Raw genomic sequence first — 180,227 nt, 5'->3', positions numbered from 1 at the left:
CTCCCGGCGTCACCCTCTCGACCGGTGCCACCACCCGCCCCGGCGAAACCGTCGACCGCGATCGGTAACGCCGACGTATCCGACCCGGCGTGCCGACTCGAGCGGAGGTCGTCCTCGTCTTCGGAGGCCCGAACGTATGCCGTCCGGAGACACTCATCACGGACTGAAAGTCACACGAGAGTATTAGTGTCGGTCCGTCGAGGGAACGGTATGGACACGGATTCGACTGCGTCGAACCCGGACCCGCACGTCGCTGACGACGGCGATGCCGACCGAGCGGCCGACGAAAGCGGTATCGAGGAACTGCAACGCGAGCGCGTCCGTGACGGGAAGCGATGTGAAACCTGCGGGACGACTATCGGGCCGCGGGAGTTCCGGCTCAGCTGGATCATCGAAGACCGCGAAACGACGCTCGAGGAACACTATTGTAGCGATTCCTGTCTCCCCGATGCGGCAAGCGACCGGTCGGCGGACGGACCCCGGGACTGGTCGTACTGTCGGTAAGCCCGATTCTCGGCTCGAACCCCGAGTCACACCCGTACTCACAGCACGGCGTACTGCCGAGCGGTCGTGACGTAGAGCAGATCGAAAAGGTGCGGACGAGGCGTGAGGCGAGGAGACGGGAGTGGAGCGCTCGTTTCCCGGGAACGAGCGTCGGTGGGCCGGACGACGCGCGCTGTGGATGCCGGCGACGACGTGAAAAGCGTCGGTACCGGCAGTTCCAATAACGGGTTTGCGGACCAAAAAGTCAGCGGTCGGCTGAGATCGGACCGCGGAGAACGGAGCCCCTTACAGGCGTCTGTCCCGAAGCGCCGGAAACTCCGCTCGAACGGTCGCGACTGTCTCGGGATCGATCTCGGCCGTCACCAGTGTTGGATCGTCGCCGCTCGAGGCGACGGTCACGCCCCACGGGTCGGAGACGGTCGAGCGCCCGAGCAGGGTCGCGTCGTCGAACCGGCCCGAGCCGTTGATCGTCGCGACGTAGCACTGGTTTTCGATCGCTCGCGCCCGCGATAGCGTCTTCCAGTGTTCCAGGCGGGGGTACGGCCACGCGCTCGGGACGAGGACGAGTTCGGCCCCGGCGTCGACCAGTCGGCGATAGAGCTTCGGAAACCGGAGGTCGTAACAGGTCGTCACGCCGACGGTCACGCCGCCGATCGTCGCGGTCTCGAGTCGATCGCCGGGAACGAGCAGATCCGACTCCGCGGAGTCGTAGCCGAACAGGTGGTGTTTGCGGTAGACGAGCCGTCGTTCGCCGTCGGAATCGAACAGGACGGCGGTGTTGGCCAACCCCTCGTCTGCGGGCGTCGCGACGGACTCCGTCGCCGCGAGGTCTTCGACGATACTCCCCGCGAGAACGGCGACGTCGTGTTCGGTTGCCGCCTCACGGATCCGGGTCAGCGTCTCGCCGGTCAACGGCTCCGCGTTCCGCTCGTAACTGTCGAACGCGAAGTAGCCGACGTTGAACAGTTCCGGCAACGCGACGAGGGCCGCGCCCCGTGTGGCGGCTCGTTCGATCGCCGCGAGGGCGCGGTCGACGTTTCGATCGACTGCGCTGGCTTCGACGTGAAGCTGTGCGAGCGCGACCGACAACGGCTCTGTGGCGGCGTTCCCTCCTGCCGTGGGATCGGGTTCTTTGCGTGTCATCGTGGGGTAACGCGGACTACTGTCTGGTTCGAAGGTCGTGCTCGAGCGCCCGACGCAGGTTCTCGAGTTCGTCGTCGAGGTTGCGTTTGAAGAACTTCTCGACGCCGGGCAGTTTCCCGTCGACGACGAAGTGGTTCTCGAGGCGAACGCCGTCGTCGGTGTCGACGATTTCGTGTTCGCCGGTGACCTGCATCACTTTCGAGGACCCGACGAACTTGACGTATTTTGGGGGTGTGCGGGTAACGTCCTCCGTGTCGACTTTGACCGTTCGTCGGACGAGCGGGATGGGTAACTCGACGTGCCAGGTGACCCGTCGACCGTCGGGGTCGGTGGCGGTGTACTCGTCGACGACGCTGATCGACCGGGCGCGGTTCTCGGGATCGGCGATGAACTCCCAGACGCGCTCGGGCGACGCCGACAACTCGAACGAACGGTCGACCCGTACAGTCATGGGCCTAACTGGGGGGTTCTCGGGTAAAAAGCCCGTGGACCGAGTGCGAGAACTGCGACCCCGGACGGGCGTCTGGGTGACGAATGGAACCCGAGTTTCTGAGGACGAGAACCGAACGCGCTCAGCTAACGGTGACTTTCCACGTCGTCGAGCGGGCACGGCCCCACTTCTCGATGTCGACCTCGTCGGATTTCTCCGCGAGATGGGGCAACCGTGCGCCGACCTGCTTTGCCGAAAGTCCGATCGCGTCCGCGATGTTTTTCGCCCGGAAGTACCGTTCGCCTCGGGCGGCACTCTCGCGGAGGTGCGAGAGAATTCGCTGTTCTTCGTCGGAGTAGTCGGTCATCGTCCGTACGGGGATATAGAAGCCGATCGCTCTTAACTTTTAACGGCCGAGTCGGCCGTCCGGAACCCGAACGGGTTCGTGAGCGGGGAGCCGCCGTTCGGTGACCGTCGTTCGACCGGTCCGATCAGTCCCAGTAGAGGTGAATCGCGACGACCGCAAGCGAACTGAAGAGGACGGCGGCGGCGAACCCGAAGGCTGCCGTGATATCCGGTGCGCCCGCGAACATCAACAGCGCGCCGATCGTCGCGAGCGCGCCGAGTGCGAGCGCCAGTCCCACACCCTTGTCCGTCGTCGACTCCGATTGCGTAGCCATGCTCGAGGGTTTGTCGTCGGGGTCTCTTAATTGCACGTGATTTCGGCGGGGAGTCCGACCCGCTGGCGACTCGCTGCAGTCTCCGACGACCGTCGTCACCGTCGGCCGTCAGTTGATCGTGGTGTGCTCGGACTCCTCGTTCAGCGCGAGGTTGGCGGCGATCTCCGCGTTTCGCATGGCGTACTGGGCGGTTTGCTGGAGACTGACGAGGACTTCCCGCACACGGAGTAGCTCCTCGTTCGACATCTCCGGCAGTTCCGCGAGGATCTCCGATTCGCGGTCGGCGATGTCGTGAAACAGCGCTCGAACCTCGTTCGACTTGTCGTAATCGCGTTCGACGGCCGCCTCGACCGCACGCGAGGTGATCTCGTCGACCAGTTCGTTCAACTCCCGGATATCCCGCATCACCGAACTGTCGACCTCGAGGGTGTGGCCTTCGGTCTCGATGACGATCTCGGCGATATCCTCGCCGTTGTCGGCCGTCAGTTCCAGGTTCTTCGCGATCGATCGATACCCGATAAGCGGGAAGCCGCTGTTGAGTCCGACCGCCCGGGCGAGGTTCGGGTTCTGGTAGGCCGTAAAGATCAGTCGAAGCAAGAGCACGAAGATCTTGTTGGCCTGCCGTTCCCGGTTCAGCGCCCGCTGGGCAAGATCAGGGTTGCCGTGAGCGAGCGCTTTGATGCCTTCGCCACGCATCGTCTGGCCGGTTCGCTCGAGTCGCTCGAGCAGGTTATCGAGGGTGAAATCCTCGGGATCGACCGAACACCGGATCGAAATGCTCTCGGGGGTTTCTTCGATGACGCCCAGGCCCATGAGCTGGGTTTCGGCCTGGTAGACCGCGTTGATGTGTTCGGATTCGAGCGCGCCGTCTTCGGTGTCGATGCGGATGACGCGCCGGCCGAGAACGTACTGGGCGACGATCGCACGCTCGACGGCATCGGCGTCGAGATCGTCGGCGTGGATGATCGCCTCCGTCTCTTCGGAACTCGCCGACTCGGGCATCACCGTCAGCGTTCCCTTGCCGCTGGTCCGCAGTGACACCTCGTCACCTTTCTCGACGGCGTGCTCGGACGCCCACTCGGCGGGGAGGGTCATCGCGAGCGTAGACGGGCCGAGTCGTTGCACTTTCCGTGTTTCCATGCCGGTCCGTATGCGGGAGACAGCCTTAATATTGACTATACGGTCATTATGTTCCTCCCATGAGATTATATGATCAGGAGACGGCCAAATATGGAAGTATACTCACAGGTACTGGCGGAGTAACCGATCACCGAAGTTCAGACGACTTTCACGAGTTGCGTGGTAAACCGGCCGGTCCGGACCTGTTGCCAGCCCCGGAGTCGCTCGTCGATCGTCTCGTCGTCGGTGTCGACCCGTAACGCATCGATATCGTCGAGTTTCGCCCCGGATGCCACGACGTCGATCTCGTCGGCGCGTTCGATGACCGGCGGGGAGATCTGGTGATTTCCCCGTCCGAAAATAAATCCCTGTCCGCCGATCGGCGAGACGACGATCGTAACCGGATCCACGAGGGCCGCGAGGATGTCCGCCTCCGCCGCGTCCCGGGCGAGTACATCGCCATCCCGCCAGACGTCGACGCCGAGCGGCGAGGGGTCGATTCCCAGTTCGGCCTCGATCGCGCCGACGGTGCTGCCGGGACCGAAGACGTACGTTCGATCGGGTTCGACTTCGCGGGCGTACCCCGACGCCAGCGAGTCGACGTTCCCGTTCGAAACCTGCTTGCTCGACTGGACGTTCGGCGCGACCGGCACCGGGACGACGGCCTCGAGTCTCGTCCGAACCTCCCCTTCGCGGTAGGCGTCCTCGTCGATGTCGTTTACTTCGCGGGATTCGACGCGGTCGAATTCGGCGGCGATTCGGCCGGCATCAGCCGGCGTGACGGCGAACACCGACGAGTAGATCTTGACGCCGGCCGGAACGCCCAGCATCGGCGTCCCGTCGTCGGCGTCCTCGAGTACCGTCGCGACGTCGACGGCCGTCCCGTCGCCGCCGACGAAACAGACGAGATCGACCCCGCGTTCGAGAAACGAGCGCACGGCCGCTCGCGTGTCGGCGGCGGTCGTGCCGGCGTCTCCGGGATCGACCCGGGAGTTCGATGCTGCTTCGTCCGAACGGTCGGCCGGATCGGAGACGACTACTGGCTCGTATCCGGCGTCACGGACCGCGGAGGCACCCATGACGCCTGCCGCCGTATAGACGGTTACGTCCGGGTTCCGGCGATGGAGCGACTGCATCGCCTCGCGTGCTCGTTCGGGGGCCCGCGGTTTTGCACCGCGTCGACGCGCTTCCTCGAGTTTCCCGTCGGTCCCCTTCAGTCCGACCCGGCCACCCATCCCCGCGATGGGGTTGACGACGACGCCGAGAGACTCCATGACCCGCAGTAAGCCGGGTCGAGCCAAAAGCCGTGTGGTGTTTCGGCGTCGTCGGCCGCCGACACGTCGCCCGGTTTCTGAAAAACTAAGAGGGATGGGGACGGATCGCCGACTATGAACGCAGTCACACACGGAATTCTCGAGACGGGGTCGGAGCTACCGATGGACGTGGTCGGCTGGGGTGTGCTGGGCCTGAGCCTGCTCGTTACGGTCGCCTGGTTGGCCTACCTCTACCGATAGCCGGTTAGGCGGTTTCGACGCGCTCGCGAAGCCACGCGGCGGCCTCCGCCACGGTCGTCTCGTCCGTGCTCTCGATCTCGATCCGGACGCCGTCGCCGGGATAGCTGCCGACGGACACGTCGAACTCCGTCCGGAGCCGTTCGATGCGATCGAGCAGCGCACTCTCCGGTTCGTCGGCGACGACGACGTCCCGATAGGTCCGCGTCCCCGAAAACTCCGGAGCGATCGTCTCGAACATCGCTTTCATTTCCGCGGGGACGCCCGGAAGGACGTAGACGCCTTCGAGCGCCGCCCCGGGGGCGACACCCTCCTCGTTGTGCAGTGCTCGCGACCCGGCTGGCAGTTCCGTCGTTCCCTCCGTCAGATCGGCCCGCGTGTATCCATCCTCCGCGAGCCAGGCGAGGGCGGCCTCGTGTTCCTCGAGGTCGCGCCCGAGCGCGGCGGCGACGCCGTCCATCGTCACGTCGTCGTGGGTGGGGCCGAGTCCACCCGTAACGATGACGGCGTCGTACGCGGCGCGATACTCGTTGACGACGCGTGCGATGTCGGCGACGCGGTCCGGAACCGTGGTGACGCGTTCGACGGCGACGCCGCGTTCGGCCAACCGTTCACAGAGCCACGTGGCGTTCGTGTTCGTCGTCCGTCCGGCAAGCAGTTCGTCTCCGACCGTTACGACCGCGACGTTCATACGGCACCGTTCGGGGCGGGACCACAAATGCGTCTCGTCCCGGTCGAGCCCGCCATACCACTCAAATTCCCAATAGGTCGTATAAAATGGCACTCACGATAACCACAAGATTCAATTCTGATAATTTGAAACGGTTCGGTAATGTCTCGTCCTCGGACGGAATCGAACGAATCGGATTCGACTGCGGTCCTCTCTGCGCTCGGCAGCAAGTACAGCGCCGAGATCCTCTGTGCTGCAGGGACGCCGAAATCGGCACAGGCGTTGAGCGAAGACATCGAAATCCCGATCGCGACCTGTTATCGACGGATCGAAGAACTCGTCGACGCCGGTCTCCTGACCTGTGAAGGCCGACAGCTCTCCGAAGAGGGTCGACGGACGAACATCTATCGGCGAACGCTCGACGAAATCGAGGTCGACTTCTCCGACGACGAGCCGACCTTCTCACAAAAGCGCCGTACTGAGGCCAAAAACAGGCTGCAGGATCAACTCGAGGAGTAATCGGCCGAGTAGCGGCGTTTTTCGGCGGTCGTAACCCTACAGGTTCCGAACAGTCGCCGGTCCATGACGAGCAAGCGGTCACAGCCACACCCGTCGGGAGGAACGGGGCCGTTCGGTCATTCTTAAGTAATCTCAAGAGAATACTCGAGTATGACTGACCACGGTACGTATCCGGATCATCAGAGCGCGGCCGACGAGTCGGTCGTCGGGACGCGACGCGTCCTTCGGATCGGTCACGACCGGCCGATCAGGATCAGCGCAGGGCACCGCATTCGACACCACGACGGCAAGTGCTCGCGGCCACACGGCCACAACTACGAGGTCGCCGTCACGGTCGAGGGAACACTGACCGCGGACGGATGGATCGCCGACAAGGGAGATATTACCGACGTAATCTCCGAGTGGGATCACATGTTCCTGCTCGAGCGGGGCGATCCCCTGATCGAGGCGTTCGAGGCGGCCGGCGACGCCGACGCCGTCGTCGTCCTCGACCACCCGCCGACGGCTGAAGTGATGAGCGTCGTCCTCGAATCGAAACTCGCGGACGCACTTCCCGACACCGTCACCGATATCGGAGTACAGATCAACGAAACGAGCGAACTCTGTGGAGGCTATCGACCCTGAGATGCCGGTTTCCGACTCCGTCGATCGGGAGGCTGTCGCCGACCGCGAAGCGACCGGACTCCCGATCAACGAACTGTTTTACTCCCTGCAGGGGGAGGGAACGCTCGCCGGCGTCCCGTCGGTGTTCGTCCGTACCAGCGGCTGTAACCTCCGGTGTTGGTTCTGTGACTCCTATCACACGTCCTGGGAACCGACTCACGCCTGGATGGACCTCGACGAGATCCTCAGCGAAGTCGAGTCCCACGGTGCCGATCACGTCGTCCTCACCGGCGGCGAACCGCTGCTCCACGAGGAAAGCGTCGCGTTGCTCGAGGCGCTCGACGATCGCGGCTACCACACCACCGTCGAGACCAACGGCACGATCTACCGCGACGCGCCGATCGATCTCGCATCGGTGAGCCCGAAACTGGAAAGTAGCACGCCGACGCCGGAGCGCGCGCCGGACGACGCCGACGCGAGCCGGTTGGAGGACCGCCACGAGAGCGACCGCATCGACATCGATTCGCTCGCTCGGCTGGTCGAAACGTACGAGTTCCAGCTCAAGTTCGTCGTCACCGACGCGGACGATATGCCGGAACTCGAGGCGTTACTCGGGACCCTTCGGGACGAGGCCACCGTTCCGATCCGCGACGAGGACGTCCTCCTGATGCCCGAAGGGGCGACCCGTAACCGACTCGCGGAGACCCGCTCCCGGGTCGCCGACCTCGCGATGGAGTACGGCTACCGCTACACGCCGCGACTCCACGTCGATCTCTGGAACGACGCACCGGAGACGTGATCCGACGATGAGTGACACAACCCCTTCCGACGCCACGACCGACGAATCGACCGACGACCGCGCCGTCGTCCTCCTCTCGGGCGGCATGGACAGCGCCACCGCCGCCTACGAGGCCCGCGACCGGGGCTACGACCTCTATGCCCTGCACACCTCCTACGGCCAGCGGACCGAATCCCGCGAACTCGAGTGTGCCCGCCGACTCGCCGACGAACTCGACGTCGCCGACTTCCTGCGGATCGAGACGGGACATCTCTCGGCGATCGGGGCCTCGAGCCTCACCGACGAGGAGTTGGCCGTCGCGGACGCGGACATGGAGAGCGACGACGTGCCGACCTCGTACGTTCCGTTCCGGAACGCGAACCTGCTCGCGATGGCCGTCTCCTACGCCGAGGCCAACGACTGTGACGCGGTGTTCATCGGGGCCCACAGCGAGGATTTCTCGGGGTATCCCGACTGTCGACCCGAGTTCTTCGAGGCCTTCGAGCGGGTCGTCGACGTCGGCACGAAACCCGAGACGGACATCACGATCGAAGCGCCGTTCGTCGACTGGTCCAAGACCGAGATCGCCGACCACGGCGTCGGACTCGAGGTCCCCTACGAACACACCTGGAGTTGCTACCGCGAGAACGAACCCGCCTGCGGGACCTGCGACGCGTGTGCCTTCCGTCTGCAGGCGTTCCAGCGGATCGGCGTCCGCGACCCGATCGCCTACGCCGAACGACCGTCGTACGTCGACGGTTCGGAGCGGTGACGGCCCGTCGGCGGCCGCCTTCGGACTACCACGCTCGCTCGAGAACGTCCTCGATTTCCGTCGCGGACGGAGCCAGTCCCGGCGGCGCGTTCGCCATGAACCGGTCTTCGAGGATCGCGTTCGCAACCGCGTCGAACGCTTCCGGATCGGGGCCGGAAACGTCGCGGAGGCGGGCGGGGAGTCCGAGTGTGTCCCGAACCTCGCGGACGGCGTCGACGACCGGATCGGCGGGATCGCCGGGGGTTTCGGCGACGCCGAGCGCCGCGGCGAGGACGGCAGGGCGTGCGTCCACGCCTTCCCGCTCGAAGAGGTACTCGAGGACGTGCGGGGCGACGACCGCGTGAGCGGTGCCCTGCTGGAGATCGTACCCCCGTGTGAGACCGTGACCGAACGCGTGGATGATCGACAGGGTCGTTTCTCCGGGCCGCGAGATGCCGTACTGAACGAGGACGATCCCCTCGAGCAGCGTCTCGAAGGTTCCGGTATCTCGCTTTCCGTCGCCGAACGCGGCAAGCCCGTCGACGAGGGTCCGGAGACCCCGCGTCGCCGTCGCATCGGTGATCGGAGTCGCGTTGCTGGCGTAGATCGTCTCGAGGCCCTTGTCGAACCCGTTCATCGCGGAGCCGGCCAGCACTGATTCGGGCGTGGTCGCGACCAGTTCCGGGTCGTAACACGCGGCCGCGGGCATCAGCCGGGGATCGGCGACGCCGCCGTTGTGCGCTTCCTCGACGAGTCCCGACTCCGGCGCGACGGTGACGCCGGCCACCTGCGAGAGGTCGGCCCCGGCAAGCGTCGTCGGAATCGCGACGATCGGAACCAGCCCCTCGTCGGGGACGGTGATCGTCCCCGTTTCGGCGAACGCCGAAGCGATCCCGGCGGGCGACCGATCGCTCGCCGAGAGGGCACTGATCACCTTCGCGACGTCCAAACTGCTGCCGCCACCCAGGCTCACGAGCACGTCCGCGTTCTCCGCGCGGAGTCGCTCGAGCCCGTCGAACGCCGTCGCGAGCCGTTTCGCCGGCGTCGTCTCGTCGAAGACGCCGGCCAGCCGATCGCCGAGGCCGACCGTGACCGGATCGATCACGGCGGGCGTGTCCCCGACAGTCGAGCCACAGACGACGAGCGCACGCTCGAGTCCCCGTCGCTCGAGTTCGGCCCCGAGAGCCGCGACGCAACCGACGCCGACCCTGATCGTCGGCGGTTCGTACTCGAACCGGAACGCGGACCCGCGACCGTTCGAGGAGGGTGGTGTCATGAGACTACACACGGTAGAGACAGTTGTTAAAATGTGGCGAGGAGGCAAGCGGCGTCAGCCCTCCCGCTCGAGTCGGTCGGCTGCTCGCTCGAACTCCTCGGGAGTGTTGACGTTCTCGAACGTTTCGAGGGCCGCGTGTTCGCGTATCGCCGACTCCCCGACGACGACGTAATCGAGGTCACAGAGCGGATCGTCGATCCGCCGGTTGCCGCGTTCGATGGCGCGCTCACAGGCCCTCGCCATCGGGGCGGTCCGATAGACTGCCTGAGTCGTCTGCAGCCACCCATCGTCAACCCGCGGAACCGCGGCGTCGTGGCCGGCCGCCCGATCGAAGAGGAAGGCCACGAGGTCGGGATCGACGAACGGCATATCACACGCGACGACGAACGTGTACTCGGTTGCGGCCGCGCAAAGCCCGGTCAGGATGCCGGCCATCGGTCCGCGATCGGGCACCGGATCGACCGCGAACGAGACGTTCGGGCCGCCCGCAAGCGTCGTCCGGATCGGCGAGACCTGTTCCTCGCGGCAGTTGACGACGACCGTCCCGACGACGGGATCGATCCGATCGACGACCCGGCGGATCATCGGCGTGCCGGCGAGGTCGGCGAGGCCTTTGTCTCGCTCCCCGAAGCGGGTTGAGTAGCCGCCCGCGAGAACGAGCCCCGTCCGCTCGTCCCGTCCGGTCTCGAGGGCCATAGACGGACGTTCGTCGAGCGTGCGTAAAAGCGACGGGCGAATTCCCGCCTCGTGGAGTCTCGATGCTCGCGTTCCGTCGTCGTCGCGTCCCCAGTGCGACGGGTGCTCGATCCGGTTCCCGTTCGCACCGACGGGTCGGGATCCGGCCAACCCGGATAAATATACTACATTTGCTATATCAACTATTGCTCTATCAGCGTTTAATCGTCGGGAATATTCGACTTCAGAAATACAGTTGCCATAAGTTTGATCAATAGACGCATCGAATGCCGTTCCATCCGCGAACTGCCGGGGAGCGGCCGTCTCGGCGAGACCGGAAGTCAGCAACTATTAGAAAATGAACCGACGCAACGTCCTTCGACGGATAGGTGCACTGGCCGGCGTCGCTCCGCTCGCCGGGTGTCTCGAGGCCTCCGAGGTCGTCGAGCAGACCGGCGACCAACTGGAGGAAAAAGCCGAAGACGAGGTCGACAACGTGGTCGACGGGCTGGAGCGACCGCCGACCGCCGACCTGCGAATCGACCCCGACGGGACGATCACCGTGATGTCGCTGGGGACGAACACGGCCGGCGTGAAATGCGGCCCGATCGAGGGCGACGACCCGCTCGAGGAGATCGAAACCCACGAGAAGGCCGCCGATTCCGCCGGGGAGATGATCGAAGCGTGTGAGGCGACCACCGTGGTTGCGGTCTCCGAAAGCGGGAACGTCGCGGTCATCGAGGAACTGTAAGCTTCGATGGAGCGTCCCCGGCACCCGGCCGGATTTTACTCGACGTCGGCGTGCGTAAGCAGCGGCCGATCCCGCTCGCCGGCCGGCGACTCGGAAGTGATCACCTCGAGCAGGTTGCCGCTCGGATCGAGGAAATAAAAGCCCTCGAACTCGCCCCAGTCGTACGGCCCCTGATTCGGGAACTGGTCGTCGAGGGCGGCCATTACCCGCTCGTAGTCGCTGCGACCCGTCTCGAAGGCGACGTGTGCCTTGTCGAGCGGGTGATCGAGTCCGCGCTCGTCCCAGCCGTCGGCGCGACCGGTTTCGACCAGCGTGACCACCGTTTCGCCGACCTGAAACATCGCGTGGTCGCCCTGAAACGCCGACGGCTCCCGCCGCACCTCGAGTCCGAGAACGTCCCGGTAGAACGCGTAACAGGCCTCGAGATCGTCGACGTCGACGTTGATGTGATCGACGGCGTCCATCGTCTCACCCCGACACCCGGTCCGCGTAGTTCCGAACGACGTCCGCGTCGAGAAACTCGTTGGTCCACGCGGCGTCGGGTTCGATCTCCCCCTCGAGTAAGTCCGTCTCGGAGAGCGTCTCCCCGAGAGTCCGCCACCGGTCGCCGTCGTGGATGCCCCAGTCCGTCCTGCGACCACGGTCGGTGTACTGGAGGTCCCGTGCAGCGGTCTCGAACTTCCGTCGTTCGACGGCCCGGGTGCGCTCGAGCGTGGCGTTGCGCTCGACGAGGACGTCGACGGCGTCGGCGGGATCGTTCGTCGCGGCCGCCCAACCGCGGGCCGTCGCCGCGAGGAACGACCGGACCGTCTCGGGTCGCTCGGCGGCGAACGCGGGATCGGTCACGATCGTCATGCCGTAGATCTCGAGAACGTCCCCGATCCGGAGTTCGTCGGCCGGCCGGTCGTGCTCGCGTTCGAGTTCGTAGCCGTTCGTGACGACGCCGACGGCGGCGTCGACCGCGCCCTCGAGCAGCTTGTGCTGGACGCGGTGGTGGGTGTGATCGTCGACCTCGAGCAGGTCCACCTCGTTCCGGATGCCGACGTTCTCGAGCAGTTGCGCCGTCAGGATGCGCGTTTTGGTCGCCGACGGGGCGACGGTGCGGCCGGCGAGTTGCGCGGGATCAACGAGCGGTTCGCCGAAGACGTCCCGCAGCGTGTAGATCGCGGCCGGCGTCTTTCCGGTGACGGCGGCGACGGCGAGCGGCTCGAGTCCCCGGCTTCGCACCGAGAGCACGGCGCTTGCGCCCGCGAGCGCGAAGTCGGCGCGGCCCCTCGCGGCCTGCTCTGCGGCGAACGGCGAGCCGTGGCCCTCGACGAACCGTACCTCGAGTCCCTCCGCCTCGTAGAAACCGCGCTCGCGGGCGAGGAAGTACGGGGCCTGGAACCCGTTTGGCTCCCAGTTGAGCTGGAAATCGACGGTCGTTTCGGTCGGCGTCATCGGGACGGCGTCACCTCCAGTCGGAACGTCTCTTCGGGAACGCGATCGACGCCGAGCGCCTCCGGACCGGCGACCTCGCGGAGGCGTTCGAAGAGCTGTATCATCGCCGCCACGGTCTCGTCGTCCCACTCGGTGACGACCATCTCCCGCCAGCCGTCGCGAACCCCGACGACGACGGCGGGATCGTCCGTGTCCATCAGTCGCTCGCCGAGTGTCTCCCAGAGCGCATCGTCGGTGCGCAACCGTTCGACGGCGTCGGAACACGCCCGCTTGAAGCCGGCGACGGCCGCGGGCGTTTCGGCGAGGGACGATTCGCTCGTGAGAAACGTCGAAATCGGCAGCGTCCGATCCGTCCCGGAGAGACGCTGGACGAGGGTCGCCATCGGCAGGGCCTCGCGGTACGGTCCCGTCTCGACAATCTCCGGAACGAGTTGCCAGAACTGGAGCGCGGCGTCGACCTCGCCGTCCCGGAGCAGCCGGGTCAGTTCGACCTTCGATCCAGCCTCGACCGGCGTGGCGTCGGCGTCGGGATCGAAGCCGTGATACTCGCGACATGCGGCCCGCGTGAGGATCCAGTTTTTGTCCAGCCGTCGGACGACGCCGATCCGGCGGTCTCGAAGGTCGGCGAGCCCCTCGATCGACGACTCTTCGGGGACGACGAGCCCGCCGACCGTCCGGCCGTACGGGTGGAACGCGACGATCGGCGCGCCGTCGGCCCGTTCGCGCGCCGTCGAGATGTAATCGATGTCGATGAGGTCCGCGTCCCCGCCGTGGAGCTTCGCCTCGACGGTCTCGCGACCGCCCTCGAGTTCGTCCGAGACGAGTCGGACGTCGAGGTGAAACCCGTGGTCCCGGTCGAGGTCGAATCGCTTGATCGTATAGAGGAGATACCGTGGGCTGCCGTTGTGCTCGAACCGGGCGCGCATCTCCGGCAGGTCGCCGGGCTCGTCGTGCAACTCGTCCAGTACCGCCTGTTTGGTGTCGATGTCCATGTTAGCGAAGGGGGGCGACGATGGCTTCGATGTCCGCCTTCCGGTCGATCAGGTCGCGGTCTTTCATCCAGTCGAGGTGGCCGGCGAGGTCGTCGGGGGCCGCGAGTTCGGGAACCTCGTACTGCGGGACGGTTACCGATTTCCGGAGCGCCTCGAGATCGACGCCGTCGAAGAGGTCGGGCGCGACGTCGGCGTCTTGCTCGAGCATCGCGAGGTACTCGGACCGGAACGCCGCGGGATCGTCGTTGATCGCCTCGACGGCACGTTCGTACGCTCGCATGAACGCCTCGAGCGTCCCCCTGTCGAGGTCGCCCCCGCCGACGATACCGACGTGATTCTCGAACGAGAGGACGCGCTCGAAGCCGAGGTGGTCGGCGAGCGTACTGTGTGGATCGAGCAACGTTGCGGCGTCGACCTCGCCGTCCCGGAGTGCACGCAGTCGGTCGGTCGGCATCCCGTAGTGGGCGAGGTCGATCGCGTCCGGATCGAGGTGCTCCTCGAGCGCCCGACGGGCCGTATACTCCTGTCCGGTCCGTCGGTTGACCGCGACGGGCGTGTTCGCCAACTCGGTCGGCTCCCCGATAGCCGCCGCCGGCCGAGTGTAAAGCGTGTAGGGGAGGTCGGCGAACGCACCGTGAGCGACGATTCGGCCGTCCTCGAGCGACCACGTCCGCCGGAGGCTTTCCCACTTGCAGACCGGGTACAGATCGACGTTCTCGTCACCGGTCAGGGTTCCGTCACCGGGGACGTACTTCCGGTCGACACACCGGCGATCGCGCTCGAGCAAGTCGACCTCGAGCCCCTCCGCCTCGAAATAGCCACGTTCGAACGCGACTCGCTGTGGCAACATGAACGAAAACGGAAGGTGGAACACACGAAGTGTGTTACCGTTTGCCATACAAATGGGACGACGATAACCACCGGCATAAAACGTTTCTAGGAATCATTTATACGTACTGTCTCCGGTGGGCGGAAGAAGATTCACGTAAGGGATCCCCGTATGGACGAAATGTGGCCATCGATACCATGGACCATATCGCGACGGACGACGTCTCCCTCGCGGAGGTCGCGGACGGGGTCTATCTCGGCGACGTTTCGACGGGGGATCGGGCGAGCATGAAATACTGGCGCGTCGATCCCGGGGCGACGCTCCCGGTCCACGAACACGACAACGAGCAGATCGGCTACGTCCTTCGCGGGACGCTGACGGCGATCGTGGGGGCGGAAACGACCGAAATCGTCCTCGAAGAAGGCGACGCCTACCGGTTTCCGAGCGGCGTTCGACACGGCGCGGAAAACCGAAGCGACGAACCCGCGGTCGGACTCGGCGTTCTCGCCCCGCCACGGACCGACCCCGACTGGCGGGAGCCGCGGTGACTCGAGCCGTGCCGTCAGTCTCCCGCACTTGCTTTCGAGTCGTGGCGGCGCTCCCGTTCGATCGTCGTCACGTAGATGCCCGCGAGTACGACGAGCCCGCCGACCGCCGTGACCCCGTCGGGGATCTCCGCCAGAAACACCAGCGCGAGTATCGTTGCGCCGACGGGTTCGCCGAGCCAGGAGACGCTCACCACGACCGACTCGAGGTGTTTCAGCACCCAGTTGACGACGGTGTGACCGAAGACGCCGGGTCCGACGGCCATCCCGAGAAAGAGCAGCCACTCGCGGGCGGGATAGGCCACGTACTCGTGGCCCTGCAGCCCGACGAACGCGAACAACACCAGCACGCAAGCGGTGTAGACGACCGTCACGTAGGGAAACAGCGAGACGCGCTGGCGGATCGATCGGCCGGCGAGGACGTAGCCGGCGACGGTGACCGCACCGAGCAACGCGAGCGCGTTGCCGTACATCGTCGCGTCCGAGATGGGGGCCCGACCGGCGTCCCCGAACGACATGGCGGCGGCACCCACGACCGCGACGCCGATCCCGAGGGCCGTCTCCCGCGTGATGCGCTCACCAAGGACGAGTCCCGCCCCGAGGGCGACGAAAAGCGGCTGGGTCTGGACGAGGGTGACGCTCGCGGCGACGCTCGTGTGATTGAGGCTCTCGAACCAGGCCGCGAAGTGGACGGCGAGTGCCACGCCGGCGACGACCGCGAACCCGAGGTCGCGCCGCGAGAGACGCGCGAACTCGTCGCGATACCGGACTACGGCGACGGGTGCGACCATCGCCGTCGTGAAAAGCACCCGGTAGAACGCCGCGACCGAACTCGGCGCGTGACTCCAGCGGACCAAAACTGCGCTGGTGCTTGCGGCGAAGATGGCAAACGCGAGCGCGACGTACGGCGTCGTCTCGAGATCGGACATGGTCGCGTCGTGTTGTGCACTCGCCTCGATACGCAAACGCGTTCCGAAACGGGACCCCTTCGGCTCGAGTCCCGAGCGGCGACAAACCGCCTGTCGAGTCAGTGATCCGGCTCGTCCGGGAGTCGGCCGCTGCGATAGATCGCGGCAACGTCACGGTCGACGTCGACCAGTTCGATGATGTCGTTTTCGGTGAGGTCCTCCGCATCCCACTCGTCGAGGTACGCGACCGCGTCCTCGCGGTCGGCGAACGGCCGCGGGTTGAGTCCCATGGTCTCGCCGTAGACCGCGTTGTCGTCTGTAACGAGAACGTAGTGTGCCTCGGTGGCATCGATGAGCGCGTTCCGCCCGAACTCGCTTACCCACGCGCCGACGACCGGCGAGTCCGTCGGCGGTGCGGCGTAGTAGGCGAACAGACAGCCCGGCGTGTCGAACGCCGCACCGGCCCCGTTTTCGTGGGCGAGTTGGCTCCGCCAGTGGGGGTAATCCCTTGGCGTCATGGCACAGACCGGGCAGTTCTGGTCGTCTGTGAACTCGATCGGTTCGTCGCCCGGATGCCGGAGCGTCGTCGCATACCGGTGTTCGTCGTCCTCGTCGGACTCGTCACCGGGTTCGTCCCCGTTCAGACAGCCCGCGATCCCGACTCCCGTACCCGCGGCGATCGACGCCAGCAGTCGCCGCCGCATAACGGCCCCGTCCCTGTCTGCCATACGTCTCCGTAGGTAACCGATTCCCCAAAACGGGACTGGTTCACTCGTCGAACGGCTCCGCAGGAACGCCCCATCGAAACCGGCGAACGCGGATGCCGTCGCTCCGCGGCCGTCGTACTCGCCATCTCATTCGAGCGATGGGTCTTCGAGCGTCCGGTGTCGGGCCGGACCCGACTCGAGGCGGGCTTTCGTGGCTCGATGGCGGTAGCGGAACATGGCGTCGAAGCCGACGGTCGTGAGCGGGGCGACGGCGCGATCGATCGCCTCGATCGAGAGATCGTACTCCACGTGGTCCCGGACGATCGTCCGATCCCCGTCGGCGTAGAACGCGTGCGTGTGCACCCATCGGTCGAACGGGCCGCGAACCATTTCGTCCCGAAAGTACGCCGTGCCGTCCCTGCGATCGCGGTCGGTAATCAGCGACGTCCAGTACTGGCGCGGGCCAACGCCGAACGGACGGACCGACAGGGTAACTTCCGACCCGGCCTCGAGCACGTCCGGGCCGGGATCGCCGTCGGGACCGATGGCCGACTCGACGCACAACCCCATCCAGTCGGGGGTCACCGCCTCGAGCCCCGAGACCCGGGAGTGGAACGCCCAGACCGCCTCGAGCGGTGCGTGAACGCTCGTCTGCCGTTCGTACGAGGGCATAGTCGAGCGTACGGCACCCCGACGGGAAAAGACCGACCCTCACCACGTCGCTGAGGACTCCGACCGCGTGCGCTTCGCGTCGCTGCCGTCGAACGCGGCCATCGGATCGTTCCGGGACGCTGCCGGCGCTTGGCTGCATCGACCGGCGAGCCGATAAGTGGCGACGGAGGACAGCCCCGAACCGTTACTTCAGCCGCTCCTGCAGGAAGGATGGATGTGCTGCGGTGACACCGTCGATCTCGAGCAGTTCGTCGGAGATGATCTCGCCCAGCGCGTCGCCGTCTTCGGCCCGGACCTCCGCCATCAGCATGTGATCCCCGCTGGAACTGTACAGCGCTTCGACCTCCGGAAGCTCCTTGAGCGCCTTCGTCGCCTCGACGTAGCGTTCGCTCGCGACGTCGATGCCGACCATCGCGATCGTCTGGCTCGAGAGCTTCTTGGGGTCGACGTCGGCCGAATAGCCGACGATGACGCCCTCTTCCTCGAGTTGCTTGATGTACTTTCTGACCGTCGGCTTCGAGACGTCCGCCCGCTCGGCGATCTCGGCGTAGGACGCCTGTGCGTCCTCCTCGAGAACCTCGAGGATGCGATCTTCCGTCGCCTGTGTACTCATGGTAGTCTCTTTTGCTCCGGCGGAAAAATATCTTTTGTATACGAAAACGTCGGATCTCCTGACGGAAGCGGCCGCTGCGTGCCGGTCGAGGGTACGTGTGTGGTTCCACGATCGGCGAACTTATTCGAGCGCTCGACGCAGTTTCGCGGAAGGAATGGTCGATCCCAATCTCGTCAGCGGGACCGTGTGGCTGGGCTGTGGCCTCGCAATCCTCGCCCTCGGCTATCTGATCGCGGTCCGTGGCCGTGCCGACCTGCACGCGAACTACGACGACACCTCCGGGGTTGATCCGGCTTACGTCTCGCGGTGGGCCGGCGGGACCGCCCTCCTGATGGGGGTGCTCGTGATCGCCTACGGGATCCGAGAGATCCGCTACGGCTTTCACCCGTACGCGCTTGCGGGGTTGATCGCCGCCCTGCTCGGCCTACGCTACCTGTCGAAACTGTTCGCCCGCGGGTTCGGGTATCGTGACTAATCCTCGGACTGCTCGCTTCCGGTCCGTTTCGAACCCTACGGCCGTCGCGTCCCGTCTCCGATGGGATAATAGCACCCGAATTATTACACAGTATACATGTGGCTGTGCGACGTCGATCGATACCCTCGTTCCCTCGTTGCCCGCGTAGGGCTCGTGCTCGCGCTCGTCGTGGTCACGACCGGCTGTGTCGCAGTTCCCACCGCCGACGATCCCGTCTCCGATCTCGAGGAGCGGCTCGCTACCGAGGAGCCCCCCAGCGAAATCGCGGCGACCGTCGCCGTCCGCGAGGTCGTCGACGGCGACGAACGCCGGTATACCGAATCCGTCTGGCTGCGTGCCGACGGAGCCAGTCGAATCGAGACGACCACATCCGACGGCGAGTTCGTCGTCGTCACCGACGGCGAGCGTCGGTACCAACACGACGTCGGGGACGGTTCGGTGACCGTCATCGACGTCGATCCCGACGCGATGTCCTCGATCGAGCGCCACTACGCCCAACAGAAACGCTACTTCGAGACGTACGAGGTGCGTGAAATCGAGGAAACGACGCTCGACGGAAGAGCGGTCTACCGCGTCGCGTTCGAGCCGCCGGCAAACGAGACGATTGACCGCTCGATCAGCGTGCTGGTCGGTGGCACCGAGTACGTGGTCCCCCTCGAGACGAGCGACGTCGACACCGAGCGCAGCGCCGACCACGTCGAGGTCTGGCTCGACCAGCAGTCGCTGTTCCCGGTCAAACACCTCGTCGAGGGGGACGGTCTCGCGCTGGAGACGACCTATCGAAACCTCTCGATCGATCCGGGGCTTGCGGACGACCGGTTCGAGTTCGAACTCCCGGACCCGGCGACCGAATCCGATCTGCGGGACGAACCCGACCCGAACGACGGCGATGACCGCAAGCAGCAATCCGCCGGTGGGACCCGCGACGCCGGGTCCGACCGCGAGACCGGCGACGTCCAGCAACTCGCGCTCCCTTCGATCGACCGCCACGAGTCGATCGAAGCGGCCAACGCGGCCGTTCCGTTCCCGGTCGCCGTCCCGAACACCGAATCGCTTCCCGACGGTGTCACCCTCGACGGGATCAGCAGCTACGAGTTCCCCGACGAGGATCGGCGGCAGGTGTCGCTGTTCTACCGCAGCGACGACGGGACGGTTTCGGTCACGACCAGCGACGGGCCACGCAAGTTCGCGACCGACGGCGTCGAAATCGACATTGGGGACACGTCCGGAACGATCGCACGAACCGACGAGGGAACCGAACTCCAGTGGTCGGTCGACGGTCGGTACTACTCGGTGTTCGTCGCGGACTCGTTCGAACGAAGCGCCGCCGTCGCGATCGCCAACTCGATCGCATCCGGTGGCAAGTAAGGGGTCGATCTTCGTCGTCCGGGCTCGAGGCCACGTCCCGCCGGCCTCGAGTCACAAACGCGGATTCGCGTCGGTGTAGTGACGCTACGTGTGTCGGTCGAGGAGGTCGTAGCTGCGCTCCCACTCGACGTCGTCGTCGAAGTACCGTTCGGCGAGTGGCTCTTCGGGCATCTCGCCGACCGCCTCCTTCTCTTCCTGATAGGACGGCCGGTCCTCGTCGACGTAGTACCGGCCCGTCAGGACCGTTCCTTCGTAGAGCGCGTTCTCGGTCTCGTGCATCATCTCGACGGCTTCCTGCCGGTCGGTGACGTCGAAGTCGTAGTCGTCGGACTCCTGTACGTCGACGTAGGGGACGTACTGGCGGGCGTCCTTGTTCCAGGTCGGACACTGGGTCAGGAAGTCCACGTGGGCGAAGCCGTCGTGTTCGATGGCCTCCTTGATGATCTCCTTGGCCTGGTTCGGGTTGACCGCGGCGGTACGTGCCACGTAGCTCGAGCCGGCGTTGAGCGACATCGACAGCGGCCGCAGCGGCGTCTTCGCGCTGCCCGAAGGCTGGGTCTTGGACTTGTGTCCCTTCGGGCTGGTCGGCGACGTCTGGCCCTTCGTCAGGCCGAAAATCTCGTTGTTGAAGACGATGTACGTGATGTCGTGGTTCTCCCGGGCCGAGTGGATCCAGTGGTTACCGCCGATCCCGTAGCCGTCGCCGTCACCGCCGGCCGCGATGACCTCGAGGTCGGTGTTGGCGAGCTTTGCGGCGCGGGCGACCGGAAGCGCACGGCCGTGGATCGTATGGAAGCCGTACGTGTCCAGATAGCTGTTCAGCTTGCCCGAACAGCCGATCCCGGTGACCGTCAGCACTTCTTCCGGGGTCTTGCCGACTTCGGGAAGGGCCTGTTTCAGCGCCTTCAGGACGCCGAAGTCGCCACAGCCCGGACACCAGGTCGGCTGCGGTTCGACGCCGGGTGTAAACTCGTCCCGGTCGATCTCCCGTTCCTCTCCGATTGCGTTGAATGCACTCATGGGTTAATCACCTGCAGCAGGTTCGATACGTACCTGTGCGGTCGGTTCGCGGTCCTCCTCGGCGACGTTGACCTCGTAGCCCTCGACGATCTCGGCGGGCTCGAAGGGGTTGCCGTTGAACTTCAGCAGGCTGGTCATCTTGTCGCCGAACCGGCCCAGCTCCTTCTGGACGAGTCCGCGGAACTGGGCGGTGGCGTTCATCTCGACGACCATCGCCTCGTCGACGCTCTCGAGGAACTCCGTCAGTTCCCGCTCGGGGAACGGCATCATATCGGAGACGCCGATTCCCTTTACGGAGTAGCCTTGCTCGTTCAGGCGGGCGACGGCCTCCTCGACGGCACCCTGCGAGGAGCCCCACGTGATGATACCGTAGTCGGCGTCTTCGTCGCCGAAGTAGGTCTGGTTGGACTCGCGTTCCTCGTCGAGTTCCGTCCGGATGGACTCGAGTTTCTCGAGGCGGCGTTCCATCTGGAAGACGCGGTTGTCGGGGTCCTCGCTGATGTGTCCGACCGGCGAGTGCTCGTTCCCGGTCGCGAGGTAGCGACCGCCCTTCTGACCGGGCAGCGAGCGCGGTGCAACGCCGTTTTCGGCGTTCTCGTAGTCGAAGCGTTTGAACTTCCCGGAGTTGTCGTGGGCGGCCTCCCGGAGTTCCTCCTCGGTCAGCGTCGACCCCAGATCCGGCGAGGGTTCGCGGTCGAAGAACTCGACGTCGACGTTGGTGTTCTCGCCGGAGAGCTTCTGGTCGTAGATGATGATCGTCGGGATCTGGTAGTCCCAGGCGATGTCGAAGGCCAGGCGGGTCTGCTCGTAGGCCTCTTCGATGGTCCCCGGCGCGAAGACGACGCGCTGGGAGTCGCCCTGACTCGTATAGAGAACGTGCTCCAGGTCGCCCTGTTCCGGCTTGGTCGGCATCCCCGTCGACGGGCCGGCACGCATCGCCTCGATGAGGACCAGCGGCGTCTCGGTCATCTCCGCGAGGCCTAGCGGTTCGCTCATAAGCGCGAACCCGCCACCGGAGGAGCCGGACATCGCCTTGACGCCGGCGTGGCTGGCCCCGACGGCCAGCGCCGCGGCGGCGATCTCGTCCTCGACCTGTTCGGAGACGCCGCCCATCTCGGGGAAGTTCTGACTGAGGATGGTGAACACGTCCGTCCACGGCGTCATCGGGTAGCCGGCGATGAACCGACAGCCGGCGTCGATCGCACCGTAGGCGATCGCGTTCGACCCCGACAGCAGCGCCTGCTCGGTCTCGTGGTCGCCTTCGGGTGCACGGAGGTCGTGCTCGAAGTCGTACTCCTCGCGGGTCATTTCGTAGGCTTCGTGGAGGATCTCGAGGTTCGACTCGAGCACGTCACCGCTCATGGCGTCTTCCATCAGGTCCTCGATGTGCTCGAGTTCCATGTCCAACAGCGCGGCAGTGACGCCGACACCGGCGGTGTTTCGCATGACTTCCCGGCCGTGTTCCTTGGCGAGTCCCCGCAGGTCGATCGGGAAGACGTGCCAATCGTTCTCCTCGGCCCGCGCCTCGAGATCGAGCGCCTCGACGTCTTCCTCGCTGATGAGGCCCTCGTCGTAGACGATGATGCCGCCTTCCCGGAGTTCGTCCAGATTCTCCGAGAGGGGTTTGATCTCCTCGTTGCCGTAGAAGGCCTCTTCCTGCGGGTTGCGGGCGAAGGAGTCACCCAGCGCCAGCAGGAAGTTGTAGCCGTCCCCACGTGACTGTACCTCGTAGTCTGCGGCCCGGATCTCGACGTAGGTGTGGCCGCCACGGATTCGAGACGGATAGTGGCGGTGTGTGAAGACGTCGAGCCCCGAACGCATCAGCGCTTTCGCGAAGTTCTGGCTCGTCGAGTCGATTCCGTCGCCGGAACCCCCTGCGATTCGCCAGATGAGTTCATCGTCGCTCATCTGTAAATCAGTGGCCGGTAGGCCAACCGTGGCGGAATTTTGCTCCACTGAACCTAAAGCCTTTGCTATAGATTACCAAGGATCTTTCGTGATGAATGGACGATCGTTCACGTTTTCCGGTTTGGGATAATTAATGTGGACGGGTGTTTCGTTCATAATTGGCCTCATCTATCCGATGAAAAACACGCTAGCACTCCGCTTTTCATTTCCGTGACGAAATCGCTGGCGGAGCAACCGGATCGATACCGGACCTGTCGGTGAACTCCTCGAGAAACCGGATCCGGTCGCCGATCTCCGACGGACGGTGTGCGTCGGAGCCGACGGTAACCGAAACGTCGAACTCCCGCAAGACCTCGAGAAACGGTTCTGCGGGATGAACGATCTCCGCGTCGGTCAGCGCGCGGCCGGCATTGATCTCGGGGATCGTCCGGGAGTCGGCAAACGCCCGGGCGACCCGTTGGTAGTGTGATTCGGTCGCACGCCCGCGTAGCGGCGGCGTTCGGGCGATGAGGTCGGCGTGAGCGGCGGTGTCGAACAGTTCCGACTCGACGAGCGCGACGAGTCGATCGAAGTAGTCGTCGACGATCGCATCGAGTTCTCGGTCGCTTGCCCCTGTAAACTCCGCGGGCACCTGTACGTTTTTCCCGTCGACCGCGTGGACGCTCCCGATGCTGTACTCGAAGGCGGCCCGGTCGAGGAACTCCCGAATCTCGGGTTCGTCGCGCGGGTCGTAATCCATCTCGACTGCATCGTAGATCTCGATCGCGGTCTCCTCCCGGAGCCGTTCGATCCCCTGTCGACGGCGCTCGTAGGTCAGATCGAGGTTGAACCCGTAGACGCTCCGGACCTTCGCCATCGGCTCGCGCGAGGAGACGTTACAGTGATCGGCGAACCCGATTCCCTCGAGACCGGCCGCCTCGGCGGCCCGTACCATCCCCTCGAGAAACTCCCCGTCGGAGTAGTTCGAGTGAACGTGAAAATCCCGCATATCGAACCGACGACGAAAAACGCGTTAGTAGTTACGTTTGCACAACTGCGTCACTCGTTTCGCGGATTGCTTGGATGGTAGTCGGTATCATACTCGCCGGGGCGATCGTCGACGCGGTCGGGGTTGATCCGTCCCGACAGCAGCATGAAGTCCACGAGCGTCAGCGCAAGCATCGCCTCGACGACGGGGACGCCACGCGGGGGCAACACGGGATCGTGGCGACCAATCACCTGTGCGTCGTCGACGACCTCGCCGGTCTCCCAGTCGACGGTCTGCTGTTCGGCGGGTATCGACGTCGGCGCATGAAGCGTCACCTCGCCGTAGATCGGTTCGCCGGAGGAGATTCCACCCTGAATGCCGCCGTGATCGTTTTCGACGGGTTTCGGGTCGCCGTCGGGGCCGAACTCCCAGTCGTCGTTTCGCTCGGTCCCCGTGTACTCGCGGGCCTCGCGGCCGAGGCCGAACTCGAAGGCCGTCGCGGCCGGAACCGCCATCATCGCCTGTCCGAGCCGCGCCGACAGCGAGTCGAACCGCGGCGCGCCGAGCCCGCGAGGGACCCCCTGTGCCTCGAAGTAGATGCTGCCGCCGATGGAGTCGCCTGCCTCCTGATACTCGGCGATCAACTCCTGCATCCGCTCGGCTGTTTCGGGGTGGGCACAGCGGACATCGTTCTCCTCCGAGTGGTCCGTGATCTGCTCGAAACTCACCTCGGGAGCCTCGATGTCGCCGATCTGGTTGACGTGTGCCTTGAGTTCGATCCCCTCGCGCTCGAGGAGTTTCTTCGCGATCGCACCCGCGGCGACCCAGTTGACCGTCTCCCGGGCCGACGAGCGGCCACCGCCGCCCCAATTGCGCGTACCGAACTTCGCCGAGTAGGTGAAGTCGCCGTGGCTCGGCCGGGGCGCGGTGATGAAGGGTTCGTACTTGCCCGAGCGGGCGTCCTTGTTCTGGATGACCATGCCGATCGGCGTCCCCGTCGTGTACCCGTCTTGGATTCCCGACTTGATCGAGACGGCGTCGGGTTCGCCCCGAGAGGTCGTGATCATCGACTGCCCCGGCTTGCGCCGATCCAGATCCTTCTGGATGTCCTCCGCCGAAAGCTCGAGACCGGCGGGACACCCCGAGACGGTACAGCCCATCGCCTCCCCGTGGCTCTCGCCGAACGTGGTCACCTGAAAGAGGCGACCGAAGCGGTTGCCGTTCATTACCCACCCCTCTGGGACGCGGCCACTTAGCACTGCAGGGTTTTCGGCACGGTTCACGGCGGCCGCCTCGAGTCCGGGTTCACCGACAGTCACACGTCCTGACCGGTTTCACCGTGCTCCTTTTACGTTCTCCGCCGTTTCCTTGGAGTAGGAATACCCGTCCGATCGACGGACCGCGAGGCCACTCACGCTGGTCCCTCGTTCGTCACTGTACGGCTGTCGAAATCACCGCTCCATCGAACACCATCAGCCGCTCCCTCCCCTCACATGAGTAAAACGACGCAAAACTCCGACGACGTGTTGAGTCTGGAAAGCAGCCTCAAAGCCCTTCAGAAAAGCCCCGAATTTCGCGGCCCGGTCGAAGCCCTCGGCGGACACGAATCGAACGACCACCTCGCGGCCATCTACGAGGGACAGGATGAGCAGTTCGCGACCGCGATCCCGTTCATGCGGCAAGGACTCGAGCGCAACGAGCGCTGCCTGTACATTGCCGACGAAAACGAGATCGACGAGGTCCTCGCGGCGATGCGCGATGCCGGCGTCGACGTCGATAGCGCACTCGAGTCGGGGACCCTCACGATGCACACCGCCCAGGACACCTATCTCCGAAACGGCGCGTTCGAGTCCGACGACATGATCGAATTCATTTCGGACGCCATCGACGAGGCAGTCGCGGCGTCCGACGGCCTCCGGATCACCGGCGAGATGACGTGGATCCTCGGTGACGATCCGCCGCTCGCCGAACTCGTCGAGTACGAGGCAAAACTCAACCGCCTGCTGCCCGAGGAAAACTGTATCGCCCTCTGTCAGTACAACCGCGAGCGGTTCCCTGCGGAAGTGATCCGCGACATCATCAGGACGCACCCGCATCTGGTCTACGACAACACGGTCTGTCAGAACTTCTACTACACTCCGCCGGCGGAGTTCTTCGGCCCCGACCAGCCCGAACGCGAGGTCGATCGGATGATGGGGACACTCCTCGATCGGACCGAAGCACGAACCGAACTCGAGGACCGGGAGACGTATCTACAACAACAGACGGAGATCACCGCCGATCCGGACCGCCCGTTCGAGGCAAAGCTACAGGACCTCTTCGACCTCGGCTGCGAGCAGTTCGGGCTCGAACTCGGCGCGATGGCCCGCGTCGATCCCGAGACCGACTGGTTCGAAATCGAGTACGCAAACGGCCACGACTACTTCGAGCCCGGTCTCGAACTGCCGCTGTCCGAAACCTTCTGTACCGCGGCGGTCGCCAGCGATCGAACCGCGGGCATCTCGATCGAACGCGAAAACGAGACCGAGTACGACGACGTTACCGTCCATCGGGACGGCGGGCTGGCGACGTATCTCGGAACGTGTCTCGAAATCGACGGCGATTACGATCGAACGTTCTTCTTCGCCGACGCCGAGCCCCGCGAGGAACCGTTCTCGGACGACGAGCGCGTCTTTCTCCGCTTGCTGGGACAGTGGGTGCAGTACGAACTCGAGCAACACCACCGCGAACGAACCCTCGAACGATCGATCGACCGCCTCGAGAAGTCCAACGAGCGACTGGAACAGTTCGCTTACGCGGCGTCCCACGACCTCCAGGAGCCCCTGCGGATGATCTCGAGTTACCTCCGGTTGCTCGAACGCCGCTACGGCGACGACCTCGACGCGGACGGCGAGGAGTTCCTCGAGTTCGCCGTCGACGGGGCCGATCGAATGCGCGAGATGATCGACGGACTCCTCGCGTACTCCCGGGTGGAGACTCGCGGCGAACCGTTCGAACCGATCGAACTGGACGACGTGCTCGACGACGTGCTCGACGATCTCCGCCTCCGGATCGACGAAAGCGATGCGACGATCACGCGGGACCCGCTCCCGCGGGTCGAGGGCGACGGGAATCAGCTCCGACAGGTGTTCCAGAACCTGCTGACCAACGCGATCACCTACAGCGGGGACGAACCGCCGCGGGTCCACATCGAAGCCAAGCAAAACGGCCGCGAATGGGTGATCTCGGTCCACGACGACGGTATCGGCATCGATCCCGCGGAGACCGAGCGGATCTTCGAGATCTTCGATCGACTGCACAGCCGCGAGGAGTACGACGGAACCGGGATCGGACTCGCGCTCTGTGAACGGATCGTCGAACGCCACGACGGCCGGATCTGGGCCGAGTCCGAACCCGGCGAGGGGTCGACGTTCTCGATCGCGTTGCCGCGCTCGAGTACCGGCTGCGAGCAGTAACTCGGGTGCCTCGCACGAGCGTTGCTCCGTCACACCTCGCGATCCATCCTCGGGACGGGCGACACGGCTCTCACTTTCGGGTGTCGGACACCAGTTCCGACAGCCGACACGCCGCAAACCGGACGAGCATCTCCGCCGGGGACTGCCCGCCGTGCTCGAGCTCCGATGGCTCGTACCCATTGCCCTACCGGACTCCCAGACCGCGGTGGGTGACCACGAGGTCGCCGAGCCGGCGCTCGAGTCCGGCCGTCGGATCGCCCGATTTCGTCACGAACGCGACTGCCTCGAACGGCTCACCGACTGGTACATTGCCGGCGTTTGCATATCGGCGGTGCGAAAGAGAATGGCAGCATGGCACCACACATGTATCGTCCGGGAGTGGCGGTTCGCTTACTCTCGAGCCACGTCCGCACCCAGTCCGGCCAGCGCGTCGAAGAAGCCGGGGAACGACACGTCGACGTGGTCGGCCCCCTCGATCGTCGTCTCGCCGTCCGCGGCCAGTCCGGCCAGCGCGAGCGCCATGATGATCCGGTGGTCGCCACGCCCCGAAACGGTCGCCCCCTCGAGCCGGGAGTCGCCGCCGTGGATCGTCAGCGAGTCGCGTTCTTCGGTCGTCTCGACGCCCAGCTTCCCCAGTTCCTCGGCCATCGCGCTCACGCGATCGGTCTCCTTGTAGCGGACGTGTTCGGCGTTCGTAATGCGGGTGTCACCGTCCGCAACCGCGCCCAGCGTGGCGAGCGTCGGCAGGAGATCGGGGGTGTCCTCGACCGAGACCTCGATCCCCTCGAGCGACCTCGCTGTGACGTCGATCGTTCCCTCGTCGCGGTTCCACTCGACGTCCGCTCCCATCCGCTCGACGAGCTCGACGACGGCGGTATCCCCCTGCGCGCTGGGCTGTGCTCCCTCGATACGGACGCCGTCCTCGCCGGCGATCGCCCCCGCAGCGAGCGGGTACGAGATCGACGAGAAGTCGCCGGGAACCGCGTACTCGCCGCCCGCCGGCGCGTACGATTGGCCGCCCTCGACCGCGAACCCGTCGTCGGTGCGCCGGGCCGTGACGCCGAACGCCTCGAGCACTTCCAGCGTGATGTCGACGTACGGCGCGGACTTGAGTTCCGTCTCGAGGGCGACGTCGATCCCCTCCGTGGTCACCGCCCCGGCCATCAACAGCGCGGTGATGTACTGCGAGGAGACGTCGCCCGGGATCGACACCTCGCCGCCGGTGATCGGACCGGTGACGACCAGCGGCGCCTGACCGTTGTTGCGGGTGCTGTACGCGTCGCCGCCGAGCTCCCCGATGGCCTCGAGCAACGGTCCCTGTGGTCGCGAGCGGAGGGAGTCGTCGCCGGTGAGCACCGACGTCCCGTCGGCAAGCGCCGCCGCCGCGGTCACGAGCCGCATCGTCGTCCCGCTGTTCCCGCAGTCGATGACGTCTGCTGGAACGTCGGGTCGACCGTCGAACCCCTCGATCTCGAGGGGACCATCCTCGTTGCTCCGCCGAACCGTCCCGCCGAACAGTTCGACGGTGCGGGCGGTCGCCCGCGTGTCGGCGCTCCAGAGTGCGTCACGGACCGTCGTGTCCGCGGCGTACCCCGCAGCGAGGATCGCTCGATGCGTGTAGCTTTTCGACGGCGGTGCCCGTACCGTGCCCCGGACTCTCGAGGGCGAGATCGTGACGTTCATGGTCGGTCTGTGGACTGGCCACCCTATACCGGTACCGATCCACACACCGGCCGCTCACGGACAGCCGATCGACGACGCGATTTCCCGCAGCGAGTCGCCGTCGACCACGCTCGAGACCTCGTAGTTCAGGTCGTCACATTCCCAGAACACGCTCTGAATCCGGCCGTCTCGCCGGTAGGCCGTCCGCCCGTCGAGGGAGATCGATTCGAGGACGTCCGGATCGAACCGCCGCGTCTCGCGAACGGCGACGAATAGTTCCCGTTCGGGACGCTGGGGATCGACGTACCACAGCGTCGTCGTCGTGCCGACGTTCGGTCCCGTTTCGACGACGGTTACCCGATCGAGTTCGTACGGCTCCGGAACCGACGGCTCCGGCAGTTCGTAGGGCGCTTTCGTGGCTGCGGCCGCTCGCGACGCGAAGATGCCGTCCGGCTCGGTGCCGATAGTCACCACTTCCGCGTCAGCCGGCGGCTCGTAGGTAAACGTCCCCGGCGGCAGCCCCTCGTCGATCGCAAGCTCCTCGTACGTGACGGTCATCCGGTGTAAAATATCGCCGTCGGCGTTGCGGACGACGTTTCGCTCGGCGATCGGATACCGGTACTCGTCGTCGATCCAGATCGACCGCGTGACGGTCGCCCCCTCGAGATCGTCGTCCGGGGTGTTCTCGAGGGGGATCCGGTAGACCGTCTCGCCCACGAGGAGCTCGATCGAGCGGTCGGGGTCGTCGTCCGATTTCGGCTCCGCGGTGATCCGGTGGGCCTCGCGCCCGTCGACGGTTTCGGTCCCCTCGGAGACGAGGTCGTAGTCTTCGAGCAGGTCCTCGAGAGCGAGTCGCGGGCCGTCGGTGACGACCCTGTTCGGGTGATAGCGCTTGGAGACCAACCCGTCGTCCGGATAGTAGTCCCACGTTATCGAACGGCTCCTGACCGAGACCGTTCCCGGCGGCATGTCCGGGTCGTCGGATTCGACGACCTCCATGCGTTTCTCCGCGGGCGGCCGCCGATAGATGCGTTCGACGTGTCTCGACGTTTCCGTCGGCGTTTCGGCCGTCGTGATTCGACGGGCCGAGAGATCGGTCAGGTTGCGTCGCGTCGCGATCGCGTCGCGAACGAGATCCTCGGCCGTCGGCTCCGTTCCGGTCCCGGGAACTGCCACACAGCCGGCCAGCGCGGCGAACGTGCCCGCTGCTAGGATCCGTCGACGGCGCATACTCGAGGATCGCAACGTTTCATGATAAGGTTGTGGTTTCGAACAGTCTCACGACGGAACGTCCGATCGGTTCGATCGACCACCCTCTCGAGTCGCGGTATCGATTGACACATACGTGGAAGCGAAACCGATCTCGATTACACGCCGGCCGTCGACCGATACCCCGGGGACGATGCCGCGACCCTCGGGACTATATAGTCGCCACACTGACAGCCGACCATGAAATTGGATGCCGATCTCTCGCCGCTGCGCGAGTACCTCGACGAGGAAGGGTACGACGGCTACCTCATCGACGCCGACGCGTCCGATTCGGACCAGCGATACGTCTCCGGCTTTACGGCACCCGACCCCTACCGGACGCTCGTCACGGACGACGGGGTCCACCTGCTGGTCTCGGGACTCGAGTACGGCCGGGCGAGCGCGGAGGCCGCCGCCGACTCGGTTAGCCGTCTGGCGACCTACGACTACCAGGAACTGGTCGCCGAGCACGGCACCTACGGCGGCACGGTCCGTGCTATCGCGGCGTTTCTCGACGATCACGGCGTCGAGTCGATCGCGGTCCCGCGGGGGTTCCCGACGGGCACCGCGGACGGCTTGCGCGACCGCGGGATCGACGTCGCGGTCGAGCCTGACGGGATCATCGAGGGGATTCGCGCGACGAAGACCGACTGGGAGATCGACCGGATCCGCGCGACCCAGCGGGCAAACGAAGCGGCGATGGCGACCGCCGAGGAGCTGCTCGCGACCGCCGACGTCGAGGACGGGGGCCTCGTCCACGACGGCGACCCGCTCACGAGCGAGCGCATCAAAGAGGCGATCGAAATCACCCTCCTTCGGCACGGCTGCGGGCTCGACGAAACGATCGTCGCCTGTGGTGCTGACGCGGCGGACCCACACGACCGCGGCAGCGGTCCCCTCGAGCCCGACGCACTCGTCGTGATCGACATCTTTCCGCGGGACAAGGAAACGGGCTACTTCGCGGACATGACCCGCACGTTCGCCCGCGGCGATCCGAGCACGGAGGCTCGGCGTCGATACGAGGTCACGAGCGAGGCCTACGAGGCCGGCCTCGAGACGATCGAAGCCGGCGTCACGGGTGCTGCCGTCCACGAGGCGGTCTGTGACGTGATCGAAGAGGCGGGCTACGAGACCCTGCGAAGCGATCCGAGCGCCGACACCGGGTTCATCCACAGTACGGGCCACGGCGTCGGCCTCGACGTCCACGAAGAACCCAGCCTCTCCCCGTCCGGCGGGGAACTCGAGCCGGGACAGGTCGTCACGGTCGAACCGGGGATCTACGACCCCGATGTCGGCGGCGTCCGGATCGAGGATCTGGTCGTCGTCACCGAGGACGGTTACGAGAACCTGACCGACTACCGGGTGGGACTCGAGCCCGCGGCGGAGCAGTGAACCGCTTCGGGGTGTGACCTCGAGCGGTCGCCTTCACATCCGTCGATCGCGGTTCGAGGGTCCGATTGTGCCGTAGAACCAGTGACACACGTACCGCCGTGTGTTCCGTGCGTCGCTATTCGGTTCAAACCCGCGAAACCCGTCCGGACACGACTATAGTATTCCACTGAGATAGATCCGAGCGGGGAGATTTCCGAACAGCAGTCCAATTATGAGTGCGCTAACTGTTTTCTGTACTTGCTTCTCGTACTCGTTGCACTCGCTGCTGTCCGCGAATACGATTCGGAAGAGCCGGATCGGTTTTTTGAGTGGACTTGCCTCGCTCCGGGTCGTCATCCGAGTTTTCAGTTGTCGCTGTTTCCAGAACGACCAGGCGGCGTATCCGAGCACCGATACCACTGCGGCCGTGTACGATAGCAGCCAGACATATGCAGTTATCGGCTCTTCTATCGTCGGTTGATCGACGAACGGCTCTTCCGAAACACTGAGCAGTATCACCGCCAGAGCGATCATAGAGAGTACGGTTAGCACGGTAAACACCAGTGCGGATCTAACGAAGATACCGCCCAAATCGGTCGGATTCAGGAACCATCCCGTTATCGTCCGGTGTTCGTCTTCCGGCCGTTCGTCTTCCGGCCGTTCGTCTTCATCGTCGTCCGCTCCCAGTCGGAGTCGAAGGCTCATAGCGTCTTGATTCGGTTTCGTTGTCACAGATAGGTAAAGAAATCCCCTCACGGGACGGTTTCGGCGACCCGTTCGCCGGTCTCGAGGCCGTTGCGCAACGCCGCGTGCAATCGCCCTTCGCCGGCCACCCAGTCGCCGAGGCAGTACAGTCCCGCCGACGCCGCCCCCCGTATTGGGTCGCGATCGACGCCGGCCTCCGGCAGGGCGTATCGCCAGCCCTGATAGTCGGTCCAGTCCGGCTCGAGCAACCGCTCGTCGTCCAGTAGCTCGGCGGTCAATCGGGCGAGGTGCTCGAGGTTGGTACTCGGATCGTCGTCGAAGTGATCGACGGACCACCCGTGGTTGGCTTGGACGATCACCAGCGATTCGCCGTCCGGTACGTGACCGGGTTTACACTCCTCGCGGGCGATCCAGCCGATCTCGTGGGCTTTGTCCGTGTTGACCAGCGCGTAGTACGGCCGCTCGAGTTCGAACGGGTAGTGGAACACGCCGGTCCAGATCGTCCGGTAGGGGACGGCGTCGACGGCGTTGACGAGAGCCGACCGGTTGGCGGCGTCCCATTCCGCCGCCCGCAAGAGGGACGCGGTCTGTGGTGCCGGCGGGGTCACGAGGATGGCGTCGAAAGGTCCCCACCGGTCGCCGTCGGCGTCCTCGAGTCGCCACACCTCCGCCGATTCGTCTCGTCGGATCGTCTCGACGCGGGTCTCGAACCGAATCGTCGCGTCGGTGTGTGCAAAGAGCCGTGTCGCGATCCCGGACAGGCCGTCCTCGTAGGTCCATTTGTGTTCGTCGGCGTCCCGACCTTCCGACACCGCGCCGTCGCTGTCGAACGTCCAGATCGGCTCCACGATGTCGACCAGTCCGTCGGTCCCTAGCCGCTCGGTCAGCAGTTCCGTCACCCGCTCGTCGTCGTCTTTGACGTAATTCGCGCCGTAGTCGTAGGTGACCTCGTCGCGACGCCGCGTCGCGGCTCGCCCGCAGACGCCGCCGGATTTCTCGAGCACCGTTATCTCCGCGATCGCGTCTTCGACCCGGCGCTCGATGGCGTACGCGGCGGCCGCAGCGGCGGCACCCGCGCCGACGATTCCGATCCGTGTCATGGACGATCTTCGGGTCGGCGGCCCAAGTATCTGCGTCCGATCGGCGGGTCGATGGAACCCCTCGGGAAACAGCAGTCCCCCTCCAGAACGGCCGCGAGGGAACGTCAGTCGTCCGCGTACGTCTCGCGTTCGGCGATCGGGACCTCCGTTCCGTCCGCGGCGGCGACCACGCGTTCGGCCTCGCGTTCATCGGGTACGGTCGTCGACACTCGAAGGTCTCCGACGGTCACCGTTTCGTTGACCGTCGGAATCGCCGCGGTTCCGACCGTCGAGCCACCGCGTTGTACCCGCAGTTGGAACTCCTCGTCGGTCGGCACGACCTCGATCGCATGGTCGTCGACGGTCGCCGCCGTCCGAATCGGCTCGGATTCGAACGATCGCGTCGTCTCGTCGTCGACGGTCAGATCGACGACGTACGCGCTCTCGTTTCCGACCACGTCCCAGCCGGTCCGCTCCACGTTGACGGTCTCCCGCCAGCCGACGGCCCCGACCTCGACGGACGCGTTGCCGTCGTACTCGAGTTGCTCGGCGCGAACCGGGACGGCCCACATCTCGCGATCATCGTTGACGACGATCACGCCGCTCTGGCGGGTCTCGAGAGCGGCCTCCTCGCCGCCGTCGGGATCGACCACGGGGGTCCGGCCGCTCGAGGCGTTTTCCTCGTAGGTTACGGTGTACTCGCCGACGTCGACGCCGCCCGCCCCGGGGACGCTTCCATCGGCGACGACGAACAGGTTCAGCGGAACGCTCGGGAGCGCCACGAGGACGGCGACGACGGCCAGACACGCGACCGCGGTCTGTCGCCGCGTCGGCGTTTGCGAGAGTCGCGACAGCGGTCGATCGCGTGCCGTCGCGGCGACCGCGATCAGCACCGACAGCAAGAACACGAGAGCGACACCGGCACCCTGATAGAGGTAGTATACGTCGTCCCCGCCGGTCCAGACGAGCAGCCACAGCGCCTGGGCCGTCCCGACGAGTACCGTCGCGAAGAACACGCGATCGGCACGCGGGCGTCGGCCCCGGTGGGACAACAGGGCGACGCCGAGGGTCACGCCGAGCAGAAATCCCAGCAGGTGGGCCTGAAACCCGATGCCCGCCCACGCCGGCGGTCCGGGCGCTCCGGGATCGATCGTCTCGCGGATCACCGGCTGTCGCAGGGCGTCGTACAGCGTCCGAAGCGTACTGCTCGCGACGACGGCGACGATCGCCGGCACGGGAGCGGTGACGACCGTGAACCCGGCGATCGCGAACACCGCCCCCGAGAACCCGAGGCCCGGTCCCAGCCCGAACACGGCCGTCACGAACGCGGCTGCGAGCAACGCCCCCGGTACTGCCACGAGCGCGCGTACCCAGGGGCGAGACCGGAGGCTGCCATCGCCGGGTTCGCCGTCCCGGCCGTCGGGCGGATAGTGTCCCCAGGCGTACTCCGCGATCGGGCCGAACACGATCGTCCCGGCCATGTTCGACGCCAGATGATCCGGTGATCCGTGGGCGATCCCCGCCGTGAGCAAGCCGGTGGGATAGAAGTACGACCACGTGACGAACGGCAGCGTAAGCGGCTCGTTCCAGTGGCGGATGCCGCCCTGAACGAACAGGTAGAACGCAACGATGATGCCGACGGTGACGGCGGTTCCCCACGGGACGCCGTACAGGAGTCGATCCGCGAGGTGTCGCCGCCAGCGTCCCCGCCCCTCGCGGTACCACACGAACCCGAACGCGGCGAGTACCGTCGCCACCAGCGCGGCCTGAGTGGGCGCAATTTCCATCGTGCTCCCGTTCGGACGCCCGTGCTACAAAGATTTGCGTCCGCCGCGAGGGCGACGACGCTTGCGGAAGCGGGCCGATCGAACGTCTTTTGCAACGGCGGGCGGTATACCCGCCCAATGGACGTACTGATCGTCGGCGCGGGGGCGATGGGACGGTGGTTCGGACGCGCCGTTGATACCACGGTCGCGTTCGCCGACGTCGACGAAGCCGCCGCACGCGCCGCGGCCGATGCGGTCGACGGAGAAGTCGCCGATCTCGAGGGCGGGGACAGCTACGACGTGGTCTGTCTCGCAGTGCCGATGACCCGCGTCACCGCTGCGATCGTCGATCACGCCGATCGTGCCGACCGGGCCGTCGTCGACGTTTCCGGTGTCATGACGGCACCGATCGAGGCGATGGCCGACCACGCTCCGGACCGCGAGCGGGTAAGCCTCCATCCCCTGTTCGCACCCGAGCGGGAACCGGGTTCGATCGCCGTCGTTCCCGACCGATCCGGTCCCGTCACCGAGGGCCTACTCGAGCGCCTCGAGGCCCGTGGTAACACCCTCATCGAGACGACGCCGGCCGAACACGACGAGGCGATGGAGACCGTGCAGGCGGCGAGCCACGCCGCGGTTCTCGCCTTTGCCCTCGCCGCCGAGCCGGTCCCCGACGGGTTCGAGACGCCGATATACGACCGGCTAGCGGCGCTCGCCGGACAACTGACCGCGGGCACGCCGCGCGTGTATGCCGACATTCAACGGACGTTCGACGGTGCCGAGGGGGTCGCGGACGCCGCGGCTACCATCGCGGACGCCGACGCCGCGGAACTCGAATCCCTCTACCGGACGGCCGCGGAACGCTGGGGGGACGAACGCGAATCGACGACCGACGACGAGGACCGCGATACAGAGGGTGAGACCGCGTGACCGAACAACGCGAGGCCGTCCGCTCGAACGCGAAGTACCTGCGCAACGTGCGGCCGATCGATCCGGAGGAGATCCGCGAGTACGTCGAGGGGAACCCGCATCCGGCGGTCGTTCGACAGCACCTCCGTGAGGACGCCCCCGCCCTCGGCCTGATCGAGCGCGAGGACGGCACGTTCGTCCCGGTTGCAGACGACCCGGTCGCTCCACGCCGGGAGCCGGTCCGTCGGTTCCCCGAAAACTATGCCCGACGGCTCGAGGATCTGCTCGTCGAACGCTATGGCGCGAACTGGCACGCCGACGCCACTGGGGATCTCCTGCGGTCGACGATCCGCCGGTTCAAGTCCCGGTATCTCGAGCGTCGGCCGGTCGAGTACGACGACGACGTCGCGGCGGGGTACGCGATCTACCACCTGCCGGGCTACTACGCCGCCGTCCAGTACGCGCTCGCCGACCTGGCCGACCGCGGCCTGCTGGGCCGACGGCTACGCGTCCTCGATATCGGTGCTGGCGTCGGCGGGCCGGCCCTCGGCCTCTGTTCGGCGCTCCCCGAGGACGCGCTCCTCGAGTATCACGCCGTCGAGCCCAGCACAGCGGCGGACGTGCTCGAGGCGCTGCTCGCCGAGACGGGGCGGAACGTCCACCCGACGATCCACCGGACGACCGTGGAGGCGTTCGATCCCGCGACCATCGCCGACCCCGACGCCGCTGAGACGTTCGATCCGACCGAACCGGACGGCGGCTTCGACCTCGTGCTTGCCTGTAACGTCCTGAGCGAACTCGCCGACCCCACCGCAGTCATGCGATCCGCGCTCGAGATGCTGGCACCTGACGGAACGGTCCTCGCGATGGCTCCCGCGGACAAGAACACTAGTATCCAGTTGCGCGAGGTCGAGCGGGCCCTCGAGGACGAACGGCTCCGCGATCCGGACGCGTTCGACGCCGGGGACGACGATTCCGGTGTCGGCGACCGCCGTGGAACCGTGACCGTCTACGGCCCGCCCGTTCGACTCTGGCCGACCGAACGCCCGTCGGATCGTGGCTGGTCGTTCGACGTCAGGCCCGACCTCGAAGTCCCCTCGTTTCAGCGGAAACTCGACGCGGCGACCCCCGAAGACGACGCGGAACACGCCCCCGGCGAGTTCGTCAACGTCGACGTCCAGTTTTCCTACTCGCTGTTGCGACTCGACGGGACCCGGCGGATCGACCTCTCGCTCGACACCAGCGAGTGGGCGAAAATGGCCGACATGGACCGTCACGTTCCCAACCGTATCGATCTCGTCGCCGCGAAACTCAGTCGATCGCTGAGCGGGACCGACGGCGTGAACCGCGACGACAGCGCCAACCCGCTGTTCAAAATCAGCGACGGCAGCGAACGCGTCGATCACTACGCGGTCGTCACGAACGAAACCGCGCTCAACCGACCGCTGCTCGAGGCCGACTACGGCGAAGTCTGTTCGTTCGAGGGCGCACTCGCGCTCTGGAACGACGACGAGGAGGCGTACAATCTCGTCATCGATGAGGAGACGGTCGTCGACCGCCTCGTTGCCTAAAGCGGTGGGCTTTTCGCGCCGGCCTCCGACCCAGTCGGTATGAGCGACGCCCTCGAGATCCTGCTGACGAACGACGACGGGATCGACAGCACCGGCATCCGTGCGCTCCACGACGCGCTGTCGGAACACGCCAACGTGACCGTCGTCGCCCCCGCGAGCGATCAAAGCGCCTGCGGGCGATCGATCTCACACGAAGTCGACGTCCACGACCACGAGCTCGGGTTCGCTGTCGAGGGAACGCCCGCGGACTGTGTGGTCGCCGGCCTCGCCGAACTCGGGCCCGTTCCGGATCTCGTCGTCGCGGGCTGTAACAAGGGTGCAAACCTCGGCGAATACGTCCTCGGCCGGTCGGGAACGATCAGCGCGGCCGTGGAAGCCGCCTTCTTCGACGTGCCCGCCATCGCCACTTCGATGTACGTTCCCGTCGACGACGCCCCGCTCGACGAGGTCGACCTTTCGACCGACGACTACGCCGAAGCGACCCGCGTGACGAGCTATCTGGCCGAACACGCGCTCGAGGCCGGCGTCTTCGATCACGCGGCCTATCTCAACGTCAACGTCCCGGTATCGGACGGCGAGCCGGCATCCATGGAGATCACGCGGCCATCGAAACGCTACGAGATGGACGCCGAGCGCAAGGGAGATCGCGTTCACCTCCACGATCGCGTCTGGGAATCGATGGCCCCCGACACGCTTCCGGATCCCGAGGGAACGGATCGGCGCGCGGTCGTCGAGGGACGAATCAGCGTCTCCCCCCTTACTGCACCCCACACGACCAACCACCACGAAGCACTCGACGCGCTCGCGGAAACGTACGACGAGACCGTCTCATTCGACTCCTGACGGGATCGGCGTCTGGGGGTACCGAGGAGTTGGCAGCCCTTTCGGTTTCGCCGCCCGGTGATTCGGGTACAATCGGCAAAGAAGTCAAATGCCTTTCAGTAACCCGGACGAATTTGTACCCCGATGGCGAACAGTCACCCATGACGACGGTCGAGATCGAGTACTGTGTCCCGTGTGGGTTCCTGTCCCGGGCCGAAGACGTCCAGCACGCGTTGCTGACGACGTTCGGGGAGGAACTCGACGCGGTAACGCTCTCGACGGGGGCCAACGGCGTCTTCGTTGTGCGCGTCGACGGCGAGCCTGTTTTCGACAAAAGCGAGGCCGACTACGACGTCGACGGGATCGTCCGACGCGTTCGTGAGCGGCTGTAACGTGATCGACTCCGAGCAGTCGAACGGGAAACCGTGTCACCATCGTGACGGAATAACCGACTTGCGGGTCGCAAGGCAACCGCCCTTCGACAACGGAGCCGTCACCGAAGTCGTGTACGGACGTGTTCCCATCGTCACGCGGGGTTGCATACATATATAAATGATCGTACAGAAGGTCACGGCAACTGCGTTCACACAACACTGCTCTCAGGACGGGTGATCGAACATGGTATTCAGTACACTCTGGACTCGCCTCACATCTCTCTGGCAGCGCAACTCGACGGAGGAGGGACAGTCGGGCGAGTCCACACCGGCAACGACAGCGGAATCGACGGCGGAAACCACCGAAGACGAAACGCTGAGTTACGCCGAAGAGATCGAATACGGCGTCGACGAACGCGAGCTCCCCGACGAGGACAAGGTTCTCAGACTGCTGGTCAAACGCGGCGGCCGTGTCGACGAGTCGACCGTTCGCGAAGAAACCGGCTGGTCGGAAGACCATCTCGAGTCCGTCATCGAGCGCATGGAGGACGACGACCAGATCAGCGCGATTACCGTCGGCCGAAAACGAGTTATCTGCCGACGCGGGTTCGAACCCAAGGGGTACCGATCCCATCTCAACGAGTAACATCCGCCCGACACGAGCGTGTTCGCGTCGGAGGCGACGGCGCTTGAAGGTGGGTCCGGTGGCCGTAATTCGGAGTCGCCGCCCCTCGAGAGTGGGGGGACGGTTCGTCGACCCGTTCGGAACGCACCGATGTCGAATCGAAGCGCCACACCGGATGAAATCCGGGACGGTTAGTTTCCCGGATCCATTTCGAAGCGAGGCCAGCCGTCGACGAGCGACTCGGGTAATCGGGTCGCGTTCTCCTGCAGTCGGTCGACGACGACCGCCGTCTCCTCGCACCGCACGCCGCGCTGAACGCAAAACGGTTCCGTCGCCCAGTCGACGAATCCGGACGTCGACAGCACGGGTAAGTGGCGGTGTTTGAGTTCTCGTCGGAGGTCCGCAAGCGACATCGAACGCTGTGGCGAGGTCGCGGCGTCGGGAAGCGCCACCCGACGTCCTGCCGGTTCGTCCCGCAACGAGCCGATTCCCTGACGCCGAAAGCGCCTTGAACACCTCGTTCCACCGATCGATAACTTCGTCCTCGTCTCGTATCCGGTCCCCGGCCGTACTACTGCAGCGTGGCCCCGAACGAATATTATTGTTGGATATAATTAATATTGGGGATGTTCGGAGTGGAGTTACTCGCCAGCCTACTGGATACCGCTCCTCGAGAACGTGTGAGCGGCGTCTCGGCCGCTTTCGCTACGGGGACGGTCGGCTACTTTGGACCCTCCAGAGCGAAGGATAAATCACATTCTGATATATCAAATGCGGCCAGAACCGATCAGGATCGCTTTAGGTATCTCATCGAACCTATTCGGGACTACAGCTCATTCAAACGACTCAATGTCGACCGTGCGTCTGTCCAGGACGTCCTTTCGATCGTCCGTCTGCCCCACTTCAGCGTAGTCCATCGGCCCATCGACCTGATGCGCGTTCGGCCCCGGTTGGTTGCCGAGATAGACGATGTTCGGATTGGTACCGATATCCTCGAGCAATTTGTACGTCGAGTCGACGGTCCCGCCCTCCGCTTGGACGAGCGCCCGGGCTTCGGTCTCGGTCATCCCGTCGGCGTCTTCGGTCTCGGCCGGTTCCGTATCGCCGGTGAGGACGTCGATCGCCTCTTGAACGGTCTCGTCGTCCGGGTTCATGGCCTGTACACGGGCCAGTGACGGGTCGTCCAGATACTGCTGTGGGTCGCTCTCGGGATCGTTCATATCACCGAACTGGATCGCTTCCGGCGGACAGGCGTCTTCACAGGCGGTCGTTCCGACGAACTCCTCGCCTTTGGTGCCGTCCTGTCGGGTTGCACAGAACGTACACTTGCTCATGGTTCCACGTTTGGCCCTGCTACCGACTGGCCGGCCGCGTTCGTCGTAAACGTGGTCCTCGTCCAGTTCCTCCTGTGGAACGTCCGGTTCGCCCCACTGAAAGTAGTTGACGCCGTACGGACAGGCGACCTGACAGTACCGACAGCCGATACAGACGTCGTAATCGGTCAATACGAGGCCATCCGAATCCCGAGTGTGGCGGGCCGTCGTCGGACAGACTTTCTCACACGGCGCGTCGGTACAGTGTTGACAGGGTCGAATAAGCCGGTTTTGTCCGCCCGGAGTACTGTCCTCGTAATCGAGGATGTACATCCAGTTCGCCCCCTGATCCCAGTTGTGTTCTTCGGCGCAGGCGACGACACACGCGAGGCAGGCATCGCATCGCTCGTTGTCGAGTACCATGCCCCACTGGGTCCCGTCGTCCCCCTCGTCCTCTTCCGCGTGCTGTACCGCAGCAGACGGAGATCCCCCATCGCTCGGACCGGTTTCGGCCGTTCCCCACGCCCCGAGACCGATGAAACCCGCCCCCGCGCCCACTTTCTTCATCACTTCCCGACGTGACTTCTCGTCGACGCCAAGTTGCGAGAGCGTCTTCTCGAACCGGCCACCGTCTTCGTCGGCAGTCGATTCGGCGATCGGCCGCTGGTCTTCGCCGAACTCCTCGAGCATGTCCTCGTGATAACGGTCGTGGAACTCGGCTTCCGTGAGTTCCCCTTTCGTCACCGCCATCGCGTCTCTGGCCATCTCAAACCCGAGCTCGGTGTCGTACTCGGTTTCCTCGAGCAGTTCCTCGAGGTCGTTTTGCCACGATTCTCCGAGCGGATGGAACGTCTCGTCGGTTGTATCCTCGTTAGAATCCATTGTATGCCTCGTGCTCGTGGCACTCTTGGAAGATTACCAATTGGTAACTTCTGTCAGGGTAGGTGTACAGCCCCGTAAAAATAAAAAGCCGCCTTGCAATCAACGGCGGTTCACGTTTGAAACCGAAAACATGCGGTAGAGTGACCAATACCTCCGATCGACCCCATCTCACGGGGGGTTTTTGGTACGCACGTCCATATCATGGGCCATGGGTGACGAACCCCGGGAGTCACGGCGTCGACTGCTTCGCGTGACTGGTTGCGGCTCTCTCGTCGCGCTCGCCGGCTGTCTCGGGAGTGACGACGACGAAAACGGTGTCAATGATCGACCGGCCGACTGGTGTTTCGAGGACCTCGACGAGTCAGTGCCGGACATCGAAGCGAACGCCCCGAGCATCGACGGCGTCGAGCGCAAAGCGCCGGAGAACTTGCTCTCCAAGGAGGACGCCGGCTACCACTGCGGTCCCGTCGAGGGACAGCAGTGTGGCAACTGCACCTTCTACATCGACGACAGGGACGGCGACGCGATCGGAGCCTGTACCGAAGTCGCGGGACAGATCCGCTCGGTCGACTGGTGTGAACTCTGGGCGGCGAGGGCGAAAGTGCAGGACGGGTAGTACGCTGGAGCGGTCCGAAGCCGGCCCAACATCAGTACCGACTCGAGGTCGTTCGGCCTCGAGAAGCCAGATATTGCTATGCTTCCCTAGCAAGATTCTTATGTGAACCAGACATACACTGCTGTATGACTGTCGACCGAATCAGGGATTCGAACGGCAATACGATCACCGACTACCCGTCCTTCCGCGAGGACGGAGCCGCGGTCCTGCTCGCCATCGTAGACGGGTCGGCGTCCGGACCCGCCGGCGCACACGCCAGATACTATCACCGCGACCGAAACCGTATTGAACTGTTCCGCAAGGACGCGGATGTGGACGAGTACGACCGGCTCGGCCAGCAACAACTGGGTCCGGACGAACCCATCGGCGCGTACGTTCGGGAGATCCAAACTGCGGCAGTCGACGCCGATCTGAGCCCGTTCGCGAAAGCGATGGCACGAGCGGAGCAGTTAGCGGACACCGGCGCGATCACCCGTCCTCAGGCGGAAGTCTACGCCCTTCGCGCCGAACAGGGAGTCCTCCGCGAGGACGCCGCAAAGATGCTCGGAAAATCCAAGAGCACGCTCGATTCCCTGCTGCTCACCGCGAAGGACAAGATCGATCGAGCCGACCGGCTGGCCCGGGAAACCGTCGACACTATCCAGTTCGAAGGCGAATCGGCCCCGCTCTACGACGCCGCGGAACTGTCCGAATCCGACTTACTGACCACCGCCGAGTTCGAGGATCTCGTCGGCGGTTCACTCATTGCGGGCGGCGACGGCAACGTCGTTCTCACGACCGACGACGGCAGCTACTACGTCGTCGCCTCGTCGACCGACGGCGGCTCGACGGAAATCCACGGGGTGGTTCCAGTTGCGGAAGCGAACGACGCGTTCGATCTCGTCTCCTGACCCAGGGGTTCGGTCACACTGTGTCGACGTCCTCCCCCGACGCCAGTCGACCGGTGTCCCCAACGACGGAACGTGGACTGTTTCCGTACGCCGTCACGGAGGCAGAGCGGGGAGCGGCTGACCGCTTTCGATCTCGTGATCGCGGCCACCCCTCGTCACCGACGACGATCCGTAGACGAGAGCGTTCGAGTACAGCGGGCACGTTGGTCACCACAAAACCGACTGACAGTGTGACAACAGATATTTCATCGCCTCTTCCGAATGGTTCGGACAGGGGTTGTTGGAATGGACGTTCAGCCAAAAGCGCTCTTTTCCGAGCCAAGTGGATGGGATTCAGCCCGAGTCTCAGTTTTTAGTTCACTCGCGTTCTTCAGTATGTACGTCTATTTCGAACTCTTGTATGGTAGTGGGAGCAGCGCTATACTCGTTATAGGGGCGTCAATGGCTCTCTCCGCCGTTGCTGAAATGCTTCCACCGAACCGACGACACTTTGCGGGAACCTTGCGTATGATAGCAATCGGTATTCTCGTGATTCTGGTAGTCTTCTCACTACGCGGGATAGTCTCGTAAACACTCTCCGCGAAACGCTTGAACTGACGACCCCGATCGATTCTGGATCGCTAGATTCTCGAGAGCACGGTACGTGTCCCCTTTCGAGAGGACTTTCGCAGCTCGCGTGCTGAACCAGCGCTTCGTTTCGGTTTACTTCCGGAACTGTTGATCGAATAACTCAACGGATGCCGGAACTCAATATTAGAGTGTTTTATATGAGTTGCATATAGAAAGCGGTGTGTGACAGCAGAACGATCTCGGAGAGCGGCGTTGATGGGGTCACTAACGACTGTGGTCGGGTTAGCTGGATGCACGGCGCTCTCGTCGTCGGAGCCAGAACTATCATCACTCGACGTGGATCGGGTCGAACCACGGCTAGTCGAGGTCGATGTTCGGGATCGACCGGGAACGGAGCGCGAGTTCTACGGTGTTATTCAGAACACTGGAGTACAGGGGGATCTTCTGGTCGCACTTCATTTCACCTCCTCTGGTGAATCGCCGGGTCCCTCGACGAAAGTAGCCGGCCGAACAGTGTTTTTTGACGAAGACGAGCGTCGAGAGATCACGTTTCACCAGGAACCGTCCAGCGGTTCGTTCGAATACCATATCGAGGCGCTCCCGATCACGTACACTGGCATCGTCGAAAACAGCGGTGGCGCAGGAGAGATCGACGTTCGAATTATCGATCCGGAAACCGAAACCGCTCGGGACAGTCGAGAAATCTGGATCGACGAGGGAGAACGCCGGAAACTAGAGTTTCGAGGCCCATACGAGTTCGAGGGCGACGAGTACTGGATCGAGGCAGAACCGCTCTAGGCGCCTCGTGGATCGTTAGTTGAGTGGGTTTTCAATAGACGGTTTCCTCGAGGAGCCACGGGTTCGATACCGGAATACGGTGCGCGCGATCCCGTCCCGGACGAAACGGTCCGCGGAAACGCACCCCGAATCGGCGTTTCGGAGGTCGGCAGCGGTCACCGAGCAGGAGCAACCAGTTACGAGAGCGGGGCCGAGTTATACTGGAAGCCGTTTACGGAGCCGACACCACACGGCTGTCGATTCGGGAAGCGCTCCTGCCCCCGCTGCAATTGCGACGGCGAAATACGCCGGCGAGACCGTTTCGATTCCCACGAGGGGGGCGACGGTCCCGGCGATGCCGCCGCCGATCAGGACGAACGCGCCTGCGTACCGGACGGCATCGATTGCATCCCCCACGTCCGTCTCTTTACCTCTGTTTTGATTATAACTATCGATTGGTCGGGATAGGAACTGCTCGCAAGCAGAACGGCCGACGAGCGCCGACCTCGAGCCAGGGATTGTGAGGGGGTCGGTACCTGTCTCTCCTCGAAGTATCCTCCTCAACAAACGACAGCTAATATAACAGCAAAATCGCACGCCGCCGACTCCCTGTGAGTGAAGTGAAGCAGAAGTGGACTCGCCGGGATTTGAACCCGGGGCCTCTCCCATGCCAAGGGAGTGATCTACCTCTGATCTACGAGCCCTCGTTCGCAACACGACCTTTCCGGCGGGAATAGATAAACCCCTCGAAATTCTCGAGCCTCCCCTGACGTTCGCTCACACGGTACCCGGTCTCTCACCGTGGCCGCAAAGCGATGTCTCGAGGAGTCTGACAGCGAGCCGTTCTAGAAACCCTTTAGTCCGTTCCGCTGGAAGCGAGTGTGGGAAGCGCACGGCCGCAAATCCGACGTTGTCATCCGGGCTTTCGGATGGCTTGGGATTGCGGAAGTGCACCGGCAGTCGGTCGTCCCGACTGTCGCACATCGAGCGGTCAGTGCGGTTCCTATCCTCGAACAATGGCACGAATGCATACGCGCCGCCGTGGCTCGTCCGGTTCGGACAAGCCGGCGGCAGACGAACCCCCGGAGTGGAGCGACGTCGACCCCGAAGAGGTAGAACAGCGGGTCGTCGAACTGGCAGAGCAGGGCCACGATCCCAGCCAGATCGGGATCAAGCTGCGTGACGAAGGCGTCACGGGAACGCCCGTACCCGACGTCAAGCTGGCGACGGGCAAGAAGATCACCGAGATCCTCGAGGAACACGATGCCGAACCCGAGATCCCCGAGGATCTGCGGAACCTGATGGAACGAGCCGTGCGGCTTCGCGAGCACGTCCAGGCGAACCCGCAGGACTACCAGAACAAGCGCGCCCTGCAAAACACCGAATCGAAGGTGCGTCGTCTGGTCGACTACTACCGCGGCGACGAACTCGAGGCGGACTTCACGTACTCCTACGACGTCGCGAAAGAGCTCCTCGACGAGAACTAGATGTCCACGGACGGTCGTCCCGCGGATGCGACGCACGCAAGACCCGATCGCGAGCAGCGCGAACGGCTCGAGCGTGCGGCGTTCGTCCGGCTGGTAACGCGGGCGGACGGCGACGCGCTCGCGGCGAGTGGCATCCTCGCCAGTGCGCTTCGCGCACGCGGAACGCCGTTTCAGGTGACCGTCGGCCGAACGGTGACACGGCGAACGAAGCGAGCACGGTCGCCCGCCGAGGCGAGCGAGGACGACGATCTGACGGTCGTCGTCGGGGCCGTCGATGCGGACGTTCACCGTCTCGATTCGGCCGACCGGCCCGCTACGCTCGCGGCCGTCGACCTCGCGCGGCAACTCGAGACGGACGCGGGGCCGGACCCGATACTCGCGCTTGCCGGACTCGTCGCGGCCGGCGTCGAGCCGGGTGCCGGCGAGAGCGAGTGGCTGCTCGAGACCGCTCGGGAACGCGGGCTGCTCGAGCGTCGGCCGGGCCTTGCGGTGCCGACCGCGGATCCGGTCGATGGCGTCGCTCACTCGATCCGGCTCCGAGCGCCGTGGTCGGGTGACCCCGACGCCGCTCGCGACGCGCTCGCGGCCGCCAACGTCGATCTCGACGGGGCGGCCGACCCGGACACGGCCGCGGACGCGGACGAGCACCGCGATATCGCGTCGGTCGTCGCCCTCGATGCCGTCGGGGCCGACGACGCCGAAGCGGTCGCCGCGGAGACGGTCCAGCGCGCGCTGCGACCGTACGCGACACCCGACGGCCCCTTCGAGACGCTCGGTGGATACGCCGACGTACTCGAGGCGGCCGCGAGGGTCGAACCCGGAACGGGTGCTGCGCTCGCGATGGGCCACGACGCCCGTCGGCCGGCACTGGCCGCGTGGCGCGAGTACGGCCGGGCGGCCCACGGCGCGCTCGAGACCGCTTCGACCGGTCGGTACGACGGCCTGTTCGTCGTCGGCATCGATGACGGACCCGTCGAGGCGGTCGCCCGTCTGGCCGTGGCGTCGCTGTCGCCGGAACCGGTCGTGCTCGTCGTCGGCGACGGTGAGGCTGCGATCGGCACCCGCGACGACGGGTCGCTTGCGGCGACGATCGAACACATCGCTCGCGGGCTCGAGGACGAATCCGAGTCCGCGGTCGAGTACGACGTCGGTCGCCGACGTGGCTACCTGCGGTACGACCCGGACGTGGACGAATCGACGATCATCGCGACGGTGAGGGGGCGACTATGACCGGGCGTCGACGCGCGACGATCCGGACGACACACGACGACCCTGAACTCGTCGCCCGGGCGCTGTGCCCGGACAACACGGCCGAGATGGAGACCGACGTGGCCGAGGACGAGACTGCAGTCGTCACCCGGATCGAACGCGAGACGACCGGCGGACTCCACTCGACGGTTGATGACTACGTCGTCAATCTCGAGGTAGCGGTTGCCGTCGCGCAGTCGGCGCGAAACGAACAGGGCGAACACCCAGCGGACACGGGTACAGTGTCCGACACAGACACGACACACGATACACAATGAGTGAACGATCAGTTTCACGCGCGAAACAGGAAAAGCGGTGGTATACCGTCCTGGCACCGGAGCAGTTCGACCGCCAGGAACTCGGCGAAACCCCCGCTGACGAACCGGAAAAGGTCTACGACCGAACCATCGAAACGACGCTGGGCGAGCTCACCGACAACGCCAGCGAGAACAACACCAAGCTGACCTTCAAGGTCACCGACGTCGGCAGCGACTCGGCGTACACGGAGTTTACGGAACACTCCCTGACCCGTGACTACCTGCGCTCGTTGGTCCGTCGCGGCGCCTCGAAGATCGAGGCCTACGTGACCGTTCTCACGACGGACGACTACCGCGTGCAGATCCAGCCGGTCGCCTTCACGACCAAGAAAGCGGACGCCAGCCAGGAGAAGGCTATCCGCGAGCAGATGGTCGAGATGGTCGAAGAGGCCGCCGCCGAGCGGACCTTCGAAGAGCTCATCGACAGCGTCGTCGAAGGGCGTCTCTCCTCGGCGATCTACGGCGAAGCCAAGACGATCTATCCGCTTCGCCGGGTCGAGATCCAGAAGTCGACCCTCGAGGCCCACCCCGAGGAAGTCGCCGAAGAGGAAGCGACCTCCGTCGACGTCGGGTCCGACGACTGACGCGATCGAAACGTACGCCGTTTTTTCGACGCTTGCCGGCCACGGTGAGCGGACAGTAACTGGTTCGATGCGGTTGTCCGGCGACTATCGGTCGCTCGAGTCACCCGAGGTGTACCGGATCGACCTTCAGATACTCCCGCAGGACGACGGTCGCGTACGAGCCCTTTGGCAGGGTAAACGACAGCGAGAGCGGCTCCGTCTCGCGGGTCAGTGTCGTCCGGACGAGGATCGCACGTCGGGTTCCGGTCGAGTGGAACTCTCCGGGGAGATCGAAGTCCGCCGGCGTGAGGCCGAGGTCATCGAGGACGGCCCGCTCGATGTCGCCCTGTTTGCCGTCCGCGAGTTCGGTTTCGGTGCCGACCAGCGGCGCGGTGACGAAGGCGCGGCCACGCTCGCAGTGGCGGGTTACCGAGTCGACCCGGCGTTCGTCGACGCGCTGGAGCCGATCCGTATCCGGGAGGACGACGCCCTCGGGGGCATCGGTATCGGAAAAGCAGACGACGTCTCCGGCGACGGGCCGGTCGAACGGTAGTCCGCGCTCGAGGCGTTCGCTGAGCATCCGGTTGAACGCGTAGGACTGGGCGGCGTGGACGAACAGCCGCTGGAGGTTCGACGGAACGCGCTCGAGGGCCGCCCGGAAGGTCTCGGCATCGGGTTCGTCGCCGGCTTCGGCGAGTTCGTGCAGCATCGACCGTTCGTAGCGGAGTCGGTTCGGAAACCGGTCGAGGGCCGCCTGCCAGTCGCGCGTGTCGTCGACGAACGCACGGGCCGCCTGCGTTCCCTCCGGCTCCGCGTCCGTCGGGGACCCCAGATAGGCCAGTACTGCGCCCTCCCAGTCGCCGCGGGCGATCGCCAGTCCGACCTCGTGAGTGACCGGTCGACGGCTCCCGAAGCGCTGCTGGCCGAAGAAATTGGGGACGCCGATCGCCCTCGTGGCGGTATCGACGCCTTCGTCGCCTCGAGTCCGCTCGAAACGCTGGTCGTCGAGGCCGCCGAACGCGTGTAACTCGTCGGTGATCGTCGCCGCGTTGCCGGGCGCGTCGGGATCGCTGACCACGAGTTCGAACTCGTTGCCCGCCAGATCGCCGAACTCGAGCCCCCGGCCCGCACGGCCGAGGACTTCGAGATCGACGCCGTCGATATCGGGCAACTCGTCGGGGGCTGCGCCGTAGATCGAGAACAGTTGGGTTGTCACGGCGTACTTGTCCTTCGTGCCGGCCCAGTCGACCCGTTCGCGCGAAACCCCGAGCGCGTCCGAGAGGCGGGCGGCGAAGTCGTTCGTGTCCCACCCGCGTAGCGTCGCGCGAACGACGAGATGCGGATAGGCGTTGGTCGGTGCATCGACCGGTTCGGTGTCGAACCGCTCGAGTTCGCGCACCCGAAAGTGCTCGTCGTCGTCGCGGAGACGGCCGCCGACGCCGTCGGTATCACTGACGTAGTACTCCATCCCGACGGCGCGTTCCGTTGGATGTGCCGGACGCATGCTGATTGCGGGCGGTTCGGCCGCCGGGAATAAATCGATTCGCTCTCGCGGATCGGCGCTCGATGCGCGACGGATCTGTTTTCTTGATAACTTATTTACTCGTGGTTGGTTTCCGTGTGAGTATGAACCTCGGCGACGCGCTCGACGAACTCGGTGACGTCCTCGACGGACAGGAGATGACCGGCCGACAGGCAGCGATCATCATCGGCATCTGGATGGGCGTAACCGTCGCGTTCGGCGTCATCGCGTATCTCGTGGTCTTCGTCTATATGGGGTACTAATGGACACACGGTCGGCCCCGTCCCCGATCGATCGGTCTCGGTGTGTTGGTCGCGGTCGTCGTCGGTACGGTCCTCACCGGTGATCGTCCCGGTTTCGCCACGCTCGTCGCTGCAGTGCCCCGGAAACACTGGTACAATCCGCGGGAGCGCGACGCTTCGAAACGGCCTAGAACAACGATAGCTCGCCGGTAACGCTGTCGACCCGCTCGTCCGCGGCCGGGCCAACGGCCAGTGCGGTGACGGTGCCGGGCTCGAGTTGCGTGTGTCCGGCGTCCCGGATGAGCGCGTTCGGGATCCCCTCGCTGTCGGCGATTTCGGACAGTTCGTGGAGTTGGCGTTCGCTCTCGCCTTTGAGGACGACCTTCTTCTGGCCGTCGCGTTTCCACTGGTCTCGAAGCTGGCTGTCGGCGGCTTCGTAGGCCGACAGCGACGCGTGTGCGACCTGCGCGGCGAGTTTTCCCTTCCCCATGCCGATGTCGGTGCGGGCGACGATGGCCTGCTTCATACGACGTGGCTCGAGGGCGACGGATAAAGCGTCGGCGATCGATCCCCCTCTTCCGGCTCGGATTGACCGACGATCGGGGGATGCGACACACATTTGTTTTCGAGACGCAATATGATGGATATGAAACGGACACGACGAGCGGTCCTCGGAACGGCGGCCGTCGGAATCGGAACCGTCGCCGGCTGTTTAGGTGACGAGAATCGGGACGATGCGGCCGATTCGGACCCCGAAGCGCCGTCGACTGATACCGGCTCCGACGGCTCCGAAACCGGATCGTCGTCCGACGACGATTCGGACGCGGACGCCGAAACCGGGACACCGCCGGAAGCGCCGGTCGCCGGCGATCCGGACGCGGCCGTGACGGTAACGGTCTACGAGGACTTTGCCTGTCCGCACTGTCGAACCTTCGAGCAGGAGGTCGTTCCGCAACTCGAGGAGGCCTACATCGACCCCGGACGGATTCGGTACGAACGTCGGGAGTTCCCCATTCCGGTCCACCCGACGTGGTCGTGGGCGATGGCAAGCGCCGCTCGAGAGGTCTACGAAACCGAAGGTGACGACGCGTACTGGGCGTTCACGAGCGACATCTACGAGGCCCAGACGTACAGCTACGAGCTGATCGAAAGCGTCGCGGCTGACCACGGACTCGACGGGACGGCGGTCCGCGAGGCGGCCGAGGAGGAAACCCACCGCTCGACCATCGAGGCGGACAAGTCCCACGGCGAGTCCATCGGCGTCGAGGGGACTCCAACCGTCTTCGTCGACGGTGACGACCTCGAGTCACCCGCATTCGAGCGGATCGCTGACGCGATCGATTCGGCACTCGAGTAACGCGGGTGGACCCGGATTCCGGAGCCGACTACGGGGCCCGACACGTGAGTGCGGCGACAACACCACAGCCGCCGGATCGAACGGTTTACACGCTCGCCGTTCGACTCGTCGGATATGATCCTCTCCGATGCGGACATCCTGCGGCGTCTCGAGGAGGGCGACCTCGTGGTCGACCCCCTCGACGATCCGGAGCTACAGATCCAGCCCGCAAGCGTCGACCTCCGTCTGGGGCGGGAGTTCCTCGAGTTCCAGCGGACGAACATCCCCTGTATTCATCCCGACTCCGAGCGCGAAGTCGACGAGTACGTCACCGAGACGGTCGTCGAGGACGGCGACGACTTCATTCTCCATCCCGGTGACTTCGTGCTGGGGACGACCTACGAGCGCGTCGAGATTCCGGCGGACCTGATCGCCCACGTGGAGGGCCGTTCGTCGCTCGGCCGGCTGGCCGTGGTCGTCCACGCCACCGCGGGGCTGTGCGACCCCGGGTATCGCGGCCAGATCACCCTCGAACTCTCGAACCTCGGGACCGCGCCCGTCGCGCTCACGCCCGGCATGCGCATCTCGCAACTCACGTTCACGGAACTCAAGACGGAAGCGAAACGGCCCTACGGCAGCGAACGCGGCTCGAAGTACCAGGATCAGGACGGGCCACAGGCGTCGCGCATCCAGAGCGACCACGAGTTCGGCGGCGACCAACTCGAGCGCTCGGACTGATCGCGACGCCGCCGTCTCACGGCCGCCGCTGGACCGACAAGTTATCCCGCAGGCGGTCGTAGGCCACGCCAACGAATGCAATTCGTCGAAGAGATCGTCGTCGACGAGTTCCTCCCGACAGTCCGATCGATGCTGGCGGGGGAACTCCGCGAACGCGGACTCACGCAAAGCGAGGTCGCGGACGTACTCGGGATCAGTCAAAGCGCCGTCTCCAAGTACGCCCACGGCGACGTCACCGTCAACGATCGTATCGCCACCGACGGACGCGTCGAAACCCTCGTCGCCGAACTCGCGGAGGGACTAGCCGCCGGCGACATCACGCCCGTTCAGGCGCTGATCGAGATCGAAGTCCTGATCCGCGACCTCGAGGCGGGCGGGGATCTGCTCGCCCAACTCCACGAGGAAGCGGTTCCCGACCTCGCCGATCACGGCTCGAGTTTCCGCGTCCACGACCCCGAAAGCGACCTGCGGACCAGCGAGCGCGTCCTCTCGTCGCTGCGCCGCGGGCTTCGTATCCTCGAGAACGCGAGCGGCTTCGCCGGGCTGATCCCCGCGGTCGGCTCGAACCTGGTCGCCTGTACGCCCGACGCGGAAGACGTCGACGACGTCGCCGGCGTTCCGGGACGCATCTTCGACGTGAAAGGGCAGGCGACGGTGCCGGCCGATCCCGAGTTCGGCGTCTCCGAACACGTCGCGACGGTGTTGCTGGCCGCCCGCCGCCACGGGGCCGATGCGTCGGCGGCGATCAACATCCGGTACGATCGCAAACTGCTGGCCGAACTGACCGAACTCGGCCACGTAACCGCCGAGTTCGACGAGGACGACGACGTCGCCTCGAGCGTGAGCGCGGCGATCGACGCGGAGCCGTCGGCGACGGTGCTGTACCAGACCGGCGGCATGGGGATCGAACCGCTGATCTACGTCCTCGGACCGGACGCCGAGTCGGTCGCGGACGACGTCCGGTCGCTGCTTTGAGGGTGAGAGCGTGACGGCTGCAGACGCACAGGAGTTTTACGGCCGGTGGGCCCGCCTGTACGATCTGCTCGCGCGACGAACCCCCGGTATTCCACGGCTTCGAAGCCGTGTGGCCGACGCCTGTCGGCTCGAGCCGGGCGATACCGTCGTCGAGATGGGCTGTGGAACCGGCGCGAACCTGCCGTACTTGCGCGAACGTGTCGGTCCCGCGGGAACCGTCGTCGGGATCGATTTCACGCGGCCGGTTCTCGAGCGAGCGCGCGAGTCGACGGCCGCGTACGACAACGTCCACGTCGTTCGAGGGGACGCGACACAGCCGCCGCTCGGTTCCCTCGGGGACGAAACCGACGTCGATGCCCTGCTCGCGACGTTCGTTGTCGGCATGCTAGAGGACCCCGCCGGTGCCGTCGACGACTGGTGTGAACTCGTCGGTCCGGACGGCCACGTCGTTCTTGCTAACGCCGCCCGGAGCGACGCGTGGTACGGCCCGCCGGTCAATGCGGTCTTTCGAGCGATCGTCGTCCTCTCGACGCCGCCGACGACGAAACTCCGCTACGCGGACGATCCGACCCGTCGACTCGACGAAAAGATCGATGTCGCACACGCCCGCCTTCGGGACCGAGCGACGGCAATCGCCGACGAAACGCACGTGTTCGGCGTCGTACGGTTGACCGGCGGCCGACTCGAAGACGGTCCCGCCGGCGGGTCGTCGGACCGAAACGAGTAGTGCCGCGTTCGTCCGTTACGATCGGGCCGCCGATTCGAACCCTTCGTACTCGCGAACCGATTCACGGACCTCGTTGGGGAGCGGCGACGGCCGTTTGGACTCGGGGTCGACGTAAACCATGGTCGTCTCGGCCGTCGCGGCGACGGTCCCGTCGACGCGAATCTCGTAGGTCATGGTGCAACTCGACTCTCCGAGATCCGTGACCCGGAGGGCGACCGTCGGCTCGTCGCCCTTGACGATCGGCCGCTCGTAGTCGATCTCGAGGTTCGCGATGACGAACGGGAGGTCCGCCTCGTCCATATCGAGGACCGCGGCGAGATACTCGGTGCGGGCCGCCTCGAGATAGCTCGCGTAGACGGCGTGGTTGACGTGGTTCAGCGGATCGAGGTCGCGATACCGGACCGGTACCTCGACGGTAAACTCAGCACTCATTGTACGTTGCCGAAGGCGACTGGGACAAAAGTACGCTCCGGTTCCGGGGTCGTCCCGGCGGAGCGGGCTACGTCCCGTACAGTCGAGCGTGCTCGGAACAGAACTCGGGGTCGCGCAACTGAGCGTCGATCAGTCCCTCGTGGTAGTGGGCGTTGTAGAGGCGACACCCCTCCCGATCGCAAAACGCCTCGCCTCGCTGGAGGTAGTGGTACGCCTGCAGGACATAGCCCTTCAGCGCGTCGGTCGTCCGGGGGTCGTTCTCGACCAGAAACTCCCCGTCGACCTGGTTCTCGAGGACCTCCCGCGGCGGCGCGTCGCCGGAGAGGAGTGCGTGGCGCTGCTTTTCCTTGTAGTACACCTCGGGCTTTGCGGGTGCCTCGTAGAGTCCCGGAACCGATATCAACGCGGGTTGTCCGAGGACGTTCACCCGCTTGTGCCAGCGTCCGTCGTGCGCGCCCCACGTTCCGATCGCCCGGTCGAGAACGGCCACGTGTAGCGTCTCGAGCCCGCGCTCGTCGGCCGGGAGGGCGCTGTTGAGCGTCCGCTGGATCTGGCCGCCGTCGTAGAGCACGCCGCCCTCGCGGTCGGGATTCTCGAGTGCGCGTTCCTCGTAGCGGATCGTCCCCAGCATGGTGTTTCCAGTATCGCGCTCGTACGGCGACGTTACGCGCGCTTCGGCGAACCGTTCGGCGAGATCGTCGGTCCGGTGCTCCTCGAGAAACCGGTCGCGAACCGACACCGACGCGTCGATCCGCGCCGCGAGCCAGTCGGCGATGGCGTCGACGTCGACGACGCCGTCGTTCGTCCCCGAACCCGAATCGGTCTCGGTGGCGGCGATCGTCGAGGGCGGGCGGTAGCAGATGACTCGATCGACCATGTACGACTAGGTGGTACCATCGGGTGAAACGCTTGCGGTCGATCGACGAAGCGGGACGGGACTCGGGCGGGTTACTCGACGACGATCGTTCCGGTCATCTCGACCGTCTCGTGTGGCAGACAGACGTATTCGTGTTCGCCGGTCGTCTCGAACGTGCGGACGTACGACTGGCCGGATCGGACCGCGCCGACGCCGTTCTCCCAGCCCTCGCGGGCGCGCTGTTCGCTTTCGAAATCACCTGACGCCCAGTAGGCCGCGTCGGCGGGGATTCCGTCCTCGTAAGCGGTGACGGTGTGAGGTTCACCGCCGACGTGTTCGAACGCGACCGTGTCGCCGGACGCGACGGTCAGGTTCTCGGGCTCGAACGACGTCGCGTGCATCTTCACGACGTGGTCGACGTCGTCGGGGACGCCTTCAACGACGTTCGGGCCGCCTTCGAGGTCCGCGTGCTCGTCGCCGTGCTCGTGGCCGTGGTCGCCGTCGCCCTCGCCGGGTGCGTCCTCGAGCGCGCCGGCGACGGCGAACTGTGCTCGGAGCGCGGCCGCCGCGAAGTCGGCCGCCGCCTCGTCGACGGTCGCTTCGGTCTCGAGCGTCTCGATGTACGCCTCGAGTTCGTCCTCGAATGCCTCGTAGGTGGCGTGATCGGCGCTCTCGAGCGACTCGTGGACGCGGGCGCTTTCGAACCACTGGTAGGCCCCTCGCGCGATATCCGCGGCCGTTTCCGGCGCGACATCGAAGGTCGTCAACACGGCGGCGTCCCAGCCGCGGGCCTGCATGGTTGCGATTCCGGCCGCGTCGGCGACCGCCTCGTCTTCCGCGAGGACGTACGCGGCGTCGATCGCGGCCGGAATCGCGGTCTCGGCTTCGTCCCGTACCGCCTCGGCGTCCTCGTCGGCCGCTGCCGACGCCAGCCCGATTACCGCACCTTCGAACGTCGAGTACAGGTCCGAATCGGCGTCGCTGACGGCGTCGTGTGCGTTCGAGTCCTCCCACGCTTCGTCGATCCCCTCGGCGACGGTTTCGGCCGCGGCGAACTGCCCGGCGGCCGCAAGCGTCGCGACGTCGTTGATTCGCGCCGCGAACTGGCCCATATCCAACGCGAGCGCGTTCTCCGCTCCCAGTCGGTCGTGCTGTACCGACTGTAGCTGTTCGTCCGCGAGGCCGACTTCCGTCCGTATCCGCTCGAGGTCGGATTCGTCGAGACCCTCCTGCTTGAGTTCCTCGAGCGCCTCCTCGAACTCCTCGTAGCTCTCGTGGTCGGTCTCCTCGAGTTGTTCGTGAGCACCCCACTCGGCAGTTGCCCCCTCGAACCGGGCCAGCGTATCGCTGACGACCGCCCCGCCGGTCGAGAACTCACCGGCGACTCCGAGTGCGAGCGCGTCGGCGGTGCGCGCCCGTATCGCGTTCCACTCGGCCGCAACGCCGATCGCTGGGCTCTCGACGTTCGATCCCCCGTCGCCGTTCGATTCCCCGTCGGCATCCGCTTCCTCGTCCGAGTCGTCGTCCGTTCCATCGGTACACCCCGCAACACCGGTCGTCGCCGCGACGACGCTCGCTGCCAGTACGGTCCGTCTCGTTGGCATGGTTTTAGGTCTGCCTAAATCATTGATAGTCGTTTCGGTTCCTCCACTTATTTGGACATTCGTTTATACGATTGTAGAATAGTGAAAATAAATCCTCTCCATGCCACCGACATCGGCGAAACACCGGTTCGGACTCGGTTCCACGAGCGACCCGGCATCGAGGTCGACGTCTTCGGGCTGAACCGGCCCGGTCCGCTCCGCTCCCGTGCCGGTCGCGTCGAGGGGCTGGTCGGCGTCGGTCGGTTCGCGTTCGGTATTTTCGCCCTCCGTCGAGCGCTCGGGTGGCGTCTCCGGATCGCTCCCCGCGTCGCCCTCGTGCGTAGTCGAGCCGCGTCGCTCGCTCGAGTCGGTCCCACCGGCGTCGGCTCCGGAGCGACGAATCGACGCGTGTGCGTACCGCGCGAGTCGGCTCCTGTCCTCGCGGAAGAACGCGGACAGCCACTCGTGGCCCGAGTCGCCGTCACCGACGTCCGCGATGTCTCGGACGGCACCGATGAGATCGCGCTCGTCGGACCGGGTTACCTCACAGACCCAGAAGGGAAGATAGAGCCGGGAGACGTTGACGACGCCGTCGAACCCTTCCGGTTCGAACGCCGGCGGCAGTCCGAACGTCTCGGTCAGTTCCTCGACGAACGAGGACGTAATCGAGTCCGGGTCGTCGATGCGTCGCGATTCGGTGACGTCCGCGAGTCGTTCCGGCAGCAGCCGTCTCGCTCGCTGGGTCGGAACCTGAAAGTCGAGTAGCACCGTCCGCCCCAGTCCCGGCCCGTCTCGACCGAAGTCGTAGGGCTCGAGCGATATCGATTCGACCGCATCGGTTCCCGACCGGTACTGCTGGAGGGCGGCGTGGTTGTCGGCCCAGAGGCCGTCGAGCAACGTCACGGCGTGACTCGTGTCGTTTCCCCACGGGATCCGGCTATCCTGTTCGTACCGGTACTCTACCCGGAACACCGGATAGTACACGCGGTGGAGTCTGGTGAGGTCGGCATCCGGACCGACTGCCTCCGCGGCGTAGGACTCGAGTGCGTGTCCGATCGCTCCCGTCGACGGGAGCATCCGGTCGACCGCGATCACGTCGGGCATCATTCTCCGTCCACCCCCTGCCCGGAGAGCCGGCGGGTCAGGCCCCGGGTCGCTCGTCGTGTCGTCATTACGTCGGTCGTTCGAACTGTATCGAAATGTCACTACCGATCGAATTTGGCGACGGTAAAGCCGCGACTGCACCGTTCTCGAACGGCAGTCGGTCGCGGAGACCGGACCGTCGACCGGTCGCGAAACCCACCGCGACCCAGAAACCGCTGGCGTCGATCAGTCGTCGGCCGGTGCGGCCCGCGAGGTCAACTCGACGGGGTCGGCGTCGACGCCGAGTTCGTCGAGCGCTTCCTGGGCGGCGCGTTTGCCCGAGACAAGCATGGCACCGAAGGTCGGCCCCATCCGCGGGAGACCGTAGGTCGTCGCGGTCGCCATGCCGGTCGCGATCAGGCCGTCGTGGACGAGGCCGGTGTGCTCGACGACGGCGTCCTCGCTCTTGCCGACCCACATGGAGTCGTGGCCGGGCGAGTCGTGGCCGGGTGCGCCGTAAGAGTCGTCGCCGGTCTGGTCCATGCCAGTGGCGTTGGCCTCCGCGTCGCCGATGCCGGGCGCGTCGAGGACGCCCCGCTCGTCGAGTTTCTTGACGGCCATCGCGTCGTGGCCGGTCGCGTCGATGACTAGATCTGCCTCGACCGCGATCGGATCGACGCAGGTGATCTCGCGGGGCAGCGCGTGGACCGGCGTCCAGTTCATCACGATCCCCGAGACTTTGTGATCCTCGCGGATGACGATGTCCGTGAACTCGGTCATGTTCTGCATCTTCGCGCCGGCGTCACAGGCGGCCTTGATCAGCCCGGAACAGGCCTCCGGTCCGTTGGCAACGTAGAGGTCCTCGCTGTCCTCGGACTCCTTGTAGGACACCTCGAGTTCGTCGAGGACCTTCTGGGCGGGGTCACGGACCGTAACCTTGTTCATCAGGAAGCCGCCGAGCCAGAACCCGCCGCCGAGGTAGTTGTTCTTCTCGACGACCATCGTCTTGACGCCGCGCTCGGAGAGCTCCTTCGCGGCCGTCAGCCCGGACGGCCCACCGCCGACGATGATGACGTCCGAGTCCGAGAAGTCCATGAACTCCTCGGTCCACTCCTGTCCGATCGCACGCGTTACGTCGGCTTCGCCGACCTGACTGAACTGGTCGAATTCGGTCATACAACTAGGTGGTAACATCCGGTAGTGAAAAGCCTGTCGTGAACCTCCTCGAAGCGGGGTACGAACTCGCCGCGTTGAACTTCCTCGCCGGAGGCGCCACCACGGTCAACTCGATGGACATGCGACCGCGCCGTGGTGCTGACGTTTTCGGCGAGGCCGGCCTCCGTGCGTTTTTCGGCTCTCCCCTGTCCGATCTGTTCTGGGATATCCCGGTCGCCGACCAGTTCGCCCGCGCCCGAGCCTTCGCTCGCGACTACCACGATACCTACGACGGGCGCATCCGGGCGGCGGTCTGTCCACACGACGATTGGACGTGTACGGCCGATCTGTGGGAACGAGCCGCCGAGTTTGCCGCGGCAAACCCCGATCTCCTCGTGCATACCCATCTCCTCGAGTTCGAGGCGAGCAACACGATGGCTCGTGCCAACGGTGCCGTGGATTCGCTCGATCTCCTCGCCGACGTCGGGTTGCTCGACGACAGACTGATCGCCGCCCACTTCCGAGTGGCCGACGCCGACGACGTTCGGCGTGTCGCGGCGGCGAACGCCTCGGTCGCGCACTGTCCCTCGGATCGAAGTGTTTCGAAACGCGCCGAAACGCGGTCCTGCCAGACTGGTCGGCCGTTTACTGCTCCAGTCGGCCGGGGAAACGCTGTTCGGATAGTCGGACGCTCCACCGCCCGATTTTCATATATCACTATGGAGTTTATGGTGGCCGATGCGGCCGTCACCCAACCGGTATCGGCATGACTCACCGAATCGGATCGCCGGAGAGAACCGTTCCTTCACTCAGAGACAACGACGCGTCCGACCATGTCGGCACCGACGTGAGGAATGCAGATGTAGTCGTAGGTGCCGGGCACCTCGAACGTGTACTCGAACGTCTCTCGAGTCTCGAGCCCGCCACCGTGGTCCTCGTGCCAGCCCTCGCGGGCGGTTTTTTCGTCCCCGTACCCGCCGGTGGCGAAGTACTCCGCTTCGTCGGGGATACCCGTCTCGAGCGCCGTGACGGTGTGGATGGCCTCGCTTGTGTTCTTCCAGACGACGGTCTCGCCGACGGTCGCCTCGTACTCTTCGGGGACGAAATCGGTGCGGGTCATCCCGATGTGACACGCATCGTCGTTACAGGGCTCGGAATCGAAGACGCCGAGTGTGGACGTACACCCCGCCAGCCCCGCCGACACGGAAGTTCCGACGGCGGCGAGATAGACGCGCCGGTTCATACCTAGGCGTTAGGAGAGTCGTGGTATAACCGCCCCGGTTCCACGCTGGCCGGACGGCCGACACTCAAACGAAAACACGTAAGGCACCTGCCCGCCGAATCCGCGAGTATGCTCCCCCGGTTCGTCGGGCGGCTGGGCGTCGCCGACGCGGTGACGATCGCCAACGCATCCCTGGGGTTCGTGGCCATTGTCGTCGCCGCGCTCGTCGACATCCACCTCGCTGCCCGACTCGTCCTCCTGGCAGCGATCGCTGACGGACTGGACGGCATCCTCGCCCGCCGGTACGGCGGCACCGATGCCGGCCCCTTCCTCGATTCGCTCGCCGACGTCGCCTCCTTCGCTGTCGCCCCGGCCGTCCTCGCGTTCGTCATCGTCAGCCGCGGTCTCGGAATCACGTTCGAGACGGTCACCGCCGAATTACTGCTCGTCGTGGGCGTCTGTGCACTGTTCGTCGCGATGGCAGTCACTCGTCTCGGGCTGTACACGGCCTACGATACCGCCGACGACTACACCGAGGGCGTCCAGACGACGCTCGCGGCGACCGTTCTCGGCGCTGCGATCCTGGCCGGCGAGACGAGTCCGTGGCTCATACTCGCGGTGACGGGCGCGTTCTGTTACCTGATGGTGTCCCCGATCAGGTACCCCGACCTGCTCGCCCGCGACGCCGCTATCATGGGCGTCATCCACGCGCTCGCGATTCTCGTTCCCGATGTCGCCGGCTACACGTTCCCGTACGCCCTTTTGACGCTCGGCATCGCCTACATGACGCTCAGTCCCTGGTTCTACTGGCGCGAAGACCCACAGCCGGCGGAGACGGACGCGCATGGAAACGCTTAGGGCGATCCTGACACGACCGTAGCGTATGGACGGAGTCACGCGTCGGCTTCACCGGCGTCCCTCGACGGACGCAGTGTGGGTGGTACCATGAGCGAGGACGAAGCAAACGGTGACGAACGCGACGATCCCGATGAGTCGCCCGATCTCGACGCCATTCGTGACCGTCTCGACTCGTTGAACGAGGACCTCGAGACGCTCGAGGACGACCTCGACGCCGCGGAGACCGAAGACGATCTCGACGTCGTCGAAGCGGATCTCGAGGCGTTCCGGTCGGATCTCGAGGCGATAGAGATCCCGGAGCCACCGGACGAAGACGAGGAAGACGACGAGGAGGAGTCCGAGCCGGCTCCCGAAGCACAACTGCAGGAGACCTACGACGAGATCGAAAGCGACCTCTCCGATCTCGAGGACGATCTCGAGGACAAACGCGGCCCCTATGCCGAGGACGTCATCGGAGAGATCGACGGCGTCAGCGGGACGATCACGGGCACGCGCTGGACCCGCGAGGGAGACGAGGAACTGATCGAGGCAGCCGCGGACTTCCTCGCGAACCTGAACGAACTGCTGGGGACCTCGGTGTCGCTCCCTGACGACCTCGAGCCCGCCAGCGGGGCCGAACTCGGCGAGAACGGGCAGGAAGCGAAGACCGTCCCCGACGACATCGGCGCGACGCTCGAGGACGCGACAGCCGCGGTCGAATCCGCGGAACTCGACGCGGACGACGACGCCGAGACGATCGCCGGATTGCTCGAGGCGACCGACGATTTCGAGTCGGCCGTCGACGACGCGACCGAGTGGACCGATCTCGAAGTCCGCGAACAGCTCCGCCGGGAGGGCTTTTACGACGTCCTCGATCACGTCAAGGACTTCCCGCCGGAGTGGCACGCGCTCAAGGTCCACGAGAAGCGGGGTAACGTCGAACAGATCCTGCTGGCTTACGAGAGCCTCGACTCCGATTACATGGAGGAGCACTGCCTCGAAGCCCTCGCACGTATGGGTCCCGAGGAGGCGATCGACCCGATGCTTCAGAAGGCCGGCCGACGCGACGAACAGGCGATCGGCATTCTCGGAACGATCGGCGTCGAGACCGAGGAAGTCGTCGATACCTTGCTCGATTACGTCGACTCCAACCCGACTCTCCAGAAACCGTCGTTCCGGGCGCTCGGCGAGATCGGTGCCGAACGGGCGGTCCAGCCGCTTGCCAACCAGCTCGTTGCCGAGGAACCGGACGTTCGAAGCTGGGCTGCTCGCGCGCTCGGGCTGATCGGCGATACCCGCGCCATCGACCCGCTCGCGGACGTCCTCGAGAACGACGAGGAAGACCGCGTCCGTGCGAGCGCTGCGTGGGCGCTCACCCGGATCGGAACGCGGGAGGCCCTCGAGATCGTCGCCGAGTACGAGGACGATCGGGCGTATCTCGTCCAGGCAGAAGCCGAAAACGTCGATCTCGAACCTGCGGCGTAGCGGCCCAGCCAGTACTGGTCCCACCGCGTCCCGGACGCGGGTCGAATCGCTTCCCGACCGCCTGTTCGCCGTGTGTTTTCCTCGAGGCCGATAGTTTAAGTACTGAAAGGCGGCCAGATGGCTCGATGACCCGCCGGCGATCGACCCTCGTCACCGCGTTCGGACTCGTGCTCGTGGTCAGTCTGGTCGCTGTCCCAGTCGCAACGACGATTCGCCCCGACAGTGTCGTCGCCGAGACGACCGCTCGAGCGGACACGGACGGAAACGATCGCGATTTGGCGTGTCCACACGAGCGGATCGACGGCGCGACCGGAGGTCGAGCGACGGCGGCGACCGCCACCGAACCGCGGATCGTCGGACTCGCACCCAATCCCCCGACGGAGGGAAACGTCGGCGAGTTCGTCGTCCTCGAGACGCCGCCACGAACGCAACTCGGGAACTGGACGCTTACCGACGGCCACACGACGGCGGCGTTCCCGAACCGGACCGTCTCTGGCCGCGTCGTCGCCAGCACCGACCCAACCGTCACCGCAACGCTGACCGACGGCCCGGTCCTCGAACTCGAGGGAACGATTCGACTCGCGGCCGACGGCGACGACCTCGAACTTCGGCACGATGGAACACCGATCGACGCGGTATCGTACGATCGTGCGCCGCTTGCACAACGGTGGTATCGCCACGAGCAGCGCCCACACAGCCGCGAGCGGCTCGTATCAGACGGTCACGTCCAAGCAGCCACGGCCGGCCAGTGGTGGCCACGAGGGGCCACCTGTCTGCCGGTCTCGAGTGCCACTGCCGACGCGGCGACGACGTTCGTCTTGCCGGACGGGACCGATCTCCCCCTCCGAACGATCCACAGTGCCGACGACCGACTCCTGCTCGCCGGGTACACGTTCACGTCGCTGCCGGTCGCCGAAGCGCTCGTCGACGCCGCTGGCCGCGGCGTCGACGTCGCGGTTTTGTTCGAGTCCGGTCCCGTCGGTGGGACGCCACGAGCAACCGAACCAGTGCTCGAGACCCTCGTGAACGGTGGCGTCGACGTTCGCGTGACCGGCGGTGCGGGCGCACGCTATCGGTACCACCATGCCAAGTACGCCATCGCCGACGACGAGGTCCTCGTGACGACCGAGAACTGGAAACCCGCCGGCATCGGCGGCGAGTCGAGCCGCGGCTGGGGGGTCCGCCTCGAGGACGAATCCCTCGCAGCCGATCTGGCGACGGTTTTCAGGACCGATTTCGAGGGCTGGGACACCGAATCGGGAGCGGCGTTTCGCGCGAGTACGTCGTTCGTCGACGACGAAACGGACGGTCGGCAGGCGTCGTCGTTTCCGACCGAACACAGCCCGAAGACGGTCCCGGTCCAGTCGGCCGAACTGCTGGTTGCGCCCGACAACGCCGAGGGCAGACTCGAGTCGCTGCTCGCCGGTGCTGACGAGGAGATCCTCCTCGAGCAACCCAGCCTCGAGACGGATGTTTCGTTGCTCGAGGAGACGCTCGATGCGGCTCGCCGAGGGGTCAGGGTCCGGATATTGCTCGACTCGACGTGGTATCACGACAACGACGCCGTCGCGGCCGAACTCGAGCGAACGGCCACACGTGAGGGGCTCCCGCTCGAGGTGCGACTCGTCGACGACACGGATCGGTTCGAGAAGATCCACGCCAAGGGGATCGTGATCGATCGGGAGGTCGCCGTCGTCGGCAGTGCCAACTGGAACGCGAATTCCCTCGAGAACAACCGCGAGGTGCTCGTCGCCCTCCACGGCGAAACGGCGGCGGCCTACTACGCCACCGTCTTCGAAGCTGACTGGGCGGGCGACGAGTGGACGTTCCCGCTCGGGCTGACCGTGCCCGTCGTGGTCGCGCTGGTTGTGGCAGCGCTCGTCGGACGGCGGTACGTTCGGTTCGGCAACAGCGACAGCGGTCCTCGATCGGGATACCCGTGACGAAACCGGTCCGAAAAACGATCAGTCCGCCTGCCCGCTGGCCTCGAGTTCGAGCAGTTTACAACAGTCCTGCTCGGGGTCGAAACAGTCGGGGCACTGCTCCGGCCGGTCGATGATCGTATCGAGCCGTTCCGCGACGGTATCGTCGATGACGCTTTCGAGTGCACGAGCCTCGCCACGGAACTCCTCGACCTCGAGGACGTTCGCGAGGAACCGCTCGATGATACAGTACGTCTGGAGCGCGTCGTGGGCACGTTCGAGACCCTCCTCGGTCAGGGTTGCGCCCTTGTACTTCTCGTGCTCGACGAGTTCCTGTTCCTCGAGTTTACCGATCATCTCGTTGACGCTCGCCGGACTGACCTCGAGGAGATCCGCGAGCGTCCCGGTCGATGCGGGACCGTCCTCCATTCGCTGGGCGAGATAGATCGCCTTCAGATATTGGTCTGCAGTATTCATTGGATCCCTCCATCGGTGCGGCTGTGTGTGACGTCGAGTCCTCGGCGGCGGATCTGATCCGTGGAATCGATCCGTGCGGTAGCTGGCGGTCGGTCGGCTGTCGTGCCCGAGGTGAGCGTGGACACGATCTCGGCCCCGATCATGCTCTGTGCTCCATGATCTCGGTGACTTCTTCGACGCCCTCCTTTTCCTCCTCGCGGATCGTATACAGGGTATCGAGCAGCCGTCCGCGGTCGACGGCGAACTCGGAATCGGAGGCCTCGATCGCCTCGATCAGGTCGTCGTAGAACTTGTAGGCCGTCTCTTCGTTGGCCAGTTGATCGTACAAGACGCCGTCCGTATCCTCCGGCGGTCTGTACTGGGCGTCGACCAACATATTGATCTCCTCGTACTCCACCGTCTCGGCTTCGAGATCGTCGATCAGCGCCTCGAGTCGCTCGCGGTGATCGGCCGACTCCTCGCTGGCGTCGACGAGCAACTCCCGCACCTCCTCGTCGAACTCCGCCCGCTCTTCCGGGGGGAGCGATTCGAGGTGGTGGGCGGCGCGTGACTCGACGACTTCCTCCAGCACGACCCCGATCTGGAGCAATCGGGTGAGCTGGTTGTCGCTCGAGACGCGCTGTCCCAGACTCATACCTCGACAAGAGGGCCGCGGATACTTAACCGTCCCTACTCGATCGCTACCGAGGCGTTCACACCGGTATCCGCGTGAGGCCCCTGAATCGGAGTTGCCGTGCCGGCGTCGGTTCAAGGTCGACGTTATCCTCGATACCGCCAGACGCGCGTTCCCTCCCCGCCATCGACCGCGTCGACCTGTTTGAGTCCCTCCTTGATACACCGCCACCAGCCGTCGGCCGTATCGTACCCGGCCGGGCAGTCGGCATAGAGCGCATCGACGAAATCGGACCGGCGGGCCCGCCCCTCGTCTCGCAGGTAGGCCAGCGCCCGACCGACGGCGTGGCGTCGCTTTTCGACCGTCTCCGTCGACCGACCCGGGATCGACAGCGAGTCGAGATCGGTGATGTCCTCGCCCGGACGGATGCCGTCCCCGGCGAGTCGCGTCGAGGACGTATACTCGAGTCCCGTCTGGACGTCGCGGTTCAGCCGCTTTCGCGTGGTCGCAACCGCACGCCTCGAGAGTTCGTCGAGCCGTTCGGTCTCGACGGCACCGAGAACGCCGGCATCCTCGTGGACGGGGTCCTCCGGAATTCGGGCGACGCGTTCCGGCGACAGGGTCCCCGATCCCTCGGACGGAGAGCCGGACTCGGACTCGTCGTCCGTCGTATCCGAACTCGAGTCCGCGCTTCCGTCTCGGGGTGGCTGCTCGTCCGCTCGAGGGCTCACGTCCGAATCGTCGGTTCGATTCCCGGTCCGTTCCCCGGCGTTCGCTCTCGAGTCGGTCCGCGACTGCTCCCTCGAATCGGGACCTTGGCGGACCATCCGGGGCGAGCCACGGACCTCGAATCCCGGGTCACGGTCGGACGACGCGTCGGCGGTGGACCGCCGGTCGTCATCCGCTTCGACCCGTTCGCTCTCCGTGGCCCGACTCTCGGCCGCTCGCTCGTCGGTATCTCGACCCTCCTCGCCGGCTTTCACCGCTCGATCGAGTGCCTTCGAGAGCGTCGCCACCTGCTCCTCGAGACGGGCGATACGCTCGCTGTGGTCCGCCAGCAGTCGGTCCCGCGGGCGGTCGCGATCGGGATCAGGCGCCTCGGCCTCGATCGAATCGCGGTGATCGATGATCCAGCGGACGTACGCCTGTCGGCTCTCGAAGCCGAACAGTTCCCGCTCGGCCTCGAGTGCCGCGACGGTTTCGTCCTCGAGTTCGATAGAGAGGGCCTGCATCGAGGAGTGGTACGTCGATCCACTACAAAAAACGCCGTCAGACGGCAACCCCGTGCCGACGGTAGATCGGACATCCGGGAACGCAACGACGGCGAGACAGCTCCGTCGTCACGGACGATGCGCCCGCGGCTGACGACAGAGACGATCGGAAAAACGCCGGCCGAACCGCTTCGAGCGAGCGTTACAGGAGGAACAGCACAATGCCACGGCCTTCAGGCCGTGGATACGTGCGTAAGCATGATTGGGCTGTATCCCGTAGACGCCAGTACCGGAGTTCCCACGTCGAGAAATGCGGTCTTCGACCACACCAGAGCTTCGCTCTGACTTCTCGCGTGGTAACAAATCCGACCGAACCAGCCCGCCACGTCCCGGCCCACGGGTCGGACGCGAATGGCGGTACCCAGCAGGCTGAACACCCTGCCGTGGAACGGAACGCGGTGCTCCGTGTTGAAGTGCCCGGCGCGTCCGGGTGGGAAGGCCCCGTTGACAGGGCTGTACGCGCTGTACACCACGCCTTCGGTAATAATTGGGCGGGCACCGTCGAAGGGAGGACGCGAAAGCGTACTTCGCTCCCGAGGAAACGCACAACCTTAGACTCCGCTTTGCGGATTCCCGCGACTTTAGGCGCGAGAGGATGTCAATCGCGCTGGCGAAGCCGCCGGGCGACCAATTCCTCGAGATCGTCGCGCAGTTCGTCGACGGCGATCTCCTCGAGCACGGGCACGAAGAAGCCTTCGACGAGCATGTTCCGGGCAGCCCGTGGGTTGACACCGCGGGAGGTCATATACAGCAGATCCTCCTGGTCGATCTGGCCGACCGTCGCGGAGTGGCTGGCCTCGGTGTCGTGGTTGTTGATGATCAGCTTGGGCGAGGCGTCGGCTTCGCTTTCGTCGGAGAGCATCAGCGTGTTCTCGCGCTGGTAGGAGCTGGTGTCCCACGCGCCCTTGCCGACGTCCTGAACGCCCTCGTAGACCGAGCGAGCGACGTCGTCGGTGACGCCGCGGGTCACGAGGTCGGCCGTCGTGTGCTCGGCGCGGTGCCAGACCTTCGCATCGAGGTCGAAGTGCTGGTCGTTGTGGCCGTAGAAGGCCCCGACGATCTGGGTCTCCGAGGAGTCCCCGTTGAGCTCCGTCGAGACCTCGGTCTTGGTCAGCTGGGTGCCGAGGTTCGCCTCGATCCAGTCGATCGTGGCGTAGGTGTCGGCGTCGCCGCGTTTGACGGTGAAGTTGTAGGCGTCCTCCGAGAGGTTCTGGAGGCTGCCGTACTGGACCCTGCTGTTCTCGCCGGCGACGACCTCGACGATGCCGCTGTAGTACTGCTCGTCCGCTCGCGGCTCATCACCGCTCGCACTGCTCGAGGCGCGTAGCGCCTCGCTGTCCTCGCCCGTCGACTGGCGCTCGAGGATCGTGACCGACGAGGACTCCTCGGTGACGACGAGCGTGTAGTTGAACAGCGACCGGGAGTTCTGTGCGGTCCGGATGGTAACGTCCTCGGCGTTGACGCCCTCGGGGACGTAGACGACGGTCCCGGTGCTAAACAGCGCCGTCGACAGCGCCGTCAGGTAGTTCTCTTGGGGGTCGACGACCGTACCGAAGTGGTCCTTCAGGAGCTCCTCGTGTTCCTGGACCGCCTCGGCCCACGGCAGGACGTCAACGTCCTCGGGACCGACCTGATCCTTGTCTTCGGCCGCGTTCAGCGGGTCCACGAACGACTCGAAGTCGAGTTCGTGGAGGTTGGTCCAGTCCCGGCCCGGCGTCCGGATGACGTCGGGCATGTCCAGTTCCTCGAGCGCCTCGAGGGCCTCGAGACGGGTCTCCGTGAGCCACTCCGGCTCGTCGAGGTTGCCGCTGATTTCGCGTACCTGTTCTGCCGTCAGATTGGCGTGTACCTGCGTGCTCATATTATCCGAGGCTTCCCTCCATCTCGAGTTCGATGAGGCGGTTGAGTTCGACCGCGTACTCGATCGGCAGTTCCTCCGTGATCGGTTCGATGAAGCCGGCGACGATCATCTTCTTGGCGTCGTCGTCGTCCAGCCCGCGGCTCTGCAGATAGAAGATGTCCTCGTCGCCGATCTTGCCGACGGTCGCCTCGTGTGCGACGTCGACCTTCGACTCCTCGATCTCCATGTACGGCATGGTGTCCGACGTGGACTCGTTGTCGAACATCAGGGCGTCACACTCGACGGCGGTGCTCGAGTTCTCGGCACCGTCGGCGATGTGGACGAGACCGCGGTAGTTGGTCCGGCCGCCGTCCTTGGAGATCGACTTGGACTCGATGGTCGAACTGGTCTCGGGCGCGTTGTGGTAGACCTTCGCGCCGGTGTCGATGTCCTGCCCTTCGCCGGCGAAGGCGATGGTAATGTGGGTGTCGGTCGCGCCGCGACCCTTGAGGATCGAACACGGGTAGAGCATGGTGGCCTTCGAGCCCATGCTGCCCGAAACCCACTCCATGGTGCCGCCTTCGTCGACGATTGCGCGCTTGGTGTTGAGGTTGTAGGTGTTTTTCGACCAGTTCTGGACCGTGGAGTACTGGACGTGAGCGTCCTCCTTGACGAAGACCTCGACGCCGCCGGAGTGGAGGTTGTGGGTACCGTACTTCGGGGCCGAACAGCCCTCGATGTAGTGGACCTCGCTGCCGGGTTCGGCGATGATGAGCGTGTGCTCGAACTGGCCCATCCCCTCCGAGTTCATGCGGAAGTACGCCTGGACGGGCATTTCGACGGTGACGTCCTCGGGAACGTAGACGAACGACCCGCCCGACCAGACGGCCCCGTGCAGCGCGGCGAACTTGTTGTCGCTCGGCGGCACGCAGGTCGTCATGAAGTGCTCTTTGACGAGGTCGGGGTGTTCCTGGACGGCCTCGTCCATGTTCATGAAGATGACGCCTTTCTCCTCCCACTGTTCCTGCATGTTCTGGTAGACGACCTCGGACTCGTACTGCGCGCCGACGCCCGAGAGCGCCTTCTTCTCGGCCTCCGGAATGCCCAGTTTGTCGAAGGTGTCCTGAATCTCGTCCGGGAGTTCGTCCCAGTCGTCGACGCCTTCGCGTTTGTCGACGTCGGGACGGATGTAGGGAACTATCTCCTCGACGTCGAGTCCGGAGAGATCGGGCATGCCGGGCCATCCCGACGGCATCGGCATGTTCTGGTACTGCTTGAGCGCGCGAAGCCGCCGCTCGAGCATCCAGTCGGGCTCGTCCTTGTCCTCGGAGATCATGCGGATGATCTCCTCGGTCAGGCCCTTGTCGGATTTGACCGCGGCGCTTTGTTCTTTCTTGAACTCGAACCGCGCTTCAGTGTCGGTTTCTTTGAGATGATCTTGTTCGGAACTCATGATTTGTTTGTGTTTGTGGTTACGGCTGTAGGGTTATTACCGTTGTTCTAGCTGAATACGGTTACGCGGTGCCGTAGACCTCTTCGCGGACCCAGTCGTAGCCCTTGTCCTCGAGTTCCTCGGCGAGTTCGGGACCGCCGCTTTTGGCGATCTGCCCGTCGAGCATGACGTGGACGTGATCCGGTTCGACGTAATCGAGGATGCGCTGGTAGTGGGTGATCTGGAGGATGCCGGTGCCCTGTTCGTCACGAAGGGCGTTGATCCCGCTGGAGACGTCCTGCAGGCGGTCGATGTCGAGCCCGGAGTCGATCTCGTCGAGGACGGCGATCGACGGCTCGAGGATGGCGGCCTGCAGCACTTCGTTTTGCTTCTTCTCGCCGCCGGAGAAGCCGGCGTTGAGGTAGCGCTGTGCGAACTTCTCGTCCATGTCCAGTTGCTCCATCTTCTCCTGGAGGATCTCCTGGAACTCGGCGACGCCGACCTCGCCCTCGTCCGCGGGGCCTTCCATCGGCGAGGATTCGAAGCCTTCGTCCTCGTCCGCTTCGTCTTCGTCTTCGTCTTCCTCGAAGAGTTCCTCGCGCTCCTCGATCTTGGCGTTCAGCGCCGTCCGGAGGAAGTTCGTCATCGTGACGCCCTCGATTTCGGCGGGGTACTGGAAGCCGAGGAAGATCCCGAGCGCGGCGCGCTCGTTGGGTTCGAGGTCGAGCAGGTCCCAGGTGCGCTGGTCCTCGTCGATCTCGACTTCCTCGCCGAACTCGTCCTCCTCGAGGTGGAGCAGAACCTCGCCCTCGGTGACCTCGTAGGCCGGGTGGCCGGCGATGACCTTGGCGGTCGTCGACTTCCCGGAGCCGTTCGGCCCCATCAGGGCGTGGATCTCGCCCGACTCGACCTCGAGGTCGACGCCCTCGAGAATCTTCTCGTCGCCCTCCGCCACTTCTGCGTGCAGGTTAGTTAGTTCGAGACGTGCCATAGTACTCTGTCGTATGAACGGTGGGGCGTATGACTGATAACGATTTCGTATCCGATTGGATACGATAATGAATCCAAAAGATTATTTTCCGATACGGAAAGGACGCGGCCCGGCGGTGAGTTCCGACGCTGGACGAGCCTCGGTGGGCCGTCGAAATACCGCCGGCTGGAATCGATTACGGCGGCTCGATTCCCGGACGGGGAATCCGCTCCGGTCGTACACGGGTACGGACCCCTTCGAGGTCAAACCCGGGCAAAGTACTCATGAGGGAATACTTTATTTTAATAGGGATGGGAGCACAGGAGCGAGCGTCGACGAGAAGCCCGCCGAACGCGAGCGGAAACGAAGTAGCGCTACCGTCTCGAGGCGCGGAACGCTCGGATTGGCGGGGTTGGTCAGTCGGGCGTCATCGGCTCCGGATCGGCATCGGCGACGGTCGACGACCACCCGCTTTCACAGGACCTGAACTGGAACGGATACGATCTGACCGATCTGGGTTACCTCAGAGCATCGCACACCTACTCCAGTTACGTGAGGAAACGGCAACCTCCAGTTGGACGACGAGGAGGCCGCATCGCCGTTCTTGCGGGTTTCGGAAGAGCCGAATCGTACGGGTCCGGGGCCGATAGTGTTCACGTGGCTCGTCCGCATGAAAGCCGGGGGACAAGGATTCGTCGAGAACCGCCGGCCGTTCTCATCGACCGCGCCGACGTTACTGCGACCGACTGGCACGTCCGCGCCGACGGCGGTCCGGAAGTAACACTCGAGTCAACCGGCCCGCTGGAACTGGACGGCAAGTCGATCTACTCGACCGATCAGCTTGGGATGGACGATCCGGTGTCGCTTCCGACCGAGCGGTTCGGCCGGAACTAGGGCCACGAGCGATCGACGGCACTCACATGAAACTATCGAGGCCGGTCTGTTCCTGGCCGCTTTTGACCTCCTCCCAGGAGACATCGAGGGCTTCGAGGATCCGTTCGATCGGCCCCTTCAGCGTCTTCTCGAGCATTTTGTCGTAGTCGACCTCGAACTCCGGGGGGATCTGGTCTTCGTACTCGAAACAGATCACGTCGGGATCACGCTTGAACGCGCCGTAGAGCGGATCTCGCTGTGGGTCGAACCCTTCTTCGTCTTCCATCCGCCGGAAGAACGCCGGATCGACGCGATCCAGATAGAGTCGTTTGGGTTTGCTGCCTCGCTGGAAGTTGGTGCCAAGCAGGAGGTTCGCGTACTTCGCTCCGCGAACCTGAGCGGTGTCGGTGTCGTAGTTGTTCAGCCGTTTGCCGATCCCGCCCGGAATGGCGATCTTCTCGAGGCTGATGTCGCCGGTGCGGACCTCTTCGATGATCTCGTTGACGTACTCCTTTGTGCCCTCGATGTCACCTTCCTTGACGATCATCTCGATAACCCGATGCTGGACCGCTTTGGTGATCGGGGCGATATCGGACCGCTGATACTCGAAGCCGACGATATCAACGTCGTCGACCTCCTTGCCCTCCTTCCAGGTGATGTGTCCGGCGTAGCGTTTCTTCTTGCCGGCCTGGAAGAACCGCCGGTAGAGCTTCTCGAACTCGATCTGGAACCGGTGTTCGTCGGCGTTCAGGTCCTCGCTTGCGAAGTCGTCGTAGCGGTCGTTGATATGCTCCTCGATTTCGAACGAGCGTTCGATGGCCTCGTCTTTGGGTATATCCGGCCCCAACTCGAGCATGACGCTGTCGGTGTCCCCATACGTAACCTGATACTCCAGCTCTTTCGCGGCAGTCTCGGTGAACTCGATGACTTCGCGCCCGGTGGCCGTGATCGCGGATGCGGCTTCCTTATCGTATAGTCGGAACTGTTCCCAACCTGACACCCCGTAGAGCGAATTCATGATAACCTTTACCGCGCCCTGTTGGCGGTCGTACTGTTCGTACTCGGGTGTGCCGGGTTCGTGCTCGTCCCGCAGGGACTTCTTCTCCTCGCGTTCGGCGAGCAGTTCTTCGATCATCTCGCGGTTTACCCCGTCCGGTTCCTTCCGGAAGTGGGTGCCCGTCGGCGCTTCGTAGACGTCGCCGTCGTACTCGTCGGGGTCGACCTTCGTCTCCGGCGAGGCGTTGATCGTCACCATACACATCGGGTACAGCGACTTCAGGTCGAGCACCGTGACGTTCTCCTTGACGCCGGTAATCGGCTCGAAGACGGCACCACCCTCGTACTCCTCGCCGCTTTCCTGCTGTCCCTTCGAAGGCAGCGCGAACTCGCCGTACGCCTGGTGGAGCACGTACATGTCGACCGCGTCGCCGGGCGTCGGGGCGTCCTCTAGCTTACAGCCGACGAACGAGCGCACCTCGTCCCAGAACGGGATGATCTCCTGTTGGCGGTCGAGTTCGACACAGAGTTCGACGTCCCGCAGGTTGTACTCAAGCAGCGTCGTCGGGTCGTCTTCCCAGAGATCGCCGATGTCACCGGCGTACCGCTCCTTGCCGACGCCGAGTTCCGCCTCGCCGACGGCGTCCAGCCGGTAAGAATCCAGTTCGGAGAAGACCATCCGCTGGTACCCATACAGGAGGTCGAACACGACCCGTCCCTTGATATCCGGGCCACCCCAGTTGCTGCGCCAGACCTCGTCGACCCGCGAGAGCCGGTCCGGGTTCAGATCGTACTCGTGGTGGGGACCCTCGAGTTCCTCGAGACGGTCGAGGAAGTACGGCGCGTCGAAGTCCTCGAAGTTCCAGCCCGTGAGGACGTCGGGGTCGGTTTCCCGGACGTACTCGATAAACGCCTCGAGCATCGCCTCCTCGTCGTCGAAGCTGCGGACCTCGTGGTCGATCTCGCCCTCGATCGGATCGTACTCGTCGATCTCGGACGGGATAGAACCGTCGCCGACCGGTGCTTCGTAGAGCCACATGACGTACTCGTCGCGGTAGGAATCGTGGCTCGTGAGACAGACGATCGGCTCCTCGCCGTCCTCGGGGAACCCCGATCGGTCGTCGACCTCGATGTCGAAGGTACACACGCGCGGCTCCGCGTCGACGGCCGCCGATTCGACCTCGTCGTGGGGGACGACGAGGGTGTCGTCGTCGGCGCGTCGTTCCGGTACCCGGATGCCGCTGCGGACGTCCTTGTCTATCAGGAACCGGTTCGGAAACAGGATGTCCGCTTCGTAGTGTTCGAAGTCGTCGCGGATCTGCCCGACGTCCCGTGGAGTCTGGCCGAAGATCTTGGTGAGTCTCTCCCCCCGAATACTCTCGTATGGTTCCCCGTCCTCGTCGTGCTCCCGACTGTCGGTCAGCCGCTCGTACTGTTCCTCGGGCGGCCGCTCGAGCGTGTCGGTCGGTGCGTAGAAGTACGGTCGAAACCCGACGACCTGAACGTGCTCGAGTTCGCCCTCGGGCGTCCGTCCGAACACGTGCATGATGGGTCGTTCGTCGTCGCCGTAGCCGGCGACGGTGTAATCGACCTGCATCACGGCGAGTTCGAGCGTTCCCTGTGACTCGGGGAGCGTCTCCTCGAGGACGTCGATCACCTCTGTGGCGTCGGTGCCGCCGTTGCCCGCGACGGCGACAGCCTCTTCGTCCGGCCGCTCGTCGGCGTCGGACTCGCTCGAAAACTCCGTGAGTCCGGTCTGGCCCGCCTCAGTCATGGTATCTGGCTTGGCAGTCGCCGAATAAAAACCCCCGTTATCCCGTTTCCCAGCCTGGCTGGTATCGAACTCCCACGAGCGGCGGTGACGGTCGGTCGTGATCTGTCACCGAACCGACGGTCCCCGTGATTTCGCCCGGACCGATCAGCAGAAAGAACTGCGAGGGCAATAAGACATATAAAATGGTAACACATAGCATAGGAGCAGGTGATCGATGTGTCCACCCTGAACGATGACGACGTGATGGACCGGCGTGAACCACGTAGTGAACCCCCGGGTACTGCGACGATCGAATCCTACGAGACCGACGACGGGGTCGTCTTCTACGACGCCGAAAACCCCCTCGCGTGGGTCGAGACCACCCGAACGCTTACGCTCGAGGACCTCGCCTGATTCGTTGACTCGAGCACGAAAACGCGAATCCTTTTCCTGTTGCTGTCCGTCCCCACGGGTGTGGTGTTCGATCGCACCGAAACCGAGCCCGAGGAGCCGGATCCGGAAGCGGAACTCGAGGATCCGGAGAGCGATTCGCTCACGATTCCGCGGGTGGACACGGAAGATGCCGGGTTGGGTCTGCTCTCGGACTTGCGCTCGGAGCACGATTCGGAGTCGGCACCCGACCTCGGCGTCTCGACCGACGAAGTCGACGTCCCACCCGACCTGGCGAGGATCTTCTGGGCACTCGTCCTCGTTATCAACGCCGCCGTGCTTTCGGTCTCGCTCGGCGTGTTGTTCGCCATCTTCGACGGTATTACGACGCGAAGCATCGCGTTGATCGCCGGTGGGGTCGTCCTGTTCGGGTTCGCCGTCTATCGGTACAGGGCCTTCCGGGCCGACACCGACGACCCGACGGAGACGGCCCCCGATAGTGCGGACGCTGACGACACCGAATGATTGATACCGGACGAAACTACTTCACTACCCGTGTCCAACCACGGACCGCAGGACGATACCGAAAGATAATGAAAACCGTCCAAGACGACACCGGGAGACGATACCTGCTTCTCAAACAGTCCGAACACGCGAGTCTCGTCCGTGATCCACGGACCGGCAACGAGTGTTACGTCCAGAACGACCGCCTCGAGTCGGTCGACGACGTCGGGGCTCTCGAGACGGCTGCACACACGGTCAGTACGCCCGTGCGAACGCTGGTCTCGAACGTCCACGACGAGGAGACACTCGGGTTGCTCGTCGAACTCGCGGATCGGGGGCCGCTTGGGGTTCGAACGCTGCTCGACAGGTACGACCTCTGTGAGAGCGACCTGCACGGGCGTCTGACCGTGCTGTCGGCCGCCGATCTCATCGAAGCGGTCGAGACCGCCGGTGAACGCAGCTATCGACTCACCGAGACGGGCGAGACCGCACTCGAGACGATCCGAACGGATCAGGACGTCGACGGCACGGCGAAAGCGAGTGCGGACCCCCAGTCGTAACCCATCCCTCGCGGGCCGGCCCGCTCCGGCGTCGAACTCGGTTTCGCTTACTCCGAGGCGAGTAACGCCGCTTCCGGCGGTTCGCCGCGCTCGAGTCGCGACCGGTTCGAGGTCGCGTCTTTCTCGACGCGGACGAGCGAGTCGGCCGCGCCGACGAGTTCCTCGTCGTGGCTGACGACGACGATCTGTTCGACGCCGAGTTTCCGCATCGACTCGACGAGCGAGACCAGTTGCGTGACGTGCCCGGAGTCGAGAAACACCGTCGGCTCGTCGAGGATCAGCGGCGGCATCGGGGCCGCCCCTTCGACGCCCTCGGCCAACAACTGATAGATGGCACACCGCAAACTGAGGTTGAACAGCGCCCGCTCGCCGCCCGATAGCTGTTCGGGTTCGAGCGCTTCGCCGTCCTTCTGGTAGACCGTCAGGCGATAGTCGCCGTCGAGATCGATCGCGGCGTAGGAATCGTTCTGATAGACCAGTTCGAACGTCTCGTTGAGCAACCGTTCGAGGGTTTCGACGTTGCGCTGGCGCAGCTCCGAGCGCAGCTCGCCGTAGGTCGTCTGGAGGGTTTCGGCCTCCTCGTACAGCCCCTCGAGCCGTTCACACCGGGCTTCGACGCTTTCGAGGCGGTCGCGGAGTTCCTCGAGTTCCTCGAGTTCCCGTTCGACGGCCCCGATGGCGTTCTGGAGATCGTCGTGTTGCTCCTCGAGGTCGGCGAGTTTCTCGTCGACTTTCTCGATGTACTGCTCGGCGTTTCGTTTGTCCTCGCGGGCGGTTTCGACGCGTTCCTCGTCGAACTCCGACTCGAGGTCGCGTTTCCGCTCGCGTTTGGTCGAGAGCTGTTCACGGCGCTCGTCGTTCATCGTCTGCCAGTCCCGGCGCCGTTCACGGAGGGTCTCGATCCGGCTCTCGAGTTCCGCCCGTTCGTCGCCGATCTCGGCGACGCGACGGAGCGTCTCGAGGGTCTCTTTGATCTCGCCGCGTTCGGTGTTGATCTCCCCGAGTTCCGCTCGTTTCTCGGCGATTTCGTCCTCGAGATCGGACGCCCGTTCTCGCTTGTCCTCGGCCTCGGCGTCGTACTCCGTGGCTTCTTCGCGCAACCGGTCGCGCTGTTTTCGGCGATCCGCGAGCGTTTCGCGTTTCTCGGACAACAGCTGTTCGACGTTGTCGCGGTTGTCCTCCAGTCGGTCGACGCGACGTTCGGCCTCGCACAGGTCCTCGGCCCGTTCGATCCGCTCCGCGAGCGCGTCGCGTTCGTCCTCGAGTTCGTCGAGTCGCGTCTCGAGGGTATCGAGCTCCTCGCGTTTCTCGTCGAGGACGTCGACGTGTGGCGAGTCCGCGACCGGCTGGCCACACTCCGGACACTTGCCCTCCTCGAGCAGGCGCTTGCCGTCCTCGATCGCGTTCTCGACCGTCCTGATGTCGGCGGTGACGTCGCCGATTTCCTCGACGAGCGTCTCGCGTTCGTCCTCGAGAGCCGAGAGGTGGGGTTCGGCCTCGCCGAGCGCGATCGGCGCGTCGTCGAACCGGCTTCGAGCCGCCTCGAGTTCCTCGGTTAGCTCCGCGAGCTTCGCCTCCCGATCCTCGATGGCGTCCTCGTCGGCCTCGAGTTTCGACGCGAGGTCGTCGGCGTCCGAGCGGGCGGTTTCGGCCTGCCGCTCGAGGTCGTCAGCCGCCTCGCGGAGCCGCTCGATCTCCTCGGTTTTCGTCTCGATCGCTACCCGAACGTCCTCGAGTTCGTCCCGGCATTGCTCGTCGCGTGCCTCGAGGGCTTCGATACGCTCCTCGACCGCGTCGGGGTCGCCGGCCTCGAGATCGACGGTCGACAGGAGTTCCTCGCGCTCGTCTTCGAGGGTCTCCCGTTCGGATTCGAGGTCGCGGAGGTCGTCTTTCGCGTCCTCGCGTTTCCGCTCGGTCTCGGAGATCTTCGTCCGGAGGTCCTCGATCTCGTTCGCGAGCGTCGCGATCTCCTCGCGGGTCTCCTCGTGACGCTCGAGAACGTCAGCGGCGGTCTCGAGCGTCTCACGCGCCTGTTCGCGCTGGCTCTCGTAGTGGTCGATCTCCTCGGCGACGTCGGCACGACGAGTCTCGAGTTCGTTCAACCGCTCGTGGAGGTCCTTGTCCGCCTTCGCGTCGACTTGTTTCCGGAGGTCCTCGAGGACCTCCCGTTGGCCGTCGAGCACCGACTTGACGCCGAGCCGGGCGTCGCTGGCTCGCTCGCGGTAGTCCTCGAGCGCGCCGAGCTGGAGGAGGTCGTCGATCATGTCCTGGCGATCGCCGGGCGAGGCGTGGATGAGCTTGTTGACCTCGCCCTGACGGACGTACGCACAGTTGACGAACGCCTCGGCGTCCATCCGCAGGAGCTCGGTCACCTCGCGGCGGACGTCGCGAGCACCCTCGATCGTCTCCGTCGGCGTCTCGAGGACACACTTGGTCGTCGTCGCCCGATCGCCCCTGAGTTTGAGCCGGCGTTCGACGTGGTACGCCCGATCGTCGTGGGTGAACCACAGTTCGACCTCGGCGTCCTCCTCGCCGGTCGTGATCACGTCGTCCAGCGTCCGGTCGGACAGCGCCTTCGAACCATACAGCGCGAAGAAGACGCCCTCGAGCAGCGTCGACTTGCCGCTGCCGTTGACGCCGTGGACGACGGTGACCCCGCGATCCAGACCGAGGTCGGCGTCGCCGTAGCACTTGAAGTTCCGCAATCTGATGCGATCGACCCTCACGCGAAATCACCCAGCGACGCGTGGTCGGAGTCGGTTTCGGTACCGGATTCGGATCGGGTTTCCGCCGTGGCGTCGTCGCCTTCGACCTCGGCACTTGCGGCAGTCTCGGTGGTCTCGACCCCCGGCTTTCCGTCTTCGGGGACGGTCCCGTCGGTCGATCCGCCGTCGGCCGGTTCGTCGAGTCGGTCCGCCACGGTCGTTACGTCCTCGTCGCCGGGCTCCCGTTCCGGTGCGGGGTCGAACGCGTCGTCGTCCTCGAGCAACTCCCGGACGCGTCGCTCGACCGTCTCGCGGACGTTTGCGTCGGCTAGCTCGTCGTTCCGGACGGTTTCGTCGATCTCGAGGGCGGCGTCGCTGAGCCCCAGATCACGGACGCGCTCCCGGACGATTTCGTCCGGGTCGGCGAAATGGACCGAGACGTCCTCGTCCTCGTCGGGGAGGTCCCGACGGTCGTTGACGCGGGCAACGAGCGCGCCGCGATCGAGCGCCAGTTCCTCGACTGCGGCGGGCGTGACCGGTCGTCCCTCGCCCTCGATCGTGACGATGACGACCGCGTCCTCCAGATCGTGCTGCCGGACGCGTTCCTGGACGCGATCGATCCCCTCCTCGGCTTCGAGGTCGACATCGACGAAGACGAACTCGCGGGTGTCGACGAGTCCGCGGCGACTGATCGTCACCGCCTCGTCGAACGCAACGAGGTTGTATCCACGGTCGTCGCGTTCGCTCGCGCTTGCGCGTTCGGTCGAGCCACAGTACGTGACCCACGTCTCGCGCACTTCTGCGGTATCGGCCGTGTGGTTATCGCCGAGCAGAACGGCGTCGAAGTCGACGTTCGACTCGGAGAGGAGCCGTTCGGTATCCCAGTCGGCGTGGGGGAACGGCTCGAACAGGCCGTGGCTCACGAGGGCGGCGTGATCGGCGTCGTCGGGGAGCGGTTCGAACTCGTACTCGAGGTCGTCCCGTCGGGATCGGGGGACGAAATCGAGTCCGTAGAAGGCGACGTCGTCGACGACTGCCGGTGCCGCGTCGAGTCGCGTCGCGAGTCCGAGGTCGGCGAAGAGATCGAGCCACTGGGCGTCGCGTTTCCCCTCGTGGTTGCCGACGACGGCGAGAAACGGGATGTCGGCGTCGGCCAGGGTCCGAAGGATGTCGACGGTCCCCTGAAGGTCGACCAGCCCCGGTCGACGATCGTGAAAGAGGTCACCGGCGTGGATCACGGCGTCGACGTCGTCGGCGACCGCGTCCTCGATCACGCTTCGGAAGGCCTCGAGGAAGTCCTGTCGTCGCTCGGGCGTATTGTACTGCTGGTACCCGATGTGGGTATCGCCCGTATGTATCACCCGCGTCATCTACCGGCCGTTCGGGGGCGGCCCCTAAAGGGATTCCGCGACCGAACTGAAAGTGAACGCGACGGGTCGAGTCGACGCTCCCTCGAGTCGCTGTGGTCCGTTCCACGATAATTCCACACCAGTATCATCCACAAGGTGTAGGTGAGTTGGGGAACGTCCTCGTTCCATGAACGCCTCGGCTGCAAAGACGGCGGTGTTACTGGTTCTCGGGATCGGCCTGCTCCTGAACCCGATCTATCTCTATCCGGACGACCTCACCGGCACGGGAACGGTATCGACATACGACGTCGAACCGGTAACGAACGAAAGTACTGCGAAAGGCGTCCTGTTCAGATCCGACCGGACGCTCAAATGTGGGACTGAACGACCCTGCGCCCTCGAGCGGGAGATCGCCGAGAACGGCCCGGTCGAATACGAACCCGTCGTGCAACGACGCGACTCCAAGACACCGTATCAGCGGGCGTGGAATCGATACGCGTTGATCGCGATCGACGACGGGTACTACGTTCCCGTGGAACGATCGACGGAAAACGGGACGCTGCTGGCCCACCGTGAACTGTCGACGATGGACGCGCTCGAGCACATCGCGATTCCGAGCGACCGGGCCTCAGCCGACGTACGCGAAGCCATCGAAACCGGCTCGGTTACGCTGATCGATCGCCGACTTCCCGAATTCGAGAGCGGCGATCCGATCGAACACGAGGGAGAGATCTATCGCGTGACCGGTTTCTCGAGCGGGTCGGGCCGATCGGGCCTCTGGCTCCTCCGACTGTTGCTGGGGCTGGTCGGGACGACGTGTATCACCATTGCCTGGGAGCGCCGTGGACGGGAGGCCACCTCCTGAATCGACCTTCGCGGGCGACAACCGCGTTGCCGGCAGCGGCGGTACTCCGATACGGGAACAACCGATCGACCCATTCGGCGATCTCAAGCGTCGATATCGAGGCTATACAACCGCTTGCGGGCGTCCGAGAAGGAAAATCGCGAGTCGATAACGTTCTCCTCGTCGAGGCGGTTCAGCGCGTATCGAACCGTCCGCGAGGGCAACAGCGTCTCCTCGGCGATCTGTTGCTGGGTCATGGTGTCGTTGTACTCGAGCACCTTCGCGACGAGCTTGGCGCTTGGCGGGAGTTCGCGTACGTCTTCCCACGTTCCTCGTGGATCGGCGTCCTGTTGGATCGGCTCTGAAGCACTCATCGTTTACCCATAACCGAATACGGGGTGATAATATTTTCTGTTTCAATTTATTCTCGATGGTTATATTTCCCGCCCCAGTGCACCTACCCGAAGCCTCTTATGAACCAACACCCAAAGGTCGGGTGATGAGCGACACTGTGGACGACGTCGACCTCCCATACGACGAGGACGAGGCGTCCCAACAGGAGAAGATCCAGGCGCTCGAGGAACGGCTGGAGATCCTCGAGGCGCAAAACGAGGAGATGCGTGACAAGCTCCTCGATGCGAACGCCGAGAACAACAAGTACCAGCAGAAACTCGAGCGGCTGACTCACGAGAACAAGAAGCTGAAGCAGTCCCCGCTGTTCGTCGCCACGGTCCAGGAGATCACGGACGAAGGCGTCATCATCAAACAGCACGGCAACAACCAGGAAGCGCTGACCGAAGTCACCGAGGAGATGCGCGAGGACCTGGAACCCGACGCCCGGGTCGCCGTCAACAACTCCCTCTCTATCGTCAAGACGCTCTCGAACGAAACCGACGTCCGCGCTCGCGTGATGGAAGTCACCGAGAGTCCCGACGTCAGCTACGAGGACATCGGTGGGCTCGAGGACCAGATGCAGGAGGTCCGCGAGACCGTCGAGATGCCACTCGAAAAGCCCGACATGTTCGACGACGTCGGGATCGACCCCCCGAGCGGCGTCCTGCTGTACGGGCCGCCGGGGACGGGCAAGACGATGCTGGCGAAAGCCGTCGCCAACCAGACCGACGCCACCTTCATCAAGATGGCCGGCTCGGAGCTGGTCCACAAGTTCATCGGCGAGGGTGCCAAGCTCGTTCGCGATCTGTTCAAGGTCGCCCGCGAGCACGAACCCGCCGTCATCTTCATCGACGAGATCGACGCCATCGCCGCAAAGCGGACGGAATCGAAGACCTCCGGCGACGCCGAGGTCCAGCGGACGATGATGCAACTCTTGAGCGAGATGGACGGCTTCGAGGACCGCGGCGAGATCCGCATCATCGCCGCCACCAACCGCTTCGACATGCTCGATCGCGCCATCCTCCGGCCCGGCCGGTTCGACCGGCTCATCGAGGTGCCAAAGCCCAACCAGGAGGGCCGCGAGATCATCTTCGAGATCCACACCCGCGGCATGAACGTCTCCGACGGCGTCGACTTCGCGGAACTGGCCGAAGCGGCCGAGGACGCCTCCGGTGCCGACATCAAGGCCGTCTGTACCGAAGCCGGCATGTTCGCCATCCGCGACGATCGCACCGAGATCCGGATGGAGGACTTCCACAACGCCTGGGACAAGGTGCAGGCCGAATCCGACGACGCGCAGGACGTCTCCAAGACCTTCGCCTGACGCTCTCGTCCACCGTCTTTCCTTCTCGAGAGCCGCCGAGTCTTACACGCGTGTCATCCGGCGGGGCTTCTTCGCCGATGCTCGAGTTCCCTCGGCGGTCTGAAACAGCGCTGTGGCGAGCTTTCGGGCTCGATCCGTAGCTGATCCACGCACCGACTGAGTGACCGGGCGACGGGATTGCCTCGAAAAGTCGTTCGGAGCCTCGGCCCGCACCAGTCTCGCCGAACCGACGTTCGAGCGCCGTTACGGAGCGACCCCGGTAAAGACGAGCCACGGGACGATAAACAGGGCCAGCGTCAGCACTGCGAGGATCAGTACGTATCCGATGCCCGTTCCGGCCGCGGTGAGCCACGACGGATGCTCGAACTCGGCGAGATCGACTGCCATGTGGCCTCCATCCCGCGTTGGGAGCATAAACGTACCGGAAAACCGACTCTCTATGCCCACTCGGTCCCCGTCCCGATTCCCGAGGAAGACTCGAGAGTCGTTTCCGGACGGTTTTTACCGGGTGACCGGCTAGGGGCCTTCAATGACGAAGATCGTCGTGGTTGACAACCACGGGCAGTTTACCCATCTCGAGCGCCGGGCGCTTCGCGACCTCGGCGTCGACACGGAGTTGATCGACAACGAAACGCCCCCCGAAGACGTCGACGCCGACGGCGTCGTCCTCTCGGGCGGCCCCGACATGGACCGGACCGGTCGCTCGGCGGAGTACCTCGAGGCGGACGTCCCGGTACTGGGGATCTGTCTCGGTATGCAGTTGATCGCCGAGGAACTCGGCGGTCGCGTCGACGGCGGCGACTACGGCGGATACGCCGACGTCAACGTCGATATCGTCGCCGACGACGACCCCCTCACCGGCTCCCTCCATCCTGAGACGCGAGTCTGGGCGAGCCATGCGGACGAGGTCACGGAACTCCCCGACGGCTTCGAACTCACGGCCCGGAGCGACGTCTGCGACGTCGAGGCGATGAGCGACACCGACCGCGACCTCTACGGCGTCCAGTGGCACCCGGAGGTCGCTCACACCGAAGAGGGCGAGGAGATCTTCGAGAACTTCCTCGAGATCTGCGAGTCGGCGTAGTCCAGTCGATCGGATACCACTGTTCTCACGTTCCGACATTATCGGACGAGCGGCGAGACCGCATCGGTCACCGGAGCTATCACGACTACTGCAGCGGTACGGACGCGGCGAGCGTCTATCGGCGGTGACATCGTTATCGACTTCGGGACCGCGGTTCGGAGCGCCATCCCTCCTCGAGACCTCACTAATCTCGACCGTCTCGCAAGCATGTCGTCCCTCGTTCTTGTCGCTGAGGCAGTCACGGAACGAGACTGTCGCCGCCTTCCCGACGTCTTCGTCCATTGCGCAATAGGCAACGGGAATTATATCTTACTATATAATACTTAATTAATTATGAATGTTGTCGTGATATAGTGGGCTAGCGGAATGAGATCAGATGCCAGCTACGCAGCAGTGCTCACTGCAATGAATCTGTACACTGTCAATGCCGATGGGTATGCATTCTCTATGGAATCTATCACAGTCGAAACCGATAACGTCACCACGGTTTCTCGGACGCTCCTCGAAGACCACATCGAGGTTTCCGGGTACGTTACCGACGTAGACGACAACCCGATCGAAGGCGTGAACGTCAGCATCGGCAACGAGGAGCACATGTTCACCGGAGACGACGGATACTACGAGTTTACCCTCCCCGGAACGGTGGGCCACATAGACTACACACTCACGGCGAAGGCCGACGGCTATCAAACCGAGTATGAGCGTCTCTCCCTCGAAGAAGGTGATCGAGTCACGAAGAACCTGACGCTCGAAGAAACCGGCAGCGTAATCAACGGGACGATCACTGATCCCACCGGTGATCCGGTTCCCCACGCGTTCGTCAGCGTGGCAGATGAAGAAGTGACGACCGATGCTGCCGGGAACTACGAGATCACGGTCACGTCGGGCGACTACACGCTCGAGGTTATCGCCGACGGGTTCAAGGACGCGACCGAGTCAGTTTCCGTCGGTCCCGGCGAGAACGCGACCGTCGACCTCACTCTCGAGAACGCCGACGGAACGGTCGTCGGAACTGTGACCGATACCGACGGCGAACCGATCGAGGACGCGACCGTCACGGTCGCCGACGAAGAACCGTCGACCGACGCGGACGGGACCTTCGAAGTCGATTTACCCGTCGACTACGACTTCACCGTCTATACGGTCACGGTCAGTGCCGACGGGTACGAAACCGTGAGCAAGGACGTCACGATCGCACCCGAAAAGACCACCGCCGTTCCGGTCGAACTGACGCCGGCTGATCCGTCCGAGATCGACTTCGGGGTTACCATCCCGGACGATTTCGAGGTGGACGACCTCTGTAACGAAGTCGACGATCTCGAGGCGGAGCATCCGCTCTCGGAACGCTGTTGAGAACGCGAGACCCTGACACGGCCCACGACCGGACCGCTACTCGCCGCGGTCCGGTCGAGGCGCGATCCGGTCGGCTGCCGCCCGTAACTGTTCGATGACGGACGGCCGCCCGCGGCACGTCAGCGTGACTTCGTCGCCGTCGTAGTCGACCGCGTCGACGGTCGTCCGATCGTAGGCTCGGGAGACGAGCGACATCGTCTCGTCGCAGTTCGGCAGCCGGCGCGTAAGGTGGGCTTCCGGAAGGCGGGCACGAACCGCTTCACGGAGCGACTCGAGATTGTGTCTCTCGCGGACGCTCACCGGAATCGGCTCTGCCGCCGCCGTCGGCAGGACGGCCTCGGCGAGCGAGCACCGCCGCGCTCGCTCGCGGCGGGAAAGCCGGTCGACCTTGTTCAGCGCGGGGACGATCCGGTCGTCGTCGACGCCCTGTGCCTCGAGCACCTCGAGCGAGACGGCGAGTCGTTCGCGGACCTGTTCGGGCGGCTCGCTCGCGTCGACGACCAGGACGACGACGTCAGCGGCGGCCGCTTCCGAGAGCGTCGAACTGAACGATTCCACGAGGTCGTGGGGTAGCTCGTCGACGAAGCCGACCGTGTCAGTCGCGAGGACGGGACGGCCGTCGATCGTCACCCGTCGAGTCGTCGTCTCGAGGGTTTCGAACAACCGGTCGGCGACGGTTGCGGAGTCCTCCGCCCGTCTGTCGGGTGGGCGCTCGTCGGCCGCTGCGAGCGAGAGGTCGTCGGCGAGTCGGCGAAGCAGCGTCGACTTGCCGGCGTTCGTATAGCCCGCGATCGTGACGAGGTCGAACCCCGATTCGCGGCGTCGGCTGCGGAACTGATCGGCCGGATCGGGTAACTCCTCGAGTGTGCTCCTGAGGTGATCGATCCGATCGCGAACGTCGTAGACGGGCGATCCTTTCTCGGTCTGGGCGTTGAGCAGCCCCTCGTCCGCGGACTCGATCAGCCGCGGGAGTTCGTACTGCAACCGGGCCAGTTCGACCTGGAGTTGCGCACGGCGGGTGTCAGCTCCCTGTTCGAAGCGTTCGAGAACGAGTCGGTATCTGTCGATCACGGTCGTCCCGTCGGGCATCGCCGACTCGAGGGAACAGTGTTGGCTCGGCGTCAGCGTGTCGTCGACGACGACGCAATCAGCCGCGTTCGTTCGGGCGAGCGTAGCCAGTTCGTCGACGGTTCCCGCTCCGAAGACGGTGCCGGGATCCGCCGGTCCGACCTGCGTTCGTTCGGCGACGACCGCGTATCCGGTCGCGCGGGCGAGGGCCCGGATCTCGTCGGTTTCGACGGGGGCGGTCGGCGATCGTTTCGCGATAACTGTGCGTCGGTTCGGTTCGTTCGGTCGTGACATGTGTCGGATTGCATGGGTACGGCTAGGCAGTCGATACGCGGCCGCGACGAGCGAGGTCGCGGCGCTCGAGGTGGACGAAACCGGGCGCTCGCGGTGTGGCTGTGCGTTGCAACCGTCGCCACGACGGAAGCGACCCGGTCAGTAGAACGAAGCGGTCTCCATCTGCCTCGAACCTAGGTTCGCGTCCCTGAAATAAAGTCGTTGTGCCGAACCCGGAGATGCTGTGGGTCGGCCGGGACCCGGTTGACCGCCAGTATATTGGTGGCTCGTATACTGTGTCATCGCATGCCAACCGACACGGTCGGTCGGTTCGAACGCGCGCTCGCGGACCTCGACGTGGGCGTCGAGCGTGTGCCGGCGGCCGACGCCAGCGACCGGATCGAATCGGTGCTCGAAACCCCCGCCGTCGGCATCCCGCTTCCGTTCGCGGGCGCTGCGTTGCCGGGGTCGGTGAGGACGGCACCGACCGCACGCGACCTCACGACGGCCCGGACCGGCGTGACGCCCGCGCGGTTCGCGATCGCCGAGTACGGTACCGTCGCGATCGAATCGACGGGCGACGGTGAGGAACCGAGTAGCCTCTACCCCGAGCGACACGTCGCTGTCGTCGCCGCAAGCGACGTCGGAGCGCGACGGCAGATATGGGCGATCTCGTCCACGGCGTTCACGGCCCCGGGGAGGTTCACGTGATCGTCCTCGAGGACCGGTGATCGACGATGGCCGACCACACACACCCGTCACGGTCGTCCGGGGAAACCGCGGCGCGAATCCGGCACCTCCTCGAGACCGAGGGCGATGCGGTCCACACACAGGCGAGCATCTCGAACGCCGGTCGAGTGCAGGCCTACGACGAGACGGACGATCTGGAGGCGTTGCGGACCGAGGCGCGTGCGATCAAGGAGGACGCCATCGACCGCCTGCCGGAGTTGCTCGGGACGGTCCGCGACGCGGTCGAGGACAACGGCGGAACGGTCTATCTCGCTGACGACGCCGCGGATGCGAACGCGTACGTGGCGGACGTAGTCCGGGACGCGGCCGGCGACGACCCGACCGTCGTCAAATCGAAGTCGATGACGACCGAGGAGATCGACCTCAACGAGGCCCTCGAACGCGATGGCGTTTCGGTGTACGAAACCGACCTCGGCGAGTGGGTGTTGCAGGTCGCCGACGACACGCCCTCCCACATCGTCGGCCCGGCGATGCACCTCGATCGCGCGGAGATCGCCGAGCTGTTCAACGAGCGGTTCGACCCCGACGAGCCCTTCGAGACGGCCGAAGAACTCACCCGGTTCGCCCGCGGCCACCTCGGCGAGTACATCCGCGAGGCCGACGTCGGAATCACGGGGGCGAACTTCGTCGTCGCCGAGACCGGGACGATCGCGCTCGTCACGAACGAAGGCAACGCTCGCAAGTGCGCGGTCACGCCCGAAACGCATGTCGCGGTCGCGGGAATCGAGAAACTGATCCCGTCGGTGCGCGATCTCGAGCCGTTCGTCGAGCTGATCGCAAAGAGCGCGACGGGCCAGCCGATCTCTCAGTACGTAACGATGTTGACCCCGCCGACCGACTCGCCGACGATCGACTTCGATCGGCCCGACGAGCCGATCACGACCGACGGTGCGGCCGACCGCGAGTTCCACCTCGTCTTGCTGGACAACGGGCGGACCGACTTGCGCGATGACGACCGCCTCAGGGAAACGTTGTACTGCATCCGGTGTGGGGCCTGCTCGAACTCGTGTGCGAACTTCCAGTCCGTCGGCGGCCACGCCTTCGGCGGCGAGACGTACTCCGGCGGGATCGCCACGGGATGGGAGACCGGCGTCCACGGCCGGGAGTCCGCGGCCGAGTTCAACGACCTCTGTACCGGCTGTACGCGCTGTGTCGACGCCTGTCCCGTAAAGATCGACATCCCGTGGATCAACACCGTCGTCAGAGATCGGCTCAACCGAAGCGGCGATCCCGACGCCTACGATTTCCTCGTCGACGGCCTCTCGCCGGACGCCGAAGAGGGCGGCCTCGACCTCGGCAAACGGTTCTTCGGGAACGTCGGAACGATCGCGAAACTCGGCTCCGCGACGGCACCGGTCTCGAACTGGCTCGCCGAAACGACTCCCGTCCGCGCGCTGCTCGAGCGAACCCTCGGGATCGATCGCCGTCGCGACCTCCCGACGTTCAGCCGGGAGCGGCTGGTCGACTGGTTCGAACGCCGGGGCGGCGCGGACGCCTCGAGACGGCGCGCCCGGCGGGCCTCGTCCCGCTCCGGCGGGGCGGACGCCGGCCCCGACCGCGAGGCCGTCCTCTATCCCGACGTCTACACGAACTACGTCGATCCCGACCGCGGGAAAGCCGCCGTCCGGACGCTCGAAGCGCTGGGCGTCCCCGTTCGCGTCCCGGACCTTCCCGAAAGCGGCCGCGCACCGCTTTCACAGGGAATGGTCGCCACGGCCGACCGCCGTGCGAGCCGGCTCTTCGCCGGGCTCGCGGAGGATCTCGACGCCGGCCGGGACGTGGTCGTCGTCGAGCCCTCCGATCTGGCGGCGTTTCACCGGGAGTACGAACGCCTGCTCCCGACCCGGTCGTTCGAGCGGCTCCGGGACAACAGCTACGAGATCTGTGAGTACGCCTACGGTCTCCTCGAGAACGGGGCCGACCCGTCGGTTCTCGCGACCGCCGGTGGCGACGGCCACGCCGACGACGGGACGCCGATCGCCTTCCACTCCCACTGCCAGCAGCGGACGCTCGGACTCGAGGCACCGACGACGGCCCTGCTCGAGCGCTGTGGCTACGCGCCCCGGACCTCGTCCGTCGAGTGCTGTGGCATGGCGGGGTCGTTCGGGTACAAGCGGGCCTATTACGAACTGAGCGTGGACGTCGGCGACCGGCTGGCCCGGGAGTTCGAGGGCGCGCAACTGGTCGCCGCTTCGGGGACCTCCTGTCACGACCAGCTCGAGTCGCTGCTCGGCCGGCCCGTGGAACACCCGATCGAGGTGGTTGCGCCCGACGCCGGTCGGTGAGACGGAGCCGGCGGTAGGCGGGCTGACACACTGACGACCGCTGAGAAACGTCGAATCGAGAACGAGCGCCCCGCCCGCACCGATCGCGGGCGTTACTCCTCGAACAGTTCGTCGACGGCCTCCCTCGCGGCGAGGGCGGCGTCGTCGGCGACCTGATCGGGGTCGGGACCGTCCTCCTCGTCGGGCGCGTTGAGGTAGACGTCGACTTCGAGGACGCCGTCCTCGAACGAAACGGTGACGTCGCAATCGCGCACACTCGACTGCTTGTACCGCGAGAAGATAAGCCCTTCCGCGGCGTCCGAGGCCGTCTGGACGACGTCCTCGTCAGTCGGCTCTCCGGCTGTCATTTACGCGCCGCCAGCGCCCGGGCCGCCGGGACCGGCCGGACCGCCCATGCCGCCACCCGCACCGCCGAGCAGTTCCTCGAGTTCCTCCTGAAGGTCCTCGAACTGCTGCTGGACGCGGTCTTCCTGTTTTTCGAGCGTTTCGAGTCGGATCTCGAGCGAGTCGACCTTCTCTTCGAGGTCGTCCTGTGCCTCGTCGTAGTCGGTCTCGACGAGGAGTTCGCCGACGTTACGGTACATCGTCGTCTCCTCGTCGATGTTCTCGAGTTCCTCGAGCGCGCTTTCGGCCTCGGTGAGGTTGGACTCGGCTTCCTGTTTCTGGACGGCGACCTGCTGTGCGGTCTCCTGCAGGTCCTGTAGCTGTTCGATTTTCTCCTGTGCTTCCGGCGGCAGATTTCCTTGCATATCTCGACCCTCGCCCTCCGGCGTTATAAAGTCCAGCTTTGCGTTCGGTCGGCGGAGCCGCCCCGTGATCCGATCGAATCCGGCTCGAGAGACGGGTTCATACGGCAAACGGTCGGAAGAACGGACGATCGCAACCCGCGACGGCTGGTCCGTGGTCCCAACACACAACCCCCACCACTATACGAAGTCCCGTCGTGGATCGCGTGATGCGACGCCGAGAGACGCTCGTCGCCGGCGGGTCCCTTCTGGCTCCGCTCTCGGGGTGTCTCGAGACGCTTCGCCGGGAGGACGCCTGGCGCGAACTCGTCGTCGACCCGCCCGAACGGGTCTACGTGCCGCCCAAGATCGACGAGACGATGCCGTACGGAACGGCGACGGCGAACGGACTGGAAATTTCGATTTCGGCCACCCGTCCGCACTCCTTCTGGACGGTCACCGGACGGGAGCGCTCCCGGGCGGACGTCCGCTCGAACCACGCGATCCACCTGATGGCAGCCGTTCGGGACGCGGCGACGGGCGTGGTCGTTCCGACGACGGTCGCGACGACGATCCGGAACGCGACCGGCCGCGTCGACGAACGGACCCTCTGGCCGATGCTCTCCCAGCGAATGGGGTTTCACTACGGCGACAACGCTTCGCTCGAGGGTGCGGGGAGCTACGAGGCGACGGTCCGGGTCGGGCCGCCCGGTCCGGCGACGGCCGGCGGAGTGGGCGATCGACTCGGACGCGCCACGACCGTCTCCATCGAGTTCGACCACGATCCGAAGGCGATCGACGGACTCGGGCGCACGCTGATCGACGAGGACGAGGGTCGTGGCGACCCGGATGCGCTCGAGCCGATGGACCCGGTCGCGGCCCGGGCGGCGCGGTTCGGACTCGAGGGCGCTCGAGACGACGCAATCCCGGGTGAACGGCTCGGCGTCGCTTCCAGCGGCGACGTCAGCTTCCCGGTTCGGGCCGTCGGCGGCGCACGTCACGCGCGAGGGCGCGACGGGGAGCAGACCCTCGCCGTGGCACCGCGGACGGCGTACAACCGCTTTCCGCTCCCGTTCGCGGCGCTTTCGCTTTCGTTACTGCGAGACGGGGACGTGATCCGCGCCGTCCGGGGCCGGGAAACGATCGCGCCGGAACTGGGCCATCACTACGCCGCGGTCGTGGCGGCGTCCGACCTCGAGCGGGCCGAGACGCTACGAATAGCCGTCGAAACGCCCCCGCAGGTGGCGCGTCACGAGGGATACGAGACCGCCTTTCTCGAGGTGGATCCGGCGACCGTCCCAGTATCGTAACGGTCCGGTTGCTCCGACGATCAGTTCGCCGTGTGGCCGCCGGCGACACGGAGCACGAGACCACCCAGTCCAAGCAAGACGACGCTGACGACGAGCCAGTGTGGGTTCCACGCTTCGGTTCCGTGAACAACGTTGTGCAGGTCGAGGACGTAGTGGCTGACGATTCCGTCGATGACGTTGAACACGCCCATGCCGACGACGATCGTGCCGACGAGAAACGCCGTCGAAAGCCGTTCGTCCGCACGGTTGACGGTTCGCCACACCATCGCGAGTCCGACGACCGTGACGGCGAGCGTCGCCAGCAGAAACAGCCCGTCGAACATGACGTTCGTCCGGACGCCGTCGAAGCTGTACGGATCGTAAAACCCCGAGAGGAGATGGTGGGTCTGTATCGTCAGGTGAAAAATCACGACGTCGACGACGGCCCCGAACCCGAACCCGGCCGTCGTCCCGGCCGCTACGAGTCGTCGCCTGCGTCGCGTTCCGACGTCGGTCGCCATACGGGACCCTTCACGACGACGCGGAAAAAACGAGGCCCGACGACTGCTACGTTCGAGCGATCGGCCCTCGCTATCCGTCGAGTACCGCGTCGCCGATGTCGGCCGTCCGCTCGGCGACGTCGATCAGCGAAAACCAGGTGTTCAACGCCGCCCGGAGGGCGATGACGTCGGCGGCGTCGATTTCGACACGGACGAGCGAGCCGTCCCGCTCGATCGTCGTCCGGGAGCGATCGTCGTCGATCTCGCCGATCTCGCGGGCGACGCTCTCGGCGACGAGCCGTGCACGAGACGCGGTCTCGTAGTCGAACTCGAGGGTCGCGTCGTGAGAAGACACGTGCGGCTATTCGACGTCGACTTCCTTGACGTCGCGGCTGCGTTCTTTCAGGAGTACGCGGTGTCCACAGTAAGGACAGCGGACGCCGCCGTACTCGTCGAGCTGAACGTCGCGTTTACAGCGGGAGCACTTGTAACTCATCCGTGGCGTAGCAGTAGATCGGGTTATTCGTCGTCTTCGGCCAGTGCGGCGCGAATCGAACGCTGGACTGTACGGCCGGCGGGGGTCTCCGGACGGTAGGCACCGCCGGTGAAGACCTCGCCGGTTTCCTCGTTCTTCCAGATGCCGGTTCCGAGGCGGGTGACGTCGTCACCGTCGACCTCTGCGTTTTCCATGTCGTCTTCGATCTCACTGACGCGACGTCGGGCGACGCGACCGTAGCGTGCGCCAAAGCGGCCCGCGCTACCGACGGTTCCTTTCTCGGCCATAGTACCGCTACCTATCGGCAGTAGATTCTTAAACCTGTTGAGTCACGACGACCCGTCGGCGCGCTCGGCGACCGGCCCGGCGAGGACCTCCCGAACGACCAGTACGAACGCGGCGAGATAGCCGATCGGCGCGAGCGGCACGCCGAGCAGGCCGGTTCCGACACCGGTCACCGCGATCGCTGTCCGAAGGGCGATTCCGCTTACCGCCAACAGCGGAATCGCGGCCAGAACGGCGTCGGCGCGCTCGGGCATGGCTAATTATATCTAATTACCCGGTCGCCGTTAAGGGTCACCCAACCAGCAGACAGTGTCACTTCCATCGGGTCGTGACAATACTTGCTCACTGGAATTCGGCGTCGGCGAGGACGTCGTTGAGATCCTCCCGGATCCGTTCGCCCATCTCCCGGTCACGGGCGGTCGTCACGACGCGGTTCTCCTGGACGCTCGAGCCGTCGCGCAGGAGCATGCGAACGTTGCCGCCGTCGTCGGCGCGGGTCACTTTCGCCCGAAGGCCCGACTGGGACCCGTTCCCGCCGGCGTCGATCGGCCCGGGGATGACTTTCTTGACGTGTGGATGGCCCGCGACGGCCTGAATCGCTCGCATTCCCGTCCGGCCGCCGATGAGCGTGGAGTGGCTGCCACCGATCTTCTCGGCCGGCGGGGTCTCGACCACGTCGAGCGCACGGTTTCCGCGGCGCTCGAGAACCGCCTCGACGGGCCGGTCGTCGTCGACGCGATAGAACGGGTGATGGATGTTCTCGCGGACGGCTCGGATCACGGGGCGCGAACCGCCGGCGTAGACCTCTTCCGGCCGCTTGCGGCGGATCTCGTCGCCGATCAGCCCCGCGAAGTTCCGCAGTTCGACGACCTCGTTTTCGCCGTCTTCGGGCGTCGTCGTGATCGTCGTTTCGCCGAGGACCGCCTCCTCGTCGTCGGCTCCGGCTCGTTCGTCGTCGCCGGCGAGCATCGTCAGCGTCGCCCGGTCGCGCGCCGCCTCGAGAACGATCGCGTCGGTGTTCGTCTCCCGACAGACCAGACAGAAGTCCCCGGGTTTCTCGAGCGGCGATGCGCAGTGGCGACACTCCATAGCGGACGTTACCGGCGGGCCTGTAAAACCGACGCGCTTTCCGTTCGGATCGTGCGGACGCGACCCGCGAGCGATCGGCGCGAGATATCCGTCCCGAACCCTCAAGACTCGCCCTCGCATAGACCGGATCGATGGATCGCCGGGCGTTCCTCGCAGCGACGTTCTCGCTTTCGCTTTCGGGCTGTCTCGAGTATCTCGACGGGGACGGCGAATCGATCACCGATCCCGGCGACGTCACGATCGTCTGGTCCGACCTCGTCCGGGACGATCCCGGTACGGAGGCGGAACGCGTCGCCGTCTGGGGTGCCGCCAGAAACGTCGGCGACCGAACGCTGAACTACGTCGAGATCCGCGCGACCTTCTTCGACGCGGCGGGCGAGGAACTCGAGAGCGTCATCGAGAACGTCGACGCCGACGTCAGCGCCGGCGGAGAGTGGCCCTTCGAGATCGAGTTCCCCCGCTTCGGCGAGCGAGCAGCCGCGGTCGACGCGTACGAACTCGAGCCGGTGACTGGAGTCTGACGAGCGGACACGCCAGCATGGAGCCGGAACCCACTGCCCACCCGCCATGACCGACCACGACGAAGGCGTCTCGACGCTCGCAAAGCAGGGCGGGATCACGTTCCTCGGGAACGTAGTCAACGGTGCGTTCGGGTTCGCCATCGTCATGTTGATGACCCGGTTCGTCAGCCCCTCCGTCTACGGGTTGTTCGTGCTGGCGACCTCCGTGATCCTGTTTCTACAGGTGTTTGCAAACCTCGGGCTCCCGCTGGCGATCGATTACTTCGTTCCCCAGTATCTCGACGCGGACAACCCGGGCAAGGCAAAGGGGGTGATCGTTCAGGTGACCGCGACCGTCCTCATCACCTCGTCGCTGGTCGCGTTCGCGCTCGCGGCGGGTTCGAGGTACGTCGGCGAGTTCTTCCGGGAGCCGTCGATGCAGGTAGCGCTCTTGCTGCTGTCCGTGACGATCCCGATGCTGGCGATCTACAACGTCTTGCTCACCACCTACTACAGCATCAAGAAACTCCAATACCGGGTCGTCATGCGCGATCTCGTGCGTCCGACCGTCCGGTTTGCCGTCACCGCCGGCCTGCTGGTTTCCGGGTTCGGACTCCTCGGACTGATCGCCGGCTACGTCGTCGGCCTGCTCGTGGCGATCGCGGTCGGGACGGTCGTGTTCGTCGTCAAAACCTGGACGCTTCTCACCGCCGAACTCGAACTCGTCGCGCCGGCTCCGCTCCTCGCGTACGCGATCCCGCTTGCCATGACGAGCGTCGTCTTCGTGTTGATGGGTCACGTCGACTACTTCGTGCTCGGCTTTTACCTCGAATCCGACGACGTCGGCATCTACCGGGTCGGGTACATGCTCGGCTCGGCCCTGATGATCATGTTCAACTCGCTGTCGCCGGTGTTCAAGCCGCTGATCGCCGAGAACAGGGACGACACCGCCCTCGTCGAACGGCGGTTTCGGGTCGCCGCTCGCTGGATCGCCGGTCTCACCATGCCGATCGCCATCACGCTCTCGCTGGGCGCGAGTTCGTATCTGGCGGTACTATACACGCCACAGTACGCCGAGGCGACCGTCGTCGTCGCCGTGCTTGCCGGTGCGTTCCTGTTCAACGTCACCTTCGGCGGTCCCGACGGCTCCCTCCTGCAGGGCCTTGGGTACTCGCGGATCGTCTTCGCCAACACGCTCGTGCTCTTTGGCGCGAACTTCCTGCTCTCGTTTACGCTCGTCCCGTTCATCGGAATCGAAGGCGCAGCCGTCGGCTCGGCGACGGCGCTCGTTCTCGTCGGCGTGTTGACCCTCGCCGAGGTCTACTACCTCGACGGCATCCATCCCTTCACAAGGGACTTCGGCAAAGTCGTCGGCGCGGGCGTACCCGCCACCGCCGCCGGCGTTCCCATCGTCGTCCTCCTCGAGTCGGACCCGGTGATCGTCACCGTTCTCCCGGTCGTGGTCGTCGGCACCTACCTCCTGTCGCTGATCGCGACCGACGCGTTCACCGACGAGGACGCGCGGCTGGCCGCCGCGTTCAGTCCGGTCCTCGAGAAGTGGCTTCCGGTGGGCTGACTTCTGCCTCGAGACGCGGTCCTCGAGCCGACGGGTTCAGTCGGTGACGTCGGTCTCGCTCCCCCCGGTCGCGGGTTCGTCGTGGCCCCGCGGCTGGCCGTCGTCCGGGTCGGAATCGCGTCCCTCGACGACGCCCGATTGCCACGTTCCGAGCCGAAACCAGGCGACGGCAACGCCGAAGGAGACGACCATACCGAACGAGTACGCCCACCAGATCCCCTCGATCCCCCAGTCCAGCGCGGCGATGGAGATCCCGGTGCCGGGGATCGTCACCGTCCAGGCGAACGCGAGCACCACCGCGACCGGGACGCGGAAGATCCACCGCGAGAGAAACGACAGCACCATCGCTTCCCGCGTGTTCCCGGCCCCGCGGAACGCCCCTTGAATGACCATCACGCCGGCAAACAGCGCCCAGAAGGGGGCCATGATCCGGAGGAAGACGACCCCCTCGGCGATCACGTCGGGATTGTCGACGAAGACCCGCATCGCCCGTTCGGGAACGACGACGAGGAGGGCTGCGACGGCGAGGATACAGCCCATCGTCCCGATGGTCGCCGTCCGCGTCACCGCCATGGCCCGATCGGGGGCTTTCGCCCCGAGGTTCTGGCCGACGCCGGTCGCCGTCGCGTTTCCGACGGCACCCGCGACCGCCCACGTGACCGACATATACCGGACGCCGATCCCGTAGGCTGCGGTGGGATCGGCACCGAATCGGGCGACGAAGCCGGCCATCGCAACCGACGCGAAACTCCGGGCCCAGCCGTCGATCGTCGACGGATAGCCGACGTCGAGCAGCCGCTTTTGGAGCGCGAGATCCGGAGTCAGGTCTTCGGGACGAAGCCGGACGCCGAACCGACCGTCGAACAGGATGACGAGACCAACGGCGGCGGCCAGCGCCCGCGAGATGAACGTCGCAATCGCGGCACCGCGGGTCCCCATCGCCGGAACGGGACCCCACCCGAGGATGAAAAACGGATCGATCACGACGTTGATGCCGGCGGAGACGAAGACGAGCCACATCGCCGTCTTCGTGTCCCCGGCCCCCTGTAGCGAGGCGCGAAAGGCGAAAAAGAGGAAGGTCAGCGGCAGGGCGAGGAAGATCACCTCGACGTATGCGAGCGCTTCGGCGAACACCTGCCCGTCGGCCCCGATGGCGTCCAACAGCGGTCGCCGGAAGGACAACCCGGCGACGGCAAGGACCGTCGAGACGACGAGCGTGAGCAGGACCGTCTGGGCGACGACCCTGTCTGCCATCCGGTCGTTTCCCGCGCCGACGTACTGTGAGACGAGCGCGATCGTCGCCGCGGTGATCCCCATCGCGGTCGAGACGAACATCCACGAGAGGGGGAACATCAGCGAGACGGCGGCGACGGCGTCGCTGCTCACGCGGCCGACCCAGAACATATCCGCGAGGTTGTAGACCGTCTGGAGGAGGTTTCCCAGGACGAGCGGCCAAGCGAGGTGTAACAGCTTCGGGGAGATCACCCCGGTGGTCATGTCGATGCGCTTGCGTCCGGGACTCGAGGAGGCGTTCGCGTCCGTCGCGTCCGAAACCGAGTCGTCTTCCCTCACGCGTTCACATCCGTCTCTCGCTCGCTCGAGTGAAAAGGACTCGGACTAGCAACCGCGTTCGTCGTTGCACGTCCGACTACCGATCTCCTTTGAGCGAATATAGTACTCGATTTAACATTAATTTTATAGACGAGAGCGTGGCATCCATGTCTGGAGATGGTTAAGGAAAATTTACGATACTTGGCCCACGGGCCGAGCAGACGGCGTTTCCTCGGCAGCACGGCGTCGCTGGTCGCCGCGGCGGCGTCCACGCGAACGGTTCCCGACGCGGTCGCAGCCCGAGTTACTGACGGCGACGACGATCCCGTCCAGCAAGTGCGCTCGCCCGACGGGTCGATCATGGTCACCCTCGACATCTCGAGCGGGACGCCGACCTACGCGGTCACGGTCGAGGGGACGACGTACCTCGAACCCTCGACGCTGGGCTTCGACTTCCGGAATCAGCCACCGTTCGGGGCGGCCGCCGACGGGACCAGCGGTCCGGCACTCACAGTGACGGGGACCGAGCGTCGCTCCGCGACGGAGGAGTGGAACCCCGTCTGGGGTGCTTACGACGAAGTCGCCGCCGACTACAACGCTCTCGTCGTCGGCCTGCAGGAAACTGCAGGGGCGGGGCGGGCGGCCAACCTCGAGTTTCGGGTTTTCGACGACGGCCTCGGCTTCCGGGTCGTCTTCGACGAGAGCTTCGCGAGCAACGCCGGCAAGGCGGTCATCGAATCAGAGAACACCGCGTTCGCCTTCGCGGACGACTACACCGCGTGGTGGATCCGCAACGCGGTCACCGATCCGCGCTTCGAGCAGGAATACGAGGAGACGCCGCTGAGCGAGGTCCCCGGCGGAACGCGGGAGACTCGACCCACCGGCACGCCGATGCGGAGCGGCACCCACACGCCGCTGACCGTCGAAGCCGGCGACGCCTACCTCAGCGTCCACGAGGCCGACCTCGAGGACTACGCGGCCGCGACGCTCGCGCCGCGATCGGACGACGGCGGGACCGAATTTACCACGGAACTGACGCCGCTGCCCGACGGAACGAAGGTTTCGCTCGAGTTGCCACATACAACCCCCTGGCGGACGATCCAGATCGGCCGGCGACCGGGCGACCTGATCGAGTCCCAGCTGATTCCGCTGTTGAGTTCCCCGCTCGAGGAATCGGCCCTGCCGACCGTCGACGGCGAACCCGATACCGACTGGATCGAACCGCGCACGTACGTCGGCATCTGGTGGACGATGATCGCCGGGGCAGCGAACTGGGAGTACCGCCCCGACGAGTCCTTCGACAGCCCCGAAGAGGCCGCGGGCTATATCCACGGTGCCCGCACCGAGCGGATGAAGCGGTACATGGCCTTCGCCGCCGAAAACGGGATCGACAGCGTCCTCGTCGAAGGGTGGAATCAGGGCTGGGATACCTACCCCGGCGACGGCACCGGCCTGCAGTTCGGCGTCGACGACTCCTCCCCCGACTTCGACGTCCACGAGGTCACCGACTTCGGCCGGTCGCTCGAGCCGGGCGTGGAGATGACGATCCACAACGAAACCGCCGGCGCGCTGCCACATTACGAGGATCGGATCATCGAGGACGACCTCTTCCAACAGTACGAGGACCTTGGAATCCACTCGATCAAGAACGGCTACGTCTCCGACGAGGGGCTGGGTATCGACGGTGACGGCTCCGACCCGACGCACAACCAGCATAATCAGGTGGCAGTCAACCACCACCGGCTGGTCATCGAAGCCGCCGCGGCGGACCGCCAGCTGCTCGAGATCCACGAGGGGATCAAGCCGACCGGTGAGATCCGGACCTACCCCAACGTGGCCAACCGCGAGGTCGTCAAGGCCCAGGAGTACGACGGCTTCGAGCAGTTGAGTTCGGACGTCGCCCCGGACCACCACGTCACGCTGCCGTTCACGCGGAACCTCGCCGGACCGGTCAGCTTCCAGCCGGGCATCTTCGACATCACGTTCACCGACGACAGGGGCGGGCAGATCCGAACGACGCGGGCGAAACAGCTCGCCATGTACCCGACCTACCTGAGCGGGCTGCAGATGGTCGCCGACCGCATCGAGGCCTACGTCGACGAGACGCTCGAAGTCGGCGAGTGTTTGCAGGCAGCCTCGGGCGACATCGACGGCTTCGTTACGCTCGACGAGTGGCGCAACGCCTTCGGCACCAACTTCGTCGCGGTCGACCCCAACCGCGTCCCGTCCGGCTCGTCCGTTTCCGTCACCGTCGCGGACGTCGATGCGGGCACGTACGACCTCCACCTCCGGTATGCGGCGGCACCGGAGGACAACGCCCGGCGGGTCGTCGAGGCCGGCGAGCCGCAGGCGACCCTGCGGATCAACGACTCAACGCGGCAGATCACCCCCGCGTTCACCGACTACTGGGACCAGTGGGAGGTGTTCACGACGGAAGTCGACCTCGAAGACGGCGATAACGAGATCGCGATCGAACTCCACTACGACGACTCGGGCGAGACGTTCGAGGGCGACGTCGGCGGTTTCAACTGCAACACCATCGGCATCAGCGACCCCGACGCGCCGTCGCCGGTCCCCGCCGACTACGAGGGATACACGCCCGAAAGCGAGAACTTCGACGCGAAACCCGAGTTCGACTTCCTCGAGGCGGTCCCGGCGGCCGGCTGGGAGGAGACGCGGGTTGTCGACGCCGAAATCGGCGACTACACCGTCGTCGCTCGCCGGAAGGACGAGGAGTGGTACGTCGGTTCGATGACCGACGACGGCGGCCGTGCGGTCGACGTGCCGCTCGATTTCCTCGCGCCGGGGAACGCCGGGAGGAAGGACAACGGAACGGGAACCGGCAACGAGAACGGTCCGAGAGGTCCCAAGTTCGTCGCCGAAATCTACGCCGACGGACTCGGCGGTGGGTACGAGTCCGATCCCGAGACCGTCCGGATCGACGAGGCCGTCGTCGACCCGAGTACGACGCTGTTGGCTTCGATGGCCCGGGGCGGCGGCATGGCCGTCCGGATTCGCCCCGCGAAGGGGAACGAGCGCGACGATCTCCCGACCTACGAGCGCCCCGAACAGGACGTGCGTTACAGCATCGACGAACGGGCTGCCCTCGGCGAGCCGTTCATTTCGGCCACCGGCTCGAACGACGGCGATTTCGTCGGCGGAACGACCGTCGCGATCGAGGTCGACGGCGAGCGCGCGGCCGTCGACAACGTCCGCCTCCCGCCCGGCGCGACCGACGGGACCGTCGATCTCGGCTACGCGATCACGTCGACCGGCACCTACGACATCGTTCTCCGGGATCCAGACGACGGCACCGTTCTCGAGTCCGGCGCGGTCTCCGTCACGTCTTCCGACCTCGTCGCCGAGTTCGACGATCCGCAGGGGGACGACCACGGGCCGGGCGAGTACACCTATCCGACCGGCGACGACTTCCGTGACGGCGCGTTCGACCTGCGGTCGTTTGCCGTTTCCGAGACCGACGACGCCTATCGGTTCGCATTCGAGGTCGGGGAGCTGTACGACACCTTCGGCGGCGAGTTCTCGCCCCACTACTTCGTAGTCTACCTCCGCGACCCGTCCCGGGACGGCGGGCGGACGACCGAACTCGGCGATCTCGAGATCACCGCGGCGTTCGACGAGCCCTGGCACTACCGCATTGCCGCCAGCGGCTTTGACTCGAGCGTCGTCGATGCGGACGGGAACGGGCACGGTGCGCCGGAGACGGTCGTCGACTTCGAGAGCGACACGGTCGTTCTGCCGGTTCCGAAGGACGTACTGGATCTCGACATCGCGAATGCCGAACTCCTGCCTGTGGTCGGCTCTGAGGATCAGGGCGTGTTCCGCAGCGTCGACGTCGAAGCGGCAGCCTACACTTTCGGTGGCGCGCGAGAGGGTGCAACCGAGAACGCGCCACGGGTGATCGACCTCCTGACGCCGGCCGATATCGACCAGTCCGAGGCGCTCGCGTACGACGCAGACCGGGTAGCGACCCTTCCGTTTACCCCGCTGTAAGCGGCGGACAGCCGCGTCTCACACTCCTCGAGCACGCGCGACGACCGAGCGCGTGTATCGCACGCACGCGATTCGCGCAGTCGGTCGAGGTGGAGGATGAGCCGCCCGCTGTCCTCGACGCGGACTGCGGTGCGGTGGTCGCTGTACGAGCTCCCCTCGTGTGTTATTGTGCTGGCAAGCGTAGGTCGTTCGTGATGGTGTCAGAAGAACATCAGTATCGGACGAAACCCGACCGGCGTCGCGTCCTCGGTACGATCGGAGCCGGCCTCGCCACGGTACTCGCCGGCCGTGCCGACGGCGTCACGAGCGACGACGAGCCGATTGTCACCCATCCCGAGACCGTCCCCGTCGACGAGCCGTTTACGCTCGAAATTGCGGGCCTCCCGGAAGGAACTACCGTCGAGGTGACCGCGACGGCCGACGACGCCCGGGACGTCACCTGGTCGGCGACCGCGACCTACGACGCCTCGGACGGGACGGTCGATCTGGACGAGGACGCCCCGACCGAGGGTCCCTACGAGACGGCCGAGACGATGCGGTTGATCCAGCACATGCACCCCGAAGACGGAGGCGGGTTACCGTACGTGCCGCCGCCGGAAGAGCGGCTCTCGATCGACGTTACCGCCGACGGCGACGCCGTCGGATCGACGGCGATAACGCGTCCCTTCGGTGACCCCGCTGTCACCGCGACCGACCTCGAGCCCCCGAACCTCGTGGGCGAGGTCTTCGAACCGCCGGGATCGGTGCCCGCACCCGGCGTCGTGGTCCTGCACGGCTCGGAAGGCGAACCCCGTACGGGTATGGCGCGACTGCTCGCGTCCCACGGGTTCATCGCGGTCGCGCTCCAGTATTTCGGGGCCGCCGGCCTGCCGTCGGAACTCGTGGAGGTCCCCGTCGAACTCGTCGACGAGGCGGCGACGTGGCTCCTCCAGCGAGACCGCGTCGATGGCTCCCGGATCGGGCTTATCGGGGCCTCCAAAGGCGGGGAACTGGCGCTGTTGGCCGGCAGCCGGTTCGAGTCGATCGGTGCCGTCGTCGGAATCAGCGCCAGCGGCGTCGCGTGGGCGGGGGTGTCGATGACCGAGCCGTCGGCCGACTCCTCCTGGACCGTCGACGGCGAGCCCGTACCGTACGTGCCCTATACCGACGATCCGACGGTCTGGGACAGAGAACCGCCGCTGGAATTCGAGCCGGCCTACGCGGCCTCCCTCGAGGCGGCGTCCGCGGACCGGATCGAGGAGGCGACGATCCCCGTCGAGGAGATCGACGGCCCGGTCCTGCTCGTCTCCGGCGGTGCCGACCGGCTGTGGAACGCCGTCGAACTCTCGTCGATCGCGATCGATCGACTCGAGGCTCACGACCACCCCCACGAGCACCTCGTGTTCGACGAGGCGGGCCACGCTATCCAGTACCCGTACCTGCCGACCGCCAACCGTGCGGAAGTTCCGCCCTTCGTGCTGGGCGGAACCCCGGCGGGGTACGCCGAAGCCGACGCGGCGTACTGGCCGCGGGCGCTCGAGACGTTACGGCGTGCGTAGCGATACCGCTCGTTACAACCGCGACTGGCTCGCTGTAGCCAATATAGCCCGACTACGGCCTGTATATATTGATTATGTCCGGAAGTTACTTTAATAATATAATTTAACCATATGCTGTGGTCAACCCTGGCAATACTCGCAGCGATATACACGGTGATCTTCGGTTCACTCTCACTAATCGTCTACTGGGATAGCAATCGTACGGGGATGGACGGGCCGGCCAAATGGGCCGGGTTCGTCTTCATCACGGGTGGTGTCGGACTGTTACTGTATCTCTCCGAGAAGGACAGCGAGGTCGCTGACGTCGACGAAGCCGACCCGTTTTCCCTCCCGGGTTCAACGCCGAACGATCACCAGAAACGCGACCGCGACTCGGACGGGTAAGCCTTCCATTGGTCCGACCGTTCTCCGGCGACATCCCCCGGTTCGGGAGCACGTCTGCCCTCGAGACGCGCCACCCGCCCCTCGGCTGTTCGGGGCCGTGTGCTGGCGAACGAACCCGACGCTGATACGGCTTCGCACAGTGGCTCTCTCGCGCGCAAGCGCACCGCCCGCGACCGCACGCATACCCGCGCAGTCTGCCGGTTTTGGCGAAAGCGTTATCAGAGCTTCAATCGTAGCGAGCGACGATGCACGACACTCGTTCGTCGCCGGGACCGCTCGCTCGAGGGGGTGATCGAGGGTGGAACTGATAATCACGGAGAAGGACAACGCCGCCCGCCGGATCGCCGACATCCTGAGCGGCGGCACCTACGACTCGAGCCGCGAGAACGGCGTCAACGTCTACGAGTGGGGTGGGAAACGCTGCGTGGGGCTGTCGGGCCACGTCGTCGGCGTCGACTTCCCCTCGGAGTACTCCGACTGGCGGGACGTCGAACCCGTCGAACTCATCGACGCGAGCGTCGAGAAGACCGCGACCAAGGAGAACATCGTCGCGACGCTGCGAATCCTCGCGCGCAAGGCTACCCGCGTGACGATCGCGACCGACTACGACCGCGAGGGCGAACTCATCGGCAAGGAGGCCTACGAGATCGTCCGCGAGGTCAACGACGACGTTCCGATTCGCCGGGTTCGATTCTCGTCGATCACGGAAAACGAGGTGCAAAACGCCTTCGACGAGCCGGACGAACTCGACTTCGATCTCGCCGCCGCCGGCGAGGCTCGCCAGATCATCGACCTCGTCTGGGGTGCTGCACTGACCCGGTTTCTCTCGCTTTCGGCCGGCCAGCTCGGCGAGGACTTCATCTCCGTCGGCCGGGTGCAGTCGCCGACGCTCAAGCTGATCGTCGACCGCGAGCGCGAGATACAGGCCTTCGATCCCGAGGACTACTGGGAACTCGTGGCCGATCTGGCGAAAGACGCCGAGTCGTTCGAGGCCCAGTACTTCTACCGCGATGAGGACGACAACGAGGCCGAACGCGTCTGGGAGGAAGCCGTCGCCGACGAGGTCTACGAGACGCTATCGAGCCACGATTCGGCTACTGTCGTCGACGTCAACCGCCGGACGCGAACGGACTCCCCGCCGACGCCCTTTAACACGACCCAGTTCATCCGGGCGGCCGGTGCGATCGGCTACTCCGCGAAACGGGCGATGTCGATCGCCGAGGACCTCTATACCGCCGGCTACATCACCTATCCGCGAACCGACAACACCGTCTACCCCGACGACCTCGATCCCGAGGCGTTGCTCGACGAGTTCACCGGCCACTCGACGCTCGGCGAGTCCGCCGAGTCGCTGCTCGAGGCCGACGAGATCACGCCGACGCGGGGCGACGAGGAGACGACCGACCACCCGCCGATCCACCCGACCGGCGAGATCCCCGCCCGCGGGGACGTCTCGGACGACGAGTGGGAGATCTTCGAACTCGTCGTCCGGCGGTTCTACGCGACCGTCGCCGACGCTGCGGTCTGGGAACACCTCAAGGTCGTCGCCGAGGTCGCCAACCACCGGCTCAAGGCAAACGGCAAGCGCCTCGTCGAACCCGGCTACCATGACGTCTATCCGTACTTCAGTACGAGCGAAAACTACGTCCCCGACGTCGAGACCGGCGAGGAACTCGCGCTCACCGACGTCGAACTCGAGGCGAAACAGACCCAGCCGCCCCGCCGGTTCGGCCAGTCCCGGCTCATCGAAACCATGGAGGACATGGGGATCGGGACCAAGTCAACGCGACACGAGACGATCCAGAAGCTGTACGATCGGGGCTACATCGAGAGCGATCCGCCCCGGCCGACGAAGCTGGCGATGGCCGTCGTCGAGGCCGCCGAGAACTACGCCGATCGAGTCGTCAGCGAGGAGATGACCGCACAACTCGAGGCCGACATGGACGCCATCGCGAGCGGCGAGGCGACGCTCGACGACGTGACCGACGACTCCCGGGAGATGCTCGAGGAAATATTCGCGAACCTCGCGGAGTCGCGCGAGGAGATCGGCGACCACCTCCGAAAGTCGCTCAAAGACGACAAGCGACTCGGGCCGTGTCCCGAGTGCGGCGAGGATCTGCTCGTCCGCAGTAGCCGACACGGCTCGTACTTCGTCGGGTGCGACGGCTATCCCGACTGCGAGTACACGCTGCCGCTTCCCTCGACCGGCAAGCCGCTGATCCTCGAGCAGGAGTGTGACGACCACGGACTCCACGAGGTGAAGATGCTCGCGGGACGCCAGACGTTCGTCCACGGCTGTCCCCTCTGTAAGTCCGAGGAGGCCGGCGAAGGACCCGTCCTCGGAACCTGTCCGGACTGCGGGGACGACCACGACGGCGAACTCGCGATCAAGACGCTCCAGAGCGGGTCCCGACTGGTCGGCTGTACGCGCTACCCCGACTGCGAGTACTCCCTGCCGCTGCCACGGCGCGGCGAAATCGAGGTCACAGAGGAGTACTGCGACGAACACGACCTGCCCGAACTCGTCGTCCACAGCGGCGACGAGCCGTGGGAACTTGGCTGTCCGATCTGTAACTATCAGGAGTTCCAGGCCCGCGAGAGCGACAGCGGCTCGGATCTCGAGGCGCTGGACGGAATCGGCGCGAAAACGGTCGAAAAGCTCGCCAGCGCGGGGATCGAGAGCATCGACGACCTGACCGAGGCCGACCCCGACGCCGTCGCCGAGAACGTCGACGGCGTCAGCGCAGACCGGATCCGAAACTGGCAGGCGAAGGCCTAAGCGTCCACGCAAACGGCCCGGTCAGGCGTCGTCCCGAGCTGCCGACTCGTTTGCTTCGTCCGATTCGGTTCCGCGTTGGTCTTCCCGCTCGGCCGCGGCCTCCTCGAGAACCGGCTCGACGTGCATGGCGATCGTCTCGGGCTCGAGGACGCGGTTTTCCTTCCAGCGCTCCCGTCCGTCCGCGTCGATCGCGACGAGGACTGGGTAGCCGACGACCCGGTAGTTCGCTTTGACGTTCGAGCCTCGATCGAAGCCGACGTACCCGTTCCCGCCGTGGGTTCGCCACCACTCCCGGAGTTCGTCCTCGGGTTGGCGGTGTGTGATTCCGACGACGGTCAGTCGGTCACCGTACTCCTCGCGGAGACGTTTCCGCGCTTCGGCGAGCTTCGGCACCAGTGCCTGACACAGGCCACAGGACGGTTCGAAGAACATCGCGAGGATCACGCCGTCGTTCGGGACGGGGATCGTCCGCTCGTCGCTGCCACGTGCGTCGATCGTCTCGAAGACCATCCGGTCGTCGGTGTCGGTGCCGGCATCCGCAGCCGGTGTCGTCGGCTCGTCGCCGATCGTCGGCAGTCCCTTCCAGACGATACCGCCGGCACCGCCGAGCACGCCGATGCTTGCGACGGCGGCACCGAGTTCGCGCCGCTTCATCGCGGCGTCACCTCCGGGCTCCCGTCCGTGCCGATCGCCCGCCCGGTCCGATACCCGGACGTCGACCGGGTCGAATCGGCCGAGACGGTGCTCGTTACGATTCGACCGCGTGTCGGAGCGCGAGCCGGACGACTGGTCATACGTGATAGTACGCGTGACCGACCAAGGAACCATTGGTTCGACCGCCGAATCGACCCCAACGACGGGTCGACGACGCCGGTTCGAACGCCGGACGCGAATCATCTCACGATCCGTGACCGTTCGCCGATTCCGCTCGTCGAACTCCGGGCCCGGCGGGAACGGTTCGTGGGCAACGACGAACGTCCAAGTCGCCGCCGACCGTACGGTCGTCCGTGAACGACGATCGCAAGCGGTGGAACGAGAAGTACAGCGACCCGAACTTCGAGTTCCCCGACGATCCCATTCCGGAACTCGAGCGCCGGACCTCGAGTCTGCCGGACGGGCGCGCGCTCGACGTTGCGACCGGAACCGGACGCAACGCCGTCTTCCTCGCCGAACACGGCTACGACGTCGAGGCGGTCGACGTCTCCGACGAGGCACTCGCACGCGCCCGCCAACGGGCCGACGAGCGCGGCGTCGACGTGGACTGGATCCGGGCCGATCTAGCCGAGTTCGACCTCGAGCCGGACACGTACGACCTGATCACGGTGAGTTTCTTCGCGGCGCTCGAGCACCTGCCGGATCTCAAGGCGGCGCTGTCGCCCGGCGGCGTGCTCGTGTACGAACACCACCTCCGCTCGAGCGACCCGGTCACGGTCGGCCCCTCGAGCGACCGGTACCGGTATCGATCGAACGATCTCCTGCGGGCGTGTCTGGACCTGACGGTGTTGGTGTACGAGGAACGGCGGCGACCGCTGGCCGATGGGACGGCCGCGGTCGCGACGCTCGTCGCGCGCAATTCGCACGGTGGGACACAATCCTACCCCGCAGTGGCCGAGGGAACCGACGGCTCGCGGTAATGGTCTCGGCCTACGTGGCCGAGTCGGAGCGCCCGCGGAGCCGGCCGGTTCGTTTCGTGCCAACGCCTGCTCAGTTTTTGCGGATTCTCAACAGATATAAGTTATATTAGTGTAATGTTCGGATTGGAATCAATATTCCGACGGCCGGATCGAACGCGAACACGACGGGCAGCGCTCGAGGCGGTCGAAATCAACGGGATACGACGAAATGAGTGGATACGACGGACGGGCACGAACAGGAGGGACGCATCGTCGACATCGGCCGCGGCTGGAGCACGCGGCCGGCGTCGAGACCGATAACTGGGACAGGGTGGAAACCAGGCCCTGGAACGGCCGATGAGCAGCGACCTCGAGACCGACGAACGGGTGCAGGGTGACCACGATCGGGGGATTTCGCTCCCGCAGTGTCCCAACTGCGGCAGACCGGTCACCATCGTGACGACCATCGGTCCGACCGAAGGCGTCGCGACGCCGTGTGGCTGTCACGTTCCGCCGACGCTCTTTCGGGACGAGTAACTGGACGCGTGGAAGCCGGCGGCGGATCTCTGGGTCCCCGTCCGGGGGCTCTGGCTCCGTTACGGAGTTCATGTCCTGTTCTGGGACTGAAAGAGGACTACGAGGGGGAGTTCGTCGAGTATCTCCACGGACTTTCTGGCCGTGAGCATCGATCCGGACGCCTCGAGCGGGGGTCGGTCGGAGAGGCTATCGCCACCGGCAGGCAGCGCCGTCGGTCAGGTTCGCGGCGTCGATGTGTGCGGCGAGACAGGCGTAGTTACAGAAGGGATCGAGGCGGTCGCGGTCGCCCGTTCGGTCCTCGGTCACGTACACGGCGTCGTGATCGGTGACGTCGCGCCCGCAGTAAGTACACGCGGTGCCCATATTTGTCGTCCGTGGCGGCGACGGATACGTTCGTTCCCCGCCGGAGCCGGCCGTTCGAATCGCTCCTCGAGCGGTCGACATCCGACGAAGCCCGGGCGGCCAACCTCCGACGGGACTTGAGCGCGTAACGGCGGAGACAGTCCTCGAGCGGCCCGCGTTCGTCGCTCCGCCGGGTTCAATACCTCTCCGATAGCAGTAGATATAAGGCAATTCATGATAACAATCAGAACGGAAGTCGCGCTCCACTGGGGGCGTACGCAAAGGCCCCGGGTGTTAAGGGCACCCGAGACGCGGCTTCCAAACCATGCCGGCTTGAAAGCATGATTACGTACATTCTGACGGGATATAAACATCCCGCAAGCGAGCCGTACCGCAGTCTTCGAGTAGCTACGGCGTTTCTCGCGGACCGTCGCGTCCGGTGGTCGCGGTGGGTCTAGCCGAAATCTTCGACGAGTTGGGCATCGACTACGACGACGACGACGTGCCTGACGTCTCGTCGCTGCCCACCTGTCCCCGCTGTGGCGGCCCCGTCGTGCGGGTCACCGCCACCGGCCCGCTCGAGGCGACCGCCGCGCCCTGTGGCTGTCGGGTGTCGCCCGGCCTGCTCGACGACGAGGAAGCCCCTGACTCGAGGGGGCCGCACGGTCCCGACCTCGGGCCGTAGCGGCCCGTAAACGCGGCTCGAGGCCGAGGACTCCGGCGTCGGTCAGGATGCGAAATAGGTGGCGTCTTCGTCCAGACGTTCCGGTGTCGCTGTGTTTTTCACGTTTTGGCACCTTTCGTTGACTACTCGTGACCAGTCTACTCGTTACCGGACTCGCGGGGGCCGTCTTCGGACTCGCCCTCGCCGCACCGCCGGGGCCGATGAACGCCCTCATCGCCGAGGAGAGCGTCGTCCGCGGCTGGGGAGCCGGCTTCCGGGCCGGGCTCGGAGCCATGCTCGCAGACGTTCTCTATTTCCTGCTCACGCTGGGTGGCGTCGTCGCCGTGATCGATCGCTACCCCGCCGTCAGACCCGCGCTCTATCTCGCGGGAGGCCTCCTCATGCTGTACTTCGCCGTCGGCGCTGTCAAGGAGGCGAGAGCCGCCCGCTCGTTCACCGACGGCGGCAACGACACCTCCAAGGGCTTTCGCCGGACGTTCGTCCTCTCGGTGACCAACCCCTACCAGATCGGCTTCTGGCTCACCGTCGGCGTCGGCCTCCTCCAGCCCGGCAACCTCGACGTCTTCGCCCACGTCCCGGCCATCGACGACGTCCTCGCTGGCACGCTGGTCGTCCAGACCGGCTCGCCGTCGCTCCTGATCGGCTTCTTCGCCGGCATCGTCGTCTGGGTTATCGCCTATCCCCTCGCACTGGACGCCGCGGGCCGCCGAGTCGACGCCTTCGCGCCCGCGGTCGCCGCCCTCAGCGCCGTCGTGCTGGCCGGCTTCGGCCTGCTCTTTCTCGCCGTCGGCACGCTCCGGTTCGTCTGACCCGCTTACTCGCGCAGCCGCGTCTCGAGCCGTTCGAGTCGCCGTTCCGTCGGCGGGTGGGTCCCGAGGAGACGCCGGAAGACGAACCGCTTGGTGCGATCGAAGAACCGCCGTTCGTCCCACGGCGGCGGCACGATCGAGAAGGCCACGGCCGACCCCGAGACGGTCCGGAGGTCCGCCCCCGGGCGCTCGGCGGTATCCGGCGCGAGCGTCTCGAGCGCGCTCGCCAGCGCGGCCGGCGTGCCGGTGATGGCGACGGCCCCGTCGTCGGCGGCGTACTCCCTCGCGCGGGCCACGAACGCGGCACAGAGGCGGCTCGTCGCGATCACGACGTGGCCGGGAAACGCCATGAACGGGTTTCGCTCGTGGCGCGCGATCGTCTCGCGGGCGCTCGCGGCGGGAAACGAAAGGAGCGTCAGCACCGCCGCGTCCCGGTTGCCGAGGTGGGCGAGTTCGTGTGCTACCACGGCGTCGAGTTCCCGGTCGTCGAGGCGCTCGAGCAGCCCGCTCGAGAGGACGATCGTCGACGCTGCCGGCCGATACCCGACCGTTGCGGCCACGGGGGTCCGCGCGTCGGTCAGCCGAACGTCGGGGGCGGGGACGTCGGCCCGCGCGGCGAGTCGCCGGACGCGGTCCGTGAGGTCAGCTCGACCGGCGGCATCGAGGTCGACCCACGGGCCGAACTCGTCCTCGAGTTCGCGCAACACCGCGGCGTCGTCGAACTCCGAGCGGGCGGTCCGACCGTGGTGGACGCCGACCGTACCCAGCGAGCACGTCGCCGCGAACCCGAAAACGACCTGTCGCGGCTCGAGGCCGCCCGCCGCGATGGCCGCGAAGACGCCACCGCCGACCGCCGCGGCCGCCGCGACCGCGAGCGCGATCGATCGCGGCGTTATCCCGGCCTCGAGTCGGCCGACCCGGCGGCCCAGTTCCTCGGCGACGTCCGGCTCGCGGGGCCGCTCGTTCTGCTCCGGCGGCCACGCCGCGTCGAGTTCGGTGACGAACCACCACCCGAGGTAGACGAGCGCGAGCGCGACGAGGGCGAACCGGACGGCGGGCGACGACGGCAACGGGAACATCGATGCGGTGACCATCGACGCGAGAAGGAGAACCCGTAACTTCACCTCTCGAAGCTCCGTGCCGTCGGAATCGGATGCCGCCCGGACGGCGCGGGCGAGCCACCACGCGACGCCGCTCGCGGCGGGGACGAGGAGGCTCGCGAGCGCGACCGCCAGCGGTCGACTCGTCCCGATGGTCTCGAGGCCCGCGGCCGTGTAGGACACCGCTCCGTAGACGATGACGCCGATCACGAGCGCCTCGAGCGCGACGAGCGCGCTCGTCACGAGCAGCAAGGCGAAACACGCGACCGTCATCCGGCCCCACAGGCACAGTCGAAGCCGGCGCGAACGGCGTGTCGGACCCGTCATCGTCGGACGAGACTCACGGGCGAACGGTAATACTGACGGACCCGGCCGCGAGCAACGCGGTACGGGGCCGCCGGCCGGACGCGATCACCGTCGATCGTCCGCATCCGCGTCCCCGGCGCGGTCCGTATCCGGTGATCGGTCGGACCGCTCGGTCGGATCGAACGCCGACGATGAATCGTCGTCGCTCGAGTCGTCGACCCAGTCGGGTGAGTCGTTCCACGTGCTCGGTCCGTTCCAGGTCGGGGAGTCGTCGCTCTCGGTTCCGTGTACCGATCCGTTCGAGTGACCGCTTGCGTCGGGAACGTCGTCTCGTCCGTTACCTGCAGTGCCGATCGACTCGCGGGGCGGTCCTCGAGATCGGCGGTCGCCTGCGCTGTCGTCGGCCCGCACCGCAGCACGCTGGTCGGGAATGACATCGAGCGACGGATCGGTATCGCCCAGCAGCAATAGCGCGTAGTAGCGCACGTAGCTCCGGGCGGGAGCCTTGAAGATCGCGACCACGTACTGGTAGACGAGATACCCGAGGACGCCGATCCCGTACGCGACGTACGCGAGATCGGGATCGACCGCCGAAAGCAGGACCAGCAAAAGGACGAACAGGACGAGGCCGAACAGCGTGACGAAGAACCCGACGATCGCGAACGCCACCCAGAGACAGAGCCCGATCAGCCACGCCACGAGGAGATACCCGAGAAACCCGGACCAGTTCGACCGCATCGCGGCCGCGACCCGCCGCCAGGCACCGATCGGTCCCCGGTCCTCGAGCACCATGACGGGGACGGCAAACGCCGTCGTCAGGGTCGAGACGATCCATAGCCCGACGAACGAAACGAACGCGGAACCGCCGATCAGCGCCACGTGACCGACCGACAGTTCGTCGGTAGTGGCGACGTCACCGCCGTAGAACACGCCCACGACCGGAATGGCGATTGCGACGAACAATCCGAGCCACAGGCCGGCACGAAACAACAGCAGCCACAGGGCTTGACGAAGGTTCGCCCGGGCGTACCGCCGGAGGTGCATCGCCTCAGATCGCAGCGATTCGACGAAGATGAACTCGAGTAACGCGGCGAAATACCTGATGCCGGCGTACATGCCGACCGCCGCTGCGACGAGGAGTGCGAGCCAGATCTCCGGGACGGCATCGAGCGCGTCCGTCACCTGCTGGGGTTCGGCGCTGAACAACTGATTGGTGATCCCGAGACCACCGATGAAGAGGACGACGAACGCGAGCTTGAGCCAGCCGGAAACGCCGAGCGAGCCGAGATATCGTTTCGTTACCGAGAGGGCGTCGGTCAGATTATCGGCGGCATACATGTTAGTGTTGTAAGGTTTGTGGAGATAAAACGATTCTGATACGCACCGCTCGAAACCCCGTTCGATCCGCGTAACGGGGTGGTGTCGGTACTCTGAAACCGCCGCGATCGTCTCTCGTCTCGATCCCGAAGCCGCGGCTACGCGTCGCGTCTCCGTTCGACGAAAACCGGTTCGAGGTCCGTCGTGGCCCGGATCAGTCGCCCATCGCCGCGATCTCGTCTTCCAGCCACTCGCTGAACCACTTCACGCGCTTGAGCCGCTGGTGGGCGATGCTCTCGGCGGTATCGCTCTGGACCCGCGAAGCGGCGTCGTAGCCGCGCTCGAGCACGCGCTCGACCATCTCGTCGGCGTCCATGTGCGAGCGGGCCTCGTATCCCATCCGCAACAGCATCAACGCGGTGCCGTTGGCCCCGACCTTGTCCAGCAGGTCGGCCTCGATCAGACACTGGGTCTCGAGCGCCAGATCGGTCAGATCGCCCTGATAGGAGTGGTGTTCGATGGCGCGACACACCTGGTGGATGAACGATTCGGGGTAATCCGCGCGCGATTCGAGGTACTCGCGGGCGACTCGAGCGCCGGCCTCGGCGTGGAGTTCCTGATCGGTCTCGAGCTTGGCGACGTCATGAAAGAGGGCGGCGACGCGGGTGACATCGACGTCTGCACCCTCGTTGCGGGCGATCTCCGCGGCGAGTTCGACGACGTTGAGGATGTGGTTGTGCCGGTATTCGGCGGAGTGCCACGGATACCAGCGCATGCGACCACCCTCCTCTTCTTTCTCGACGCTGGCCGAGAGGTACTCGAAGACGAAGCCTTTCATCTCCTCGAACTCGGCGTCGGTTACTCTGGTCTCTTTTATTTCGACGCCCACGATAGATCCCTCCGCAATAGACGAACGATAGTCATTGATTGAATGTTCGGTCGTTTCGCTCTTTAGCCTTTGGTTCGTGACGGTTTCGGACAGCTGTGACAGTCACGATCGGAGACGAATCACCAGCGGGCGACGGCTCGACGTCGATGTACCGATCTCGACGACTCGTTCGTTCGACCGAACGGACCGATTCCGAAAGTCTGTAATCGAATCTCCCCGTCGGTGGTCGGCGGCTGTCCCGAGTCGCGGCCGATTCTCCCCCTCGAGACGGATGTTGATGTTAGCAACCACCAATAGTTATATTAGTCTATTCGTTAATGGATTGTTATGTAGTCAACCGATGTGAAATACCAGCCCGAAAATACGAACACAGGGGATGAGGACACCACACCGCCGTGTGGGGGAAACAGGAGACATGAGAACTACCAATGAGACAGACAAGAGAACGACTTACGGCCGCCCTGCTCTCGCTACTGCTTGCGCTGTCGCTCGTCGCGATTGCTGGAAGCGGGTTGGCAGGAAGCGCGGCTGCAGCCGAACGTATCGACGACCGATCACTCGACACGGAGGCCGCTGAGACGACGATCGACCCCGCTCTCGAGGAGGCCGACGGTACCGAGGAGGTGTATATACTCCTCGATCAGTACGACGGAACGCTCAGCGACGATCGCGAGCGGGCGATCGAGCAGCTTAAATCTCACGCCGAATCGTCACAGACGACCGCTCGAACGGACCTCGATACCCTCGGCGGCGTCGAGGTGCTCAACACCTACTGGATCACGAACGCGATCCGTGCGGAGGTCGATACGACCGCCGTCACTACGTCGGAACTGGCGTCGATCGACGGCGTTCGATCGATCACGGTGAAACCGGAGTATCGCGTTCCGGACGTGTCCGAACAGCCGGCCGCAACGGCTGACGGGGACGAGTTTACCTACGGTCTCGAACAGATGAACGCCACCGAGACGTGGGAGGACTTCGACGCCACCGGCGAGGACGTCAAAGTCGCCGTCCTCGATACCGGATTCGATGTGGATCACCCCGACCTCGATCTCTATACCGAGGACGAGGACGATCCGACCTACCCCGGCGGGTGGGTCGAAATCGGCCCGGACGGTGAGCCGGTCGAGGGCTCCGAACCGCACGATACCCAATCGCACGGGACGCACGTCGGCGGCACGATCGGCGCGGCCGCTCCCGAAGACAACGAGACGCCGACCTACGGCGTTGCCCCGGACGTCGACCTCCAGCACGCGCTCGTGTTGCCGGGCGGTTCGAGCGCCGAATCCGACAGTATTGCCGGGTTCGAGTACGTCGTCGAGGAGATGGACTCCGACGTCGTCAGCATGAGCTTCGGCGCGGGCTGTGGACTCTTCGGACCGGCGTACGAAGACGCCTGGATCCCCGCGATCCAGAACGCGAACGACATGGGCGTCGTCGCGGTCACCTCGGCGGGCAACTCCGGCGAGGGCTGTGTCGGTTCGCCCGGGAACATCTACGACTCGTTCAGCATCGGTGCCTCGAACGAGACGGGCGGCATTGCCGAGTTCTCGAGCGGCGATACGATCGAGGCCGACAACTGGGACGAACCCGATCCCGAGTGGCCCGACGAGTGGGTCAAACCGGACGTCGCCGCACCGGGCGCTGACGTTCTGAGTTCGGTTCCCGGCGGCGGATACGAGAAGTACTCGGGGACGTCGATGGCGGCCCCGCATACGTCGGGTGCCATCGCGCTCATGCTCTCGGCGAACGACGACATCTCCCACGAGGAGATCGAAACCACCCTCGAGGAGACCGCCTGGAAACCGGACGATGCCCCCGATGAAAAGGACGTGCGGTACGGACACGGCATCATCGACGTCCACGCGGCCGTCGACGAGATCGGTGGGGCAACCCTCGAGTACGATCTCGGCGACGTCGATCAGGACGAATCGATCACCGTCCAGGACGTCCAGCTGATGCAGCAGTACCTCCAGAACATGGAGCCGGAGTCGTTCAACGAGGACCTCGGTGACCTGAACCGCGACGGATCGGTCACGCGGACCGACCTGAACCTGCTCCAGCAGAAGGTTCAGGGGACACTCGCCGAAGGCGAGATCGACGTGACCGATCTCGAGGTCCCCGACAACGTCACCGAGGGCGAGACGCTGACGGTGACGGCGGATCTCACGAACCTCGGCGACGAGGGAGCAGTCCAGCGAATCGAACTCTACCTGAACGACGATGCGGACGAACTGGGCGACGGCGAACCGGTCGACACGGAGATCGTCGACATGGCCGCAGCCGGCGTCGACGACCCGGTCGACCGTCCGTCCGAAACGACGATCACGTTCGAACACGCCATCGACGACCTCGCCAGCGGGGACTACGCCGTCGCCGTCTCCACCGACGACCACGAGGCGACCGACGAGTTCACCTACCTGTCTTCGCAGTTCGAGGTCTCGGCCCTCGAGGCCCCCGCCGAAGTCGACAAGGGCGAGACGGTTACCGTCAACGCGACCATCGAAAACGCGGGTAACCTCGAGGACACCCAAACCGTCGAGTACCGCTTCGACGACCTCGACGAGACGCTGTCGGAGGAGTCAGTGACGATCGAACCCGGCGCGGAAACGACCGTCTCGTTCGAGGCCGACACCGATGACGTCTCCGAAGGCACCTACGAACACGGCGTTTTCACCGAGGACGACGACGAAATCGCCGAGATCACGGTCCTCGAAGCGTTCTTCGACGTCGAGATCACCGACGCGCCGGAGCACCTCGAGCCCGGTGTGGAGTACAACGTCACCGCCGCGGTCGAGAACACCGGTGACGCATCGGACACGCAACCGGTGACGTACGACGTCGTCCGGGAGAAAACCGACGTCGCGGTCGTCGACGGCGGACTCGACGAGGACTCGCTTCGAGCGGCGCTGGACGAACGTGACATCGAGGGCGACCTGGACGAGTTCACCAAGAACATCGATAATACGACCGAGACCCTGCAGGACGAACTCGACGATACCTACGCGGTGAGTTCGCTCGATGCGGACGAACTGCTCGACTCGGTCGACGAGTACGACGTCTTCGTGGTCAACGACTTCGGGGACGCCGACGTCGAGGCGTTCCTCGAGGCACTCGAGGACGATCAGGGCGTCGTCTTCCTCGAGAACTGGGCCAGTAACTCGGATGCAGTAAGCGACCGCTCGGCCGCGACCGATGATCCCGAATCCGTCGACTCCAGCTACAGCGGGCTGGATTCGGTCGAACTCGAGATCACCGACGACCACGGCCTCTTCGACGGCGTCGCGGCGGAAGGCGAGAGGATCGAAGTTCACGACGGCCTCTTTGCCGACCGCGCCTGGTTCGATGGCTACAGCGGGGACGCGATCGCTGATGTCGGCACCGACGAGACCGACGGGCCTGCAGTCGGGGTCGGCGACGACCACGTCTTGCTCGCCTCGTTCGGCCGAACGCCGTTCGTTCCGGACTCCGTCTTCACTGACGACGCGAACACGATCCTCGGGAACGCAGTGGAGTACGCAAGCGAGAGCCACGAAGCGAGCGCCGAGAGTACGGCGGAGGACGTCTCGCTCGAGCCCGGCGAGTCGGCCTCCGTCGAGTTCTCGGCCACGCTCGACGATCTCGATCCCGCACTCGAATGGGTCCACGCGGTCGAAAGCGACGACGACGCGGCACACGCGCCGCTTGCCGTCGGCGAACAGACCCAGTCGGGGACGATAAGCGGACAGGTGACTGCAAGCGATGACGGCGAACCCGTCGAGGATGCCACGATCGTCGCCGAGAACGGCGACGGTGAGGTCTACGAGGCTACGACCGACGCCGACGGGGCCTACGCGATCGCGGGCGTCCCCGCTGGCTCGTACGTCGTCAACGTCGACGAGACGCCGCCGGGCTACGAACCCGAAGAGATCGTGACCGTCGACGCCGGTGAGCACGTCGAGGGCGTCGACTTCGTGGTCGACCGGACGGCCGGTTCGATCGACGGTTACGTCACGAACGCCGCCGGCGTTCCGATCGAGGGCGCAACCGTCGTCGACGCCGACGGCGATGCCTTCTCGGTGATGACCGACGAGAACGGCTACTACGAGGTCGACGACCTCGAGCCCGGATCGTACGCGCTCCGTGCGATCGAGGACGGGTACGACGATTCGAACATCGAGTTCGTCGACGTCGAGTCCGGCGCGACGACGACGGCGAACCTCACGCTCGGCACCTACTTCGAAGTGAGCGACCTCGAGGCACCCGAGACCGCAACCCTCGGGGAGGAAATCACGATCAACGCGACGATCACCAACACCGGCGACAAGACCGACACTCGAACGGTCTTTTACTTCCCGCCGGGCACCGACTTCGGCTCGGACGTCCTCGAATCCCAGCCTGAACTCTCGGAGACGGTCACTCTCGATGGCGGCGAGTCCACGACCGTCGAGTTCACCTACGAGATCCCCGAAAGCGACGAGCCGGGCGAGTACGAACACGGGATCTCCGCCGACGAGGTCGAGTCGACGATGATTACGCTCGAGGAGGCCGACGATCCCGAGCCCGCGTACTTCGCCGTCAGCGACGTCGACGGCCCGGCCACCGCTAACGCGGGCGATGAGATCACGGTCGACGCGACGATCACCAACACCGGCGACGAGGCCGACGAACAGGACGTCTTCCTCTTCTGGAACGTAACGACGGCGGAGCTGGACGAAGTGACACACCGTGAACGGATCGACACCGACTCGGTGGCGACGGTCGCACTCGAGGGCGGCGAGTCCGAGGTCGTCTCGCTGACCCACGAGATCGACGCCGACACCGAGCCGGGAACCTACCAGTACTCCGTGTCGACGCTGCAGGAGATGGCCGACGGAGAGATCACCGTCGAAGCAGCCGGCGAAGAGACGATCAAGCCGGTCGACGCGGACACTGACACGCAGGCGACCGCCTGAACGCGGAGCCGACGATCGACTCGGGAGTCGATCCACCCGATTTTCCCGTTATTTTCATGGTCACGTCGGCCGAGAGCGCTCGCCGTCCCGTCTCGAGTGGGAAAGTGACCGGCCGGCCGAGCGAGCGGACTGCCACGCCGTGATTTTCAATAACTTCCGTTAAAGTCAAACAGACGGCCCGGGAAGGAAGGGGTATGAGCAGCGATCAGGAAGGTGAGTCGAAGTCGATCCGGTGTCTCGTCGCAAAAGTGGGACTCGACGGCCACGACCGTGGGGCACACGTCATCACACGGGCGTTCCGGGACGCCGGCTTCGAAGTCATCTACTCCGGCCTTCACAAGGCACCCGAAGAGATCGTCCAAGCGACGGTTCAGGAGGACGTCGATGTCCTCGGGATATCCATCCTCTCGGGCGCACACGACACGCTCGTCCCGAAGATCATGGACGGGCTGGAGGAGTACGGTGCCAAGGAGGACACGCTCGTACTCGTCGGCGGCGTTATTCCCGAGGAAGACCGTGACGAACTCAAAGACGAAGGGGTCGCGGCGATTTTCGGTCCCGGGACGTCGATCGAGGAGACGATCGATTTCGTCCGCGAAAACGCACCGGAGCGATGAACGAACGCGACGAATCGCTGCTCGAGGACCTGCTCGTGGGGAAACACCGTGCCCTCGCCCGCGTCATCTCGAAGATCGAGAACCGGTCGCCGGGGTACAGGGAGCTAGTCTCGGAGCTGTATGCTCACACGGGCGACGCCGACGTGATCGGCATCACCGGCAGCCCCGGTGCCGGCAAGTCGACGCTGGTCGATAAACTCGCCGAGACCTACCGCGAACGCGGCGACACCGTCGGGATTATCGCGATCGATCCGTCCTCGCCGTTTACGGGCGGGGCCGTTCTCGGCGATCGAATCCGGATGGCGTCGACGATCGGCGATATGGACGTCTTCGTCCGGTCGATGAGCGCGCGTGGCACCCTCGGTGGACTCTCGACTGCGACGGCTGATGCAGTCAAGGCGATGGACGCGTTCGGCAAGGACAAGATCATCATCGAGACCGTCGGGGCGGGACAAAACGAGATCGACATCGTCCGAACTGCGGATACCGTTGCCGTTCTCGTCCCGCCGGGATCGGGCGATTCCGTCCAGACGCTGAAGGCCGGCATCCTCGAGATCGCCGACGTCTTCGTCGTCAACAAGGCCGACCGACCCGGGGCCGATCGGACCGTACAGGAGCTTCGGGACATGATCGAGCTCGGGGACGGAGGCGGGTTCTCCGGCCCCAGTGCCGGACACCACGGCGCTGACGCGATCGCCGATTCGGACGACCTCGACTGGGGCGACGAGAGCAACGAGGAGGCCGAACCCGACTGGACTCCGCCCATCGTCGAAACCGTCGCCACCAGCGGCGATGGCGTCGACGAACTCATCGACGAACTCGCATCCCACCAGTCGTATCTCGTCGACTCCGGGACACGCGCGGAGAAGGCTCGCCAGCGCTACGCCGAGGAGATCCGAACCCTGCTTCGTGAGGACGTTCACGCCTTGCTCGAGGACGAACTCGCACGGGTCGGCGGCGTCGACGATCTCGCGGACGCGGTCCGGCATGGCGAGACGGATCCGTACACCATCGCCGACGAAATGCTGGCCCCCGTCGAGACCTGCCTCGAGGAACTCGAGGCCGACGAACCAGACGAGTAGCCCGCTTCGGAGAGCGCTGCTCCCGGGTCGTTGCTCGCGGAGTCACCGCAGCCGGCAACACACGTATGGCACTGAGTGACATAGTTTCTGGTATGGCAACCGACGATTCACCTTCCGAACGGCCGGGCGCGCTTCTCACCGACACGGAGTGTGCGGCGCTTCACGAGGTAGAGCTCGGTCTCGAGTGGCTCCAACGGGCACAGGGCTGTCTGCTCGAGTTCCACCACGCGACGGGGCACGGGATGGACCACCTCCGGGAAGCCGAAACGCGCCTGCGAGAGAGCGGTCACGACGAGCTTGCGGATTCGATCCGTGACGACCTGTTGCCCCACGGCGTCGTCGACGAGGATCGCTGGTCCTACGACGTCCTCGAGAACTTTCAGGAGACGCTGCTTGCCGAGACGACGGGCGTCGAACGTCGCGTTCGCGACGAACTGGCCGACGGGAAGCGACACGTTCCGGAACGCCGGCAGGAACGGGCGTGGAAACGTCGGGCCGGCAGGGACTGAGCGAGAGGTGATAGAAAGTCGGTTCAGTCGTCGTTGCGGACGAACGTCACCGGACAGGGTGCCGACAGCAACACTTCCTGGGCCGTCGAACCGAAGACGGCCTTCCCGGTCGGCGATCGGCGGCGGCCGCCGACGACGACCCGGTCGGCGTCGACGTCGGTTGCGAGGTCGACGATCGTCGGCCCGTGATCGCCGACGGCACCGCAGACCTCGTACTCGACGCCGTGTTCTTCGAGGACCGCTCGCAGGTCCATGATCGTCGAGTGACGCGTCGCGACGTCGTCGGGATCGACCGCCTCGACGGCCTCGTCGAACTCCAGTCGTGTGACGACTTCGTCGTACTCGGACTGGGTAAACACGTGTGCGAGGACGACGGTTGCGCCGGCCGGTTCGGCGACTTCGACGACCGTTTCGGCCAACTCGTCACTGCGGTCGGCGTCGCCGGGACCGACCGCGAGCAAGACGTTGTCCAGTGTCATATATCGACTATGACGGCCGATCTACTTAAACGCCTGACTCCACGCCCCAGTATCGGCCACGTACTGGATGGAGCGTCACTCTCGCCCGGCTCCGGGTGATTTTTCCATCCAGTCGCCGACGACGACGTATGGACGGACCCGATCTGTCGAATCAGACCGTTCTCGTCACGGGCAGCGCGAAAGGCGTCGGCCGTCGACTCCTGTTAGCAACGGCCGACTGTGGTGCGAAGACGGCCGTCCACTATCACACGAGCGCCGACGCGGCCCGTGAGGTCGCCGACGCGGCCCGCGAGCGCGGTGCCGCCGAGGCGATGACGATTCAGGGCGACGTCACCGATCCCGAAAGCGTCGACGGCCTGTTCGCCGCGGTCGAGTCCGAACTCGGTTCGGTCGACGTCCTCGTGAACAACGTCGGCGACTTCGCGCCCGCTCACTGGGCCGACATCGAGTTCGAAACCTGGAACCGCGTCCTCGAGACGAACCTCAACGGTACCTACCTCTGTTCGAAGCGGGCGCTGCCGGCGATGCGCGGGAACGGGTACGGCCGCATCGTCAACATCGGCTACGCCTCCGCCGAGAAAGGGCTGGTAAACCCCACGAACTTCCCCTACTTCGTCGCGAAGGCTGGCGTAGTGATGTTCACGCGGATGCTCGCCGCGGATACACAGGACGACGGAATCACAGTCAACGCGATCTCACCGTACGTCGTCGAGAACTCCGACGAGTTCCCGGACGAACTGCCCCGCGATCGGCCCGCGAACTTCGCGGATCTGGTCCAGCCGCTGTACTTCTTCCTCGACCCCGACAGCGGGTACGTCAGCGGCGAGAATATCGAAGTCGACGGCGGCTGGTTGCCCGAACACGTATGATCACCCGTCCATCGGTGTGTCCGACTGAGATCACTCCCACCCATCCGAAACCCGCTGTACGACTCCCATGACGGACGCGACACACGGTATCGATCGATCCCGGCTTTGCGATGCCGTCCTCGTGCTGATCGACTTCCAGCAGGGGTTCGACGATCCGTCCTGGGGGACTCGGAACAACCCCGACGCCGAGACGCGGGCGGCGGCCCTGCTCGAGTGCTGGCGAGACCGGGGTCGGCCGGTCGTCCACGTCCGCCACGATTCCACGGTGCCCGACTCGCCGCTTCGAAGCGACGAACCCGGCTTCGCGTTCAAGCCGGCACTAACCCCACTCGAGGACGAGCCGACGATGGTGAAATCGGTAAACAGCGCGTTCGTGGGAACGGACCTCGAAGGGTGGCTTCGCGATCGGGGCTACGGGACGATCGTTCTCGCGGGACTGACGACCGACCACTGCGTCTCGACGAGTACTCGAATGGCCGAGAACCTAGGGTTCGAGCCGATCGTCGTCGCCGATGCGACTGCGACGTTCGACCGGACGCTCGAGGGCGGGATCCGCGAGGCGACCGCGTTCGACGCGGAGACGGTCCACCACACTGCGCTGGCCCACCTCGAGGGCGAGTTCGCGACGGTGACGACGACCAACGCGGTTCTCGACCGCTCCGGGTGAGACCGCGGGCCGACCGCGACTCAGACGAACGCAAGCGGCACCATCACCGCCACGCCGACGACGAGGCCGGTCAGGAGTTCCGGTTTCCCCCCGCGTGGCAGTCCGTCGCCGATCTCGAGCGCCTCCGGGATGAACTCCGAGAGGACAAGATAGATCATCGCACCGGCGGCGAAGCCGAAGCCGTAGGGGAGAAACTCCCGGGCGTAGCGGACGAACGCGAACGCGAGAACCGCACCGATCGGCTGTGGCAGACTCGAGAAAACGGCCCACCAGACCAGTTTCCAGTCGGCGACACCCATCGAGGTCAGCGGAATCGAGATCGCGGTCCCCTCCGGAACGTTGTGGATCGAAATCGCGACCGTCATGAAAATCGCCAACACCGGAATCGTCGTTCCGAGCACTGCGGTGCCGCCCTCGAGTCCGAGATCGGCAAAGGAGACGCCGATGGCCACGCCCTCGGGGAAACTGTGAACGGTCAAGATGCCGAGGATGAGCACGAGCTTCTTGAAATCGGCCGCCTCGTACTGTCGGGGATCGATGTCGGCGTCCATCAACAGGTCGTGGGCGACGACGACGAGCGCGACTCCGGCCAGCAATCCGACCGCGATCTCGAACGGCGTTCCCTCGGCCAGCCCTTCCTCGACGAGTCCGAAGATCGACGCCGAGAGCATGATCCCCGACGAAAGGCCCCAGAGGACCACGTTTCGCCGATCACTGATCCCGTCGAAGAAGAAAAACGGCAGAGCGCCGAGTCCGGTCGCAAGCGCCGTGATCAGGCCGGCGACGAACACGACCGCGAGGTTCTCCAGCAGTGCCATCCTCCGAATGAAGGAGCCGGATCCCTAAATCGACGGGGGAGAGAAGTCACTGGTCGGCCCGTCGACTCCGCGACTGCTCGAGCACCGTAGCCGGAACGATCGGTACCGTAAACAGTTGCCGGTTAGTAACTGACGTATGTCGCTGTGGAGATCACGCCGCACCGGCTACTACCTCGGGCTGGTTGCCGTGACGACCGTCTTTTTCACGTTCGTGTACAACTACGGGATGACGACGTGGGAGGCTCGACCCCAGCCGCTCTTTCGGTCCCTCGAGGTCGTCTTTCAGACGTATACGACGACCGGATACGGGGAAGACGCACCGTGGCAGACCCCGCAGATGAACCTCCTGATGATCGGGATGCAACTCACCGGGATCGGGTTGATCCTCACCGCAGCCGACGTGTTCGCGGTCCCGTGGCTCCGGGAGACGCTGTCCCCGTCGCCGCCCACGACGGCTGACGTAACCGATCACGTCATCATCTGTGAGTACACGCCACGTGGTGAATCGTTCATCGCCGAACTCGAGTCGCGTGGACGGGAGTACGTCGTCATCGAATCCGACCGTGAGACGGCGATCGACCTCCACGAGAACGACTACCGGGTCATCCACGGCGACCCGGAGTCGATGACGGTTCTCGAGAACGCAGGGATTGAAGCGGCGACGGCGGTCGTCGCGGACGCGGCCGACGACAGCAACGCGAGCATCGTCCTCTCGGCACGGGAAGCGAACCCGGAGACGAAGGTGGTCACGCTCGTCGAAGACGAGCGATTCGAGAAATACCACCGAATCGCGGGGGCCGACGACGTGCTGTCGCCCCGCCAGTTACTCGGTGAGAGCCTCGCCCACCGGGTACCGACGGCCGTCACGACCGTCGTCGACGACGGCATCGAGATCGGAACCGACCTGGAACTGGTCGAACTCTCGATCGATGAGGGGAGCGAACTCCGCGGGCGATCGCTCACCGACGTCGCGCTGCGTGACCGGTTCGGCATCGACGTGATCGGCATCTGGATTGACGGCGAGTTCGAGACGCCGGTCTCCCCCGATCGGAAGCTGCAGGAGGGGCGGCGGTTACTCGTCGCCGGCGAACCGGATCGGATCGATGCGCTACGATCGGCGGCAACGTCGACAGTCGAGCCGTTTTCGACCCAACACGTTCTGATCGCGGGGTACGGCGAGGCGGGCACGACGGCTGCGGATGCGCTCGCCGAGACCAACTCCCGGACGACCGTCGTCGACCACGAGGACAAGCCGGGGGTCGATGTCGTCGGGGACGCTCGCGAACCCGCCACGTTCCGTGAGGCCGGCGTCGACGACGCGACGGCAGTGGTCGTTACTCTCGACGACGATACGACCGCGATCTTCACAACGCTTGTCGTCCACGATCTGAACCCGGACGTCGACGTTATCGTGCGGGCGAACGATCCCGAGAGCGTCCCGAAACTGTATCGAGCGGGTGCCGATTACGTTCAGTCGCTTGCGGCCGTCAGCGGACGGATGATGGCATCGACCGTCTTCGAGGACGAAACGGTACTCGCAGTCGACAGACGGATCGACGTCGTCAGACTACCGGTCGGTCGACTCGCGGGACGAACCCTCGTCGAAGCCGACGTCCGCGAACGAACGCAGTGTACCGTCCTCGCCGTCGTCAGAGACGACGAGACGATTACGGAGCTCGATCCGACGACCTTTACGTTCGAGGCCGACGACGAGGTCATCCTCGTCGGAACCGACGAGAGCGTCCGGGCGTTCGAGACGGCGTACCTGAAGTGACGCCCCTCGCGTGCTGGCTGTGGGTCCTCGCTATCGGCCGATTCCGAGCCTCGAACCGAACTCGAGACCGAATTGCTGTCTCGCAAAGCGGGCGAGCAACGGGGCGTCCTCGAACCGGAGCAGTTTCGCGATGGCACGGAGATCGCCGCGGTTTGCCTTCGACAGCGTCTCGTCGTCGAGACGGTTCAGGTCCCGCATGAGCCGATCGTACCGATCGTTCTCCGCGAGATAGAGCAGTTTCGTCATCCGCAGCCGGTTATCGACGTTCGGCGCGACTTCGCGGTGCCAGAGCGTCTCGTAGACCTCGAGGTTCTCCGCCGTCGGCTCGAGATCGCCGTGTTTGAGACAGCTGTCGGCCGCGGCCGCGGCCATCCGGCCCGACTGCATACACTTGTTGATCCCTTCGCCCCACAGCGGATCGACAGTCGGAACGGTGTCGCCGATCGCCATGAACCGGTCGGTGTGCATCCGCCCGGGGGGCTGGATGTGGGCCGATCCCCGGTGTTGTTTTCCCTCGATTCGGGTGGCGTTTCGGAACCGCGGATCGGTCTCGAGCCAGTGGTTCAGGTAGTCGTCGATACTGAAGTCGTCTCGAGCGTAGCGTTGATGGCTGCCGTTCTGGATGTAACAGAGCCCGACCTTGGCCGTGTCCTCGCCCGTATGGAAGATCCAAGAGTAGCCGCCGGGTGCGATCTCGTGATCGAGTCGGAGCATCATCGCATCCCGGAGGTCGGCGAAGCCGGGCCGGTCGACGTCGATCCCCTCGAACTCGTACTCGATGCCGATCGCGTGGTTTTGACGCTCGAGGTCGACGACGCCGAGTTTCTTCGCCAGCGGTGCGGCCGGTCCCGTCGCATCGACGACGATCTCGCCGTAGACCGCCTCGTCGCCATTGTAGGTGACACCGACGATCTCGCCGTTTTCCATGATGGGGGCGGTAACGCGCGCGTCGAATCGATACTCCGCGCCCTCGTCGCGACCGTCGCTCACGAGGTAGCGTTTGAAGTCCGCGAACTCGAGGACGGCACCGGGCTGTTCACGGACGTAGTAGTCGGTCGGCGACTCCAGCACGACGCTGTCGGTGTACTGCATCACCACGTCGTCGGGAACGCCGAAGGCGGACATCATCGACGGGAACGTCCCCGCAGTCGACTTGTTACTCTGGCGGGGGAACTCGTCTTCGGCTTCGGTCTCGAGGACCACGACGTCGTAGTCCCTGCGGGCGAGGTCGCGAGCACACTGCGCACCGGCTGGCCCAGCACCGGCGATCACTACGTCGTAGCTGTCGTTCATGCAGTCAGGACTCTCTCGGAACCTAATGAGTTTGTTCAGTCGTCCCTGCGGATCCGATTCCGAACACATTTTGTGACTTACATATCGTCCGACCGCTTTCGATCCGGACCGATCGGGCTTGAGTGGCCTTCGATCGGAAGAACCATCGGCGTTCACTTCCGTCTTTGCGGATTTCTCGCTGACTGTCAACGATCAATGACGGTCAACGGGTAGACGCCACCGTGAAACGAAACGAACGTATCAACGAATAAGGATTCCCGTCGACCGCGTACCTTTTTGCTGCGCTCGTGAGAAGTCATCCGTATGGTCGACGTCCTCGACAACAAGCGGGCCGCGACGCGGTTTCGGATCCTCGTCCAGATCGCCGAGCGCCAGCCCGCGGTCAGCCAAGGGGAGATCGCCGAGGAAGTCGGCGTCACGAGTCAGGCAGTCAGCGAATACATCCGCGAACTCGTCGACGACGGACTCGTCGAGAAGGAAGGTCGATCGCGCTATCGCGTGACCCGCGAGGGCGTCGACTGGCTTTTCCGGGCGGCCGACGACGTACGCCGGTTCGCGGATCACGTCACCGGAGACGTCCTCGGGGCGATGAGCGAGGACGCCTATATCGCCACCGACGATATCGAGGAAGGCGAAACCGTTTCACTGTTTCTCGAAGACGGACTGCTCCACGCAAAGCCCGGCAGCGAAGGCCCCGCGACCGGGATCGCGACAACCGACGCCGAGGCCGGCACCGACGTCGGCGTCACCAGCTTCGAAGGAGTCATGGAACTCGAGCCGGGTTCCGTGACGGTCCTGCAGGTTCCGACCGTCCGGGCCGGCGGGAGTCGTTCGATCACCGCCGAAACGGTCACCGACGCCTGTACCGACGCCGATCTGGTCGTCGCGACCGGCGTCGAAGCTGTCGTCGCCTGCCGAGAGGCCGACATCGAACCGGCGGTCGCGTTCGCCGTCGGCGAGGTCGCGGCCGATGCGGCCGAACACGGCCTCGACGTCACCGCCGTCGCGACGACGGATGCCGTCGGCCGCGTCACCGATGCGCTTCGGGATGCGGACGTTTCCTACGAGGTACTGGAGGGGTAACACGCCGATCTGTCGACGGTCGGCGACCTCGACCGCTCGGCCGGAGCGAACCCGAAGCGACCGCTCGAGGTGATTCGACCGCTGGAAAAACGGGCTGTCGGGTTCGATCCGCCGCCTCAGCCGATATACCGGAGGTCGTCGTCCGTCGGGACGTCCATTCCCTGCTGTTGTTCCATCTCCTGAATTTTGCCGATGACGTCCTCCATCTCGTCGGCCCGCTCGTCTAACGTCTCGTACTCGAGTTCGAAGCCGAGCAGTTCCTCGAGCACCTCGAGGACGGCGCGGGCGCTTTTCGGGTCGACGAGATAGCCGCTGGTTTCGCCCATCAGACAGGCGGCGTCGAAGCCGCGACGGTCGCCAAGCCCGAGCAAGAGCCCGGAGACGCCGACGATCCCGCCTGCGGGTTCGTCCTCGCGGAACTCCACGCCGGCGTCCTCGTAGGCGTCTCGCATCGATTCGTCGGTGACGGCTCCGACGACGGCGTACTCGTCGATCAGTTCGCCGGTCGGAACCCCACCGAGCGCGTACGCCTCGGTCGCACCGAACTCCTCGGCGATGTCGAGGAACGCATCCGTCAGGAGGTAATGACCGTCGTTCGTCTGGGCCTGATGATCGCCGGTCAACAACAGGAGGTCACGACCCTCCGGAACCGAGACGGCGGAGATCTCCGCACAGGTCAGCTCGGAGACGCCGTCCTCGACGCTTACCTGTGGCGGGAACTCGCGGGAGTAGATACGCCGAACGAGCGTGCTCTCGCCCTCGAGTTCTTCGAGCAAGTGATCGACTGCGAGCTTTCCGACGTGTCCGACGCCCGGCAACCCCTCGACGAGGACCGGGTCGTCCAGTTCGACCTCGGCGATCACGTCGATCTCGAGTTCGTCCATACCGTATCAGCGACGGCGACGTTTAAGAGCGCGTCGGTACTCGCCGTGTGGATCGTCGGGATCGAACGGTGCCGGGGCGCTGTTCTCGGCGTCGGCCCCGCAGTCGGGACAGGTCTCAGAAAGGGTATACACCGGGCGGTCGTGTCGCTCGCGCCACGCCGAACACACCCGGATGTCGGATTTCATTATTCGTCGTCGGTCCGTCGCTCGCGGTGGTACTCGCCGGTGCCGTCGTGGTCTTCGATGGCGGCGATCGCGCGCTGGGCGCTTTCCTCGAGTTGGGACTCGGCGGTCTTGTAGTTGGGTGCCTGCACCTCGATTCGGTACTCGGGCGCGCCGACGTAGCTGACCTCGAGGTCGACCTCCTCGGGGATGTCACCGTTGCCTTCCGCAGCCTGCAGGGCCTCACGGATGCCGTCGACGCCGCTTGGCGATGGGTTCTCCAGGTCGACGTAGCCGGTGACGTTGACGTACGGGACCGAGACGTTCTCCCGAGCGGTCTGGACGATCGCCTCGATCTCGTCGTCGTCGAGGTCCGTCTCCTCGAGGGCCTCGGTGCCGTGGATCGCCGCCTGCTTGAAGCCGTCGTAGAGGCTGCCGTGGGCCCCGATCAGTTCGTTTGCGATCGCGGTGTAGGCCTCGTCGTCGATGTCGTCGCCGACGGCCAGATCCATCCAGTTGTCGGCCTTTTGCTCGTTTTTCCACTGCTGGATCTTCTCCGAGCGCTGGTGGTCGTTGACGTCTTTCAGCGAGAGGTCGATCTGCTGGGACTCCGTGTCGACGTCGAGTACCTTACAGACGACGATCTGGCCCTCGCGGACGTGATCGCGGACGTTCTTGATCCATCCGCTGGCGACCTCGGAGATGTGGATCAGGCCGCGTTTGTCCTCGTACTCCTCGAGATCGACGAAGACGCCGAAGTCCTCGATCTCGTCGATCTTGCCGACGACGAGCTCGCCGGGATCGGGCCAGCCGCTGTATTTCATCGTGACTCGACGGTCTCGAGGATCTCGTGTTCGATCTCGGCTTTGCCCCCGGTCGGTCGGGCCAGCGTCGTGCCACAGACGGCACAGGCGACCTCCGTGGAGGCTTTGCCGAAGACGGTCTGTTCGTTCTCGCAGTCACCGCAGCGAACGCTGTAGAAATTTCCTGACATGGTAATCACTCCTGGAACTCGAGTCGGCCGGCGCGCCATCCCTCGCGGAGGTGGGCCTTGCCACACTCGCTGCAGCGGTATTTGAGGTCGGTCTTCTTGGTGGGCTTTTCGCCGCCGGGCACTTTCGAGAAGCGACCGGAGTTACCGATGGACGCGGTGTTGCGCCGGGTTCGGCGAGCGTCCCACTTCATCCCCGAGGAACGGCCCGTTCGGGACTTCTCGACTTCGTGTTCGTGGTGTTCGTTACAGTGCGGACAATACGTATTGAATCGGCGTGGCATCTGCATGGTTATCTCACTTGGGGTGGGCTAAGAGGGGGCTGGTTAAAACCCGTTTGGTTTCGGGTCCTCGCTCGCGTCGTCTCCCTCCGTCGGTCACCCCGGTTACGCAGACGCCGATATACACGCGCTAGACAACAAAGTTAGCGGGAGTCTCTCGACCGTTGCCGTCTGGGATCGCAAGACTGGACTTCGAGTATTCGGTCACCCCCAGCACGAGCGAGACGGACCGGCAGTCCGAGGAGCCGGTTCGGGTGTGACCCGAGACGCTTGACCTGTAATCTACGGGACCGGTCGCCCGACACTGCTCCACGATCTTCGCACCCGACGCCACGCCTCGATCCGCACGGAGCGGACTCCGAAGCGCTTAATCACCCGTCACGAGAAGTCGACGCCATGAAGCGGCTCATCATCCACGGCGACCCCGGTATCCGGAAGGGGGCGATCATCGAATACGACGGGGAGGAGGTGGTCTGTTTCGGGATCAATCGAAACGGCGAGTGGCACGGCCCGGACAAAGTCCAGCTGTGGTGTACCGTCGGCGACCAGTCCGAGTACGAGGACTTCGAGAAGCGGAACTTCGTCCCCCACTTCCTCGATGTCGAGCGCGTCGACGCCGAGGCGGTCGAGGTCGTCCGCTCGGCGGGCGATCTCGCGGTTTGAGAGCCGACAGACCAGCGGCCGCGACACCCTCGAGCGTTCGTTCCCGGCCGTAACCGTTTGGGACCGTCACTCCGACACGGTGATCGTACGATGAAATCCAGTGGCGACTTCCGCCCACAGCGAGACGAGGCGCGACACGACGATGACTGATTCCCCGTTCGACGCCGTCCGGGCACGGCTTCGTGCGTTGCTTTCGACGACGCGGTTCAGCCAGTTCGCCGGCGTCGGACTGATCGGTGCGACCGTCGACAACGCCGTGCTCTTTTTGCTAGTCGAGGGGACGGTTCTCGGGGTGACGGTCTCGAAACTCCTCGCCTGGGAACTCGGCATCGCGGTCATCTTCGTGATCAACGAGCGGTGGACGTTCGCCAGTCACGGCGACGCCGGCCTCGGCGCACTGTGTCGACGGTTCCTTCGCTCGAACGCGGTCCGGTTCGGCGGATTGCTGGTGACGCTTGCGGTGCTCGAACTGCTAGTTCGGCAGTTCGGCGTCTGGTTCGTCGCGGCGAACGTGATCGGGATGGGCGTCGGGTTCTTCGTCAATTACATCTGTGAGAGCCTTTACACCTGGCAGATCCATCACGACTAACGGTAGGAATCCCCATACGGCACCCGAATCACAACCCTTAACTAGTGCACTCGGTTACGATATGGTAGCGGGATGGGATAGCCAGGAGATTCCGGCGGGCTCATAACCCGCAGACCGGTGGTTCAAATCCACCTCCCGCTATCCTTCTGTTGGACTACTTCTCGAACGGCAGCTATCGACTCGGCGTGAGCGATATCGGGTCAGTCAGCCGACAAGCGAAGCGAGCGAAACGGTATCCGGTTTCGACGCTCGAAAGCACCCTCACGAAAAACTGGCGGTACACGGTTTCGGCCGGCCGTCGTCAACCCGCTACGCGTCCGGGGCGGCGGTTACGTCGGGGTCGTCTTCGAAGTCGGAATCGGGGACGATCCGCACCGTCGTCTCGCCGCGCAGACCGGCCTCGGCCGGCGCGTCGACGTTGAGTTCGGCCGCGATCGTGTACGTGCCGGGTTCGGCCGGCACCCACTCGGTCTCAGAGACGCGAAACCGCTGGTCCCATCGTTTTCCGAACCGCTTTCGCTCTCCCCGATCGAACACGAACTCCCCCGGTTCGTCCGGCGGGTCACGGAGCGAAACGCGGGTGGCTTCCGTCGCCCCGTCGACCGACCAGGTCCACAACAGCGGCGAGTTCGTCGGGATGGTGATCGGTACCGGCATCGGGTTTCGCATCGTGACCGTAAACGGGATCGTGACGCCGGCGGGGTACTCGGTTCGCGGTGTCGTGATCTCGATCGAAATCGCCTGTTGTCCAAGTCCGCTCGGAACCAACAGCCGGCTCAGCCCGGTCGAGTTTACCGATCGTAACAGCTGGGGCCGGACCGACGACTCCCGCTCGTGGGGGGTAAACGGCTCGTCGTCCCGCCGAAGCGCGTCCGACTCGTATATCCGACGCATTGGTCGATCCTCCGAGCACGACCACTAAAACGTTGGGATCGGTGAACTCGTCGCCGATGCGTGGCCCGCTGGGCGTCAGTCGTCGGCCGCAGCGTCACCCGTGCTCCCGGTTGTGGGCCGGGCCGTTCGATCGTCGAACCGATCGTCGTACAGGTGACACGCGATCCGGTTCGTCCCTTCGGCCCGGGCGTGCTCCGGATCGTGGGTCGCACAGGGCGAGGTGACCGCGTCCTCGAGTATCTCTCGAGCGTTCGACAGCGATCCGTCACGGATCGCGTCGATGACCTGCGTGAGCGCGCCCTCGAGCTCCGGTTCGGCCACCTGTTTCGGGAGGTCGAACTCCGACCGGATCAGTTGGTCGAGTCGCTCCCTGGAGACGGCGGTCGGATCCGTCCGCCCCCCGCCGTCGTCCTCGAGGGCGACGACTGCAGTCGGCGAGTCGGCGTCTTCGACCCGGAGCTTGAGATCGACGATCGAGCGCCAGACGTCCTGTTCGAGGTCGTACTCCGTCGGCTGGATGACGTACGGACACCGGGTATGAAACCGGCAGCCCGACGGCGGATCGAGGGGCGACGGGACCGATCCCGGAAGGAAGATCTTGTCCCCGTCCCAGTTCGGGTCGGGTTCCGGAATCGCCGACAACAGCGCTTCCGTGTACGGATGGTGAGGCGGCGAGAACACCTCTTCGGTCGTCCCGACCTCCGCGAACTCGCCGAGATACATGACCGCGATTCGATCGGAGATGTGCTCGACGACGCTCAAGTCGTGGGCGATGAACACGTACGACAGCCCGAACTCGTCTTGCAGATCCGACAGCAGGTTGAGGATCTGTGCCTGAACGCTGACGTCGAGCGCACTCACCGGTTCGTCACAGACGATGATTTCAGGGTTCACCGCGAGCGCGCGTGCGATCCCGATCCGCTGGCGCTGGCCGCCGGAGAACTCGTGGGGGTAGCGATGTGCGTGACTCGCGTTCAGCCCGACGGTCTCGAGGAGTTCGTAGATGCGTTCGGTCCGGTCGTCGCCGTTTGCGATCCCGTGGATGTCCAGTGGCTCGCCGATGATATCGCCGACGGTCAGCCGCGGGTTCAGGCTCGAGAACGGGTCCTGAAAGATGTACTGGAGGTCGGTTCGCAAGGTCCGAAGTCGATCGGACGAGACCGCCGTCAGATCCTCGCCCTGGTAGTATACCGAACCGTCGGTCGGTTCGATCAGTCTGAGCAGCGTGCGGCCAAGCGTCGACTTTCCGCAGCCGCTTTCGCCGACGATCCCGAGCGTCTCGCCCTCGTAGAGTTCGAGATCGATGCCGTCGACGGCTTTGACCCATTCGTTCGATCGACCGAACAGGCTGTCGATGAAGCCGCCACTGTTGTCGTAGTATTTCGTCAGGTTCTCCGCACGGAGAAGGGGGTCGCCGCTAGTCATCGAGATCACGCTCCGCGTACTGGCGGGTGGGGTCGTCGCCGTCCACGACCTCGATTTCGTAGTCGAGTCCGCCGTTCAGATCGCCGGTGTACTCGAGACACGCGGCCGTGTGCTCGCTGTCGGTCTCGTCGGCTGGCGTTCCGGTCTCGGGGTCGAGCAACGGCGGTTCCGTTCTGGCACACGACTCTTCCGCGTACGGACACCGCGGGTGGAAGCTACAGCCGGACGGCAGTTCCGAGAGATCCGGCATCGTTCCGGGGATCGTCCTGAGTCGGTCACGGGTATCGCCGACGCGGGGGATCGAACTCATGAGTCCGACGGTGTAGGGGTGTTTCGGGTCGTAGTAGAGGTCCTCGACGGGTGCCTTCTCGACCGGTTTGCCGGCGTACATCACCATCACGCGGTCACAGATCTCCGCGACGACGCCCAGGTCGTGGGTGATAAGCTGAACTGCCGTGTCGAACTCGTCGGCGAGTTCCTGAATCTGGTCGAGGATCTGGGCTTCGATCGTGACGTCGAGTGCCGTCGTCGGTTCGTCACAGACGAGCAGATCCGGGTTACACGACAGCGCCATCGCGATGACGGCGCGTTGTTGCATCCCCCCGGAGAACTGGTGTGGGTAATCCGAGTACCTGGCCTCGGCTTCGGGAATGCCGACCTCGTCTAACAACTGGATCGTTCGTTCCCGGGCTTCCGACTTGTCGTACTCGAGGTGGTGTCTGATCGCTTCGGAGATCTGTTCGCCGACCGTATAGACGGGGTTGAGTGCGGTCTGGGCGTCCTGAAACACCATCGCGATCTCGTTGCCCCGGATTCGGCGTATTTCCTCGTCGGTCATCTCGAGGATGTCCTCGCCCTTGAACCGGATCTCGCCGCTCTCGATTCGGCCGGGCTGTTCGATGAGGCGGAGCAACGAGAGCGCGGTGACGCTCTTTCCGGCCCCGCTCTCGCCGACGACGCCGAACGTTTCCCCGCGTTCGACGCGGTAGGAGAGTCCGTCGACCGCGCGGACGACTCCCTCCTCCGTGTAAAACGACACCGTCAGGTCGTCGACCTCGAGCAGCGTCATTAGCCACCACCTCCACGGACGACGGCGTCCTCTTCCTGAGCGTTGAGCGCGTCGTTGATGCCGTCACCGATGAGGTTCATCGCCATCACGAACAGGAAGATCGCACCGCCGGGAAAGATGGTGGCCCACCAGGGTATCGACCCGCCCGGGCCGCGAATGAGCGTATCGCGGGTCGCATTGAGCATCGTTCCCCACTCGGGGGTGCCCGGATCGAACCCGACGCCGAGGAAGCCAAGCGCCGCGACGCCGATGACGACCGTGCCGATGCTGAGCGTCGCCTGGACGATCACTGGCGCGATCGCGTTCGGGACGACGTGTCTGAAGATAACGGTTCGATCGCGCGCACCCAGTGCCTTCGCCGCCATGACGTACTCGTTTTGTTTGACCTTCAGGATCTCCCCGCGGATGATCCGCGCGTACGACGCCCAGCCAAACAGCGAGAAGGCGGCCACGAGCGGCCAGAAGCCGCCGCCGAACACCGCGACGATGATGAGTGCCAATACGAGCGGCGGGAACGCGAAGATCACGTCCAGCAGACGCATCATGCATTCGTCGATCCAGCCGCCGTAGTAGCCCGAGACGCTTCCGTAGATGGTTCCAACCGTCGCGGTGATTCCGACCACGATGAACCCGATCGGAATGCTGTATCGACCGCCGTACAGCACTCTGGTAGCCAGATCACGGCCCGATCCGTCGGTGCCCATCGGGTGTGAAAGCGACGGCGGAGCGTACCGACCGACGTCGTACTCGGGTTGTAATCCGAGGATCGTCGCGAGGTCGTACGGACTGCCGTCGTGCCCGGTTTGCAGCCTGAGGATCGTCGATGGCTCGTACGGCGCGATCGAGAACGGCTGAACCGTTACATCGAACACCGTAATCGGACGGGCGAAGATCGCCAGAACTGCCATCACCGCGACGATTCCGAGTCCGACGATCGCACTCCGATTGCGTTTGAACCGGTTCCAGGCCTGTACCCATCGGCCCTCCGGCGCTGTACTCTCGGCATCGCTCTCGTATGTCGACTCTCGTTCCTCGACACGATCCGGGTCGAACCCCGAAATTCGAATCCGTCCTCGTTCTGTAGACATCAGTATCACTCTCGTTAGTACTCGTCTCTGATTCGCGGGTCCAGAAGCGCGTAAGCGACGTCAGCGAGCAGGTTGGCCAGAATAATCGCAACTCCCGTAAACAGCGTAATCGCCATGATGAGGTTGATCTCACGGCCGGTGATCGCGTTGATAAACGCCTCACCGAGGCCCGGCCAGCGGAACACCTGCTCGACGACCACCGAGCCGGCAACGATACTCGAGGTCAGAAACGCCGCAACCGTGGCGACGGAGATCAGCGAGTTCCGCAGGACGTGTTTGAGTATCACCGTTCGCTCGGGAAGTCCCTTCGCCCGTGCGGCCATGACGTACTCCTTGTTCAGTTCTTCGGCCATCGACGACCGCATGATCCGCATCAGGGTCGCCGCCGAGGACGCGCCGATCGTCAGCCCCGGCAGGACGAGGAACTTCAGCATCCGCGGATGGTACAGCGGCTCCCGTGGCGCTTTGACCGGCCAGAGGTCGAGCCAGACCGCCGCCAGCAACATCAGCATGAGCCCGAGCCAGAAGTTCGGGAGCGAGATGCCAGAAAGGGCGATAAACCGGCTCACGGTGTCGCCGAGTTCGTCCTTGTGTACCGCCGCGTAGATCCCCGTCGGAATCGCGATCAGCATGCCAAACGCCCACCCGAAGAGGCCGAGTGCGATCGTTTCCGGCAACCGACCCACCACGACGTCCGCGACGGGACGGTTGCTCGAGATGACCCGGCCGAAATCACCGGTCAGGACGTTCGACATCCAGGTCAGATACTGTTTCCAGACGGGTTGGTCCAGCCCGTATCGCGCGCGGAGCTGTGCCGCGTCGGCGGCCGTGGCGTCCGGGTTCATCGCGAGCATCTGGCTGACCGGATCGCCCGGCGTGAAGTGGACGAGCGTGTACGTGATCACCGACACGCCAAAGAGGATCGGAACGATCGACAGGAGGCGTTTGAGGATGAATCGTCGTAAGCTCATAGTATGTAGTGGGAACCGTCGTTCAGTCTCGGTCGAGGTAGGTGAGCTGTTGGTCTATCGGGTTGTAAATCGGGTCGAACAGGAACTGGCTGCTAAACGGATACGCGTTGTACCCGCGTACGTCGTCGGTCATCGAGACCGTCGAGAGTTCGAACTCGACGAACGAGTTGGCGTTGATCTCGAGGAGTTGTTCCCAGAGTTCGTCGTATCGCTCGGCGCGGAGGTCGGGGTCCTGTGCGACCTCGTACCCGAACTGGGCGGCGTCCATCTGTTCGATGAGGTCGGGGAACGAGCCGGGCGGGTTCTGCATGTTACAACACTCGTTGTACTGGTCCGGGTGGTGAACCGCTTCACAGAAACTGTGTGGATTGTACGAACCCGACAGGCCGAGATACACGAGGTTCCCCTCCTCGTAGTAGTCGGGCTCGTACGCTATTTCGACGAGCGTATTGAGGTCTCCCGGGGGTTCGAGGGTCGCCTCGAAAAGCCCCGACTGGTTCAGCGTCTGTTCGATCAGTTCGACTTTGCGGATGCGGTCTTTGCTACCCGAGTTCGTGTGGATCGTCACGTCGAACGGCGGTTCGTAGTCGGAGGCCTCGATCAGTTCCTCGGCCCGGTCGGGATCGTACTCGTTGTAGTGTGCCAGATCCTCCTTGAGCTGTTCGTAGTCGGTCGTCCCCCGTTCGCTCGCGAGTTCCGGCAACGGAACCGTCGCTTCGTTCGCCCAGTTGTCGGTGATGGACGAGACGATATCGCTCCGTGGAATGAGGTGGTTGACGGCGCGACGAACGTTGACGTCGTCCCACGGCTCGGTCTGGACCGGAAACTGCAGGAAGTCGTACGATCCGCCGGGCGTCGCGGAGACGCGGAAGTCATCGGCGGTGTAAAAGTTGGTCCGAGCCTCGGCAGTCACGCCGTACGTGACGTCGATCTCGCGTTCCTGTAACGCGGCGTTGCGCTGGGAGTCGTCTTTGATGAACTCGATGTCGATTTCGTCGATAACCGGGCCGGCGGGGAACCCGTCCGGACCGTCCCACCACGACTTCTCCTCGAGCCCGATCTCCTCGAGCCAGTAGTCGTCGGTTCGGCTGACGATGAGATACTCCTCGTTTTCGAACTCTTCGAACTCCCACGGGGAGATACCGACCGGCTCGGTTCCGTGACGCGGATCGAGATCCCCCGGCTGGACGTTTTCGATGTGTTCGGTCGGGAAGATTCGCCAGAGAATATCGTCGACAGCCTCGGCGTCGGGCAGTTGTGCGTAGAGGTCGACCGCGTACTCGCCGTCGGCCTCCGCGTGGAGGAACTGGTCGAACACCTGCCCCGACATGAGCGTGTTCTCGTACCGCTCGTAGGAGCGGACGACGTTCTCGGCGGTCAGTTCCTCGCCGTTGTGGAAGGTGATCCCCTCGTGAAGTTCGTGGTGGAAGTGCATCCCGAAGACGCCGTCGTCAACGGCGTCTTGGGTCTCGTTGACCGTCAGAACCAGCGCTTCGTCGTCGGTTTCCGGATCGTTGTCGGGATGGGAGACCACGATCTGGTCCGAGACGTCCGGCAGCCCGTTCTCGTCGAACGGGACGGAGATCATGTACTCCTCGTAATCGGTTCGGTCGATGTCGTTGATCTCGACTTGCTCGTAGGATTTGGAGAGCCAGGGATAGACGTTCCCGTCGAGGTCGGTTTTGAGCAACTCCTCCCAGAAGAGGTTGTGGACCACCGACGCCGCCGCGGCGGAACTCTCCGGCGGATCGAACAGATCCGGACTCAGCGGAACACTGGCCCTGAGGGTTCCCCCGGACTTGATCTCGTCGGGGTCGACCGTCTCCCGGTCTAATGCCCCGCTGATATCGACGTCTTCCTCGTCCCCCCACAGACAGCCGGCAACCGCTGTGACACCTGCACCACCCAGACCTTGCAATATTCGCCGTCGGGAGGTGTTCGTGGCAGACCTATTGGTATCTTGACCCATGGTCTCCGATGTTTTTTCCATATATAAATAGGTACTGATTCAACGGATGAAACAGTTGGGGAGTTCATTACAATGGTAAATAATATGGAATCGAAGGACGGAATAGAGATAGAGGGCCACATACACGGCGTTGAACCGATGACGAACCCGGTGGGAGCGAGTGGTCGCCGTTCGCGGACCGGACGTCGTTCCTTCTCGGGGTGTATCCCCGTTCGCTCGAGTCGTCGAGCGGAAACGCCGCTCAGGTCCACGCATTCAGCGAAAGTGGGTACTGTTCGCCGCCCCGCCATTCGAGGAACTGTTCGATACCGGTCGCTGGTGTGATTCTATCATACGGTATCACGAAAACAAGGCGACTGCATCGGAATTTCGACCGATCGCGCCATTGGCTAGAGGATCTCCCACACACATATATAATATTCAATAATAATACTATAGAATTGAAATATTGGACAATATATTCATAGATTGGTTGTGTATTTTATCGAATTTATCCAATAATGTATAACAAATATTGAGGGGCTGAAGCTCAAAACAAAAGTTTATGATACTTGGGACACTCGTGTCAGTCGGAATGTCGAACGAGACGAGGCTTTCACGACGAACGTTCCTGCAGGCAGCGGGATCCGGTGCAGCGGTCGCGACGATTGCGGGCTGTCTGACGGGAAAACCCGAGGGTGGAGATGGGGAAAACGAGTTGAACCTGATCAACTCGACGATCACGACGCTCGATCCGATTCAGGCGACGGACACCGCGTCCGGTCACGTCATCCAGCAGGTCTACGAACCGTTAACCCACTATCCCAACGGGGAGACCGAAACCGAGGAGCTGCTCGCCGAAGACGTCGAGATCTCCGACGACCTGTTGACCTACCGGTTTACGCTCAAAGACGCTCAGTTCCATAACGGCGACCCGGTGACCGCCGACGACGTCGTCTACTCGTTCCGGCGGCTTGCTGAATCCAGATACACCGAGCGAGCGAACTTCCTGCTCGACGATATCTTCCTTTCGGTCGAGCACGAGACCACGACGATCGAAAGCGAGGACGGTGAGGAGCGCGAAGTCGCCGCACCCGATACGATCGCCGTCGAAGCGGTCGACGAGAAGACCGTCGAGATGACACTTTCGAAGCCGCACCCGAACGCACTGGAGCTGCTCGCGTACGACGCGTTCGCGATCATCCCGGAGGGACTCGTCGGCGATATCGAGGGGTACGACGGCGAGATCGACCACGACGAGTTCTCATCGGAAACGATGGTCGGCAGCGGTCCGTTCGAGTTCGACGAATGGGTACCCGACTCCAAGGCACGAGTGACTCGGTACGAGGATTACCACGGCAGCGTGGCCAATATCGAAGCTGTCCAGTGGGATATCATCGAGAAGGACGAACCTGCACACACCCATGCAATGGGAGGCAACGTCGATATCTTCGGTCCGTCGAAAGGAATGCCGACAGCGAAGTACCAGCAGAGCAAAATCGACGCCGAAGAGGACGATCTCGGCCGACTGGTCGGTACGTACGGACCGGCCGAAAACGGCGAAACGTTCGAGTACGTCGGCGTTCCACAGCTTTCGACCTACTACGTCGCTTTCAACGCCACGGCGGTTCCGCGCCCGGTTCGGAGAGCGGTCGCGTACGTAACCGACCACGAGGAACTCATCTCGGATGTCTTCAAAGGGCGTGGCAAAGAGGCGTTCACGTTCACGCCCCCGGACGCCTTCCCCGGCGGGCAGGACAGATACGAGTCGTTCATCGAGGACTACCCGTACAAGCCAAACGAGACCGACCGCGATACCGCAAAAGAGATCCTTCGGGAGGCCGGCTACACGGAAGACGATCCATACGAGCTCACCCTGACGACCTACGAATCCGACGTCTTCCAGAACTTCGGCCGGGATACCCGGGACAAACTCAGTGGCACCGGCATCGAACTCCAACTCGAGCAGGCACCGTTTTCGACGCTCATCGATCGCGGCGAGAAGGGGACCCTCGAGTTCTTCTCGCTGGCCTGGACCTGGAGTTGGCCCGCGGCGGACTACGGTATGTTCGGGTTCGAGCCGGAAAACACCGACACGTCACGCATGCCCGAGGAGACCAACGGCTACTACATCGACTGGCACGCCGCCGATTCCGACGCCGCAACCAAGGCCCAGCAAGCGTGGGAACGCGTCGAGAACAACCCCGATCCTGACGCACAGGATATCCGTAACGAAGCCTACATCGAGATGGAAGAAGCCGTCAGGGAGGACGCGATCATGATCCCGCTCTATCACGACCTCGAAGAACGGTTCATCTACGACTACGTCGACATCGAGAAGTTCGGGGCGATGGGGGCCTATCAGCAGCGGTTCAATAACGTCACGCTGGATAAATAACGTCGTTCTGGATCGGTCACGTTCCGTGGCCGTCCATCACTTCGATCAATAATAGGGAGGTTTATAATACTGGAATGCTCGAGCAATTTGTAGTAACAGTCATGATGAATACGGCGTGGACGGGTGAGTCGTCATGAGTCGGTGGCGATACTTCTTCCGTCGACTACTACTGTCGGTCCCGGTGGTCCTTCTCGGACTCACGATGACGTTTATCTTCGTGCGGATGGGGCCGATCGACCCGGTCGCTTCGATCGTCGGTGAACAAGGGGGTGCAGCGAGTCGAGTGCAGATCAGGGCCCGGCTTGGTCTCGATCAGCCGCTGTGGAAGCAGTATATCGATTATATGACTGATATGCTGACGTTCGACCTCGGCCAGTCGTGGATCATTCAGCCGGAGACGAGCGTTTGGAGTCTGCTCCGAATCTACGGGCCACGGACGCTCTGGCTCGCGTTCTGGTCGGTGTTGATCCCGCTTTTCATCGGGATCCCGCTCGGCTTTTACGCCGGCCTGAATGCCAACACGAAACGGGATTATCTCGTCTCCTTCGGCGGAATCGTCTGGCGGGCCATGCCGAACTTCTGGCTGGCGATCATCCTGCTTGCGGTTCTCAGCCAGTCCGAACGGTTCCTCTTTGGCATCGACTGGCAGACGTTCGGCGTCGAGATCAACAGCCTCATCGGCCAACCGCCGCTGGATTTCATCGGAGTGACCGAATGGACCTCGATCGGCTTCCTGAGTATCCCGATCGGCGTCTACTTCTCCGGAACGACGTTACTGGCCTCGATCAAGCAGGTGCTGCCGGCGGCACTCGTGCTCGGTTCCGCCTCGATGGGCAACGAAATGCGCATCGGTCGGACCGCAGTGCTGGAGACGATCAACTCGAACTACGTCGAAACCGCGAAGGCAAAGGGGGTTTCGGGCCGCGTGATCGTCTGGAAGCATGTCTTCCGGAACGCGATGATCCCGCTGATCCCGATCATCTCGAACGAGGCGTTCCTGTTGTTCGGTGGCTCGGTCATCGTCGAATACATCTTCGGGATCAACGGTATCGGATACCTGTTCTATCAGGCCACAATACAGGGGGATCTCCCGCTCGTTGGCTCGTTGATGTTCGTCTTCATCGTCGGAATCGTCTCGGTCAACATCATTCAGGACCTGCTGTATACGGTGTTTGATCCGCGTGTGGGGTACGAATAATGAACCGAAACGCATCTACCGAATCCGACACCACGCTTCGTGATCGTATCGCCGCGAACCCGCGGCCGGCACTGGTCTGGGTGACCGGTGTGGTCGTCCTGATTGCGCTCGAACTCGGCAGAGCGGCCGGCGGCGTCGTTCGACTCGGCGGCGCGGTTCGGTTCCTTATCGAAGGGATCGCTGCCGGGCCTCGCTGGTTCGAGGGTGTCGTCACTGGATCGGCCGGACCAGCGGCTGGAACGATCGCTTTCGGCATAATAGCGGTGCTGTTGCTTGCGCTGACTGCCGTCCTTCTCAAGTGGCTGGTCATCCCGTGGTCGCTCGTCGACCGCCTCGATCTCGAGGTCAGTTCGGAACTCGAGGATGTCATCGAACGGGCACTGTGGACCGTCGTGCTCGGCGCTGTCGCCGCCGTGCTCGTCGCGACGCCGGTCGGCGGTCTCATCGAAGCCGTGATCGGCGTCGTTACCCGCGGGTTGGATTGGGTGAGTTCGTTGCCGACGCTGACGAGCAGGGAAGTGATCCCGAACCAGGGTTACAAGACCCCTGACGGCAGTTGGGAAGGGACGTTCCTCGGCCTCTCGCCAGCGGTGGCGTGGGCGCTTCGCGTGGCCGTCGTGTACGCTTACGCGTTCGTCTTCCTGGGCTGGTTCTGGAAGGGGTACGAGATCTTCCGGACACACTATCGGGAAGCCGACTGGACACCCCGTGACGATAGCGTCAATCGCCTCCGAAACCACTACTGGGGGATGTTCGGCTTTATCGTCGTGTTCGCGTTCGTCGTCATGGCGCTGTGGGCACCCGCGGTCAGTCCCGTGACGGCCGAGGAGAACCTCTACAGTCCGTACGAACATCAGATCGAATACTACGACGACGGGGGTGTCCAGACGATTACTCACGGAGACGCGAACGGAAATACTAGTTCGGACGGGACGAACAACGTCGGACTGATGAGCTACGATCAGTACGATCGGTTCCATCCGGCCGGGACGAATCAGGACGGGAAGGATCTGTTCACCTTCCTCGCGTACGGGTCGCAAGTATCGCTGGTGATCGGCATACTCGCGACCGTTCTGATGGCGTTCGTGGCCACGGCACTGGCGCTGATAACGGCGTACTACAAGGGCGTGGCTGACCTGCTGACGGTCGTCGTCAGTGACTCCATCATTTCGATGCCACGACTCCTCGTAGTTCTGCTGTTGTCGGTGTTGTTCATGGAAGCGAACCATCCGCTCGCAACGATCTACGACGGAGGATTACTCTTGGCACTGATATTCGCAGCGACGGGCTGGCCGTTCCTCTGGCGAGCGGTCCGCGGTCCGTCGCTACAGGTCGCGGAACAGGAGTGGATCGACGCCGCAAAGAGCTACGGGCAGAGCCCGGTGACGACGATGCGAAAGCACATGTCGCCGTACATCGCCGGCTACATGCTCATCTACGCCTCGCTGTCGCTCGGTGGCGTTATTATCGGGGTTGCAGCCCTCTCGTTCCTCGGGTTCGGCGTTCAGGCACCCACCCCCGAGTGGGGTCGGGCGGTCTACGAGGGACGACCATACGTTTCGACCGTGTCGTGGCACATCGCGACGATCCCCGGGATCATGGTCGTCATCCTGGTCACCGGCTTCAACGCGCTCGGTGACGGGATCCGCGACGCGATCGATCCACAGAGCGAAGCCGGCGGAAACGATGCCGGTGCTGCCGCAACCGGAGGTGGTGGCTAATGGCGGACCGCTCCGTGACCGATCGGTCAGAGCCGATCATCACCGTTCGGAACCTCCAGACGGCGTTTTTCACCGACAAGGAGGTGATCCGGGCCGTCGACGGCGTCGACTTCGAGATCAGACCCGGCGAGACGGCCGGTATCGTCGGCGAGAGTGGCTCGGGGAAAAGCGTCACCGCCCGCTCGATCATGGGACTGGTCGACTCCCCCGGACGCGTGCTCGAGGGCAGCAGTATCCGGTTCCAGCACCTCGAGACCGTCCGGGAGTTCGCACGGCGGTTCCCCGATCGAACCGTCGACCTCGACGCGCTGGAGGCCGAATACGATCCGGAATCGCTGTTCGACTACGACGGCGTCGACGCCACGCCGTCGACGTTCGGTTACGACAGCCGCGAGGCGGCGACGATGGAGGACTTCGTCGGCGCGTACGCCGCGTCGCTCGGGTTCCTCGACGAAACCGACTGCGTCTTCGTCAGGGGCGGCGGTTCGGACGATCCGGACGCGATCGACGACGGGTTCGTGGAGATCACGAACTGTACTGGCAAGGCCCAGCGGGCGATGCGCGGCGGTCGGGTTGCGATGGTGTTCCAGGACCCGCTGACGAGTCTCAACCCCGTCTACACGGTCGGGAACCAGATCAAGGAGGCGCTCGAACTCCATCAGGATCTGACGGGACAGGAAGCGACCCGTGAAGCCATCGAACTGCTGGAAGCCGTCGGCATCCCGGACGCACGCCGACGCGTCGACGAGTATCCACACCAGTTCTCCGGCGGGATGCGCCAGCGCGCCGTCATCGCGATGGCATTGGCATGCGATCCGGAGGTGCTGATCTGTGACGAGCCGACGACGGCACTGGACGTGACGATCCAGGCCCAGATTCTGGACCTGCTCGCCGAGTTACAGACCGAACGGGACATCGGGATCATGTTCATCACCCACGACATGGGTGTGATCGCAGAAATCGCCGACCGCGTAAACGTCATGTACGCCGGCGAGATCGTCGAGACTGCGGACGTGGTCTCGTTGTTTGCTGATCCCAAACATCCCTACACGCAGGGGCTGCTCCGCTCGATTCCGGGCCGGCAACGCGACGATAAGCTCGAGACGATCGACGGAAACGTCCCGACGCCGAACGAACCGGCGACGTACTGTCGGTTCGCACCACGGTGTCCGAAAGCCTTCGAGGAGTGTGAGCAGGTCCATCCCGAGCCGATTCCCGTCGACGAGGATGCGGACGATCACACCGCCGCCTGTCTGCTCTATTCCGAAGACGGATCGACGGACGAACTGAGGCCCAACGCTGACCGGGACACACGATCGCGATCGCGAGGTGACGACTGATGAGTCAGGATGCCCTTCGCAGCGAAACCGACACTGGAACCGCAACCGAACCAGCGGACTCACATCCCGCGGACGAGGACGTCATGGTCGAGGTCCGGAACCTGCGGACCTACTACGAAGACGACGGACTGCTCGGCGGCTCGCCGGTCAAAGCAGTCGACGGCGTTTCCTTCGACATCAAACGCGGGGAGACGCTCGGGCTGGTCGGTGAGTCCGGCTGCGGGAAAACGACCCTCGGACGGACGCTCATCCAACTCGAGTCCGCGACCGGTGGCGAGATTCGATTCGACGGGACCGATATCACGGAGCTGTCGGGTGCCGAACTCAAGAAGTGGCGTCGAAACGCCCAGATGGTGTTTCAGGACCCGGACTCGAGTCTCAACGACCGGATGACCGTCGGGGAAATCGTCCGGGAGCCGCTGGACGTTCACGACTGGAAAACGCCCGCGGAACGTCGCCAGCGCGTCAAGGAACTGCTGGATACGGTCGGTCTCCAGCGCGAACACTACTACCGGTATCCCCACCAGTTCTCCGGCGGCCAGCGCCAGCGGATCGGGATCGCACGGACGTTGACGCTCGAGCCGGAGTTCATCGTCCTCGACGAACCGGTCTCGGCGCTCGACGTTTCGGTTCAGGCCGAGGTCATCAACCTCCTCGAGGAGCTCCAGGAGGAGTTCGGTCTCACGTACCTCTTTATCGCTCACGACCTCTCGGTGGTCCGGCACCTCTGTGATCGGGTCGCCGTGATGTATCTGGGGAACATCATGGAACTCGGGCCGACCGAAGAGTTGTTCTCCGATCCGTCGAACCCGTACACGCACTCGCTGTTGTCGGCGATCCCGGAGCCGGATCCGACGGCCGACAAAGATCGGATCACGCTCCATGGAACGCCGCCAAGCCCACGGCATCCCCCGGATGGGTGTCCGTTCAGCACCCGGTGTCCGGCCCGGATCCGGCCGCCGGAGTACGACCACCTCGAGAACGAACTGTGGACCCAGCTCAATACGCTCCGCGAGGTGCTTCGGGAACGCCAACGAGCCGAGCGGTCGATCACCGATCGGATTCGGGAACTGCTCGGCAAGGAAACCCGCTTCGGAACGATCGACGAGATCTACGACGAACTGTTCGGCGAGTACGACCTCCCGCCGGAGGTCGAGTCGGTGCTCGAGGAAGTCGCCGATCACGTCCGTAAAAACGACGAAACAACGGCTTTAGAGATCATCGACGACGAGTTCGGTAGTATCTGTGATGGCTGTGAACCCGGAACCGGATCCGGCGCGGAAGCAGATCCGGTCGAGCCCGAGTACCACGTCGTCAGCGATTCGGGCCGGCGGAGTCTCTGTCACCGCCACGGGGACGAGTATCGGGAGCCCGACGAGGTACTCGACGAGCGCCATCGGAACTGATATCGATGACCGATCCAACGGACGAATCGACAGCCGATCGACTTCCCGTGGCGGTACTCGTCTGTCTCGATGCCGTCACGTACGCCTTCACGGTGGCGCTGACGACGACCGTTATCGCCGTCTCCCTCGCTTTCGTCACCGGTGGCGGGTTCACCCGTGTGAAGTACGTGTTGTTCGTCGTTGGGTTCCTGTTGCTCGGCTACGCGACGGTCAGGCTCTGGCCGTCGTCGCCGAGCGATCTCGAGGACGATCACGCACGCGAGAGCGACGCGATGACGACGGCCAGTCTCACGACCGATTCGATCCCGGCGTCGGCGGACCAAACGCGGTTTCAGTCGTTCGTTCGGGCGATGCCGCCGCTGCGCTGGCTCCCGGCACCGCCGCCGACATACCGGATGTCGCCGCCCGGAAAGCTCTTTCTGGGGAGTCTGTTCGTCTTGCTCGTGTCGTATCTGCTGGAAGCACTGTTCGGGTTCTAAGGCCACGTCCGGCTTTCGCCCGATATCGAGCAGTCCCGAGAGGGAGCGGTGAACGCCGACAGTCGTCGGTCGTCAGGACGGAAAAGAGTTATCTCGTTCCTGTCCCCAACGGCGTGTATGACAGAGATCGGAGACGAGGAGACGCCCGACCAAGCCGTAAAAATCAGCAAGAGCGCGGTCAAAAACGCTTGGCAACAAACCAACGACGAGATGGAACTGCTCGCCGAAACGCGCCGTGAGGACGGCTGGGAGACCGTTTCGATCCCTGCAGTCGATACGGCCACAGTGAGTCGCGACGCCGGCAGGGAGGACTGGTTCGGTATCGTTCACGTGATTCCGGGCAACTACGCCGATGCATTTACCGATGCCTTCGAGCGGGGGACCTTCCCTCAGTACGAGGTCTACCGAAACGTCGTCGACGGGTTCGCGTTTCAGGTCACCGAACTACTCGATCCCGAAATCGAGACGGCGATCCTGCTGGCCGGGCAGTACGAGCTTCGATACGTGCCCGGAATGCGTTCGACGGCCCACGAAGAGGACATGCTCTATACACACGTCAAAACGCTCGACGGGACGGTTCTCGGCTCGTTCCGTCACGACGAGTTCGAGCCGCTCATGCCGTCTCCCGACCGGACCCCGGGCGTGGACAGGTGAACGCACTCGAGCCACTGAACACACCCGTCGAATCCTGACCCGCCGAAAGGCGACGCGCTACTGGTCGCCGTCTTCGTCGACGATAACGACCTCGCCGTCGACGACGTCGACGTTGATCAGCGTTTTGACGTTGTAGCCGGCGTCGTCGACTTTGTTCTCCCCGCCGACTTTCTTGATGACCGCGACGGTGTCGATGACCTCCGCGCCGATCTCGTCGAGGGCCTCGAGCACCGATGCGAGGGTTCCGCCCGTCGAGAGCACGTCGTCGAGCACGAGTACGCGTTCGCCCTCGCGGACGTCGTTGATGTACATCTCGTTCTCGGAGTAGCCCGTCTTCTGCGAAATCGCGACCTCGTCTTCGAGCCCGTACTGCCGTTTTCGAATGACGGTCAGCGGGATGTCGGTCATCAGCGAGACCGCAGTCGAGATGTGAATGCCCATCGCCGCGGGCGTGACGATTCGGTCGACCTCCTCGAGTTGTGCCTTCCGGATGATTCGGATGACGATTTCGCGCAACAGTGTCGGATCCAGCTTCGGCACCCCGTCACTGATCGGGTGGACGAAGTAGTGATACCCGTTTTTCTCGACGATCGGCGCTTCGAGGAGCGACTGTTTGAGCTGATCCATGTCGTGGGTGGGGCGGTAGCGGAGTAAAAGTTGACGATCCGATCGAGCCGTGAGTCGGTGATACTGATCGCCGCTGATAGATCCCGCACGAGAGTCGCCCGGAGAACTCAGTCGTCCGAGCCGTAACTCAGCTCGGGTGGTTGGTCGCCGTGTCCGAGGCGCATATTGCGCTCGTGATAGATGTGGACGATCGCGGTCACGGTAACCGTCGCGGCGATAATTCCGGTCCACGCGAGGTTCGACAGCAGCGTCATCGGGTAGATTTCGAGCCACAGCGCGGCGACGAGTGCGGAACTGATAGCGCCCAGCGAGAGGTACAGTTCACGCCACGCGAACTCACGTCCCGGGACGATCTCGAGGTAGACGCTGATATCCCGCGTCCGGTCGGTCGGCCGGATGACGCCCTCATCGGAGTCGAACTCGAGGATACCGGCCTCGTCCATCTTCGGGAGGTGGGTCTGCTGGAGCGTCGTATACACGCGCTTTCGTTGTGCGGGGGTCACGCCGTCAAGCGTCGTCTGATACTCCCAGGCCGCAACTTGCTGGGCGAGGTCCCCGAGTTCGACGGGTTGCCCGTCCTGTTTCAGGAAATGGAGGACGTATCGCCGTCGCTGATTGCGCAGTACCTCGAAGACCTCGCCTTTTCGAAGGGCGGTAGCGCCAGTCTCTCCGCTGTCGGCGTCGTTCTCGTCGGCGCTGTCGTCTCCGCTGTCGTCCGTCTCGTTCATGCCACGGTATTGTTGCTGGGCCACTGCGGATCACCTCGATATACCAGTCGAACTCGTTCCCGACTCCGGACTGTCCTTGGTATCTCGGGGCAGGAACGCCACCTATATAGTTCTCCTGACCGATCGAGCGGTTACGATTCACCTGACGGCTCGCCGACCATCGCCGCAATCGAGTCCGCAATTTCGCCACCGAGTCCCGCTTTCGACCCCGTATAGCGGGCGGCGTCGGCCTCGTGGACCAGCAACGCTCGCGTTCGATCGGCACCCATTACGCTCGCGTCGTTCGCAACGACGAACGCGAGATCGGCGCGCTCGAGCGTCTTTCTTGCCTGTGCTATCATCTCGCCGTCGTCGCCGGAGGTTTCGGTTTTGAATCCGACGATCGGCAACTCCGGCCGGTCGTCGCGAATCTCGTCGATGAGTTTCGGCGTCGGCTCGAGCTCGAGCGTGAGTTCTTGGCCGGAGCGGATCTTGTCGGGGCTCGTTTCGACGGTATAATCGCCGATCGCAGCCGCCGAAACGAGCACGTCGGCGTCGGCACAGGCCGTCCGCGTCGCCTCGAGCATCTCCCGTGCGCTCTCGACCTCGCGGACGGTCGCGTAGGGGACGTCCGGCCCGTCCTGAACGAGGGTCACGTCGGCCCCGCGAGCGTAACAGGCTTTCGCGACGGCCCGCCCCATCTTCCCCGACGAGCGGTTGGTCAACACGCGGACCGGGTCGATCGACTCGCTGGTTGCGCCGGCCGTGACGACGACATGGGATCCCGCGAGCGGGCAGTCGCCGGCCGCGCGGGCGACGTCACAGACGATCGCTTCCTCGCTTGCGATCTTGGCCTTTCCTTCCTCGAGTCGCGGATCGACGAACGCGACGCCCCAGTCCTCGACGGTTTCGATGGCCTCGAGCACGCCGGGGTGGTCGTACATCGGCTCGTGCATCGCGGGGGCGATCACGACCGGCGTGTCGGCCCCGAGTGCGGTCGTCGCACACGTCGTCACCGGCGTGTCGTCGACGGCACCGGCGATCTTGCCGACGGTGTTTGCGGTCGCCGGTGCGATCAGGAAGACGTCGGCCCAGCCGTCGTACCCACAGAGATCGACGTGTTCGACGCTGCCGGTGATCTCGGTGACGACATCGTCGTCGGTGGCGAACTCGACGGCCCAGGGGTGGACGATCCCCTGTGCGCTGTCGGTCATCACCCCGCGAACGTCGGCACCCTGGCGTCGCAACTCGTGGGCCAACTCGACCGTCTTGACGGCCGCGATCGATCCCGTCACTCCGAGCGCGACGTTGATTCCCTCGAGCATTCGTCTGCCCTTCTCACGGTGGCGTGTTAAGGGTAGCGAGGCACTGTTACTGTCGGCGACGGGAGCGGACGGATGCTGAAGCGAGCGCTCGGAGCCGCGGCTCCGGTGTCGACTGGTCGGCGGGACGACGACTCGGTGCTGGCCGTTCCGGATCGAACCGCCCGAGGCGTTAGATCAGCGAAACCGCGCCGTTGTGATCGAGGAGCCCGTTATCAGTTCCGGGGTGCTCGCCGTTGCCCGCCTCGTAGTAGTCGGCGGTGCCGTCCATCATGTCCGTAATCTCGGATTCGGCCTCGAGATAGGAGGTAGCCTCGTGGGGAACGGCGTCGTCGATGTGTGCCGCGGCGATACCGAACGTGTCGTTGGGGCCGCTCCAGAGCCGTGCGTGTGTTCGGCCGACGATCCCGAACGGGCCCGATGCGACCGACGCTTCGTGTTCGGTCCACTCGCCGTCGATGTACATATGACGGCTGTACTCGACGGGAAAGGTGTTCCAGAAGAGACCACCTTCCCCGTCGATTTCGACCGCGAGCGCGTCCGCGTCGGCGGTCGAGTTCGAGAGGAGGTTTACGGGTCCGTGGAGTTCGTACCCACCGCTGTCCGCGGCGTGGTAGTACTTCGGGACGGCCGATGGAAACGGCGTCTCCGCCTCGTCGGCGACGCCGGAACGCATGAGCGCCTCGCGCTCGGACTCGAACAGCGTCGCCCACTCGTCACCGCGGGCGTGGTGTGTCTCCCAGTCGGTTCGGAGTTCCCGTTGGCCGGTCCGTGGAAGGTCGTCCCGTTCCGGTGCTCGTCGAGAGATCGTCCGTTCTTCGACGACTTCTCGCATCCCGTAGCGGTCGACGAGGTCGGAACTCCGTTTTCGCTTCGTGATGACCACCTCGTCCGCCGTGATTTCCGCGTGGATCACTTGCTTTCCTGTGACGCGAATATCCGTGAACGGGGAGCCGGTGTCGTCGGATGCACCTGCGCCGGTGATCGACATCGCTGCTGGGACGAGAGCGGTCCCGAAGGAACCGAGAGTCGTTCGGCGGCTGATTTCGTGGTTGCGCTCGTCGGAGGGGCTATCTTGGGACATCTCACGAGTATCATCCGAGATAATTGCAATGCACTTTCGCCCTAATATCTTAAATTACCATGATACGTACTCGTCCGTAACCGTCTCGAAGCCGGTTCCAGCGAACGGACGCCACCGTTCAGCGATCGCTCCGTCGTCCGGATCGGGAGAGCGGATTCGATACCGTGCTCGTCACGTACTCGTGGCGTTTTCCCCGCAGCCGCATCGCGGTCAGCGCCTTGTGCACCGTCGTATCGTCGAACAGTGCGCGTTCGTCGCGCCGGACTCGATCCCCGGGGACCCCCGGATCGGATCGAAGTGTCTCGAACGCTTGCTCGCACTGCGTGCGGATTCGTCGCCAGCAGACCCGCTCGTCGAGAGCCAGTTCGTCACTGATCGTTGCGACGAGTTCCCCGAGGTGGTTCTGGAAGAGCGCGTAGTACAGCTTTCGGTACAGCTCCCGTTCGGTTTCGGCGTCGACGTCCGAATCCGGATACGGCTCGAACGAGCGGCCGTGTTCCCCGAGTCGGCCGCGATGGACCCGGATCCCGCCGAGGTCCCGAACCAGCGTCGCCAGCGGCCGCGCGGTCGACTCGTCGAAGACGATCAGGCTGTTCTGGAGGTGGCTCTCGAGGGCGATGCCGTAGGGACACAGTAGCCGGAGCTGTTCGGGGACGACGACTGCGGCATACTGCTCGAGAAACGCGAGCGCTGCGGCTTCGGGACTCGAGAGATCCATCGCCGTCCCGTACCGATCGATCACCTCACGGACGAGCGGTCGCCCCGTCGTCGGCGCGTCGGCGACGAGGCTCGCGGCGACGACCGGCACCGCTCCCTCCGGGACGAGCCGGTGGGCAGCCGGATTCGTCCGCACGAGTCCCGAGAGGTGTCGCGCGTCGTCGAACCCGTCGCCGTCGGGGTGAGGTCCGTCAGGTGGGTCGTAACACGTCGCCGCGGGTTCTCCGAGGATGCCCAGCGTCTCGAACGATTCCCGTTGGTCGATCGCCCGCAGAATGTCGGTCACCTGCGGTCCGTTCGTCACGGCATGCGGTGACAGCGTCCGGACGACGTTTGTCGTCTGGACGGAAACCGCGAGCTTGAGGTGTGGGAGCGGGCCGTCGGTGGCGGTCGTCTCTCTGTGGGATACGGCCGCGGCTTCGCTCTCGTACGGGACCACCGTTCGGAGATTGAGCTGGGGTGTCACCCGGCGCGTGTAGTCGGGAATCGGGACGACTCGTCCGTCAGCGATCCGGTCGGCGTACCGGTCCGGGATCGTCCGGTGGAACTGCAGCGGGTGGACTGGCACGACGGCGTACCCCGCCGGGTCGCGTCCGGCGGGAACCGCGCGTTCGAGCGCGCCGTCGAGTCCCGCGAACGTCGCGATCAGTCGATCCGTCAGGCTGTCGGCATCCACCTCGCGGGCACGCGTTTCCTTGGCGACTCTCCGATCGATCGCGACAAACCGGAGATCGATCCGGGCCGTAAACTCCGGCGCATACGCGAGGCCGTCGGCGGCCGTCATCCCGCGACGGAGCTTGCCGGCCGGGTGGAAGGGGTGGCCGCCGGTGACGATCCGTTCGAACGCAGTCGCGCGGTCGGCTGCCGGAACCCCGGTTGCAACGCGCTCGAGCGGCGAGCCGTCTTCCGGAACGGACACCTGTCCGACCGCGTCCGCCTGCACGTCTTCGGCAAGCCGCGCCAGTGCGAGGTTGGCGACGCTCTCGGCGAGTTCGGTACGGATCCGATCGGCCTGCTCGGCGTCGCTGAACGCACCCTCGCGCTCGAGCAACGGAACGAGGTCGATCGGATGGCCGATCTCCGTTTTCGCGTCCGCTTCCCTCGACTGTGTTGCACCGCTGCGCTCGCTCGCCGGCCACTGATACAGCGGTCCGGCGAGCCGGTATCGATCGTAGCCGTGTCTGGCCGCGACCGGCGCGACGAGGACCGACTCGGAGGTAGGAAACGGCAACAACGCGAGCCACCGATATCGAGCCGGCAGCGACGCGACGAGCGAGCGCAGCCGATCGGCGGTAAGCGCCGCCAGTGGCGCCGGTTCGTCGGGAAGCGCGTCCGGCTCGGCTCCGACCACGCGGTGGTTGGGGAGGCCGGCCGGGCGACCGCGGAGCAACCCTCCGACGAGCCGTCGACAGATCTCGCGTCTCGCCTCCGGGAGCGCCTCGAGGTACGCCGACTCGGGCGGCCGCGTCAGACCGTGGACTCGCGCGTAACGGACCGCGGGACCGAAGGCGTCGCGTTCCGCGTCGGTTCGGAGCCGCGGCGGACCGTGCCGATCCGTCGAGGTCATGCGATACCGGTGGCGACTCCCACGCGCTCCGTGAAAACTCTCGGGACCGCTTAGCGCACCGTGAACACCGGTCGGTGCCCGGCGGATGACACGATCAGTCCCGCTCGACGCTCGGGTGCATCGTCGGCTCCTCGTCTAACGGCTCCGCGAACGCGTCCAGAATCGTCTCCCGAGCCCGCTCGTCGCGGCGCTTGCGCTCTGTCTCGTCGACCTCCTCGCAACCCGGCGGGATCTCCCGGCCGCGGCCGGTAAAATAGCCCGCCGGGGCGACCCAGTCGTGGTAAAAGTCGACCTCGGAGTCGTGGATCACCGCGAGACCGACTTTCGCCCCGTGGCCGGCCGCAACGATCGCCTGATGGGGTTCGTTGGCGAGCCGCCCGGCGGCGTAGACGCCGTCGACCGCAGTGCGGCCGGCCTCGTCGACGTTGACGAAGTGTTTACTCCCGCGCTGGATCCGTCCGACATCCAGCGGCACGAGGTAGTCGCTGTCGGACCAAGAGGCGGCGATCAGTCGCCGAGTCTCGAGGGGCTTGCCGCCCTCGGTCTCGAGGCGGAACCCTCGGTCGAGCGCCGTCTCCGCAACCGGCTCGACACGCGTCACGCGACCGAGTTCGAACTCGGCACCTGCGTTCCGGGCGTGTTGTCGGGACAGTTGCAGGTACCGGCGGGCGTCGACGCCGTCCGGGAACCCGGGGTAGTTCTCGAGGCTGGCGTTGCGTGCGAGGATGGATTCGCCGCCGTCGACGACGATCGTGTCCAGTCCCGCGCGAGCGGTGAAGATCGAGGCGGCGAGCCCGGCGACGCCGCCGCCGACGATACAGACATCTCGCATGTCACCGGATTGGCCGTCGCCGCTATAGAAGGTTCGCAAACGCTCTAGGTCCGTTGCCGGACTGTCGCGATAGCAATCCTTACTTTCGGCTCGCGCGTACGCCCCGTGTGGACAGAATTCTCCTCAGCACCGTCGCCTACCGCTCGCCCGAGGAGGTCTTTCCGTACGTGCGGTCGTTTACCGACTACCCGAAGTACACGGAGCATCTCAAGGACGTCCGCGTACACGGTGATGGCGGCGTCGGGGCCGTCTACGACCTCACACTCGCTTGGTGGAAGCTCAGTTACACCGCTCGCTCGAAGGTAACAGAGGTGTCCGCACCGGAATCCCTCGAGTGGCGACTGCTCAACGATATCGACGCCCGGGGGGAGTGGCGCGTCGAACCGGAACCCGACGCCGCACCGGCCGGCGAAGAGACGGCGAGCCGGATCTTCTTCGAAGCGATCTACGACCCCCAGTCGGCCGACGAAAGCACCGTTTCGCTTCCCCGATTCGTCTCGCTGGACTGGGTGGTCGAGAAGGTCGAACCCCGCCTGTTGAACGAGGCCGAAGCGGTCGTCGAGCGGTTAGTCGCCGATATCGAAGGAACGCGACGCGACGTGGAGTTGACGGTTCACGAGGGGCCGTAGCCGGTCGGCGGATCGCTGACGGCAGCCGAGACGGAACGCGTGGGACCGTGCGGTCGAGGGAAACCCACTTACTGTTCGCCAGCGAACCGCGAGCCATGGTGGAGGAGGATCCGTCGTGCGTGTGATCGTCGTCGGTGCCGGTGAAGTCGGCTCGAACATCGCGGACAGTCTCGCACACGACCACGAGGTCGTCGTCATCGATCGTGATTCGGACCGCGTCGAGTCGATCACCTACTCACACGACGTGCTGGCGATCGAAGGCGACGGCACGTCGCTCGAGACCCTCGAAGAGGCCGGCATCGAGAAGGCGGATATGGTGATCGCAAGCACCGACATCGACGAAACCAACGTCGTCGTCTGCGGTGCGGCGAAGGCGGTCACCGATCCGTTCACGATCGCGCGAGTGAAAAAGACGAATCTGTTACGCACCTGGGAACGTTCACAGGAAGCGTTCGGCGTCGACTTCATGGTGTGTACCGACCTGCATACGGCCGAGGCGATCATCGACATCGCCGGCCTTCCGGGGGCACACGACGTCGACAGCTTCGCGAACGGCCTCGTCCGGATGGCCGAGTTCGAGGTGGATACGGACAGTCCGGTCGCCGGCGAGACGGTCTCACAAGCGGATCGCTTCGAGTCGCTGACGTTCGCAGCGATCCTCCGCGACGATGATGTCATCATCCCGCGAGGCGAGACGGTGATCGAGGCCGGGGATGCCGTCGTCGTCATCGGGTCCGCGGAAAGCGTTCGCGGGTTCGCGGGGACGCTTACCCCCGCCCCGACGCTCGAGGACGCAAACGAGGTGGTCATCGTCGGCGGGAGCGAAATCGGCTATCAGGCGGCACGACTCTTCGAGGAACAGGGGCTGGAGCCGCGACTCGTCGAACGCGACCCCGAGCGAGCACGCGAACTGGCCGAGCGATTGCCGAATACGCTCGTTCTCGAGAGCGATGCGACCGACATCGACTTTCTCGTCCGCGAGCACGTCGACGAGTCGGATATCGTCGTCGCCGCGCTCGATAGCGACGAGAAGAACCTGCTCGTCTCCCTGATCGCGGACCGAATCGGCGTCGAACGAACGCTTGGTATCGTCGAATCCGGCGAGTACGTCGACCTCTTCGAGACGGTCGGCATCGACGTCGCGATCAACCCGCGTACCGTGACCGCAGAGGAGATCACCCGCTTTACCCGGGAGAAACGCGCCGAAAACCTCGCTATGATCGAGTCCGACCGGGCGGAGGTCCTCGAGATCGAGGTCAACCGGGAGAGCCTGCTTTGCGGGAACCGCATCCGTGAGGTGACGAACGAACTGCCGGAGGGCGTCGTCATCGGCGCGATCACCCGGGACGGGGAACTGATCACGCCGCGAGGGGAGACGGTCGTCGAACTCGGGGATCACGTCGTCGTCTTCGTCGACACCGAGGTCCTCGACGAGGTCGCGGCGGCGCTGTAGGCGTGAGCCGCCGGGTCACCTTTCACACACCGTCTCCCCGGCGATGAGCTCACCACAGCGTGTGGGGCCAGACGAAGGTAAACAGGAGCCAGATGAGCACGGTCAGAACCGCCGTCATGACGGCGTTCAAGATAAGTCCCGTCCGCAGCATGTGACGCTGTTTGACGTAGCCACTGCCGAACACGATGGCGTTAGGCGGCGTCGCGACCGGGAGCGCGAACGCGAAACTCGCCGCGATCGCCCCGGCGACCGAGAGAAACAGCGCCGTCGACACGTCCGTCAGCCCGAGCGTCGCAGAGAAAACGCTGCCCAGGCTGATGAGGAGCGGAACGATGATGCTGGTCGTCGCCGAGTTCGACGTCATCTCGGTCAGGAAGATCACCAGCAACACGACCGCGCCGATGACGAGGACGATGGGTGCACCGACGAGCCTGCTGAACACCGTCTCGGCCATCCACTCGGTCGCGCCAGTGTCGGCGAGGGCGTTCGCCAGCGAGATGCCGCCGCCGAACAGCAACAGGGTACCCCAGTCGATATCGACCAGTTCGTTCCACTCCATCGTGTCGGCGAGTACGAGCGCGGGTACCGCGGCGACGCCGACCAGCACGTAGTACAACAGCCCCTGATGGCCCGCAGTACCGAAGACGGTCATCCCTTCGCCGCCGAACAGCGAGCTCATCCAGACGCTCGAGAGATACGGTTCGAAGAACTCACCGAGACCGCCGAGCATCCAGAGGCCGGCCGTCGCGGCGAAGATCAGCGCCACGCGCTTGCCGCGCGGATCGAGGGGGCCGAGCTCCGCGAGCTGTTGTCCGGCGACGCCTCGTGCTTCGGTGACGTCCGGCAGTCGAGGCGGGTACAGCACGTACGTCAGGAGGAACCAGACCAGCGGGAGCGTCACGACGACGATCGGGAAGCCGACGAAAAACCAGTCGACGAACCCGACTTCGTAGTCGAGCATGGCGTTGAGTTGACTCACGAGGATCGCGTTCGGCGGCGTGCCGATGATCGTGCCGACGCCGCCGATACTGGCGGCGTAGGCGGTGCCAAGCAGCATCGAAACCTGCATGTTCGTAAACGCGACCGACTCGTCGGCACCGCCGTTTGCGGCCGTTTCGGTCGCCCGAGCGTCAGCGGTCGGAGTCTCGGCCGACGCGAGATCGTCCCGGTCGAGGACCTGCGTGAGGACGCCGACCGCGATGGGCGTCATCATCGCGGCCGTCGCGGTGTTCGAGACCCACATCGACAGCACGGCGGTCACGAGCATGATCGCGAGAACCAGTCGCCGCGGGGAACCCCCCATAGTGGCGATGGTATACAGCGCGATTCGCCGGTCGATGTCGTACTTCTGGATGCCGTTTGCGAGCATAAAGCCCGCGAGAAACAGGAAGATGATGTGATCGGCAAACCCCGCCAGTGCAGCGTCCATATCGTCGTAGACGCCGGTCGCGGTCAACAACACCGGAATCGTCAGTGCCGTGACCGCCAGCGGCAGCGCGCCACTCGCCCAGAGGACGGCCGCGAAAAACATCGTCGCGATCGCGTACTGCCCCGCTATCGTGAGTCCGTCCGGATTCGGCGCAGCGGCGATCGACACGGTTCCGACAATCGCGAGGGAAAACAGGACGATTCGTGCCTGAGACTGTCTCAGACGTCCATGTATCATTGATACATGCGATAATTGTAATTATTACTGTTAAACCTTGCCATGAAACCATCCCGCGCGAATCGCCCGCTAAAAGTGTCGAACGATGGCGACGACCTGCTCATCGGTCAGTTCCCCGCCGTAGAGGTCGAGCAGGGACCGTCGTCGCTCCCGGGAAAGCGACCGCGTACCGCTCTCGAGCATCGAGAGATGGGCCTGCAGGAGGTCGTCGATCTCCCGCTCGACCGCCCGCTGATCGTAGCCGGCCGCGACCCGGAGCAATCGCCAGGCGAGCGGCGATATCTCGTCTACGTGCGGCTGGTCAGCGGCACCCATACGCGGTTGGAGACGGGAACAGCAAAAGGGTCTATTGAAATCGCTCGCTTTCGTTGCTGATGTCCCGCTTCGAGCCGATCGCGCGGGATCGGCCGACAGGACGCCAGCGTCGTCTCAAAGGGCGTATCCGTGGCTGCCGTCCTCGGTCTCGAGAAACGCCTCGAGCAGATCGATCGTGGCGGCGACGTCGTCGACGTGGGCCGTCTCGGTGACGGTGTGGAGGTACCGCGTCGGGATCGAGATCGCGCCGACGGGTTTCGCGCCGGCGACGTTCTGGAACCCGGCGGTGTCGGTGCCGCCAGCGGGGAGGATCTCGAACTGGTAGTCGATCCCGTCGTCTTCGGCGACGGCCTTCAGTCGGCGGTGGACTTTGGGGTTGGTGATGACGCTCGAGTCTTTCAGTTTGATCGCGGCCCCGTCACCGAGGTCGGTGACGTGGTCGCCGTCCTCGAACCCGGGGACGTCGTTGGCGACGGTCACGTCGAGCGCGATCGCGAGATCGGGATCGATGTCGACGCCGAGCGCCTGTGCGCCCCGGAGTCCGACCTCCTCCTGAGCCGTCGCACAGAAGTGAATGGTCGCGTCGGGATCCTCGAGCCGCCGCGCGGCCTCGAGCATCGCGAACAGGCAGATCCGGTCGTCGAGGGCCTTCCCGGTGATCGTCTCGCCCATCCGTTCCGTCGACTGGTCCATGGTGACGAGATCACCCGGCGAGATGCGCTCGGTGGCCGTCTCGTACGGCAGGCCGACATCGACGAAGACGTCCTCGACCGTCGGCGGACGCTCGCGTTCCTCCTCGTCGAGGGTGTGGGGCGGCGGTGACCCGATCACGCCGGGCAGGTCGCCGGTTTCCGTGTGGATCGTCACCCGCTGGGCCTTGAGCACGCGGGCGTCCCAGCCCCCGAGGGCGTCGAGTTCGACGAACCCGTCGCCGTCCTCGTCGCCACGGACATGCCGGACCATAAAGCCAATCTCGTCCATGTGGGCGGCGACGGCAACCGAGTGGTCGGACTCGCCGTCGAGAGTCCCGACGACGTTCCCCATCGCGTCGGTACGGACGCGATCGACGCTCTCCTCGAACTCCCGGCGAACGAGGTCGCGAATCCGGTCCTCGTAGCCGGGGACGCCGCTCGTCTCGGTCAGCTCGGTCAATAGCTCGAAATCGAATCCTGTCGAGTCCATGATGGCATCTGTGCGCCGTCTCAGCTATAAAACCGTGGATAACGGTCGGATCAGCCCGTAGCGGAAGTGAGCGCGAGCCCTTGAACCGTTGCGATATTAACCGCGGGGTATTAACGGGTTGACCCGTTACGAATGCGTATGAGTGACGTACGTGTCGCAGGAACTGGGCTCACGTCGTTCGGAAACACGCCCGAACGGACGGGTCGGGACCTCTTCGCGGAAGCGAGCAGCAAAGCGTTCGAGGACAGCGGCGTGGCTCGGGACGACGTCGAGGGCCTCCTCTACGGGAACTTCATGGGCGAACTGTCCGAACATCAGGGCCATCAGGGGCCGCTAATGGCCGAAGCCGCCGGTATTCAGGCACCTGCGACCCGGTACGAGGCCGCCTGTGCCTCGAGCGGGGTCGCCGTCCGGGACGCGGTCAAGCGGATCCGCAACGGGGAGGAAGACGTCATCCTCGTTGGCGGGGCCGAACGGATGACCAACCTCGGCACGGCGGGCGCGACGGAGGCGCTTGCGATCGCCGCCGACGACCTCTGGGAGGTGCGGGCCGGCATGACCTTCCCCGGCGCGTACGCGCTGATGGCCAAGGCGTACTTCGACGAGTTCGGCGGCTCCCACGAGGATCTGGCCCACATCGCGGTCAAGAACCACGAGAACGCGCTGAACAACGAGAAGGCGCAGTACCAGAGCGCGATCGACGTCGACGACGTCCTCGATGCGCCACAGGTCTCGAGTCCGCTCGGGCTGTACGACTCGTGTCCGATCTCCGACGGCGCGGCCGCGGTCGTGCTCACGAGCGAGGACTACGCCCGGGAGCACGATCTCGACGCGCCGGTCGCGATCACGGGCACCGGGCAGGGCGGCGACCGACTGGCGTTGCACGACCGCGAGCACCTCGCCCGATCGCCCGCGGCCCGCGAGGCCGGCCTCGAGGCGTACGACGACGCCGGCGTCGATGCAGGAGCCATCGACGTCGCGGAAGTCCACGACTGCTTTACGATCGCCGAAGTGCTCGCGATCGAAGCGCTCGATCTCGAATCGGTCGGCGAGGGGATCACGGCGGCTCGCGAGGGACGGACGACGGCCGACGGCGAGACGCCGATCAACCTCTCGGGCGGTCTGAAGGCAAAGGGACACCCCGTCGGCGCGACCGGCGCGTCACAGATCGCGGAGGTATCGAAACTGCTGGCCGGCGACCATCCAAACAGCAAATACGTCGCGGACGCGACGACAGGGATCGCCCACAACGCGGGTGGAACCGTCGCCAGTGCGACCGTCCACATCTTGGAGGTGAGCGACCGATGAGCGACACCGAAGTGCAAGACGCCGGGTTCGACGACTGGCTCGACGCCGCCGCCGACGACGAGGCGTACTCGCTCGAGTGTCCCGAGGGGCACCACTCCCTGCCGCCACGGCGCGTCTGTCCGGACTGTGGAGCGACGACCCTCGAGGAGGTGCCGCTGCCGGAGACGGGCGAGATCGAGACGTTCACCGTCACGCACGTTCCGACCCCGGCGTTCGAGGACGACGCGCCGTACGCGACGGCAATCGCGTCTTTCGGATCCGTGCGCGTGACCGGGCAGGTCGTCGACACCGATCTCGAGACCGTCGAGACCGGCCTCTCGGTCGAACTCGAGGTGACCGTCTCGGAGACGACGGGCGAACGCGTGCTCGGGCTCGCTCCCGCGTCGGGGGACTGACGCCCGTCGAATAGCGCCCGTAGGCCGGCGTCACTCGCCGAGGTCGGCGTCGGCGTGTAACAGCTCCGCGGTCAGATACTCGACGAACTTGTCCGGATGTTCCGCATGGGGGAGTTGCGTCGCGTAATCGATGACGACCAACTCGAGATCGGCGGCCTCGGCGAGGTCCCGGCCCTCGCGGAGCGGAACGAGTTCCGCGTCCCGGCCCCAGACGAGCGTCGTCGGCGTCTCGAGGCTCGCCAGTTCGGTGGCGAGATCGAACTCCGGATCGAGCGTCCCGGCGCTGAACGATGCCGGAGCGTAGCGAGCGCCGGACTGGTGGGCGCTTTTCCAGGCGTAGTCGACCGCTTCGTCGTCGATCCGGTCGGAGTCGTAGTACCCGTCGCGGTCGTAGAAGTACCGGATCGCCGGCTTGCTCGCGAGCAGGTTAAACAGCGTCGTCCCGACGATCGGGGTCCGGAACAGGGTCCGAACCCACGGTCGCTCGTCGGTCGTTTCGTCGGTCGGACAGACCAACACGAGGTGTTCGACCGCCGTCTCGCTCGCGGCATCGACGGCGAACGCACCGGTCAACGAGGAGGCGACGACGATCGGCTCGTCGGTGACGTCGGCCGCGAAGTCACGGATAAACTCCGCATAGAGCGGCGCGGAGTACACGAGCGGCGGCCGCTCGGACCGACCGAACCCGGGGAGATCAACCGCGACGACGCGGTAGTTCTCCGCCAGTCGTTCGACGATGGACTCGAACTCGTAGCTGCTCGCCCCCGCGTGGATACTGTGGAGAAGCAGCATGTCCGGGTCGTTGGGATCACCGGCGACGGTGTATGTCGTCTCGATGCCCCGCCAGCGGTACGTCCGTTCGACGCCGGGAAGCGGGTTCTCGAGGTCACCAGCACGTTTCGCAAGGAGACGGTTTCCGACGACCGCTGCACCGACTGTACCGAGGGCCGTTCCGAGGACTGTTCGGGCCTTCATAGTCGCCCGTTAGGTGGCAATCGCCTTAGCATTGCGGTTGGCTTTCAGGATCGAATTTATAAGTGGTGCGAGAAACGGGCAACGAAGAGTCAGTTTTCGACCGGACCTATCGTAATTACTACTCGTCAGCGAGTACATGTAGTTAAGTAACGCCGCGGCCGTCCAATAGCATACATGGTCTACTATGCGGGCGTCGACCTCGGCGCGACGAACGTTCGGGCCATCGTCGCCGAGGACGACAGGACGGCGATGGGTATCAGCCGCAACCCGACACCGCGCGGGCCGACGGGAATCGACGTGACGGAAGGCGTTCTCCGGACGCTTCGAGAAGCCTGTGGCGACGCGGGAATCGCACCCGACGAAATCGTCGCCGCGGGGATCGGTTCGATCGGTCCGTTCGACCTCGCCGAAGGTGCCGTGATCGATCCCGCGAACCTGCCGGACTCGATCGACCGCATCCCTCTAACCGGTCCGATCGGGAAACTGATCGACAGCGACGAGGTCTACCTCCACAACGACACGAACGCCGGCGTCATCGGCGAACGGTTTCACGCCGACCGCAACCCCGACGACATGGTCTACATCACCGTCTCCTCCGGGATCGGCGCGGGGGTCTGCTGTGACGGCGAAATCATGGACGGCTGGGACGGCAACGCCGGCGAGGTCGGTCACTGCGTGGTCGATCCACAGGGCCGGATGACGTGTGGGTGTGGTCGTGACGGCCACTGGGAAGCCTACTGCTCCGGGAACAGTATCCCCGACTACGCCCGGTTGCTCGCGGAGGACGATCAGACGATAACGACGCAACTCCCGCTCGAGGGTCCCGATTTCACCGCCAAAGACGTCTTCGAACTCGCGGGCGACGACGAACTCGCCGACTACGTGATCGACCAGCTCGCCCACTGGAACGCGATCGGCGTCACCAACGTGATCCAGTCGTTTGCCCCGATCGTCGTCTCCTTCGGCGGTGCCGTCGCCTTGCACAACGAGGAACTCGTCGTCGATCCCGTCCGCGAACGCGTCGCGGAGATGGTGATGACGAACGTTCCCGAAATCCGCGTCACCGATCTCGGCGACGACGTCGTCCTCGAGGGTGCTCTCGCAAGCGCCATGACCGAAGGAACCGGGGACCGACGACGACTGCGTCGCTGACTCGGTCGACACTCCTCCCTCGAGGACGGGGCAGTGTTCGTCAGCGGCCCTTTTCCGATCCCCCGCGTACCGTCTGGCCGGTGACGCGCGGGTGACGACGGCCGTGGATACGCGCCGTCACTTAGTGACACATTCCACCGGCACCGACAGGCCCGGATATTCCACGTCAAACACGGGCTTTAATATACTCTATTTCATAACTGGTTATGAACACAGTACGATGCTGGAGACGACCCGCACCTACGTCGCACGCATCACGAACCACAGTCAGGTTCGTGACGACCTCGACCAGTGCGGGTTCTCCGCATCCAAACTGTGGAACGTCGGACGCTACTACATCCAAGAACGGTGGGATGAAGACGGTGAGATACCCGACGAAGCCGAACTGAAATCGGAGTTGAAAAACCACGAACGCTATAGTGACCTGCATTCTCAGTCAAGTTCGTTCGAGACGGCGAAGCCGTCTCGTGATGCCAATGAGCTTTGCTCATTGAGCACAGCGAGTTCTTGAAGAGCTTGCTGAAGCGTTTAACGGCTGGTACAACTCCGACGACGGCAACAATCCACCGGGCTACCGGAAACGTGGCGACCGACACCCGCGCTCCACCATGACGTGGAAACAGAAAGGCATCAAGCACGACGCCAAACACGGTCAACTCCGCCTCTCGAAAGGTTGGAATCTGAAAGACGGACGGTCAGACTTCATCCTCGCGGAGTACGAAACCCGGCCCGACGTAGAAGTCGAGAACATCCAGCAGGTGCGTGCCGTCTGGAACGGAGACGAGTGGGAACTGCACCTCGTCTGTAAGAAAGAGATTCCAGTTGGGGACGCTCCCGGCGACAACACGGCGGGTATCGATCTTGGTATCAGCAACTATCTCGCCATCGACTACGAGGACGGCCCCTCAGAGTTGTATCCGGGGAACACGCTGAAAGAAGACAAGCACTATTTCACCCGCGAGGAGTACCAGACCGAAGGCGAGAACGGGCCATCGAAACGTGCGTTGAAGGCTCGCCGGAAACTCTCCCGGCGCAAAGACCACTTCCTTCACACCCTCAGCAAGCACATCGTTGAGCGGTGTGTCGAAAAGGGTGTGGGGAATATCGCGGTTGGCGACCTCAGCGACATCCGCGAGGATGAGAATGGCGACTCGCGGAACTGGGGCCAGTCGGGGAACAAGAAACTCCACGGATGGGAGTTCGACCGATTCGTTCGCCTTCTCGAATACAAGGCCGAAGAACACGGTATCCTCGTTGACCGAGTAGACGAGGGGAACACCTCGAAGACGTGTTCGTGTTGCGGACAAATTCGAGATGGGAACCGCGTGGAGCGTGGTCTATACGTCTGTTCGTCGTGTGAGACGACGATGAACGCGGACGTGAACGGTGCGGTGAACATTCGCAGAAAGATAACTCAGAGTCCCCCGACCGGGGATATGAGTAACGGCTGGTTGGCACAGCCTGGAGTCTTGCTGTTCGACCGCGAGAGCGGACGGTTCACACCGAGAGAACGGGGAGACTGCAAACCCTAATATCCCAACGCTGAGCGAACCGGAGGTTCGCGATGTACGCGAATCTTCGATTCGCTTGACTCGGGATTCCTCCGCCTTCAGCCGGAGGAGGATGTCAACGGAACCCGGACTCGTCACGCCAGTCCCGTATCTCGAGGGTACAGAACGCGAATCGGTCGCCGAATCCACACCTTCTATGTACCTGTATCCATTGCTGCAATTATGGAGCGGAGAGCGTTCCTCACGACGAGTAGTGCTGTCGGCCTTACCCTGTCCCTCCCGAGTACAGCCGCGGCGTCTCGGTCGGCTGGCACAACCACCCGACAGCAGGATGCGTACGAGCCGCTCGGTCAGGTTTCCGTCCCGATGGCGGCGGAAGCGGTCGTCGGCGACGACGGCGAGACCGCCTATCTCGCCACTACGAACGGTTTCGCGATCGTCGACATCAGCGATCCGTCGGCCCCCGAAGTGCTCGCCGAGCGGCGGAACCTCGAGATCGACGGCAAGCGGTTCGACGAGGTCCTCGACGTCAAGGTCGACGGCGATCTGTTGGTCGTCGCCGGGCCGGCAAACCCGAGTCGCGGTTCCGGTCCCGGCGAGCGATTTCAGGGGTTCATCCGCTACGACGTGAGCGATCCCGCCGCCCCCGAACCGATAGGTGAACCCTACGAGACCGGCTTTCACATTCACAACTGCTATCTCGAGGACGAACTGCTGTACATCGTCGTCAACACTCCCGAAGAGAACCCGCTTCTCATCTACGACGTCAGCGACGGCGTCGAGGAGATCGGCCGCTGGTCCCTTCTCGAGCACGAACCCGGGTGGCAGGACGTCAACTTTTTCGTCCGGTACCTCCACGACGTGTTCGTCCAGGACGATATCGCGTATCTCCCGTACTGGGACGCGGGAACGTATCTGCTTGACGTTTCCGATCCCACCGATCCCACGTATATCTCCCACGTGTCGGATCCGGATGTCCCCGATCTCGGGGACCGTCCTCAGAACGATAATTACCGGGAGTACCAGACCGGTCTCCCCGGAAACGACCACTACGCCACGGTCGACGAAACCGGCGACCTCATGGCCGTCGGTCGCGAGGCTTGGGCGACCGGGACCGGCGAGCCCGACGGTCCAGGTGGGATCGACCTGTACGATCTGACCGACCCGAGCGAGCCGGACCATCGAGCGACCATCGAGGCCCCCCCAGCGGTCAACGAACGCTACGGCGGCAAACTCTGGACGACCGCACACAACCTCGAGATCCGGGACGGTCACCTCTACTCGGCGTGGTACCAGGGCGGCGTGAAGATCCACGACGTGAGCGACCCCGCCGAGCCGGACGAACTCGCCTGGTGGCGCGATCCCGGGAACGCGGGGTTCTGGACGGCCCGCATCGCACAGCCGGGCGAGGTCTTCATCGCGAGCAGTACGGAGGCAATTCCGGAGGCACCAACCGATGGAGCACTCTACACGTTCCCGGTCGAAGCCGGCGAGCAGGCCGATGCGCCGTCGCTGACCGATCCCGACGATCTCGAGTTCGACGTCGTCCCTCCCGAGGAGGCCGAATCAGACGCCGAGAACAGCAGCGAAAACGACGGGAAGAAAAACAGTAGCGAAAACGGTAGCGACGAGAACGCAAGCGGGACGAACGCAAGCGAGAGCGAATCGATACCCGGATTCGGCCCGGTCAGCGTCGGCGTCGCCGGCGGGATGGCAACGCTCGAGTGGCTGCGCCGCCGCGGTGGCGACTGACCCGGCGTCCGGAAGGTCACGATCGTCGTTCAGGAACGATTCTGATGGTTTCGGCCCGTCGACCAAACCTATTCACCGGTCGAGAACCTAGGGCGAGCGATGACTGAATCCGACGCCGATCCCTCGCTTCGAGAACGGGTCGAGGACTGGCTCAGCCGCGAGATGCCCATCATCCAGATGCACGGCGGCACGAGCGCGGTGCGGGAAGCCGATCCCGAAACCGGTGAGGTGATCATCGAACTCGGTGGCGGCTGCAAGGGCTGTTCGGTCAGCGACGTCACGACGGGCAACATCGAGGCCGAACTCATCAAATGGCCCGAAATCGACGAGGTTACGGTCCGCGTTCCGGACGCCAGAGAGAGTCTGGGCGGTCCGGAACAGGCCGAGTCGATCATGGGAATCGACCGGACCGAAGGCGGTCGGGGTGACTGGGGGTCCTCGAACCCCGGGAAGGATCACCTTTGACGGTCGGGAAGCCTCGTCCCGTGTCCTGTGTTGACAAAGCTGGATAGTTTTGGGAACGCCTATATGCTTTTACGCCCCAATTACGGAGTCATACATCATGACGACGTGTGGACGCCCGCAGGCGGGAGGTGACAACGATGGGTGACGACCGCGCCGACGGCGACGACAGCGACGAACCCGAAACCGACGGCGGCGTTCGCGCCTATACCGTCCGGCTCGAACTCGTCGACGAACCCGGAGAGTTGCTTCGCGCGCTCGCTCCCATCGCCGACAACGGCGGCAACCTGTTGAGTATTCACCACGAACGCGGGAATATCACACCCCGTGGACACATTCCCGTCGAAGTCGACCTCGAGTGTCCACCCGACCGGTTCGACGACGTCGTCGAAGGCGTCCGCGATGCCGGCGTCAACGTCATTCAGGCCGGTGCCGAACACTACGGCGAAGAGATCAACGTCGTGTTGGTCGGCCACCTCGTCGAAAACGATCTCTCGGGGACGCTTTCCCGCATCGAAGCCGAAGCGGATGCGGTCGTTCTCGATCTCTCGCTGGCCGCCCCCGAGGGCACCGACGGCGTCGCGAGCGCTCGCGTTCGCCTCGCGATCGACTCCGGCCGATCGACCGAGGCCCTCGAGTCGATCCGCTCGATCGGTGCCGAAAAGGACCTGACCGTCGTCGAACCCCTCCTCGGAGGTGAGGCCTGATGCGGCTCGCAATCCTCGGTGCCGGTGACGTCGGCCGGTCGGTCGCCGACCTCGCCGGAGAGTACGGCCACGACGTCGTGGCACTGGCCGATTCGACGACCGCCGCGATCGACGGCGACGGCATCGACGTAACCGCCGCGTTAGATCGCAAAGTCGCCGGTGATCCCGTCGGATCCGACGCCCCCGGTGCAGTCTTCGAGGCCGAGTACGACGTCCTCGTGGAGGCAACACCGACGACGCTCGGGGACGCCGAACCCGGCTTCACGCACGCGAAACGTGCACTTGAAGCCGATCGCCACGTCGTGTTGGCGAACAAAGGTCCCGTCGCCGAACGCTACGAGGAACTCCGCACACTCGAGGCCGAAAGCGCCGGATCGGTCCGGTTCGAGGCGACGGTCGGCGGCGCGATTCCCGTCCTGTCGACGATCGAAGACTCGACGCCACAGGCGGTGACGGCCGTCCGCGGTGTGCTCAACGGGACGGCGAACTTCATCCTCACGCGCATGGCCGCGGAGGGACTGGACTACGAACACGTGCTCGCGGAGGCACAGGATCTCGGCGTCGCGGAGGCCGATCCGACGTTCGACGTCGACGGTACCGACGCCGCACTGAAGTTCGTCATCCTCGCGAACGTGCTGGCCGACGGCGGTTTCTCGCTCGAGGACGCCGACGTGACCGGCATTCAGGACGTCCCCGGCAGTGCACTGGACCTCGCGGCCGAGGACGGTCGAACGATTCGCCTCATCGGCGAAGCAACCCGCAACGGCGTCCGGGTCGGTCCACGGCTCGTGCCGGAAAAGGGTGCGCTCGCGGTGACCGGCACGCGAAACATCGTCCAGATCGAGACGAAGCACGCGGGCAGCCTGCACAACAGCGGCCGCGGTGCCGGGGGTCCGGAGACGGCCACCGCCGTCCTCTCCGACGTCGGGCGACTGCCCCCACTGTAACGGATTCGACGGCGAATGCAGTTCGGTACCGTTCGACGGCTACGGCGTCGTCGTGAACGGATCCGTATTTCTCGGCCGGTCCCTTCGACGGTTTGCCGGGACCCGGCGACGGTCGGCGGACGAATCGTGTGGCAAAGACACAAACCGCAAGCAAGCGTCGGGTTCACCTGAATACGCTTTCGAAATGGTTTTAACCGCAACGAGCCAAAGAGACCGATATAAGCGCCTCTGCGCGTGAGCTACAACAATGAGCGAACGACATCAGAACCTGGCCATCATCGGTCACGTTGACCACGGGAAGAGTACGCTCGTGGGGCGACTCCTCTACGAGACGGGGAGCGTACCCGAGCACGTCATCGAACAGCACCGCGAGGAAGCCGAGGAGAAGGGCAAGGGCGGCTTCGAGTTCGCCTACGTCATGGACAACCTCGCCGAAGAGCGAGAGCGTGGTGTCACCATCGACATCGCCCACCAGGAGTTCTCGACCGACGAGTACGACTTCACAATCGTCGACTGTCCTGGTCACCGCGACTTCGTCAAGAACATGATCACGGGCGCATCCCAGGCGGACAACGCCGTCCTCGTCGTCGCCGCTGACGACGGCGTCGCGCCCCAGACCCAGGAGCACGTCTTCCTGGCCCGTACCCTCGGTATCGACGAACTCATCATCGGCGTCAACAAGATGGACGTCGTCGACTACAAGGAGTCGACGTTCGACGAGGTCGTCGACGAGGTCAACCAGCTGCTCAAGCAGGTCCAGTTCCAGACCGACGACGCCTCGTTCATCCCGATCTCGGCGTTCGAGGGCGACAACATCGCCGAGGCCTCCGACGAGACGCCGTGGTACGACGGCGAAACGCTGCTCGAGGCCCTGAACGACCTGCCGGAACCGGAGCCGCCGACGGACGCGCCGCTCCGACTCCCGATTCAGGACGTCTACACGATCTCGGGTATCGGTACCGTCCCCGTCGGACGTATCGAGACCGGTGTCATGCAGACCGGCGACGACGTCTCCTTCCAGCCGTCGGACGTCGGTGGCGAGGTCAAGACCATCGAGATGCACCACGAGGAAGTGCCGAAGGCCGAGCCCGGTGACAACGTCGGGTTCAACGTCCGCGGCATCGGCAAGGACGACATCCGTCGCGGTGACGTCTGCGGTCCCGCAGACGACCCGCCGTCCGTCGCCGAGACCTTCCAGGCACAGGTCGTCGTCATGCAGCACCCCTCGGTCATCACGGCGGGCTACACGCCGGTCTTCCACGCCCACACGGCGCAGGTCGCCTGTACGATCGAGTCGATCGACAAGAAGATGGACCCCTCGAGCGGCGAGGTCGCCGAGGAGAACCCCGACTTCATCCAGTCGGGCGACGCTGCTGTGGTCACCATTCGACCCCAGAAGCCCCTCAGCATCGAGCCGTCCAGCGAGATCCCCGAACTCGGGAGCTTCGCCATCCGTGACATGGGTCAGACCATCGCGGCCGGCAAGGTCCTCGAGGTCAACGAGAAATAAATGCAGCAAGCACGCGTTCGACTCGCGGGAACCAGTCCGGACGACCTGGACGACATCTGCGACGACGTCCGCGAGATCGCGAACAACACCGGCGTCAACCTGAGTGGTCCGATCCCGCTGCCGACGAAGACCCTCGAGGTGCCGACCCGGAAATCGCCCGACGGCGAGGGCACCGCCACGTGGGAGCACTGGGAGATGCGCGTCCACAAGCGCCTGATCGATCTGGACGCCGACGAACGCGCACTCCGACAGCTCATGCGCATTCAGGTGCCAAACGACGTCTCGATCGAGATCGTCCTCGAAGACTAACGACGGACGGTCGCGATCACGGTTGCAGTTGCGTTTTTACCGTTTTCTTGGTGCTCACCGGAACCCGTAGCTATCGCTGCCGGTCGCCACCGCTACGGCCCGTCGGGGGAACTTTTAGGAGTCGCCACCGCAGTAGCCGTCATGAGCAATCGCTCGCGGCTCGATCGGGGGCCCACTACGGGGACGACCCCGGGATCGACCGATGCAGGGTCGCAGAGTCCGATCGTCGACTTACTGGTCGCCTTCGCCGTCGTGTTTGTCCTCCAGCGGATAACGGCACTGCACAGCCTCGGGTTGGCAGCCGGCCTCTTCGTCCTCGCGCCGCCGATCGCGACCGATCCGTGGACGATCGTCACGAGCGTCTACGCTCACAGCGATTTCGGCCACCTCCTGTCGAACAGTCTCGCGCTGGTCGTCTTCGGGTGGCCGGTTGCCCGTGCGACAACCCGGCTCCGGTTCCACGCGTTTTTCCTGCTGACCGGCGCGACCGCCGGCATCGCCCAGATCGTTCTCAGCGGGCTGCTGACCGGCGTGCCGTTCCTCGGGGGCTGGTTTGCGCTCCGTCCGGTACGCGGTGCCAGCGGCGGTGTCTTCGCCCTTCTTGGCTACCTGCTCGCCTCGAACCGGCTGTCGGCCGGGCTCGCTTCCTTCGTCGACGTCCCGGGATGGCTCTCCGCGCTCGTCTTTCTGGGACTTGCCGTCGCGGTGACGCTGGCAACGGCTGCGCCAGGTGTCGCGCTGCTCGCTCACTTCACGGGGTTCCTGCTGGGACTGCTTGCGGGACGGCTGCGCGTGTTACACGTGGGGAGACGCGGCGGGTCCGCTCGACCGACGACCTAGTCGATCGGTTCCGACATCCACGGCCGAAGCGACGCCGACGGTGGCCGGGATCGGACGGCTCGAGCGATCGAGGATCAACGGGGTCGATAACTTCCTGTGGTGGTGACTCACGCGCCGTCTTCGAAACACAAGCTACAAATAGATCTCGCGGTTATGAACGTTCGAGGGCTCGTAGATCAGTGGCAGATCGCTTCCTTCGCAAGGAAGAGGCCCCGGGTTCAAATCCCGGCGAGTCCATCCAGTTGTTTTGACATTTCGAACTATGCGCTAAGTCGCATCGTTAGCGAGGGAAGAAATCAGAGTTCTTCCATCCGGAGCACTCGAGTCGACGCCGCCCGGCGATTTGATCGAAGGGATCGAGGGTAATTAGGTGAGAACGTTCCCACAATTTACTGACCCCGAACCGCTCGACTCCTGACCGGACGTGTCGGCGAGGCGGGACTCCGGCCTATCCCTCGAAGTCGTCTTCCCACCGGAACAGGCCGTTACGCTGGACGACCTCCCCGTCGATTTCCAGCCGACTGCCATCCCTCGTCACGTCGGTGATGAGATCGGCGTGGATGGCGCTTTGATTGCCCGGTTCGTCCTCAGGGAGGCATTCGCTGTAGGCGTCTCCGACGGCGAGGTGGACGGTACCGCCCATCTTCTCGTCGAAGAGGATAGTGTTCGTGTAGCGGTCGATACCGCGGTTCATCCCGATGCCGAACTCGCCGAGGCGGCGCGCACCTTCGTCGACGGTCAGAACGTCCTCGAGCACACGTTCGCCGACCTCGGCGGCCCAGTCGACGACCGCACCGTCCTCGAGGGTCAGGCGGACGTCTCGAACGGGTGCGCCGTCGTGGGTCATCGGCACGTCGAACTGGATCTCACCCTCGGCGGTGGCCGGCACGGTAAACACCTCGCCGTCGGGGAGGTTGGCGGAGCCAGCAGTGATCGAGGCCGCGCTAGTGACCGCGGTGCGATCCTCGATGGACATCGTGAGGTGGGTGTCCGGCGTGACGAGTCGAACCTCACTGCCGGCGTCGAGGAGGTCTTTCAACGCCGCCATCTCCTCGGCGAGTGCCGCCCAGTCACGCAGGATCGCGTCGTAGACGAACTCCTCGTACGCCGGGTAGGCCATGCCGGCCTGCTGTGCCCGGGCCCGCGTCGGGTGGAGCGTCTTGACCCAGTCGGTCGCCAGCCAGGCCTCGCGAACCGCCGCGGTCGGCCAGGCGTGGCGGGCGTCCGGTGGAACGTCGGCGAGTGCGGTCGTGTTTCGCGACCCGACGAGGTGGAGTATCGTGTCGGCCCGCTCGTACAACGCGAGTTCGTGGGCGGGAGTGGCCTCGAAGTCACCGTCGTGGGAACGGAGAAACGCGCGCCGCATCTCCTCGGAATCGTACGTCGTGACGGGGTTGGCTCCGACCGAACCCAGTTTCTCGAGGACGGCGACGCCGAGATCGTGTGCGCCTTCGCCGACCGCGACGACGACGTCGTCGCCGTCCTCGACGCCTGCGCTCCAGTCGACGAGCACCGCGGCGTGGTCCCGTATGCGTTGGTCCATGCCGGCTTTGTTCCGGCTCTGACAAATAATAGTAGCTGTTCGTTCGTGGCGGCCCGAGAACGGCACCGAGACGCGTTCAGCGAATGGACGTGACCCTTCCGTCTCCGGTCGCTCGCCGAACCGGTCGCGTCGAACGCCGATGGACCGGTCCGAGTGCTGGAGTACACCCAAGTGGATCGCACCACTATCATTGGCTGTGATGGATGATACCGAAGACCAATCTAAACGCCCTCGGGAGTCCGTCGAGGAACCGCTCGATGCGTCGCTTGACCTCGAGCAGGCGAATCGCGTTCGGATCGGCGTCAGCCGCGGCGAGGCCACGCTCGAGATTGGGCCGCCGCGTGATTACCCCGATCGGGCGGACCTGTCGGTCCGGCCGGACGACGGCGGCCGGCGACTCGTCGTGAGCATCGACGCCACGGCCGGCGATCACGGAACCGGCCACGCCGACGTGGAGCTGACGCCAACGGAAGTACAGGCCCTTCAGGATCGACTCGAGCGGGTGGGCCAGGTACTGGCGAACGGGGACGAACAGCACCGGGAGTGAGCTCGGATACCGGCACTTGCCCTCAGGATGATATCGCCAGCGAGGTCGCGGACACGTCGGCGTCGGTCGAGGAAATCGCCTCGACGGCCGAAGCGGTCGCCGCGACCAGCGAGCGTGCTCAGCGACTCTCGGAGGAAGGACAGCATACGGCGGTCGAGGCGACCGAGGTCATGGAACAGGTTGACGACTCCGCCCGGAGCGTCGCGACCGACGTGGACGAACTCGTCGCGGAAGCCGGGACGGTCGCGACCGCCAACGGGAAACAGGTCTCGAGGACCGAGGAGATCAACGAGTCGGTTCGTGCGTTGACTGCCGATTGAGTTCTCGATGCCCGTGGCGGTCGGCTCTCGAGTTAGTCGTCCGGACTCGGGTGCTGGATACGGGAGAGGTAGGAGGCCAGATCGGTCGTCGTCACCATCCCGATTACCCCTTCCGTCTCGTCGACGACCGGGACGTGTTTGAACCCGTGTTCGATCATCAGGTCCGCGACGTCGCGGATGCTATCCTGCGCACATGCGGTGACGACGTCCGTACTCATGTACCGCGAAACCGTCGTCTCGGCTTTCGGCCGGCTCTGTGCGACGATATCGACGAAGTCCGTGGACGTGAGGATCCCCTCGAGTTCGCCTGCTTCGTCGATGACGATCACCGAACCGATGTCGTTCTCGAGCATCACCTGCCCAGCCTCCTCGACGAGCGTGTCCGGTCGGACCGTATGCAGCGACGAGGACATGACACGAGCGACGAAAATGTCTTCCATAGAGGGAAATGCCCGTTACAGGATATAAGAATTGGTGAACCGGATTACGTGGCCGCCACACGTCGGTGAGTCTCCGCTCGTGCTCGATCGGGGTTGGGCGAACGATTCGTACGGATTCTCGTGCGACCGTTTGCGCCGCAGTAATGCATATCTACCAGATACGAATGCAGATAGAGTATCAGATATGTTTGATCGAACGGGCGTCGATCGTACTCCGTGTCGGTTCCGGTGTGTGTTCGAACTGAGGGCGGTCTAAGCGCCGTTTCAGAATCTCGTGACCCGGGGTCACATTGGCAACGATAGCCGTTCCGGTGACCGACGGTCTCCGATGTGGCTGCTTCGGAGAACGGCCGTCTCAGGGAGAAAACCGACGGACAACCACTACGACTTCGCTGCGTGGATCGGATTCGATCGTATACTGGAAAACGAATTATATGGTAGCTGTGAAGATAGGTGATGTCACACCCGCCATACTATTTTATGGTCGGGTCTATCGTGACATGCGTGTTGAGACACGGACTCGTCGCATCCGTCCGTGATACCCGTCCAGCGGGAAAGCGGTTTCCCGCGCTCGCCCCGTCTCGAGTCAACCTGCCGACGGGACTGGGAACGTCGAGCAGTTCGGTTAGCTGGCGTCCTCGACTGCCTCGTCGAGGAGGTCGACGGCGATGTCGAGTTCGCGGTCGCGGACGTCAAGCGGCGGCAGCAGCCGAAGGGCCTTCTTGCCACAGCCGAGGGTCAACAGTCCCCGCTCGAGGGCGGCTTCCATGACCGCTTCCCGGCGATCCTTGGTGTCGAACTCGACGGCGGTCATGAGCCCGAGACCGCGGACGTCCTCGATGACTTCCTCGTGGTCCTCCTGAAGGGACGCGAGACGGTCGAGGAAGGCGGTGCCCTGTTTCTCGGCGTGGGAGAGCAAGTCGTGTTCCTCGATCGCGGCGAGCGTGAGCGATCCCTGAATGGATGCCAGGATGTCGCCGGCACCCCACGTCGAGGAGATACGCGCCCGCTCGTCGGGGAATATGTCCGAGCGCGAGATCGTCGCACCGACTCGGAGTGCTTTCGCGCTCGTGATGACGTCCGGTTCGAAGTCGAAGTGATCCGACGCCCACATCTCACCGGTACGGCCGACACCGGACTGGATCTCGTCGGCGATGATCGGAATGTCGTGTTCCGAACAGAGGTCGTTGACGGCACGCATGAACTCGGCGTCGGGGACCCGGTACCCGCCCTCACCCTGGACCGGCTCGAGGATCATGAACGCGACCTGTTCCGGGGGAATGTGTCCGTTGTCGGGGTCGAGTTTCTCCCGAAGGCGTTCGACGCCCTCCATACTGTGTGGGACGTCGTGGATGCCGCTGAGTTCGGGGAAATCGCGGCGGTAGACGGACTTCGACCGGTTCAGCGAAAGCGCACCGAGCGTCCGACCGTGGAAGGCACCCTCGAACGTCAGGCCGTACTTGGGTTGCTCGCAGTGATCGTAACAGATCTTCATCGCGTTCTCGACCGCCTCCGCGCCGGAGTTCGACAGGAAGACCGTGTCCATGTCGTACTTGGCGGTGATCTCGGTCAGCTTGTTCATCAGGTGTGTCGGCCCGGGGAGTTCGGCTTCGTCGGGCGTCCCACCGGTGCTGACGTAGAAGTCCTGTCCGGCGATCTTCATCGGATCCACGAGGTCGAACTCGCGGAGGTCATCCATGATCTTCGGGTTGTTGTATCCCAGCGGGGCAGCGGCGACGTGGCTGGTAAAGTCGAGGAGGACGTTTCCATCAGCGTCCGTACAGAACGGTCCTTCGGCATCTTCGGTGATGTCCCAGACGAAATCGTAGACGTAGGTACTCGTCGCTGCAGCCTGGTGGTGCAGATCGACCCATTTCTCGGCAGTTGGACCCGGCAATTGCTGTACGGTTGGCTCTGCTGTTTCGCGCTGCATGCTCTAATGGAAGGAAACCACCAGCATAAATCACAGGGTTCTTCGATGCCGAACGGTTGCGCTCATCGACACGTCGTGGTCGCGTTCCCGACGTGTTGTCCCCGTGACTGCCGTTCGAGCGGCGAGTCGCCGGTCGGTTACGTTCGCCGTTTGCCGAGCGCAGTAGCTGCGAGTTCGGCGGCGACCTCCGCGGTTCGGTTGTCCCGATCGAGACGCGGATTCACTTCGACGACCTCCATCGGGCGAAGGATGTCCCCGTTGCGATCGCGTTCGGCGACTTTCGAGAGCGCAACCCGCGCCGCCCGGTACTCGACGCCGCCGCGAACGGGCGTTCCAACGCCCGGAGCCACGACCGGATCGAGCCAGTCGGGATCGAGGCTGACGTGGATGCCGTCGTCCCGTCGGTCGCGATCTCGAGGGCGTGTTGTAGTCGCCGTGAACATCGAACCAGACGACGCTGACATCGGCAGTCCGCACCGTCCCACGAATCGTCCCATCGCAAGCGCGTGATCGCCGCCGAAAGCGAGCGGCAGTTCGTCGTCATCGATCGCCTCGGCGATGTCGTCGGCGAGTGTGTCGGTGACGCGTGCGATCTCGGCCACGTACTTCGCGTCGGCCGGGTCGATCGTTCCGGGACGAGGGACACGCAGGTCTCCCGCGTCGGTGGCGGTGATGTCAGCCGTCTCGAGTTCCGCAACGATATCCGCTTAGCGGATGGCTCGTTGGCCTATACCGACCCCGCGCCGATCCGCGCCGAGGACCACCGGAACGCCGAGCAAGCGGGCTGTTCGTGCCGGGCGATCGGAACCAGTATCGTCGAGCGTCGTGGTATCTCGCGTCATCGCTTCAGGGCCACAGTCCGCGGGCGTCCTGTGCCTCGTTGACCCGCGAGAGCGCGACGACGTACGCGGCGGTTCGCCACGAGATGTCGCGCTCGTCGGCCGCCGTCCGGACCGTCTCCCAGGCGTCGATCATCTCCGACTCGAGTTCCTCGCGGACCCGCTCGAGCGACCAGCTCCGACGGTTGATGTGCTGGAGCCACTCGAAGTAGCTCACCGTGACGCCGCCGGCGTTCGCGAGGATATCGGGAACGACGGGGATGTCCCGCTCCGCGAAGATGGCGTCGGCCTCGGTCGTCGTCGGCCCGTTTGCCCCTTCGACGATCAGATCGGCCCGAACGTCGTCGGCGTTATCCTCGGTGAGGACGTTGCCGACCGCCGCCGGTATGAGCACGTCCACGTCCAGTTCCAGCAGTTCGTCGTTCGAGAGCCGCTGGTGGTCGGTCGCTTCGATAACCGACTCGTCGGACTCGTCGGCCGTCGGAACGCGCCGGGTATCGAGCCCGTCGGGGTCGTATACGCCGCCGTCGACGTCGCTTACGGCCACGACGCGTGCACCCCAGTCGTCGAGGAGTCGGGCTGCGTGTGCTCCCACCGCGCCGTATCCCTGCACCGCGACGGTCGCGTCCTCGAGATCGTAGCCGTAGTGGGTAAGCGTTTCCCGGGTGACGATGGCGACGCTTCGGCCGGGCGCTTCGTCTCGGCCCCGACTCCCGCCGACCACCGTCGGTTTGCCGGTGACGACGCCGGGCACCGTCTCGCCCTCCTGCATCGAGTAGGCGTCCATAAACCAGGCCATCGTCTGTGCGTCGGTCCCCATGTCCGGCGCGGGAATGTCGCGTTCGGGACCGATGAACTCGCGCAGTTCTTCGGCGAAGCGACGGGTCAGCCGTTCCGTTTCGTCCCGGCTCAGGGTGTTGGGATCGACGACGACCCCACCCTTCGCGCCGCCGAAAGGAAGGTCCATCACGGCACACTTCCAGGTCATCCACATCGCGAGTGCGGTACACTCCGAGGCGGAGACGTCGGGGTGATATCGAAGTCCGCCTTTGTACGGCCCGCGAACGTCGAAGTGCTGGACGCGATAGCCGGTGAATACCTCGACCTCGCCCGAATCCCGGCGGACCGGGATCGATACCTCGAGCGTTTTGGTCGGGTGCCGGAGCTGCTCGAGTTGCCCGTCGTCGACATCGAGTTCCGCGGCCGCAGTCTCGAGTTGGGCGAGAGCCGTTGCGATCGGTGACTCCGATTCCGATTCGGACTCCGATGGCTGTTCGTCAGTACCGCGAGGTGCTGCTGGTGTCGTCATTGGTCAATCACTCGGCTGTTTCGTGTTGCTGCTCCAGTAGCAGTTCCCACATCGCGGCTCCGAACCATACGAATCGATCGTGACATAACATACCGGACACTGCCGTTGCTGAGGATCGTCGGTCATTGGCGCTGCGTATCCCAAGGGTTGGACAACCCTCCCATATATATCTTCGTGCCCCGACTCGGGCCGAGACAGCTAGCCGTCGAACTGCGCCGTCTCGAGGTTCACTTCGATGAGATTCGCCGTCTCCATGACGATTTCGGGGACTTCCGACCGGAACCGATCGCCTTTCAACCGGCTGGTCGGAGCGGTCACGCTCACTGCACCGAGAACGGTCCCGTCGGGTGCTCGGATCGGAGCCCCAACCGCACGCATACCGCGGATCTCCTCCTCGTCGTTGAGCGCGTAGCCGTTCTCCCGGATCTCCGCGAGCGCCTCTCGAAGTTCGGCTTCGTCCGTGATGGTCTTCTCCGTCTGCGGCTGCAGGTCCTGATCCGCGATGATCGCGTCCCGCTGGTCCGCATCGAAGTTGGCGAGAATCGCTTTGCCCGCGGCGCTGTCGTGTAAGTACTGTGGTGTCTCCCGCATCCGAAGGTGATAGTCGGTCGCGATCGCGTACTCGCCGCGGCTCTCGTATAAGGTGACCTCCCGACCGCGTTCCTCGGCGACGAGGTGTGCGTACTCACCCGTGCGCTCGGCGAGTTCGTCGACCTCGCCGTGGCCGGCCATGTACAGGTTGGTTTCGTTGCGTACGTGTTCGCCGATCGTGATGAGCCGCAAGCTGAGCCGGTAGACACCGTCTTCCTCCATGAGATAGCCACACTCGTAGAGGGTCCGGAGATACGTGTGTACCGTCCCCTTCGTCAGATCGACGGCGTCCGTGATTTCGGTCAGCGTCCCCCCGTTGAGTTGCTTGATCGTCTCGAGTATTTCGGCGGCTCGGTGAACCGATTTGATCTGGCGCGGACCGCTCGTTTCGTTTGAACCGCCGGGCATATCCCACCGTTCGCCATCTCGTCTCTTAAATGTTTGCAAATATCAAACTTGTCGTTCGGCGGTATCGAACGCGGTTTCGTCGAACGAGTGGAGAAAACGGGTAGAGCGGATTGGGTGGTTACTCGTCGGTTTTGATGTCGGCGGAGAGGCCCTGTGCCATCTCGATCTCCTTGGAGTTGTTCATCGTCCAGGCGGTGCGTTCGGTAACGGCCTCGATAGCCTCACGCGCGCTGGGGTAGCCGTTGCCCGACTTGCCGACGCCGCCGAACGGCAGCTGGACTTCCGCGCCGATACACGGCAGGTTGCCGTACGCCAGTCCGGCTTCGGCGTGATCGCGGAAGTAGTTGATCTGGCGGTAATCCTCGGAGATGACCGCGCCCGCGAGGCCATAGGGA

General features: G+C 64.6%; 176 protein-coding genes, 3 tRNA genes and 4 pseudogenes. 88 read left to right on the top strand and 95 right to left on the bottom strand.

The window, feature by feature from the left end:
* Positions 1 to 210 precede the first annotated feature (210 nt).
* Positions 211 to 504 carry a DUF7576 family protein gene (locus tag TX80_RS10695; RefSeq protein WP_230198710.1) on the top strand — a complete coding sequence of 98 codons (294 nt, stop codon included), beginning with the start codon at positions 211 to 213 and terminating at the stop codon, positions 502 to 504.
* A 285-nt stretch (positions 505 to 789) separates the two neighbouring features.
* Here TX80_RS10695 and TX80_RS10690 read toward each other — a convergent pair whose 3' ends face one another.
* The 6 genes from TX80_RS10690 to TX80_RS10665 form a co-directional block, all read right to left on the bottom strand.
* Positions 790 to 1,647, bottom strand: a complete 858-nt coding sequence (locus TX80_RS10690; RefSeq protein WP_049923081.1) for a carbon-nitrogen family hydrolase — start codon at positions 1,645 to 1,647, stop codon at positions 790 to 792.
* Between the two features lie 16 nt (positions 1,648 to 1,663).
* On the bottom strand, positions 1,664 to 2,098 hold the full coding sequence (locus TX80_RS10685; protein WP_049923080.1) for an SRPBCC family protein: 435 nt from the start codon (positions 2,096 to 2,098) through the stop codon (positions 1,664 to 1,666).
* A 121-nt stretch (positions 2,099 to 2,219) separates the two neighbouring features.
* Positions 2,220 to 2,444 (bottom strand): DUF7123 family protein, encoded by a 225-nt coding sequence (locus TX80_RS10680; RefSeq protein WP_049923079.1) that lies wholly within the window; start codon positions 2,442 to 2,444, stop codon positions 2,220 to 2,222.
* Between the two features lie 124 nt (positions 2,445 to 2,568).
* Positions 2,569 to 2,757, bottom strand: coding sequence for a DUF7525 family protein (locus TX80_RS10675; protein ID WP_049923078.1), 189 nt, complete (start codon positions 2,755 to 2,757; stop codon positions 2,569 to 2,571).
* Positions 2,758 to 2,865: 108 nt separating this feature from the next.
* Positions 2,866 to 3,897: a phosphate signaling complex PhoU family protein gene (locus tag TX80_RS10670; protein WP_049923077.1), complete on the bottom strand. Its 1,032-nt coding sequence runs from the start codon at positions 3,895 to 3,897 to the stop codon at positions 2,866 to 2,868.
* Positions 3,898 to 4,034: 137 nt separating this feature from the next.
* The gene (locus TX80_RS10665; RefSeq protein WP_049923076.1) at positions 4,035 to 5,150 is read right to left on the bottom strand and encodes an ATP-NAD kinase family protein; all 1,116 of its coding nucleotides are present in this window, start codon (positions 5,148 to 5,150) and stop codon (positions 4,035 to 4,037) included.
* 114 nt (positions 5,151 to 5,264) lie between these two features.
* Here TX80_RS10665 and TX80_RS19970 point away from each other — a divergent pair, with 114 nt between their 5' ends.
* Positions 5,265 to 5,390: a hypothetical protein gene (locus TX80_RS19970; protein WP_268258138.1), complete on the top strand. Its 126-nt coding sequence runs from the start codon at positions 5,265 to 5,267 to the stop codon at positions 5,388 to 5,390.
* Between the two features lie 4 nt (positions 5,391 to 5,394).
* Here TX80_RS19970 and TX80_RS10660 read toward each other — a convergent pair whose 3' ends face one another.
* On the bottom strand, positions 5,395 to 6,078 hold the full coding sequence (locus TX80_RS10660; protein ID WP_049923075.1) for a competence/damage-inducible protein A: 684 nt from the start codon (positions 6,076 to 6,078) through the stop codon (positions 5,395 to 5,397).
* A 141-nt stretch (positions 6,079 to 6,219) separates the two neighbouring features.
* On the opposite strand from TX80_RS10660, the gene TX80_RS10655 reads away from it, so the two are divergent.
* The 4 genes from TX80_RS10655 (at position 6,220) to queC (ending at position 8,729) form a co-directional block, all read left to right on the top strand.
* Positions 6,220 to 6,576 carry a winged helix-turn-helix domain-containing protein gene (locus TX80_RS10655; RefSeq protein ID WP_049923074.1) on the top strand — a complete coding sequence of 119 codons (357 nt, stop codon included), beginning with the start codon at positions 6,220 to 6,222 and terminating at the stop codon, positions 6,574 to 6,576.
* Between the two features lie 150 nt (positions 6,577 to 6,726).
* Positions 6,727 to 7,200, top strand: coding sequence for a 6-pyruvoyl trahydropterin synthase family protein (locus TX80_RS10650; RefSeq protein ID WP_049923073.1), 474 nt, complete (start codon positions 6,727 to 6,729; stop codon positions 7,198 to 7,200).
* A gap of 1 nt (position 7,201) precedes the next feature.
* On the top strand, positions 7,202 to 7,978 hold the full coding sequence (locus tag TX80_RS10645) for a 7-carboxy-7-deazaguanine synthase QueE (RefSeq protein ID WP_049923072.1): 777 nt from the start codon (positions 7,202 to 7,204) through the stop codon (positions 7,976 to 7,978).
* Between the two features lie 7 nt (positions 7,979 to 7,985).
* A complete protein-coding gene (gene queC / locus TX80_RS10640; protein WP_049923071.1) occupies positions 7,986 to 8,729 on the top strand; it encodes a 7-cyano-7-deazaguanine synthase QueC in 744 nt (247 codons plus the stop codon).
* 25 nt (positions 8,730 to 8,754) lie between these two features.
* On the opposite strand, the gene TX80_RS10635 is transcribed toward queC, so the two are convergent.
* On the bottom strand, positions 8,755 to 9,984 hold the full coding sequence (locus tag TX80_RS10635) for an iron-containing alcohol dehydrogenase family protein (protein ID WP_049923070.1): 1,230 nt from the start codon (positions 9,982 to 9,984) through the stop codon (positions 8,755 to 8,757).
* Between the two features lie 54 nt (positions 9,985 to 10,038).
* Complete coding sequence (gene mobA / locus TX80_RS10630; protein WP_049923221.1) at positions 10,039 to 10,680, bottom strand: molybdenum cofactor guanylyltransferase; 642 nt, start codon at positions 10,678 to 10,680, stop codon at positions 10,039 to 10,041.
* A 337-nt stretch (positions 10,681 to 11,017) separates the two neighbouring features.
* Between mobA and TX80_RS10625 the strand changes: the two genes are divergently transcribed.
* A complete protein-coding gene (locus TX80_RS10625; RefSeq protein WP_049923069.1) occupies positions 11,018 to 11,410 on the top strand; it encodes a hypothetical protein in 393 nt (130 codons plus the stop codon).
* Between the two features lie 35 nt (positions 11,411 to 11,445).
* On the opposite strand, the gene TX80_RS10620 is transcribed toward TX80_RS10625, so the two are convergent.
* The 4 genes from TX80_RS10620 to TX80_RS10605 are packed head-to-tail and all read right to left on the bottom strand — an operon-like array spanning position 11,446 to position 14,740.
* Complete coding sequence (locus TX80_RS10620) at positions 11,446 to 11,874, bottom strand: VOC family protein (RefSeq protein ID WP_049923068.1); 429 nt, start codon at positions 11,872 to 11,874, stop codon at positions 11,446 to 11,448.
* A gap of 4 nt (positions 11,875 to 11,878) precedes the next feature.
* The gene (locus TX80_RS10615; protein WP_049923067.1) at positions 11,879 to 12,850 is read right to left on the bottom strand and encodes an ABC transporter substrate-binding protein; all 972 of its coding nucleotides are present in this window, start codon (positions 12,848 to 12,850) and stop codon (positions 11,879 to 11,881) included.
* Positions 12,847 to 13,842, bottom strand: coding sequence for an ABC transporter substrate-binding protein (locus TX80_RS10610; RefSeq protein ID WP_049923066.1), 996 nt, complete (start codon positions 13,840 to 13,842; stop codon positions 12,847 to 12,849). Before TX80_RS10610 ends, TX80_RS10615 begins: the two co-directional genes overlap by 4 nt.
* A 1-nt stretch (position 13,843) precedes the next feature.
* Positions 13,844 to 14,740: an ABC transporter substrate-binding protein gene (locus tag TX80_RS10605; protein ID WP_049923065.1), complete on the bottom strand. Its 897-nt coding sequence runs from the start codon at positions 14,738 to 14,740 to the stop codon at positions 13,844 to 13,846.
* Between the two features lie 128 nt (positions 14,741 to 14,868).
* On the opposite strand from TX80_RS10605, the gene TX80_RS10600 reads away from it, so the two are divergent.
* A complete protein-coding gene (locus tag TX80_RS10600; protein WP_049923064.1) occupies positions 14,869 to 15,219 on the top strand; it encodes a cupin domain-containing protein in 351 nt (116 codons plus the stop codon).
* A gap of 14 nt (positions 15,220 to 15,233) precedes the next feature.
* Here TX80_RS10600 and TX80_RS10595 read toward each other — a convergent pair whose 3' ends face one another.
* From TX80_RS10595 to lrpA1, 4 genes are all read right to left on the bottom strand, one after another.
* Positions 15,234 to 16,145: a DMT family transporter gene (locus TX80_RS10595; RefSeq protein ID WP_049923220.1), complete on the bottom strand. Its 912-nt coding sequence runs from the start codon at positions 16,143 to 16,145 to the stop codon at positions 15,234 to 15,236.
* A 98-nt stretch (positions 16,146 to 16,243) separates the two neighbouring features.
* On the bottom strand, positions 16,244 to 16,852 hold the full coding sequence (locus tag TX80_RS10590) for a nitrous oxide reductase accessory protein NosL (protein ID WP_049923063.1): 609 nt from the start codon (positions 16,850 to 16,852) through the stop codon (positions 16,244 to 16,246).
* A gap of 126 nt (positions 16,853 to 16,978) precedes the next feature.
* Positions 16,979 to 17,503: an SRPBCC family protein gene (locus tag TX80_RS10585; RefSeq protein WP_049923062.1), complete on the bottom strand. Its 525-nt coding sequence runs from the start codon at positions 17,501 to 17,503 to the stop codon at positions 16,979 to 16,981.
* Between the two features lie 184 nt (positions 17,504 to 17,687).
* Positions 17,688 to 18,116, bottom strand: a complete 429-nt coding sequence (lrpA1, locus tag TX80_RS10580) for an HTH-type transcriptional regulator LrpA1 (RefSeq protein WP_049923061.1) — start codon at positions 18,114 to 18,116, stop codon at positions 17,688 to 17,690.
* A gap of 154 nt (positions 18,117 to 18,270) precedes the next feature.
* Between lrpA1 and TX80_RS10575 the strand changes: the two genes are divergently transcribed.
* Both TX80_RS10575 and TX80_RS10570 read left to right on the top strand, forming a co-directional pair.
* Positions 18,271 to 18,591 carry a hypothetical protein gene (locus TX80_RS10575; protein WP_049923060.1) on the top strand — a complete coding sequence of 107 codons (321 nt, stop codon included), beginning with the start codon at positions 18,271 to 18,273 and terminating at the stop codon, positions 18,589 to 18,591.
* Between the two features lie 96 nt (positions 18,592 to 18,687).
* The gene (locus tag TX80_RS10570; RefSeq protein WP_049923059.1) at positions 18,688 to 19,959 is read left to right on the top strand and encodes a LolA family protein; all 1,272 of its coding nucleotides are present in this window, start codon (positions 18,688 to 18,690) and stop codon (positions 19,957 to 19,959) included.
* Positions 19,960 to 20,043: 84 nt separating this feature from the next.
* On the opposite strand, the gene TX80_RS10565 is transcribed toward TX80_RS10570, so the two are convergent.
* From TX80_RS10565 to aroC, 4 genes are all read right to left on the bottom strand, one after another.
* Complete coding sequence (locus TX80_RS10565) at positions 20,044 to 20,979, bottom strand: thiamine pyrophosphate-dependent enzyme (RefSeq protein ID WP_049923058.1); 936 nt, start codon at positions 20,977 to 20,979, stop codon at positions 20,044 to 20,046.
* A 3-nt stretch (positions 20,980 to 20,982) separates the two neighbouring features.
* The gene (locus tag TX80_RS10560) at positions 20,983 to 22,887 is read right to left on the bottom strand and encodes a 2-oxoacid:acceptor oxidoreductase subunit alpha (RefSeq protein WP_049923057.1); all 1,905 of its coding nucleotides are present in this window, start codon (positions 22,885 to 22,887) and stop codon (positions 20,983 to 20,985) included.
* A 202-nt stretch (positions 22,888 to 23,089) separates the two neighbouring features.
* The gene (locus TX80_RS10555; RefSeq protein ID WP_049923056.1) at positions 23,090 to 23,875 is read right to left on the bottom strand and encodes a PHP domain-containing protein; all 786 of its coding nucleotides are present in this window, start codon (positions 23,873 to 23,875) and stop codon (positions 23,090 to 23,092) included.
* A gap of 50 nt (positions 23,876 to 23,925) precedes the next feature.
* Positions 23,926 to 25,080, bottom strand: a complete 1,155-nt coding sequence (gene aroC / locus TX80_RS10550; protein ID WP_049923055.1) for a chorismate synthase — start codon at positions 25,078 to 25,080, stop codon at positions 23,926 to 23,928.
* A gap of 267 nt (positions 25,081 to 25,347) precedes the next feature.
* Here aroC and TX80_RS10545 point away from each other — a divergent pair, with 267 nt between their 5' ends.
* Positions 25,348 to 27,309 carry an MEDS domain-containing protein gene (locus TX80_RS10545; protein WP_049923054.1) on the top strand — a complete coding sequence of 654 codons (1,962 nt, stop codon included), beginning with the start codon at positions 25,348 to 25,350 and terminating at the stop codon, positions 27,307 to 27,309.
* A gap of 390 nt (positions 27,310 to 27,699) precedes the next feature.
* Here the strand turns inward: TX80_RS10545 and aroA are convergent, their stop codons facing one another.
* Both aroA and TX80_RS10535 read right to left on the bottom strand, forming a co-directional pair.
* The gene (gene aroA, locus TX80_RS10540) at positions 27,700 to 28,992 is read right to left on the bottom strand and encodes a 3-phosphoshikimate 1-carboxyvinyltransferase (RefSeq protein ID WP_049923053.1); all 1,293 of its coding nucleotides are present in this window, start codon (positions 28,990 to 28,992) and stop codon (positions 27,700 to 27,702) included.
* A 54-nt stretch (positions 28,993 to 29,046) separates the two neighbouring features.
* Positions 29,047 to 30,201 carry a LolA family protein gene (locus TX80_RS10535; protein WP_049923052.1) on the bottom strand — a complete coding sequence of 385 codons (1,155 nt, stop codon included), beginning with the start codon at positions 30,199 to 30,201 and terminating at the stop codon, positions 29,047 to 29,049.
* A gap of 219 nt (positions 30,202 to 30,420) precedes the next feature.
* Here TX80_RS10535 and TX80_RS10530 point away from each other — a divergent pair, with 219 nt between their 5' ends.
* On the top strand, positions 30,421 to 31,611 hold the full coding sequence (locus tag TX80_RS10530) for a M24 family metallopeptidase (RefSeq protein ID WP_049923051.1): 1,191 nt from the start codon (positions 30,421 to 30,423) through the stop codon (positions 31,609 to 31,611).
* Positions 31,612 to 31,764: 153 nt separating this feature from the next.
* Here the strand turns inward: TX80_RS10530 and TX80_RS10525 are convergent, their stop codons facing one another.
* From TX80_RS10525 to TX80_RS10515, 3 genes are all read right to left on the bottom strand, one after another.
* A complete protein-coding gene (locus TX80_RS10525) occupies positions 31,765 to 32,295 on the bottom strand; it encodes a hypothetical protein (protein WP_049923050.1) in 531 nt (176 codons plus the stop codon).
* Positions 32,296 to 32,342: 47 nt separating this feature from the next.
* Positions 32,343 to 33,395: an NAD(P)/FAD-dependent oxidoreductase gene (locus TX80_RS10520; RefSeq protein WP_049923049.1), complete on the bottom strand. Its 1,053-nt coding sequence runs from the start codon at positions 33,393 to 33,395 to the stop codon at positions 32,343 to 32,345.
* A 104-nt stretch (positions 33,396 to 33,499) separates the two neighbouring features.
* The gene (locus TX80_RS10515) at positions 33,500 to 35,161 is read right to left on the bottom strand and encodes a rhomboid family intramembrane serine protease (RefSeq protein WP_049923048.1); all 1,662 of its coding nucleotides are present in this window, start codon (positions 35,159 to 35,161) and stop codon (positions 33,500 to 33,502) included.
* A gap of 117 nt (positions 35,162 to 35,278) precedes the next feature.
* Here TX80_RS10515 and TX80_RS10510 point away from each other — a divergent pair, with 117 nt between their 5' ends.
* The 5 genes from TX80_RS10510 (at position 35,279) to TX80_RS10490 (ending at position 39,462) form a co-directional block, all read left to right on the top strand.
* Positions 35,279 to 36,070, top strand: a complete 792-nt coding sequence (locus TX80_RS10510; RefSeq protein WP_049923047.1) for a prephenate dehydrogenase/arogenate dehydrogenase family protein — start codon at positions 35,279 to 35,281, stop codon at positions 36,068 to 36,070.
* Positions 36,067 to 37,620, top strand: coding sequence for a small ribosomal subunit Rsm22 family protein (locus TX80_RS10505; protein WP_049923046.1), 1,554 nt, complete (start codon positions 36,067 to 36,069; stop codon positions 37,618 to 37,620). The genes TX80_RS10510 and TX80_RS10505 overlap by 4 nt, the downstream gene beginning before the upstream one ends.
* A 39-nt stretch (positions 37,621 to 37,659) precedes the next feature.
* The gene (surE, locus tag TX80_RS10500; RefSeq protein ID WP_049923045.1) at positions 37,660 to 38,463 is read left to right on the top strand and encodes a 5'/3'-nucleotidase SurE; all 804 of its coding nucleotides are present in this window, start codon (positions 37,660 to 37,662) and stop codon (positions 38,461 to 38,463) included.
* Between the two features lie 140 nt (positions 38,464 to 38,603).
* Entirely contained in the window at positions 38,604 to 38,834 is a 231-nt protein-coding gene (locus TX80_RS10495; RefSeq protein WP_049923044.1) for a SelT/SelW/SelH family protein, read from the top strand.
* 226 nt (positions 38,835 to 39,060) lie between these two features.
* A complete protein-coding gene (locus TX80_RS10490) occupies positions 39,061 to 39,462 on the top strand; it encodes a helix-turn-helix transcriptional regulator (protein WP_049923043.1) in 402 nt (133 codons plus the stop codon).
* A gap of 170 nt (positions 39,463 to 39,632) precedes the next feature.
* On the opposite strand, the gene TX80_RS10485 is transcribed toward TX80_RS10490, so the two are convergent.
* Together TX80_RS10485 and TX80_RS10480 are read right to left on the bottom strand one after the other, a co-directional pair.
* Positions 39,633 to 39,893: a hypothetical protein gene (locus TX80_RS10485; RefSeq protein WP_230198709.1), complete on the bottom strand. Its 261-nt coding sequence runs from the start codon at positions 39,891 to 39,893 to the stop codon at positions 39,633 to 39,635.
* 381 nt (positions 39,894 to 40,274) lie between these two features.
* Positions 40,275 to 41,636, bottom strand: a complete 1,362-nt coding sequence (locus TX80_RS10480; protein WP_049923042.1) for a 4Fe-4S ferredoxin N-terminal domain-containing protein — start codon at positions 41,634 to 41,636, stop codon at positions 40,275 to 40,277.
* Between the two features lie 208 nt (positions 41,637 to 41,844).
* On the opposite strand from TX80_RS10480, the gene TX80_RS10475 reads away from it, so the two are divergent.
* From TX80_RS10475 to TX80_RS10465, 3 genes are all read left to right on the top strand, one after another.
* Positions 41,845 to 42,252 carry a high-potential iron-sulfur protein gene (locus TX80_RS10475; RefSeq protein ID WP_049923041.1) on the top strand — a complete coding sequence of 136 codons (408 nt, stop codon included), beginning with the start codon at positions 41,845 to 41,847 and terminating at the stop codon, positions 42,250 to 42,252.
* A gap of 125 nt (positions 42,253 to 42,377) precedes the next feature.
* On the top strand, positions 42,378 to 43,142 hold the full coding sequence (locus TX80_RS10470; RefSeq protein ID WP_049923040.1) for a hypothetical protein: 765 nt from the start codon (positions 42,378 to 42,380) through the stop codon (positions 43,140 to 43,142).
* A 1,083-nt stretch (positions 43,143 to 44,225) separates the two neighbouring features.
* Positions 44,226 to 44,510: a hypothetical protein gene (locus TX80_RS10465; protein ID WP_049923039.1), complete on the top strand. Its 285-nt coding sequence runs from the start codon at positions 44,226 to 44,228 to the stop codon at positions 44,508 to 44,510.
* A gap of 195 nt (positions 44,511 to 44,705) precedes the next feature.
* On the opposite strand, the gene TX80_RS10460 is transcribed toward TX80_RS10465, so the two are convergent.
* Both TX80_RS10460 and TX80_RS10455 read right to left on the bottom strand, forming a co-directional pair.
* The gene (locus tag TX80_RS10460) at positions 44,706 to 44,906 is read right to left on the bottom strand and encodes a hypothetical protein (protein WP_049923038.1); all 201 of its coding nucleotides are present in this window, start codon (positions 44,904 to 44,906) and stop codon (positions 44,706 to 44,708) included.
* A gap of 215 nt (positions 44,907 to 45,121) precedes the next feature.
* Positions 45,122 to 45,193, bottom strand: a tRNA-Ala gene (locus tag TX80_RS10455).
* Between the two features lie 312 nt (positions 45,194 to 45,505).
* Between TX80_RS10455 and TX80_RS10450 the strand changes: the two genes are divergently transcribed.
* Genes TX80_RS10450 through TX80_RS10435 form a run of 4 tightly spaced genes read left to right on the top strand, consistent with a single transcriptional unit; the run spans position 45,506 to position 48,125 of the window.
* Complete coding sequence (locus TX80_RS10450; RefSeq protein WP_049923037.1) at positions 45,506 to 45,976, top strand: 30S ribosomal protein S15; 471 nt, start codon at positions 45,506 to 45,508, stop codon at positions 45,974 to 45,976.
* Positions 45,977 to 47,206 (top strand): hypothetical protein, encoded by a 1,230-nt coding sequence (locus TX80_RS10445; RefSeq protein ID WP_049923036.1) that lies wholly within the window; start codon positions 45,977 to 45,979, stop codon positions 47,204 to 47,206.
* Positions 47,203 to 47,502, top strand: coding sequence for a KEOPS complex subunit Pcc1 (locus TX80_RS10440; RefSeq protein WP_049923035.1), 300 nt, complete (start codon positions 47,203 to 47,205; stop codon positions 47,500 to 47,502). Before TX80_RS10445 ends, TX80_RS10440 begins: the two co-directional genes overlap by 4 nt.
* Positions 47,499 to 48,125, top strand: a complete 627-nt coding sequence (locus TX80_RS10435; RefSeq protein WP_049923034.1) for a 30S ribosomal protein S3ae — start codon at positions 47,499 to 47,501, stop codon at positions 48,123 to 48,125. The genes TX80_RS10440 and TX80_RS10435 overlap by 4 nt, the downstream gene beginning before the upstream one ends.
* Before the next feature lie 100 nt (positions 48,126 to 48,225).
* On the opposite strand, the gene truD is transcribed toward TX80_RS10435, so the two are convergent.
* Entirely contained in the window at positions 48,226 to 49,608 is a 1,383-nt protein-coding gene (gene truD, locus TX80_RS10430; RefSeq protein WP_049923033.1) for a tRNA pseudouridine(13) synthase TruD, read from the bottom strand.
* Between the two features lie 122 nt (positions 49,609 to 49,730).
* Between truD and TX80_RS19420 the strand changes: the two genes are divergently transcribed.
* On the top strand, positions 49,731 to 49,889 hold the full coding sequence (locus tag TX80_RS19420; protein ID WP_195893064.1) for a hypothetical protein: 159 nt from the start codon (positions 49,731 to 49,733) through the stop codon (positions 49,887 to 49,889).
* 166 nt (positions 49,890 to 50,055) lie between these two features.
* On the opposite strand, the gene pth2 is transcribed toward TX80_RS19420, so the two are convergent.
* Positions 50,056 to 50,394 carry a peptidyl-tRNA hydrolase Pth2 gene (gene pth2, locus TX80_RS10425; protein WP_049923032.1) on the bottom strand — a complete coding sequence of 113 codons (339 nt, stop codon included), beginning with the start codon at positions 50,392 to 50,394 and terminating at the stop codon, positions 50,056 to 50,058.
* A 120-nt stretch (positions 50,395 to 50,514) separates the two neighbouring features.
* Between pth2 and TX80_RS10420 the strand changes: the two genes are divergently transcribed.
* The 4 genes from TX80_RS10420 (at position 50,515) to TX80_RS10405 (ending at position 53,644) form a co-directional block, all read left to right on the top strand.
* A complete protein-coding gene (locus TX80_RS10420; RefSeq protein WP_049923219.1) occupies positions 50,515 to 51,225 on the top strand; it encodes a DsbA family protein in 711 nt (236 codons plus the stop codon).
* Between the two features lie 114 nt (positions 51,226 to 51,339).
* Positions 51,340 to 51,942 carry a dCTP deaminase gene (gene dcd / locus TX80_RS10415; protein WP_049923218.1) on the top strand — a complete coding sequence of 201 codons (603 nt, stop codon included), beginning with the start codon at positions 51,340 to 51,342 and terminating at the stop codon, positions 51,940 to 51,942.
* A gap of 75 nt (positions 51,943 to 52,017) precedes the next feature.
* Entirely contained in the window at positions 52,018 to 52,917 is a 900-nt protein-coding gene (locus tag TX80_RS10410) for a thiamine-phosphate synthase family protein (protein ID WP_049923031.1), read from the top strand.
* 10 nt (positions 52,918 to 52,927) lie between these two features.
* Positions 52,928 to 53,644, top strand: coding sequence for a class I SAM-dependent methyltransferase (locus TX80_RS10405; protein WP_049923030.1), 717 nt, complete (start codon positions 52,928 to 52,930; stop codon positions 53,642 to 53,644).
* Positions 53,645 to 53,659: 15 nt separating this feature from the next.
* Here TX80_RS10405 and TX80_RS10400 read toward each other — a convergent pair whose 3' ends face one another.
* From TX80_RS10400 to TX80_RS10380, 5 genes are all read right to left on the bottom strand, one after another.
* Complete coding sequence (locus TX80_RS10400) at positions 53,660 to 54,076, bottom strand: acyl-CoA thioesterase (RefSeq protein WP_049923029.1); 417 nt, start codon at positions 54,074 to 54,076, stop codon at positions 53,660 to 53,662.
* Between the two features lie 67 nt (positions 54,077 to 54,143).
* Positions 54,144 to 54,953: a DUF7001 family protein gene (locus TX80_RS10395; RefSeq protein WP_049923028.1), complete on the bottom strand. Its 810-nt coding sequence runs from the start codon at positions 54,951 to 54,953 to the stop codon at positions 54,144 to 54,146.
* Between the two features lie 71 nt (positions 54,954 to 55,024).
* On the bottom strand, positions 55,025 to 56,536 hold the full coding sequence (locus TX80_RS10390) for a DUF5059 domain-containing protein (RefSeq protein WP_049923027.1): 1,512 nt from the start codon (positions 56,534 to 56,536) through the stop codon (positions 55,025 to 55,027).
* Between the two features lie 63 nt (positions 56,537 to 56,599).
* On the bottom strand, positions 56,600 to 57,619 hold the full coding sequence (locus TX80_RS10385) for a hypothetical protein (protein WP_154658618.1): 1,020 nt from the start codon (positions 57,617 to 57,619) through the stop codon (positions 56,600 to 56,602).
* A 225-nt stretch (positions 57,620 to 57,844) separates the two neighbouring features.
* Entirely contained in the window at positions 57,845 to 58,774 is a 930-nt protein-coding gene (locus tag TX80_RS10380; protein ID WP_049923025.1) for a sulfide-dependent adenosine diphosphate thiazole synthase, read from the bottom strand.
* Between the two features lie 44 nt (positions 58,775 to 58,818).
* On the opposite strand from TX80_RS10380, the pseudogene TX80_RS10375 reads away from it, so the two are divergent.
* Positions 58,819 to 59,343 (top strand): annotated as a pseudogene (locus TX80_RS10375) (amidohydrolase family protein); the annotation flags it as partial.
* A gap of 215 nt (positions 59,344 to 59,558) precedes the next feature.
* On the opposite strand, the gene TX80_RS10370 reads toward TX80_RS10375, so the two are convergent.
* Positions 59,559 to 59,996, bottom strand: coding sequence for a cupredoxin domain-containing protein (locus TX80_RS10370; RefSeq protein ID WP_049923024.1), 438 nt, complete (start codon positions 59,994 to 59,996; stop codon positions 59,559 to 59,561).
* Positions 59,997 to 60,104: 108 nt separating this feature from the next.
* Here TX80_RS10370 and TX80_RS10365 point away from each other — a divergent pair, with 108 nt between their 5' ends.
* From TX80_RS10365 to TX80_RS10355, 3 genes are all read left to right on the top strand, one after another.
* Complete coding sequence (locus tag TX80_RS10365; protein WP_049923023.1) at positions 60,105 to 60,833, top strand: protein sorting system archaetidylserine synthase; 729 nt, start codon at positions 60,105 to 60,107, stop codon at positions 60,831 to 60,833.
* An 87-nt stretch (positions 60,834 to 60,920) separates the two neighbouring features.
* On the top strand, positions 60,921 to 62,297 hold the full coding sequence (locus tag TX80_RS10360) for a HEAT repeat domain-containing protein (protein ID WP_049923022.1): 1,377 nt from the start codon (positions 60,921 to 60,923) through the stop codon (positions 62,295 to 62,297).
* Positions 62,298 to 62,422: 125 nt separating this feature from the next.
* Positions 62,423 to 64,240, top strand: a complete 1,818-nt coding sequence (locus TX80_RS10355) for a phospholipase D-like domain-containing protein (protein WP_049923021.1) — start codon at positions 62,423 to 62,425, stop codon at positions 64,238 to 64,240.
* Between the two features lie 21 nt (positions 64,241 to 64,261).
* Here the strand turns inward: TX80_RS10355 and TX80_RS10350 are convergent, their stop codons facing one another.
* From TX80_RS10350 to TX80_RS10320, 6 genes are all read right to left on the bottom strand, one after another.
* Entirely contained in the window at positions 64,262 to 64,696 is a 435-nt protein-coding gene (locus tag TX80_RS10350; RefSeq protein WP_049923020.1) for a metal-dependent transcriptional regulator, read from the bottom strand.
* 139 nt (positions 64,697 to 64,835) lie between these two features.
* Positions 64,836 to 65,330, bottom strand: a complete 495-nt coding sequence (locus TX80_RS10345) for a rubrerythrin (RefSeq protein WP_049923019.1) — start codon at positions 65,328 to 65,330, stop codon at positions 64,836 to 64,838.
* Between the two features lie 125 nt (positions 65,331 to 65,455).
* Positions 65,456 to 66,541 (bottom strand): hypothetical protein, encoded by a 1,086-nt coding sequence (locus TX80_RS10340; protein WP_049923018.1) that lies wholly within the window; start codon positions 66,539 to 66,541, stop codon positions 65,456 to 65,458.
* Positions 66,542 to 67,178: 637 nt separating this feature from the next.
* Positions 67,179 to 68,441, bottom strand: coding sequence for a Fe-S cluster assembly protein SufD (gene sufD / locus TX80_RS10330; protein WP_049923016.1), 1,263 nt, complete (start codon positions 68,439 to 68,441; stop codon positions 67,179 to 67,181).
* Position 68,442: 1 nt separating this feature from the next.
* Positions 68,443 to 69,873 (bottom strand): Fe-S cluster assembly protein SufB, encoded by a 1,431-nt coding sequence (gene sufB / locus TX80_RS10325; RefSeq protein ID WP_049923015.1) that lies wholly within the window; start codon positions 69,871 to 69,873, stop codon positions 68,443 to 68,445.
* Between the two features lie 61 nt (positions 69,874 to 69,934).
* Positions 69,935 to 70,843, bottom strand: coding sequence for an ABC transporter ATP-binding protein (locus tag TX80_RS10320; RefSeq protein WP_049923014.1), 909 nt, complete (start codon positions 70,841 to 70,843; stop codon positions 69,935 to 69,937).
* 636 nt (positions 70,844 to 71,479) lie between these two features.
* On the opposite strand from TX80_RS10320, the gene TX80_RS10315 reads away from it, so the two are divergent.
* On the top strand, positions 71,480 to 71,716 hold the full coding sequence (locus TX80_RS10315; protein WP_049923013.1) for a hypothetical protein: 237 nt from the start codon (positions 71,480 to 71,482) through the stop codon (positions 71,714 to 71,716).
* Positions 71,717 to 71,738: 22 nt separating this feature from the next.
* Here the strand turns inward: TX80_RS10315 and TX80_RS10310 are convergent, their stop codons facing one another.
* Positions 71,739 to 74,465, bottom strand: coding sequence for a DNA-directed DNA polymerase (locus TX80_RS10310; RefSeq protein ID WP_049923012.1), 2,727 nt, complete (start codon positions 74,463 to 74,465; stop codon positions 71,739 to 71,741).
* 207 nt (positions 74,466 to 74,672) lie between these two features.
* Between TX80_RS10310 and TX80_RS10305 the strand changes: the two genes are divergently transcribed.
* From TX80_RS10305 to TX80_RS10295, 3 genes are all read left to right on the top strand, one after another.
* Positions 74,673 to 74,858 (top strand): DUF7331 family protein, encoded by a 186-nt coding sequence (locus tag TX80_RS10305; protein WP_049923011.1) that lies wholly within the window; start codon positions 74,673 to 74,675, stop codon positions 74,856 to 74,858.
* Between the two features lie 60 nt (positions 74,859 to 74,918).
* Positions 74,919 to 75,359, top strand: a complete 441-nt coding sequence (locus TX80_RS10300) for a DUF7322 domain-containing protein (RefSeq protein ID WP_154658617.1) — start codon at positions 74,919 to 74,921, stop codon at positions 75,357 to 75,359.
* Positions 75,360 to 75,427: 68 nt separating this feature from the next.
* Positions 75,428 to 75,898 carry a DUF7346 family protein gene (locus tag TX80_RS10295; protein WP_049923010.1) on the top strand — a complete coding sequence of 157 codons (471 nt, stop codon included), beginning with the start codon at positions 75,428 to 75,430 and terminating at the stop codon, positions 75,896 to 75,898.
* A 47-nt stretch (positions 75,899 to 75,945) separates the two neighbouring features.
* Here TX80_RS10295 and rad50 read toward each other — a convergent pair whose 3' ends face one another.
* Both rad50 and mre11 read right to left on the bottom strand, forming a co-directional pair.
* Positions 75,946 to 78,624 carry a DNA double-strand break repair ATPase Rad50 gene (gene rad50, locus TX80_RS10290; RefSeq protein WP_049923009.1) on the bottom strand — a complete coding sequence of 893 codons (2,679 nt, stop codon included), beginning with the start codon at positions 78,622 to 78,624 and terminating at the stop codon, positions 75,946 to 75,948.
* Positions 78,621 to 79,973: a DNA double-strand break repair protein Mre11 gene (gene mre11 / locus TX80_RS10285; protein ID WP_049923008.1), complete on the bottom strand. Its 1,353-nt coding sequence runs from the start codon at positions 79,971 to 79,973 to the stop codon at positions 78,621 to 78,623. Before mre11 ends, rad50 begins: the two co-directional genes overlap by 4 nt.
* Positions 79,974 to 80,139: 166 nt before the next feature.
* On the opposite strand from mre11, the gene TX80_RS10280 reads away from it, so the two are divergent.
* Positions 80,140 to 80,817: a hypothetical protein gene (locus tag TX80_RS10280; RefSeq protein ID WP_049923007.1), complete on the top strand. Its 678-nt coding sequence runs from the start codon at positions 80,140 to 80,142 to the stop codon at positions 80,815 to 80,817.
* An 83-nt stretch (positions 80,818 to 80,900) separates the two neighbouring features.
* On the opposite strand, the gene TX80_RS10275 is transcribed toward TX80_RS10280, so the two are convergent.
* Positions 80,901 to 81,170: a MarR family transcriptional regulator gene (locus TX80_RS10275; protein ID WP_049923006.1), complete on the bottom strand. Its 270-nt coding sequence runs from the start codon at positions 81,168 to 81,170 to the stop codon at positions 80,901 to 80,903.
* 125 nt (positions 81,171 to 81,295) lie between these two features.
* Between TX80_RS10275 and pan1 the strand changes: the two genes are divergently transcribed.
* Positions 81,296 to 82,513, top strand: a complete 1,218-nt coding sequence (gene pan1 / locus TX80_RS10270; protein WP_049923005.1) for a proteasome-activating nucleotidase Pan1 — start codon at positions 81,296 to 81,298, stop codon at positions 82,511 to 82,513.
* A 243-nt stretch (positions 82,514 to 82,756) separates the two neighbouring features.
* On the opposite strand, the gene TX80_RS19410 is transcribed toward pan1, so the two are convergent.
* Positions 82,757 to 82,900 (bottom strand): hypothetical protein, encoded by a 144-nt coding sequence (locus TX80_RS19410; protein ID WP_195893063.1) that lies wholly within the window; start codon positions 82,898 to 82,900, stop codon positions 82,757 to 82,759.
* A 142-nt stretch (positions 82,901 to 83,042) separates the two neighbouring features.
* On the opposite strand from TX80_RS19410, the gene TX80_RS10265 reads away from it, so the two are divergent.
* Positions 83,043 to 83,597, top strand: coding sequence for a GMP synthase subunit A (locus TX80_RS10265; RefSeq protein WP_049923004.1), 555 nt, complete (start codon positions 83,043 to 83,045; stop codon positions 83,595 to 83,597).
* A 447-nt stretch (positions 83,598 to 84,044) separates the two neighbouring features.
* Positions 84,045 to 84,950, top strand: a complete 906-nt coding sequence (locus tag TX80_RS10260; RefSeq protein ID WP_049923003.1) for a carboxypeptidase-like regulatory domain-containing protein — start codon at positions 84,045 to 84,047, stop codon at positions 84,948 to 84,950.
* A 36-nt stretch (positions 84,951 to 84,986) separates the two neighbouring features.
* On the opposite strand, the gene hflX is transcribed toward TX80_RS10260, so the two are convergent.
* A complete protein-coding gene (hflX, locus tag TX80_RS10255) occupies positions 84,987 to 86,312 on the bottom strand; it encodes a GTPase HflX (protein WP_049923002.1) in 1,326 nt (441 codons plus the stop codon).
* 285 nt (positions 86,313 to 86,597) lie between these two features.
* Here hflX and TX80_RS10250 point away from each other — a divergent pair.
* A pseudogene (locus TX80_RS10250) lies at positions 86,598 to 87,022 on the top strand (lactate utilization protein C).
* A 6-nt stretch (positions 87,023 to 87,028) separates the two neighbouring features.
* Positions 87,029 to 89,326 (top strand): LUD domain-containing protein, encoded by a 2,298-nt coding sequence (locus TX80_RS10245; protein WP_049923001.1) that lies wholly within the window; start codon positions 87,029 to 87,031, stop codon positions 89,324 to 89,326.
* Positions 89,327 to 89,418: 92 nt separating this feature from the next.
* Here the strand turns inward: TX80_RS10245 and TX80_RS10240 are convergent, their stop codons facing one another.
* Both TX80_RS10240 and TX80_RS10235 read right to left on the bottom strand, forming a co-directional pair.
* The gene (locus TX80_RS10240; RefSeq protein ID WP_049923000.1) at positions 89,419 to 89,673 is read right to left on the bottom strand and encodes a hypothetical protein; all 255 of its coding nucleotides are present in this window, start codon (positions 89,671 to 89,673) and stop codon (positions 89,419 to 89,421) included.
* Positions 89,674 to 90,075, bottom strand: a complete 402-nt coding sequence (locus TX80_RS10235; RefSeq protein WP_049922999.1) for a prefoldin subunit beta — start codon at positions 90,073 to 90,075, stop codon at positions 89,674 to 89,676.
* 206 nt (positions 90,076 to 90,281) lie between these two features.
* Between TX80_RS10235 and TX80_RS10230 the strand changes: the two genes are divergently transcribed.
* Positions 90,282 to 91,361 carry an iron transporter gene (locus TX80_RS10230; RefSeq protein ID WP_049922998.1) on the top strand — a complete coding sequence of 360 codons (1,080 nt, stop codon included), beginning with the start codon at positions 90,282 to 90,284 and terminating at the stop codon, positions 91,359 to 91,361.
* A 20-nt stretch (positions 91,362 to 91,381) separates the two neighbouring features.
* Here TX80_RS10230 and TX80_RS10225 read toward each other — a convergent pair whose 3' ends face one another.
* The 6 genes from TX80_RS10225 to TX80_RS10200 form a co-directional block, all read right to left on the bottom strand.
* Complete coding sequence (locus tag TX80_RS10225) at positions 91,382 to 91,861, bottom strand: DUF2243 domain-containing protein (protein ID WP_049922997.1); 480 nt, start codon at positions 91,859 to 91,861, stop codon at positions 91,382 to 91,384.
* A gap of 70 nt (positions 91,862 to 91,931) precedes the next feature.
* Positions 91,932 to 92,195 (bottom strand): KEOPS complex subunit Pcc1, encoded by a 264-nt coding sequence (locus TX80_RS10220; RefSeq protein WP_049922996.1) that lies wholly within the window; start codon positions 92,193 to 92,195, stop codon positions 91,932 to 91,934.
* A gap of 6 nt (positions 92,196 to 92,201) precedes the next feature.
* Positions 92,202 to 92,336: a DNA-directed RNA polymerase subunit P gene (locus TX80_RS10215; RefSeq protein ID WP_049922995.1), complete on the bottom strand. Its 135-nt coding sequence runs from the start codon at positions 92,334 to 92,336 to the stop codon at positions 92,202 to 92,204.
* Positions 92,337 to 92,359: 23 nt separating this feature from the next.
* On the bottom strand, positions 92,360 to 92,623 hold the full coding sequence (locus TX80_RS10210; RefSeq protein WP_049922994.1) for a 50S ribosomal protein L37: 264 nt from the start codon (positions 92,621 to 92,623) through the stop codon (positions 92,360 to 92,362).
* 42 nt (positions 92,624 to 92,665) lie between these two features.
* Complete coding sequence (locus TX80_RS10205; RefSeq protein WP_049922993.1) at positions 92,666 to 92,875, bottom strand: hypothetical protein; 210 nt, start codon at positions 92,873 to 92,875, stop codon at positions 92,666 to 92,668.
* 88 nt (positions 92,876 to 92,963) lie between these two features.
* Positions 92,964 to 93,710, bottom strand: a complete 747-nt coding sequence (locus TX80_RS10200) for a DUF2103 domain-containing protein (RefSeq protein ID WP_049922992.1) — start codon at positions 93,708 to 93,710, stop codon at positions 92,964 to 92,966.
* A 131-nt stretch (positions 93,711 to 93,841) separates the two neighbouring features.
* On the opposite strand from TX80_RS10200, the gene TX80_RS10195 reads away from it, so the two are divergent.
* Together TX80_RS10195 and TX80_RS10190 are read left to right on the top strand one after the other, a co-directional pair.
* Positions 93,842 to 94,231, top strand: a complete 390-nt coding sequence (locus tag TX80_RS10195; RefSeq protein ID WP_049922991.1) for an FxLYD domain-containing protein — start codon at positions 93,842 to 93,844, stop codon at positions 94,229 to 94,231.
* A 46-nt stretch (positions 94,232 to 94,277) separates the two neighbouring features.
* Entirely contained in the window at positions 94,278 to 95,786 is a 1,509-nt protein-coding gene (locus TX80_RS10190; RefSeq protein WP_049922990.1) for a flippase, read from the top strand.
* Positions 95,787 to 95,822: 36 nt separating this feature from the next.
* Here TX80_RS10190 and TX80_RS10185 read toward each other — a convergent pair whose 3' ends face one another.
* Positions 95,823 to 97,283: an MATE family efflux transporter gene (locus TX80_RS10185; RefSeq protein WP_049923217.1), complete on the bottom strand. Its 1,461-nt coding sequence runs from the start codon at positions 97,281 to 97,283 to the stop codon at positions 95,823 to 95,825.
* A 231-nt stretch (positions 97,284 to 97,514) separates the two neighbouring features.
* On the opposite strand from TX80_RS10185, the gene TX80_RS10180 reads away from it, so the two are divergent.
* The 4 genes from TX80_RS10180 to TX80_RS10165 all read left to right on the top strand — a co-directional run bounded on the left by TX80_RS10180 (position 97,515) and on the right by TX80_RS10165 (position 106,049).
* Positions 97,515 to 101,348 carry a glycoside hydrolase family 97 catalytic domain-containing protein gene (locus TX80_RS10180; RefSeq protein WP_049922989.1) on the top strand — a complete coding sequence of 1,278 codons (3,834 nt, stop codon included), beginning with the start codon at positions 97,515 to 97,517 and terminating at the stop codon, positions 101,346 to 101,348.
* 194 nt (positions 101,349 to 101,542) lie between these two features.
* Positions 101,543 to 102,886 (top strand): acyl-CoA thioesterase/bile acid-CoA:amino acid N-acyltransferase family protein, encoded by a 1,344-nt coding sequence (locus TX80_RS10175; protein ID WP_049922988.1) that lies wholly within the window; start codon positions 101,543 to 101,545, stop codon positions 102,884 to 102,886.
* A gap of 207 nt (positions 102,887 to 103,093) precedes the next feature.
* Positions 103,094 to 103,270, top strand: a complete 177-nt coding sequence (locus tag TX80_RS19760) for a hypothetical protein (protein ID WP_230198707.1) — start codon at positions 103,094 to 103,096, stop codon at positions 103,268 to 103,270.
* A 298-nt stretch (positions 103,271 to 103,568) separates the two neighbouring features.
* Entirely contained in the window at positions 103,569 to 106,049 is a 2,481-nt protein-coding gene (locus TX80_RS10165) for a DNA topoisomerase I (protein WP_049922986.1), read from the top strand.
* A 21-nt stretch (positions 106,050 to 106,070) separates the two neighbouring features.
* Here the strand turns inward: TX80_RS10165 and TX80_RS10160 are convergent, their stop codons facing one another.
* Complete coding sequence (locus TX80_RS10160; RefSeq protein ID WP_049922985.1) at positions 106,071 to 106,703, bottom strand: TlpA family protein disulfide reductase; 633 nt, start codon at positions 106,701 to 106,703, stop codon at positions 106,071 to 106,073.
* Positions 106,704 to 107,056: 353 nt separating this feature from the next.
* Between TX80_RS10160 and TX80_RS10150 the strand changes: the two genes are divergently transcribed.
* Together TX80_RS10150 and TX80_RS10145 are read left to right on the top strand one after the other, a co-directional pair.
* Positions 107,057 to 107,683 carry a class I SAM-dependent methyltransferase gene (locus TX80_RS10150; RefSeq protein ID WP_049922983.1) on the top strand — a complete coding sequence of 209 codons (627 nt, stop codon included), beginning with the start codon at positions 107,057 to 107,059 and terminating at the stop codon, positions 107,681 to 107,683.
* 336 nt (positions 107,684 to 108,019) lie between these two features.
* The gene (locus TX80_RS10145) at positions 108,020 to 108,199 is read left to right on the top strand and encodes a hypothetical protein (RefSeq protein WP_049922982.1); all 180 of its coding nucleotides are present in this window, start codon (positions 108,020 to 108,022) and stop codon (positions 108,197 to 108,199) included.
* A gap of 186 nt (positions 108,200 to 108,385) precedes the next feature.
* Here TX80_RS10145 and TX80_RS19405 read toward each other — a convergent pair whose 3' ends face one another.
* Entirely contained in the window at positions 108,386 to 108,562 is a 177-nt protein-coding gene (locus tag TX80_RS19405) for a hypothetical protein (RefSeq protein ID WP_195893062.1), read from the bottom strand.
* Positions 108,563 to 108,989: 427 nt separating this feature from the next.
* On the opposite strand from TX80_RS19405, the gene TX80_RS10140 reads away from it, so the two are divergent.
* The gene (locus TX80_RS10140) at positions 108,990 to 109,226 is read left to right on the top strand and encodes a hypothetical protein (protein ID WP_230198706.1); all 237 of its coding nucleotides are present in this window, start codon (positions 108,990 to 108,992) and stop codon (positions 109,224 to 109,226) included.
* A gap of 128 nt (positions 109,227 to 109,354) precedes the next feature.
* Entirely contained in the window at positions 109,355 to 110,035 is a 681-nt protein-coding gene (locus tag TX80_RS10135) for a LysE family translocator (protein ID WP_049922981.1), read from the top strand.
* Positions 110,036 to 110,040: 5 nt separating this feature from the next.
* Here the strand turns inward: TX80_RS10135 and TX80_RS10130 are convergent, their stop codons facing one another.
* The 3 genes from TX80_RS10130 to TX80_RS10120 form a co-directional block, all read right to left on the bottom strand.
* Complete coding sequence (locus TX80_RS10130; protein WP_049922980.1) at positions 110,041 to 111,408, bottom strand: M48 family metallopeptidase; 1,368 nt, start codon at positions 111,406 to 111,408, stop codon at positions 110,041 to 110,043.
* Positions 111,409 to 111,546: 138 nt separating this feature from the next.
* Positions 111,547 to 112,779, bottom strand: coding sequence for a DUF7544 domain-containing protein (locus TX80_RS10125; protein ID WP_049922979.1), 1,233 nt, complete (start codon positions 112,777 to 112,779; stop codon positions 111,547 to 111,549).
* Positions 112,780 to 112,972: 193 nt separating this feature from the next.
* A complete protein-coding gene (locus TX80_RS10120) occupies positions 112,973 to 113,647 on the bottom strand; it encodes an HD domain-containing protein (RefSeq protein WP_049922978.1) in 675 nt (224 codons plus the stop codon).
* Between the two features lie 428 nt (positions 113,648 to 114,075).
* On the opposite strand from TX80_RS10120, the gene TX80_RS10115 reads away from it, so the two are divergent.
* From TX80_RS10115 to TX80_RS10100, 4 genes are all read left to right on the top strand, one after another.
* Positions 114,076 to 118,581 carry a S8 family serine peptidase gene (locus tag TX80_RS10115; protein ID WP_049922977.1) on the top strand — a complete coding sequence of 1,502 codons (4,506 nt, stop codon included), beginning with the start codon at positions 114,076 to 114,078 and terminating at the stop codon, positions 118,579 to 118,581.
* Positions 118,582 to 118,775: 194 nt separating this feature from the next.
* Positions 118,776 to 119,198 carry a cobalamin B12-binding domain-containing protein gene (locus TX80_RS10110; protein WP_049922976.1) on the top strand — a complete coding sequence of 141 codons (423 nt, stop codon included), beginning with the start codon at positions 118,776 to 118,778 and terminating at the stop codon, positions 119,196 to 119,198.
* Entirely contained in the window at positions 119,195 to 120,280 is a 1,086-nt protein-coding gene (gene meaB / locus TX80_RS10105; protein WP_049922975.1) for a methylmalonyl Co-A mutase-associated GTPase MeaB, read from the top strand. The genes TX80_RS10110 and meaB overlap by 4 nt, the downstream gene beginning before the upstream one ends.
* A 92-nt stretch (positions 120,281 to 120,372) precedes the next feature.
* Positions 120,373 to 120,789, top strand: coding sequence for a hypothetical protein (locus tag TX80_RS10100; RefSeq protein WP_049922974.1), 417 nt, complete (start codon positions 120,373 to 120,375; stop codon positions 120,787 to 120,789).
* 23 nt (positions 120,790 to 120,812) lie between these two features.
* Here the strand turns inward: TX80_RS10100 and TX80_RS10095 are convergent, their stop codons facing one another.
* Entirely contained in the window at positions 120,813 to 121,268 is a 456-nt protein-coding gene (locus TX80_RS10095) for a universal stress protein (RefSeq protein WP_049922973.1), read from the bottom strand.
* A 128-nt stretch (positions 121,269 to 121,396) separates the two neighbouring features.
* Here TX80_RS10095 and TX80_RS10090 point away from each other — a divergent pair, with 128 nt between their 5' ends.
* A complete protein-coding gene (locus tag TX80_RS10090; protein WP_049922972.1) occupies positions 121,397 to 122,137 on the top strand; it encodes an SDR family NAD(P)-dependent oxidoreductase in 741 nt (246 codons plus the stop codon).
* A gap of 67 nt (positions 122,138 to 122,204) precedes the next feature.
* Positions 122,205 to 122,804 carry a cysteine hydrolase family protein gene (locus TX80_RS10085; RefSeq protein WP_049922971.1) on the top strand — a complete coding sequence of 200 codons (600 nt, stop codon included), beginning with the start codon at positions 122,205 to 122,207 and terminating at the stop codon, positions 122,802 to 122,804.
* A 20-nt stretch (positions 122,805 to 122,824) separates the two neighbouring features.
* Here TX80_RS10085 and TX80_RS10080 read toward each other — a convergent pair whose 3' ends face one another.
* Positions 122,825 to 123,622, bottom strand: coding sequence for a ZIP family metal transporter (locus TX80_RS10080; RefSeq protein ID WP_049922970.1), 798 nt, complete (start codon positions 123,620 to 123,622; stop codon positions 122,825 to 122,827).
* 136 nt (positions 123,623 to 123,758) lie between these two features.
* Here TX80_RS10080 and TX80_RS10075 point away from each other — a divergent pair, with 136 nt between their 5' ends.
* Entirely contained in the window at positions 123,759 to 125,396 is a 1,638-nt protein-coding gene (locus TX80_RS10075) for a potassium channel family protein (protein WP_049922969.1), read from the top strand.
* A gap of 30 nt (positions 125,397 to 125,426) precedes the next feature.
* On the opposite strand, the gene TX80_RS10070 is transcribed toward TX80_RS10075, so the two are convergent.
* The gene (locus tag TX80_RS10070) at positions 125,427 to 126,689 is read right to left on the bottom strand and encodes a digeranylgeranylglycerophospholipid reductase (protein ID WP_049922968.1); all 1,263 of its coding nucleotides are present in this window, start codon (positions 126,687 to 126,689) and stop codon (positions 125,427 to 125,429) included.
* Positions 126,690 to 126,992: 303 nt separating this feature from the next.
* Between TX80_RS10070 and TX80_RS10065 the strand changes: the two genes are divergently transcribed.
* Positions 126,993 to 127,772: a DUF7839 domain-containing protein gene (locus TX80_RS10065; RefSeq protein WP_049922967.1), complete on the top strand. Its 780-nt coding sequence runs from the start codon at positions 126,993 to 126,995 to the stop codon at positions 127,770 to 127,772.
* 116 nt (positions 127,773 to 127,888) lie between these two features.
* Here TX80_RS10065 and TX80_RS10060 read toward each other — a convergent pair whose 3' ends face one another.
* Genes TX80_RS10060 through TX80_RS10040 form a run of 5 tightly spaced genes read right to left on the bottom strand, consistent with a single transcriptional unit; the run spans position 127,889 to position 130,099 of the window.
* A complete protein-coding gene (locus tag TX80_RS10060; protein ID WP_049922966.1) occupies positions 127,889 to 128,656 on the bottom strand; it encodes a proteasome assembly chaperone family protein in 768 nt (255 codons plus the stop codon).
* A 6-nt stretch (positions 128,657 to 128,662) separates the two neighbouring features.
* Complete coding sequence (locus TX80_RS10055; RefSeq protein WP_049922965.1) at positions 128,663 to 128,842, bottom strand: RNA-protein complex protein Nop10; 180 nt, start codon at positions 128,840 to 128,842, stop codon at positions 128,663 to 128,665.
* A complete protein-coding gene (locus TX80_RS10050) occupies positions 128,842 to 129,642 on the bottom strand; it encodes a translation initiation factor IF-2 subunit alpha (RefSeq protein ID WP_049922964.1) in 801 nt (266 codons plus the stop codon). The genes TX80_RS10055 and TX80_RS10050 overlap by 1 nt, the downstream gene beginning before the upstream one ends.
* Entirely contained in the window at positions 129,639 to 129,812 is a 174-nt protein-coding gene (locus tag TX80_RS10045) for a 30S ribosomal protein S27e (RefSeq protein WP_049922963.1), read from the bottom strand. The genes TX80_RS10050 and TX80_RS10045 overlap by 4 nt, the downstream gene beginning before the upstream one ends.
* A gap of 5 nt (positions 129,813 to 129,817) precedes the next feature.
* Positions 129,818 to 130,099: a 50S ribosomal protein L44e gene (locus TX80_RS10040; protein WP_049922962.1), complete on the bottom strand. Its 282-nt coding sequence runs from the start codon at positions 130,097 to 130,099 to the stop codon at positions 129,818 to 129,820.
* Positions 130,100 to 130,486: 387 nt separating this feature from the next.
* Here TX80_RS10040 and TX80_RS10035 point away from each other — a divergent pair, with 387 nt between their 5' ends.
* The 3 genes from TX80_RS10035 (at position 130,487) to TX80_RS10025 (ending at position 131,483) form a co-directional block, all read left to right on the top strand.
* Positions 130,487 to 130,753 carry an HAH_0734 family protein gene (locus TX80_RS10035; RefSeq protein WP_049922961.1) on the top strand — a complete coding sequence of 89 codons (267 nt, stop codon included), beginning with the start codon at positions 130,487 to 130,489 and terminating at the stop codon, positions 130,751 to 130,753.
* A 142-nt stretch (positions 130,754 to 130,895) separates the two neighbouring features.
* The gene (locus TX80_RS10030; RefSeq protein WP_049923215.1) at positions 130,896 to 131,342 is read left to right on the top strand and encodes a GtrA family protein; all 447 of its coding nucleotides are present in this window, start codon (positions 130,896 to 130,898) and stop codon (positions 131,340 to 131,342) included.
* A gap of 66 nt (positions 131,343 to 131,408) precedes the next feature.
* A tRNA-Met gene (locus tag TX80_RS10025) sits at positions 131,409 to 131,483 on the top strand.
* A 168-nt stretch (positions 131,484 to 131,651) separates the two neighbouring features.
* Here TX80_RS10025 and TX80_RS10020 read toward each other — a convergent pair.
* From TX80_RS10020 to TX80_RS09995, 6 genes are all read right to left on the bottom strand, one after another.
* The gene (locus tag TX80_RS10020; RefSeq protein WP_049922960.1) at positions 131,652 to 132,236 is read right to left on the bottom strand and encodes a hypothetical protein; all 585 of its coding nucleotides are present in this window, start codon (positions 132,234 to 132,236) and stop codon (positions 131,652 to 131,654) included.
* A 75-nt stretch (positions 132,237 to 132,311) separates the two neighbouring features.
* The gene (locus tag TX80_RS10015; protein WP_049922959.1) at positions 132,312 to 133,661 is read right to left on the bottom strand and encodes an oligopeptide/dipeptide ABC transporter ATP-binding protein; all 1,350 of its coding nucleotides are present in this window, start codon (positions 133,659 to 133,661) and stop codon (positions 132,312 to 132,314) included.
* Positions 133,654 to 134,730: an ABC transporter ATP-binding protein gene (locus TX80_RS10010; RefSeq protein ID WP_049922958.1), complete on the bottom strand. Its 1,077-nt coding sequence runs from the start codon at positions 134,728 to 134,730 to the stop codon at positions 133,654 to 133,656. The genes TX80_RS10015 and TX80_RS10010 overlap by 8 nt, the downstream gene beginning before the upstream one ends.
* Positions 134,730 to 135,818: an ABC transporter permease gene (locus tag TX80_RS10005; protein WP_049922957.1), complete on the bottom strand. Its 1,089-nt coding sequence runs from the start codon at positions 135,816 to 135,818 to the stop codon at positions 134,730 to 134,732. The genes TX80_RS10010 and TX80_RS10005 overlap by 1 nt, the downstream gene beginning before the upstream one ends.
* A gap of 14 nt (positions 135,819 to 135,832) precedes the next feature.
* On the bottom strand, positions 135,833 to 136,789 hold the full coding sequence (locus TX80_RS10000) for an ABC transporter permease (protein WP_049922956.1): 957 nt from the start codon (positions 136,787 to 136,789) through the stop codon (positions 135,833 to 135,835).
* A gap of 22 nt (positions 136,790 to 136,811) precedes the next feature.
* Complete coding sequence (locus TX80_RS09995) at positions 136,812 to 138,707, bottom strand: ABC transporter substrate-binding protein (protein ID WP_049922955.1); 1,896 nt, start codon at positions 138,705 to 138,707, stop codon at positions 136,812 to 136,814.
* A gap of 625 nt (positions 138,708 to 139,332) precedes the next feature.
* Between TX80_RS09995 and TX80_RS09990 the strand changes: the two genes are divergently transcribed.
* The 7 genes from TX80_RS09990 (at position 139,333) to TX80_RS09960 (ending at position 147,933) form a co-directional block, all read left to right on the top strand.
* Positions 139,333 to 141,135, top strand: coding sequence for an ABC transporter substrate-binding protein (locus TX80_RS09990; protein ID WP_049922954.1), 1,803 nt, complete (start codon positions 139,333 to 139,335; stop codon positions 141,133 to 141,135).
* A gap of 133 nt (positions 141,136 to 141,268) precedes the next feature.
* Positions 141,269 to 142,333: an ABC transporter permease gene (locus TX80_RS09985; protein WP_049922953.1), complete on the top strand. Its 1,065-nt coding sequence runs from the start codon at positions 141,269 to 141,271 to the stop codon at positions 142,331 to 142,333.
* Positions 142,333 to 144,054, top strand: a complete 1,722-nt coding sequence (locus tag TX80_RS09980; protein ID WP_049922952.1) for an ABC transporter permease — start codon at positions 142,333 to 142,335, stop codon at positions 144,052 to 144,054. The genes TX80_RS09985 and TX80_RS09980 overlap by 1 nt, the downstream gene beginning before the upstream one ends.
* A complete protein-coding gene (locus TX80_RS09975) occupies positions 144,054 to 145,394 on the top strand; it encodes an oligopeptide/dipeptide ABC transporter ATP-binding protein (RefSeq protein WP_049922951.1) in 1,341 nt (446 codons plus the stop codon). The genes TX80_RS09980 and TX80_RS09975 overlap by 1 nt, the downstream gene beginning before the upstream one ends.
* On the top strand, positions 145,394 to 146,800 hold the full coding sequence (locus tag TX80_RS09970; RefSeq protein WP_049922950.1) for an ABC transporter ATP-binding protein: 1,407 nt from the start codon (positions 145,394 to 145,396) through the stop codon (positions 146,798 to 146,800). The genes TX80_RS09975 and TX80_RS09970 overlap by 1 nt, the downstream gene beginning before the upstream one ends.
* Before the next feature lie 5 nt (positions 146,801 to 146,805).
* Positions 146,806 to 147,279 (top strand): DUF7555 family protein, encoded by a 474-nt coding sequence (locus TX80_RS09965; RefSeq protein ID WP_049922949.1) that lies wholly within the window; start codon positions 146,806 to 146,808, stop codon positions 147,277 to 147,279.
* Between the two features lie 117 nt (positions 147,280 to 147,396).
* Positions 147,397 to 147,933, top strand: a complete 537-nt coding sequence (locus TX80_RS09960; RefSeq protein ID WP_049922948.1) for a DUF7529 family protein — start codon at positions 147,397 to 147,399, stop codon at positions 147,931 to 147,933.
* Positions 147,934 to 147,990: 57 nt separating this feature from the next.
* Here the strand turns inward: TX80_RS09960 and hpt are convergent, their stop codons facing one another.
* From hpt to TX80_RS09930, 6 genes are all read right to left on the bottom strand, one after another.
* Positions 147,991 to 148,560 carry a hypoxanthine/guanine phosphoribosyltransferase gene (gene hpt, locus TX80_RS09955; protein ID WP_049922947.1) on the bottom strand — a complete coding sequence of 190 codons (570 nt, stop codon included), beginning with the start codon at positions 148,558 to 148,560 and terminating at the stop codon, positions 147,991 to 147,993.
* A 107-nt stretch (positions 148,561 to 148,667) separates the two neighbouring features.
* On the bottom strand, positions 148,668 to 149,288 hold the full coding sequence (locus tag TX80_RS09950; RefSeq protein ID WP_154658626.1) for a DUF7344 domain-containing protein: 621 nt from the start codon (positions 149,286 to 149,288) through the stop codon (positions 148,668 to 148,670).
* A gap of 131 nt (positions 149,289 to 149,419) precedes the next feature.
* The gene (coaBC, locus tag TX80_RS09945; RefSeq protein ID WP_049922945.1) at positions 149,420 to 150,592 is read right to left on the bottom strand and encodes a bifunctional phosphopantothenoylcysteine decarboxylase/phosphopantothenate--cysteine ligase CoaBC; all 1,173 of its coding nucleotides are present in this window, start codon (positions 150,590 to 150,592) and stop codon (positions 149,420 to 149,422) included.
* A 169-nt stretch (positions 150,593 to 150,761) separates the two neighbouring features.
* Complete coding sequence (locus TX80_RS19755; protein ID WP_230198705.1) at positions 150,762 to 151,673, bottom strand: hypothetical protein; 912 nt, start codon at positions 151,671 to 151,673, stop codon at positions 150,762 to 150,764.
* A gap of 118 nt (positions 151,674 to 151,791) precedes the next feature.
* A complete protein-coding gene (locus TX80_RS09935) occupies positions 151,792 to 153,957 on the bottom strand; it encodes an IucA/IucC family protein (protein WP_049922944.1) in 2,166 nt (721 codons plus the stop codon).
* A gap of 94 nt (positions 153,958 to 154,051) precedes the next feature.
* Positions 154,052 to 154,789, bottom strand: a complete 738-nt coding sequence (locus TX80_RS09930) for an NAD(P)/FAD-dependent oxidoreductase (RefSeq protein ID WP_049922943.1) — start codon at positions 154,787 to 154,789, stop codon at positions 154,052 to 154,054.
* A gap of 107 nt (positions 154,790 to 154,896) precedes the next feature.
* On the opposite strand from TX80_RS09930, the gene TX80_RS09925 reads away from it, so the two are divergent.
* Together TX80_RS09925 and trkA are read left to right on the top strand one after the other, a co-directional pair.
* Positions 154,897 to 155,418: an SRPBCC family protein gene (locus TX80_RS09925; protein WP_049922942.1), complete on the top strand. Its 522-nt coding sequence runs from the start codon at positions 154,897 to 154,899 to the stop codon at positions 155,416 to 155,418.
* A 115-nt stretch (positions 155,419 to 155,533) separates the two neighbouring features.
* Complete coding sequence (gene trkA / locus TX80_RS09920) at positions 155,534 to 156,871, top strand: Trk system potassium transporter TrkA (protein ID WP_049922941.1); 1,338 nt, start codon at positions 155,534 to 155,536, stop codon at positions 156,869 to 156,871.
* Positions 156,872 to 156,920: 49 nt separating this feature from the next.
* Here trkA and TX80_RS09915 read toward each other — a convergent pair whose 3' ends face one another.
* The 3 genes from TX80_RS09915 to TX80_RS09905 form a co-directional block, all read right to left on the bottom strand.
* Complete coding sequence (locus tag TX80_RS09915; RefSeq protein ID WP_049922940.1) at positions 156,921 to 158,537, bottom strand: SLC13 family permease; 1,617 nt, start codon at positions 158,535 to 158,537, stop codon at positions 156,921 to 156,923.
* A gap of 69 nt (positions 158,538 to 158,606) precedes the next feature.
* On the bottom strand, positions 158,607 to 158,852 hold the full coding sequence (locus TX80_RS09910; protein ID WP_049922939.1) for a hypothetical protein: 246 nt from the start codon (positions 158,850 to 158,852) through the stop codon (positions 158,607 to 158,609).
* A 114-nt stretch (positions 158,853 to 158,966) separates the two neighbouring features.
* Positions 158,967 to 160,034: a M42 family metallopeptidase gene (locus TX80_RS09905; RefSeq protein ID WP_049922938.1), complete on the bottom strand. Its 1,068-nt coding sequence runs from the start codon at positions 160,032 to 160,034 to the stop codon at positions 158,967 to 158,969.
* Between the two features lie 138 nt (positions 160,035 to 160,172).
* Here TX80_RS09905 and TX80_RS09900 point away from each other — a divergent pair, with 138 nt between their 5' ends.
* The gene (locus TX80_RS09900; RefSeq protein ID WP_049922937.1) at positions 160,173 to 161,342 is read left to right on the top strand and encodes a thiolase domain-containing protein; all 1,170 of its coding nucleotides are present in this window, start codon (positions 160,173 to 160,175) and stop codon (positions 161,340 to 161,342) included.
* The gene (locus TX80_RS09895; protein WP_049922936.1) at positions 161,339 to 161,737 is read left to right on the top strand and encodes a Zn-ribbon domain-containing OB-fold protein; all 399 of its coding nucleotides are present in this window, start codon (positions 161,339 to 161,341) and stop codon (positions 161,735 to 161,737) included. Before TX80_RS09900 ends, TX80_RS09895 begins: the two co-directional genes overlap by 4 nt.
* A 30-nt stretch (positions 161,738 to 161,767) precedes the next feature.
* Here the strand turns inward: TX80_RS09895 and TX80_RS09890 are convergent, their stop codons facing one another.
* Positions 161,768 to 162,712 carry an alpha/beta fold hydrolase gene (locus tag TX80_RS09890; RefSeq protein ID WP_049922935.1) on the bottom strand — a complete coding sequence of 315 codons (945 nt, stop codon included), beginning with the start codon at positions 162,710 to 162,712 and terminating at the stop codon, positions 161,768 to 161,770.
* A 174-nt stretch (positions 162,713 to 162,886) separates the two neighbouring features.
* Here TX80_RS09890 and TX80_RS09885 point away from each other — a divergent pair, with 174 nt between their 5' ends.
* From TX80_RS09885 to TX80_RS09840, 10 genes and pseudogenes are all read left to right on the top strand, one after another.
* A complete protein-coding gene (locus tag TX80_RS09885) occupies positions 162,887 to 163,864 on the top strand; it encodes an ROK family protein (protein WP_049922934.1) in 978 nt (325 codons plus the stop codon).
* A gap of 220 nt (positions 163,865 to 164,084) precedes the next feature.
* A pseudogene (locus tag TX80_RS09880) lies at positions 164,085 to 165,396 on the top strand (RNA-guided endonuclease InsQ/TnpB family protein).
* Positions 165,397 to 165,597: 201 nt separating this feature from the next.
* The gene (locus TX80_RS09875) at positions 165,598 to 167,127 is read left to right on the top strand and encodes an LVIVD repeat-containing protein (protein WP_049922933.1); all 1,530 of its coding nucleotides are present in this window, start codon (positions 165,598 to 165,600) and stop codon (positions 167,125 to 167,127) included.
* 99 nt (positions 167,128 to 167,226) lie between these two features.
* Entirely contained in the window at positions 167,227 to 167,592 is a 366-nt protein-coding gene (locus tag TX80_RS09870) for a NifU family protein (protein ID WP_049922932.1), read from the top strand.
* A 137-nt stretch (positions 167,593 to 167,729) separates the two neighbouring features.
* Entirely contained in the window at positions 167,730 to 168,296 is a 567-nt protein-coding gene (locus tag TX80_RS09865) for an amino acid-binding protein (protein ID WP_049922931.1), read from the top strand.
* Positions 168,296 to 169,243, top strand: a complete 948-nt coding sequence (locus TX80_RS09860) for a homoserine dehydrogenase (RefSeq protein ID WP_049922930.1) — start codon at positions 168,296 to 168,298, stop codon at positions 169,241 to 169,243. The genes TX80_RS09865 and TX80_RS09860 overlap by 1 nt, the downstream gene beginning before the upstream one ends.
* Before the next feature lie 247 nt (positions 169,244 to 169,490).
* Positions 169,491 to 170,753 (top strand): translation elongation factor EF-1 subunit alpha, encoded by a 1,263-nt coding sequence (tuf, locus tag TX80_RS09855; RefSeq protein ID WP_049922929.1) that lies wholly within the window; start codon positions 169,491 to 169,493, stop codon positions 170,751 to 170,753.
* Positions 170,754 to 171,062 carry a 30S ribosomal protein S10 gene (rpsJ, locus tag TX80_RS09850; protein ID WP_004215311.1) on the top strand — a complete coding sequence of 103 codons (309 nt, stop codon included), beginning with the start codon at positions 170,754 to 170,756 and terminating at the stop codon, positions 171,060 to 171,062.
* Positions 171,063 to 171,203: 141 nt separating this feature from the next.
* The gene (locus TX80_RS09845) at positions 171,204 to 171,902 is read left to right on the top strand and encodes a rhomboid family intramembrane serine protease (protein ID WP_049922928.1); all 699 of its coding nucleotides are present in this window, start codon (positions 171,204 to 171,206) and stop codon (positions 171,900 to 171,902) included.
* Positions 171,903 to 172,067: 165 nt separating this feature from the next.
* A tRNA-Ala gene (locus tag TX80_RS09840) sits at positions 172,068 to 172,139 on the top strand.
* A gap of 211 nt (positions 172,140 to 172,350) precedes the next feature.
* On the opposite strand, the gene TX80_RS09835 is transcribed toward TX80_RS09840, so the two are convergent.
* Positions 172,351 to 173,445 carry an aminopeptidase gene (locus TX80_RS09835; protein ID WP_049922927.1) on the bottom strand — a complete coding sequence of 365 codons (1,095 nt, stop codon included), beginning with the start codon at positions 173,443 to 173,445 and terminating at the stop codon, positions 172,351 to 172,353.
* Positions 173,446 to 173,644: 199 nt separating this feature from the next.
* Between TX80_RS09835 and TX80_RS09830 the strand changes: the two genes are divergently transcribed.
* The gene (locus TX80_RS09830; protein ID WP_049922926.1) at positions 173,645 to 173,992 is read left to right on the top strand and encodes a hypothetical protein; all 348 of its coding nucleotides are present in this window, start codon (positions 173,645 to 173,647) and stop codon (positions 173,990 to 173,992) included.
* A complete protein-coding gene (locus TX80_RS09825; protein WP_049922925.1) occupies positions 173,989 to 174,312 on the top strand; it encodes a hypothetical protein in 324 nt (107 codons plus the stop codon). Before TX80_RS09830 ends, TX80_RS09825 begins: the two co-directional genes overlap by 4 nt.
* Positions 174,313 to 174,344: 32 nt before the next feature.
* On the opposite strand, the gene TX80_RS09820 is transcribed toward TX80_RS09825, so the two are convergent.
* The 6 genes and pseudogenes from TX80_RS09820 to TX80_RS19750 all read right to left on the bottom strand — a co-directional run.
* Positions 174,345 to 174,752 carry a CBS domain-containing protein gene (locus TX80_RS09820; RefSeq protein WP_049922924.1) on the bottom strand — a complete coding sequence of 136 codons (408 nt, stop codon included), beginning with the start codon at positions 174,750 to 174,752 and terminating at the stop codon, positions 174,345 to 174,347.
* A gap of 625 nt (positions 174,753 to 175,377) precedes the next feature.
* Positions 175,378 to 176,685 carry a class-III pyridoxal-phosphate-dependent aminotransferase gene (locus tag TX80_RS09815; RefSeq protein ID WP_049922923.1) on the bottom strand — a complete coding sequence of 436 codons (1,308 nt, stop codon included), beginning with the start codon at positions 176,683 to 176,685 and terminating at the stop codon, positions 175,378 to 175,380.
* Positions 176,686 to 176,822: 137 nt separating this feature from the next.
* A pseudogene (locus TX80_RS09810) lies at positions 176,823 to 177,386 on the bottom strand (arginase family protein).
* Between the two features lie 145 nt (positions 177,387 to 177,531).
* Positions 177,532 to 178,833, bottom strand: coding sequence for a glutamate dehydrogenase GdhB (gene gdhB / locus TX80_RS09805; RefSeq protein ID WP_049922921.1), 1,302 nt, complete (start codon positions 178,831 to 178,833; stop codon positions 177,532 to 177,534).
* Positions 178,834 to 179,031: 198 nt separating this feature from the next.
* Positions 179,032 to 179,832: an IclR family transcriptional regulator gene (locus tag TX80_RS09800; protein ID WP_049922920.1), complete on the bottom strand. Its 801-nt coding sequence runs from the start codon at positions 179,830 to 179,832 to the stop codon at positions 179,032 to 179,034.
* Positions 179,833 to 179,950: 118 nt separating this feature from the next.
* Positions 179,951 to 180,227, bottom strand: a 277-nt coding sequence (locus TX80_RS19750) for an aldehyde dehydrogenase family protein (protein ID WP_230198704.1), incomplete at its 5' end; no start/stop codon positions are given.

Source organism: Halopiger djelfimassiliensis (genome assembly GCF_000455365.1).
In the GTDB taxonomy this organism is placed as follows: Archaea; Halobacteriota; Halobacteria; order Halobacteriales; family Natrialbaceae; genus Halopiger_B; species Halopiger_B djelfimassiliensis.
This window is presented reverse-complemented; position numbering and strand designations above follow the sequence as displayed.

Coding starts and splice junctions, on each gene's coding strand:
- TX80_RS10545 (WP_049923054.1), top strand. CDS start 25,348: ATGAGTAAAACGACGCAAAACTCCGACGACGTGTTGAGTCTGGAAAGC.
- TX80_RS10055 (WP_049922965.1), bottom strand. CDS start 128,842: ATGAAATCCGACATCCGGGTGTGTTCGGCGTGGCGCGAGCGACACGAC.
- TX80_RS10000 (WP_049922956.1), bottom strand. CDS start 136,789: ATGAGCTTACGACGATTCATCCTCAAACGCCTCCTGTCGATCGTTCCG.
- TX80_RS09960 (WP_049922948.1), top strand. CDS start 147,397: ATGACAGAGATCGGAGACGAGGAGACGCCCGACCAAGCCGTAAAAATC.
- TX80_RS09915 (WP_049922940.1), bottom strand. CDS start 158,537: ATGATACATGGACGTCTGAGACAGTCTCAGGCACGAATCGTCCTGTTT.
- TX80_RS10265 (WP_049923004.1), top strand. CDS start 83,043: ATGACGAAGATCGTCGTGGTTGACAACCACGGGCAGTTTACCCATCTC.
- TX80_RS10235 (WP_049922999.1), bottom strand. CDS start 90,075: ATGCAAGGAAATCTGCCGCCGGAAGCACAGGAGAAAATCGAACAGCTA.
- TX80_RS10695 (WP_230198710.1), top strand. CDS start 211: ATGGACACGGATTCGACTGCGTCGAACCCGGACCCGCACGTCGCTGAC.
- TX80_RS10565 (WP_049923058.1), bottom strand. CDS start 20,979: ATGAGTGCATTCAACGCAATCGGAGAGGAACGGGAGATCGACCGGGAC.
- TX80_RS10020 (WP_049922960.1), bottom strand. CDS start 132,236: ATGCGTCGGATATACGAGTCGGACGCGCTTCGGCGGGACGACGAGCCG.
- TX80_RS10195 (WP_049922991.1), top strand. CDS start 93,842: ATGGATCGCCGGGCGTTCCTCGCAGCGACGTTCTCGCTTTCGCTTTCG.
- hflX (WP_049923002.1), bottom strand. CDS start 86,312: ATGTCACGACCGAACGAACCGAACCGACGCACAGTTATCGCGAAACGA.
- TX80_RS10450 (WP_049923037.1), top strand. CDS start 45,506: ATGGCACGAATGCATACGCGCCGCCGTGGCTCGTCCGGTTCGGACAAG.
- TX80_RS10225 (WP_049922997.1), bottom strand. CDS start 91,861: ATGGCGACCGACGTCGGAACGCGACGCAGGCGACGACTCGTAGCGGCC.
- TX80_RS10650 (WP_049923073.1), top strand. CDS start 6,727: ATGACTGACCACGGTACGTATCCGGATCATCAGAGCGCGGCCGACGAG.
- TX80_RS10670 (WP_049923077.1), bottom strand. CDS start 3,897: ATGGAAACACGGAAAGTGCAACGACTCGGCCCGTCTACGCTCGCGATG.
- TX80_RS10295 (WP_049923010.1), top strand. CDS start 75,428: ATGAAAACCGTCCAAGACGACACCGGGAGACGATACCTGCTTCTCAAA.
- TX80_RS10620 (WP_049923068.1), bottom strand. CDS start 11,874: ATGGACGCCGTCGATCACATCAACGTCGACGTCGACGATCTCGAGGCC.
- TX80_RS10010 (WP_049922958.1), bottom strand. CDS start 134,730: ATGACGCTGCTCGAGGTCGACGACCTGACGGTGTCGTTTTACACGGAG.
- gdhB (WP_049922921.1), bottom strand. CDS start 178,833: ATGACGACACCAGCAGCACCTCGCGGTACTGACGAACAGCCATCGGAG.
- TX80_RS10625 (WP_049923069.1), top strand. CDS start 11,018: ATGAACCGACGCAACGTCCTTCGACGGATAGGTGCACTGGCCGGCGTC.
- sufB (WP_049923015.1), bottom strand. CDS start 69,873: ATGAGTTCCGAACAAGATCATCTCAAAGAAACCGACACTGAAGCGCGG.
- TX80_RS10370 (WP_049923024.1), bottom strand. CDS start 59,996: ATGAACCGGCGCGTCTATCTCGCCGCCGTCGGAACTTCCGTGTCGGCG.
- TX80_RS10610 (WP_049923066.1), bottom strand. CDS start 13,842: ATGGACATCGACACCAAACAGGCGGTACTGGACGAGTTGCACGACGAG.
- TX80_RS10245 (WP_049923001.1), top strand. CDS start 87,029: ATGGCCGACCACACACACCCGTCACGGTCGTCCGGGGAAACCGCGGCG.
- TX80_RS10605 (WP_049923065.1), bottom strand. CDS start 14,740: ATGGCAAACGGTAACACACTTCGTGTGTTCCACCTTCCGTTTTCGTTC.
- TX80_RS10690 (WP_049923081.1), bottom strand. CDS start 1,647: ATGACACGCAAAGAACCCGATCCCACGGCAGGAGGGAACGCCGCCACA.
- TX80_RS10005 (WP_049922957.1), bottom strand. CDS start 135,818: ATGTCTACAGAACGAGGACGGATTCGAATTTCGGGGTTCGACCCGGAT.
- TX80_RS09900 (WP_049922937.1), top strand. CDS start 160,173: ATGAGTGACGTACGTGTCGCAGGAACTGGGCTCACGTCGTTCGGAAAC.
- TX80_RS10645 (WP_049923072.1), top strand. CDS start 7,202: ATGCCGGTTTCCGACTCCGTCGATCGGGAGGCTGTCGCCGACCGCGAA.
- TX80_RS09895 (WP_049922936.1), top strand. CDS start 161,339: ATGAGCGACACCGAAGTGCAAGACGCCGGGTTCGACGACTGGCTCGAC.
- TX80_RS10445 (WP_049923036.1), top strand. CDS start 45,977: ATGTCCACGGACGGTCGTCCCGCGGATGCGACGCACGCAAGACCCGAT.
- TX80_RS10210 (WP_049922994.1), bottom strand. CDS start 92,623: ATGGCCGAGAAAGGAACCGTCGGTAGCGCGGGCCGCTTTGGCGCACGC.
- TX80_RS10355 (WP_049923021.1), top strand. CDS start 62,423: ATGACCCGCCGGCGATCGACCCTCGTCACCGCGTTCGGACTCGTGCTC.
- TX80_RS19420 (WP_195893064.1), top strand. CDS start 49,731: ATGAACCTCGGCGACGCGCTCGACGAACTCGGTGACGTCCTCGACGGA.
- TX80_RS09990 (WP_049922954.1), top strand. CDS start 139,333: ATGTCGAACGAGACGAGGCTTTCACGACGAACGTTCCTGCAGGCAGCG.
- TX80_RS10340 (WP_049923018.1), bottom strand. CDS start 66,541: ATGCAGGCCCTCTCTATCGAACTCGAGGACGAAACCGTCGCGGCACTC.
- hpt (WP_049922947.1), bottom strand. CDS start 148,560: ATGGATCAGCTCAAACAGTCGCTCCTCGAAGCGCCGATCGTCGAGAAA.
- TX80_RS10215 (WP_049922995.1), bottom strand. CDS start 92,336: ATGAGTTACAAGTGCTCCCGCTGTAAACGCGACGTTCAGCTCGACGAG.
- TX80_RS10420 (WP_049923219.1), top strand. CDS start 50,515: ATGAAACGGACACGACGAGCGGTCCTCGGAACGGCGGCCGTCGGAATC.
- TX80_RS10360 (WP_049923022.1), top strand. CDS start 60,921: ATGAGCGAGGACGAAGCAAACGGTGACGAACGCGACGATCCCGATGAG.
- TX80_RS10130 (WP_049922980.1), bottom strand. CDS start 111,408: ATGACGGTCGCGTGTTTCGCCTTGCTGCTCGTGACGAGCGCGCTCGTC.
- TX80_RS10075 (WP_049922969.1), top strand. CDS start 123,759: ATGTCGCTGTGGAGATCACGCCGCACCGGCTACTACCTCGGGCTGGTT.
- TX80_RS10575 (WP_049923060.1), top strand. CDS start 18,271: ATGGTCGATCCCAATCTCGTCAGCGGGACCGTGTGGCTGGGCTGTGGC.
- TX80_RS10675 (WP_049923078.1), bottom strand. CDS start 2,757: ATGGCTACGCAATCGGAGTCGACGACGGACAAGGGTGTGGGACTGGCG.
- TX80_RS10310 (WP_049923012.1), bottom strand. CDS start 74,465: ATGACTGAGGCGGGCCAGACCGGACTCACGGAGTTTTCGAGCGAGTCC.
- TX80_RS10175 (WP_049922988.1), top strand. CDS start 101,543: ATGGTGTCAGAAGAACATCAGTATCGGACGAAACCCGACCGGCGTCGC.
- TX80_RS09905 (WP_049922938.1), bottom strand. CDS start 160,034: ATGGACTCGACAGGATTCGATTTCGAGCTATTGACCGAGCTGACCGAG.
- lrpA1 (WP_049923061.1), bottom strand. CDS start 18,116: ATGAGTACACAGGCGACGGAAGATCGCATCCTCGAGGTTCTCGAGGAG.
- TX80_RS10400 (WP_049923029.1), bottom strand. CDS start 54,076: ATGAGTGCTGAGTTTACCGTCGAGGTACCGGTCCGGTATCGCGACCTC.
- TX80_RS10185 (WP_049923217.1), bottom strand. CDS start 97,283: ATGACCACCGGGGTGATCTCCCCGAAGCTGTTACACCTCGCTTGGCCG.
- TX80_RS10585 (WP_049923062.1), bottom strand. CDS start 17,503: ATGCCCTCGTACGAACGGCAGACGAGCGTTCACGCACCGCTCGAGGCG.
- TX80_RS10100 (WP_049922974.1), top strand. CDS start 120,373: ATGGCAACCGACGATTCACCTTCCGAACGGCCGGGCGCGCTTCTCACC.
- TX80_RS09845 (WP_049922928.1), top strand. CDS start 171,204: ATGAGCAATCGCTCGCGGCTCGATCGGGGGCCCACTACGGGGACGACC.
- TX80_RS10475 (WP_049923041.1), top strand. CDS start 41,845: ATGGGTGACGAACCCCGGGAGTCACGGCGTCGACTGCTTCGCGTGACT.
- TX80_RS10520 (WP_049923049.1), bottom strand. CDS start 33,395: ATGACACGGATCGGAATCGTCGGCGCGGGTGCCGCCGCTGCGGCCGCC.
- TX80_RS09870 (WP_049922932.1), top strand. CDS start 167,227: ATGACTGAATCCGACGCCGATCCCTCGCTTCGAGAACGGGTCGAGGAC.
- TX80_RS10190 (WP_049922990.1), top strand. CDS start 94,278: ATGACCGACCACGACGAAGGCGTCTCGACGCTCGCAAAGCAGGGCGGG.
- TX80_RS10090 (WP_049922972.1), top strand. CDS start 121,397: ATGGACGGACCCGATCTGTCGAATCAGACCGTTCTCGTCACGGGCAGC.
- TX80_RS09890 (WP_049922935.1), bottom strand. CDS start 162,712: ATGAAGGCCCGAACAGTCCTCGGAACGGCCCTCGGTACAGTCGGTGCA.
- TX80_RS10495 (WP_049923044.1), top strand. CDS start 38,604: ATGACGACGGTCGAGATCGAGTACTGTGTCCCGTGTGGGTTCCTGTCC.
- TX80_RS09820 (WP_049922924.1), bottom strand. CDS start 174,752: ATGGAAGACATTTTCGTCGCTCGTGTCATGTCCTCGTCGCTGCATACG.
- sufD (WP_049923016.1), bottom strand. CDS start 68,441: ATGAGCACGCAGGTACACGCCAATCTGACGGCAGAACAGGTACGCGAA.
- TX80_RS10280 (WP_049923007.1), top strand. CDS start 80,140: ATGAACGCCTCGGCTGCAAAGACGGCGGTGTTACTGGTTCTCGGGATC.
- rpsJ (WP_004215311.1), top strand. CDS start 170,754: ATGCAGCAAGCACGCGTTCGACTCGCGGGAACCAGTCCGGACGACCTG.
- TX80_RS09800 (WP_049922920.1), bottom strand. CDS start 179,832: ATGCCCGGCGGTTCAAACGAAACGAGCGGTCCGCGCCAGATCAAATCG.
- TX80_RS10600 (WP_049923064.1), top strand. CDS start 14,869: ATGGACCATATCGCGACGGACGACGTCTCCCTCGCGGAGGTCGCGGAC.
- TX80_RS10240 (WP_049923000.1), bottom strand. CDS start 89,673: ATGACAGCCGGAGAGCCGACTGACGAGGACGTCGTCCAGACGGCCTCG.
- TX80_RS10350 (WP_049923020.1), bottom strand. CDS start 64,696: ATGAATACTGCAGACCAATATCTGAAGGCGATCTATCTCGCCCAGCGA.
- TX80_RS10065 (WP_049922967.1), top strand. CDS start 126,993: ATGGTCGACGTCCTCGACAACAAGCGGGCCGCGACGCGGTTTCGGATC.
- TX80_RS10535 (WP_049923052.1), bottom strand. CDS start 30,201: ATGCGCCGTCGACGGATCCTAGCAGCGGGCACGTTCGCCGCGCTGGCC.
- TX80_RS10160 (WP_049922985.1), bottom strand. CDS start 106,703: ATGAAGCGGCGCGAACTCGGTGCCGCCGTCGCAAGCATCGGCGTGCTC.
- TX80_RS09860 (WP_049922930.1), top strand. CDS start 168,296: ATGCGGCTCGCAATCCTCGGTGCCGGTGACGTCGGCCGGTCGGTCGCC.
- TX80_RS10680 (WP_049923079.1), bottom strand. CDS start 2,444: ATGACCGACTACTCCGACGAAGAACAGCGAATTCTCTCGCACCTCCGC.
- TX80_RS09910 (WP_049922939.1), bottom strand. CDS start 158,852: ATGGGTGCCGCTGACCAGCCGCACGTAGACGAGATATCGCCGCTCGCC.
- TX80_RS10590 (WP_049923063.1), bottom strand. CDS start 16,852: ATGGCAGACAGGGACGGGGCCGTTATGCGGCGGCGACTGCTGGCGTCG.
- TX80_RS09865 (WP_049922931.1), top strand. CDS start 167,730: ATGGGTGACGACCGCGCCGACGGCGACGACAGCGACGAACCCGAAACC.
- TX80_RS19410 (WP_195893063.1), bottom strand. CDS start 82,900: ATGGCAGTCGATCTCGCCGAGTTCGAGCATCCGTCGTGGCTCACCGCG.
- TX80_RS10040 (WP_049922962.1), bottom strand. CDS start 130,099: ATGCAGATGCCACGCCGATTCAATACGTATTGTCCGCACTGTAACGAA.
- TX80_RS10510 (WP_049923047.1), top strand. CDS start 35,279: ATGGACGTACTGATCGTCGGCGCGGGGGCGATGGGACGGTGGTTCGGA.
- TX80_RS19970 (WP_268258138.1), top strand. CDS start 5,265: ATGAACGCAGTCACACACGGAATTCTCGAGACGGGGTCGGAGCTACCG.
- TX80_RS10035 (WP_049922961.1), top strand. CDS start 130,487: ATGAAGCGGCTCATCATCCACGGCGACCCCGGTATCCGGAAGGGGGCG.
- TX80_RS10345 (WP_049923019.1), bottom strand. CDS start 65,330: ATGAGTCTGGGACAGCGCGTCTCGAGCGACAACCAGCTCACCCGATTG.
- TX80_RS10115 (WP_049922977.1), top strand. CDS start 114,076: ATGAGACAGACAAGAGAACGACTTACGGCCGCCCTGCTCTCGCTACTG.
- TX80_RS09930 (WP_049922943.1), bottom strand. CDS start 154,789: ATGCGAGATGTCTGTATCGTCGGCGGCGGCGTCGCCGGGCTCGCCGCC.
- aroC (WP_049923055.1), bottom strand. CDS start 25,080: ATGAACGGCAACCGCTTCGGTCGCCTCTTTCAGGTGACCACGTTCGGC.
- TX80_RS10145 (WP_049922982.1), top strand. CDS start 108,020: ATGAGCAGCGACCTCGAGACCGACGAACGGGTGCAGGGTGACCACGAT.
- mobA (WP_049923221.1), bottom strand. CDS start 10,680: ATGGCCCTCGAGACCGGACGGGACGAGCGGACGGGGCTCGTTCTCGCG.
- TX80_RS10635 (WP_049923070.1), bottom strand. CDS start 9,984: ATGACACCACCCTCCTCGAACGGTCGCGGGTCCGCGTTCCGGTTCGAG.
- TX80_RS10200 (WP_049922992.1), bottom strand. CDS start 93,710: ATGGAGTGTCGCCACTGCGCATCGCCGCTCGAGAAACCCGGGGACTTC.
- TX80_RS10180 (WP_049922989.1), top strand. CDS start 97,515: ATGGTTAAGGAAAATTTACGATACTTGGCCCACGGGCCGAGCAGACGG.
- TX80_RS10080 (WP_049922970.1), bottom strand. CDS start 123,622: ATGGCACTGCTGGAGAACCTCGCGGTCGTGTTCGTCGCCGGCCTGATC.
- TX80_RS09970 (WP_049922950.1), top strand. CDS start 145,394: ATGAGTCAGGATGCCCTTCGCAGCGAAACCGACACTGGAACCGCAACC.
- TX80_RS10070 (WP_049922968.1), bottom strand. CDS start 126,689: ATGAACGACAGCTACGACGTAGTGATCGCCGGTGCTGGGCCAGCCGGT.
- TX80_RS10385 (WP_154658618.1), bottom strand. CDS start 57,619: ATGCCCGACGTGATCGCGGTCGACCGGATGCTCCCGTCGACGGGAGCG.
- TX80_RS10095 (WP_049922973.1), bottom strand. CDS start 121,268: ATGACACTGGACAACGTCTTGCTCGCGGTCGGTCCCGGCGACGCCGAC.
- TX80_RS10685 (WP_049923080.1), bottom strand. CDS start 2,098: ATGACTGTACGGGTCGACCGTTCGTTCGAGTTGTCGGCGTCGCCCGAG.
- aroA (WP_049923053.1), bottom strand. CDS start 28,992: ATGAACGTCACGATCTCGCCCTCGAGAGTCCGGGGCACGGTACGGGCA.
- TX80_RS09985 (WP_049922953.1), top strand. CDS start 141,269: ATGAGTCGGTGGCGATACTTCTTCCGTCGACTACTACTGTCGGTCCCG.
- TX80_RS09815 (WP_049922923.1), bottom strand. CDS start 176,685: ATGCAGCGCGAAACAGCAGAGCCAACCGTACAGCAATTGCCGGGTCCA.
- TX80_RS09875 (WP_049922933.1), top strand. CDS start 165,598: ATGGAGCGGAGAGCGTTCCTCACGACGAGTAGTGCTGTCGGCCTTACC.
- TX80_RS10665 (WP_049923076.1), bottom strand. CDS start 5,150: ATGGAGTCTCTCGGCGTCGTCGTCAACCCCATCGCGGGGATGGGTGGC.
- dcd (WP_049923218.1), top strand. CDS start 51,340: ATGATCCTCTCCGATGCGGACATCCTGCGGCGTCTCGAGGAGGGCGAC.
- TX80_RS10660 (WP_049923075.1), bottom strand. CDS start 6,078: ATGAACGTCGCGGTCGTAACGGTCGGAGACGAACTGCTTGCCGGACGG.
- meaB (WP_049922975.1), top strand. CDS start 119,195: ATGAACGAACGCGACGAATCGCTGCTCGAGGACCTGCTCGTGGGGAAA.
- TX80_RS10390 (WP_049923027.1), bottom strand. CDS start 56,536: ATGCCAACGAGACGGACCGTACTGGCAGCGAGCGTCGTCGCGGCGACG.
- TX80_RS10205 (WP_049922993.1), bottom strand. CDS start 92,875: ATGCCCGAGCGCGCCGACGCCGTTCTGGCCGCGATTCCGCTGTTGGCG.
- TX80_RS09965 (WP_049922949.1), top strand. CDS start 146,806: ATGACCGATCCAACGGACGAATCGACAGCCGATCGACTTCCCGTGGCG.
- TX80_RS10085 (WP_049922971.1), top strand. CDS start 122,205: ATGACGGACGCGACACACGGTATCGATCGATCCCGGCTTTGCGATGCC.
- TX80_RS10480 (WP_049923042.1), bottom strand. CDS start 41,636: ATGGATTCTAACGAGGATACAACCGACGAGACGTTCCATCCGCTCGGA.
- TX80_RS10380 (WP_049923025.1), bottom strand. CDS start 58,774: ATGACCGAATTCGACCAGTTCAGTCAGGTCGGCGAAGCCGACGTAACG.
- TX80_RS09980 (WP_049922952.1), top strand. CDS start 142,333: ATGAACCGAAACGCATCTACCGAATCCGACACCACGCTTCGTGATCGT.
- TX80_RS10395 (WP_049923028.1), bottom strand. CDS start 54,953: ATGGTCGATCGAGTCATCTGCTACCGCCCGCCCTCGACGATCGCCGCC.
- TX80_RS10015 (WP_049922959.1), bottom strand. CDS start 133,661: ATGACTAGCGGCGACCCCCTTCTCCGTGCGGAGAACCTGACGAAATAC.
- TX80_RS10515 (WP_049923048.1), bottom strand. CDS start 35,161: ATGGAAATTGCGCCCACTCAGGCCGCGCTGGTGGCGACGGTACTCGCC.
- TX80_RS10595 (WP_049923220.1), bottom strand. CDS start 16,145: ATGTCCGATCTCGAGACGACGCCGTACGTCGCGCTCGCGTTTGCCATC.
- TX80_RS10030 (WP_049923215.1), top strand. CDS start 130,896: ATGACTGATTCCCCGTTCGACGCCGTCCGGGCACGGCTTCGTGCGTTG.
- TX80_RS10490 (WP_049923043.1), top strand. CDS start 39,061: ATGGTATTCAGTACACTCTGGACTCGCCTCACATCTCTCTGGCAGCGC.
- tuf (WP_049922929.1), top strand. CDS start 169,491: ATGAGCGAACGACATCAGAACCTGGCCATCATCGGTCACGTTGACCAC.
- pan1 (WP_049923005.1), top strand. CDS start 81,296: ATGAGCGACACTGTGGACGACGTCGACCTCCCATACGACGAGGACGAG.
- TX80_RS10410 (WP_049923031.1), top strand. CDS start 52,018: ATGCAATTCGTCGAAGAGATCGTCGTCGACGAGTTCCTCCCGACAGTC.
- TX80_RS09950 (WP_154658626.1), bottom strand. CDS start 149,288: ATGAACGAGACGGACGACAGCGGAGACGACAGCGCCGACGAGAACGAC.
- TX80_RS19405 (WP_195893062.1), bottom strand. CDS start 108,562: ATGGGCACCGCGTGTACTTACTGCGGGCGCGACGTCACCGATCACGAC.
- TX80_RS10435 (WP_049923034.1), top strand. CDS start 47,499: ATGAGTGAACGATCAGTTTCACGCGCGAAACAGGAAAAGCGGTGGTAT.
- TX80_RS10615 (WP_049923067.1), bottom strand. CDS start 12,850: ATGACGCCGACCGAAACGACCGTCGATTTCCAGCTCAACTGGGAGCCA.
- TX80_RS10050 (WP_049922964.1), bottom strand. CDS start 129,642: ATGAAATACAGCGGCTGGCCCGATCCCGGCGAGCTCGTCGTCGGCAAG.
- TX80_RS10110 (WP_049922976.1), top strand. CDS start 118,776: ATGAGCAGCGATCAGGAAGGTGAGTCGAAGTCGATCCGGTGTCTCGTC.
- TX80_RS10570 (WP_049923059.1), top strand. CDS start 18,688: ATGTGGCTGTGCGACGTCGATCGATACCCTCGTTCCCTCGTTGCCCGC.
- TX80_RS10365 (WP_049923023.1), top strand. CDS start 60,105: ATGCTCCCCCGGTTCGTCGGGCGGCTGGGCGTCGCCGACGCGGTGACG.
- TX80_RS09885 (WP_049922934.1), top strand. CDS start 162,887: ATGGTCTACTATGCGGGCGTCGACCTCGGCGCGACGAACGTTCGGGCC.
- TX80_RS10440 (WP_049923035.1), top strand. CDS start 47,203: ATGACCGGGCGTCGACGCGCGACGATCCGGACGACACACGACGACCCT.
- TX80_RS10275 (WP_049923006.1), bottom strand. CDS start 81,170: ATGAGTGCTTCAGAGCCGATCCAACAGGACGCCGATCCACGAGGAACG.
- TX80_RS10655 (WP_049923074.1), top strand. CDS start 6,220: ATGTCTCGTCCTCGGACGGAATCGAACGAATCGGATTCGACTGCGGTC.
- TX80_RS09975 (WP_049922951.1), top strand. CDS start 144,054: ATGGCGGACCGCTCCGTGACCGATCGGTCAGAGCCGATCATCACCGTT.
- TX80_RS19755 (WP_230198705.1), bottom strand. CDS start 151,673: ATGTCCCAAGATAGCCCCTCCGACGAGCGCAACCACGAAATCAGCCGC.
- TX80_RS10125 (WP_049922979.1), bottom strand. CDS start 112,779: ATGTATGCCGCCGATAATCTGACCGACGCCCTCTCGGTAACGAAACGA.
- TX80_RS10560 (WP_049923057.1), bottom strand. CDS start 22,887: ATGAGCGACGATGAACTCATCTGGCGAATCGCAGGGGGTTCCGGCGAC.
- pth2 (WP_049923032.1), bottom strand. CDS start 50,394: ATGAAGCAGGCCATCGTCGCCCGCACCGACATCGGCATGGGGAAGGGA.
- TX80_RS10060 (WP_049922966.1), bottom strand. CDS start 128,656: ATGGACGAACTCGAGATCGACGTGATCGCCGAGGTCGAACTGGACGAC.
- TX80_RS10230 (WP_049922998.1), top strand. CDS start 90,282: ATGCGACGCCGAGAGACGCTCGTCGCCGGCGGGTCCCTTCTGGCTCCG.
- mre11 (WP_049923008.1), bottom strand. CDS start 79,973: ATGACGCGGGTGATACATACGGGCGATACCCACATCGGGTACCAGCAG.
- queC (WP_049923071.1), top strand. CDS start 7,986: ATGAGTGACACAACCCCTTCCGACGCCACGACCGACGAATCGACCGAC.
- TX80_RS10530 (WP_049923051.1), top strand. CDS start 30,421: ATGAAATTGGATGCCGATCTCTCGCCGCTGCGCGAGTACCTCGACGAG.
- TX80_RS10320 (WP_049923014.1), bottom strand. CDS start 70,843: ATGGCACGTCTCGAACTAACTAACCTGCACGCAGAAGTGGCGGAGGGC.
- TX80_RS10045 (WP_049922963.1), bottom strand. CDS start 129,812: ATGTCAGGAAATTTCTACAGCGTTCGCTGCGGTGACTGCGAGAACGAA.
- surE (WP_049923045.1), top strand. CDS start 37,660: ATGAGCGACGCCCTCGAGATCCTGCTGACGAACGACGACGGGATCGAC.
- TX80_RS19760 (WP_230198707.1), top strand. CDS start 103,094: ATGGACGGGCCGGCCAAATGGGCCGGGTTCGTCTTCATCACGGGTGGT.
- TX80_RS09830 (WP_049922926.1), top strand. CDS start 173,645: ATGGATGATACCGAAGACCAATCTAAACGCCCTCGGGAGTCCGTCGAG.
- TX80_RS10470 (WP_049923040.1), top strand. CDS start 42,378: ATGACTGTCGACCGAATCAGGGATTCGAACGGCAATACGATCACCGAC.
- TX80_RS10555 (WP_049923056.1), bottom strand. CDS start 23,875: ATGCGGGATTTTCACGTTCACTCGAACTACTCCGACGGGGAGTTTCTC.
- TX80_RS09835 (WP_049922927.1), bottom strand. CDS start 173,445: ATGGACCAACGCATACGGGACCACGCCGCGGTGCTCGTCGACTGGAGC.
- TX80_RS09935 (WP_049922944.1), bottom strand. CDS start 153,957: ATGACCTCGACGGATCGGCACGGTCCGCCGCGGCTCCGAACCGACGCG.
- TX80_RS10260 (WP_049923003.1), top strand. CDS start 84,045: ATGGAATCTATCACAGTCGAAACCGATAACGTCACCACGGTTTCTCGG.
- truD (WP_049923033.1), bottom strand. CDS start 49,608: ATGCGTCCGGCACATCCAACGGAACGCGCCGTCGGGATGGAGTACTAC.
- TX80_RS10525 (WP_049923050.1), bottom strand. CDS start 32,295: ATGAGCCTTCGACTCCGACTGGGAGCGGACGACGATGAAGACGAACGG.
- coaBC (WP_049922945.1), bottom strand. CDS start 150,592: ATGCTCGAGGGAATCAACGTCGCGCTCGGAGTGACGGGATCGATCGCG.